General features: G+C 70.5%; 182 protein-coding genes, 7 tRNA genes, 1 other RNA gene and 5 pseudogenes (2 of these 195 cut by a window edge). 107 read left to right on the top strand and 88 right to left on the bottom strand.

Features of this window, described 5'->3' with window-relative positions; genetic code table 11:
• From FDF13_RS02000 to FDF13_RS01970, 7 genes are all read right to left on the bottom strand, one after another.
• Window positions 1–610 carry the 5' portion of a hypothetical protein gene (locus FDF13_RS02000; RefSeq protein WP_137318228.1) on the bottom strand. 344 nt of this gene lie to the left of the window's left edge, so only the first 610 of its 954 coding nucleotides appear in the window; its start codon is at window positions 608–610; its stop codon lies off the left edge, out of view.
• Window positions 611–998: 388 nt separating this feature from the next.
• Window positions 999–2,606 carry a DASS family sodium-coupled anion symporter gene (locus FDF13_RS01995; RefSeq protein ID WP_137318227.1) on the bottom strand — a complete coding sequence of 536 codons (1,608 nt, stop codon included), beginning with the start codon at window positions 2,604–2,606 and terminating at the stop codon, window positions 999–1,001.
• 364 nt (window positions 2,607–2,970) lie between these two features.
• A complete protein-coding gene (locus tag FDF13_RS01990) occupies window positions 2,971–3,354 on the bottom strand; it encodes an LPXTG cell wall anchor domain-containing protein (protein ID WP_137318226.1) in 384 nt (127 codons plus the stop codon).
• Window positions 3,351–4,013, bottom strand: a complete 663-nt coding sequence (locus FDF13_RS01985; RefSeq protein WP_137318225.1) for a hypothetical protein — start codon at window positions 4,011–4,013, stop codon at window positions 3,351–3,353. The genes FDF13_RS01990 and FDF13_RS01985 overlap by 4 nt, the downstream gene beginning before the upstream one ends.
• Window positions 4,014–4,181: 168 nt before the next feature.
• On the bottom strand, window positions 4,182–4,997 hold the full coding sequence (locus FDF13_RS01980) for an LPXTG cell wall anchor domain-containing protein (RefSeq protein ID WP_137318224.1): 816 nt from the start codon (window positions 4,995–4,997) through the stop codon (window positions 4,182–4,184).
• On the bottom strand, window positions 4,994–5,902 hold the full coding sequence (locus FDF13_RS01975) for a hypothetical protein (RefSeq protein WP_137318223.1): 909 nt from the start codon (window positions 5,900–5,902) through the stop codon (window positions 4,994–4,996). The genes FDF13_RS01980 and FDF13_RS01975 overlap by 4 nt, the downstream gene beginning before the upstream one ends.
• A gap of 249 nt (window positions 5,903–6,151) precedes the next feature.
• Window positions 6,152–7,324 carry a diacylglycerol kinase family protein gene (locus FDF13_RS01970; RefSeq protein ID WP_254668862.1) on the bottom strand — a complete coding sequence of 391 codons (1,173 nt, stop codon included), beginning with the start codon at window positions 7,322–7,324 and terminating at the stop codon, window positions 6,152–6,154.
• 176 nt (window positions 7,325–7,500) lie between these two features.
• On the opposite strand from FDF13_RS01970, the gene serS reads away from it, so the two are divergent.
• Window positions 7,501–8,790, top strand: a complete 1,290-nt coding sequence (serS, locus tag FDF13_RS01965) for a serine--tRNA ligase (protein ID WP_137318222.1) — start codon at window positions 7,501–7,503, stop codon at window positions 8,788–8,790.
• A gap of 20 nt (window positions 8,791–8,810) precedes the next feature.
• On the top strand, window positions 8,811–9,614 hold the full coding sequence (locus FDF13_RS01960; RefSeq protein ID WP_137318221.1) for an HAD family hydrolase: 804 nt from the start codon (window positions 8,811–8,813) through the stop codon (window positions 9,612–9,614).
• Between the two features lie 7 nt (window positions 9,615–9,621).
• Here the strand turns inward: FDF13_RS01960 and FDF13_RS01955 are convergent, their stop codons facing one another.
• From FDF13_RS01955 to ilvA, 5 genes are all read right to left on the bottom strand, one after another.
• Window positions 9,622–10,485, bottom strand: coding sequence for an HAD family hydrolase (locus FDF13_RS01955; protein WP_137318220.1), 864 nt, complete (start codon window positions 10,483–10,485; stop codon window positions 9,622–9,624).
• Window positions 10,478–11,110 carry a hypothetical protein gene (locus FDF13_RS01950; RefSeq protein WP_137318219.1) on the bottom strand — a complete coding sequence of 211 codons (633 nt, stop codon included), beginning with the start codon at window positions 11,108–11,110 and terminating at the stop codon, window positions 10,478–10,480. The genes FDF13_RS01955 and FDF13_RS01950 overlap by 8 nt, the downstream gene beginning before the upstream one ends.
• Before the next feature lie 6 nt (window positions 11,111–11,116).
• Window positions 11,117–11,809 carry a proteasome activator gene (locus tag FDF13_RS15440; protein WP_137318218.1) on the bottom strand — a complete coding sequence of 231 codons (693 nt, stop codon included), beginning with the start codon at window positions 11,807–11,809 and terminating at the stop codon, window positions 11,117–11,119.
• A complete protein-coding gene (locus FDF13_RS01940) occupies window positions 11,806–12,819 on the bottom strand; it encodes an NAD(P)H-quinone oxidoreductase (RefSeq protein WP_137318217.1) in 1,014 nt (337 codons plus the stop codon). Before FDF13_RS01940 ends, FDF13_RS15440 begins: the two co-directional genes overlap by 4 nt.
• Before the next feature lie 192 nt (window positions 12,820–13,011).
• Complete coding sequence (gene ilvA / locus FDF13_RS01935) at window positions 13,012–14,298, bottom strand: threonine ammonia-lyase IlvA (protein WP_254668861.1); 1,287 nt, start codon at window positions 14,296–14,298, stop codon at window positions 13,012–13,014.
• Between the two features lie 250 nt (window positions 14,299–14,548).
• On the opposite strand from ilvA, the gene FDF13_RS01930 reads away from it, so the two are divergent.
• From FDF13_RS01930 to glgB, 4 genes and pseudogenes are all read left to right on the top strand, one after another.
• Complete coding sequence (locus tag FDF13_RS01930; RefSeq protein WP_137318216.1) at window positions 14,549–15,742, top strand: universal stress protein; 1,194 nt, start codon at window positions 14,549–14,551, stop codon at window positions 15,740–15,742.
• 188 nt (window positions 15,743–15,930) lie between these two features.
• The gene (locus FDF13_RS01925; protein ID WP_137318215.1) at window positions 15,931–18,045 is read left to right on the top strand and encodes an alpha-1,4-glucan--maltose-1-phosphate maltosyltransferase; all 2,115 of its coding nucleotides are present in this window, start codon (window positions 15,931–15,933) and stop codon (window positions 18,043–18,045) included.
• A gap of 249 nt (window positions 18,046–18,294) precedes the next feature.
• On the top strand, window positions 18,295–20,730 hold the full coding sequence (locus tag FDF13_RS14615; RefSeq protein ID WP_175406809.1) for a hypothetical protein: 2,436 nt from the start codon (window positions 18,295–18,297) through the stop codon (window positions 20,728–20,730).
• Window positions 20,731–20,799: 69 nt separating this feature from the next.
• Window positions 20,800–22,947 (top strand): annotated as a pseudogene (gene glgB / locus FDF13_RS01915) (1,4-alpha-glucan branching protein GlgB); the annotation flags it as partial.
• A 139-nt stretch (window positions 22,948–23,086) separates the two neighbouring features.
• Here glgB and FDF13_RS01910 read toward each other — a convergent pair.
• Both FDF13_RS01910 and FDF13_RS01905 read right to left on the bottom strand, forming a co-directional pair.
• Window positions 23,087–23,893: a VOC family protein gene (locus FDF13_RS01910; protein ID WP_175406808.1), complete on the bottom strand. Its 807-nt coding sequence runs from the start codon at window positions 23,891–23,893 to the stop codon at window positions 23,087–23,089.
• Window positions 23,894–24,174: 281 nt separating this feature from the next.
• A complete protein-coding gene (locus FDF13_RS01905; protein WP_137318212.1) occupies window positions 24,175–24,768 on the bottom strand; it encodes a hypothetical protein in 594 nt (197 codons plus the stop codon).
• A 270-nt stretch (window positions 24,769–25,038) separates the two neighbouring features.
• Between FDF13_RS01905 and FDF13_RS01900 the strand changes: the two genes are divergently transcribed.
• The gene (locus FDF13_RS01900) at window positions 25,039–25,605 is read left to right on the top strand and encodes a hypothetical protein (protein ID WP_137318211.1); all 567 of its coding nucleotides are present in this window, start codon (window positions 25,039–25,041) and stop codon (window positions 25,603–25,605) included.
• 214 nt (window positions 25,606–25,819) lie between these two features.
• Here the strand turns inward: FDF13_RS01900 and FDF13_RS01895 are convergent, their stop codons facing one another.
• Window positions 25,820–27,670 (bottom strand): gamma-glutamyltransferase, encoded by a 1,851-nt coding sequence (locus tag FDF13_RS01895; protein WP_175406807.1) that lies wholly within the window; start codon window positions 27,668–27,670, stop codon window positions 25,820–25,822.
• A gap of 217 nt (window positions 27,671–27,887) precedes the next feature.
• On the opposite strand from FDF13_RS01895, the gene FDF13_RS01890 reads away from it, so the two are divergent.
• From FDF13_RS01890 to FDF13_RS01880, 3 genes are all read left to right on the top strand, one after another.
• Window positions 27,888–28,634, top strand: a complete 747-nt coding sequence (locus FDF13_RS01890; protein ID WP_137318209.1) for a helix-turn-helix transcriptional regulator — start codon at window positions 27,888–27,890, stop codon at window positions 28,632–28,634.
• A gap of 124 nt (window positions 28,635–28,758) precedes the next feature.
• Entirely contained in the window at window positions 28,759–29,571 is an 813-nt protein-coding gene (locus FDF13_RS01885) for a VOC family protein (protein ID WP_137318208.1), read from the top strand.
• On the top strand, window positions 29,571–30,047 hold the full coding sequence (locus FDF13_RS01880) for a VOC family protein (protein WP_137318207.1): 477 nt from the start codon (window positions 29,571–29,573) through the stop codon (window positions 30,045–30,047). Before FDF13_RS01885 ends, FDF13_RS01880 begins: the two co-directional genes overlap by 1 nt.
• A gap of 880 nt (window positions 30,048–30,927) precedes the next feature.
• Here the strand turns inward: FDF13_RS01880 and treZ are convergent.
• The 3 genes and pseudogenes from treZ to glgX form a co-directional block, all read right to left on the bottom strand.
• Window positions 30,928–32,373 (bottom strand): annotated as a pseudogene (gene treZ / locus FDF13_RS01875) (malto-oligosyltrehalose trehalohydrolase); the annotation flags it as partial.
• Window positions 32,374–32,797: 424 nt separating this feature from the next.
• Window positions 32,798–35,722 (bottom strand): alpha-amylase family glycosyl hydrolase, encoded by a 2,925-nt coding sequence (locus tag FDF13_RS14935; RefSeq protein WP_217494879.1) that lies wholly within the window; start codon window positions 35,720–35,722, stop codon window positions 32,798–32,800.
• Window positions 35,723–35,759: 37 nt separating this feature from the next.
• Window positions 35,760–38,036, bottom strand: a complete 2,277-nt coding sequence (gene glgX / locus FDF13_RS01865; RefSeq protein ID WP_137318206.1) for a glycogen debranching protein GlgX — start codon at window positions 38,034–38,036, stop codon at window positions 35,760–35,762.
• Window positions 38,037–38,457: 421 nt separating this feature from the next.
• On the opposite strand from glgX, the gene FDF13_RS01860 reads away from it, so the two are divergent.
• Window positions 38,458–38,545, top strand: a tRNA-Ser gene (locus tag FDF13_RS01860).
• Between the two features lie 1,071 nt (window positions 38,546–39,616).
• Here FDF13_RS01860 and FDF13_RS01855 read toward each other — a convergent pair.
• The 3 genes from FDF13_RS01855 to FDF13_RS15085 all read right to left on the bottom strand — a co-directional run bounded on the left by FDF13_RS01855 (window position 39,617) and on the right by FDF13_RS15085 (window position 42,615).
• Window positions 39,617–40,126, bottom strand: a complete 510-nt coding sequence (locus tag FDF13_RS01855; protein WP_137318205.1) for a hypothetical protein — start codon at window positions 40,124–40,126, stop codon at window positions 39,617–39,619.
• 552 nt (window positions 40,127–40,678) lie between these two features.
• The gene (locus tag FDF13_RS14610) at window positions 40,679–41,023 is read right to left on the bottom strand and encodes an HNH endonuclease (RefSeq protein ID WP_175406806.1); all 345 of its coding nucleotides are present in this window, start codon (window positions 41,021–41,023) and stop codon (window positions 40,679–40,681) included.
• Between the two features lie 734 nt (window positions 41,024–41,757).
• Window positions 41,758–42,615 carry a hypothetical protein gene (locus FDF13_RS15085; protein ID WP_247425595.1) on the bottom strand — a complete coding sequence of 286 codons (858 nt, stop codon included), beginning with the start codon at window positions 42,613–42,615 and terminating at the stop codon, window positions 41,758–41,760.
• Between the two features lie 183 nt (window positions 42,616–42,798).
• Here FDF13_RS15085 and FDF13_RS01840 point away from each other — a divergent pair, with 183 nt between their 5' ends.
• Window positions 42,799–43,371 carry a recombinase family protein gene (locus FDF13_RS01840; protein WP_137318203.1) on the top strand — a complete coding sequence of 191 codons (573 nt, stop codon included), beginning with the start codon at window positions 42,799–42,801 and terminating at the stop codon, window positions 43,369–43,371.
• 224 nt (window positions 43,372–43,595) lie between these two features.
• Here FDF13_RS01840 and FDF13_RS01835 read toward each other — a convergent pair whose 3' ends face one another.
• The 6 genes from FDF13_RS01835 to FDF13_RS01810 all read right to left on the bottom strand — a co-directional run bounded on the left by FDF13_RS01835 (window position 43,596) and on the right by FDF13_RS01810 (window position 46,650).
• Window positions 43,596–44,225, bottom strand: coding sequence for a hypothetical protein (locus FDF13_RS01835; RefSeq protein ID WP_137318202.1), 630 nt, complete (start codon window positions 44,223–44,225; stop codon window positions 43,596–43,598).
• 9 nt (window positions 44,226–44,234) lie between these two features.
• Complete coding sequence (locus FDF13_RS01830) at window positions 44,235–44,540, bottom strand: hypothetical protein (RefSeq protein ID WP_137318201.1); 306 nt, start codon at window positions 44,538–44,540, stop codon at window positions 44,235–44,237.
• A 222-nt stretch (window positions 44,541–44,762) separates the two neighbouring features.
• The gene (locus FDF13_RS01825; protein WP_137318200.1) at window positions 44,763–45,056 is read right to left on the bottom strand and encodes a hypothetical protein; all 294 of its coding nucleotides are present in this window, start codon (window positions 45,054–45,056) and stop codon (window positions 44,763–44,765) included.
• The gene (locus tag FDF13_RS01820; protein ID WP_175406805.1) at window positions 45,053–45,454 is read right to left on the bottom strand and encodes an HNH endonuclease; all 402 of its coding nucleotides are present in this window, start codon (window positions 45,452–45,454) and stop codon (window positions 45,053–45,055) included. Before FDF13_RS01820 ends, FDF13_RS01825 begins: the two co-directional genes overlap by 4 nt.
• A gap of 336 nt (window positions 45,455–45,790) precedes the next feature.
• Window positions 45,791–46,411 carry a hypothetical protein gene (locus tag FDF13_RS01815; protein ID WP_137318198.1) on the bottom strand — a complete coding sequence of 207 codons (621 nt, stop codon included), beginning with the start codon at window positions 46,409–46,411 and terminating at the stop codon, window positions 45,791–45,793.
• A gap of 23 nt (window positions 46,412–46,434) precedes the next feature.
• Window positions 46,435–46,650, bottom strand: coding sequence for a helix-turn-helix domain-containing protein (locus tag FDF13_RS01810; RefSeq protein WP_217494878.1), 216 nt, complete (start codon window positions 46,648–46,650; stop codon window positions 46,435–46,437).
• 232 nt (window positions 46,651–46,882) lie between these two features.
• Between FDF13_RS01810 and FDF13_RS01805 the strand changes: the two genes are divergently transcribed.
• The 3 genes from FDF13_RS01805 (at window position 46,883) to FDF13_RS01800 (ending at window position 48,731) form a co-directional block, all read left to right on the top strand.
• Window positions 46,883–48,322, top strand: coding sequence for a tyrosine-type recombinase/integrase (locus FDF13_RS01805; RefSeq protein WP_137318197.1), 1,440 nt, complete (start codon window positions 46,883–46,885; stop codon window positions 48,320–48,322).
• A 48-nt stretch (window positions 48,323–48,370) separates the two neighbouring features.
• Window positions 48,371–48,465: transfer RNA gene (locus FDF13_RS14605), tRNA-OTHER, on the top strand.
• 44 nt (window positions 48,466–48,509) lie between these two features.
• Complete coding sequence (locus tag FDF13_RS01800; protein ID WP_101652577.1) at window positions 48,510–48,731, top strand: hypothetical protein; 222 nt, start codon at window positions 48,510–48,512, stop codon at window positions 48,729–48,731.
• A gap of 58 nt (window positions 48,732–48,789) precedes the next feature.
• Here the strand turns inward: FDF13_RS01800 and FDF13_RS01795 are convergent, their stop codons facing one another.
• The 3 genes from FDF13_RS01795 to FDF13_RS01785 all read right to left on the bottom strand — a co-directional run bounded on the left by FDF13_RS01795 (window position 48,790) and on the right by FDF13_RS01785 (window position 51,484).
• Entirely contained in the window at window positions 48,790–49,611 is an 822-nt protein-coding gene (locus FDF13_RS01795; protein WP_137318196.1) for an NAD(P)H-binding protein, read from the bottom strand.
• Between the two features lie 32 nt (window positions 49,612–49,643).
• Window positions 49,644–50,378, bottom strand: a complete 735-nt coding sequence (locus FDF13_RS01790) for an ABC transporter permease (RefSeq protein WP_254668950.1) — start codon at window positions 50,376–50,378, stop codon at window positions 49,644–49,646.
• Window positions 50,379–50,479: 101 nt separating this feature from the next.
• On the bottom strand, window positions 50,480–51,484 hold the full coding sequence (locus tag FDF13_RS01785; protein ID WP_137318194.1) for an ATP-binding cassette domain-containing protein: 1,005 nt from the start codon (window positions 51,482–51,484) through the stop codon (window positions 50,480–50,482).
• A gap of 102 nt (window positions 51,485–51,586) precedes the next feature.
• On the opposite strand from FDF13_RS01785, the gene FDF13_RS01780 reads away from it, so the two are divergent.
• Window positions 51,587–52,546 carry a YafY family protein gene (locus tag FDF13_RS01780; RefSeq protein ID WP_137318193.1) on the top strand — a complete coding sequence of 320 codons (960 nt, stop codon included), beginning with the start codon at window positions 51,587–51,589 and terminating at the stop codon, window positions 52,544–52,546.
• 80 nt (window positions 52,547–52,626) lie between these two features.
• Here the strand turns inward: FDF13_RS01780 and FDF13_RS01775 are convergent, their stop codons facing one another.
• The 10 genes from FDF13_RS01775 to FDF13_RS01735 form a co-directional block, all read right to left on the bottom strand.
• Window positions 52,627–54,285, bottom strand: a complete 1,659-nt coding sequence (locus FDF13_RS01775; RefSeq protein ID WP_137318192.1) for a sodium:solute symporter — start codon at window positions 54,283–54,285, stop codon at window positions 52,627–52,629.
• On the bottom strand, window positions 54,282–54,926 hold the full coding sequence (locus FDF13_RS01770; RefSeq protein ID WP_137318191.1) for an OsmC family protein: 645 nt from the start codon (window positions 54,924–54,926) through the stop codon (window positions 54,282–54,284). Before FDF13_RS01770 ends, FDF13_RS01775 begins: the two co-directional genes overlap by 4 nt.
• A 182-nt stretch (window positions 54,927–55,108) precedes the next feature.
• The gene (locus tag FDF13_RS01765) at window positions 55,109–55,840 is read right to left on the bottom strand and encodes an HAD family hydrolase (protein ID WP_137318190.1); all 732 of its coding nucleotides are present in this window, start codon (window positions 55,838–55,840) and stop codon (window positions 55,109–55,111) included.
• A gap of 36 nt (window positions 55,841–55,876) precedes the next feature.
• Window positions 55,877–56,038, bottom strand: coding sequence for a hypothetical protein (locus tag FDF13_RS14600; protein WP_175406804.1), 162 nt, complete (start codon window positions 56,036–56,038; stop codon window positions 55,877–55,879).
• A gap of 55 nt (window positions 56,039–56,093) precedes the next feature.
• On the bottom strand, window positions 56,094–57,266 hold the full coding sequence (locus FDF13_RS01760; RefSeq protein WP_137318189.1) for an acyl-CoA dehydrogenase family protein: 1,173 nt from the start codon (window positions 57,264–57,266) through the stop codon (window positions 56,094–56,096).
• The gene (locus tag FDF13_RS01755) at window positions 57,263–58,645 is read right to left on the bottom strand and encodes a beta-ketoacyl synthase (protein WP_254668860.1); all 1,383 of its coding nucleotides are present in this window, start codon (window positions 58,643–58,645) and stop codon (window positions 57,263–57,265) included. The genes FDF13_RS01760 and FDF13_RS01755 overlap by 4 nt, the downstream gene beginning before the upstream one ends.
• Window positions 58,642–60,156: a class I adenylate-forming enzyme family protein gene (locus FDF13_RS01750; RefSeq protein ID WP_137318188.1), complete on the bottom strand. Its 1,515-nt coding sequence runs from the start codon at window positions 60,154–60,156 to the stop codon at window positions 58,642–58,644. Before FDF13_RS01750 ends, FDF13_RS01755 begins: the two co-directional genes overlap by 4 nt.
• Before the next feature lie 51 nt (window positions 60,157–60,207).
• Window positions 60,208–61,278 (bottom strand): LCP family protein, encoded by a 1,071-nt coding sequence (locus FDF13_RS01745; RefSeq protein WP_137318187.1) that lies wholly within the window; start codon window positions 61,276–61,278, stop codon window positions 60,208–60,210.
• A gap of 157 nt (window positions 61,279–61,435) precedes the next feature.
• A complete protein-coding gene (locus FDF13_RS01740) occupies window positions 61,436–61,843 on the bottom strand; it encodes a four-helix bundle copper-binding protein (RefSeq protein WP_137318186.1) in 408 nt (135 codons plus the stop codon).
• A gap of 158 nt (window positions 61,844–62,001) precedes the next feature.
• A complete protein-coding gene (locus FDF13_RS01735) occupies window positions 62,002–62,616 on the bottom strand; it encodes a PepSY domain-containing protein (protein WP_137318185.1) in 615 nt (204 codons plus the stop codon).
• 257 nt (window positions 62,617–62,873) lie between these two features.
• Here FDF13_RS01735 and FDF13_RS01730 point away from each other — a divergent pair, with 257 nt between their 5' ends.
• Window positions 62,874–63,947 (top strand): MBL fold metallo-hydrolase, encoded by a 1,074-nt coding sequence (locus FDF13_RS01730; RefSeq protein ID WP_137318184.1) that lies wholly within the window; start codon window positions 62,874–62,876, stop codon window positions 63,945–63,947.
• A gap of 208 nt (window positions 63,948–64,155) precedes the next feature.
• On the opposite strand, the gene FDF13_RS01725 is transcribed toward FDF13_RS01730, so the two are convergent.
• Window positions 64,156–65,127, bottom strand: coding sequence for a nitronate monooxygenase family protein (locus tag FDF13_RS01725; protein WP_137318183.1), 972 nt, complete (start codon window positions 65,125–65,127; stop codon window positions 64,156–64,158).
• Between the two features lie 630 nt (window positions 65,128–65,757).
• On the opposite strand from FDF13_RS01725, the gene FDF13_RS01720 reads away from it, so the two are divergent.
• Window positions 65,758–66,897, top strand: coding sequence for a C45 family peptidase (locus FDF13_RS01720; protein ID WP_175406803.1), 1,140 nt, complete (start codon window positions 65,758–65,760; stop codon window positions 66,895–66,897).
• Window positions 66,898–67,090: 193 nt separating this feature from the next.
• On the opposite strand, the gene FDF13_RS01715 is transcribed toward FDF13_RS01720, so the two are convergent.
• The 3 genes from FDF13_RS01715 to FDF13_RS01705 form a co-directional block, all read right to left on the bottom strand.
• Window positions 67,091–68,212: an acyl-CoA desaturase gene (locus FDF13_RS01715; protein ID WP_137318181.1), complete on the bottom strand. Its 1,122-nt coding sequence runs from the start codon at window positions 68,210–68,212 to the stop codon at window positions 67,091–67,093.
• A 227-nt stretch (window positions 68,213–68,439) separates the two neighbouring features.
• Window positions 68,440–68,862, bottom strand: a complete 423-nt coding sequence (locus FDF13_RS01710; RefSeq protein ID WP_137318180.1) for a VanZ family protein — start codon at window positions 68,860–68,862, stop codon at window positions 68,440–68,442.
• A gap of 93 nt (window positions 68,863–68,955) precedes the next feature.
• Complete coding sequence (locus FDF13_RS01705) at window positions 68,956–69,129, bottom strand: CsbD family protein (protein ID WP_137318179.1); 174 nt, start codon at window positions 69,127–69,129, stop codon at window positions 68,956–68,958.
• Window positions 69,130–69,344: 215 nt separating this feature from the next.
• On the opposite strand from FDF13_RS01705, the gene FDF13_RS01700 reads away from it, so the two are divergent.
• The 5 genes from FDF13_RS01700 (at window position 69,345) to FDF13_RS01680 (ending at window position 74,572) form a co-directional block, all read left to right on the top strand.
• Window positions 69,345–70,217, top strand: coding sequence for a MaoC family dehydratase N-terminal domain-containing protein (locus FDF13_RS01700; RefSeq protein ID WP_137318178.1), 873 nt, complete (start codon window positions 69,345–69,347; stop codon window positions 70,215–70,217).
• Between the two features lie 90 nt (window positions 70,218–70,307).
• Window positions 70,308–71,051, top strand: a complete 744-nt coding sequence (locus tag FDF13_RS01695; protein WP_137318177.1) for a DUF5058 family protein — start codon at window positions 70,308–70,310, stop codon at window positions 71,049–71,051.
• Between the two features lie 22 nt (window positions 71,052–71,073).
• Complete coding sequence (locus tag FDF13_RS01690) at window positions 71,074–71,802, top strand: hypothetical protein (RefSeq protein WP_137318176.1); 729 nt, start codon at window positions 71,074–71,076, stop codon at window positions 71,800–71,802.
• 48 nt (window positions 71,803–71,850) lie between these two features.
• A complete protein-coding gene (locus FDF13_RS01685) occupies window positions 71,851–73,086 on the top strand; it encodes an amidohydrolase (RefSeq protein WP_137318175.1) in 1,236 nt (411 codons plus the stop codon).
• Between the two features lie 52 nt (window positions 73,087–73,138).
• Window positions 73,139–74,572 (top strand): amidase, encoded by a 1,434-nt coding sequence (locus FDF13_RS01680; protein WP_137318174.1) that lies wholly within the window; start codon window positions 73,139–73,141, stop codon window positions 74,570–74,572.
• A gap of 98 nt (window positions 74,573–74,670) precedes the next feature.
• On the opposite strand, the gene FDF13_RS01675 is transcribed toward FDF13_RS01680, so the two are convergent.
• Window positions 74,671–75,780, bottom strand: a complete 1,110-nt coding sequence (locus tag FDF13_RS01675) for a hypothetical protein (RefSeq protein ID WP_137318173.1) — start codon at window positions 75,778–75,780, stop codon at window positions 74,671–74,673.
• 103 nt (window positions 75,781–75,883) lie between these two features.
• A complete protein-coding gene (locus FDF13_RS01670) occupies window positions 75,884–76,624 on the bottom strand; it encodes a TetR/AcrR family transcriptional regulator (RefSeq protein ID WP_175406801.1) in 741 nt (246 codons plus the stop codon).
• 102 nt (window positions 76,625–76,726) lie between these two features.
• On the opposite strand from FDF13_RS01670, the gene FDF13_RS01665 reads away from it, so the two are divergent.
• Both FDF13_RS01665 and FDF13_RS01660 read left to right on the top strand, forming a co-directional pair.
• Window positions 76,727–79,582: an MMPL family transporter gene (locus tag FDF13_RS01665; protein WP_137318171.1), complete on the top strand. Its 2,856-nt coding sequence runs from the start codon at window positions 76,727–76,729 to the stop codon at window positions 79,580–79,582.
• Entirely contained in the window at window positions 79,582–82,161 is a 2,580-nt protein-coding gene (locus FDF13_RS01660; protein WP_137318170.1) for a YhgE/Pip domain-containing protein, read from the top strand. Before FDF13_RS01665 ends, FDF13_RS01660 begins: the two co-directional genes overlap by 1 nt.
• A 400-nt stretch (window positions 82,162–82,561) precedes the next feature.
• Here FDF13_RS01660 and FDF13_RS01655 read toward each other — a convergent pair whose 3' ends face one another.
• Both FDF13_RS01655 and FDF13_RS01650 read right to left on the bottom strand, forming a co-directional pair.
• Window positions 82,562–84,643, bottom strand: coding sequence for an FAD/NAD(P)-binding domain-containing protein (locus FDF13_RS01655; RefSeq protein ID WP_137318169.1), 2,082 nt, complete (start codon window positions 84,641–84,643; stop codon window positions 82,562–82,564).
• Entirely contained in the window at window positions 84,640–86,946 is a 2,307-nt protein-coding gene (locus FDF13_RS01650; RefSeq protein ID WP_254668859.1) for an LCP family protein, read from the bottom strand. The genes FDF13_RS01655 and FDF13_RS01650 overlap by 4 nt, the downstream gene beginning before the upstream one ends.
• 371 nt (window positions 86,947–87,317) lie before the next feature.
• Between FDF13_RS01650 and FDF13_RS01645 the strand changes: the two genes are divergently transcribed.
• The 5 genes and pseudogenes from FDF13_RS01645 (at window position 87,318) to FDF13_RS01630 (ending at window position 93,316) form a co-directional block, all read left to right on the top strand.
• A tRNA-Ser gene (locus FDF13_RS01645) sits at window positions 87,318–87,406 on the top strand.
• 509 nt (window positions 87,407–87,915) lie between these two features.
• Window positions 87,916–88,674, top strand: coding sequence for a LamB/YcsF family protein (locus FDF13_RS01640; RefSeq protein WP_137318168.1), 759 nt, complete (start codon window positions 87,916–87,918; stop codon window positions 88,672–88,674).
• Window positions 88,578–90,551, top strand: a pseudogene (locus tag FDF13_RS15080) (carboxyltransferase domain-containing protein); the annotation flags it as partial. The gene FDF13_RS01640 and the pseudogene FDF13_RS15080, both read left to right, overlap by 97 nt.
• Before the next feature lie 258 nt (window positions 90,552–90,809).
• Window positions 90,810–92,624: a biotin carboxylase N-terminal domain-containing protein gene (locus FDF13_RS15075; RefSeq protein WP_175407010.1), complete on the top strand. Its 1,815-nt coding sequence runs from the start codon at window positions 90,810–90,812 to the stop codon at window positions 92,622–92,624.
• Window positions 92,625–92,671: 47 nt separating this feature from the next.
• Window positions 92,672–93,316: a GntR family transcriptional regulator gene (locus FDF13_RS01630; RefSeq protein ID WP_137318166.1), complete on the top strand. Its 645-nt coding sequence runs from the start codon at window positions 92,672–92,674 to the stop codon at window positions 93,314–93,316.
• A 252-nt stretch (window positions 93,317–93,568) separates the two neighbouring features.
• On the opposite strand, the gene FDF13_RS01625 is transcribed toward FDF13_RS01630, so the two are convergent.
• Both FDF13_RS01625 and FDF13_RS01620 read right to left on the bottom strand, forming a co-directional pair.
• A complete protein-coding gene (locus FDF13_RS01625) occupies window positions 93,569–94,405 on the bottom strand; it encodes a putative hydro-lyase (protein WP_137318165.1) in 837 nt (278 codons plus the stop codon).
• 5 nt (window positions 94,406–94,410) lie between these two features.
• A pseudogene (locus FDF13_RS01620) lies at window positions 94,411–95,600 on the bottom strand (NRAMP family divalent metal transporter).
• Window positions 95,601–96,123: 523 nt separating this feature from the next.
• Here FDF13_RS01620 and FDF13_RS01615 point away from each other — a divergent pair.
• Window positions 96,124–96,441: an XRE family transcriptional regulator gene (locus tag FDF13_RS01615; RefSeq protein WP_137318164.1), complete on the top strand. Its 318-nt coding sequence runs from the start codon at window positions 96,124–96,126 to the stop codon at window positions 96,439–96,441.
• A 27-nt stretch (window positions 96,442–96,468) separates the two neighbouring features.
• On the opposite strand, the gene FDF13_RS01610 is transcribed toward FDF13_RS01615, so the two are convergent.
• Complete coding sequence (locus tag FDF13_RS01610; RefSeq protein ID WP_175406800.1) at window positions 96,469–97,839, bottom strand: DUF418 domain-containing protein; 1,371 nt, start codon at window positions 97,837–97,839, stop codon at window positions 96,469–96,471.
• A gap of 144 nt (window positions 97,840–97,983) precedes the next feature.
• Here FDF13_RS01610 and FDF13_RS01605 point away from each other — a divergent pair, with 144 nt between their 5' ends.
• Window positions 97,984–98,553 carry a TetR/AcrR family transcriptional regulator gene (locus tag FDF13_RS01605; RefSeq protein ID WP_137318162.1) on the top strand — a complete coding sequence of 190 codons (570 nt, stop codon included), beginning with the start codon at window positions 97,984–97,986 and terminating at the stop codon, window positions 98,551–98,553.
• Between the two features lie 195 nt (window positions 98,554–98,748).
• On the opposite strand, the gene FDF13_RS01600 is transcribed toward FDF13_RS01605, so the two are convergent.
• Complete coding sequence (locus FDF13_RS01600; protein ID WP_137318161.1) at window positions 98,749–100,581, bottom strand: phosphoenolpyruvate carboxykinase (GTP); 1,833 nt, start codon at window positions 100,579–100,581, stop codon at window positions 98,749–98,751.
• 829 nt (window positions 100,582–101,410) lie between these two features.
• Between FDF13_RS01600 and FDF13_RS01595 the strand changes: the two genes are divergently transcribed.
• Window positions 101,411–101,483 (top strand) — tRNA-Arg (locus FDF13_RS01595).
• Between the two features lie 295 nt (window positions 101,484–101,778).
• On the opposite strand, the gene FDF13_RS01590 is transcribed toward FDF13_RS01595, so the two are convergent.
• Entirely contained in the window at window positions 101,779–104,724 is a 2,946-nt protein-coding gene (locus FDF13_RS01590; RefSeq protein WP_137318160.1) for an ExeM/NucH family extracellular endonuclease, read from the bottom strand.
• 221 nt (window positions 104,725–104,945) lie between these two features.
• On the opposite strand from FDF13_RS01590, the gene FDF13_RS01585 reads away from it, so the two are divergent.
• Complete coding sequence (locus tag FDF13_RS01585) at window positions 104,946–106,436, top strand: hypothetical protein (protein WP_137318159.1); 1,491 nt, start codon at window positions 104,946–104,948, stop codon at window positions 106,434–106,436.
• Between the two features lie 15 nt (window positions 106,437–106,451).
• Here FDF13_RS01585 and FDF13_RS01580 read toward each other — a convergent pair whose 3' ends face one another.
• Together FDF13_RS01580 and FDF13_RS01575 are read right to left on the bottom strand one after the other, a co-directional pair.
• Window positions 106,452–106,751, bottom strand: coding sequence for a cupin domain-containing protein (locus FDF13_RS01580; RefSeq protein WP_101652542.1), 300 nt, complete (start codon window positions 106,749–106,751; stop codon window positions 106,452–106,454).
• Between the two features lie 173 nt (window positions 106,752–106,924).
• Entirely contained in the window at window positions 106,925–110,482 is a 3,558-nt protein-coding gene (locus FDF13_RS01575) for a bifunctional proline dehydrogenase/L-glutamate gamma-semialdehyde dehydrogenase (protein ID WP_137318158.1), read from the bottom strand.
• 305 nt (window positions 110,483–110,787) lie between these two features.
• Between FDF13_RS01575 and FDF13_RS01570 the strand changes: the two genes are divergently transcribed.
• The 3 genes from FDF13_RS01570 (at window position 110,788) to FDF13_RS01560 (ending at window position 115,067) form a co-directional block, all read left to right on the top strand.
• Window positions 110,788–112,320 carry an FCD domain-containing protein gene (locus FDF13_RS01570; protein WP_254668858.1) on the top strand — a complete coding sequence of 511 codons (1,533 nt, stop codon included), beginning with the start codon at window positions 110,788–110,790 and terminating at the stop codon, window positions 112,318–112,320.
• Window positions 112,321–112,550: 230 nt separating this feature from the next.
• Entirely contained in the window at window positions 112,551–114,563 is a 2,013-nt protein-coding gene (locus tag FDF13_RS01565) for an acetoacetate--CoA ligase (protein ID WP_137318156.1), read from the top strand.
• A gap of 39 nt (window positions 114,564–114,602) precedes the next feature.
• Entirely contained in the window at window positions 114,603–115,067 is a 465-nt protein-coding gene (locus FDF13_RS01560) for an SRPBCC family protein (RefSeq protein WP_137318155.1), read from the top strand.
• Window positions 115,068–115,225: 158 nt separating this feature from the next.
• Here FDF13_RS01560 and FDF13_RS01555 read toward each other — a convergent pair whose 3' ends face one another.
• The gene (locus FDF13_RS01555) at window positions 115,226–116,836 is read right to left on the bottom strand and encodes an Ig-like domain-containing protein (protein ID WP_137318154.1); all 1,611 of its coding nucleotides are present in this window, start codon (window positions 116,834–116,836) and stop codon (window positions 115,226–115,228) included.
• Window positions 116,837–117,119: 283 nt separating this feature from the next.
• Here FDF13_RS01555 and FDF13_RS01550 point away from each other — a divergent pair, with 283 nt between their 5' ends.
• The 3 genes from FDF13_RS01550 to FDF13_RS01540 all read left to right on the top strand — a co-directional run bounded on the left by FDF13_RS01550 (window position 117,120) and on the right by FDF13_RS01540 (window position 121,690).
• A complete protein-coding gene (locus tag FDF13_RS01550; RefSeq protein WP_137318153.1) occupies window positions 117,120–118,613 on the top strand; it encodes a malate:quinone oxidoreductase in 1,494 nt (497 codons plus the stop codon).
• Between the two features lie 276 nt (window positions 118,614–118,889).
• Complete coding sequence (locus FDF13_RS01545) at window positions 118,890–120,482, top strand: PrsW family glutamic-type intramembrane protease (protein WP_247425545.1); 1,593 nt, start codon at window positions 118,890–118,892, stop codon at window positions 120,480–120,482.
• On the top strand, window positions 120,482–121,690 hold the full coding sequence (locus tag FDF13_RS01540) for a MarP family serine protease (RefSeq protein WP_137318152.1): 1,209 nt from the start codon (window positions 120,482–120,484) through the stop codon (window positions 121,688–121,690). Before FDF13_RS01545 ends, FDF13_RS01540 begins: the two co-directional genes overlap by 1 nt.
• Before the next feature lie 69 nt (window positions 121,691–121,759).
• Here the strand turns inward: FDF13_RS01540 and FDF13_RS01535 are convergent, their stop codons facing one another.
• From FDF13_RS01535 to upp, 3 genes are all read right to left on the bottom strand, one after another.
• On the bottom strand, window positions 121,760–122,680 hold the full coding sequence (locus tag FDF13_RS01535) for an endonuclease/exonuclease/phosphatase family protein (protein WP_137318151.1): 921 nt from the start codon (window positions 122,678–122,680) through the stop codon (window positions 121,760–121,762).
• Between the two features lie 90 nt (window positions 122,681–122,770).
• Entirely contained in the window at window positions 122,771–123,550 is a 780-nt protein-coding gene (locus FDF13_RS01530; protein WP_137318150.1) for a winged helix-turn-helix domain-containing protein, read from the bottom strand.
• A 334-nt stretch (window positions 123,551–123,884) separates the two neighbouring features.
• Window positions 123,885–124,520, bottom strand: a complete 636-nt coding sequence (gene upp, locus FDF13_RS01525) for a uracil phosphoribosyltransferase (protein ID WP_137318149.1) — start codon at window positions 124,518–124,520, stop codon at window positions 123,885–123,887.
• Window positions 124,521–124,639: 119 nt separating this feature from the next.
• On the opposite strand from upp, the gene FDF13_RS01520 reads away from it, so the two are divergent.
• The 6 genes and pseudogenes from FDF13_RS01520 (at window position 124,640) to FDF13_RS01500 (ending at window position 128,912) form a co-directional block, all read left to right on the top strand.
• Window positions 124,640–125,197: a tRNA adenosine deaminase-associated protein gene (locus tag FDF13_RS01520; protein WP_137318148.1), complete on the top strand. Its 558-nt coding sequence runs from the start codon at window positions 124,640–124,642 to the stop codon at window positions 125,195–125,197.
• 26 nt (window positions 125,198–125,223) lie between these two features.
• Entirely contained in the window at window positions 125,224–125,655 is a 432-nt protein-coding gene (gene tadA / locus FDF13_RS01515; protein ID WP_137318147.1) for a tRNA adenosine(34) deaminase TadA, read from the top strand.
• A 113-nt stretch (window positions 125,656–125,768) separates the two neighbouring features.
• Window positions 125,769–125,856: transfer RNA gene (locus FDF13_RS01510), tRNA-Ser, on the top strand.
• A gap of 1,538 nt (window positions 125,857–127,394) precedes the next feature.
• Window positions 127,395–127,502, top strand: a pseudogene (locus FDF13_RS15520) (low molecular weight phosphatase family protein); the annotation flags it as partial.
• 64 nt (window positions 127,503–127,566) lie between these two features.
• On the top strand, window positions 127,567–128,028 hold the full coding sequence (locus FDF13_RS15515) for a hypothetical protein (protein ID WP_368074056.1): 462 nt from the start codon (window positions 127,567–127,569) through the stop codon (window positions 128,026–128,028).
• A gap of 164 nt (window positions 128,029–128,192) precedes the next feature.
• Complete coding sequence (locus FDF13_RS01500) at window positions 128,193–128,912, top strand: hypothetical protein (protein ID WP_137318145.1); 720 nt, start codon at window positions 128,193–128,195, stop codon at window positions 128,910–128,912.
• A 96-nt stretch (window positions 128,913–129,008) separates the two neighbouring features.
• Here FDF13_RS01500 and FDF13_RS01495 read toward each other — a convergent pair whose 3' ends face one another.
• Window positions 129,009–130,223, bottom strand: a complete 1,215-nt coding sequence (locus FDF13_RS01495) for a PLP-dependent aminotransferase family protein (protein ID WP_137318144.1) — start codon at window positions 130,221–130,223, stop codon at window positions 129,009–129,011.
• Between the two features lie 101 nt (window positions 130,224–130,324).
• Window positions 130,325–131,308, bottom strand: a complete 984-nt coding sequence (locus FDF13_RS01490) for an alpha/beta hydrolase (protein ID WP_137318143.1) — start codon at window positions 131,306–131,308, stop codon at window positions 130,325–130,327.
• Between the two features lie 72 nt (window positions 131,309–131,380).
• Here FDF13_RS01490 and hisC point away from each other — a divergent pair, with 72 nt between their 5' ends.
• From hisC to tgt, 3 genes are all read left to right on the top strand, one after another.
• Window positions 131,381–132,460, top strand: coding sequence for a histidinol-phosphate transaminase (gene hisC / locus FDF13_RS01485; RefSeq protein ID WP_137318142.1), 1,080 nt, complete (start codon window positions 131,381–131,383; stop codon window positions 132,458–132,460).
• Between the two features lie 61 nt (window positions 132,461–132,521).
• Window positions 132,522–133,952: an FAD-binding oxidoreductase gene (locus FDF13_RS01480; RefSeq protein WP_137318141.1), complete on the top strand. Its 1,431-nt coding sequence runs from the start codon at window positions 132,522–132,524 to the stop codon at window positions 133,950–133,952.
• 623 nt (window positions 133,953–134,575) lie between these two features.
• On the top strand, window positions 134,576–135,793 hold the full coding sequence (gene tgt / locus FDF13_RS01475) for a tRNA guanosine(34) transglycosylase Tgt (RefSeq protein ID WP_247618223.1): 1,218 nt from the start codon (window positions 134,576–134,578) through the stop codon (window positions 135,791–135,793).
• A gap of 159 nt (window positions 135,794–135,952) precedes the next feature.
• Here the strand turns inward: tgt and FDF13_RS01470 are convergent, their stop codons facing one another.
• The 3 genes from FDF13_RS01470 to FDF13_RS01460 form a co-directional block, all read right to left on the bottom strand.
• Window positions 135,953–136,576: a queuosine precursor transporter gene (locus tag FDF13_RS01470; protein ID WP_254668857.1), complete on the bottom strand. Its 624-nt coding sequence runs from the start codon at window positions 136,574–136,576 to the stop codon at window positions 135,953–135,955.
• 182 nt (window positions 136,577–136,758) lie between these two features.
• Entirely contained in the window at window positions 136,759–137,229 is a 471-nt protein-coding gene (locus tag FDF13_RS01465) for a YbaK/EbsC family protein (RefSeq protein ID WP_137318140.1), read from the bottom strand.
• A 1-nt stretch (window position 137,230) separates the two neighbouring features.
• Window positions 137,231–139,420: a M3 family metallopeptidase gene (locus FDF13_RS01460; RefSeq protein WP_175406799.1), complete on the bottom strand. Its 2,190-nt coding sequence runs from the start codon at window positions 139,418–139,420 to the stop codon at window positions 137,231–137,233.
• A 50-nt stretch (window positions 139,421–139,470) separates the two neighbouring features.
• Here FDF13_RS01460 and FDF13_RS01455 point away from each other — a divergent pair, with 50 nt between their 5' ends.
• The 4 genes from FDF13_RS01455 (at window position 139,471) to FDF13_RS01440 (ending at window position 143,409) form a co-directional block, all read left to right on the top strand.
• Window positions 139,471–140,715, top strand: a complete 1,245-nt coding sequence (locus FDF13_RS01455; RefSeq protein ID WP_137318138.1) for an MFS transporter — start codon at window positions 139,471–139,473, stop codon at window positions 140,713–140,715.
• Window positions 140,716–140,918: 203 nt separating this feature from the next.
• On the top strand, window positions 140,919–142,268 hold the full coding sequence (locus FDF13_RS01450) for an APC family permease (RefSeq protein ID WP_254668856.1): 1,350 nt from the start codon (window positions 140,919–140,921) through the stop codon (window positions 142,266–142,268).
• A gap of 102 nt (window positions 142,269–142,370) precedes the next feature.
• Window positions 142,371–142,952 (top strand): peroxidase-related enzyme, encoded by a 582-nt coding sequence (locus FDF13_RS01445; RefSeq protein WP_137318137.1) that lies wholly within the window; start codon window positions 142,371–142,373, stop codon window positions 142,950–142,952.
• A gap of 49 nt (window positions 142,953–143,001) precedes the next feature.
• Window positions 143,002–143,409 (top strand): DUF779 domain-containing protein, encoded by a 408-nt coding sequence (locus FDF13_RS01440; RefSeq protein ID WP_137318136.1) that lies wholly within the window; start codon window positions 143,002–143,004, stop codon window positions 143,407–143,409.
• A 138-nt stretch (window positions 143,410–143,547) separates the two neighbouring features.
• On the opposite strand, the gene FDF13_RS01435 is transcribed toward FDF13_RS01440, so the two are convergent.
• From FDF13_RS01435 to FDF13_RS01420, 4 genes are all read right to left on the bottom strand, one after another.
• Window positions 143,548–144,924: an Ig-like domain-containing protein gene (locus tag FDF13_RS01435; protein WP_254668855.1), complete on the bottom strand. Its 1,377-nt coding sequence runs from the start codon at window positions 144,922–144,924 to the stop codon at window positions 143,548–143,550.
• A 333-nt stretch (window positions 144,925–145,257) separates the two neighbouring features.
• Complete coding sequence (locus FDF13_RS01430; RefSeq protein ID WP_137318134.1) at window positions 145,258–146,670, bottom strand: MFS transporter; 1,413 nt, start codon at window positions 146,668–146,670, stop codon at window positions 145,258–145,260.
• Window positions 146,671–146,803: 133 nt separating this feature from the next.
• Window positions 146,804–146,898: signal recognition particle sRNA small type (gene ffs / locus FDF13_RS01425), an RNA gene on the bottom strand.
• A 127-nt stretch (window positions 146,899–147,025) separates the two neighbouring features.
• Window positions 147,026–147,559: a type 1 glutamine amidotransferase domain-containing protein gene (locus tag FDF13_RS01420; RefSeq protein ID WP_137318133.1), complete on the bottom strand. Its 534-nt coding sequence runs from the start codon at window positions 147,557–147,559 to the stop codon at window positions 147,026–147,028.
• Window positions 147,560–147,737: 178 nt separating this feature from the next.
• Between FDF13_RS01420 and FDF13_RS01415 the strand changes: the two genes are divergently transcribed.
• The 5 genes from FDF13_RS01415 (at window position 147,738) to FDF13_RS01400 (ending at window position 153,319) form a co-directional block, all read left to right on the top strand.
• Window positions 147,738–147,822, top strand: a tRNA-Ser gene (locus FDF13_RS01415).
• Window positions 147,823–148,115: 293 nt separating this feature from the next.
• The gene (locus FDF13_RS01410; RefSeq protein ID WP_137318132.1) at window positions 148,116–149,552 is read left to right on the top strand and encodes an amidase; all 1,437 of its coding nucleotides are present in this window, start codon (window positions 148,116–148,118) and stop codon (window positions 149,550–149,552) included.
• 180 nt (window positions 149,553–149,732) lie between these two features.
• Window positions 149,733–151,325, top strand: a complete 1,593-nt coding sequence (locus tag FDF13_RS01405; protein ID WP_137318131.1) for an Ig-like domain-containing protein — start codon at window positions 149,733–149,735, stop codon at window positions 151,323–151,325.
• Between the two features lie 411 nt (window positions 151,326–151,736).
• Window positions 151,737–151,901, top strand: a complete 165-nt coding sequence (locus FDF13_RS14585) for a hypothetical protein (RefSeq protein ID WP_175406798.1) — start codon at window positions 151,737–151,739, stop codon at window positions 151,899–151,901.
• 173 nt (window positions 151,902–152,074) lie between these two features.
• The gene (locus FDF13_RS01400) at window positions 152,075–153,319 is read left to right on the top strand and encodes an FAD-dependent oxidoreductase (protein WP_137318130.1); all 1,245 of its coding nucleotides are present in this window, start codon (window positions 152,075–152,077) and stop codon (window positions 153,317–153,319) included.
• Between the two features lie 10 nt (window positions 153,320–153,329).
• On the opposite strand, the gene FDF13_RS01395 is transcribed toward FDF13_RS01400, so the two are convergent.
• The gene (locus tag FDF13_RS01395; RefSeq protein ID WP_137318129.1) at window positions 153,330–153,782 is read right to left on the bottom strand and encodes a flavodoxin family protein; all 453 of its coding nucleotides are present in this window, start codon (window positions 153,780–153,782) and stop codon (window positions 153,330–153,332) included.
• Between FDF13_RS01395 and FDF13_RS01390 the strand changes: the two genes are divergently transcribed.
• Window positions 153,759–153,950: a hypothetical protein gene (locus FDF13_RS01390; RefSeq protein ID WP_137318128.1), complete on the top strand. Its 192-nt coding sequence runs from the start codon at window positions 153,759–153,761 to the stop codon at window positions 153,948–153,950. The two genes, FDF13_RS01395 and FDF13_RS01390, sit on opposite strands and share 24 nt — an antisense overlap.
• Window positions 153,951–153,988: 38 nt before the next feature.
• Here FDF13_RS01390 and FDF13_RS01385 read toward each other — a convergent pair whose 3' ends face one another.
• From FDF13_RS01385 to FDF13_RS01365, 5 genes are all read right to left on the bottom strand, one after another.
• Window positions 153,989–155,569 (bottom strand): polyamine aminopropyltransferase, encoded by a 1,581-nt coding sequence (locus FDF13_RS01385; RefSeq protein WP_254668854.1) that lies wholly within the window; start codon window positions 155,567–155,569, stop codon window positions 153,989–153,991.
• A gap of 20 nt (window positions 155,570–155,589) precedes the next feature.
• The gene (locus FDF13_RS01380; RefSeq protein ID WP_217494877.1) at window positions 155,590–156,015 is read right to left on the bottom strand and encodes a DUF350 domain-containing protein; all 426 of its coding nucleotides are present in this window, start codon (window positions 156,013–156,015) and stop codon (window positions 155,590–155,592) included.
• A 113-nt stretch (window positions 156,016–156,128) separates the two neighbouring features.
• Window positions 156,129–156,710, bottom strand: coding sequence for a hypothetical protein (locus FDF13_RS14925; RefSeq protein ID WP_217494876.1), 582 nt, complete (start codon window positions 156,708–156,710; stop codon window positions 156,129–156,131).
• Entirely contained in the window at window positions 156,707–157,357 is a 651-nt protein-coding gene (locus FDF13_RS01370; RefSeq protein WP_137318127.1) for a DUF2617 family protein, read from the bottom strand. Before FDF13_RS01370 ends, FDF13_RS14925 begins: the two co-directional genes overlap by 4 nt.
• Window position 157,358: 1 nt before the next feature.
• Complete coding sequence (locus FDF13_RS01365; RefSeq protein ID WP_137318126.1) at window positions 157,359–157,976, bottom strand: DUF4178 domain-containing protein; 618 nt, start codon at window positions 157,974–157,976, stop codon at window positions 157,359–157,361.
• Window positions 157,977–158,168: 192 nt separating this feature from the next.
• Between FDF13_RS01365 and FDF13_RS01360 the strand changes: the two genes are divergently transcribed.
• Window positions 158,169–159,047: a Sir2 family NAD-dependent protein deacetylase gene (locus tag FDF13_RS01360; RefSeq protein WP_254668853.1), complete on the top strand. Its 879-nt coding sequence runs from the start codon at window positions 158,169–158,171 to the stop codon at window positions 159,045–159,047.
• A gap of 73 nt (window positions 159,048–159,120) precedes the next feature.
• Entirely contained in the window at window positions 159,121–159,744 is a 624-nt protein-coding gene (locus tag FDF13_RS01355) for a TIGR03085 family metal-binding protein (RefSeq protein ID WP_137318124.1), read from the top strand.
• A 136-nt stretch (window positions 159,745–159,880) separates the two neighbouring features.
• Here the strand turns inward: FDF13_RS01355 and FDF13_RS01350 are convergent, their stop codons facing one another.
• Both FDF13_RS01350 and FDF13_RS01345 read right to left on the bottom strand, forming a co-directional pair.
• Window positions 159,881–160,135 (bottom strand): hypothetical protein, encoded by a 255-nt coding sequence (locus FDF13_RS01350; protein ID WP_137318123.1) that lies wholly within the window; start codon window positions 160,133–160,135, stop codon window positions 159,881–159,883.
• Window positions 160,128–160,820 (bottom strand): DUF1707 domain-containing protein, encoded by a 693-nt coding sequence (locus FDF13_RS01345; protein ID WP_137318122.1) that lies wholly within the window; start codon window positions 160,818–160,820, stop codon window positions 160,128–160,130. The genes FDF13_RS01350 and FDF13_RS01345 overlap by 8 nt, the downstream gene beginning before the upstream one ends.
• 110 nt (window positions 160,821–160,930) lie before the next feature.
• Between FDF13_RS01345 and FDF13_RS01340 the strand changes: the two genes are divergently transcribed.
• The 12 genes from FDF13_RS01340 (at window position 160,931) to FDF13_RS01285 (ending at window position 174,890) form a co-directional block, all read left to right on the top strand.
• On the top strand, window positions 160,931–164,272 hold the full coding sequence (locus FDF13_RS01340; RefSeq protein WP_137318121.1) for a DNA polymerase III subunit gamma and tau: 3,342 nt from the start codon (window positions 160,931–160,933) through the stop codon (window positions 164,270–164,272).
• Window positions 164,269–164,874, top strand: a complete 606-nt coding sequence (gene recR, locus FDF13_RS01335) for a recombination mediator RecR (RefSeq protein ID WP_137318120.1) — start codon at window positions 164,269–164,271, stop codon at window positions 164,872–164,874. Before FDF13_RS01340 ends, recR begins: the two co-directional genes overlap by 4 nt.
• Before the next feature lie 259 nt (window positions 164,875–165,133).
• On the top strand, window positions 165,134–165,781 hold the full coding sequence (locus tag FDF13_RS01330) for a hypothetical protein (RefSeq protein WP_137318119.1): 648 nt from the start codon (window positions 165,134–165,136) through the stop codon (window positions 165,779–165,781).
• Entirely contained in the window at window positions 165,781–166,002 is a 222-nt protein-coding gene (locus tag FDF13_RS01325; protein ID WP_137318118.1) for a helix-turn-helix transcriptional regulator, read from the top strand. The genes FDF13_RS01330 and FDF13_RS01325 overlap by 1 nt, the downstream gene beginning before the upstream one ends.
• Before the next feature lie 286 nt (window positions 166,003–166,288).
• On the top strand, window positions 166,289–167,596 hold the full coding sequence (locus tag FDF13_RS01315) for an aspartate kinase (protein WP_137318117.1): 1,308 nt from the start codon (window positions 166,289–166,291) through the stop codon (window positions 167,594–167,596).
• Window positions 167,593–168,645, top strand: coding sequence for an aspartate-semialdehyde dehydrogenase (locus FDF13_RS01310; RefSeq protein ID WP_137318116.1), 1,053 nt, complete (start codon window positions 167,593–167,595; stop codon window positions 168,643–168,645). Before FDF13_RS01315 ends, FDF13_RS01310 begins: the two co-directional genes overlap by 4 nt.
• 140 nt (window positions 168,646–168,785) lie before the next feature.
• Window positions 168,786–169,541, top strand: coding sequence for a metallophosphoesterase (locus FDF13_RS01305; protein ID WP_254668852.1), 756 nt, complete (start codon window positions 168,786–168,788; stop codon window positions 169,539–169,541).
• A 305-nt stretch (window positions 169,542–169,846) separates the two neighbouring features.
• A complete protein-coding gene (locus FDF13_RS01300) occupies window positions 169,847–172,225 on the top strand; it encodes a transglycosylase domain-containing protein (RefSeq protein WP_137318114.1) in 2,379 nt (792 codons plus the stop codon).
• A gap of 175 nt (window positions 172,226–172,400) precedes the next feature.
• Window positions 172,401–172,556: a hypothetical protein gene (locus tag FDF13_RS14580; protein ID WP_175406797.1), complete on the top strand. Its 156-nt coding sequence runs from the start codon at window positions 172,401–172,403 to the stop codon at window positions 172,554–172,556.
• Window positions 172,557–172,638: 82 nt separating this feature from the next.
• Complete coding sequence (locus FDF13_RS01295) at window positions 172,639–173,118, top strand: RidA family protein (RefSeq protein ID WP_137318113.1); 480 nt, start codon at window positions 172,639–172,641, stop codon at window positions 173,116–173,118.
• Window positions 173,105–174,073: a hypothetical protein gene (locus tag FDF13_RS01290; RefSeq protein ID WP_137318112.1), complete on the top strand. Its 969-nt coding sequence runs from the start codon at window positions 173,105–173,107 to the stop codon at window positions 174,071–174,073. Before FDF13_RS01295 ends, FDF13_RS01290 begins: the two co-directional genes overlap by 14 nt.
• A 67-nt stretch (window positions 174,074–174,140) precedes the next feature.
• A complete protein-coding gene (locus FDF13_RS01285; RefSeq protein WP_137318111.1) occupies window positions 174,141–174,890 on the top strand; it encodes an MBL fold metallo-hydrolase in 750 nt (249 codons plus the stop codon).
• A 219-nt stretch (window positions 174,891–175,109) separates the two neighbouring features.
• Here FDF13_RS01285 and FDF13_RS01280 read toward each other — a convergent pair whose 3' ends face one another.
• Window positions 175,110–175,787 carry a Crp/Fnr family transcriptional regulator gene (locus tag FDF13_RS01280; protein WP_137318110.1) on the bottom strand — a complete coding sequence of 226 codons (678 nt, stop codon included), beginning with the start codon at window positions 175,785–175,787 and terminating at the stop codon, window positions 175,110–175,112.
• 158 nt (window positions 175,788–175,945) lie between these two features.
• On the opposite strand from FDF13_RS01280, the gene nth reads away from it, so the two are divergent.
• Together nth and FDF13_RS01270 are read left to right on the top strand one after the other, a co-directional pair.
• Window positions 175,946–176,791, top strand: a complete 846-nt coding sequence (gene nth, locus FDF13_RS01275; RefSeq protein ID WP_254668949.1) for an endonuclease III — start codon at window positions 175,946–175,948, stop codon at window positions 176,789–176,791.
• Window positions 176,788–177,504, top strand: a complete 717-nt coding sequence (locus FDF13_RS01270; protein ID WP_175406796.1) for a CoA pyrophosphatase — start codon at window positions 176,788–176,790, stop codon at window positions 177,502–177,504. The genes nth and FDF13_RS01270 overlap by 4 nt, the downstream gene beginning before the upstream one ends.
• A gap of 149 nt (window positions 177,505–177,653) precedes the next feature.
• Here the strand turns inward: FDF13_RS01270 and FDF13_RS01265 are convergent, their stop codons facing one another.
• Window positions 177,654–178,061, bottom strand: coding sequence for a phage holin family protein (locus tag FDF13_RS01265; RefSeq protein ID WP_137318108.1), 408 nt, complete (start codon window positions 178,059–178,061; stop codon window positions 177,654–177,656).
• A gap of 107 nt (window positions 178,062–178,168) precedes the next feature.
• Entirely contained in the window at window positions 178,169–180,139 is a 1,971-nt protein-coding gene (acs, locus tag FDF13_RS01260) for an acetate--CoA ligase (protein WP_137318107.1), read from the bottom strand.
• Window positions 180,140–180,438: 299 nt separating this feature from the next.
• Between acs and FDF13_RS01255 the strand changes: the two genes are divergently transcribed.
• The 9 genes from FDF13_RS01255 (at window position 180,439) to FDF13_RS01215 (ending at window position 188,618) form a co-directional block, all read left to right on the top strand.
• Window positions 180,439–182,925 (top strand): hypothetical protein, encoded by a 2,487-nt coding sequence (locus FDF13_RS01255; RefSeq protein ID WP_137318106.1) that lies wholly within the window; start codon window positions 180,439–180,441, stop codon window positions 182,923–182,925.
• Window positions 182,926–182,927: 2 nt separating this feature from the next.
• On the top strand, window positions 182,928–183,770 hold the full coding sequence (locus tag FDF13_RS01250; protein ID WP_137318105.1) for a Fic family protein: 843 nt from the start codon (window positions 182,928–182,930) through the stop codon (window positions 183,768–183,770).
• A 138-nt stretch (window positions 183,771–183,908) separates the two neighbouring features.
• The gene (gene ssd / locus FDF13_RS01245; RefSeq protein ID WP_137318104.1) at window positions 183,909–184,946 is read left to right on the top strand and encodes a septum site-determining protein Ssd; all 1,038 of its coding nucleotides are present in this window, start codon (window positions 183,909–183,911) and stop codon (window positions 184,944–184,946) included.
• Window positions 184,943–186,100 carry a TadA family conjugal transfer-associated ATPase gene (locus tag FDF13_RS01240; protein WP_137318103.1) on the top strand — a complete coding sequence of 386 codons (1,158 nt, stop codon included), beginning with the start codon at window positions 184,943–184,945 and terminating at the stop codon, window positions 186,098–186,100. The genes ssd and FDF13_RS01240 overlap by 4 nt, the downstream gene beginning before the upstream one ends.
• 28 nt (window positions 186,101–186,128) lie before the next feature.
• A complete protein-coding gene (locus FDF13_RS01235) occupies window positions 186,129–186,821 on the top strand; it encodes a type II secretion system F family protein (RefSeq protein ID WP_137318102.1) in 693 nt (230 codons plus the stop codon).
• Between the two features lie 242 nt (window positions 186,822–187,063).
• Window positions 187,064–187,486 (top strand): type II secretion system F family protein, encoded by a 423-nt coding sequence (locus tag FDF13_RS14575; protein WP_175406795.1) that lies wholly within the window; start codon window positions 187,064–187,066, stop codon window positions 187,484–187,486.
• Window positions 187,487–187,643: 157 nt separating this feature from the next.
• Complete coding sequence (locus tag FDF13_RS01225; RefSeq protein ID WP_137318100.1) at window positions 187,644–187,892, top strand: DUF4244 domain-containing protein; 249 nt, start codon at window positions 187,644–187,646, stop codon at window positions 187,890–187,892.
• Window positions 187,893–187,896: 4 nt separating this feature from the next.
• Window positions 187,897–188,247 (top strand): TadE family type IV pilus minor pilin, encoded by a 351-nt coding sequence (locus FDF13_RS01220; protein WP_137318099.1) that lies wholly within the window; start codon window positions 187,897–187,899, stop codon window positions 188,245–188,247.
• Complete coding sequence (locus FDF13_RS01215) at window positions 188,244–188,618, top strand: Rv3654c family TadE-like protein (RefSeq protein ID WP_247425478.1); 375 nt, start codon at window positions 188,244–188,246, stop codon at window positions 188,616–188,618. Before FDF13_RS01220 ends, FDF13_RS01215 begins: the two co-directional genes overlap by 4 nt.
• 8 nt (window positions 188,619–188,626) lie before the next feature.
• Here FDF13_RS01215 and FDF13_RS01210 read toward each other — a convergent pair whose 3' ends face one another.
• Window positions 188,627–191,086, bottom strand: a complete 2,460-nt coding sequence (locus tag FDF13_RS01210; protein WP_137318098.1) for a DEAD/DEAH box helicase — start codon at window positions 191,084–191,086, stop codon at window positions 188,627–188,629.
• A gap of 89 nt (window positions 191,087–191,175) precedes the next feature.
• Here FDF13_RS01210 and FDF13_RS01205 point away from each other — a divergent pair, with 89 nt between their 5' ends.
• On the top strand, window positions 191,176–193,032 hold the full coding sequence (locus FDF13_RS01205; protein WP_254668851.1) for a class I SAM-dependent methyltransferase: 1,857 nt from the start codon (window positions 191,176–191,178) through the stop codon (window positions 193,030–193,032).
• Window positions 193,033–193,035: 3 nt separating this feature from the next.
• Here FDF13_RS01205 and FDF13_RS01200 read toward each other — a convergent pair whose 3' ends face one another.
• Window positions 193,036–195,030, bottom strand: coding sequence for a cation-translocating P-type ATPase (locus FDF13_RS01200; RefSeq protein WP_254668850.1), 1,995 nt, complete (start codon window positions 195,028–195,030; stop codon window positions 193,036–193,038).
• Window positions 195,027–195,482, bottom strand: a complete 456-nt coding sequence (locus tag FDF13_RS01195; RefSeq protein WP_137318096.1) for a helix-turn-helix transcriptional regulator — start codon at window positions 195,480–195,482, stop codon at window positions 195,027–195,029. Before FDF13_RS01195 ends, FDF13_RS01200 begins: the two co-directional genes overlap by 4 nt.
• 297 nt (window positions 195,483–195,779) lie before the next feature.
• Here FDF13_RS01195 and topA point away from each other — a divergent pair, with 297 nt between their 5' ends.
• A complete protein-coding gene (gene topA / locus FDF13_RS01190) occupies window positions 195,780–198,626 on the top strand; it encodes a type I DNA topoisomerase (RefSeq protein WP_137318095.1) in 2,847 nt (948 codons plus the stop codon).
• A gap of 100 nt (window positions 198,627–198,726) precedes the next feature.
• Here the strand turns inward: topA and FDF13_RS01185 are convergent, their stop codons facing one another.
• Window positions 198,727–199,473, bottom strand: a complete 747-nt coding sequence (locus FDF13_RS01185) for a lipoate--protein ligase family protein (RefSeq protein WP_254668849.1) — start codon at window positions 199,471–199,473, stop codon at window positions 198,727–198,729.
• A gap of 72 nt (window positions 199,474–199,545) precedes the next feature.
• Here FDF13_RS01185 and tmk point away from each other — a divergent pair, with 72 nt between their 5' ends.
• The 3 genes from tmk (at window position 199,546) to FDF13_RS01170 (ending at window position 203,589) form a co-directional block, all read left to right on the top strand.
• The gene (gene tmk, locus FDF13_RS15070; RefSeq protein WP_137318094.1) at window positions 199,546–201,972 is read left to right on the top strand and encodes a dTMP kinase; all 2,427 of its coding nucleotides are present in this window, start codon (window positions 199,546–199,548) and stop codon (window positions 201,970–201,972) included.
• A 148-nt stretch (window positions 201,973–202,120) separates the two neighbouring features.
• Entirely contained in the window at window positions 202,121–202,426 is a 306-nt protein-coding gene (locus tag FDF13_RS01175) for a hypothetical protein (RefSeq protein ID WP_137318093.1), read from the top strand.
• Window positions 202,423–203,589, top strand: a complete 1,167-nt coding sequence (locus FDF13_RS01170; protein ID WP_137318092.1) for a DNA polymerase III subunit delta' — start codon at window positions 202,423–202,425, stop codon at window positions 203,587–203,589. The genes FDF13_RS01175 and FDF13_RS01170 overlap by 4 nt, the downstream gene beginning before the upstream one ends.
• Window positions 203,590–203,637: 48 nt before the next feature.
• Here the strand turns inward: FDF13_RS01170 and FDF13_RS01165 are convergent, their stop codons facing one another.
• The gene (locus FDF13_RS01165; protein WP_137318091.1) at window positions 203,638–204,750 is read right to left on the bottom strand and encodes a M20/M25/M40 family metallo-hydrolase; all 1,113 of its coding nucleotides are present in this window, start codon (window positions 204,748–204,750) and stop codon (window positions 203,638–203,640) included.
• 106 nt (window positions 204,751–204,856) lie between these two features.
• Between FDF13_RS01165 and FDF13_RS01160 the strand changes: the two genes are divergently transcribed.
• From FDF13_RS01160 to FDF13_RS01140, 5 genes are all read left to right on the top strand, one after another.
• Window positions 204,857–204,929: transfer RNA gene (locus tag FDF13_RS01160), tRNA-Thr, on the top strand.
• A 180-nt stretch (window positions 204,930–205,109) separates the two neighbouring features.
• A complete protein-coding gene (locus FDF13_RS01155) occupies window positions 205,110–205,985 on the top strand; it encodes a universal stress protein (RefSeq protein WP_137318090.1) in 876 nt (291 codons plus the stop codon).
• Window positions 205,986–206,026: 41 nt separating this feature from the next.
• The gene (locus FDF13_RS01150; protein ID WP_137318089.1) at window positions 206,027–206,665 is read left to right on the top strand and encodes an NUDIX hydrolase; all 639 of its coding nucleotides are present in this window, start codon (window positions 206,027–206,029) and stop codon (window positions 206,663–206,665) included.
• Window positions 206,666–206,687: 22 nt separating this feature from the next.
• Window positions 206,688–208,163 (top strand): RNB domain-containing ribonuclease, encoded by a 1,476-nt coding sequence (locus FDF13_RS01145; RefSeq protein ID WP_137318088.1) that lies wholly within the window; start codon window positions 206,688–206,690, stop codon window positions 208,161–208,163.
• Between the two features lie 273 nt (window positions 208,164–208,436).
• On the top strand, window positions 208,437–208,985 hold the full coding sequence (locus tag FDF13_RS01140) for a histone deacetylase (RefSeq protein WP_247425458.1): 549 nt from the start codon (window positions 208,437–208,439) through the stop codon (window positions 208,983–208,985).
• A gap of 16 nt (window positions 208,986–209,001) precedes the next feature.
• On the opposite strand, the gene FDF13_RS01135 is transcribed toward FDF13_RS01140, so the two are convergent.
• Window positions 209,002–209,301, bottom strand: a complete 300-nt coding sequence (locus FDF13_RS01135; RefSeq protein WP_254668848.1) for a helix-turn-helix domain-containing protein — start codon at window positions 209,299–209,301, stop codon at window positions 209,002–209,004.
• Window positions 209,302–209,312: 11 nt separating this feature from the next.
• Window positions 209,313–209,663: a type II toxin-antitoxin system RelE/ParE family toxin gene (locus tag FDF13_RS01130; RefSeq protein WP_137318085.1), complete on the bottom strand. Its 351-nt coding sequence runs from the start codon at window positions 209,661–209,663 to the stop codon at window positions 209,313–209,315.
• A 75-nt stretch (window positions 209,664–209,738) separates the two neighbouring features.
• On the opposite strand from FDF13_RS01130, the gene FDF13_RS14570 reads away from it, so the two are divergent.
• Entirely contained in the window at window positions 209,739–209,915 is a 177-nt protein-coding gene (locus FDF13_RS14570) for a hypothetical protein (protein WP_175406794.1), read from the top strand.
• Window positions 209,916–209,947: 32 nt separating this feature from the next.
• On the opposite strand, the gene FDF13_RS01125 is transcribed toward FDF13_RS14570, so the two are convergent.
• Window positions 209,948–210,661, bottom strand: a complete 714-nt coding sequence (locus tag FDF13_RS01125) for a TetR/AcrR family transcriptional regulator (RefSeq protein WP_137318084.1) — start codon at window positions 210,659–210,661, stop codon at window positions 209,948–209,950.
• 54 nt (window positions 210,662–210,715) lie between these two features.
• On the opposite strand from FDF13_RS01125, the gene FDF13_RS01120 reads away from it, so the two are divergent.
• The 6 genes from FDF13_RS01120 (at window position 210,716) to FDF13_RS01095 (ending at window position 218,874) form a co-directional block, all read left to right on the top strand.
• Window positions 210,716–212,329 (top strand): carboxyl transferase domain-containing protein, encoded by a 1,614-nt coding sequence (locus tag FDF13_RS01120; protein WP_137318083.1) that lies wholly within the window; start codon window positions 210,716–210,718, stop codon window positions 212,327–212,329.
• Window position 212,330: 1 nt separating this feature from the next.
• Window positions 212,331–214,448, top strand: a complete 2,118-nt coding sequence (locus FDF13_RS01115; RefSeq protein ID WP_137318082.1) for an acetyl-CoA carboxylase biotin carboxylase subunit — start codon at window positions 212,331–212,333, stop codon at window positions 214,446–214,448.
• Window positions 214,445–215,623, top strand: a complete 1,179-nt coding sequence (locus FDF13_RS01110) for an acyl-CoA dehydrogenase family protein (protein WP_137318081.1) — start codon at window positions 214,445–214,447, stop codon at window positions 215,621–215,623. Before FDF13_RS01115 ends, FDF13_RS01110 begins: the two co-directional genes overlap by 4 nt.
• Before the next feature lie 258 nt (window positions 215,624–215,881).
• Window positions 215,882–216,991 (top strand): TRAP transporter substrate-binding protein DctP, encoded by a 1,110-nt coding sequence (gene dctP / locus FDF13_RS01105; RefSeq protein WP_137318080.1) that lies wholly within the window; start codon window positions 215,882–215,884, stop codon window positions 216,989–216,991.
• 1 nt (window position 216,992) lies between these two features.
• A complete protein-coding gene (locus FDF13_RS01100; protein WP_137318079.1) occupies window positions 216,993–218,303 on the top strand; it encodes a TRAP transporter large permease subunit in 1,311 nt (436 codons plus the stop codon).
• Between the two features lie 16 nt (window positions 218,304–218,319).
• Window positions 218,320–218,874: a TRAP transporter small permease gene (locus tag FDF13_RS01095; protein WP_137318078.1), complete on the top strand. Its 555-nt coding sequence runs from the start codon at window positions 218,320–218,322 to the stop codon at window positions 218,872–218,874.
• A 112-nt stretch (window positions 218,875–218,986) separates the two neighbouring features.
• Here the strand turns inward: FDF13_RS01095 and FDF13_RS14565 are convergent, their stop codons facing one another.
• The gene (locus tag FDF13_RS14565) at window positions 218,987–219,163 is read right to left on the bottom strand and encodes a hypothetical protein (protein WP_175406793.1); all 177 of its coding nucleotides are present in this window, start codon (window positions 219,161–219,163) and stop codon (window positions 218,987–218,989) included.
• 83 nt (window positions 219,164–219,246) lie between these two features.
• On the opposite strand from FDF13_RS14565, the gene FDF13_RS01090 reads away from it, so the two are divergent.
• The 6 genes from FDF13_RS01090 to FDF13_RS01065 all read left to right on the top strand — a co-directional run.
• Window positions 219,247–222,537, top strand: a complete 3,291-nt coding sequence (locus FDF13_RS01090; protein WP_137318077.1) for a helicase-related protein — start codon at window positions 219,247–219,249, stop codon at window positions 222,535–222,537.
• On the top strand, window positions 222,530–223,195 hold the full coding sequence (locus FDF13_RS01085) for a DUF4391 domain-containing protein (protein ID WP_137318076.1): 666 nt from the start codon (window positions 222,530–222,532) through the stop codon (window positions 223,193–223,195). The genes FDF13_RS01090 and FDF13_RS01085 overlap by 8 nt, the downstream gene beginning before the upstream one ends.
• An 18-nt stretch (window positions 223,196–223,213) precedes the next feature.
• Entirely contained in the window at window positions 223,214–225,046 is a 1,833-nt protein-coding gene (locus tag FDF13_RS01080) for a site-specific DNA-methyltransferase (RefSeq protein WP_217494875.1), read from the top strand.
• Window positions 225,047–225,107: 61 nt separating this feature from the next.
• Window positions 225,108–227,081 (top strand): site-specific DNA-methyltransferase, encoded by a 1,974-nt coding sequence (locus FDF13_RS01075; RefSeq protein ID WP_137318075.1) that lies wholly within the window; start codon window positions 225,108–225,110, stop codon window positions 227,079–227,081.
• Between the two features lie 8 nt (window positions 227,082–227,089).
• Entirely contained in the window at window positions 227,090–228,835 is a 1,746-nt protein-coding gene (locus FDF13_RS01070) for an RNA-binding domain-containing protein (RefSeq protein ID WP_137318074.1), read from the top strand.
• Window positions 228,836–228,911: 76 nt separating this feature from the next.
• On the top strand, window positions 228,912–230,686 hold the 5' portion of the coding sequence (locus FDF13_RS01065; RefSeq protein WP_137318073.1) for a type III restriction-modification system endonuclease. Its footprint extends 1,303 nt past the window's final position; 1,775 of the gene's 3,078 nt are visible here — the first part of the coding sequence; the start codon lies at window positions 228,912–228,914; its stop codon lies off the right edge, out of view.

Here is a 230,686-nt window from a genome sequence, read left to right as displayed (position 1 = left end):
GGGTCACGCGACCGGCGATGAGGCCCACGCCGGCGGCGATCGCGAGGAAGGTGAAGGGACGGGTGGAGGCGAAGCGGCGCACGTCCTGCACGAGATCCTGCGGGTTCGAGTTCTCCAGCCGGTCGGCGATCGCGGAGACGCGCTCGTCGGCCATGCTCAGCAGGTCGCGCGTGACGGCGTCCTTGGGCTCCTCGCCGCGGCGCAGCCCGGCGAGGTCGTCGGACACCGCGCGGACGGACTTGGCGGCACGACCCTGCTGGTGCGAGGCCTGGTCGCCGGCGTCGCGCTGGAGCTGGTGCCAGAGGTTCGAGGCCTGCTGCTTGGCCTCCTCGGCGACCTGTCCGGCCTCGTACTGCGCGGTCGAGGCCACGTTCTGCGCGGCGGCGCCGGCCTCGCCCTGGAGGCGGCGGCCTTCGTCCTTGGCGACATCGGCGGTGCCGGTGCTGTCGGTGCTGACGCCGTGGCGTCCGTAGGATGCGGGCTGGTCGCTGCTGAGCGCGGCACCCTGCGATGCGGAGTGCACCGGCTGCTGCGGCACATCGGTTCCCGGGTACGGGGTGTCGGAGCCGAGTGCGCTGCCCGAATCCGCGGAGTTGTAGTTGTCGGTCATCGATCAGACCTTCCTTGAGGAATCGGTGGAAATGGGCCCCGCTTTCAAGGGCCCTTGCGTTTTCACCCAATCACTTCTGGGGGATTTCGGCAAGGCTCCCGGTGTGTGAAGTTCCTGGCAGAAGGCGGTGCGGCCCGATGGCGAGGGGTGCGAACCGGCCCGGGACGCGGTGCGTCCCGGGCCGGGAGGTCGCGGTGTGCCCCGGCTTCGCGGGGCACACGAAGGCCGGTGCGTGCCGGTGGACTCGGCCTCCCGGCCGCGGGTGCGGTTCCCCGCCGGGCGGGTGCCTGGCGGGTGCCGGTGGTGCCGGAGGGGTGCTGCGGGTGCCGAGCGGACTCCGCCGGCGCCGGCGGCATGCGGCGGGTGCCGGACTGCGCCGGAGCCTCCCTCAGACCAGGCCGATCCAGCTCCAGTAGGTCGCCGACAGCAGCAGCACGAGCAGGTAGCCGACGATGGTGAGCGGGATGCCGGTCTTGAGGAACTGCTTGGCGGTGAATGCTCCGGTGCCGTAGGCGAGCATATTCTGCGGCGCGGAGATCGGCAGGAGGAAGCCGAAGCTGATGACGAACTGCTGGATGATGACGAATCCGAATCCGCCGTCGGAGGCACCGGGCAGAGTCGCGGCCAGCGCGATGTAGACCGGGATCAGGGCCGAGGCGAGCGAGGTCGCCGAGGCGAAGCCGAGGTGGATGAGGATCGTGAAGATCGAGACGAGCGCGATCGTCGCGAGCAGCGGCATCTGGCTGATGCCGAGGGCTCCGAAGGTGTTCTGCGACAGCCACGCGGCGGCGCCGGTGTCGAGCAGCAGGGTGCCGAGCGAGATGCCGGTGGCGAACACGATGAGGGTGCCCCAGTTGACGAGCTTCTCGAGCGACTTCCAGGAGAACACCCCGATCTTCGGGACGAGCAGCAGGCCGATCGCGATGATCGTGATGGTCGAGGAGTCGAGCGGGTGGAGGACGTCCTCGGTGGCCCACATGAGCAGGAGGAGGCAGGCGATGATGATGAGCCGGGTCTCCTTGCCCGTCATCGGCCCGAGCTCGGCGAGGTTCTGCTTGACGACCTCGCGCCCGCCGGCGATCGAATCCATCTCGGGCTTGATCGCCCAGCGCATGATGAAGTAGAGCGCGATCGACATGAGGATCGACCACGGGGCGGCGTAGAGGAACCACTGGCCCCAGGAGATGGTGATGCCGAGCTGATCCTCGATGAAGCCGGCGGCGACGAGGTTCTGGGCGGCCGCGGTCTTGATGCCGACGTTCCAGATGGAGACGGCCTGGGCCGCGGCGATGACGAGGAGCGCGCCGAGGCGGGAGTTGTTCGCGAGTCCGAAGGCGGCGACCATGCCGAGGAGGATCGGCACCACGGCGCCGGCGCGGGCGGTGGCCGAGGGGACGAAGAAGGCGAGGATGATCGCGATGACGATGCCGCCGATGAGGACGTTGCGGGTCTTCTCCCCGGAGAACCGGAGCACCTGGAGGGCGAGCCGCTTGTGGAGGCCGGTGGCCTGCATGGCGGCGGCGAGAGCGAGGGCCGCGGCGACGAGGGCGACGGCGGTGGAGGAGAACCCGGCGAGTCCCATCCGCAGGGCGTCGGAGGTGCCGATCGTGGTCGAGGGGTCCTCGAGGCCGGGGGAGAACCCGAGGAGGATCGCGATGAGCCCGATGATGAGGACCGAGCTCACCGAGTAGGACACCGCCTCGGTCACCCACATGATGACGGCGAACACGAGGATCGCGAGCGCGCGCTGCGCGGCGACGGAGAGCCCCTCGCCGGTGGGGACGAAGAGGATGACGGCGAACATCACGAGGAAGGCGACGCCGAAGCAGATCGGCTTGAGGTTGAGGTGGGCGAAGAAGCCGTCGGGCTGGCGGGAGCCCGCGGTCGCTGTCTCCTGGCGGGCGACGGCCTGCTGCTCGGCGCGGGCCTCGTCCTGCAGCCGGGAGCGCTTGACGGCCTTCGAGCGGAGCCGGGAGCTGTTCTGCGGGAGGATCATCGGGTTCACCTGATTCCGTATCCGGGTCGTGAGGCCCCGGTGGGGGCCTCGGGGACCAGGCTAGGAGCCGTTCGGCCGCCCGGGGTAGGGGTCTTGACCTGCGATTCCCCTTATCTCACGGGCGCGATTCCGGCAGGGCGCGCTGTGGTGCGGGACACGATCCGCACCGGGTTTGGCGCGCGGGATCTGCGCGAGTGGCGTGGTCTGTGCGGCTTTCGGAGAAGAGTGCGACCGATGACGCCACCACTCTCCACCGAAAGCCCCACAGTCCCGTCGGTGCATGCGGAAGGCCCGCGAACCGTGGGGTTCGCGGGCCTTCCGGGTGCGCGCGGTGCCGGTGCGGCGGCGCTCAGCTCAGGCCGGCTCAGATGTCGGCCGGGCCGGTCTTGGCGCCGCGGCGGCGGGTGAGCAGCATGGTGGCGGCACCGATGACGAGGAGGCCGGCGCCGGCGGCGAGGCCGGTGAGCTCGGTACCGGTGCGCGGCAGCTCGGTGCCACCGGCGTTGTCGTCCTCGGTGGAGTCGTCGCCGCCCGGGTTGGCGTCGTCGTCGCCGTAGCCCACGGTGAACGCGTCGGTCCAGGAGTTCTCACCGCAGGTGGCGGTCACGGTGTACTCACCGATGTAGGCCTCGGCCTGGTCGGCGTCGAGTCCCTTGACGCCGTGGACGGCGATGCCGTTCTCGTCGGCGGCGACGGTCTCGGTGTAGGGGCGGACGTCGTCACGGCCGGCGCGGACCTCGAAGGTCACGTCCTGGCCGGGCTCGCAGCCGCGGACGGCGAAGGCGACGCCCTCGTCGACGAACTTCTCCGGGGTGACCCGATCGGACTCGAGGTTGAGTCCTTCCTTGAGCTCGGCACCGTTCCAGGTCCAGTCGTCCTCGCTCGCGTCGTCATCCTCGGTCGGGGTGGGGGGTGGGCGAGGCGGTCTCGGTCTCGGTGGGGGGTCGGCGACGGGGACTCGGTCTCGTCGTCCTCGGGCTCGCCGGCGATGGTGAAGGAGCCGTTGAGGGTCTGGGTCTCGCCGTCGGCATCGGTGACGTAGACCTCGAAGGGCACGACTTCACCGGGCTCGAAGTCCGTGGCGGGGCCGCTGTAATAGACGGCGAAGACGGCATTGCCCTCGTCATCGGCCTGAACGACCTCGTCGGTCAGGCTGTTGGAGACGTCGCTGCCCGGCTCGAGGCCGGAGACGGCCACGGTGACACCCTGGTTCTCGTCGACAACTGCCTCGGCCTCGACGACCTCGGGATCTACGGTGATGACCGGGGCGGCTGCCGGCTCCGGGGTCACGGTCTCCGTCTCGGTGGGGGTCGGAGACGGGGACGGCGTGGTGGCGGACACGGCGGTGACGGCGAAGCCGCTGATCGCGATGGCGACGGCGGGGGCGAGGACGATCGACTTCTTCACGGTGGTGCCTTTCGTGGATGAAAAGAATGATTGGTCTCAACGTAGCCGCGCGCATCCGGCGTGAAAACTTGTGTTCATTGTGGTCGCGAACTGAACGAATCAAACGTCTGCGAAGACGACTGCGGCCCCCGTCCGAAAGAGGACGGGGGCCGCAGCTGCGGACCGGGGTCAGATGTCGCCGGGAGTGCTGCCGGTGCCGCGACGGCGGGTGATGAGCAGCGACGCGCCGCCGATGACGAGCAGTGCGGCACCTGCGGCGAGGCCGCTGAGCTCGGTGCCCGTGCGCGGCAGGGTGCGTCCGTCGTCGTGGCCGGTTTCGTCGGATCCGCCGTGGCCGGGATCGCCGACGACGAACTCGCCGGTGAGGTCCTCGCCGCCTTCGCAGGCCACACGCACCTCGTAGGTGCCGGCGTAGACGTGCGGCGCGTCGGCATTGATGCCGCGGACGCCGAAGGTGACCGTGCCGTCCTCGCCGACGGTCTGCGTGTCCGTGTGGCCGGTGACCCCCGAAGAGCCGGACGGGGTCACGGTGAGCGTCGCCGCAGTGCCCGGGGTGCAGCCGGTCGCAGTGATCGACACGGCCTGCTCCTTGACGAAGTCCGCCGCGGAGATCCGCTCCGGGTCGATCGCGAGCGACCGCGCGACCGCCTCGTCCTGGTCGTCGTCGCCCGGGCGCGCGTCGTCGTCATCGTCACCGGGGCGGGCGCCGTCGTCGTCATCGTCGTCGCCCGGGGTCGGGGTCGGATCGCCGACGCGGAAGCTGCCGGTCAGCGCGTCCTCGCCCTCGCAGTCGACGATGACGTTGTACGTGCCCTCGTAGGCCGCGGAGTTGCCGGCGGAGTCGCCCCAGACGCGGAACGACACGGTGCCGTCCTCGGCGACAGCCTCGACATCGTCGAGCCCGTCGATGTCGCCGGACCCGTCGAGACTCACGCGGATCGTGGCCTCGGTGCCCGGCTCGCAGCCGGTCGCGACGATCGTCACGCCCTTGCCCTCGTCGACGAAGTCCGCCGCGCTGATCTGCTCGGGCGAGATCGAGAGGCTGAGGGCCGCTGCGTCGTCCGCATCGTCGTCCTCGCTCGGAGGCGTCTCGGGGCTCGGGGTGTCGTCGTCCTCGTCCCCGTCGCCCGGGGGAGGGGTTTCGCCGTCCTCGTCGTCACCCGGAGGGGAGTCTCGTCGTCACCGTCGCCGGGGGGAGGGGTCTCGTTGCCTTCGTCGCCGTCACCCGGGGGAGGAGTTTCGTTGCCGTCGTCGGCATTGACCGTGATGTTGAGTGGTTCGACTTGACCGTCCCCGTCATCGGGGATAGTCCCCGTGACGGTGATCGTGCCACCATCTGTCCGCAGAGCGGCGATGTCGGCTGAGAGCTCGGTGACGTTGATTCGTGCTTCTGCCCCGGGTGCGACGGTGAGCTCTTTCGATCCGCCTGGCTCCGCGGTGGCGGTGACTGACATGCCCGCCGTCGTCGAATCATTCTTCACGGTGATGACGAAACCGGCTTCGACCTCATCGGCGTTGACTGTGGTCTTCTCGGTAGTGATCGAACCCGTCGAGGCTTCGGCATCGTTCGCATCCTGGTCCTCGGAATCGTCCGACTCCGAAGAACCGTCCGGTGCTGATTCCGAGTCCTTCTCGGCCTTCTCGGGGACCGGCTCCTCGGCGGGCTTCGGCTCGGCTTCCTTCTTCGGAGCCGGCTCCTCGGCCTCGTCCGTGGTCTCCTCGGCCTTCGGCTCCTCGGCGGGGGCGGGCTCCTCGGCCTCGGCAGCCGCCTCCGGAGTCGCCTCGCTGGGGGTTTCGGTGGGCTCGGCATCTTGCGCGAAAGCGACGGGAGTGCCCAGGCCGGTGAGCGCGATGGCGACGGCGGGAGCGAGGACGATCGACTTCTTCATGACAATCTCATTCACAGGGAAGGCGCGCCCGCGGTTCGGGAGCAGCAGTGATCCTTGGCCTCATTCAATCCGATCGCGCGGAATGAGCGTGAATATGTCCTGAATAGAACATGAAGAACAGGTGAGTCGCGCTTGGTGCTCAGCCAGCAGAGTACGGATCATCGTCCTGCTCGTCCCGCCTGCCCGCTCAGGCCGAGTCCTGCTCGGACCGCCCACGCGCTCGCCCGACCGGCACCCGCCGGGGCCGGATCATCCGACGGGGATCGGCCAGCCCTCGGCGCGGATCGCCCGCTTCTGCTGACGGGTCGCGGTGCGCATGGTGAGCGCATGCTCCTCGACCTGCATCGCGAGGTAGGTCGACGAGCCGACGGCGTCCCCGTCGAGCTGCACCTCGATCTCCTCCTCGGACTCGATGATGATCTCCCTGCACCGGTGGATCTCCGTGTGGAGGCCCTTGCGCTTGTTCCGGCCGAGCACCGACGCCGCGACGCCGATCCATTGGACGGCGTTCTTCGGGGCGATGACGATGACGTCGAGGATGCCGTCGTCGAGCTCGGCCTCGGGCAGCAGGGTGATGCCGCCCTGGAGCTTGCCGCAGTTGCCGGCGACGACCGAGCGGATCTTCTCGGTGAAGGGCTCCCCGCCGTCCACGGTCACACGCACCTTGGTGCGCGTGCCGACGAGCTTGCGGCTGCCGGCCTCGAGATAGGCGAGCCAGCCGACCTTGGACTTGAGGTCGGAATCGGTGTCGGCCATGACTGCGGCGTCGAAGCCCAGGCCGGCCATGACCATGAACGCGTGGTCCTTGCCGCCGGGCTCGATCTGCGCGTGCGCGACGTCGACGGCGGTGTCCTCGCCCCACAGCGCGATCCGCAGCGCCCACTCGGGTCGGCCGAGCACGATGTCGAGGTTCCGGGCCAGCAGGTTGCCGGTGCCCATCGGCACGACGCCCATGGGGACGCCGGTCCCGGCGAGCACTTCGGCCACGGCGCGCACGGTGCCGTCGCCGCGGGCGGCGACGACGAGGTCGACTTGCTGCTCGAGCGCCTGTCGGGCCATCGTGCAGCCGGGGTCCTCGACCTCGGTCTCGAGCATGATCGGGGCGTCCCAGCCCTCCTGCCGGCACACGGCCCCGGCGGTTGCCTCGAGGCCGGCGGCATCGGGCTTCGAGGGATTGACGATGATCGCGACGCGCGGCTTGGGCGGGACGACGGTCTCCTGACCGGAATCCTCGTCCGCGCTCGTCATCGGCGTGAGGTCCTGGGCACCGCCGGCGAGGTCGACCCTGCGGTCGCGCCCCTTGCTGTCCCCGCCGCGGGAGGCCGAGGAGCGGCGGCCGACCGCGAGGCCGACCCCCAGACCGACGAGCAGCATGACGACGGCGATGATGATGCCGATGAGCAGATCGGTTCCGGTGTCCATATGGCCAATCTAGCCGCTGGGCCTGCGTGCCGGATGCAGGTCGGTCCGGATGCAGGGGGCCGTGATGTCACGGTCAGGCGGGCGGCCCGCTCCGCCGCCCGCTGACTTCATGGCCCGACCACCGGCGCGTTTCGAGCGGGTCACCCCGTGTCCGCGCCGGAATGTAGGCTGGAATCGTGATCGACATCCAGCAGCTCAGAGACCATCCCGAGGCATTCAAGGCCTCCCAGCGCGCTCGCGGCGCGGAGGAGTCGCTCGTCGACGAGGTCCTCGCCGCCGATTCCGCCCGGCGCCGGGCGCTCACCGCGTTCGAGGAGTCCCGCGCCGAGCAGAAGGCGTTCGGCAAGACCGTCGCCCAGGAGAAGGACAAGGAGGCCAAGGCGAAGCTCGTCGCGCAGGCCAAGACCCTGTCCGATTCCGTCAAGGCGCTCCAGGCGGAATCCGACGAGGCGGAATTCGCCTTCGACTCCCTGGTCGCCAAGCTGCCCAACCTCATCATCGACGGGGTGCCGCCCGGTGGCGAGGAGGACTCCGTGGAGCTGCGCCGCGAGGGCACTCCGCGGGACTTCGCCGCGGAGGGCTTCGAACCGCAGGACCACCTGGCGCTCGGGGAGAGCCTCAAGGCGATCGACACGCAGCGCGGGGCCAAGGTCTCCGGCGCGCGGTTCCACTACCTCACCGGATTCGGGGCGCGGCTCGAGCTCGCGCTGCTGACCATGGCGATCGACGCCGCCCAGCAGGCCGGGTTCATCCCCGTCATCACCCCCACCCTCGTCAAGCCGGAGATCATGGCGGGCACTGGGTTCCTCGGCGAGCACGCAGACGAGATCTACCGCCTCGAAGCGGACGACCTTTTCCTCGTGGGCACATCCGAGGTGGCGCTCGCCGGGTACTACAAGGACGAGATCATCGACCTGTCCGACGGCCCGATCCGGTTCGGCGGCTGGTCCTCGTGCTACCGCCGCGAGGCCGGCTCCTACGGCAAGGACACCCGTGGCATCATCCGCGTCCACCAGTTCCAGAAGGTGGAGATGTTCTCCTACGTCCCCGTCGAGCAGGCCGAGGACGAGCACCAGCGGATGCTCGCGCTCCAGGAGGACATGCTCGCCAAGTGCGAACTGCCCTACCGGGTCATCGACATCGCCGCCGGCGACCTCGGCGATTCCGCCGCTCGCAAGTACGACTGCGAGGCCTGGGTGCCCACCCAGGGCACCTACCGGGAGCTCACCTCGACGTCGAACTGCACGACCTTCCAGTCGCGCCGCCTCAAGATCCGCGAGCGCGGGCCGGAGGGCACCACCCGCCCGGTGGCGACCCTCAACGGCACCATGGCGAACACCCGTTGGCTCGTGCCGCTGCTCGAGAACCACCAGCAGGCCGACGGCACCGTGCGCGTCCCGGCGGCGCTCCAGCCCTACCTCGGCGGGATGACCGCCTACGGCCCCGACGGGCCCGTGCACGCCTGATCCCCTGAACCGGAGGAAGAATGAAACCGCACATCGTGGCCCTCGACGTCGACGGCACCATCGTCGACTACGACGACATGATGACCGAGCGCGTCCGCGACACCATCACCCGGGTCGCCGAGGCCGGACATCACGTCGTCATCTCCACCGGTCGCGCGGTGAGCGGCTCCCATGAGGTCGCCAACCGGCTGGGGCTCGTCGAGGGATTCGTCGTGAGCTCCAACGGCTCGGTGATCACCCGCCTGAGCCAGGACCTCGAGGACGGCTGGGAGATCTTCCACGTCGAGAGCTTCGACCCCGAGCCCGCGCTGCGTCGGATGTCGGAGGTGCTGCCGACCGCGCTCTACATGGTCGAGGACACCGAGCTCACCCGCTGGGCATCGGGCAACTTCCCTGAGGGCGAGCTCGCCTCGATCACCAACCTCCGCACGGTGCCGTTCGAGGAGCTCACCACCAAGACCGCGACACGCATCGTCATGCGCGAGCTCGAGGGCACTGACGAGGAGTTCGCCGCCGCCGTCGAACGGATCGGCCTGCACGGCGTGACCTACGCGGTGGGCTGGAGCAACTGGCTCGACATCGCCCCGGACGGGGTCTCGAAGGCGAGCGGACTGCAGATCGTGGCTCGCGAGCTCGGCATCGCACAGGAGCATACGGTGGGAGCCGGCGACGGCTCCAACGACATGGAGATGCTCGAATGGGTGGGCCACGCCATCGCGATGGGCCAGGCCGGCGACAAGCTCAAGGGCGTCGCCGATGTCGTCACCGGTTCCGTCGTCGACGACGGCCTGGCGACCGCGCTCGAGGAGTACTTCGAGCTCTGACGACTGCTCAGCGGCGGGCGGCGATGGTGCGGAGCACCTCGGCGATCCCGCCGTCGAGCACTGCGGGTGCGATGCCGTCCGCCGCCGCGAGCGCGTCCGGGTGGCCGTTCGCCATCGCGTAGCTGTGCCCCGCCCACTCGAGCATCTCGATGTCGTTGGGCATGTCCCCGAACGCCGCCACTTGATCGGCGGTGATCCCCGCCTCCGTGCACCATGCCGCGAGCGTCCGGGCCTTGGTGACGCCGTTCGCCGACAGCTCGACGAGTCCGTTGCGCGGATTGGAATGCGTGGCGTGGAGCACCGGGCCGATGACCTCGCGCACCTGCGCGAGGATCGCGTCGGAGTCCCGGGACCCGGTGCGGAGGATGACCTTGACGACGTCGCGGACTTCCGGGCTGTGCGCCGGGTCGATCCAGGTGGCGTCCGCGGGGAAGCGGGTCCGGAACCCCGGTTCGAGGAGCAGCCCGGTCAGCGTCTCGAAGCCGAGCACGGCCGCCGGCATCCGCTCGCGGACCAGCCCGACGAAATCCCGGAGCACTGCGCCGTCGACCGTGTGCGCGGTGAGCACCCGGGCCTGCGCCAGGTCGTAGACGATCGAGCCGTTCGCGCAGATCACCGGGCCGAGCTCCGGCACGGTCGCGTGGATCGGGGCGAGCCAGCGCAGCGGCCGGCCCGTGACGGGGACGAACGGGATGCCGGCACTCAGGCAGTCCCTGATCGCGGCCACGGTGGGCGCGGGGATCGGCTGCCAGTCGTGGAGGAGCGTGCCGTCGACATCGCTCGCGATGAGCCGGACGCCGGCAGGCACCCGCACTGGCGGGTCCGGCAGTGCGGTGGCGTGCGCCTGCTTCGGGGCCGAGGGATCAGTCATGGTGGAGTGCCCTTTCGCAGGCGTCGACGAGCGTGATGGCATCCGCGGCGTAGGAGCGCGCGGAGCGGGCGGCGGGCAGCGGGTCGGTGCCGGAGCGCAACGCGGCGCGCGCCATCGCTGCGGCCTGGCCCGCCTCGGCGGTCTTCGCGGCGGCCTTCGACAGGAGCGCGGGCAGCTGCCCGACCCGGGCCCGCACCTCGGCGGGGACGACCAGGCCGTTTAGCGGGAAGCGCGCGTGGACGGTCTCCGTCAGGGCGCCGACCCGGTCCGCGAGCCCGTTGAGCACGAGCGTCTGCTGGGCGACGATCTCAGCGGCCTCCGTCGCCGAGGTGCCCGGTGCGTCCGCCTCCCCGCTCACGGATCCGGCCGTGGAATGGAGATCCACGGCGATCGCGTAGAACCGGTCGACGGCGCGCAGGAAGCGGTCGTGGTGCTGCCGCCACAGGCCGGTCCCGAGCCGGTGATCGAGGCCCTGGGCGTCAGCGGCGCGGGCACCGCCCGAACGCTCGGCGCCTCGGGTCCGGGCGGGTCCGCCCGCCGTGCTGCGCAGGGCTCCGGTCGGGTCCGCCGGATGGTTGCCGGCCGCCCCGCGCAGTGCACGGGTCAGCCGATCCCAGATCCCCATCGCGGCTCAGAGGTAGTTGCCGGTCCCGGAGTGGCCGTCGTCCTTGGGGTTCCCGGAGGACCGACCCTCGCCGTCCTGGGGAACGACGACCATGCCCGGGGGCAGCGCGCCCTGGGCGTTGCCCCCGCGCTGCTGGGCGAGCGCCTGCTGCGCCATGATCGCAGTCTGAATGCCGTGGAACAGGCCCTCGAGCCAGCCCACGAGCTGCGCCTGCGCGATCCGGAGCTCGCCCGCCGTCGGCGCGGATTCGCCGTCGAAGGGCAGGTTGAGGCGCTTGAGCTCGTCGGCGAGCTCGGAGGACATGCCCTCGGACAACTCGTCGATCGTGCGCCGGTAGATCTCGGCCAGGCGCGCCCGCCCGGCCTCGTCGAGCTCCATGTTCCGCACCTCTTCGAGGAGCTGCTTGGCCATGGTGCCGATGCGCATGACCTTGCCCGGCTCGGAGACCGCGACCTCGCCGCTGTCGTCGTCCTCGCCGTCGGAATCGGCGTTCCCGGAACCGGCGTCCCCGGATTCGGAGGAGCCGGTGTCACCGGCGTCGCTGGGGGTGTGCGCGCCGGACGGCTGGTCGGTCTCGGTCGGGTCGGCGGCCGGAGCCGGCAGCCGGTCCTCGGCCGCGGGCCGGGGCGCCTCTGCGGGGGTGGTGAAGGGCGCCTCGGGCGCGTTCTGCCGGGGCTGCCCGGTCGTCTCGTCCGTCATCGCACACCTTCCACATCGAGGAGGACCTTGCCGATGCTGTCGCCGTTCTCCAGCAGCTGCTGGGCCTCGCCCGCGTCGGCGAGCGGGAGCACCGAATGGATGATCGGCTTGATCGTGCCGTCGGCCACGAGCGGCCACACGTCGCGGCGCACCTGCTCGACGATCGCGGCCTTCTGGCGGCCGGGACGGGCGCGCAGCGTGGTGCCCATGACGGACTTGCGGGCGCGCATGAGTGCGTTGAGGTTGATCTCGGCCTTGACCCCGCCCTGCAGGCCGATGATCATCAGCCGGCCGTCGTCGGACAGCGCCTTGATGTTGCGCTCGAGGTACTTCGCGCCGATGAGATCGAGGATGACGTCCGCGCCCGGCTTCGCGCCGGCCGCCTCCTGATCCGCTGCGGTGATCTCGCGGATGCGCTCGACGAAGTCCTCCTCGCGGTAGTTGATGACCGCGTCCGCACCGAGCTCGGTGCAGAAGTCCGCCTTGCGCTGGGAGCCGACGGTGACCGCGACCTTGGCCCCGAGCGCCTTGGCGAGCTGGATCGCCGCGGTGCCGATCCCGGAGCCGCCGCCGTGGGCGAGCAGCCACTCGCCGGGCAGGAGCCGGGCGGCGGCGAAGACATTGGAATGGACGGTGCAGAGGACCTCGGGCAGGGCTGCGGCCTCCTGCAGGGTGAGGTTCTCCGGCACGGGGAGCAGCTGCCCGGCCGGCACATCGACGATCTCCGCATAACCGCCGCCGGTGAGGAGGGCCGCCACGTGCTGGCCGACCTCCCAACCGGTGACCTCGGCGCCGAGCTCGATGATCGTGCCGGACACCTCGAGCCCGGGGATCCGGGTCGCGCCCTCCGGCGGGTCGTAATGGCCCTGCCGCTGGAGGATGTCGGCGCGGTTGACGCCGGCGGTGTGGACCTTGACGAGGACGGAGCCGGGTGCGAGGTCCGGGACCGGGGCCTCGTCGAGGACCAGGGCCTCGGGCCCGCCGGGATTCGGGATCGTGATTGCGAACATGTCCTCAGCCTAGCGACAGGTGGGGACGCGGCGCAGGGTCGGCTGTCCGGGAACTGCCCCGGAACCGTCCGGGGGCGGCCGCGAATCGTCCGGGAACGGGTGGCCGGGCCGGATCCGGGAACGGGCATGCTGGGCGTGAGTGTGCGAAGAATCGCGGAATCGCTCTCAGAAACCTTCGGGAATCGAGCGGTGTCAGACGAACATGCGGAAGAGCGGGGAGTCCTGGGGGACCTTCTCGATCTGCAACGGCGAGGCGTCCATCCGCTCGAGCAGGCCGGCCAGATCGTCCGGACGCCCCAGGGTGATGCCGACGAACGCCGGGCCGGTCTCCCGGTCGGAGCGCTTGACGTAGTCGAACAGCGCGATGTCGTCGTCGGGTCCGAGCACCTCGTCGAGGAAGCGGCGCAGCGCGCCGGGCTCCTGCGGGAAGTTCACGATGAAGTAGTGCTTGAGGCCCTCGTGGACGAGGGACCGCTCGAGGACCTCCGAATACCGTGAGATGTCGTTGTTCCCGCCGCTCACCAGGCACACGACGGTCGACCCCGGGTGCACGGTGATCGGAGCGGCCGAACCGGGTGCACCGAGCGCAGCCGAGGCGAGCGCCCCGGCGGGCTCGGCGATGATGCCGTCGACCTGGTAGAGGTCGAGCATCTCCGAGGCGGTCCGGCCCTCGGGCACCGGCTCGATCGGCAGGCCGAGCTCCTGGATCATCCGGAAGGTGATCTCGCCGGCGCGGCGCACCGCGGCACCGTCGGCGAACGAGTCGATGTCCTCGAGGGTGACCGGCCGGCCCGCGGCGAGCGCGGCGATCATCGAGGCCGCACCCTCCGGCTCGGCGCCGATGACCGTCGTGTCGGGCATGTGCTCCGCGGCGTAGGCAGCGATCCCTGCGAGCACCCCGCCGCCGCCCACCGGCACGATGATCGCGTCGGGCTCAGCGGGCAGCTGGGCATGGATCTCGGCTGCGATCGTGCCCTGCCCGGCGATCGTGCGCGGATCGTCGAACGCGGACACGAGCAGCGCCCCGGTGCGGGCGGCGCACACTTTGGCGAGGTCGGAGGCGTCGTCGTAGGTCGAGCCGTCGATGACGACCTCGACGTCCTCCCCGCCGAAGTGCCGGATCCGGTCGATCTTCTGACGCGGGGTGGTCTTGGGCACGAAGATCACACCGGCGATGTCGAGCTCGTTGCAGGCCCGCGCGAAGCCCTGCGCGTGATTGCCGGCCGAGGCGCACACGACGCCGCGGGCGCGTTCGGCGGCGGTGAGCTGGAGCATGAAGTTGAAGGCCCCGCGGATCTTGTACGAGCGGACCGCCTGGAGGTCCTCACGCTTGAGGTAGACCGTGGCCCCGGTCACTTCCGACAGGCGCTCCGAGACATGGAGGGGGGAGGTGATCACGGAGTCCGCGATGCGCGCGGCGGCGGCCTCCACCTCGGTCGCGGTGACGAGCTCGCTGGTCGTCGCTTCGTTGATGAGCACCCCACCATTGTGGCCCTCGCACCCGGTCAGTACCAACCTTCGGACAATGTGCGCTCGCACTGTGGGATTAGCGGGGGGTGCCGGCAGGGTGCGGGCGAGGCGCGCTCGGGAGCGGACGATCAGCCGCCGAGGGGCGCCGTCCACGGTGTGAGAACGCGGTGACGGTGACGTGGACCACTCGACGGGGCTGCGGATCCGGCACGTACCCTTGTCGGGAGGCACCGATGGCGATGCCGCGAGGAGGAGCATCATGGCACCGGACACCTCCGGCCGGGAACCAGCGGCCGGCACCCCTGACCCTGTTGCGCGGGCTGCGGCCCTCGTCGGCGTGGACGGCTCCCTCAACGCCTCGCGCGCCTTCGACATCGCACTCGGGATCGCGTCGAGCCGCGACCTCGACATCGAGCTCGTCGGCGCCTTCACCTACCCGTTCTCCTACGTCGATCCCACCGACCCCGCCGTCGCCGACGAGCGCGCGGAGTTCCGGCGGGCCGTCGAGGCCCGGATCCGTGAGGCGACGGACCCGCTCGTCGCCCGCGCGGCGGACGCCGGCGTCGGGACCCGGCTCGAGATCCGCGAGGGGGATGCGGCCGGCGTCCTCATGCGGGCGAGCGAGGACGCGGTGTTCGGCGTCGTCGGCAAGCGCGGCCGGACCCCGTTCGGCGGGCGGTTCATGGGCAGCGTGTCCTCCTCCTTCGTGTCCCATGCGCGCTGTCCGGTCCTCGTCGTGCCCGAGGCCTGGACCGGCGAGCCGGCTCAGGCGGCCGATGCCCCCGAGGTCGAGGGAGTCGCCGGCGAGCCGGTGCCCGCGATCACCGCCGAGCTCCGCGCCCGCTCACCCGAGGCCGAGGTGCCCGCGCCTGCCCCTGCCGAAGATCCCGGTGCCTCTGGCACACCGGACACTGCCGAACCCTCCGCCGCCGGCGGGCGTTCCGGCGCTCCGGAAGCCTCCGTTGCCCCGGCCGCGGGGACCTCGCCGGTCCCGCCCGACCTCGACTTCGCCGGTGCGATCGTGCTCGCCGTCGACCCCGGCGACACGCGCAGCGACCTCGTACAGCGGGCCGCGGACTGGGCGGAGGAGGCCGGCCGCAGGCTCGCCCTCGTCTCCGCCCTCGCACTCGGCGTCGAATCGAGCACCTGGGTGCCCACCCGCAGCCAGCGGCCCCTGCTCGAAGCACCCCGGGTGCGCGGTGCCGCGGTCGGCCGCCTCAAGGAGATCGCCACCGCGGTCGCGGACTCCCACCCCGGCCTGCCGGTCGAATGGCGGTTCTACGACGGGCTGCCCGCCGAGGTCATCGGCGAGGCGACCCGGACCGCCTCGCTCGTCGTCATCGGCAGCCGGGGTCGCGGCGGGTTCGCCGGGCTGCTGCTCGGCTCCGTCAGCCGCGCCGTCCTCGCCCGCGCGGTGTGCCCCGTCCTCGTCGTGCCGGCACCGCGGGGCTGACGGCACCGGGTCGGCAGGCGCCGAGGCGGGACGGCGCCGGATCGAGCCGCGCCGGGTCGGGACGGTGCCGGGACGGGACGGCGCCGAGTCGAGCCGCGCCGGGCTCGCCGTCACCGGCCCACGGACCGACCCCACCACCGGCCCGGAGGCATTCACACCGCATTCATCGCGCCGCTAGGGTGATGACCATGAGCCGTCCTAACGTGTCGCACGTGAGCACCCATTTCTCCCGCATCCCGATCCTCGACCCGCAGCCGCTCGTCGAGGGCGGCGTGTTCCCCGCGAAGGCGATCGTCGGCGAGACCGTGCCCGTCGCCGCCACGGTGTTCCGCGAGGGTCACGACATCATCGGCGTCAACGCCGTGCTCAGCGACGACACCGGGCGCGAGGTGCACCGCTCACTGCTCTTCAACACGATCGAGGACGTCGACCGCTACTCCGGCTTCGTCGTGCCGCGGGCCACCGGCCTCCATCACATCGTCATCGAGGGCTGGGGCGACGACTTCGCCACCTGGAAGCACCGCGCCGAGATCAAGATCTCCGCCGGCACCGACGTCGAGCTCATGCTCGCCGAAGGGGTCGAGCTCCTCGACGCTTACCGGAAGGCGCCGGGCCGGGTGGCCCGCGACCGCGACATCCTCAAGGAGGCGCTCGGGCACCTCGAGTCCTCCCACGGCGAACCGCTCGAACGCCTGCAGCGCGCGCTCAGCCCCGCGCTCCTCGAGCTCATGACGCGCCGGCCGATCCGTTCGCTCATCTCCCGCTCCGCGCCGCTGCCGCTCCTGGTCTCCCGCCCGCTGGCCGGCAATGCCGCCTGGTACGAGTTCTTCCCCCGGTCCGAGGGGGCGCACTACGATCCGGAGTCGAAGACCTGGACCTCGGGCACTCTCCGCACCGCCGCGGAGAGCCTGCAGCGCGTCGCGGACATGGGATTCGACGTCATCTACCTGCCGCCCATCCACCCGATCGGCGAGGTCAACCGCAAGGGCCCGAACAACACGCTGACGGCTGGTCCGGAGGACCCGGGCTCGCCCTGGGCGGTCGGGTCGAAGGCCGGCGGCCACGACGCGATCCACCCCGAGCTCGGCACCGTCGCGGACTTCGAGCACTTCGTGACCCGCGCCCACGAGCTCGGCCTCGAGGTGGCGCTCGACCTCGCGCTCCAGGCCGCCCCGGACCACCCCTGGGCCACGGAGCACCCCGAGTACTTCACTACCCAGCTCGACGGCAGCATCGCCTATGCGGAGAACCCGCCCAAGAAGTACCAGGACATCTACCCCCTCAATTTCGACAACGACTACAAGGGCCTGCGCAAGGAGATCCTGCGGATCGTGCGGCTGTGGATCTCCCGCGGCGTCACCATCTTCCGCGTCGACAACCCCCACACCAAGCCGCTGCGCTTCTGGGAGTGGCTCATCCGCAAGGTCAACGCCGACCACCCCCACGTCGTGTTCCTCGCCGAGGCGTTCACCCGTCCGGCGATGATGCAGTCGCTCGCCAAGGCCGGCTTCCAGCAGTCGTACTCGTACTTCACCTGGCGCAATACCAAGGAGGAGATCGAGGACTACCTCACCGAGCTGCGCGACGACACCGGTGCGTTCCTGCGCCCGAACTTCTTCGTCAACACTCCGGACATCCTCACCGAGTACCTGCAGTACGGCGGGCCGGCGGCCTTCCGGATCCGTGCGGCGCTCGCGGCCACCTCGTCCCCGCTGTGGGGCATGTACGCCGGCTTCGAGCTCTACGAGCACGTCGCCCGGCCCGGGGCGGAGGAGTACATCGACAACGAGAAGTACGAGTTCAAGGACCGCGACTTCGCCGGGGCGCTCGCCGAGGGCCGGTCGCTCGCGCCCTACGTTACCCGGCTCAATGCGATCCGGCGCGCCCACCCGGCGCTCGGGGAGCTGCGCAACATCACCTTCCACACCTCGGACGACGATGCGGTGCTCGTGTTCTCCAAGCGCACCGGCGAGGACGTCCTCATCGTCGTCCTCAACGTCGACCCGCATGCCACCCGGGAGACCATGGTCCACCTCGATCTCGACGCGCTGCGGCCGTTCTCCCTCTTCACCGAGGCACCCCCCGGCCACACGACGATCGCCCCCGACGACGTCGAGCACCCCGAGGGCAAGGTCGAGTACCACCCGCCGGTGCCGCTGCCGGCCTCCCGCACGGCCACGGAGTTCGAGGCCCACGACCTCATCACCGAGCAGACATGGACGTGGGGCGCGGACAACTACGTCCGCCTCGACCCGCGCGACGAGCCCGCCCACATCCTCGAGGTGCGCTGGCCTCAGGACTGAGCGCCGGCCGCCGGTCGGTGCCCGCCCCCAGGGAAGGGAGCCGGCCGAGGGGCCCGGATCCGGCTGCAGGGATGGGTGCCGGCCGCGGGGCGCCGAACCGGCTGCACGACCGAGCGTGGGCCGCAGGGGGGCTCGCTCCCGTGATCGGACCGGGCGGGCGAATCCGTAGGTCGCGGGGCGCGTTCGTCCGCGTGCGCCGTCGCCTTCGCTAGAGTGGGGGCAGGCATTTCAACGGCAAGGGGGACATCGGTGGCCATCAGCAGTGATCTGGAGCAGCTGCTCTCCTCGTGGTTGCCGCGCCAGGGGTGGTTCCCCAAGCTCGAGACCGAGCTCGGGGCCGACCCGGACATCACCCCGATGTCCGTCACCCAGCTCTTCGAGTTCGACACCGACGCGGTCGCGGGTGCGAACCACGACGCCCCCGGGACCGTATCGCCGGACGCGGATCCGGCAGGCGGCTCCGCGGCCGAGGCGCCCCTCGCCGAACGATCGAGCGCCGACCGCACCGACCCCGGACGCGCCGACTCCCCGCGCACCGGTGCCGGGCGTGCGGGCACCGAGACCGAGCACTACCGCATCATCGACAACCGCACGCCGCAGCCGGAACCGGCGGCGCAGCTCCCGGCCGCCGGCGCTTCGCCCACCCCCGGTCCGCTGCGGGCGTTCGGCACCGTGCAGGGCCACCAGGCGATCATCTCCGTGGGTGACGGCCGCACCCTGCGCCGCCTCAACATCCCCCTGTCGTTCCGCACGCAGGAGGACTACGCGCTCCGTCCGCATCTCATCGGCACCGTCGACGACATCACGCTCGGCCGCTGCTACGTCTACGACGGCACCGCCGACCCCGTGTTCGTCCTCGCCTACGCTCAGGCCATGGCGACCGGTCACCGGTTCCAGGGCGGTCAGGTGCAGGCCGATCGCGTCGGCGAGCACGAGCACCCCTTCACCCGGCTCGGCGATCTCGAGTCGCTCCTGGCCCACTCCGAGGTCATCCGGCTCGGGCTCATCGACAGCCGCACGAACGAGTCGAGCGTCGTCATCGACGACCCGGCCGAACCCTGCGTGCTCACCTTCTTCCGCGTCATCCGCCCTGGTCTGAGCTCCGCGGTGCGGATCCCGGTCGCACTCACCGAAGCCGAATCCGGGGCCGTGCCCGAGGTCATCGGCTGGTCGGCCGGCCGCTGGTTCGACGCCGCCGACCTCGACACCCAGAGCGCCCCCCTGGCGATCCTCAGCCGCACCGAGCGCGAATCGCAGCCCGCCTGGCGCGAGGCCGTCGAGATCGCCTGCACCGTGGACTCCGGCTCGCTCGGCTCCTACAACAAGCGGGCGATGGCGCTCGGCGCCCGGGTGGGCGAACTCCACCTCGACCTCGCCGCGGAGTTCGGCGTTGTGCGCAGCACCGGCGAACCCACCGCGGACTGGGTGAAGAAGTGGCAGGAGCGGGTGGACTGGGCGCTCGCCCGGGCTCCGCTCGCCCTCGGATCTCTCGGCACCCGCCTGCGCGCCCACCGGGATGCGCTCGGTGAGCTCACGACGCTGGGCGGACTGCAGCGGATCCACGGGGAGATCACCCTCAACCAGGTGGTGACGAGCCCCGCTGCCGGCTTCCGGGTGGTGAACTTCTCCGAGGACACGCAGGAGTTCCCCAAGCCCCCGGCGATCGACCTCGTCGCCCTGCTCCGCAGCATCGACTACGCCGCCGGCTACGCCCGGCTCCGCCGCACCGGCGCCCTCGAGCTCGACGCGCAGCCCGTGGTGCTCGGATTCTCCGGCCTCGAGGAATCGGGCGAGTCCATGCAGGAGGTCGTCGACTCCCCGGAGTACCTGTGGTCCTCGCAGGCGCAGAACTCGCTCCTCACCGGCTACTCGCACGCGGTCAACGCCTCCGTCGGCCTCCACGACCCGGTGCTGCGCGCGGTGCTCGTCGACCGCCTCCTCGTCGAGGTCGTCACCGAGCTCCGCAACCGCCCCACCTGGCTCATCGTCCCGCTCGCGACGCTCACCCTGCTGCTCGGCGGCCGGCTCGAGCACGACGTGCCCACCGCGGACGAGGAGGGCGCCGCCCGCGCCTGGGCCGCCCCGGCCGCCGCCGCGGAGGTCAGCGCCGAGCAGTTCTCGCAGGCCTCGGTGGACCAGGTTCCCGTCATCCCGCCCGAAGAGGACCGCACCCGGGGGGAGACTCCCACGCAGGCGGAGGCCTCGCAGGGGATCTCCGCGAATGCGGCCCCTGTAAAGGCGGCCGTCGCAGGCGAGGTGGCTCCCACGAAGGAACCCGGTGGGGAGCCGGCGTCAGCTGAGCCGGGTCCCGGACCGGTCGAGAACGTCGACCCGGAGCCTGCCTCGGACGCGGATCCCGTGCCTGCCGGGGGTCCGGAGCCGGCCCCGGCCTCGGACACGGCCCCTGCCTCGGACGCGGCCCCTGCCTCGGACACGGCCCCTGCCTCGGACACGGCGACTCCGGAGCCGGCTCCCGCCTCGGCTCCGGCACCCGCACCCGCGGACCCTGTGCCGGGAGCCTTCGTCGGCATGACGGCGGACCCCGACGACCCGGACGACGAGTTCGACCTGGAGGTCGCGGAGCCGCCCGCACCTTCGCGCCCCGACACCGACCCGACGGCGGACGCCGCACCCCCGATGCCGGCGCGGCCGCCGGCCCCGCCGCGCTTCGGATTCGACCGCTGACGCGGACCACCCCAGACGCGGATCCGCGCACAGGAGGATGACGGAACCTTGAGCGAACTCACCCCCGAGCTGCTCGACACGATCGCGGCGGGAGCGCACTACGACCCGCACGGCGAGCTCGGCGCCCACCGCCTCGACGCGGAGCACGTCGTCGTGCGCACCGTCGCCCACATGGCCGACTCCGTCGCCGTGGTCGTCGACGGCGAGCACATCCCTGCCGAACACGTGCGCAGCGGCGTCTGGGAGGCCCGCCTGGCCCGTGCGGACGTCCCCGACTACCGCCTCGCGATCGACTGGGGCTCCGGCCCCGTCGTGACCGACGACCCCTACCGCTTCCTCCCGACCGTCGGAGAGCTCGACCTCCACCTCGTCGCCGAGGGCCGCCACGAGAAGCTGTGGACGGTGCTCGGCGCGCACCGCCGGACCTTCGACGGCCTCGGCGGCCCTGCGATCTCCGGCACGAGCTTCGCCGTGTGGGCACCGAACGCCCGCGCGGTCCAGGTGATCGGGAGCTTCAACGGCTGGGACGGCCGTGCTCATGCGATGCGCTCGCTCGGTGCCACCGGCGTGTGGGAGATCTTCGTCCCCGGCCTCGGCACCGGCGAGATCTACAAGTTCCGGATCCTCACCCGCGGCGGCCGCTGGGTGGAGAAGGCCGACCCGCTCGCCCGGGCCGCCGAGGTGCCGCCGGGCACCGCCTCGGTGATCGCCGACTCGGAGTACACCTTCCGCGACGCCGGCTGGATCGCCGCGCGCGACGCCTCGGTCCCGGCCGACCGCCCGATGGCCACCTATGAGGTCCACCTCGGCTCCTGGCGCCTGGGCCTGGGCTACCGGGAGCTCGCCCGCGAGCTCGTCGACTACGTGTCTGAGCTCGGCTTCACCCACGTCGAATTCATGCCCGTCGCCGAACACCCCTTCGGCGGCTCCTGGGGGTACCAGGTCACCTCGTACTACGCCCCGACCTCCCGGTTCGGCTCCCCGGACGAGTTCCGTCACCTCGTCGATGCGCTCCACGAGGCCGGGATCGGCGTCGTCCTCGACTGGGTGCCCGCCCACTTCCCCAAGGACGAGTTCGCGCTCGCCCGGTTCGACGGCGAGCCGCTCTACGAGCACCCGGACCCGCGGCGCGGCGAACACCCCGACTGGGGCACGCTGATCTTCGACTACGGCCGGCCCGAGGTGCGGAACTTCCTCGTCGCGAACGCGCTGTACTGGATCGAGGAGTTCCACATCGACGGGCTGCGCGTCGACGCGGTCGCCTCGATGCTCTACCTCGACTACTCGCGTGAGGACGGCCAGTGGCTGCCCAACGAGCACGGCGGGCGGGAGAACCTCGACGCGATCGCGCTGCTCCAGGAGGTCACCGCGACGGTCGGCAAGAAGCACCCCGGGGTCGCGATCATCGCCGAGGAGTCGACCGCGTTCCCCGGTGTCACCGCACCGACGTCCGGCGGCGGACTGGGCTTCGACCTCAAGTGGAACATGGGGTGGATGCACGATTCGCTCGGCTACATCGGACGCGACCCGATGTACCGCAGCTGGCACCACAACGACATCACCTTCTCGCTCGTCTACGCCTTCAGCGAGCAGTACGTGCTCCCCATCTCCCACGACGAGGTGGTCCACGGCAAGGGCTCGCTGCTCGCCCGGTTCCCCGGGGACCGCTGGCAGCAGCTCGCCGGGGTGCGCTCCTTCTTCGCGTACCAGTGGGCGCACCCGGGCAAGAAGCTCGTGTTCATGGGCTCGGAGTTCGGCCAGGAGGCCGAGTGGTCCGAGCAGCACGGCCTCGACTGGTGGCTGGCCGACATCCCCGGCCACCGCGGGGTGCAGCGGCTCGTGGCCGACCTCAATCAGCTGTACCAGGACACCCCGGCGCTGTGGGAGCAGGACGGGGTGCAGGCCGGGTTCCAGTGGCTCAACGGGGCCGACTCCGGGAACTCCGTGCTGTCCTTCGTCCGCTGGTCGACCTCCGGGGAGTCGCTCGTGTGCGTGGTGAACTTCTCCGGGCGGACGCTGAGCGACTACCGCATCCCGCTGCCGTTCGGCGGGGTGTGGACCGAGCGCCTCAATACCGACGCCGAGGCCTACGGCGGCTCCGACGTGGGCAACATGGGGTGGATCGACGGCGAGCCCGGGGGATTCAACGGCTTCGACGCCTCCGCCGAGGTCACCGTGCCCGCCCTCGGCGCCCTGTACTTCACCCCCGGGCGCTGAGCCCGGGGCGGCCGCACGGGGCGGGTCTGGTGCACGGGGCGCTCACGGACGCCGCTCCACACCGCGAACTGCGCGGTATCCGGAACCAGGCGCGCAATTGCGCGGCCGCATTCGGATACCGCGCAGTTCGCGTTCGATGTCACTGCCCGCCGATGGCGAAGATCGTCGCGCCGCGCGGGTCCGCAAAGGCGGAGATGAAGCCGTAGGGCGAGGGGTCGGCGTCCATCATCGCGAACGCGCCGAGGTCGACCGCGCGGCGCAGCGTGTCACCGGCGGAGTCGACGAGGTAGCACGTGTTCCAGGTGCTCGGCTGCTCGGGTGGGTACACCTGGGACACGTCCATCATCCCGAACAGGTAGTCGCCCTCGGGTCCCTTCGCGCTCGCATAGGTGTCGGGGAATCCCTCGGGCTGCTCGAACTCGACGCCGAGCCAGCGGCTGTAGAAGGCCCGGGCCGCGTCGAAGTCCTTGGTGTGCAGGTCGAACCAGGCAGGGCAGCCGGGCTGGGCGGCCGCCCCGAACCCGCGATGCGTGCCGGGCTGCCACAGCCCGATGACCGCGCCGGCGGGGTCGTGGAGCAGCGCCATCGTGCCCTGCTCACCGACGTCGGTCGGCTCAATGATCGCGGTGGCGCCCAGGTGGAGTGCCTCGTCGAAACTCTGCTCGACGTCGTCGAAGTGGAGATAGAGGTGCCAGACGGAGCGCTGGGACCCGGCGTCGTGGTGCGCCGGAGCGTCGGAGGGCGAGGTGTCGTCCATCGCAGCGCCGAGGCCGGCGACGGCGACCGGTCCGGAGTCGGTGCGCGCGGATGCGATGCGGTAGTCGCCGTGTTCCGGTCCCTGGGATTCGATGTCCCAGCCGAAGACCTCGCGGTAGAACGTCACCGAGGCGTCGACCTCGGGTGTGCTGAGCCCGGCCCAGCAGGGCTGTCCGTTGATGAAATCCATGGCGATCCTCATGCTCGGGAACGGTGCGTGCTTCCAGTGTGCCCCCGAAAGCGCCGGCCAGGGTGGTGCCGAAGCGAAAGTTCACCTTGCGCCGCAGGTGGGCGGGGTGAGCCGGGTCGTTCAGCCGACCCGGGCGGAGCCGTCGGCGCGGGCGGTGGCGCGGGCGTGGTCCTGTCATCGAACTGCGCGGTATCCGAAGGGCGCCGCGCAATTGCGCGCTCGGTTTCGGATACCGCGCAGTCGGGTGTCGCCGAGCCGCCGGCGCCCCGAACCTACAGCACTCACAGGAGGCCCATGCGCATGAGCGCGCGGCGGAACCGGTGGACGTCGATGACGTCGGCCCACGTGAGTCGCACGACCGTGTACCCGCATTCGCGGATGCGCTGTTCGCGCTCCTTCTCGTCGAGCAGGACGTCGCGCCGCGTGAGGTTGGGATCCGCGGCGGACGCGTACTTGCCCAGCCCGTCGACCTCGATGACCAGTCGTCTGCTCTGAAGCAGGAAGTCCACCTGCGCGACGCGGAACCCGTGCCGATCCTCGATCCACACCTGCTGCTGGACTCCCTCGACGCCGAGGTGGTGGAACCCCACAGTGGCCAAGCTCTCCGCCGGTGATTCGGCGAGCCCGGTCGCCCACTCGAATGCAGTGAGGAGTCGACGACGCCCGGGACCGTGGCCGGTCGATTCGATGATCTCAGCGAGCGTCTCCCTGCGGGCTGCGATCGCCTCGGGCTCCGGCGGGAACTCGCCCCTGCGCCGGTCCGCAGCACCGACGCGTTCGCCGCGGGCGAGGAAGGCGTCGAGCGCGACGACACCGGTCTGGATGCCGCTGTCGCGAGCCAGGTCGACCACGGTGCGCGCTCGTGTGGTGATCATCCGATCGGCACCGGCCGTCGCTGCGGATCCTGATTCGGTCGAAGGCGCCTGCGGCGAGAGCGATCGTATCGATGCACCCGTGGACCGGATGGCCGCCGTCGCCGGGCCGGGCCCGTGAATGGCCGCCGCAGAGCCGGTCGCCACGACCCTCACTGTTGAGCGATCCGGGGCAGGCGTCCCGGTGGTTCCCGGGTTATCGGGGGCTGGTACTGGCGGCGCCGGCAGGGCGGGCGCCTCGGCGGCTGTCTGATCGTCGAGAACGGGTGATCGGTGAGCGAGGACCTCGATGATGGACATCGTGTGCGCAGCGTCCACGATGCGCCGGCGTCGGTGGATCGATCTCGCGCTGCGGCTGCGCCGGGGGTTCACCAGCTCGATGCGGTTCGGCTCCGGGCCGATGTACGGAATCCCGAGAAGCAGACCAGCGGAGCGGTGGCTCACCGCGTCATCCTGACACAGCGATTCGTGGGCGAGTACCCAGCCGAGGTGGCGCTGTCGGAGGTAACGCCGCCAGCGCGGGTCGCTGCTGCGGGGTGTGCCCACCGCGGATCCGCGCGGGCGCAGGCCTTCCGGGTCGTCGACGAAGTACCCGAACGGGCGATGCCCAGGGACACCGCACTGCGCGATGACTTCGAAGACTCCGTGCGACAGGCGGTCGATGCAGCAGGACAGCGCGGTTCGGATGCGATGTTCAGCCGAGGGGTGATGGGCGATGTCGCGATACGTGAAGACGTTGTACATGCGCCGATGGTGCGTGCGGTCGAATGCGACGGGAAGTGCGGCGACGGCGATGTGGATACGGGTGCTCGTTCCACAGGCGAGGAGTCGCAGCCGTGAGCAGGGATTCCACACGTGCACCGCACATCGGTGGGGTCGAGCACGAGCCGACTGCGCGGTATCCGGTGATCACCGCGCAATTGCGTGTTCGGTTTCGGATACCGCGCAGTTGGGCGGAGCGACCCGCCCACCGGCGCGGGAAAGGTCAGGCGCGGGAAAGGTCAGGCGCGGGAAAGGTCAGGCACGGGCAAGTACGGGTTCGCCGGCCGGCCGCTCAGCCCACCCAGGCGGAGCCGTCGGCGCGGAGGTCCGAGGCGGCCTCGGGCGTCTCCCCGCGCAGGTCGATGACATTCGCGTGGCCCATCCAGTCGGTGCGCGGGGCGGTCCACCGCACCGGCTCCGGGCTCGAGCGCTCGAGCTCCGCGACGGCCTCGGCGGGGACGTCCTCCTCCGCATGGACGGACTGCGGGGTGTCGTCCTGATGGCGCACACCGGTCACCCAGCGGGGCAGCGCGACGGCCTCGGCCGCGGTGCCGCCGCGCACGAGGTGCGTGAACAGGCGGGCATGGATCTGCGCCTGGGCCTTGCCGCCCATCGTCGCCTGCACGAGGGCCGGGCGGCCGGTCGGGTCGGTGACGATGACCGGCATGAGCGTGTGCGCGGGCCGCGTCCGGCCCCGGACCAGCTGCGGTGAGTCCGGGTCGAGGGAGAACATCGAGCCCCGGTTCTGGAACACGATCCCGGTGTGCGGGTCGAGGCAGCGCGAGCCGAACGCGGAGTACAGGCTCTGGATGAGGGAGATGCTCACCTCCCCGTCGCTCGCCGCGATCCCCACGGTGTCCCCGTCGGCCGGCGGGGTGGCGACGGGTCGTACGGTGTCGGCCGGGGAGGCGCCGCCGATGGGAAAGGCGGAGCCGGCGGCAGAGGCGTTGCCGGTGGGGGAGGCGCCGGGGTCACCGCTGCCGAGGCGCCCCGAGCGGTCGAGGAGGAGCGCCGGATCGGTGTCCTCGGCGAGGACGGAGTCGCGCAGCGCATCCGAGGCGGCGAAGGACTCGGTCCAGATGCGGGCGAGCGCGGCGTCGGTCAGAGCGCCGTCGTCGATACCGTCGGCACCGCTGGACCCGCCGTCACCACCGGACTCGCCGACACCACCGGACTCGCCGGTACCACCGGACTCGCCGACACCACTGGCCCCGACACTGTCGGACCCAGCGGCACCGCCGACACCGTCGGCCCCCGCAGCGCCACGGGGCTCGGCGGCCTCGCCGAGCTCATCGAGGTACCGCAGGAGTGCGAACCCCTGGCACGGCGCGCCACCGGTGTTCACCGTGAGCCCGGCGAACTCTGTGCTCAGCGGTTCACCGATGTGCACCGTGTAGTCGGCGAGGTCCTCCGCCGCGAAGTCCGGCCGTACCTGCTGGAGGTAGGCAAGCACGTCCGCGGCGACCGCGCCGGCGTAGAAGTCGTCCGGGCCGGCCTCGGCGAGACGGGTGAGAGTGCGGGCGAGCGCCGGGTTGGACGCCTGCTCGGCCTCCGCCCAGTCGGGTCCGAACATCGCCTCGACGAAGGCGAGTCCCTCCGGACCCGAGGCGGCCGTCCGGTCGATCGCCCCGCGCAGCGACTCGCTGATCGGGTAGCCGTCGCGGGCGCAGGCGATGGCCGGTTCGAGCAGGCGCGCCCAGGGGAGCCTGCCGTAGGTGTCGTGCAGGTGCTTCCACCCGCGCAGCGTGCCGGGGACGGTGATGGATTCCGGGCCGAAGGCGGGCACCCGCCCACTCGTGCCCCATGCCGCGGGGTCGACGGCGCGCGGGGCGTACCCGAACCCGTCGACGAGCTCGAGCGTGGTCTGCGATCCGGCGCCCGGGGCGGGTGCCGCTGACGTGGGCGGGTCCCCGTCCGCACCCGCATCCGCGGCGGCGGTGCGCGCGACGAGTGCGATGAGGTCCCCGCCGATCGCCGTGTTGTGCGGGTAGACGACGGTGAGCACCGCATCGGCGGCGATCGCCGCGTCCACGGCGGAGCCGCCGTCGGCGAACGCCTGCCGACCGGCCTCGGTGGCGAGTGTGTGCGGGGTGGCGATGGCGCGTACGGCCCCGACGGTGGGGGCGGCAGTCTGAGCAGTCATGATGCTGTCCACCCTAGCCGCGGCCGAGGCCTCCGTCACCGGTTCCGCGCCCGGCCGGAGCCTCGCGCGGCGCGCACTGCCGGCGCTCCACATCTCCACGACCCCTCCACGCATCCCTGCGCCCGGTTCGTGCGGAGCACCGCACACCGTGCCCCCGACCCCACCGGTGGCGCAGAGCGCCCTGCCACACCTGCGGCGGAGGTCGTACAGTGGTGGCATGAGTCACACCACGGCTCTCTCCGCCATCGCGTTCATGCGCCGTCTCCACGCGGACCGGATCACCGTCGACGACGTCGCCGACCACGTCGGCTACAGCCCGGCCCACTTCTCCCGTGCGTTCGCACAGGTCACCTCCCTGAGCCCCGGGCAGTACCTCGCCGCGGTCCGCTTCGATGCCGCCAAGCGCCTGCTGCTGGCCGAGGACTTCGCCGTGTCCGAGGTGTGCGCCGCCGTCGGCTTCGACTCGCTGCCGACCTTCACCCGCCGCTTCTCCCGCGCCGTCGGCACCACCCCGGCCGCGCTGCGCCGACTCGCCGAGAGCGTCGGCGAGCAGCCGCCTCGGCCGTTCGAGCAGACCCGCGGGCGCCACGCCCCGGTGCGGGTGCGGATCCGCTACCCGGACGACGGATGGGGCGGCGCAGACACCTGGTTGGGCTGGTATCCGCAGCCGGCCCCCATCGGCCTGCCCGCCGCCGGTGTGCTCCTGCGCGACCGCGAACTCGTCGACCTGCCCCTGTGCCCCGGGAACCCGTGGCTGCTCGCCTTCGTCGTGCCGCCCGCTGCACAGGTGAGCGACCACTTCGCGCTCGGTCGTCCCGTCGTCGCGGTCCACCGCACCCCGCTCACCCGACCGCTGCCGGCCGGAGCCGAGGTGACGCTCGACCTCGGCCCGGCGCCGGGCACCTCGGCGCCCCTGCTGTCGGCCCTGCCCGTGCTGTGGGCGCAGGAGCGCAGGAACGGATAATCATGCCCGCCCGCGCGGGCCTACCGTGGGGATCACCGACAGGCCCGGAGTCACCCGATTCCGGACACGGACACAACGGACCGCCGATCGCAGCGACCGGCGCGATGGAGAGAAGGGCACGACCATGGCACGTCCGACCGGAGAGCCCACCTGGCTCGAGTACAGCGCGAACGGGATCGCAGGTCCCATGGACTTCTACCGGCAGATCTTCGGCTGGGAGTTCGAGGACCTGGGCCCGGAGATGAATCACTACCGCATGGCCGTCGCAGAGGGCAGCCGCCAGGCCGGGTTCATGGACACCACCGGGATGACCTGCCCGGACGGCGAGGAGCTCACCCCCACATGGGACGTCTACCTCTCCGTGGACAGCGTGGACGAGCGCCTCGAGAAGGCCCGCGCGAACGGTGCCCGGGTGGTCGTCGAGCCCGCCCGGATGGAGGGCGTGGGGACCTTCGCCGGGATCTGCGATCCCACCGGGGCGTTCGTGGGCCTGTGGGAAGACGGCGGGTTCGAGGGATACGTGTTCTCCGGCAAGCCGGGCACCCCGGTGTGGTTCGAACTCATGAGCATGGACTTCGACGCCTCGGCGGCGTTCTACTCCGCGGTCTTCGACTTCGACATCACGCTCATGGACAGCGATGAGGACGACCCGCAGCCCGACCTCCGGTACGCGACGAACGCACCCGGGGAGAAGGCGAGCGCCGGGATGTGCGAGGCGAAGGAATGGTTCCCCGCCGGCACGAAATCGTTCTGGCGGCCGTACTTCGGGGTCGCCGACGCCGATGCGACCGTCGCCGCGATCGAGAAGGCCGGCGGGAAGCTGCTCGACGGGCCGATCGACTCCCCGTTCGGCCGGGTCGCGACCGTCGCGGACCCGAAAGGCGCGAGCTTCCAGATCAACCAGCCGCTCCCCGGCGGCCCGGGAGCGGGATCCTGATGGCCGTCGTCGACACGATCACCCCGTTCCTCTGGTTCGCGGACTGCGCCGAGGAGGCGATGGAGTACTACGTCTCCGTGTTCCCCGACTCCTCGATCGACGAGATCATGCGCTACTCCGCCGACCTCGAAGTCATGGGGGAGCAGTTCCAGGGTATGGCCGGGAAGGTCAACGCTGCGTGGTTCACGCTGGCCGGCCGGAGGTTCGGCTGCCTGGACGGCGGGCCGTACTTCACCATCACCGAGGCGGTGTCGTTCGCGATCGCGTGTGCCGACCAGGCGGAGATCGACCACTACTGGGAGAAGCTCTCCCACGTCCCGGAATCGGAGCAGTGCGGCTGGTGCAAGGACCGGTTCGGAGTGTCATGGCAGGTGGTGCCGGCGCGGATGAGCGAGCTCGTCCGGACGCCGGCGCAGATGCAGGCGATGCTCGGGATGAAGAAGATCGTCATCGCCGACCTCGAGGCTGCGGGCTGAGTCGTCTGGCCGGCTGACCCGTTCGAGTGAACCGTCCGTCCGGATGACTCGCATCATCCAACTGCGCGGTATCGTGCCCCGAGCGCGCAATTGCGCGCCGGGTTCCGGATACTGCGCAGTTGGATGAAGCGGCGGATCGCCGCTTGCGCAGCGCCTCGCCGGTTCAGCGCGCCGCCGGTTCAGTGCGCCGCAGGGTCGGCGCGTCGTGCTGGACATGTGCCGCCGGGGCAGCGCCGCGGGGTCAGCTCGGCGTGGTGAGCACGGCCGCGGACATCGGGGGTACGCGCACGGTGCCGGCTTCGATCGAGGCGAAGAGCTCGCCATCGGCGCCGGTCTCGCCACCGGCGTCGCGTGATGCATGTGAGTCCGCACCCCGTCCGACGCCGCGTTCGCCGAGGAACCGGGCAGTGTCGAGGACGATCGTCCCAGCTATCCCAGCTATCCCAGCTATCCCAGCTATCCCAGCTATCCCAGCTATCCCAGCTATCCCAGCGGTCCCAGCTGTCCCAGCGGCCCCAGGCAGCTGCACGGAGGCCGCTGCGGACCCGAGGTTCGCGACCACGTGGAGACCGCCGATCGTTATCGCTACCCACCGGTCCCCGTCGTCACCGCCATCTGCGCCGTCCGCGGCCGCGTCCACCGTGATGTCGGCGAAGGCGAGCTCGCGGAACTCGGGCCGCTCGGCGCGCAGCGCACCGAGAGCGCAGTAGAGCTCGAAGATCGCCCGCCGGGCTGCGGGCCCGGTCCCGTGAGCCGATCCCGTGCCGAGCCCGGAAGTGGCGAACCCGGCATCCGCGGCCCCGGCTCCGGCCGCCTCGGATCCGGGAACCCCGGCTCCGGCCGCCTCCGCCGAGTCGTCTCCGCTCCCGTCCTCACCGAACTCCGTCCAGTCGAGGACGGAGCGGGTGAAGGTCTCCGGGTCCTGCGGGTCCGGCACCGCGGAATCGTCCCAGCCCATGCCCGCGAACTCGGACTTCCGGCCGTTCGACACCGCCTCGCCCAGCCAGTCCTCGCGGTGGTCGGTGAAGAACTGCCAGGGGGTCGAGGCCGCCCACTCCTCACCCATGAAGAGCATCGGGGTGTTCGGCGCGAGCATGAGGAGAACCGCCCCGACGGCCAGCGCATCGGTGCCGACGAGGTGCGACAGCCGCTCCCCGGCCGCCCGGTTGCCCACCTGGTCGTGGTTCTGGATGCAGACGACCAGCTGGTCCGGTGACACCCGGTCCCCGTCGATCGGCCGGCCGTGGGCGCGGCCGCGGAAGGTCGAGAGCGTCCCATCGTGGAAGAAGCCGCTGCGCAGCACCTTCGGGAGCGCCTCGGGGTCCGCGAAGTCGGCGTAGTAGCCCTTGGTCTCCCCGGTCAGTGCGACGTGCACGGCGTGGTGGAAGTCGTCGCTCCACTGACCGGTGAGGCCGTCCCCGCCGTCGTCGCGAGCGGTGATGAGCCGGGGGGCGTTGAGATCGGATTCGGCGATGAGGTGGATCGGGTGGGCGCGTCCGAGCGTGCGGGCCAGCTCCTCCATGTGGACGGTCATGTCCTCGAGGATCGGCAGGGCCCGCGAGTCGAGAAGGGCGTGGACGGCGTCGAGCCGGAACGCGTCGACGCCGTAGTCGGCGGCGAACATCGCGAGGTCGTCGAGGATGAGGGCACGCACCTCGTCCGAGCCCGGGCCGTCGAGGTTGATCGAGTCGCCCCAGGGGTTCGCGGCCGCGGCGTGGAGGTAGGGACCGAACATCCCCAGGTAGCTGCCCGAGGGCCCGAGGTGGTTGTACACGACGTCCTGGATCACGCCGATCCCGCGGGCGTGGGCGGCCTCGACGAAGCGCCGATAGCCCTCCGGGCCGCCACAGCTCTCCTGCACCGCGAACCAGCCCACCCCGTCGTACCCCCAGTTGTGGAGGCCGGCGACGGTGTTGACCGGGAGCAGCTCGACCCAGCCGATGCCCAGGCGCACGAGGTGGTCGAGCTTCTCGATCGCCGCGTCGAAGGTGCCGGCGCTCGTGAAGGTGCCGATGTGGAGCTCGTAGACCGGGGAGGAGTCCCAGGCCCGGCCCGCCCAGCCGCCGTCCAAGGCGCAGTTCGCTGCAGGGTCGTCCGACGCCGATGCGGGGGTCGGCTCGCCGTCGGCACGCTCAGCCGAGGCGCCGCTCGGGCTGCAGCCCGCAGCCGAGGCGCCGTTCGGGTTGCTGCCCGATGTCGAGGCGCTCCCCGGCTGTCCGAGATCCGGCACCGTGGCCGACGGGCCGTGCGGCCCGTAGGGCTGCTGGCGGGAGCGCGGGTCCGGGCGCAGGTTCGGATCCTCGTCGAGGAGGTAGCCGTACTCGATGACGGGGGCCTCGGTGCCGCCGGCGGCACCCGCAGCGTGATCGGCGAGATCGCGGAGCACGGCGGCGAGCGCATCGGAGGGTGCGGTGACGGCCCACCAGCCGACGGGCGTGGTCTCCATCGCCTCGATGCGGAAGCCGAGAGCATCGAGCTCCTCGCCCTGAACGGGGGCCTCGCGGTACTGGCTGCGGGCGAAGTCGGTGCCGTAGGGCGCGTCCGCGAGGCGCCAGGCGAGGCGCACGGTTCCGAGAGCCGGGGCCCAGACGCGGAACACCGGGTCCCTGCCGCTGACCTGGTCGTTGCCGGTGACCGGGTTGATGCCGGCGCCGGAACCGGCCTCGAAGCCAGTCACGAACCCGCGCGGGATGCTCGGGTAGTCGGGGAAATGGAAGGTGGCGTCGATGCCGGGGTATCGCGTCATGGGTCTACTCCACGCGTTCGAGGACGGCGACGGGCAGGCGGTCGAGGAGCTCGGCGACCTGCAGGCGGGTGCCGGTGTACTCGGCTCCGGTGAGCACGTCCTGCCAGCGGCAGGGCGCCTCGGGCGCGGGGGCCTCGCTGGGCTCCGCAGAACCGGTGGTGCCGGCGGCGCTGGTCCCGGGGTCGTCCGCGGGGAGGCCGCCAGCGGAGCGGTCGGGATCCGTCTCCGCGAGCACTTGGGCGAGGTAGGCGTCCTCGTCGAGCGGTCGGAGGTCCTCGGCGGCGATGGTGATCGCGGTGTCGGCCCACCCGCCGGCCGCTGCCAGGCCGATCGGCAGGCGGGTTCCGACGAGCAGCACACGCCCGCCGAACAGCACGGCCAGCGCATGCTCCCATTGCGCGCCGGTCCGCCCCACCGGCCCCGGCGGGCCGGTGAGCAGCGGGCTGTCGGGGACGAACACCTCGCGCAGGCGCGTGCGCAGGTGGAGCAGGCGGGAGGTGAGGAGGAGCTTGACCGCGCCGGAGTCCCAGGCCGCCTCATCGCTGAGATCGAGCCGGTCGATGCCGCCGAGGTGGCGGCCGCGCTCGCTGTAGTCCACCGGGCGCCGGTTGTCCGGGTCGACGAGCGAGCGGTCCCACAGCTCGGTGCCCTGGTAGACGTCGGGGACGCCGGGGGCGAGCAGCTGGAGCGCCTTGGCGACCAGTCCGTTCGAGTGCCCGGCTGCACGGATCCGGCCGTCCATGTCCTCGATGAGGGCGCGGAGCTCGGGATCCTGCTCGGTGGCCTCCATGGCGGCGCGCAGCTCGTCCTCGAACTCTTCGTGGTTGTCCGTCCACCAGGTGTAGAGGCTCTGCTCGCGGGCGGCCTTGAGCGCGTACTCGGTGAGCCGCTCCGGGGTGGCCGGCCAGGCACCGAGCACCGCCTGCCACAGGAGGATGTCGAACGAGGTGTCCGCCGCGAGCGGCGCCTTGGTGCGCTCGATGCTCGCGTTGACGCCGTACCGTGCGCCGGCGGTGACCATGAGGTCGGACTCGTCGGGCCGGTAGCGCACGGAGGTGCGCTGCCGGGCGGCGGCGAGGAACGCGAGGAACTCGCCGGGGAGCTCGGCGAGAGCGAGGATGCGGGCGCGGGTGTCCTCGCTGCGCTTGGTGTCGTGCGTGCTCAGCGAGTTGAGGCCGTGGGGGGTGGTGCGCATGCGGCGCTCGAACTCCTGCCACAGCGCGGCCGGCTCGAACGGTTCCTCCGGCCGGCCGCCCACCTCGTTGAGCGCGGTGAGCGCGGCGTAGCGGTAGAAGGTCGTGTCCTCCACACCCTTGGCCATGATCGCGCCGGTGGACTGGGCGAACCGGATGAAGGTGGGGTGGTTCGCGGTGGTGAGGACGACGCCGAGGTACGCGAGCAGCCGGTCCGAGGCGGTCGCGGAGCGGGCCGTCGAGCGGATCGCTGACAGCGCACGCATGATGATCTGGCCGTCCTCGCTCAGCGGCGGCAGGTCCACGGTATCGACGGTGTCGGACAGCTGGGCGAGGAAGTGCTCGCGGTCGGTGGGCGCCGGGCGGTAGACGCGGTAGACGGGCAGGGAGGCGGCGAGGATCCCGAACACGTCGGCGAGCTGCTCGGTGCCGATGTCGAGCGGGTCGGCGCCGATCACGGCGCGGGAGCGGGCATCGCAGTGGAACCAGCCGATCGCCTTGAGCTCGCGGGCCAGACGGAGCATCTCCCCGGACAGCGGGCCGAACGCGAAGTGCGTCTTGGCGGCCTGCTCGATCTGGGTGAAGAGGCCGTGCACGGAGGTGGGGTGGCGCTGCAGGTGGCGGCCGGCGGCCGCGAGGCCCGCCGGCTCCTCGGCGGCGTCCGCCCCCTCGACCGCTTCACCGGGCAGCGGACCGCCCGCGAACAGCTGCTGGCGGGCGGCCTCGAGGTGGAAGAACCCGGCGCGGTCGGTGAGCGCACCGTCGATGTAGGCGATGAGCTCGTAGCCGGTGGTGCCGCGGGCGCCGGCCTCGGCCCAGCCGGCCGGCAGCAGCTCGCGGGCACCGCGGGACTCGAGGGCGAGGATCTTCTCCGTCACGATGTAGGCCCCGGTGAGGTGGGTGAGCCGGGCGAGGTACTCCTCGGGCCGGGCGAGCCCGTCGATGTGGTCGATGCGCAGCCCGTCGACCAGGCCCGCGGTGAACCAGGAGGCGATCTCACGGTGGGTGGCTGCGAACACGGCGGGGTCCTCGACGCGGATCCCGGCGAGGGTCTTGATCGAGAAGAAGCGGCGGTAGTTGAGCCCCCAGTCCTCGTGCTTCCAGTGGACGAGCCGGTAGTTCTGCACCGCGTGGAGCTCCTGCGGCGTCATCCCGTCCTGCAGGCTGCCCGGGGCCACCGGGTAGAGGTTGTCGTAGTAGGCCAGCACGGGGCTGCCCTCGTGCTCGCGGATCTCGAGCTTCCCGAGGTCCTCGGGAGCACCGAGCTCGGCGAGGACGAGCTTGCCGGTGGCCGGGCGGGTCCAGCCGTCGGCGGGGCGGAACGGTGCGGTGTCGTCCGCGCCGGCCGCCCAGTCGACGTCGAACCAGTGGGCGTACCGGGACGCCTCGCCGAAGGTCAGCAGATCCCACCAATACCGGTTGTGCACGGGTGTGGCGACGCCCATGTGGTTGGGGACGATGTCGACGAGCACCCCCATGCCGGCGGCGTGAGCGGCGCGGGAGAGCGCCTCGAGCCCGGCCCGCCCGCCGCGTGCCTCGTCGACCCGGGTGGGGTCGACCATGTCGTAGCCGTGGGTCGACCCGGGTTCGGCGGCGAGGACGGGGGAGAGGTACACCCAGTCGATGCCGAGGCCGGCGAGGTAGGGGATCTGCTCGGCGGCATCGAACAGGGTGAAGTCGGAGGTGAGCTGGAACCGGTAGGTGGACGCGGGGACGGGGGCGGGGCGCTGACTCAATCTCACTCCTGCTCGGTCGGGTGGGCTCGGGCGGCGCTCAGATCTCTTCGTAGCCGGGACGGACCTTCTCCCCGGCCTGGCCAGGCACGCCGAGGTCCTCGACCCGGCGGGTGCCGGTGCGGCCGTTCGCCTCGTCGGCGGCGGCCTGACCGGCGGCGCTGCGCGAGGCGAGGGAGGCCTCGACGGTCATCGCAGTCTCCTCCTGCGTGCTCGCCTCCTTGAGGATGAGCATGGACTTGCCGCACAGGGTGATCTTCTCCCCGGCGGTGAACACGTCCTCTTCGGTGAATTCGCCGGCGGTGTCGAGCTGGACCTCCCAGCCGGGGGCGAAGTCCTCGCCGGGGAACACGAAGTCGACGTCCTCGAGGGAGGCGTTGTAGAAGACGAGGAAGTCCTCGTCGCGGATCGGGCGACCGCGCTTGTCCATGCCCTGGATGCCGCTGCCGTTGAGGTAGACGCCGACGGCGTGGGCGAAGGAGGTGTGCCAGTCGGTGACGATCATCTCCTCGCCGTCGGTGTTGAGCCACACGAGGTCCGGCAGGGGCTGGTCGACGTCGGAGCGCACGACCTGGCCGTCGAAGAACCGGGAGCGGCGGAACGTCGGGTGGTGCTCGCGGATCTCGAACACGCGGGCGGTGAACTCGATGAGCGGCTGGTCGGCGTTCTCCCAGTCGATCCAGGCGAGCTCGGAGTCCTGGCAGTAGGCGTTGTTGTTGCCGTGCTGGGTGCGGCCGAGCTCGTCGCCGTGGCTGAGCATCGGCACGCCCTGGCTCAGCGCCAGGGTGGCGATGAAGTTCCGCTGCTGGCGGGCACGCAGGGCGAGGACCTGCGGGTCGTCGGTCTCGCCCTCGGCGCCGTGGTTCCACGAGCGGTTGTGGGATTCGCCGTCGCGGTTGCCCTCGCCGTTGGCCTCGTTGTGCTTCTCGTTATACGACACGAGGTCGGCCAGGGTGAAGCCATCATGGGCGGTGACGAAGTTGACCGAGGCGAAGGGGCGCCGGCCGGAGTTCGCATAGAGGTCCGCGGAGCCGGAGATGCGCGAGGCGAACTCGCCCACCGTGGAGTGCTCGCCGCGCCAGAAGTCGCGGATGACATCGCGGTACTTGCCGTTCCACTCCGACCACAGCGGCGGGAAGTTGCCCACCTGGTAGCCGCCGGGGCCGATGTCCCAGGGCTCGGCGATGAGCTTGACCTGGCTCACCACGGGATCCTGCTGGATGATCTCGAAGAATGTCGAGAGCCGGTCGACGTCGTAGAACTCGCGGGCCAGGGCGGCGGCGAGGTCGAAGCGGAAGCCGTCGACGTGCATCTCCGTGACCCAGTAGCGCAGGGAGTCCATGAGGAGCTGGAGGGAGTGCGGCATCCGGACGTTGAGGGTGTTGCCGGTGCCCGTGTAGTCCATGTAGTGCTTGCGGTCGTCCTCGACGAGACGGTAGTAATGTGTGTTGTCGATGCCGCGCAGGGAGATCGTCGGGCCCATGTGGTTGCCCTCGGCGGTGTGGTTGTAGACCACGTCGAGGATGACCTCGATGTCCGCGTGGTGGAGGGCGCGGACCATCTCCTTGAACTCCTGCACCTGCTGGCCGGACTGGCCGGAGGCGGAGTACTCGTTGTGCGGGGCGAGGAAGCCGATGGTGTTGTAACCCCAGTAGTTGCGCAGGCCCTCCTCCTCGAGGCGCTGGTCCTGCACGAACTGGTGGACGGGCATGAGCTCGAGGGCGGTGACGCCGAGCTTCTTGAGGTGCTTGATGACGCTCGGGTGGGCGACGCCGGCGTAGGTGCCGCGCAGCTCCGAGGGGATGTCGGGATGCATCTGGGTGAGGCCCTTGAGGTGCGCCTCGTAGATCACCGACTGGTAGTACGGGTGGTTGGGATGCTGGTCGCCGCGCCAGTCGAAGTAGGGGTTGATGACGACGCCGAGCATCATCGAGTCCGCGGAGTCGTCCTCGTTGTAACCGGTGCCGTCGCCGCCCATCGGGTAGGAGAACATCGCCTGGCCCCACTCGATCTGCCCGGAGACCGCCTTGGCGTAGGGGTCGAGGAGGAGCTTGTTGGGGTTGCAGCGCAGGCCCCGGTCCGGATCGTAGGGGCCGTGGACGCGGTAGCCGTAGAGCTGGCCGGGCTCGACCTGCGGGAGGTAGCAGTGCCAGACGTAGGCGTCCTTCTCCGTGAGCTCGATGCGGTCCTCGTTGCCCCACTGGTCGAAGAGGCAGAGCTCGACCTTCTCCGCGGGCTCGGAGAAGATCGCGAAGTTCGTTCCGGTACCGTCGTAGGTCGCACCGAGAGGGTAGGGCGTTCCTGGCCACACTTGCATTGAGGATGTCTCCTGACAGGCTCGGTTTCACGGGACCGGTGGGTCCTGCTCTAGCCTACCGAGTGGTCCGGACGCGGATTCACCGGCCTCCGCGGCGACGGATGAACTGTTGCCGAACTGTGGCGCGGGTCGCGGGCAGGCGACGACGGGACGATCCGGTCCCGGTGGACGGCCCCGGGACGGCCGGGCGTCACAGCGGGGACGTCGCGGATGGAGAGCCGCCGGAGCCCGGGCGGCGCAATCGGAGCTCCGGCGTCACAGCGGGGACGTCACCGGCTGTCGGCCCACAGTCCGCCCCGGTGTCCCAGCGGGGAAGTCACAGCGGGGACGTCACTACACCTCGCCCGGGTGTGTGGTTGTGACAGAATGTGGGGTGCACCGCCAGGCAGGACGGGGTCTCCCGGCCGGTCGCCCGGTGCGAGGTGAGTTGACAGAGCGGCCGAATGTGACGGTCTTGAAAACCGTTGCCCCCACAGGGGCCGTGGGTTCGAATCCCACACTCACCGCCACAAACCACCACCCCTGACCAGGGCAAACGCTCGACCATCTCGAATCGTGGCCGATGGGTTTGACTCGAAGATCAAGTTATGCAGGTGCCTGCGTTCAGCCTGCTTCACGATCTCACTGTCACGCTACTGTCACGGAAACGCGGATTTCGTTTGACGTGATGACCGTTCCAGGTGTAGAAGCACTGCGGTTCCGCAACAAACGATCGGGCCATGACCTCGGCGGCGGGCGAGCTAGTTGGCGTAGGAGAAGAAGTCCTCCGGCCGCAACTCCGACGACGGGGCGCACAGGCCGTCGGCGTCGCCTCGGATCGTAGAGTCCGAGGCTCAAGGGCACCCGGCCCGCCGGTGCCCGCGGCAGCGTTGTTCCACGCATTGAGGTAAGCGCGGATCGTGTTGTCCGACCGGCCCATGATCTTGCTCGCCTCGACGACTCCGAATTTATCGTCCGGACGATAAATTCCTAGGACCTCGCTTCGCCGGCTCCACGCTTGCGGCGATCAGCCGGGCGGTTCACCCACCCCGAAACCCCGGCTAAAACACCCCGAACGCACGCTCACACGCTTTCAAACCTGAGCAGAATCTCAGCCGCTGTCAACGACCGGTCCTGCCCGACCGTCGCAGGGGGTCATGGGGCACCCCTATGCCACTGAGACGCACGCTACGGGGCCTGGGCCGGCCGTGGGGCCGCCCCTCAGCCCTGCACACCGTCGCGGCCCTCCAGGCCCGTACAGGCCCTCCTGCGGCCTCCTGGCCTCTGCCTGCCCTGCCTACCCTCTGCGTCCTCGGTGTGTGTCTGCCGCGCTGGCCGGTGGTGTGGTGGCGTTGTCTGGCTGGTGTGCCGGGCGCGGTGGTGGCTGCTAGGGCGTACAGCACGCTTGTACGGTCGAATTCCTACACGCTACGTAGGACTTCTGAAAGCAACGGGGGTGTGTTGGACAGTCGGGCCGGGGCAGCCCCCTTGTTCTCAGAACACACACGCTTCGTGTAGTAAATCGAGGTATACCCGCCCAGGAATACAGTGCAGCTCTACAGGCCCGACCGAGGTCATTTACTAAGTGAATGATTGAAGCGTCAGCGGCTGCGCTTCTCAATTGCGGCGGCACGAGTAGGCTCGGCTGCTAAGCGGACGATCAGTGCGCCTGCCACATGGACCATCAGCCATGCGTCATCGAGAGTGGCATGCGAATGGTTGTGGGAGTCGCCTAGTTCACTGCGGTCAGCGGATGCCCAATCAAGAAATTTGGTGACCCCGGCTGCCAGGTTTTGGTCGTGGCCGGCAAGAAGCCCTCGCTTCTTCGCGTCCTTGATCAACGGTCCCAACGCGCCTCCTTCGCACCCCAGCGCTTGGAGAGTTTCCTGCAACGCGGTTCCAGCATCCGTGATGGCGTTTCCGGGCTCGCCGTTGACTATCTCTTCAAGGGCGGCGAGGTATGCGGCCTGCGCTCCCGAGAACTCGCGACTCACCAACAGTCGCACCGCAGGTTCAACGACCTCCTGCAACAGCTCATCCGACTTGAACGGCACAAGATCACCATCAACGAACTTGTAAGCAACTCTGTGCTCCCGGAGGATGTCATTCACCAAGCCCTCGAACAACGCCCTGGATGTGTAGTCGTGAGGGGCTATGGACTTGTGCGCTGCCGCTAGTGCGTCGAAAACGAGCTTTCGGTCGGTAGTTGCTTTGAGGTCAGCCCAGCCGAAGTATGAGCCTAGGTCGTAGCCACCGTGAACCCGTAGGAGAAAGCTCACCTCACTTGGCTCGATTCTATGGGTCCCATAACTCATCTCGTGGCTACTCACCCACTGCCATGCAGCGGCGAGCCGGACACGCGCTCGATGGTCAACGGAATCGCTCCACAGATTTTCTCCTGCGGCTTCTTTGTCTGCAGTTATTTGATTTCGGAGGCGGTTGGACGGGAGGACCATAGGCCCAAGCATAAGGATCTGTGAACCAATTCACCCTCTTGCAACTCGCGACCGCGGCGCATTCCGTATCACGGCCGCTTTTGGAAAAGACTGCTTCACCGCTCCACTTGCGGAGACGTTTAAGCGCTGGACTCCGGATGACTAGACGTGTTCTGCCGAGCGTCAATGACGCAGCCTCTCAAGCCCGTCCAACGAGGTATACCTCTGTCACTGGAACCCCGGTAGCAGCGGATGGTTCGGATTGAGCTCGCGCAGCGCGTCCTCAAGCTCCTTGATCCGAGCGAGGAAGTTTGATCGAGCCATCATCTCTCCGAGGTTCTGTGCTTGCGTCACCGGTTCCAGGTGGTCCGGATTCGTGCACCGTGGGTTCGCGCAGACATGGTGAGCAACAAGCTCTCCAAGCGGTTTGCCGAGTTTGGCTTCCAGGGCCAGGCGGTGAGGCAAGAACTGGCCAGCTCTGTTGAAGCCGATCCGACCATAGCCCCGAGAATCGACCACGCCTTGCCACTCCCAGCACCCAGACGCGATCTTGTCGGAGCGCTCTTCGAGCACACGAAGAATTGTCCGGTAGTCCTTGGACTCCACTGCCTTCCGCAACTCTCCCCAGGCCCTCTTCTCTCGACCAGGGCAATGCGGAGAGCAGTACTTCACAGCACGACTCGTCGTTGTGAACTCTGTCCCGCACCCGGCACATTCGCGCACGTACTCTTTCAGCGGACGGCGAGCCTTCGATTCGCTGTTAAGTTCCCGGTGGCGGCGTCGCCGGCACTCTGTCTTGTCGCACGTCCAGGAGTTGGAGCGCTTCGGCTGGAACGGCTCTCCGCACTGGCTGCACTCTCGCTCGCCCAACACACGGCCAAGAGTGCCGCGCTTGTACTGGCCGTAGTGCTGGGAGCAGAGAGACCGAGTCTCAGCCAGCTTCTCGCACCCCTCAACCGAACACTGCTTGGGAGCCGGTTTCGGGCGCTGGTAGAGGGGATCGCCGTGCTTATGCCACTTGTCGTAGTGAGGCTGACACAGCCCCCGAGCAACCGGACGTTCTCCGCAGCCAGCAACGCTGCAGGACTTGCGATTACCCATATGAGAACCGTATCAGTTCGTCTCTCCTCGACCGCTTCGCTTTTCGCCGCCGCGTGAATGTATAATGGGTGGTAGCGGGCGCCGTTCGGCGGCTAGAGGAGCAAAACCTCAGTTCGCACAAAAACAGTGGAGACCCAGGTTCGACTCCTGGCTCCGGCTTTGCCGGAAGTAGCTCAATGGGTACAGAGCCCCCGTGTTCTTTCTTCTCACCAAGACGATGCCGTCCAGGCGCCAGCTGCTCGTGCAGCGTCCTGTAGTTCGGATTCAGTGAGGCGGAGTCCGGAGTAGTGGAAGCGCGCGAATCCGATGAGCCCCTGTTTCCATTTGCGGCTGTTTCGTGGGTGCTTTGCCGTTTCTGCGTAGTCCTCGACTGCGTAGGAAGCCCAACTCTCCCTGCTCAGCTTCTGCTCAAGAAGATCATTAACCCGACGCGCGCCTTCTTTGGTCACGGCGAATGCGGCGATCAAGTGCCCCAGGGTGAAGTGCAATTGCCCATCAACGAACATGGCCTCGGCCGCGCCCATTGTGAGTTTCTCCCACTTTGCGCGTTGTCCCGAGCTGAGTGATGCTATGGAGTCGCGCACCTCTTTGGTGATGCTCCCTGCGTGATGAATCTGTGCGTTCCTGGCGCAACGGAGCACGTGGAAAAGCGAAACGTTGTCGGCTGGTTCAGGAGTTCCTGCCGCTTGATACAACGTCTGGTGCATGCGTCCAGCATTGAGGGCAGCACGATCCCGTGCGACTTTGTACCCCTCGCGCTGCAACATCGAAACTGCTTCCTTGACGAATGCCTCGTATAGGGCAAGCGCATACGGAATCGCAACGGCTGCAAGGTGTGCATCGGCGTCGAGCAGCAGTTCCGAGGCGTGGTCAGGAAGAAGATTGAACCGGTCGATATCCTCGACAGAAGGAAACAGCCCGGGCAGATGGTGGGGCGATCCTTTGTGGAGTTGAAGGCTGTGAGCGGACAGCCGTGATCCCGCAAGCAGGGCGATCATCGCATTGTTTGCATCAACGCGGGCCGCGACGTACTCCCGGTATCGCGCGAATTGGATTTCACTCATAGCGCACTATTCTATTGGTCTGCCGAAGGCCGACCAAGCTTTCCGCGCTCTGGACACGTCCGGGCCTGTGACTGCATGTAAAAGCACGCATACCGTGATTGTCGGTTGACGCACTCCCGAGGACATGCGTAGTATCAAGTCATCAGAAACGTCGTTTACCACTATCGGAAACAGGTTTAAGACATGAGTTCACGCATCTACGGGTACGCCAGAGTCTCCACGACGGACCAGAACCTCGGACGCCAGCACGAAGCGCTGCGCGGCGTTGACCAGATCATCGACGAGAAAGCATCCGGGAAGAACCGCGAAGACCGCGCCGAACTCAACGCGCTAGTGAAGTTCGCCAGGCGGGGCGACACGATCCGCGTCAAGAGCATCGACCGGCTTGCCCGCAACACACGCGACCTCCTCGAACTCGTCGAAGAACTCAACAACAAAGGCGTCGCCGTCGAGTTCGTGGACACACCGAACCTCAACGTCAACGACAAAGTCGGCAAAGCGATGCTGACGATCTTCGCGGCGTTCGCAGAACTCGAACGCGAATCCATCAGAGAACGCCAACGCGACGGAATCGCGCTAGCGAAAGCCGCCGGGAAGTACGCGAAGGCCCCGGCACTCAACCCCGAACAGATCGAACAGGCCCGCGAGCGCGTCACGCTCGGCGTCGCCAAAGCCAAGATCGCCAGGGAACTCGGCGTGACTCGACAGACGCTGCACGCCGCCCTCACCGGGCGAGGCCGATACGCGAAACCCTAACCCCGCAGGACGACGAAGGCCCCGGCCCCGCACGAGCGGGAACCGGGGCCTCATCATGCCCAGAACAGCGAAGGGGCATTTTAGGGTCTTGACATATGTGCTACACCATCGCGTGCCCGCAACCGTTACCGAACCGTGACAGGGCGGCCGACAGCACTACCCCCGCCCCCGCCCAGCATCCGGCGCACCCCTCGCCGAGCCAATAGCGACGACCTCGGCAGAAGTCAGCGGCGCGGGAGCTTCACCGCGCTCGACACCGCCCGGCGCACCGTGAACTCGGCCGTCGAAGCCGTCACCGGCGCCAGGCGGGCACCCGACACCCCGTCCTCCACCGTGCCAGGGTCGGTGCCGAACCGCGGACGCTCCGACCGCCCGACCCCGTAAGCAGAAAGGCGGTGCTGCGGCACCGACCTGGCCAGGCGGAGAACCGCAGCACGGTAGCGCTCATGCGCCTCGAAGAGAGGCGCGGCCTCGGCCAGCCGCTCCGAGATAAGCGCCTCCACCTCAGCGGCAATCTCACCGGCCAGCACATCAGAATCCGGCACCTCCGGGACACCGGCAATAGCCGCCCGGACCGCCTCAGCCACGGCGCGAACGTCGGCCTCGTCGGCCGCCGCCGCCTTCTCCCGCAGGCCCTCAGCGCGAAGCTCAAGAACCTCACGCTCGTCGCGGAGATCCGCGAGCTCACGCTTCCCCACATCCTCGCCGTCGGCCAGGCGTCGGCGAACATCAGCCTCCGCACGATCCGCCAGAGCAATCCGCTGCTCCACCTCGGCGAGCGCGGCACGCGCCGGCGCACCCGTCGTGACGTCCTCAATGGTCGGAACGGTGTTCTCAATGATGTTCTCGGTCATCTTCATCTCCTACTCAACGCCCGGCAACGATGCCGGGCTAGTGTTATCACTCTCGTACATAACGGACGCCGCACTGCTGGCGTCCTCAGGCGGGGTTTCAACGAACCCTGCCGCGTCGGACGCGCGCTCTGCGGCGTCCACGATCAGGTCAGCCAACCGGTAGGCGTCAGCGACCGGAAGCAAGACCAGAAACCGCGTCCCAGGATTCCTGAGCCCAACCCCCGGCGACCCGCCGAACATCACCGCCGGGTCAACCTCGACGCCGGAGGCGAACTGACGATTCCGCCGAACATGCCTCGCCGCTTCAACGAACATCTGCGGCCACCGCCTCCCCGACAGCCTCGGCTATCGCCTCGGCCAACTCCGCCGCAACCGCGGGATCCACGACGAGGAGGACGTGCGATCCCGCAAGGATCGCCACCGCCGCATCGCCCCGCTTCCGAACAGCCGCGCACACGCGGCCCCTACGAACGAACTGCTGATTATTTGCCGCCTGACGCGGCGGCTCATCAACAACAACAGACCGATCAAACCGAATCACGCGCTCACCCACTCCCGCTCGATCTCGACCGGGTCGAGCATCCGAGAGCGGAGATCGCGAAGAGCCGCGACCACCTCGGCCTCGGACAGCCGTCGGCACGGCTTGTGCGACCACACGGTCACACGGTGGACGCGGAGGTCCGTGCTATGGCCGAACGAATTCGACGGCGTCAGTCGGTGCCGCCTCCGCCCGACCTCCACCGGCCGAGCAAGACACAAATACACGCGGCCAATCCGGTCGTCCTCCAAAGCGAACCAGTCGCCGGGAATCATGTCTTCTACGGTGGTCACACGGCCTCCATAACCACGTGGAGGACAGGGCCAGTAGCGCGCCAGGCGCGCACCCGCTCCAGGTCTGAACGATTCTTCTCCCGGTGGCAGCCGAGGCACAGCAACGCAACAGCACCGAGCGAGTGCTCTCCACCCATCACCACCGGCGTCCGGTGATCGAGCTGCAAGTTCGTTTCGTCATCGCCGCAGGCCGAACAGCCTGCGCCATCACGCTCGATCAGGTCACGAAGACGAACCCGCTCGACGACCGGCAGGTGTCCGGCGTCGCGGGAGCGGCGACGGTAGTTGAACGACCACGACCGCTCCGGGCCAGCCGCCCGGAATCGGGCGGCGTTGCACGGCTTGCACCGGTAGCCGCGGCCTCGCGGATTGCTCCGGTCGCGGTGGAAGTCGATCAACGACCTCCGATCCCCACACGATCCGCAACGGCGGATCAACAGAAGCTGTCCAAGATCGGCGGCAGTAGCCGCCCTCTTCTTCGTCATAATGCACCCCAATCTGCCCGCGCCATCGCGGGCCTGGTATATGTCGGACGCCTGCGCGGCGTCCGTGTCAGCGGCGGCGTTGACTCGCCGCCCGGTGGTGGTGGTTGTTGTTCCACAGCGGCCCCCGCCGGGGCCGCCCCGTTCGCGTCGGACCTGACGGTCCTGCTCAATTCTTCGCCGTTGGATAGCGGCCCAGACAGGGCCGCGTTTGAGGGTGTAAGTACTGAGGGGGACAAATCGTGCACGCCCTCATCGGCGGTGCACGACCCGCAGATGATCGACGAACCTGGCCGCATCCCCAGCGGTCCGAACCTCCGCAGGAAGGTGCTCCGGCACGATCACATCGGACCCGTAGACGCTCATCATCGCGGCGACGAAGTCGCGGCGGCGGTGCGCTGTCGCAGTCGAACCACGCGACTCGACCCACCGCTCAGCGAGCGTGTACAGGTCGCCGCCGTCGCGTTCCTCCGGCGTCGTGAACGCCCACACCCCAACCTCGGCGGCATCGCCGCGCCATCCTCCGTATCGCACCGGGTCGAGCAGCCGCTGCTCCCGGAGGTCTCGCAGGTGTCTGCGCACCGTGCGGATGCTCGCTCCGCACTCGTCGGCCAGCCACTCGTTCCCCCGGTCGAACACGAACTGCTCGGACCCGTGGTCGATCCTCGCGCCGAATAGCATCTGCACGAACACCCGGAACTGACCGTCGGTCACAGTCGCCGCTGACGCCGAGAGCATCGCCATGCGCTCGGCCCGGAGGTCATGCACTGTGAGGCCGTCACCGGCACCCATCTTCTGCACCCGCTCCAGCGCCTCCAGCGCGGCGGACGGAACATCGTCCAGGTCGGGTTCGAAGTCGAGCGCGTCGAGCACCGCGCTCTCATAGTCGGTGGCAGTCACTGGACCCGCTGTGCGTCGAGCCACCGGTCAAGGTCGTCTACGTGGTATCGGATAGTTTTCGCGCCATAGCGAAGATAAGGGGGCGTGATCGGTGAGCGTCGGTTGTTCCGCAGCCAGGACACCTTGACGCCGATATACTCGGCGGCGATGTGCTCATCAACCGCCTTGGCGATCCCGTTGGCAACCATCATCCGGTCGAACTCGGCGGACACCTCCGCCGTACTCATGTGGTCTGTAGGTGCAGTCATCTAACCTCTGTCTCTCTATACGATTTTCAAGGAACGACACGCCAGGGCTTGACAATCCCGAACGTGTATGAAACACACTACCCCTAGATCGTGTGTTACACCAGTGTCATTCGCTCCGCTTGTGCACGATCAGTCTCCGTTTTCAGCCTGGTTCCGCGTGACAGCGTGACAGCGCGGACCGTTGTACCCTGGTCGCATGGCGACCCAGTACCCGCGGCGGCTAGACGAACTCATCGACCACGGGCCGACAGCCCGAGCTGGCAAGCGATGGCAGGTAGACGTGTTCCTCCACCCCGGCCCAGGCGGACGGAAGCGGCCTCGATTCCGCACCAAGGCCGAGGCCGAAGCCGAGCGGGACCGGCTGCGGAAGATGAAGACGACCAGCGGCAGGAAGCCGCGCAACACAGCCGGCTCCGGCTCCCGGACGAACACCGCCGAACTCTGGGAGCAGTTCAGGGCGTCGGCGCGAGTCCGGCGCACCGGACTCCGCAACCAGGCCGACCTCGCCGAGCAGTGGGAGAACCTCGTCCGACCGAAATGGGAGCACCATCTACTCGACCGGATCACCTACAAGCAGATCGAAGAGTGGGCGCAGGAACTCGCCACCGAACCGGCCCCCGGCCGGGATCGGCCGAGGTCGGTGAAGCGTCAACGCGACGCGCTCGCACTGCTCACTCGGATGCTCGCCTACGCCGTCAGCGAGCAGATGATCCCCGACAACCAGGCTTACCGGCCCGGCGGTGGCCGGGACTACATGCCGAGCATCCCCGGCGGGTCTGGGGAGACCGCGAAGCACGCGCTCACGGCGCGACAACTCAACCGGCTAGCCGACGCCGAAGCGCTCGCCAGGTGGCGCGACCTCATCCTCTTCGCGGGAACAACCGGCCTCCGGTGGCAGGAATGGGCGCGACTCGAGGTCGCGGATATCAACACCCACCGCCGGACTGTCACCGTGACGAAGGCTCTCAGTACCGTGCGAGGTCAGGGTCATTCGTTCCGAGGTCGGGCCGGTCTGATCGACGGCCCGACGAAGACGCACGAGACTAGGACGGTCCCGGTCACCGCTGAAGTCCTCGCTCTCATCCGGCCGAGGTTGACGCCCCCGGCCGACCAGCTCGTGTTCAACATCAAGGGCAAGCCGATTGCCCACACGACCCTCGCCAAGGCGATGAGGGACGCATCGGCCGAAGTCGGAACGGCTGTCACGCGGCTACAGGAGACGCTGGGGCGGCCCATCACCGGTTACGCCGACGAGGCCACGATCAGCGGCGTCCCGGCCGCGATCCAGGCCGCAGGGGAACGGCTGGGGGAGGCGAAGGCGAAGCTCTCCGACCAGTACACCGGCAAGGAGCTGCGGGATCGGCTCGCCACCGTTCAGAAGGCTCACGATGATGATGTGGCCGCGTGGCGCGGCCTCCGGGCAGGCGATGAGGACTTCAGGCCGTTGGCTCCGCACGGCCTCCGACACACCGCGATCTCAGCTCTCATCAACTCCGGCGTCCCGGTGACGACGGTAGCGCGGTGGGCGGGCCACCGGTCGCCGACGGTCACGCTCAACACGTACTCTCATCTGTACGCGGGAAGCCTCGATGAGGCTGGCGAGGTCATGGCTGACTGGCTCGCCCGCGAGCAGTGAGCTCCGACTTCTTACTGTCACTCCGCTGTCACAGAATCGCCGTAGCGAGGCTGTGACCAGGGGCGATGGTTGATCATATGCGGTCTTGAAAACCGTTGTAGGGCAACCCCCTACCCAGGGTTCGAATCCCTGACTCACCGCCGTGCACCACCCGGCTCGGTGGCCGGATCCGCCCTATACTCTGAGCATGACCCGACCGACCGGATTCGAGTACCGCGAACGTGGTGACGCGGTCGTCATCACGCATCACGGTCGTCCCGCGACCACCCTGCGGGGTCGCCGTGCAGCGGACTTCCTCGATGACGTGGAGTCCGGGGATCCGCAGGAGCTCATGGCGCGGCTCACCGGCAACTACCGCCGGGGCAACGAACGGCAGGCCCGGAACCACCCGCGCAACCGATCGCGCTGAAGGTCCGCGGCCCCGCAGCGCTGCTGCCCCGCGGCACCGCTGAGCTGCGGGGCGGCGATCATCCCCTCCGGAAGGCCTCGGCGTTCTCCTCCGCCCATTGGGCGAAGGTGCGGGCCGGGCGCCCGGTGACCCGTGCGACGGTGTCGTGCACCTCGGCGGCCTCCGCCGGCGGATTCGTCGCGAGCTCGATGCCGAATGCGACGTAGTCCTCGGGATAGCCGTACGACCGCAGCCGCTCGCGCTCCTGCTCGACGGTGAGCTGTTCGAAGACGATGTCCTCCCCGATGGCCTCTCCGATGAGGTGCGCCCGCTCGGCCGGCGTGAGCACCTCCGGACCGGTGACGACATAGGTGCGCCCGGCGTGCCCCGCCTCGGTGAGTGCGGCGACGGCGACGGCGGCGATGTCGGAATCGTGGACGACGGCGCTCGGCCAGTCGGCGAGCATCCGCAGCCTCCCGTCCGCACGGATCCCTTCGGCCCACTCCAGGGCGCCGGACATGAACTCCGCCGGCCCCACCACCGTCCAGTCCAGCGCGGACTCCCGCAGCGCCGGTTCGATCGAGGTCTCCTCCCAGCCGCCGAGCACGGAGATCCGGCGCACTCCCGCCCGCGCGGCGAGGTCGACGATCCGGGGACCGGTCGTCAGGGCCTCTCCCTCGTCTCCGCCGAACGTGATGAGGTGGGCGGCGGAGACGCCGTCGAAGGCGGCGGTGAGCGAGTCGGGATCGGTGAGGTCGCCGGCGACGACCTCGGCGGCTGCGGGCAGGTGCGCCGCGGCGGGATTTCGGGTGAGTGCGCGCACCTGTTCTCCGGCGGCGAGGAGCTGGTCGACGATGAGGCTGCCGATGGTTCCGGTGGCTCCGGTGACGAGGATGGTCATGATGGTCTCCGTTTCGTTGTGTTGTGTGAGGTTCAGTCCGCGCTGCGGTTCATCAGGCGGACGCCGAGTGCGAGGCCGAGGGCGGCCGTCGCGAGCGCGGCGACCCATCCCCAGAGGATGGCGGGGGAGGAGAAGTCGCCGGCGAACAGCGCCCGCTCGGCCTCGACGACGTATGCCAGCGGGTTGGCGGTGGCGGCGATCTGCATCCACCGGGGTCCGGAATCCAGCGGCAGGAGCATCCCGGAGAGGATCATGAGCGGGAAGATCAGGGTCTGGTGGACGACCCAGAACATCCAGTCCTGCTTGCGGACCGCGGTCGCCAGGCCGTAGCTCAGGGATCCCAGGCCGACGCCGAGGACGGCGAGGAGCGCCAGGCCGAGTGCCGCACCGAGGACGTCGGCCCGGAACCCGAAGGGGATCATCACGACGATGACGATGAGCGCCTGACCGATGAGGGGCAGCACTTCCTTGAGCGAGCGGCCGACGAGCAGCGAGGAGCGGGACAGCGGGGTGACGAGCATGCGCTCGTGCGCTCCGGTCTGGAACTCGTAGAGGAGGTTCGAGCCGGTGGTGGCGGTGCCGAAGAGCGTCGTCATGACGAGGATCGCCGGGACGAACCACTGCCAGACATTCCCGCCGAGGACCTGCTCCCCGCCGAGCGAGCCGGCGAGCAGCGGGCCGAACAGGCCGAGGAACACGAGGGGCTGGACGAGGCTGAAGACGAGGGAGAACGGATCGCGCAGCACGGGCCGCAGTTCACGGGTCATGACGATCCACGTGTCGCGCAGCGGTGCGCTCGCGCCGCGGCGGGTGGTCCGGTCTGCAGGTGCCGGCCGGGGTGCGGCCTGGGCGGGCGTCGGGGTGGTCATCATGCGTCCTTTCCGGGGAGAGGGGCGAGTTCGGCGGCGGGCTTCGGTGCGGTCTCCTCGCGGAGGCTGCGGCCGGTGAGGGCGAGGAAGACGTCGTCGAGAGTGGGGCGGTCGACGTGTGCCGCCGCGATGTCGATGCCCGACTCCCGGGCCGCGGCGAGCAGCCCGGGCAGGGCGCGCGGGCCGTCGGTCACCCGGGCCGTCACGACGGTGCCGTGCACGGCGACCTCGCGGGCGCCGGGGCCGTGCGAGACCAGCTCGGCCGTGCGCGCGGCCGCTGCTGCGTCCGGGGCGGTGAGGCCGATGCGATCACCGGCGAGGTGGGACTTGAGCGCATCAGGGGTGTCGTCGGCGATGACGCGGCCGTGGTCGACGACGATGACGCGCTCGGCCATGTCGTCGGCCTCGTCGAGGTAGTGCGTGGTGAGGACGATCGTCATGTCGTGGGAGCTGCGCATCGTTGCGATGTGCTGCCACAGATTGGCGCGGTTATGGGGGTCGAGACCGGTGGAGGGCTCGTCGAGGAACAGCAGCCGGGGAGCGTGGACGAGACCGATGGCCACATCGAGTCGCCGGCGCTGCCCGCCGGACAGCTCGGAGACCTTGCGCGCGGCGAGCTCGCGCAGCCCGAGGACCTCGAGGAGCTCGTCGGTGCGGCGCCGGGCCTCGCGGCGGGACAGACCGTACACGAGAGCCTGGGTGTACAGCTCGTCGCGTGCGCGCTGGGTGTGGCCGCCGCCGTTGCCCTGGCCGACGTAGCCGATCCGCCGGCGCACCTCGGCCGAATCGCCGACGACGTCGTAACCGGCCACGGTGGCGGTGCCGGAGGTCGGGGGAATGAGGGTGGTGAGCATCCGCATGGTCGTCGTCTTACCGGCTCCGTTGGGGCCGAGCACCGCGACGAGCTCTCCGGGCGCGATGTCGAGGTCGATGCCGCGGACGGCCTGGACCGGCTGCGCACGGCCTGTCGCGAAGGTCTTGGTGAGGGATCGGGCGTGGATCACGGTTCCTCCTGAGGGGATGAGCGGGCCGTCTTCGGCGGCGTGGAACCATGCTCTCGAGTCTTTAGGTCAGTTTCTGTCCACAATCGTGCCTATTCTGGATCCATGTCGACGAGCACACGGATGCTTCAGCTCCTCTCCCTCCTCCAGACCCGCCGGTTCTGGTCCGGCGCCGAGCTCGCCGAGCGGATGGAGGTCACCCCGCGGACCCTCCGCCGCGACATCGAGCGGCTGCGGGAACTCGGGTACCCCGTCGACGCCGATCGCGGCATCGGCGGGGGATACCGGCTCGCCGCCGGTGCCGCACTTCCGCCGCTCGTGCTCGACGACGCCGAGGCCATCGCGATCGCCGTCGGACTGCAGTCGGCGGCCCAGGGCTCGGTGGCCGGGATCGAGCAGTCCGCTCTCCAGGCCCTGACCAAGGTTGTCCAGGTCATGCCGCCGCGGCTGCGGCAGCGGGTCGATGCGGTGCGGGCCATGACCGTGCCCGCGACCTGGGGACCGCGCACTGCGGGTCCGGCGGTCGAAGCCGACACCCTCACCGCCATCGCCCAGGCCTGCCGCGACGACGAGCGCCTGCGCTTCGACTACCGGACCGCTGACGACCGGACGGCGGAGCGCCATGTCGAGCCGCACCGGTTGGTCTCCCTGGGCGGTCGCTGGTACCTCGTGGCCTACGACCTCGGCCGCCACGACTGGCGGAGCTTCCGGCTCGATCGACTCCGCGGGCCCAGCGGCACCGGGGCCCGGTTCCGACCGCGCCAACTGCCTGCGGAGGACGCCGCCGCGTTCGTCCGGGAGGGCATCGAGAGCGCGAGCTCCCGCTACGCGGTCGACGTCATCATCCACGCACCCGTCGCCCGCGTGCGTGCCGCGCTCGACGGGTGGGGCGTCATCGAGGACATCGACGGGCAGCGGTCCCGGCTGCGGATGACGACCGACACCCTCGACTGGCCGGCCATGGCGCTCGGTGCGGTCGAGGCGGACTTCGAGATCGTGTCGCCGCCGGAGCTCGGCGCACGGATCGCGGAATGGGGCGAGCGCTTCACCCGCGCCGCCGGGTGAGTGAGGCGGGATGCTCCCGGCTCAGCGGTCGGTGCGGTCAGTCCGCGGCGGGCGGGTGCGAGGAGCGCAGCGCCCTCGGGTCAGTGGCCGTCTTCGTTCGCTTCGCCCGCCGTCGACGGCGCGAGCTCCGCGGAGCTCGACGGGGACTCGGCTCCCCGCTCCGCCGGAACGGTGAGGCTGACCGTCGCGGCGAACAGCGCGACGACGATGAGGAACAGCGCCATGCCGACGAGCCCGTGCCCGGCGAGCCAGGACCAGGCGAACACGGAGAGGACGGCCACTGCGGCTGCGAGGAGGAGGAACAGCTGCCCGCGCTGCCTGCGCCGCCCGGCCGGCACCGTGACCCAGCGACGCTGGATGAGAGTGACGACGGTGAGGCCGGTGAGGTTCGCGATCATGCCGACCCACACCGGGTGGACGCCCAGGAAGAAGGCCGCCGGATCGAAGTCGGAGAGCGTGTACCAGGTGAGCCCGGAGCCGAATCCGGCCAGCAGCGCGGTGAGCACGGCCGACCGCGTGGCGAGCGGCCAGAAGAACGCGGCGAGCACCGGGGCGAAGGTCGCGCCGTTGCGCAGGGTCCATGCCATGACGTTCCACCACGCCGACTGCTCGGACCGCAGCAGGGCGAACACCACCATGACGACGGTGAGCCCCACGAGAGCCCAGCGGGTGTAGCGGACGAGCTGGGCCTCCGTGGCGCACGGGTTGAGCGCCGAGCCCAGGTCCCGGCCCAGCGAGGTGGCGCCGGAGAACTGGCACGGTCCGGCCCAGCCCAGGGCGCAGGCCCAGAGACCGACGAAGAACAGTCCGGCCGCCCACGCCGGGAGCACCCCGACGATGTACTCGGGGATGGCCACGAGCGGCAGTGCGGCATCCGGCACGATCGCCGCCGCGGCGACACCGAGGAACACACCGAGCAGGATGAGCGGGACGCCGATGATCGCGGCCCGATAGAGGCCCTTCTGGCCGTTCTCCGGGCTGCTGGCCGACATCGACATCTGGAAAGCGGCCTGGGCGAGCGGAACGTTGATGATGAAGGTGCCGAACCATGCGGCGATGAGCGAGACGCCGGCGCTCGAGAGATCGAACATCTCGGGATGGCCGGTCCGGAAGTCAGCGATTCCACCGAACCCGGGGGAGACCGCGATCGCCCACACGCCGACGGCGAACATCAGGGAGATCATGATGACGTTCATCGTCTGGCTGAAGGCCACCGAGTGCATGCCCCCGGAGGAGAGGAACGCGAGGAGGACGGCGGCGGTCACCGCGATCGACAGCGGCAGCGTCAGGCCCGTCACCATGTGCAGCGCGGAGGCGAAGGCGATCGTGGTGGCGACGGAGTACATCGGGAAGGTCAGGCCGGTGATGATCGAGCTGATGGCCTTCGCCGCCCGTCCGAACCGGTCACCGATGATGCCGGTCACCGTCACCACGAGCTTCTCGCGCAGCGGCTTGACCAGGAGCAGGGCGATGAGGAGCACCTGCACGGTCTCCGCGACGCCGTACCAGACGGCGGACACACCGGTCCGGTAGCTGAGCTCGACGATCGCGATGAAGGACGAGCCGGAGAACAGGCCGGTGATGCAGAAGGCCACGGTCCACGGGCTGAAGGTGCGTCCCCCGACGAAGAATCCGGCTCGACCCGTCTGCCGGCGGCGCAGCACGACCCGGCCGCCCACCACGAGCCAGAGGGTGTAGGCCGAGGCGAGTCCGATCGTCCACAGTCCGACGGCGGTCATGCGCGTGCGCCCGTCTCCTCGGCGCCGACGGCGGGTGCGGGTGCATCCGCGTTCTCGAACGTGATGACGGGTTCGGTGAAGTCCTCGGACGGCGAGGTGTAGCCGAGTGCGGTGTTGCACGCGGCTTCAGCGGCGCCGTCCTCGACCCCGGCGGCGAACGACCACGCGACGGTGAGGTCGATGCGGGCATCGCGGAGGAGGTTCACCGCGGGGCAGGAGTGCTCGACCGCGGCGGCGAAGTCCCGGAGCACCTGCTCGTCGGTCTCCGGGGTCCCCACGCACACCTGCAGGCGGTAGGTGTGGAAGTACGGCTGGACGTCGGCGGTGCCGGCGAGCCCGCGCTGGTCCTGGCGGGCGAGCGAGTACGTGGAGATGCCCGTGAGCGCGAGGCCGCGGCGGCCGGCCACCTGGTCGATGACGACGGTGATGCAGGCTCCGACTGATCCGGCGAGGTACTCCATGGGAGTGGGGCCTTCGTCACGGCCGCCGATCCTCTCCGGCTCGTCCACCGTGAAGGTGAAGTCCCGCACCTCGACGCGCGTCTGCTGCTGACCCGTCCAGGTCCCGGCGGCGCGCAGGGTCTTGGACTGGGCGTCATCGGGGGACTCGGTGAAGCGGGGATGCTCGGGGGCACGGCTCATGGCGGATCACGCTCCGGTCGTCGGATGATGGAGTCCGCATCACGGCCGGAAGGTTCGACAGCGGATGCGAACCGGCCATCCGATACCGTGGCGGACCACCTCAGTAGGCCGCAGAACCTCCGGCTCGGTCAATCCGCGGGTGTCGAATAACGTCATGATCTGTCATATGACAGATCGTGGTGTCAGTTCTCCCTCCCCAACGCTCTCTCCACGTCCCGGGCGAAGTCCATGAGTGACGGGTACTCGGCGGCGATGTCCACGGATGCCTGCGGATCCGGTGTCGCGCCCCAGCCGGGCCGGTCGTGACGACGGTTGATCCACACGCCGGGCAGCCCGAACTGCTGCGCCGGCACGTGGTCGTGGAACAGCGACTGGGCCACGTGCAGGAGGCGTCCGGACCACCCCCGTTCCGCGGCCCTCCGCTCCAGCGCCTCGAAGTTCGCCGGATTCGGCTTGTAGGAGCCGATGTCCTGAGCGGTGAGGATCTCGTCGAACTCCACACCCAGCCGTTCGTTCGATGCCGCGAAACCGGCGCGGTGCACATTGGGGAGGATGACGAGCGCGTAGTGATCCTTGAGGATCGCCAACGCCTCGGCGGAGTCGTCGAAAGCGGGCCAATCGGGCACCGAGTCGCCCAGAGTATCGGCCTCGATGTCGGTCACCGGCAGGCCGAGGGCCTCGCCGGTGCGCCGGAACGCCTCCCGCAGCGCATCCGGGTACAGGATCCCCGGGGTCTCGCGGAGCACCGCGGCCTCGTTCTCCGAGTACGCCACGAGCACGCCTTCGTCCGACATCTCCGGTCGGTGCCGCCGGGCCCACGGGCCGATCACGGCAGCGATGCCGGCCTCCCAGTCGATGAGCGTGCCGTAGCAGTCGAAGCTCAGGGCGTCGTATCCGGTCGGATCGAGTGACATGGGGTCCTCCTCGACGAGGTGCGAGTGGGGCTCATCCTACGCCGCCCCGGACCCGGTTCGGCCGGATCGCATCCCGTTCATCGCCTGGAGGAGCAGGATGACTCCGAGCCCGATCATCGGAAAGGTCCACGACCGCGACACCTCGAGGCCGAAACCGAACGCGAGCGGCCCGAGAGCGGCCAGTGCGATGCCGACCATCGAGGTCTCGTTCGAATCGAGCGGAGTCCGGTGAGCGCAGCCGCGATCGGGAGCCTCAATCGTCCAACAGCGCGGCGGCGAACATCGGGCGGGCGGCATCCGGGCTCGCCGGGTGGAACAGCCCGGCCAGCGCGTCGCGGTAGAGCCGGCCCAGCTCGTGGCTGTTGTCGAAGCCGGCCCCGCCGGAGCAGTGGAGCGCGGACTCGGTCGCGCGCCTGGCCGCCTCGCCGGCCTTGATCCGGGCCGACACGAGCCGACGCGGCCAGCCGGCCCCGTGGTCGACGAGCTCGTCGAGGTCCCGCGTGTACGCCTCGAGCTGCGCGGCCACCGGCATGAGGTCGAGCGCGGCATCGGCCAGCCGGTCGCGGAACTGCGGGATCTCGGCGAAGGTCGTGCCGTGCTTGGCCGAGGACTTCTTCCGCAGCGACTCCGCCGCCACCTCGAGCGCCCGGGCGGCGAGCCCGGCGTACACCGAGGCGATGAGGAGCTGGAAGTTCGCGGTGATCCCGAAGGTCAGCAGGTCCGGGTGCGGCCCGGCCGGGATCCGCCTGGCCACCTTCTCCGGCCGCATCCGCACGTTGTCCAGGGTCGTCGAGCGGCTCTGCGTGGCCCGCATCCCCATGACGTCCCAGTTCTCCGACACGGAGATCCCGTCCGCGCTGCGCTCGAGGAACCCGTACACGAGCGTCGGCTCCTCCGGGTCCGAGGAGTCGAGCCCGTGGACGAACAGCCGCGTCCACACCGGGGACAGCGAGGTGAAGATCTTCTTCCCGGTCATCCGGTACCCGCCGTCGCCTTCGGGCACCGCGGACGAGTTCGAGCCCTGGAGCACCCAGTCGTTGCCGGCCTCGCTGATCCCGAACGCGAACACCTCACCGGCCATGACCTCGTCGAACACGAAGTCGAGGGACCGGTCGCCGCGCTCGTGCATCGCCCGGATCGTGCCGGTGCACACGAGGTGCATGTTGATGCCCAGCGCGGTCGCCGGGGCCGCGGTCGCGAGCCGCTGCTGGAGGCGGGAGACCTCGTTGACGCTGAGCCCCGGCCCGCCGAACTCCTCCGGTGCGAACAGGGTGAGGTACCCGGCCGCGCGCAGCTCCTCGAGGTCCTCGGAGAAGAACGCGTTCTCCCGGTCGTAGCGCGCCGCCCGCCCCCGGATCCGCTCGAGCAGCTCGGCGGGCAGGTAGCGGTCGGCGAGCTCGGCGTGGCGGGTCTCACGGTCGGTCATGGGGTCTCCTTCTCGGGCAGGTGGTCTGGTCGGGATCGTCGGGTGCGGGCCCCTGGGGTGCTGCCGGGCCACTCCGGCCGGCGCAGCAGCACGGCGGCGTTGTGCCCGCCGAACCCGAACGAGTTCGACAGCACGGCGGACACCTCGGCCTCCCGGGCGGCGCCGGTGACGATGTCGTGGTCGGGGAATGCGGGCTCGTCGAGGTTGAGCGTGGGTGGGATGAGGCCGGTGCCGAGTGTGCGCACGGCGAGGATCGCCTCGGTCACCCCGCCGCAGCCCAGCAGGTGGCCGGTGCTCGACTTCGTCGCGGTGATCGGCACCCGCCGGGCCCGCGCGCCGAGCACCGCGTCGATCGCCCGGATCTCCGCGGCATCGCCCTGCGGGGTGCCGGTGCCGTGGGCATTGATGTGGTCGACCGCCTCGGGGCCGAGGCCGGCGTCGGCCAGGCAGTCGCGCATCGCCTGCGCGGCACCCCGCCCCTCCGGGTGCGGGGCTGTCGGATGGTGGGCGTCGCTCGCCGCACCGGCCCCGGCGAGCTCGGCGAGCACCTCCGCGCCGCGGGCCCGGGCGGCGTCCGCGGATTCGAGGAGGATCGCCGAGGCGCCCGCCGCCATGACGAACCCTGTCCGACCCGCGTCGAAGGGCCGGCTCGCCGCGCTCGGCTCGTCCTCGTACCCGGCGGCGAGCGCGCGCATGTTGATGTTCGAGGCGAGGTTGACCGGGTTGAGGCAGTCCTCCATCCCGACGACGAGCACTGCATCGGCGTAGCCGTGGCGGATCCTCCGCAGCGCCTCGCCGAGCCCCACTGCACCGCTCGCGCAGGTCGCGTTGACGCCCTGCGCCGGGCCGGTCGCGGCATAGCGCTGGCTCAGCAGAGCCGCGGCGGCGTCCGGGGCGCCGTAGATCGACAGGGTCAGCGGCACGCCGCGCGGGCCTCCGGCGAGGAGTGCGCGGGTGGCGTCCTGCATCGCCGCGACCGGCCCGGAGCCGGAGGCGGCGATGATGCCGAACCGGTGGGCGTCCCAGGGCAGTGCGACGGCCGGCGCCTGCGGACTCGCGGTGGTGCCGGTCGCCGACGTTCCGCCCTCGAGCAGGCCCGCCTGCCGCAGCGCCTCGTCGGCGGCGGCGATCGCCCAGGCCTGGACGGCGCTGAGCCGCCGGGCCAGGGACTTCGGGACCACGGCCGTGGGATCGAATCCGCGCACCTGCGCCCCGATCCGCACCGGGAGGTCCGCGAATTCCTCCCCGTCGAGCACGTCGATGGCGCTGCGACCGGCGACCACAGCATCCCAGGTCTCCCGGACGCTGAGTCCGCTCGGGGTGATCGCCCCCACCCCGGTGACGACGACGCCCCGGCGCTCCACTCCGCCCCGGCTCACAGGCGCGTCACCCCGGTCCCGGCAGCCTGCACGAGCTCCGTCGTCTCGCCGCGGCGGATCTTGCCACCCACGGTGCGCGGCAGCTGCGGCACCGAGTACCAGCGGCCCGGGACGAACTGCGGGGCCAGATGAGCCCGCGCGTGGGCGAGGAGCTCCGCCTTGGGCGGTGCCCCGCCCTCGATGACGAGTGCGACCACGGTGCCGAGCTGCGCGCTCGGGACACCGACAGCGCACACCTCGCCGAGGCCCTCCACGGTCTCGAAGGCGCGCTCCACCTCGGGCAGGGAGACCTTGTGCCCACCGGTGACGACGATGTCCGCGGCCCGCCCGCTCAGGCTCAGCCGGCCGTCGACCATCCGGCCCTGGTCGGCCACCGTGGCGAACCCATCGGGACCGACCAGGCGTGCGGTGCTCGTCGCGCCGACGTAACCGTCGGAGCAGGCGGCCGCGTGCACCCACACGGTGCCGACCTCGCCGGCGGGCACCTCGGCCCCGGCGTCGTCGCGGATGCTCACGGTGATGCCCTCGTAGATGCTGATGAGCGTGCCGTCGCCGGCGCGGCTGTCGCCGATGAAGCCGATCTCCGCGGCCCCGTAGTAGCTGATGAGGCGAGCGGCCGGCAGCGCGGCGGCGAAGCCCTCGCGGATCCGCGCAGACAGGTTCGCCCCTCCGGTGACGACGAGCTCGAGGCCGGTGAACCGCTCCGGGTCGCGGCGCGCGGCATCGGTGAGACCCTGGACGACCGCGGGCACCGCGACGACCCGGGTGATCGACTCCGCGGCGACGCGCCGCCCGGCGTCGATCGCATCGAAGCGGTCCGCGACGTGGCAGCTCCCGCCCGAGGCCAGGCATTCGATGAGGGCGTAGAGGGTGAGGCTGTAGGACATCGGGCCGGGCGCCAGAGTGGCGACGCCGGGGCAGGGCTCGAGGTGCGCGCTCGAGACCGCGTAGTTGTCGCGGTACTGGCGCCGGGTCTTGAGGAAGGCCTTGGGGTTGTCGGTGGTGCCGGAGGAGAAGAGGAGGAGGAACGCCTCGGCGCCGTCGCGCACCCCGGGCCGCTCGGTGGGGTGGGACCGGGCCTCGCGCTCGCGGAGTCGGTCGAGGGGGATCACGGTGCCGGTCCAGCCGGCGGCGGCGAGCGCCTCGGCGAGCTCTGCGGAGTCGCTGACGACGACGCCGATCCCGGTGGTCGTGATGACGCGCACCTGGTGGGCGAGCGGCCAGCGCGGGTCGATCGTGGCCGACACGGCGCGGTGCAGTCCGAGGCCGGCGATGATCCGGGCGGTGTGCAAGGCCGAGGTCAGGCTCACCGCGGTGATCGGGATGCCGTGGGTCTCCGGGACGGGCTCAGGCGGACTGACCTGCTCAGCGTGGAGCCCGGACACCGCGGCGAACAGGCGCGCGGAGTCGGTGACGAGCTCGGCGTACGTCAGGCGTTCATCCGACCCGACGACGGCGGGCCGGGCGGGATGGTCTGCGGCGACGTCGAGGACCGTCCGGGTGAAGGGCACGCACCACCTCCGGCTGGGGACTGGGACGAGTCCGAGTATAGGACCGCGCTCCTACAGGTGCTGAGTCTCCGCCTGTGCCGCGTAATCGCCGACGGTGTCCTCGGCGAACGCCGTGCGGACCTTCTCGAGCTCATCCTCGTCGACGCTGAGGTAGGACTGCCCGTCCGAGGAGGTCCCCAGGCCGCCGATGGGTGCGGAGAAGAACTCGATGTCGTCCTGGCGGACGTCGCGCAGCTGGTAGGCGAGCGAACCGATGGTCCCCGAGCTCCGACCGGAGTCGACCGTCATGTACGGCGAGAAGTCACGCACGATCCCGGAGATCCGGGTCGGGTCGCTCAGCGCGTCGCGGCTGATGAGCTCATTCATCACACCGGACAGGAACGCCTGCTGGTTCCGGTTGCGCTGGAGGTCGCCGTCGCCGAAGTTCTTGCGGGCCCGTACGAAGGCGAGCGCCTGCTCGCCGTCGAGGGTGTTCGTGCCTTCCTGGAAGGAGTGGCCGCCGGACTCGAAGGACTGCTCGGATTCGACCTCGACTCCGCCGAGGGAATCGGTGAGCGCCTGGAACCCTTCGAAATCGATGATCGCGACGTGGTGGATCGGGGCGCCGATGAAGTCGCTCACCGTGGAGGTGGCCAGGGGCAGTCCGCCGAAGGACATCGCGGCGTTGATCTTCGCCTGACCGTGGCCCTCGATGTCGACCCAGATGTCGCGGGGGATCGACATGATCTGGACACCGGAGCGATCCTCGGGCACGTGCATGACCATGATCGTGTCGCTGCGGAATCCGCGCGAGTTCTCGTAGTCGACATCCTCGTCGCGCGCGTCGGAGCCGAGCAGCAGGACATTCATGCCCTCGCCCGAGGTCTCCGGCCGCGCCCCGCCGAAAGCCTCCTCGTCGGTGACCTCCTGCTTCCCGGAGTCGTAGAGGTTCGCGACGTAGAAGCCGTACGCCCCCAGGCCGAGCACAGCGAGGAGGACGAGGATCAGTGCACCGACGAGGACGCGCCGTCCGGTCTTCTTCTTCCGCGGACGCCGACGCCCGGGGGCGGATTCGGACGGAGCGCCCGGGTCATCCTCGTAGAAGAGGCGGTCGAAGTCCGAGGTGCTGCGCGGGTCGGTCACGGGTCTCCCTGGGGGCGGTGGCGAGCGCTTGTCCACATTCCAGACATCCGGGCCGGAAGGATCCTCGGGGGGACACACAGAACCCCCTCGGCCCGAGCACAGGAATCGGGACGAGAGGGTCGGTGCGGAGCGGCTCGGGTACCGGCTGGTCAGCGCCTCAGCTCAGCACGTCGAGGAGTGCGGCGCAGGCCTTCTCGCAGCGGCGGCATGCCTCGGCGCACACCCGGCAGTGCGCGTGCATCTCCGCGTGCTGCTCGCAGTCCTCCGCGCAGGCCCTGCACGCCGCTCGGCAGGCCTCGAGCAGAGCGCGCGTCACAGCGGCATCGACCGCGGTCCGGCGGGTGAGGACGGCGCCGGTGGCGGCGCATATGTCCGCACAGTTCTGGTCGGTGGTGATGCAGCGGCGCATCTCGGCGACCATGTCCTCGGCCAGGCAGGCATCAGCGCACGCGGTGCACGACTGCGCGCAGGCGAAGCATGCGGCGATGCACTCGGCGAGGACTGTGCGGTCGACTCCGGTGGAGTCGTTCGGGTGGGTCTCCAGCATGGTGGTCACATCGGACATCGTGGATCTCCTTCCGGTCCCGGCGGGCCGGCGGTCGCCGGTCCACGTAACCGACAGTACTCCTCCGCCGGGACACGGAGAACCCCCTCGAGCCGACAAGTGTCCTTGCGGTTCGAGGGGGTCGGTGCAGAACTGCGGCCGGGAATGCTCCGAGCGGGTCAGCGGCTGTCCTCGGTGACCTCGCCGGTGGAGGGATCGACGAGGTAGTCCATCCGCTCTCCCTGCAGGGAGATCTCGTAGCGGACCTCGCCGTTCTCCGTATCGAGCTCGGCGTCGTCGAGGTCGCCCTGGTGCGCTTCGCCCACGGCGTTGATGGCCTCGAGCAGAGAGATGTCGGCCGCGCCGAGCTCCTCCGTGTCCTCGGTGTCCGCTGAATCCTCCTCGGTCGCTTCGATCGAGGAGCCGTCGGCGGAGACCGAGTACTCGAACTTCGTCTCCCCGTCGAGCGTCGTGACCTCCCACGTGCCGTTGTCGTCGTGATCGATCGACATGGCAGTGCCGCCCTCTCCCTCGGCGGTGGCGATCGCGGTCTCGACGACATCGATGTTTCCGATGCCCTGTCCGGAGCCCTCGGTCTCGCCGCCGGAATCCTCGGTCGAGGTGGTCGGCCGCTGGTCCGGAGCATCACTCGTCGGCGCATCGACATTCGGGTCGCCGGTCTGGCCCTCGACGTCGTCCGGGGTGTCGGTCCCGCCGCATCCCGAGAGGACGAGGCCGAACCCCAGGGCGGAGGCGGCGATGGTGAGTGCGGGTCGCTTGAGCGTGCGCTTCATGACAAGGCTCCTTTTCGATCTGCGGATGTCCTGGGAACGCCTGCGGGACGTCCGGTATTCCCCGGTGGGGACCGATGAGGTGCCGATGGCGGCCCGGGTGCGGCCGGGCGCCGAGTCCGTCGCGGGGCCGGTGCCGCAGTGCAGGAGACGCGGCCAGCTAACCCTGCACCGGGGCCGAAGTGCTAACGTGACGAACGATTGTTCAATGGCTTCAAAGAGCCGGTTGCCACGACCGGCGGAGACGAAAGGCGCGATCGATGAAGATCGAATCCCTCAGCACCGAGCAGCGGCAGGCCTGGCAGGATCGGGTGCTGCCCCCGGTCCAGGAGGTGTCCGAGGGTGTCTGGGCGATCCCCGTGCCGATCCCGAACAACCCGCTCGTCTACACCTACTGCTACGCGATCGCCGAGGACCGCGGAGTCGCGCTCATCGATCCGGGCTGGGACGGCAAGGAGCAGCTCGCGGCGCTCAGCGAGGGCCTCGCACAGGCGGGCTTCACGCTCACCGACATCACCGGGGTCGCGATCTCCCACTACCACCGCGATCACCTCGGCCTCGTGCCCGCGCTGTTCGCGCAGAACCCGGACATGTGGCTCGCCCTCCACTCCCACGACATCGCCACCCTCGACACCTTCCGGCGACGGGAGAAGGGGGCGGTCACCGGAGCCCACGGCAAGGCCTCGATCGCGGAGATCTACGGGGTTCCCGAGGAACGGCACGGAGAGATCTCCCACCTCGAGGGGCGCCGTCGCGCGGACGCTTTCAAGGTCCCGGACTGGCCGCAGCAGATCATCGTGCTCGGCGACCATGACGAGCTGCCGATCTCCGGGCGCACGGTGCATTCGATGTGGACCCCGGGCCACACCTATGGCCACTCCGCGTTCCACGACGCCGGCGCCGGGATCTTCTTCTCCGGCGACCACGTGCTGCCGACGATCACCCCGAACATCGGCCTCGACGCGCCCTCGATCACCCACAGCCTCGCCGACTACCTCGAGTCCCTGCGCCGCATGTCCGGGCTCGACGAGGCCGTCACCGTGCTGCCCGCCCACGGGTTCCGGTTCCGTGGCCTGCAGGTCCGGGCCGAGGAGATCGCCCTCCACCACGACGAGCGCCTCGCGGAGATCCGCGTGCGATGGGAGGAGAACGAGGACCACTCCGTGTACTCGATCGCGCAGGGCCTCCACTGGGCGCGCGGCTTCGAGGGGCTGAAGAACTTCAACCTGTTCGCCGCGCTCGCCGAGACCGCCGCGCACATGTACTACCTGGGCCTGCCCGTCGGCCCCGACGCAGCCCCCGAGCCCGACCCCGAGGTGGGCCTGCACGGCTGAGTCGCAGGCGCCCCGGGAGGGGCCGAACGCTCCGCCGAAGTGCGCTGACCAGGCAGGGTGCGGGTGCCTCGGGAGAGGTGCGGCACGCCTCGGGAGAGGTGCGGCACGCGTCGAGGGGCGGCTCTCCGATCGTGGAGAGCCGCCCCTCGGCGTGCGTCCGGGTGGCGGTGCAGGACGCCCACCCTGGTGGCGTGCACCCGGGTGGGTGTCAGCGGACCATGTCGGCGAGGCGGCCGGTGATGATCTGCTCGGCGTCCCTGATGATGCGGGTGATGAGCTCGTCGCAGCTGGGGACGTCGGTGATGAGGCCCTGGACCATGCCCACGGTCCACTGGCCGGCCTCGATGTCGCCGTCCTCGAACACCTTGCGCCCGCGCGCGCCGGCGACGAGGTGCTGGACGTCCTTGAACTCGCCGCCCTTGGCGAGGATGTCGACGGCCTCGGTGGACACGGCGTTCTTCCGCACGCGCACGGTGTTGCGCAGGGGTCGGAAGTTGAGGATCGTGTCGAGCTCGGAGCCCTCGACGATGGCCTGCTTGACGTTGTCGTGGACCGGGGCCTCCTGGGTGGCGAGGAAGCGCGAACCCATGTTGATGCCGTCGGCGCCGAGTGCCAGGGCTGCGGCCATGCCGCGGCCGTCGCCGAACCCGCCGGAGGCGATGAAGGGGATGGAGAGCTTGTCGGCGGCAGCGGGGAGCAGGATGAGGCCGGGGATGTCGTCCTCGCCGGGGTGGCCGGCGCACTCGAAGCCGTCGATGCTCACCGCGTCGACGCCGACGCGCTCGGCCTTGAGGGCGTGGCGCACGGCGGTGCACTTGTGGACGACCTTGACGCCGTGCTCCTTGAACAGCGGCATGAAGGGCTCGGGGTTGGCCCCGGCGGTCTCGATGACGGTGATGCCCTCCTCGACGGCGACCTTGACGTACTCGTCGTAGGGGACCGGGTTGATCGTGGGGAGGATGGTGAGGTTGACGCCGAAGGGCTTGGCGGTGAGCTCGCGGGTGCGGCGGATCTCCGCGCGGAGATCCTCCGGGGTGGGCTGGGTCAGCGCGGTGAGGATGCCGAGGCCGCCGGCCTCGGACACGGCTGCGGCGAGCGGGGCCTTGCCGACCCACTGCATGCCGCCCTGGACGATCGGGTGCTCGATGCCGAGCAGTTCGGTGAAGCGGGTTGTGATCACGGGATTCTCCTTCGACGTGCCGTGTGGACGGAGGCGCGGTGCAGATGCGCGGTGCGAGCTGCGTGATGCGCCTCTCCGGGAATTTCACCGAACCGAACGAACGAACGGACAGTGTTGAATACCGACGGTACGGTCCGCGTGCCGACTTTTCAAGGCTGGGCGTGTGCTGGTGAGATCGGCGGCGGGGCTTGCGTGGCTGGTGGGCCCGTGGGAGTGCCGGGTGGCCGGCTGGTGCGCCACGGGAGTGGCCGGGCGGCCGGGCGGTCGTGCGCCGGAGGCGTTGCCGGGTGCTCGTGCGTCGCGGGAGTGGCCTGCGAGTGGCTAGGTGGGTGGGGTTCGCGGTGCGGACCGGAGCCGGCGCGCCGCTCGGCGGTCACTTCAGTGCGATTACTCCTGAATATCCGCACTGAATTGCACCTGGAAGCGTCCGGACCGCACTGAACTGCCCTCGGAACACCCGGGCCGCACTGGACTGACCTCGGAACGCCCGGACCGCACTGAGCTGCACCTGGAGACGCCGGGCCCGCACTGAGCTGCACCTGGAACCTCGCAACCGCACTGAACTGCTCGGCGAATCCGCCTTCCGGGCGGTCCTGTCGGCCATCCGGCTGCGCCGATAGCATGAGAACCATGTCACCTACGGAATCGCACGACCCGCAGCCGTCCCGCTTCGACACCGACCGGGTGGTCGACCCGGCGCTCGTGGAGCCGGAGCTCCTCACCGTGTCCGGCGCCGACCACGCCGCCCGCGGCCGCGGCCGAGGTGAGCAGGCCGCCCGCGGAATCGCGCTCACCGTCGACGCCTACTCCTCACTCTTCTCCCGCCTCGGGATCACTGTGGACACCCAGCGCAGCGCCGCCGAGCAGTCGCTCGCCGCACTCGCCGACTGGGACCCCGCGCAGGTCGACGAGCTCACCGGCGTCGCGGCCGGTGCCGGCCTGGGGCTGTGGCAGGTCGGGCTCGTCAATGCGCGCACCGAGATCCTCACCCTCGCCCAGGTGGACCCGCGTGAATGCTCCACCCTCGTCCACGCGGCCCCGGGTGGGACGAAGGCCGTCCAGACCTGGGACTGGCACGCGGAGTTCGCCGATGTCTGGCACTACCAGAGCGTGACCGGGGTCGACGGCGAACTCGACCACCACGGATTCGCCGAGTACGGCATGCTCGGCAAGATCGGCATGAACTCCGCGCGGGTGGGCGTCATGCTCAACATCCTCAAGAACGCCGCGGACTCGGCCGGCGGCGTGCCCGTCCATTCGGTCCTCGCCGCCGCGTTGCAGCGCGGTCGCACGGTGGCCGAAGCGGTCGACATCATCCGCTCCGCGCGCACCACCTCGTCCTCGGTGATCACGGTGACCGGACCGGACGCCGCGGTCATGGTCGAGATCGGCCCGGCCGGCACACAGGCGTTGAGCGCCGACGGCTGGTTCGCCCACACGAACCACTTCGTGGGTTCAGAGCTGCTCGACGGGGCGCTCCCGCTCAACGCGGCGAGCATGTCCGAGGAGCGCCTCGCGCTCATCGAATCACGGGTCGCGGACGCCCCGGCGCCGGCGGACACCGCGGAGATGCTCGGCCACCTCTGCACGGGACCGGGGGAGGCGCCGGTGTGCCGCGTGCCCGAGCCCGGCAAGGGATTCGGGGAGCGGACCGCGACCCTCGTCACCGTCCAGTTCGACCCCGTGGCAGGCCGGGTGGTCATGAGCCCCGGCAGCCCGAACGACGTGGGCCGGGCGCAGGCGGTGGAGTTCAGCACGACGGCGCGGTGACATCAGGCGCAGGCACGCTCACACGTCGGTGCCCTGCCGTGTGCAGACGTCCCGCAGTGCGCCGGTGCCCGGCCAGGTGCACTGACGATCTGCGCCGCACCGACGCTCCACGCTGTGCTGTCACCCGACAGCCGAGGCGCGGGCCCGGGGGCCTGTGCCCGCGCCTCGGCGGTAGTGGGTGCGGGGAGTCGTGTCAGATCGCGCGACCGGCACCGGCCATCGGGCACTCGAACGGGTCGCGGGCCTTGATGCCCACGCGGTTGAGGTAGTCCACCACGGCGCCGTAGGACTGGAGGAGGGTGACCTCGGTGTAGCGGATGTCCCGCTCGGCGCAGAACTCGCGGACGATCCGTTGCGCCTTCTTCAGGTGGGGGCGCGGCATGCTCGGGAACAGGTGGTGCTCGATCTGGTAGTTGAGTCCGCCCATGAGGTACGTGTTGAAGGTGGTCCCCACGATGTTGCGCGAGGTCGTCACCTGGCGGAGCAGGAAGTTCAGGGTCGAGCGGTTCTCCAGCTGCGGCATGCCCTTGTGGTTCGGGGCGAACGAGGCGCCCATGTAGAAGCCCCAGACGGCGACCTGCACGCCGAGGAACGCGAACGCCATGCCGAGCGGCAGGTACCAGAACACGAGTGCCGGCAGCGCGATGAGGCGGATGCTCAGGAGCACGATCTCCGCGGTGCGGTTCTTGAGCTTCTTGCGGGTGAGGACGGTGAGGATCGCGTCGCGGTACAGGTTGAGGCCCTCGAGGAGGAGAAGCGGGAAGAACAGGTAGCCCTGACGCTTGGTGAACTCGTGCGCGAGCCCGGTGCGGGCCTGCGCCTGCTCCGGGGTGAAGGCGACGACCGGGTCGAAGATGTCCGGGTCCTTGCCCTTGGTGTTCGGGTTGGCGTGGTGGCGGTTGTGCTTCTGCGTCCACCAGCCGATCGACAGGCCGACGATGAGGTTGCCCGTGATGAGGCCGTACCAGTCGCTGACCTTGTGCGAGGTGAAGATCTGCTTGTGCACCGCCTCGTGGCCGAGGAACGACATCTGCGTGAAGACGATGCCGAGCGCGGCGGCGATGAGGAGCTGGAACCACGAGTCGCCGAGCAGGACGAAGCCGGCGATGCAGCCGCCGAGGGCCGCCATGAGCACGGTCGTCATGACCCAGTAGAAGACCGGGGTCTTCTCCATGAGGCCGGCGTCGAGCACGAGCCGCTTGAGGGCGGCGAAGTCGCTCGTCGCGGCGCGGGACCGGGCGCCCGCCGGGCGGGGCCGCGGCGCTGGCGCTGTGGGGGAGTCGGCGACGGTGGCCGCTGCGGTGGTGGGTGTCATGGTGAATCCTCGAGACGTCGGCGCGTGGGGCTGCCCGGGTTCACATGAGAAGCGTGGTGCGAAGCGATCCAAGTACGTTCAGGCGACGATATGACCCACGCTACAGTGCCGCGCCGGGGCGAGGACACCGTGATCTCACGAAACGACGGATATGCACGGATTTCACATCTGGCGGCTACCAGGATCCTTGTCGGAATCGGGGCCGGTCGCAGGGGCACCGGGCGGGGTCAGCGCCGAGGTGCGGCGGGCGCCTCGGGCCCGGGCTCCTCCACCGGCACCGCCCGCCAGATCGCCCAGGCGAGTGCGATGCCGAGGAGGTCGGCCGCCCAGTCGCCGAACTCACCGGCGCGACGCGGCACGGCGAACGCCTGGATCAGCTCACTCGCCCCGCCGTAGAGTGCGGCGAGGACCAGCGTCCACGCGACCGGGGCGCTGAGGAGCAGGAGCGGGGTGATGAGCGCGGCGAAGATTCCGAAGTGCCCGAGTTTGTCGAGTCCGGGGAGCGCGCCGGGCTCACCGCTGCCCGGGCTGTAGAGCGCGAGGAGGTGGATGAGGAAGGCGAGCGCGAACCAGATGCGCAGCACCCAGGTGCCCGCCGACGCCCGATAGTCCACCTGCTCCCCCTCCGTGGCCGGCCCGTGTCCGCTCATGCCGGCGGATGATCCAGACTACCGGCCTGCTCGGGCACGGCAGAGCCCCGCCGTCCCTGCGGACGACGGGGCTCCGGTGCGCTCGTGCGGGCCTTACTTCTTGAAGGCGTCCTTGACCTTCTCGCCGGCCTGCTTGAGGTTCGCGCCCGATTCCTGCGCGTGCCCCTCGTTCTTGAGCGACTGGTCGTCAGAGGCGTCGCCGACTCCGGCCTTGGTCTTGCCGGCCATCTCGTCGGCCTTGTTGGAGATCTTGTCACCGAGTCCCATATGCAGCTCCTTCGGTCGTCGGACCGACCCTCCTGGTCGACCCTGCACCTCGACCCTATGCACGAAACCTCAAGATCAGTTGTGAGAAAGCAGTGCCCCTGGCACGCGCGCTCCGTGCACGGGTCTGCACAGCGTCAGCGGCACTGAGTAGGCTGGGCTCGACTGCTGGAACCGCCCTGCTCACCCCACGAGCCCGCACACCCGAAGGAGCCCCGATGAGCGAGACCGTCGACATCGCCCAGCTGCAGGAGTGGATCGGCCGATCCCAGAGCCTCGAGGACCTCGCCACTCCGGCCAAGTCCGCCGGGCTGCGCGCCATCCTCGACTACGACTCCGACCCCTGGGGCGGTCAGCTGTTCCCGGTCGGCTACTGGCTCCACTTCACCCCGGATGCCCCGCAGCACGAGCTCGCCGCGGACGGCCACCCGCACAAGGGCGGGTTCCTCCCGCCGATCCCGTTCCCGAGGCGCATGTGGGCCGGCTCCGACGTCACCTTCCACCGGCCGATCGCGGTGGGGGACCCGCTGCGCGAGGTCCAGACCATCAAGAACGTCGTCCACAAGTCGGGGCGCTCCGGCGACCTCGTGTTCCTCACCGTCGACCACGAGATCTTCGCCGCCGGCGAGCTCGCGGTCACCGACGTGCAGACGATCGTCTACCGGGAGGCCGCCCCCACCCAGCGGGCTCCCGAGCAGTCGGCGGCCGAGCGCGCCGCGCTCGCGCCGGCCGACACCTCGGACTGGGACTACTCCTATGTGGTGCGCCCCACCGAGACCCAGCTGTTCCGCTATTCGGCGCTGACCTTCAACGCCCACCGCATCCACTACGACCGGGACTATTGCCTGAACGAGGAGGGCTACCCGGGCCTGGTGGTCCACGGCCCGCTGTCGGCGACCCTCATGGTCGACGCTTTCATGCGCAACCACCCGGGCGTAGAGCTCAAGACCTTCGCGTTCCAGGCGCGCAAGCCGATCTTCGACAACACCCCCGTCGCCTACGTCGGTCGCGAGACCGGCGAGGGCACCTACGAGGTCGGCGCGGTCGATCCCGAGGGAACGGTCTGCCTCAAGGGCACGATCACGGTCTGAAACACGGCGTTCACGTGATCGGCGTCACAGATTGCTATGGTCGAGGCGTCAATCCGTTCCCCACTGTGATCTGAATTCGAGGAGCTGCCGATGGTAGTCGCCCAGGCCAATTCGACTGACATCGGCATCATCGCCAATGCGCCGCTCCTGTGGGTGCTGGCCGCGGCCGTGTTCGCCGTCATCCTGATCCAGTCCGCGATCTACATGCTCGCGGTCAAACGCAACGCTCAGGCGGCGGACATGAGCCAGGCGGAGGTCAACGCCTCCTTCCGGGCCGGCGGCGTCGCCGCAATCGGACCGTCACTGGCCGTCGTGCTGGTCTCCGTGGCACTGCTCCCGCTGTTCGGGACCCCGCCCGTGCTCGTCCGGATCGGACTCATCGGTTCCGCTGCCACCGAGACCGCCTCGGCCTCCCTGGCAGCAGGAACGATGGGGGCCGAACTCGGCGGGGAGGGCTACACCCAGGCCGTGTTCGTCGTCGCACTCATGGCGATGAGCCTGTCGGGGGCGATGTGGCAGATCAGCACGCTCGTGCTCACCCCGCTGCTCGGCAAGGGGAGCGACGCGCTCTCCCGGGTCAATCCTGCGCTCATGTCGATCGTGCCCGCAGCGGCTCTGCTCGCAGCCTTCGCGGCTCTGACGATCACGGAGATCCCCAAATCCCTTGCGCACATCGCGGCAGTGGTCGCCTCCGCCATCGTCATGGCGATCTGCCTGGTGCTCGCGCGCGTCCTGTCCCAGGCCTGGTTGCGGGAATGGGCGCTGGGAATCGCAATCGTCGGTGGTCTGATCGCCGCCTACGCCGTCCACCACGCCGGTTTCGGCGCTGCGTGAGCATCGAGTAAGGAGAACCATCATGACGACTGCCGCCCCGGATCTCGAAGCGCTGCATCGCAACTACTCCAAGACGACCTATCTGTGGGGCAATGTCACGATGGTGGCCTGCCTTCTGCTGGCCACCGCAGTGCCGTTCTATCTCTATTTCTCGACCGACCTCGGTATCGAGGTGTCGCATATCGTCACCGCCTTCATCGCGGTGGCCGCCGTCTACGGCGTGTTCTGGGTGGTCGAACCCGTGACGTACTTCCCCATCCTCGGTCCTGCCGGGATGTACCAGGCGTTCATGATCGGCAACATCTCCAACAAGCTCGTGCCGTCGGCGATCGTCGCCCAGTCGACCATCGGAGCCGAACCGGGAACTCGAAAGGCCTCGTACTCAGCGACCGCCGCGATCTGCGGTGCCGCCGTGGTGCATGTGCTCTCCATGCTCGTGCTCGTCGGCCTGCTCGGCACCTGGCTGGTCTCGATCACCCCGGAGCCGATCACCGAGGTCGCGCGGCTGTACATCCTGCCCGCGATCCTCGGCGGCGTGACCGTTCAGCTCATCGCGACGCTCAACCAGGTGCGTGCGACGATCATCGCTCTCGTCGTCTCGGCCGTGGTGGTCCTGCTCATCGTGCCGTTCAGCCCACCGCTCGTGAAGTCCTTCGCCACGGCCATCGCAGTCATCGCCACGATCGTCATCACCTGGTACGCGCGGGACCGCAAGGTCCGCAGCAGCTCTGACACCGCTCATATCAACTGACACGACTCACCCGATACGCTGGCCACACGCCGACTCCAAGGAGACCCCATGGCACTCGATCCCACCTTCCGCTCCGCGCTCGACGCCGAGATCCCGGCGCTCGTGGAGATGTATCAGCACTTCCACCGGCACCCGGAGCTCTCGATGCAGGAGCACCGCACGGCCGACGCCATCGAGGAGCACCTGCGCTCGTACGGCCTCGAGCCGTTCCGCTGCGGCGGGACCGGGGTCGTCGCCGTGATCGAGAACGGCGAAGGGCCCGTCGTCGCCTTCCGCGCCGATACCGACGGCCTCCCGATCGCCGAGCAGACCGGGCTGCCCTACTCATCGGAGGCGACGGGGACCCTGCCGGACGGCACCGAGACCCCGGTCATGCACGGCTGCGGCCACGACACCCACATCACCTCCGGCCTGGGTGCTGCGAAGCTCCTGACCGAGCACCGGGACCGCTGGTCCGGCACCGCGATCATGATCTTCCAGCCGGGCGAGGAGACGAGCGCGGGTGCTGCGGCGATGCTCGAGGACGGGATCTGGGACCGGGTGCCCCGCCCGGACGCGATCTACGGCCAGCACGTGTGGCCCGGCGTGGCCGGCACCGTCAACATCACCTCGGGCACGGCGATGGCGATGGCCGACTCCCTCGAGGTCATCGTCCACGGGCAGCAGGCGCACGGCTCGCAGCCGGAGAACGCGGTCGATCCGATCGTGCTCGGAGCCTTCATGATCACCCGCCTGCAGACGATCGTGTCCCGGGAGATCTCCGGGCGGGACTCCGCGGTGCTCACGATCGGCGTGTTCAACGGCGGGCTCAAGGAGAACATCATCCCGAGCAGCGCCCGCTTCACCATCAACATCCGCACCTACGATGAGGCCGTCCGGGAGACGGTGCTGACCGCCGTCGAGCGCATCATCACCGCCGAGGCGCAGGCTTCCGGGGCGCCCGCCCCGGAGATCCGCCCGATGTACGGCTTCCCGCCCGTGGACAACGACCCGGACCTCACCGCCTCGCTCATCCGTGCACTCGGCGACGAGCTCGGCGAGGACGCGGTCAACGTCACCCCGCCGGTCACCGGGTCGGAGGATTTCGGGCGGTTCGGCGACGCGATCGACGTGCCGTACGTATTCTGGTTCTTCGGCGGCTATTCGCAGGCGAAGGTCGACGACCCCGAGGAGGTGCTGAGCAATCACTCCCCGTTCTTCGGTCCCGACGAGGTCGAGACCACGCTCGGCACGGGGGTGCGCGCGGCTCTCACCGCACTCCTCGGGCACCTCGGCTCCCGCTGAGGCGCCCCGGCTCCACTCGCGAACGATAACCCGCTCCGAAGGAAGGCGCACAATGACCAGTGAGCTCACCTGGCTGTCCACCCGAGAACTCGCCCACCTCATCGGCACCGGTGAGCTCAGCGCCGTCGACGCCGCCGACGACCATCTCGAGCGGATCGCCGAGGTGAACCCCACCATCAATGCCGTCGTCACCCTCGACGCCGAGGCCGCGCTCGCCCGGGCGGTGGAGGCCGACCGCGCCTACGCCGCCGGTGAGCGGCTGCCGCTGCTCCACGGGGTGCCGATGACGCACAAGGACACGCACAGCACGGAGGGGATGCGCACGACCTTCGGTTCGCCGGTGTTCGCCGACAACGTGCCGGATGCCGACTCGCTCGTCATCGCCCGGCTCCGAGCCGCGGGGGTGAACACCACGGGCAAGACCAACGTCCCGGAGTTCGCCGCGGGCTCCCACACCTTCAACCCGCTGTTCGGCACGACGGTCAACCCCTACGACCCGTCCCGGTCGGCGGCCGGCTCCTCCGGTGGCGTGGGCGCGGTGATCGCCGCCGGTATCCAGGCCTCGGGAGACGGCTCCGACATGGGCGGATCGCTGCGGATCCCCGGGTCCTTCAACAACGTCGTCGGTCTGCGCCCGACGAACGGCCGGCTCCCGCACGTGCCACCGCAGGACCCATGGTCCTGGCTCTCGCAATCGGGCTTCATGGCGCGCACCGTGGGCGACGTCGCGCTCCTCATGCAGGCCGCGTGCGGGCCCGACCCGCGCGGACCCGGATCGATCGACGAGCCCGGAACGGTGTTCGACCTGCCCGAGTTCCGGCTCGGTGCCCGGTACGAGCCCGACCTCGACGGACTCCGGGTGGGCTTCGCCCCCGATTTCGCGGGGCGCGTCAGGGTCGAGTCGGCAGTGCTCGACATCGTGCGAGCCGCGGGCCCGGTGTTCGAGGAGCTCGGGGCGCAGATGAGCGAGGCGTGCATCCGGCTCGACGACGCCGACGAGGTGTTCGACACCCAGCGGGCCTACGACTTCGCGCTGAACTGGGGCGAACTCGTGCGGTCCCGGCGTGCGGACATCAAGGAGGCCGTGGTGTGGAACACCGAGCGCGGGCTCGCGCTCACCGCGGACGAGATCATCTCCAAGGACCGGGCGCGCGCGCGGCTGCGGGAGGACGTGGCGGAGTACTTCACCGAGCACGACATCCTCGTCACCACGATGGCGCAGGTGCTGCCCTTCGACGCGGGGATCGAGTACCCCACCGAGATCGAGGGGGTGCCCTTCGAGACCTACCTCGACTGGATGCGCTCGGCGACCCTGATCTCCGCCACCGGGTGCCCGGCGATCTCCGTGCCGGCAGGTTTCACCGCCTCCGGGCTGCCGGTCGGCATCCAGATCGTCGCCGCCCCCGGCCGGGACGTCGACCTGCTGCGCGTCGCACACGCCTTCGAGGCCGCGACCGGCCACCACCTGCGCCACCCGGAGATCTGAGGGTGCGCTGAGCCGGCGGGGGATGCCGCCGGCGCTCTCGGACTGCCCGGCATCGGTCATGCCGTCCCACGAAGTGACGCGGGGGCGACCGCTCCGGGCTAGACCGTCGCCGCAGCCCGGTCGTACGCGGCCACGAGGGCGTCATCGTCGGTGAGGGCGTCCCGGATGAGCTGCCACGGCACGACATCGAAGCCCTCCGCGCCGCCGTCGGCATCGCCGCCGGCGAACCGGACGAACGGCTGGCCCGAACGGGGGTCGTCGGCAGGGACCTCGGCCGCGAATCGCCACGTGCCGAACCCTGCCCGCCGGATCACCTCGCCGACGTAGCGCACCGCACCGGCCAGGTAGGCCTGCTCGTCCTGGCCGGTCATCGCCTCCGCATCGGAGTAGCGCTCCCGCAGGTCCGCTGTGAGGCGCTCGAGCGCTGCACGGCCGTACGCCCAGGCCTCCATCCCGCCGCCCTGCTCGTGGATCCACGCGGCGATGACCGGCTCGACCCCGCCGAGGAAGGCGTCGAGGTGGTCCTGCTCCGCTTGCGAGGGGCGCTCCCCGCCGGCCGAGAGGTCGATGCCCGTGCTCGAGCGGTTCGGCGTGCCCTGCTCGCCGAACTCCGCGAGCGCGTTCGCCAGCGCGGTGACGAAGGTGTCGCCGCGGCGCTCCTGCACCGCGGTCATGAGGAGTCCGACGAGCGAGATCGGGGTTCCGGCGGCCTCCCCGGCCGGCGAATCCGGCCGGATGAAGGGCATCCCATGGCCGGTCCCACCGTCCGGGTCGATGTCCCAGGTGCCGCCCACCGTGCGGAGCAGGGTCTCGCCGACGTAGCGGACGAGCCCTTCGGAGAACGGCTGGTTCTCCGCGGCCGCGACGGCCGCCGGGGAGGGCAGGCGAGTGAGCGCGAACGTTTCGACCCACGGCAGGGAGGCCGGGGAGAAGTCCTTGCGGAACTCCCTCTCCTCGCCGTCCTCACCGACGGTGATCGCACGCGGCAGGACGGCCTCGACGAACGAGCCCAGCTTGACGGGCATGTTGGACAGGAAGGCGCGGAACTCGGCGCGCTTCGCCTCGGCGTCGGCCGTGCTGGGCGCGGCGCCTCCGGCCGCCTCGCTCGTGTCGGGCGTGCTCACAGTCGCAGGGTCCTGGACCGCAGGCTCAGGGCCAGCTGAGCCCTGGGCGGTGGGGTTCGGGTCGGTGGGGTTCGCGTCGGTCATGCCCACCACCCTAGTGGCCAAAAGCCCGTCCGGGGCCTGGCGGGGGAGCGCACTCAGCGGAGCACACTCAGGGGAGCGTGGGCAGGGACGAGTGCACGAGTGCTCAGTCGAAGACGACGAACGCCCGGAGGATCCGGAAGGTCGGCTGCGGGTCGATGATCAGCGGGCCGGTGCCGGGCCACTCCGGGATCGCTTTCACCGAGGCCTCCTTGACGACCACCGCGAGGAGCTCGACGAGAGCGGCCGCCGGGATCGTCGTGCGACCGCCCAGCCGGTCGAGCACTGTATCGATGACCGCGGCGAACTGTTGGAAATAGGCGGCGAGCAGCTCCTCGTACTTGTCGAGCAGCTCGGGGACGCGCAGGGCGTGGAGGTGGATCTCGCGTTCGGCGAGCACCCAGTCGACCGATTCCGGGTATTCGATGAAGAAGCGTTCCAGAGCGAGCTCCATGAGGCGCTGCGGGTCCGCGGTGCCGATCGAATCGGCGACCTCGTCAAGACCGGACTCGGCGGCCTCGTTCACGCGGTCCATGGCACGCTTGATCCCGGAGTCGCACACGGCGAGGACGAGCGCGTCACGGGAGGCGAAATTCGAGTAGAAGGCGCCGCGCGTCATCCCGGCGGCCTCGGCGAACTCCTTGATCGAGGTGCCCGCGACGCCCTTGGCGACGAGCAACGGGATCGCGGCCTCGATGAGCTTGGTCCGCGTGCGCAGCCGACGCGGTGAGATCGACTCGGCGGCGGGTGCCGGGGCAGCTGCCGCCGCAACGACGGACGAGCCGTCGCCGGGGGGCTGCGCGGACTGTGCTGCGGGGGCGGCCTCGCAGCGGTCCACGGTGTTCATCGATTCCTCACGTCCTTGTTGCTCGGTCCATTTGCCATCCGGCCTCCGGCCCAGAATAATACACAACTGTATCCAATACATTTCCGTATCGAGAGTGGTGTCGTGTCCTCTTTTCTCTACGAACTCGGGCTGGCCGCGTTCCGGCGCCGGAAGACCGTCGCCGCGATCTGGGTGGCCCTGCTCGTCGTGCTCGGCGGCCTCGCCGGCCTGCTCGCCGGTGACTTCGACGACGACTTCACCCTGCCCGGCTCAGAGTCGCAGCAGGCACTCGACTCGCTCGCCCTCACCTTCCCCGAGGTCAGCGGCACCGCCGCGCAGGTGGTCGTCGTCGCCGCCGAAGGGGACGACATCACCGCCGAGCCCTACCGCAGCGCCCTCGAGGACTTCGCCGACGACCTCGGCGAACTCGACTCCGTCAACTCAGCGACCTCGCCGTTCATGGACGGACTCGAGGGCGTGATCTCCGACGACGACCGGGCCGCGCTCGTCAACATCCAGTACGACGGCGCGGTCGCCGAGCTCGGCGACCCGGTCAAGGACGCCCTCGCCGAGGCCACCGACGCCCTCGTCGCGGACCTGCCCGAGGGCACCCAGGCCTCCCCGGGCGGTGAGCTGTTCGGCGTCACCGGGGTGCACCTGTCATGGGTCGAGGCCATCGGCGTCGTCGTCGCCTTCGTCGTCCTCCTCTTCACCCTCGGCTCGCTGCGGGCCGCCGGCATGCCTCTCGTCACCGCGATCCTCGGCGTCGCGATCGGCATGGTCCTCATCGTGCTCGCCACCGGCTTCTTCGTGGTGAACTCGACGACCCCGATGCTCGCCCTCATGCTCGGCCTCGCCGTCGGCATCGACTACGCGCTCTTCATCATCTACCGGGCCCGCGACCTCATGGCAGACGGGCACTCCGCGGAGGAGGCCGCCGCCCGGGCGACGGCCACCTCGGGCTCGGCCGTCGTGTTCGCCGGCACCACGGTGATCATCGCGCTCGTCGGCCTCAGCGTCGCCGGCATCCCCTTCCTCACCGTGCTGGGCGTGGCCGCAGCGATCACCGTCGCGATCGCCGTCTTCATCGCCGTCACCCTGGTCCCGGCCCTGCTCGGCTTCGGCGGGGAGAAGCTGCGGCCCAAGCCCGGGAAGGCGCGCCGCGACGGCACCGAGAAGCCGCGCCTCGACCGGCGGCTGTTCGGCGCCTGGGAGACCGTCGCGACGAAGGTCCCGGCGCTCACCGTCGTCATCATCATCGTCGGCCTGGGCCTCTTCGCGATTCCCGCCCAGCGCCTCGAGCTCGCCCTGCCGAACAACGGCGGGGCGGAGGCCGGGACGCCCGCGAAGGAGAGCTACGACCTCATCGAGGAGAACTTCGGGCCCGGCTTCAACGGCCCGCTCGTCATGACGGCCGGCATCATCTCCTCCACCGACCCGCTCGGCGACATGGAGTCCCTGGCCGAGGACATCGAGGCCGTCGACGGCGTCCACTCCGTCGTCATGGCCACCCCCAACCGGACCGCCGACACCGGGATCGTGCAGATCATCCCCGAGTTCGCGCCCGACGACCACCGCACCAACCAGGTCGTCGAGGACCTTCGGGGTCTCGCCCCGCAGATCGAGGACGACTACGGCTTCGACACCGCGGTCACCGGCTACACCGCCGTCGCGATCGACGTGTCCGACCAGCTCGGCAAGGCTCTGCTGCCCTTCGGCATCTTCGTCGTCGGCCTCTCCGTCATCCTGCTGACCATGGTGTTCCGCTCGATCTGGGTGCCGATCAAGGCGACCGTGGGCTACCTGCTCAGCGTCGTCACCGCGTTCGGCGCCGTCGTCCTCGTGTTCCACGACGGGTGGCTGTCGTCGGCCATGGGCATCGCGCAGACCGGACCGGTCATCAGCTTCCTTCCGATCATCCTCATGGGCATCCTGTTCGGCCTCGCGATGGACTACGAGCTGTTCCTCGTCTCCGGCATGCGCGAGGCCTACGTCCACGGCGCGGGCGCACGTGAGGCAGTCCGCAAGGGCTTCCTCGGCTCGGCGAGCGTCGTCACCGCGGCCGCGGTCATCATGATCTCGGTGTTCGGCGCCTTCGTGCCCGTGGGCGAGGCGGGCATCAAGTCGATCGCGCTCGCGCTCGCCGTGGGCGTGTTCGTCGACGCGTTCATCGTCCGCATGACCCTCGTCCCTGCCGTCATGGCGCTCCTCGGAAAGCATGCGTGGTGGCTGCCGAAGTGGCTCGAGCGGATCATGCCCCACTTCGACGTCGAGGGCGAAGGGCTCTTCCACCAGGTGGCGCTGCGCGACTGGCCGCAGCCGGACTCCCCGTACCGGGTGTACGGCGAAGGGCTGGGACTCGACGCCGCCGGGGCCGGTTCCGGCCCGCTGTTCGACGGCATCGACGTCGCGCTCCTACCCGGCGAGGTGCTCGTCGCCACCGGCCGCGGGTCCGGCCACCTGCTCCTCGCACTGTCCGGCCGGCTGCCGCTCGACCGCGGCGAGCTCAAGATCGGCCGCGAGGTCATGCCCGAGCAGGCCGGCCGAGTCCGCTCCCGCACCCCGCTCATCGTCGTGAGCGCCGCCGACCCCGCACTCACCGCCGGCCCGGCCCGCCTGCGCGCACTCGCCCAGGACCCGCCCGCGCTGCTCGTCGTCGATCGCGCCGACCAGCCCGCGGATCCGGAGTCCGCGAGCCTCGTCACCGCGCTCGTCGCCGCAGCAGTGGACGCCGGTTCCGCCGTCGTGCTCGCGGTCAGCCACCCACAGGCGGACTGGATGGTCCCGGCACGCACCTCGTACACCTTCCTCGACCTCGACGACCACCGCCGCGCTCCGGTCTCCGCTCCCAGTGCGTCCCCCGGCCGCGGAGGATCCGGACCGGCCGGCGGCCGTCCCGCCGACCCCGGGGACGCGGGACCGGCAGACGGCCCCCGGGGCGACACCGACCACACGCAACTCATCGGAGGAACCCGCTGATGGCACTGTTCGAACGCGCCGACACCGGCCGTCCCGTCACCTGGATCTCGATCCTGGGACTCATCCTCGTCCCGGTGATCATCGCCGCCGGGTTCGTGTTCGCCGCCTGGCAGGCGAACGACCGGCTCGACTCCGTGCGCGCCGCGGTCGTCAACAACGACGAGGGCGCCGAGGTCGACGGTAAGACCGTGCCGCTCGGCCGGCAGCTGTCCGCCGGGCTCGTCGACTCCGAGGAGGACAACCTCGAATGGGTGCTGTCCGACGACGCGGATGCCGCCGACGGCCTGGCCAGCGGCGAGTACGCCGCCGTCATCACGATCCCCGAGGGGTTCTCCCGCGCCGTGATGTCGAGCGGCGAGGACGACCCGCTGCTCGCCCGCCAGGCGACCATCGACGTCACCTCCTCCCAGGTGTCCCCGCTCGCCGACGCGACGATCGGGCAGGCGATCGCCGAGGTCGCCCGGACCCAGTTCAACACCGGCTTCACCTCCCAGTACCTCGACAAGATCTACCTGGGCTTCAACGACATAGGCGAGCAGTTCCGCGAGGTCGCCGACGCCGCCGGCGAGATCGCCGACGGCACCGAGCAGCTCTCCGAGGGCACCGGGGACGCCGCCGAGGGCGCGACCGCGTTCGCCGACGGCGCCGAGCAGCTCGACGCCGGCTCTGGCCCGCTGGTCGAAGGGGCGAACGGGATCGCCGACGGCGCGGGCGGCCTCGCCACCGGAGCACGTGAGCTGTCCGGCGGTGCGAACGAGCTCGCCGACGGCACCGAAGAGCTCGCCGGGGGCGCCGGTGAGCTCGCCGATGGCGCTGATGAGCTGTCCGACGGGCTCGGCCAGATGCGGGATCAGACCGCGGACCTGCCGGATCAGACCCGGCAGCTCGCCGACGGCGCCTCCCAGCTGTCCGAGGGCGTCGACGAGTACACCGGCGGCATCGATGAGCTCGTCCGCCAGCTCGGCGAGTTCGACACCGGTGGTGAGGACGGGTCGATCGAGGACCTCACGGACGGCCTCGACGAGCTCTCCGACGGCTCCTCGCAGCTCGCCGACGGAATCGCCGGGATCAACGACGGGCTCGGGGAGTACCAGCAGGGCCTCGACGACCAGGCGGCGGCCGCCGGGAACCTCGCCGGCTCCGCGGAGAAGCTCGACGACCTCGTCGCCGCCGGTCTCATGACCAAGTCCGAGGCGCAGGCCACCCGCGCCCAGCTGTGCCCCAAGGGCACACCGGCCGAGGTGTGCGCCGGGACGGAGCGCGCCTTCGTCACCGGTCTGCTCTCCGGCACCGCCGGCGCGCTCGAGGGCGCTTCGGCGGGACTCGATCAGCAGGACCCGCGGACCGGGCAGTCGATCAACTCCGGGCTCGACGAGCTCGAGGACGGGGCCTCCCAGCTCGACGACGGGGTGCAGGAGCTCGCCTCCGGACTCGGCACCGCGCTCACCGGGCTCGTCGAGGGCCTCGCCGAGTTCACCGACCGCTCCGATGAGCTCCTCGACGGCTCCCGGCAGCTCCGCGAGGGCGCCTCGGGCCTGGCCGACGGCACCGACCAGCTCGCCGACGGCATGGGGGACCTGAGCGACGGGATCGGCGCCTCGGCCGACGGCGCCTCTCGGCTCGCCGACGGCACCGACCAGCTGGCCGACGGCACGGGTGAGCTCGCCTCGGGCGCCCGGCAGCTGGCCGACGGCACCGGTCAGCTCGCCGACGGCGCCGACGAGCTGTCCGCCGGGGCCGGGGAGTTCACCACCGGGCTCAGCGCCTACACCGACGGGGTGGGCCAGCTGTCCACCGGAGCCGGCGACCTGGCGACCGGTCTGACGGAGCTCGACGAGGGCACCGGCGAGCTCGCCGAGGGCACCCGCCAGCTCGCCGACGGCCTCGACGAGGGCAAGGACCAGATCCCGTCCTACACCGCGCCCGAGCGCGATGCGCTCGCCGAAGCGGTGTCCGAGCCGGTCGCCGCCGACGACGGGCTGCTGGGCTCGATCTCGCCGGCCTCGACGATCGCGCTGCTGCTCGTCATGGCGCTGTGGCTGGGTGCGCTCATCACCTACACCGTCGTGCGCGCCGTGTCGGCGACCGCCGTGACCTCCCCGAAGCCGTCGTGGGCGATCATGGCCCGGGGCCTGCTGCCGGGGCTGCTCGTGGCGGTCATCCAGGCGGTGATCCTCACGTTCGTCGGGCAGATCGTGCTCGAGCTCCACTTCTTCGATCTCACCGCGCTGCTCGTGCTCGCGATGTTCGCCGGGATCGTATTCATGGTGGTGAACTACGCGCTCGTCGCCTGGTTCGGCGGGGTCGGTCGCTTCGTGTCGGTGGCGCTCGTCGTGCTCGCCGTCGCCGGCCGGGCGCTCGGTGCGACGCCGGACTTCTTCCAGGCCGTGGCACCGTTCCTGCCGCTCACCCCGGCCTTCGACGGGGTCACCGCGATCGCCACCGGAGCGCCGGGCCTGGGGGCGGCGTGGGCCGGACTGTTCGGCTGGTTCGTCATCGGCACCGGCGCGGCGATCATCGCGGTGGCCCGGAAGCGGACGCTCACGGCCGGCCAGGCCTCCCGCCTCGTCCCCGCCTGACACCTCGATATCCGAAGGTTCCTGAGAGCGGAACCTTCGGATATCGAGGTCTCACGCGGTCGTGACCGGGAGTGACAGTGCTCAGAGCGATCGTCTCCGGGACATCAGTGCTCGGGGCGGCAGTGCCCGCGTCATCGACCTGCCATCTGTGCTCGACGCGTTCGTCGACCTACCATCTGTGCTCCGATACGACCCGGATTATCGAGCACAAGTGGCAGGTCGATGGTCAGACCGAGCAGAAGTGGCAGTTCGAGCGGTAACGGCAGGTCGACGACTGCGAAGAGCCTCAGATGCTGCAGTTCTGCAGTTCTGCAGTTCTGCAATGATGCTCAGATGCGGCCGGGCTGCTCAGGCGCAGCCCCGCTCCCGCAGGCCCCCGACCGGTCTGGCGCCGTGCGCCTCAGCTGCGGGCGGACGCGAGGACATCCTCGGCGATCCGGTGGGCGTCGACGAGCGACTGCGCCCGCCGTCCCGGGTTCGCCGCGATCGCCAGCCCCAGCTGCACGGCCGAGAGCTGGATCGACAGGCAGTACCGGTGCGGGTGCACCCGACCGTGCTCATCGACGGTGCGGTGGGAGGGCCCTGCGACGGCGATGCCGCTGAGCGGCTGCACCCGTCCGCTGGAATCCTCGTGCGTCGCCACCGCCAGCTGACCGCGCTCGAGCATCCCGGAGATCAGCGGGTCGGCGGCGTAGCGCATCTGGTTGGCCGGCGAGGCGGCATCGACCAGAGCGGAGGCCGTCACCGGGGCGTCGACGGCCGGCGAGACGGCGCGGAAGACCGCCTGCTCGTCCGCGCGCGAGGTGGTGATCCGCACCTCGGGCCCGACGAATTCGACGAGCCCGGCTTCGGTGAGCGCGATGAGCTCCGCGTAGCGCTGCGGCGGCGGACCGTCGCAGATGCCGGACACGAAGTCCTCGAACCAGCCGCGCACCTCCGCGACGAAGCTCTCCCGTGCGATCCGGCCGGCGGCGACGAGCTCCTTGAGATAGGCGCGCGCGGCCCACAGTACGGCGAACAGCGCCTTCTCCGGGGAGCGCTCGGGGCCGAGGTGCGCCGCGGCGAGGTCCGCCCGCAGGAAGTCGAGCATCCACTCGGTGAGGGAGCCGTGCCCGCCCGAGCGGGAGGCGAACCGCGCGCCCTCGAGGGGACGGAGCAGCTCGTGGAGGTCGAGGGCGCGGGACGGATCGGCGAGGACCTCGCGCTCGATCGCCGACCAGGCCGGTGACGCACTCGTCAGGCGGCCGGGGCGGTGATCGGATTCGCGGACCTCGGCGGCGGCGCGGCGGCTCAGATGCCGGTCGACGCCCTCGGCGAGCGCCTCGGTGACGCGGCCGGGGTCGGTGGCGAACGCCTGCGGCTCGGAGCGCGCGAGCGCGGAGTACCAGGCGTGGCGGAGGTCGGCGAGGATGAGCGGCCACAGCTGGTCGTTGAAGAGCAGCGCCTCCTCAGGGCCGGCCAGGCGTGCGACGTTCTCCGGGGTGAAGGCGCGCAGCCGGTGGTCGGCGAGCGGATGGGCCGGGGTGATCGGCTTGCTCCGGTAGGGCACCCCGCGGCGCGAGGACGGGACGAGGATCGGTTCGCGGCCGCTGGGGATGTAGACGAGTGCGCCGGGTGCCGCGCCGGAGCCCGAGGCGTCGTTCCCGTCATTCCCGTTATCCTCGGTATCCCCGGCATCGCCGGCGCCCGTGCTCCCGGCGCGGGCCGGCTCCCGCGGTTCGAACCGGCCGCCGCGGCCGACGGTGAGCATCGTCTGCAGGTCGAAGTAGTTGAGTCCGAAGCCGCGGAAGATCACACGCTCACCGGGAGCCAGGCGGTCGACGGGCGCCTCGGCGGGCAGACCCGGGGGAAGGTAGGTCAGGCGGCCCGAGCGCGCGAACCGGGCGAAGGCGGCACGCTCGTCGGCGAGCTCGGAGGGGATGTGGCCGACGGCCAGGACCACGGCGTCGGCGGCGATCGTGGTGGTGTCGGTCAGGCGCACGAGCTGGGTCCGATCGCGCACCTCGGCGCCGGCCGGATCGATCCCCGCGGGCTCGACGATCGCGGTGGCCCGCTGCGGGTGGTGGATCGTGGTGACATGGGCCGGGGCGGAGGTGCGGATGTGCTCGTAGGACCACTCGAGGTACTCGCCGTAGAGCGCCCGGGAGCCGAAGGTGCTCGCCGGGTCGGCCGTCCCGCCGCGCTCGCGGTACCACGTGCCCATGTCCGGACCGGTGGAGTCCGGCGACACCCGGCAGCTCGGGTCGGGGAACACGGTCTGCTCGCCGATCGTCGTGTTCATCAGCAGGTTCGGTTCCTGGTCGGTGCGCCACACGATGCCGGGTCCCGGAGGGAACGGGTCGACGAGGTGGATCTCGAGGGGGCGCTGCGCGAGCGCCTCGGGGCCCTTCGCCGAGGCGAGAGCGACGAGCCGCTCGTACACGCTCAGGCCGCGCGGCCCGGCGCCGATGATCGCGATCCGGTAGGGCGCCTCGTCCGTCACTGACCGGCTCCGGTGCCGGCGCCCGCACCCGTTCCCTGCTCGGTGCCCGCGGGGGCGTCGGGGTTCCCCGGATACCCCGGCCACGGGTCGCCGGGCTCGTAACCCTTCGGGAAGCACTTGCCGGCGGAGTCCTCGACACCGGGGGGCGGCTCCTCGGTGGGTTCAGGGGTCTCCTCCGGCGTCTCCGTCTCCTTCGGCGTCTCCGTCTCCTCCGGAGCCGGTTCAGCGGCGTCCTCCTCGGCCTGGCTCGGCTCCTGAGGATCGACCTGATCCTGCACCCATTGGTGGAGGGTGTCGAAATCCGGCTGTGTGGTGTTGACGACGTCGTTGTTGATCTGGGCGGACTTGATCTCCGACTGCTGCATCGCGACCGCCAGCTCGATGAAGGCGTTGACCTGCTCCTGCGGGATGCTCGTGGCGATGTTCTTTCCCGCGCTGCCGGCGAGCCGCGGGTAGGCGACGGCGATCTCCTGCGGGTCGATCTGGGCGATCGTCGTCTTGAGCATGCGCTGCTGGCGGCACATCCGGTCGTAGTTGTCGCTGCCCTCGCGCGAGCGGACGTACCAGAGCGCCCGGAACCCGTCGAGCGTCTGCGGGCCGGGAGCGATCCAGTCGAAGACCTCGTTCTTCACACCTGTAGCGAGGCTGGTGCCGCCGCCCATCGGGATCGGGCGTTCGACATCGATCTCGACCCCGCCGATGGCATCGATGACGTCCTCGAATCCCTTCATGTCCACCGAGGCCCAGTAGTCGAGCTCGAGCCCGAGCGATCCCTCGACCGCCTGCATGGTCGCGTACATCCCGGGTTCGAGACCTCCGGTGTCGCCCACCTGCTCGGGGTACTCCTCGGCCCAGGTCCACACGGCGTTGATCATGCTCTCCGAGTACCCGAAGGCGTTGAATCCGTCGGGGAACACCGAGGCGAGCTGCGAGCCCTCGGGGAAGATCGGCAGGCCGAGGTTGCGGGGCACGGAGATGAGCGTGGTGGCCCCGGAGTGCGTATCGATGGAGGCGATGAGCATGGTGTCGGGGCGGGTGCCCTCGCGGCCTTCACCGGTGTCCCTGCCGATGAGGAAGACATTGATGCGAGGCGTGTCCGCCCACAGCTCGTCCTTGTCGACGACGGCCGCGCCGGTGTTGCCGAACACCTTCGCCACGGTGTCGCTCTGTACGCGGGCGTAGCTCGCTCCGACCACAAGGGGGATCCCCACGCAGAGGACGAGGGAGGTGACGAGGATCGCGCCGAGCGTCTTCTGGCCGGCGCGCAGGGCTCTGCCGCGGCGCTGCTCCCGGTAGGTGCGGAGGATGACGACAAGCCACACGACTGCGGCGACGGCGAGCAGCACCGCGGTGATGTTGAGGAGGTTGGGGCTCGACACGATCCGGCTCGCCGCCCGCAGCGGGCCGCGGTAGATGACGTAGGCGATGAGGGCGAGGATGACGCCGAAGAAGCCGATGAAGAGCCCCCAGCCGAGACGCGAGCTGCGGGCCTGCACGATGCCGAGGCCGGGGATCAGAGTGCCGAGCGCGGTCCAGCCGACGATGTGGGGGAAGCCGTCGCCTCGCCGGTTCGAGCGCCGCGGGCTCGGATTCTCCTCGCGGGCGGCCGCGGCGAGGGACGCGGACAGCGGAGCCGTGCGCGAGGTGCCGCGGGCTCGGGCGGACGCGTCGCCGCGATCCGGTGCTGACCGCGAGGTGTCGCGTGAGTGGGGGGCTGGGGTGCCGGCTGCTCTCGAGGTGCCGGCCGCTCGCGAGGTACCGGCTGCGTCCGCCGCCCGGGCAGCGCGGCGGGGGGAGGCCGCAGCAGCGCCTGCGGCTGCTGCCGCAGGACCTGCCGCACTGCCGGCAACGGCAGCGCCGGAGGCCTGCGCAGTGGCACCTGCAGCGGTTCCAGCGGCAGCTCCGGCGCCGGCTGCAGTGCCGGCAGCTGCGGCCGCGCCGGGACCGGCGGCTCGCTTCGCCTCCGGGCTGCGGGGCCACCTCTTCTTCACCTGGGTAGAGTGGCGCGGGGAGTCGGAACGCCGCTGGGCGTTGGCATGCCGGGTTGCCGGCAGGGGCGGCGGAGTGCTCGGTGCGGTGTCCCGTGACGCCGCAGACGGAGCATCGGACCCGCCGGCAGGGGCGGGGGAGCCCTGCGTCGAGCGGCGGCGCGCCTCGGGCGTGGACGAGCCGGAGAGGGTCGGGCGCCCGGAGGCCTGGGAGTCGCCGCGCAGGCGGGGGCGCTTGGATGCGCGGAACGAGGCGGGAGTCGACGGGTCGCCGTCGGGGCGCTGGTCGGGGCTCCCGGTGTCGTTCTGCGCCAAGTGCGGACTCCTCGTGGGGCTGGATCGCCGCCGGAGAGGCACCCGCGGCGGGCGGGGCTCAGCGGAGCCCGACCCGGCTGGGAACGTGCGACGGTCGACAACAGTGCAATGGTCGAAGCCCGAGTGTACGGCCCGACTCTGTGGGAACAGTGTAATCCCGGTGGGTGCGGGGTGGACGTGCGGGCGCGGTAAGGCGCGGCACCGTCGTGCCCTGCCGCGGTGCGGGAGGTGCGGTCCTGCGTGAGGCAGTGGCTGAGGTGCGGATCGAGGAGCGGTCGGAGCCCGGGAGAAGGCGGGCCGTACCGCGATCGCTTTGGCGCCTCGGGACCGGGTCGAGTAGTCTTGTGTCGGTCGCGCGCGTCGCGGCGGATGGAGTCGTGGCTGAGCGGCCGAAAGCACCACCCTGCTAAGGTGGAGTCCCTTGAATTGGGGACCGTGGGTTCAAATCCCACCGGCTCCGCGTTTTTCGCAAGACCCCCGAGACTCTCTGGAATCAGAGGATCGCCGGGGGTTTTGAGTATTCATGAGGTGCAACGGCCGCACGGTCTGAGCTCCCCGGCCTCGGCCCAGCGGCTGCGGGGGATGAGCAGCGCGACGACCACGCTGACGATGACGTGCAGGGCCGGCGGTGAGCCACATGCCGGGCCCGTCGGCGGTGGGGCCGAGCGCGAGGTTGATGGCCGAGGCCACATGGAAGCCGCTGTGGATGCCGACCGCGGCCCACGCCGAGCGGCAGGCGATCGCGAGGAGCCCGGCGCTGATCAAGAACCCGAACGGGACCGCGAGGTAGAGCATGCGCTCGAGGACTGTCCGGGTATTCATGTGGGGATGCGGTCAAGCTTCCAGGCTATGGAGCACCTCGGCACCTCGGCGCCGGTGACCCGATCCCGTGACGCACGCCTCATTCCGCGCTAGGATTGTTCAACAATCGCGGGCAGCCTTCACCGCCCGACGAGAGGGATGATGATCATGACCGCCATCGATGTGAACTCCGACCTGGGCGAATCCGTCGGCGGCAATCCCGTGAGCGACGACGCCGCGATCATCGAGGTGGTGTCGAGCGCCAACGTCGCCTGCGGCTTCCACTCCGGCGATCCGCACGACATCGCCCGCACCGTCGAGGCGGCCGCCGCACGCGGGGTCGCCGTGGGCGCGCACGTGGGCTACCGCGACATCCCGGGCTTCGGCCGCCGCTTCATCGACATGGATCCCGCCGAGCTCGCCGACGAGGTGCTCTACCAGATCGGCGCCCTCGACGCGCTGGCCCGCTCCAAGGGCACCGCGGTCACCTACGTCAAGCCCCACGGCGCGCTCTACAACACGATCGTCCACCACGAGGAGCAGGCGCAGGCTGTCATCGACGGGATCAGGGCCTTCAGCCAGGAGCTCCCCGTGCTGCTGCTGCCCGGTGCCGTCGCGATCGAGAAGGCGGAGCAGGCCGGGCTGCGCGCCGTGCGCGAGGCGTTCGCGGACAGGAACTACAACCCCGACGGCACGCTCGTCTCCCGCCGCGAATCCGACGCCGTGGTCAGCGACCCGGACGCGGTGGCCGCCCGCGTCGTGCAGCTCGCCCGGGAGCGCACGCTCCTCGCCCGCGACGGCAGCACGATCGACATCGACGCGGAGTCCCTATGCGTGCACGGCGACTCCCCGGGCTCCGTCGAGCTCGCCCGCCGCATCGTCGGCGCCCTGCAGGACGCCGGCATCGAAATCCGCAGCTTCCTATGAGCCCCGCCGGACCGACCCCGCCAGGAGACTCCGACCCGGGCCTGAGCCCCTCCGACCGGGGCCTGAGCCCCTCCGACCGGGGCCTGAGCCCCTCCGACCGGGGCCTGAGCCCCTCCGGTCCGGGGCCGAGTCCCGGCACCCACCCGAGCTCGACCGGACCCGGTGGCGCGCTGGCCCTCCACCGGGTCGGAACCCGTGCGGTGCTCGTCGACCTCCCGGACCTCGACACGGTCATGGCCTGGCACGCCGCCCTCACCGCAGACCCGCTGCTCGCACAGCGCGGCATCGTCGCCGCCGCCGCCACTCTGCTCTTCACCGCGCACACCCCGGACGCCGCCACCCGGGCCTTCGAGCTCCTGCGCGACTTCGCGCCGGAGACCTCCGCGCAGACAGGCGGCCGGGAGATCACCCTCGACGTCGTCTACGACGGCGAGGACCTCGCCCCGCTCGCCGAGCACCTCGGTCTCAGCCCGGAGGCGCTCGTCGAGAAGCACACCGCGGAGACCTGGACGGGTGCCTTCGGCGGCTTCGCGCCGGGCTTCACCTACTGCGTCCCTGCCGCGGGCGGCTGGGACGTGCCCCGCCGAGAGTCCCCGCGCACCGCCGTCCCGCCCGGCTCCGTGGCGCTCGCCGGGGAGTTCTCCGCCGTGTACCCGCGGCGCACCCCGGGCGGTTGGCAGCTCATCGGCCGCACCGACACCCCGATGTGGGACGAGTCCGCCGACCCTCCCGCTCTCATCGCCCCCGGCGACACCGTGCGCTACCGGGCCGTGCGCCCCACCGCCGAGGCGGGGGTCGGGGCACCGGGCGGCACGGAGCCCGCATCATCCGACAACGGCGGGCCCCCCGCCGAGGCGCGTCCCGGCGGGGACGCCTCCGCGACGCCCCCGCAGCCCGTCGCCCCGTCCGCGCCCGCGGCACCCGGCCGACCCGTGCTCCGGGTCGAGGACGCCGGACTGCTCACCCTCATCGAGGACCTCGGGCGGGCCGGTTACGGTGACCTCGGTGTGGCCTCCTCCGGTGTGCTCGACCGCGCCTCGGCGTGGACGGCGAACCGGCTCGTCGGCAACGGCGGAGCCTCCGCCGTCCTCGAATCGATCGGCGGGCTGCGGGTCACCGCACTCGTCGACACCGTCGTCGCCGTCACCGGGGCCGAGGCGCCGCTGACCGTCGCGCCCGGCCGCGCCTCGGGAGCCGGGGACCCGCGCCGGCACCCGCTCGCCCACCCGCTCCTGCTGCGGGCCGGCGACGAGCTCACGGTCGGCGGCCCGCGCCTCGGCATGCGGTCCTATCTCGCGGTGCGCGGCGGATTCGCCGCCCACCGCGTACTCGGCTCGGCCGCCACCGACCTGCTCTCCGGCCTCGGCCCCGAGCCGGTCCGGACCGGCGACACCCTGCGCGTGCGCAACCGGCCACGACCGGCCGGCGCCGGAAATGGCGGCGAGCCCGCACCGACGACCGGCTCGGCGCCCGGTGCCCCGGTGAACGCCACCCCGCTGGGCACCTCGCCTGCGGACGCACCCGAACCGGAGACCGGAGCGATCGCCGCGGTCGCCGCACCCGCACCCAACCCGCTGCGCGTCACCGGTGAGCGGGCAGTGCTGCGCTGCATCATGGGACCGCGCGCCGACTGGTTCGACGCCGCCGAGCAGGCCCGCTTCACGCAGGTCCCGTGGCAGGTCAGCGGCCGGTCCAACCGGATCGGCCTGCGCCTCGAGCCGGGGGACGGCGCCGCGCCGCTCACCCGCTCCCGCGACGGTGAGCTCGCGAGCGAGGGGATGATCACCGGTGCGGTGCAGGTGCCGCCCGACGGGAACCCCGTGCTGTTCCTCGCCGACCACCCGGTGACCGGCGGCTACCCCGTCATCGCCACCGTCGTCGCCGAGGACCTCGACATCGCCGGCCAGCTCCCGCCCGGCAGCGCCGTGACGTTCACCCCCGTGGACCCCGTCACGCTCACCCCGCTCGCCGCCGCCGGGCCAGAGGCCGCCACCGGTTCCGAAGGCACTGCCGGTTCCGAAGACCCTGCCGGTGCCGAGGCCGCGACCGGTTCCGCTGCGGCCGCCGGGCTGGCAGCCGCTGACCCGGTCCGACCCGACACCGCCACCCCGAACGACGACCCCGAGGGACCCCTCATGACCCGCGCCCCCGCCCCGCTGACCGCCGTGCTCATCGCCAACCGCGGTGAGATCGCCGTGCGGATCGCTCGCGCCGCCCGCGACCTCGGCATCCGCTCGATCGCCGTCTACAGCGAGCTCGACGCGGATGCCCTCCACGCGGAGATCGCCGACGAGGCCTACGCGCTGCCGGGCACGAGCGCGGCCGACACCTACATGAACGTCCCCGCCCTCCTCGACATCGCCGCCCGCGCCGGGGCCGACTGCATCCACCCCGGCTACGGCTTCCTGTCCGAGAACGCCGACTTCGCCCGCGCCGTCATCGACGCCGGGCTGACCTGGGTGGGCCCGTCCCCGGACACCATCGACCTGCTCGGCAACAAGGTCACCGCGCGTCGGCTCGCCGCCGAGGCGGGCGCACCCCTGGCGCCGGGCACCGACGACCCGATCGAGGACTGGCAGACCGCCCGCGACTTCGCCGCCGAGCACGGCCTGCCGATCGCCATCAAGGCCGCTTTCGGCGGCGGCGGACGCGGCCTCAAGGTCGTGAACGAGGTCGAGGACATCGAGGAGGCGTTCGCCTCGGCCGGGCGCGAGGCACAGGCGGCGTTCGGCCGCGCGGAGTGCTTCGTCGAGAAGTTCCTCGAGCGCCCCCGTCACGTCGAGGCGCAGGTCCTCGCCGACACCCACGGCACCACGGTGGTGCTCGGCACCCGCGACTGCTCCCTGCAGCGACGCAACCAGAAGCTCGTCGAGGAGGCGCCCGCCCCGTTCCTCACCGCCGAGCAGCACTCCCGGATCGTCGACGGCGCCCGTGACGTGTGTGCGCGCGCCGGGTACGTCGGCGCCGGCACCGTCGAGTTCCTCCTCGCCGAGGACGGCACGATCGCATTCCTCGAGGTCAACACCCGCGTCCAGGTCGAGCATCCCGTGACCGAGGCGGTGACCGGGGTCGACATCGTCGCCGAGCAGTTCCGGATCGCCGCCGGCAAGCCGCTGTCGCTGAGCGCGGACCCCGAACCGTCCGGCCACGCCCTCGAGTTCCGCATCAACGCCGAGGACGTCGCGCACGGCTTCGTCCCCGCGCCCGGCACCGTCATCGCCTTCGCCGCACCCACCGGTCCCGGCATCCGCGTGGACTCCGGCGTGCGCTCGGGCTCCGCGGTGCCCGGCTCCTACGACTCGCTCATCGCCAAGCTCGTGGTCCACGGCCCCACCCGCGACATCGCGCTCGCCCGCGCCCGCGATGCGCTCGCCGAGCTCGAGATCACCGGGGTGCGCACCGTCGTCCCGTTCCACCGCGACGTCGTCGACCACCCCGACTTCACCGGCGACTCCCTCGACGTCCACACCGGCTGGATCGAGACGGTGTACCAGCCGGGACTCGCGGCAGTCGGCGACGACGTCGCGGAATCCTACGCCGAGCGCACCCGCCTCACCATCGAGCTCGACGGGAAGCGCCACGAACTCGTCCTCCCCGCCGAGGTGCTCCGCGCCGCCGCGGGAGCCGGCGGGCCGGGGGACGGAACGGGCGGTGCCGGGCAGGCGGGCGCCTCGGGCACGGGATCCGATACGGACGGCTTCGCGGGAGCGGACGCTTCAGGGGCGGGATCCGGGGGTGCCGAGGTGACGTGCGGGTACACCGGGTCGCTCGTGCGGTTCAGCGTCGAGGACGGCGCCGAGGTGGCCGCCGGCGACGAGATCGCCGTCATCGAGGCGATGAAGATGGAATCCCCGGTCGTCGCCCCGGCCGCCGGCACCGTGGCGCTCGCCGAGCTCTCCGCCGGCGACGAGGTGAGCGAGGGCCAGGTCCTCGCCACGATCAGCAGCTAAATGATGCGCCCGGACGGGCCCGCGCTGCGGGTCGTACACTGAGCGGCATGTCCGCACAGCCGGGGCCCTCCCCGAACGCCCGCCAGTACGCGCTCACCGCGCTGCGTGAGCGGATCTCCGCCGGGTTGTGGGAGCCGGGGGAGAAGGTCAACGAGCAGGAGCTCGCCGCGACCCTCGGGGTGTCCCGCAACACCCTCCGCGAGGCCTTCGCCGCGCTGTCCGGCGACGGGATCATCACCCGGGTTCCGAACCGCGGAGTGTTCATCAGCAGCCCCGGGATCGCGGACGTGCGCGACATCTACGGCGCCCGCGCCGCGCTCGAACCGGCGGCGCTCCAGTGGGGCCGCGACCTCGACGTGGGGCTGCTCTCCCAGATCGTCACCGCGACCGAGGAGGCGCGCGGCCGGGGCGATCGGCATGCGGTGGCGGACGCGAACCAGCGGTTCCACCGCGAGATCGTCGCCGGGCTCGGCTCGCCGGCGCTCGATGAGACCATGGCCCGGCTGCTCGCCCGGATGCGGCTCGTGTTCGTCCGGGTGCTCGCCGCGGAACCGGACTTCCACGCGCCCTACGTCGACGAGAACCGGCAGGTCGTCGGACTGCTGCAGGCGCGCGAGCGGGCCGAGGCCGCCGGGCTGCTGCGGGTGATGATCATGCGCACCGGCGACCGCCTCGCCGACCTGCTGCGGTGAGCGGGTCCGCCGCGGGAGCTGGTGCTGCTCGCGGGGAACGGACGGGGCGCCGGTCCTGATGATGGGGAATGCGGCGGCTGAGGGCCGTGCGGTCGGTGAGCCGAGCCGACGGTGATGCTGGGCCGACGGTGATGCTGGGCCGACGGTGGTGCTGGGGCGACGGTGATGGTGGGGCCGAGCGGGCGCCTCGGCGGGTGGTGACATTGCGAAGAATCGCGGAAACGCTCTCAGGAACCTTCTCAAATTGAGTGGTCAGGGGACCTGGTAGGCGATGTCGCGGGCATCGGCGACGAGCATGTGACCTGGCGCGTGGGCGATCGCCAGGGGCGGCCGCGACTCCATGACCGCGGCCTGCGGAGTCACCCCGCACGCCCAGAACACCGGCACCGCACCGTCCGCGATCTCCACCGGATCCTCGAAGTCGGGCCGGGCGAGGTCCGTGATCCCCAACTCCGCCGGATCACCCACGTGCACCGGCGCCCCGTGCACCGCCGGATACCGGGAGGTGATCCGCACCGCGTCGGCGACCTGCGCGGCCGGAACCGGGCGCATCGACACGACGAGCGGACCGGAGAACCGGCCCGCCGGTGCCGCCGGCACCCGGGTGCGGTACATCGGCACGTTGACGCCCTGTTCGATGTGCGCCACCGGCACCCCGTTGTCGAGCAGCGCGGACTCGAAGGTGAATGAGCAGCCGATGAGGAACGCGACGAGGTCGTCGCGCCAGTGCTCGCGGATATCCGGGACCTCCGCTGCGAGTTCCCCGTCCCGGTACACCCGGTAGAGCGGCACATCGGTGCGGATGTCGCCCCCGGCGAGCAGCTCCGAGGAGAGCTGACCGGCCTCGAGCACACCGAGCACGGGGCACGGCTTCGGGTTGCGCTGGGCGAACAGGAGGAACACGAAGGCGTATTCCTGCGGCACCGCGAGGAGGTTCGCCTGCGCGAATCCCGCGCTGTACCCCGACGTCGGTGTGACGAGCCCGGCGCGGAACCGGGCGCGCGCCTCGGCCGGGGAGAGGGCGGAGGTGTCCGCGTTCGCCTCGGCGGCAGGGCGGTCGGGGTGCGAGTGCTGGTCCGGCTGCGGCATCGGACTCACGCCCACAGGGCGGCGATGCCCTCGAGCGAGCGCCAGCCCAGGTAGATCGTCAGCAGCCAGGTCAGCGTGCCGATCACCGCGAGCCACACCGGGTACCGGTAGCCCTGCAGCAGGTCGCGGCGGCGCCACGCCACCCACAGTACGAGCGCGAAGCCGATCGGCAGGATGGGGCCGTTGACCGCGCCGGCGAAGATCAGCAGTGTCTGCGGCGTCTGATCGAGCACGAGGTAGGGGATCGCGCAGACGGCGATGAAGGCGACGGTGATCCAGTTGCGGATCCGCGGGCTCACCGTCTGCTCGGTGATGAAGGTGACCGAGGTGTACGAGGCGCCGATCACCGAGGTCAGGCCGGCCGCTCAGAGCACCACGCCGAACACGCGCAGGCCGATCTCGCCGGCCGCGGCCCGGAAGGCGTCGGCGGCGATGTTGTCCCCCGCGAGGGCCGTGCCGCCGGCGACCACGCCGAGGATCGCGAGGAACAGCAGCGTGCGCATGACACCGGTGGTGATGATGCCGAGCACCGAGGCCTGGGTGATGGTGCCGGAGTGCTCGGGGCCCTTGATGCCGGAGTCGATGAGCCGGTGCGCACCGGCGAAGGTGATGTAGCCGTCCACCGTGCCGCCGATGAGGGTGGTGATGACGAGGAAGTCGACCTGCTCGGGCATCACCGTGTTCTTCAGCGCCTCACCCACCGGCGGGGCGGATACGATCGCGACGTAGATCATGAGGAGGATCATGATCGCGCCGAGGAGGACGACGATCCTGTCGAGCGCGAGCCCGGCGCGCTTGGACAGGAAGATGAGGATCGCGAGGACCGCGGAGATCGCCCCGCCGATCTTGGGGTCGAGGCCGAGCATCGCGTTGAGGCCCAGCCCGGTGCCGCCGATGTTGCCGATGTTGAAGATCATCCCACCGATGAAGATGAACGCGGCGAGCACCCAGCCCAGGCCGGCAGCACGGTGTTGCCGAGCTCGTTCGCGCGCAGGCCGGAGATCCCGAGGACGCGCCAGACGTTGAGCTGGATCGCGATGTCGACGAGGATCGAGATGAGGATCGCGAATGCGAACGCGGCTCCGAGCTGGACGGTGAAGACGCTCGTCTGGGTGATGAAGCCGGGGCCGATCGAGCTCGTCGCCATGATGAACATCGCGCCGAGCACCGCCGTGCGCCGGCTGCCGTCGCGCACCCGGGAGGCGGCGCTGCGTGAACCGGAACCGGGTGAACCGGCGTCGCGGGCGCCCTGACCGTGCGTGTCCCGCTCCTCGCCGGTCGGCGTTCCGGCGGCCTGCTGGCCCCGGGGTTCCTCGGACGGGTGGCTGTCGGTCATGGCGCGCTTCCTCGTCCCTGTGCTCGTGTCTCGTGTGTCATGTACGGCCTGCGGATCTGTTCGTAACCGATCTGCGGATCCGGTGATCCGGCACGGAGCGCGGTCATGCCTCGGATGTGATCCACCGCACTGCGTCGCCTGCCACTGTATGGATCGTTGAACAATATGTACAGGGTTGGGTCGAGATGCGGCCGTTTCGTTATCGGCGCAGGGACGCGCGAAAGCAGAGGTGTCCAGGCGTCGCCCGGGGGCGGCGCGGTCACCGGCATGACTGCGGATCCCCGCGCGGGCCGGGGCGGGTCCAGGCGCGGGAGTGCGCGGTGTCGCGCATTGTCACAGGATTGCCGGGTGCAGATCGGGGCGCCTCTGTCATGCTGGAGTCATGGATACGCACAATTCGCAGATCACGCCGGACCAGGCTCGAGCTGCGCGAGCGCTGGTCGAGGTGTCCCTGGAGAACATCGCGCAGACAGCCGGGCTCGAACCGGGGCAGATCCACGGCTTCGAGTACGGTCACCACAGCATCGATGCTGCGTCCACCGAGCGCCTGCAGCGCGCGCTCGAGCACTACGGCGCCGTCTTCATCCCCGAGGACGAGAAGCGAGGAGTGGGCGTGCGCCTCAAGCACAACGCATCGAAGGCCCGGTCGCTCAAGCGCTGGGAGAACGAGGGCGGCCCCGTCGCCGCCGACGACATCTGAATCCTTCGCACTCGCCTCGGCCGTGAGTCAGCGCAGCCGCTCGAGCGCCGCGTGGCTGAGCCACTCGAGCGGCCCGCGCCGGGCCGGACCGGTGACCCACCGCTGCCAGGTGAGGATGAACGTTACGACCACGGCGAGGACGAGCAGGAACCCGCCCACGCTGAGGAGCAGCCGGTGGTCCGGAAAGCGGCCGGCGATGTCGAGCCCCCAGCCGTAGAACAGTGCGCCGGCGACGAGGTTCTGGCCCACATAGCACGTCAGGGACATGCGTCCGACGGCGCCGAACACACGTGCACCGGGGAGTCGGCCCCGCACGGTGTCTGCGTCCGCGGTGCGCGGCGCGGTGAGGTGGCCGATGAGGGCGAGCAGGCCGACGGCGACGAGCGTCGCGGTGAGATAGCGCTGAGTGAGCACCGCTGCCGGGGTGCCCACGATGCCGAGCGCGAGGTCGGCCGGCACCGCGCAGGCGCCGAGGACCATGCACCGGCGGCGCGTGCGGGAGCCGTGCTCGGTGAACACCCCCGCTGCGTGGAGCCGGGCGCCCACGAGGAACAGGCAGATGCCCAGGCTGAAGGTGAAGACCGGCTCGGCGCGGAAGACGAGAGTGTTGTCGAGGCGGAAGAGTGCCAGTTCGAGGAACCCGGCCTCGCGGTAGGGGTTGATGTCGTTCCACAGCGGCCAGTCCGCCGGCGAGGCGTCGGCGTCTGCGCTCCCGGCGGCGTCGGGGAAGAGGAGGAGCGAGGCGCTCATTGCGAGGATGACGCAGGTGTGGACGGCGCCGGTGATCCACGCCCAGAGGCGTGCGGTGCGCGGGCTCGAGGCGATGATCGCGGCGACGACGAACCCGGTGAAGGCGTACCCCATGAGGATGTCGAACTCCGCGATGAGCACGAAGTTCACCAGCCCGTCGACGAAGAGGAGAGCAGCTCGCGGTGCATAGGTGCGCAACCAGCGCGGCTGCTTGCCGGTGTTCTCCGGTGAGCCGTTGTCGCTGTGCGCGGTGCCGCTCGGGTGGCTGCTCGCAGTGGTGTGCCGGGTGCGGCGCTGCCAGGCCGCGTACTGGAGGGAGACGCCGATGCCGAACATCATCATCAGCAGGGCGAGGAACTTGCCGTTGGTGAGTGTGGTGAGCAGCTGGTAGGCCAGCGTCTCGAATCCGGGGCTCAGGCCGACGAAGGGGTCGGTGAGGCTGCCGAGCATCCCTGCCGGGTGGGTGAAGAGCCAGATATTGGTGCCGAGGGTGCCGAGCACCGCGATCCCGCGGGCGATGTCGAGGCCGCCGATCCGTGAGGCGGGAATCGCGCCGATGGGTGCGGCTCCCGTGGTGCCGGCCCGACCGGAGTCGGGAGTCGCGGCGGGAGGGTCGGTCGAGGGGTGTGGTGTGCGAGGGGCAGGCATCCGAGCACTCGGATCGAGCCCGCGGTGCTGGCGAGCTGTACGCTCGGGGGAGGTGTCCATGAGCCGCACAGTACACACGTATTGACGGGCGTGCAATACACATGTATTCATGGAATCTGGGCCGCAGAGCGGAAGGGGGGCGCGATGGTCGAGAGCAGGGAGCGGATCATCGAGGCGATCATCGCCCTCGTCGCCGAATCCGGCATCGAGAAGGCCAGCGTGCGCACGGTGGCGCAGCGGGCAGGGGTTTCCGTCGGTGCCGTCCAGCACCAGTTCCCTGCGAAGACCGAGATGCTGCAGGCGGCACTCGCGGCCATCGCCGCGGCGGTCTCCGACGGCGTGGCCGAGCAGGTGGACGGCGGTGCCTCCGCGGCCGAGGTACTCCGCGCACTCGCGGAGATCCTCGCCGCCGTGCGCGAGGAGGACACCGTGATGGCGGGCGTATGGCTCGATTTCGTCGCACTGTCGCGGGTGACGCCGGCGCTCGCGGAGATCCATCGCAGCACGTGGATCCGCCTGCGGACCTCCCTCGCAGAGCTCATCGAGCAGACGCACCCGGGGCATCCGGACCCCGCCGCGGCGGCTGAGACGGCGCTCGCCGCCTTCGACGGGATCGCCGTCGCGCGGGTCGCCGAACCCGATTTCATGACCGGAGCGCGCGCCTCGGCGATCCTCGACCGGGTGCTGGGAGGGATCGCCGCCGAGGCCGGGTGACCCTCGCCCCGGGGCGGCCGCCGACGGTGGGCGGATCGGTGGGCGGAGACCGCGGAGGAATGCCCGGCCTGCGCCTCGGACGGGGGCGGGCGTCGTGAATGCAGAAGGAGCGGGTGCCGTCCTGGCTCAAGGACGGCACCCGCTCCGGTCTGCGGGGTGGTGCGGGGCGCGGCTCAGCGACCGTGCCCCGGTGGATCAGGCGAGGTCCAGGCGCGCGCGGAGCTTGTCGACCTGGGTCTTGAGCTCGGCCGGGACGGCATCGCCGAGCTCCGCGTACCAGGCTTCGATCGACTCGAGCTCGGTGTCCCACTCCTCGGGCTTGATCGCGAGGGCCTTCTGCACCTGCTCGGGCGTGATGTCGAGCCCGTCGATGTCGAGGGCACCCTCGGCCGGCGCGTAGCCGAGCGGGGTCTCGACGGCCTCGGCGGTGCCGGAGACGCGCTCGAAGATCCACTTGAGGACGCGTGAGTTCTCGGAGAAACCGGGCCACAGGAACGAGTTGTCCTCGTCCCGGCGGAACCAGTTGACGTAGAAGATCTCCGGCAGCTGCGCGCCCTCGGTGGCGCCGATGTTGAGCCAGTGCTGGAAGTAGTCGCCGACGTTGTAGCCGATGAACGGGCGCATCGCCATCGGGTCGCGGCGGACGACGCCGACCTTGCCGGTCGCCGCAGCGGTGGTCTCCGAGGAGAGCACGGTGCCCATGAACACGCCGTGGTTCCAGTCGGTGGTCTGGGTGATGAGCGGCATCGTCGTCTTGCGGCGGCCGCCGAACAGGATCGCGGAGATCGGCACGCCGTCCGGATTCTCCCACTCGGGCGCGAGCGTCGGAACGTTCTCGATCGGGGTGCAGAAGCGCGAGTTCGGGTGGGCGGCCGGGGTGTCGGACTCGGGGGTCCAGTCGTTGCCGCGCCAGTCGGTGAGGTGGGCGGGTGCCTCGTCGGTCATGCCCTCCCACCACACGTCGCCGTCATCGGTCAGGGCGACGTTGGTGAACACGTTGCCGCCGGCCTCGATGGCGCGCATCGCGGTCGGGTTCGTCGAGTAGCCGGTGCCCGGTGCGACGCCGAACAGGCCGAACTCCGGGTTGACGGCGTAGAGTCGGCCGTCCTCGCCGAAGCGCATCCAGGCGATGTCGTCACCGAGGGTCTCGGCCTTCCAGCCGGGGATCGTCGGCTCGATCATCGCGAGGTTGGTCTTGCCGCAGGCGCTCGGGAACGCGGCGGCGATGAACTTCGACTCGCCCTCCGGGTTGGTGAGCTTGATGATGAGCATGTGCTCGGCGAGCCAGCCCTCGTCGTGGGCGATCGCGGAGGCGATGCGCAGCGCGTAGCACTTCTTGCCGAGCAGGGCGTTGCCGCCGTAGCCGGAGCCGAACGACCAGATGGCGCGGTCCTCCGGGAAGTGGGTGATGTACTTCGTGGTGTTGCACGGCCACGGCACATCATCCTCGCCCTCGGCGAGCGGGGCGCCGACGGAGTGGACGCACTCGACGAAGTCGGCATCGAGCTTCTCGATCGCCTTGAGTGCGGTGGTCCCGCAGCGGGCCATGACGAGCATGGAGAGCACAACGTAGGGGGAGTCGGTGACCTCGATGCCGAACATCGGCTGCTTGGCGTCGACGTGGCCCATGACGAAGGGGATGACGTACATCGTCCGACCCTTCATCGAGCCGGTGAAGAGATCGTTCAGGATCCCCTTCATCTCCTGCGGGTCCATCCAGTTGTTGAGGGGACCGGCGCCGGATTCCCCGTGGGTGCAGATGTACGTCCGGTCCTCGACGCGGGCGACATCGTCCGGGTCGGAGGCGGCGTAGTAAGAGTCCTTCTGCTTGTCGAGCTTGATCAGCGTGCCCGCGGCGACGAGCGCGTTGGCGATCTCCTGGCGCTGTGCGCGGTCGCCGGTCACCCACTCGATGCGGTCGGGCGTCGCGAGTTCGGCGACGGAGCGGACGAAGGACAGGACCTTCTCATTGGACGTCGGTGCAGCCTTGAGCTGGTCTTCGACTGAGCCACGGTCGAGGACGGTCATGGATGTCTCCTGATCTGTCGGGGTCTCCTGCCGCCAGGGGTGTGCGGCGACCGGATCCGGGTGCTGTGCATCCGCAAGTGGATGATCTCCACATTAGGAACGGGCGCAGAATATGACTGACGGGTAGAGGGCTTCCAGCCTGTGGATTGGGTCACAAAGAGATCACGAATGGTGTTTCTCGGTCATGCCGGTGACGGATTTTGCCAATACAGTGGCGGTTTATGTCAGGACGATGCTCGCTGGCCCCGCGCGGGGTGCTCTCCGGTGCCTCGCGGGTGCACTGGCCCGGGGCGTGCTGGGGGCCTGAGGTGGCGGGCAGCTTGAGGTGACCGGGGAGCGGGGTTGCCGGAAACACTCGCGCGGCAGCTCCGGGTGCACCCCAGTGCGGATTCGGCCCTGGAACCGCACTAGATTGGCTGGGGAGCCGGCATGACCGCACTGGAGTGGCGGGGGAACGGGGCGACCGCACTGGAATGGCAGGGGAAAGCGGCGACCGTGCTGGACTGGCAGGGGAACCGGGGGCTTGAGGTGACCGGGGAGCGGGGTTGCCGGAACCTTTACGCGGCAGCTCCAGGTGCACTCCAGTGCGGATTCGGCCCTGGAACCGCACTGGAGTGACCGGGGAGCCGGCGTGACCGCACTGGAGTGGCGGGGGAACGAGTCGAGCAGAGTGCTGATGCCCTGATGCTCTGATGGCCTCGGGCGGCCCGTGGTGCTCCGGGGTGGCCCGCGCCGAGCCGCTCGCAGTGAGAGGTGCCCAGCGATTTTCGGTTCCGCGGGAAGATGTGTATAGTTGTTTCGGTCGTCACGGCACTGCGCCGAGCGACGGGCGCCACTAGCTCAACGGATAGAGCATCTGACTACGGATCAGAAGGTTGGGGGTTCGAATCCCTCGTGGCGCACAGCACGGAACAGGCCCTCACCAGTCGGTGAGGGCCTGTTCTGCTTTCCGCTTCCCGGCCGCGCCGGCCGGTGGACGCTGCCGGCCTGCGCTGCAGGATCGATGCTCATGCTTCAGCGCAGCACACCTGCGTGCACGACCTCCGGCATGCACGCGGTGGCCCCCGGCCTGCGCGCAGCGGCCCGGCGGGATCCGGTGCACCGGATCCCGCCGGGCCGCTCTCATGGACGACCGCCCTCGACCTGCAGCCCGTACGTCGAGGCGCGAGCCGCAGCCTCAGGCCGGCCGCCCGGGGATCAGCCCCTGCGGCGGCGGGAGATCAGCAGGGTGAGGCCGCCGATCGCGAGGAGCGCAGCGCCGATCGCGAGCCCGCCGAGCTCGGAGCCGGTGCGCGGCAGGCTGCCGCCGTCGCGGTCGGAGCCGCGCTCGCCGGAGCCGGCGGTGTCGTCGTCCCGGTCGTCGCCGCCCTGGCCGCTATCGTTTTGACCGCGGTCGCCGCGGTCGCCGCGGCCGTCATCGCCGCCGTCGGTTCCGTCATCACCCCGGCCGTCGTCGGTCGGCCGGTCGCCGGGCTCATCGCTCGGAGCCGGGTCGCCGCCGGGAGTGTCCGAGGGGGTCGGCTCCGCAGACGGGTCATCGCCGCCGGGCCCCTCGGTCGGGTCGTCGCTCGGACCGTCGGTCGGGTCGTCGCTCGGACCGTCGGTCGGGTCCTCGCTCGGCTCCTCACCGGGTGCTTCGTCGTCCTCCACCAGGTCCACGCCCACGATCAGCGGGTCGTGGTCGGATGAGCGGAACGGACCGGTCTCGTACAGGTCGGTGACGTTCGCGTTGTAGCGGCTGTACTCGAGCCCGATCGACTCGACGGAGTTGATGTTCCAGATGTCCGCACCGGTCGCGGCCGCGAACAGCGGCTCGGTGGCCAGCACGTGGTCGAGGCTGCCGGTGAGGCCGCCGAACAAGTACGTCGACTCCTCGGTCATCTCCTTGCCGATGTTCCGGTACCCGGCCTCGTAGAACACCTGCATGGGGTCCTCTTCGGTGTAGGCGTTGAAGTCCCCGAGCAGGAACGTGCGCTCGGTGCCGTGCGCGGCCTCCTGCTCGTCGGCGAAGGTCACGAGCGCTCGCGCCTGTGCGACCCGGTCCGCGTTCGAGGCGCCCTGCCCGTCACCGGAATCCGCGTTGCCGGGCCCCGAGCCGGAGCCCTTCGACTTGAAGTGGTTGGCGATCGTCACGAAGGTCGCGTCGTCGTCCGCCGCGGCCTGCTGCGCGCGGGCACCGGCAGCATCGTCCGTGTCCGGGCCGTCGGTGACCGGTGCGAAGGCCTGCGCGAGCGGGGCGCGCGCATTGTCGAACGCCGTGTCGTCGAGGAGCACGGAATCGCCCACGGGCGCGACCTCGGCGGGCTGGTAGATGAACGCGGTGCGGATCGCGTCCTCGCCGTTCTCCGGCAGCTGCGCCGGCGATTCGGCGTATGCCCACTTCTCCGTGCCCGCGGCATCGTTGAGCCGGGTCACGAGGTCCTGGAGCGCGGCGTCGCGGTCCTTGCCGAAGCGCGCGGAGTTCTCGATCTCCTCGAGCGAGACCACCGAAGCATCGAGCGTGTTGATCGCCGACACGATCTTGGGCCACTGCCGGTCGAAGCTCGCCCGGTCGTAGGCGCCGCGCACATCGCAGTTGTTCGCCGTCGTCGGGTTGCCCTCGCGATCGGCGTAGTACCGGCAGCCCGACTCGTCCTCGCCGAGCGAGACGAAGTAGTTGAGGACGTTGAAGCTCGCGACGGTGACGTCCCCGCCGACCTCCCGGGGGGCGTCCTCGCGGGTGTTCTCCACCGTCACCGGCAGGGTGCTCTCCGCATTCTCACCGGTGAGGTGGGTGAGCGGCTGCATCCGCCAGGCATCGAAGCCGTAGCCGAGCACCACCGGCGAGGTGAACGCCGCCGGTGCGCCGACACGGACCGGGACGTCGCCGCCCAGGTAGGGGACCGGGGTCTCCGTCGCGCCGCGGGTGTAGTCGACCGTCGCGCCGTCGTCGAGCACATAGCCGCGCTCGGCGTTCGCGGCAGCGAGCTCCTGGGCCTCGGGCGTGCCGGGACGGTGGACGTCGGTGGGCTGGCGGAGGGTGTCGGTGCCGTTGACCAGACCGACCTCGCCGTAGCGGTTCGTGCCGTAGTTGTCGGTCACCGTGACGGGACCGGACGGCTGCAGGAGCATGCCCTCGAGAGACTCGCGCGCCTCGTCCCCGTCGGGGAACTCCCCGGCGTAGGGCTTGGGTGCCGCGGCCGCCTCGGCGACCGACCGGAAGCCGCCGGCGGCGACGGTGAGCTGGGTCTGCTCGTAGTACTCGGAGACCCGGCCGGTGAGCTCGACGAAGTCGCCGGTCTGCACCTGGCCGGCAGTGTCTCGGGAGTAGACGAAGATCCCGTGCGAGGCGCCGTCGAGTGCATGCTCGTCCCCGCCGGTGCCCTCGGTCTGGATGTAGTACCCGTTCAGGCCGCCGGTCGGGTAGACGGCGGTGACGACGCCGCGGGTGGTCACCGTCTGCCCGTCGAGCGGGCTCGCCGCACCGGTGCCCTGGATGTCGGCGATCGCGGTGATGTCGGCGGGGTCGGTGGGATCCGGGGTCGGATCCGTGGGGTCCGGTGTCGGCGTGGCGTCGGGGAGCGCGCCCGGGGTGGGGTCGCCGGCGGTCCAGGTGGTGCCGTCCCAGAAGATCGACCTGCCGCGCGGGGCGGTCGCCCCGGTGGGAGTGGCGGTCTCGCCGCGCAGGCCCTCCGGCACCGCGGCACCGGTCCCGGCGGTGACACCGCGGCCGCCGACCACGCCGCCGACCTGATCGAAGTCGACGAGAGTGCCGGCCGGGTCGATGAGGAAGACCGAGGAGCCGTAGCTGCCGTCCGCCGCGGCGCCGGAGTTCACCGAGTTGGTGATCGGCAGCCGCACGACTGCGGTGCCGGAGTCGTCCACCGCGGTGCCTGCGGGCAGGGTGGTCCAGTGACCGGCGGTCTGCGGGGAGCCGCCGCGGCTCACCGAGCCGACGACGAAGCCGCCCAGGTCGGTGCCCGGCGCACCCTTGATCTCGATGAAGTCGGTGTCGTCGCCGCCGGCGTAGGCGATCTCCGAGATCTCTGTCGGAGCGGCGGCGAGGACCGGGGTGAGGCCGGGGAGTGCGGCGAGGGAGAGGGCGGCGGTCGCGGCGAGGACGCTCACCGCTCCCGTCCTGCTCGAGAGTCTGGGAATGCGCATGGAGAACCTTTGTTCGGAAGCGGGAATGCCAGCACTGTACTCAGGCGACACTCAGGAACGGGTGGCTGGCGTCGCAACGGAAGTTGAACATCACACCAATCCGGCCCTGGTGCCGTCGCTGCTCCCGGCGTCGTTGGGATCCCGGCCCTGCCCGGCGGTCGTAGACTGGCGCCAAGGAATCTTGTTTCGAAGAAGGGTGCGGTGGCGCAGTGGTGGTGCAGATGAGTGGTCGGTCCGGTCGGATCAGCAGGTCCGTCGCGGCGGGCGCGGCAGCAGTCCTCGTCGTCACCCTGGGCGCGTGCTCGACCGACTCGGAGAAGTCCGTGCAGTTCGTCGACACCCCGCCCGCCACCGCAGTGCTGCCGGGCGACGACGCCGCGCAGACTGCCGTCGAGCTCAGCTCCCTCCTCTTCGAATCCGCCGACGTCGCCGTCGTCGCGCCCGCAGATGCCGCCGAAGCCGCCGCCCCGGTGGCATCGGAGGCCCGGCTGCCGCTCCTGCTGGGTACCGAGCAGGCCGTCGCCGACGAGCTCGAGCGCCTCGGCGCCGATACCCTCGTCACCCCGGCAGGCACCGACCTCTCCGCGCTGGGTGATGGGTTCGAGGTCGTCGAGGTGCAGGCCGACGACACCGGCGCCGTTCCCGAGGTGGCCGTCGACGAGCAGCCGGCCGGCGCCTCGCTCTTCGTCGACCCGGAGGCGGAGTCCCCGGCCGAGGTCGCCGCGCGCGCGAACGTCGAGGCCGCCGGCGGAGCCGTGGCCGAGGTGCCCGGCGGCGACCCGCGCCTCGACGGCGACACCGTGGCCGCGACGAAGGATGCCGCGGGCGATGACCCGGCCGGCGGTCTGCTCGCCCTCGGCGAGACCTTCGGCGAGGCGGACGACTTCACCGCGAAGGCCGCCACCGCGGCGACCGCCCCCGAGCTCCCCGGCGGCGGCCAGCTCGCCTTCCCGGGCCGGCGCATGATCGCCGCCTACGGCTCCCCCGGGGTGGCCTCGCTCGGGATCCTCGGCGAGCAGGACCTCGAGGCGACGATCGAGCGGGTCAAGGGGCTGGCCGAGGACTACGAGCCGCACTCCGACGTCCAGGTGGTGCCGGCGTTCGAGATCATCACGACCGTCGCCTCGGCGGTCCCCGGGCCCGACGGCAACTACTCCACCGAGCTCGACCCGGAGCTCATCCGCGAATGGGTCGACGCCGCCGGCGAGGCGGGCGTCTACGTCGTCCTCGACCTGCAGCCGGGCCACACCGACTTCCTCACCCAGGCCAAGGAATACGAGGACCTGCTCAAGGAGCCCCACGTCGGGCTCGCGCTCGACCCCGAATGGCGGCTCGAGCCCGGGCAGCGCCACATGGAGCAGATCGGCTCGGTGACCGCGGCGGAGGTCAACGAGACCGCGGACTGGCTCGCCGAGCTCACCGCGGAGAACTCGCTGCCGCAGAAGGTGTTCATCCTTCACCAGTTCTCGCTCGGGATGATCTCCGACCGGCAGGACATCGACACCTCGCACCCCGAGCTCGCGATCGTCCTCCACGCCGACGGCAACGGCACCCCGGACCTCAAGATGGGCACGTGGAACGCGCTCCAGGAGGGGCTGCCGGAGGGCATCTTCATGGCGTGGAAGAACTTCTACGACGAGGACACCCCGACCTTCACCCCCGAAGAGACCTACGAGGTCGAACCGCGCCCCTGGTTCGTGTCGTACCAGTGATGCGCGAGCGGTCGATCAGCCGCGGCGCTGCTTGAACTCGACCTCGACGAAGGCGCACTCGGCATCCGTCTCGTTGATGACGTTGTGCTCGCTGCCCACCGACCGGGTGTACGAGGCGCCGGGGACGATCTCATTGGCGAAGGTCTCCTCCGGCGTGACCACCGTCAGCGTGCCGGCGACGGTCGGCACGACCACGTAGTCCATCTCGTGGACGTGCATGCCGGTCTCCGTGCCCGGGGGGAACCGCCACTCGGTGACGCGGGTGAACTCGTTGTCGATCTGGACCGTGGCGATCGCCGGTGCGTACTCACTCATGCGTCCACGCTACTGCGAACGCCCACCCCCGCGGAAGACCGCCGGCGCACCCCGGGGCACGAGCCCGAGTGCACGGCATCCGTGGACACGACTGCGGGGCTTTCGATGAAGGGTGGTGGCGCTGATGCCACCACACTCCACCGGAAGCCCCACACTCCCGAACGGACGCGCGATCAGCGGGCGCGGCGGTCGGGGCAGAGCGACTCCGCGAGCGCGTGGAAGCTGCGGCTCGGGTTGCCGAACCGGTGGAGCGTCATCGACACGGCCTGCTCCTGCACGAAGTAGCGGAGCTCGACGCGGCCGGAGCCGGTCACGGCATCGTCGACGACCGCGACCTCCGGGCGCTGCGCGATCGCGCCGGTGAGTTCGGGCTCGACCGCGCCGATCATCCGCACCCGTGCGCCCACCCCGTCGTCGTAAGCGCCGGATTCCACGCGCGCGGCGAAGTCGGCCGCCGACTCGATCGCGACGCCACCCTCGCCGGTGGAAACCGCACCGGTGGACCCGGCCGTGCCCGAGGCGCCCGCCGGCCCGTCAGACCCTGCCGGCTGCCCGGCACCCCGGGCGGCGTCCTCGACCGCGGCGCGCACCTCAGCGGCGGCGTCGGGGGACACCGACCAGGTGACGGGGGTCTGGGCGAGCTGCGCGGCGTGCGCGGTGCGGGTGACCTCGATGGCCAGTGCGGCGGCGGTGACGCGCACGGTGACGGCGCGCGGCAGGTAGCGGAAGATGTTCGCCTCGGCGGTGAGGCCGGTGGGGTCGGAGGCGCAGCCGAACTCCTGCTCCCACGCCCGCCGATCGCTCGCGCGGGCGGCGTCGAGCCAGGCCTCGTCGCGCACCGAGCCGTCCGACCAGTCCCCGAACAGCATGAGGTAGTTCGGGCCGCCGGCCTTGGATCCCAGGCCCACCGAGGACTTCTTCCAGCCGCCGAACGGCTGACGCTGGACGATCGCGCCGGTGATGCCGCGGTTGACGTAGACGTTTCCGGCCTGCACGGTGTCGAGCCAGGTCGCGACCTCGGCGGCGTCGAGCGAGTGGATGCCGGCGGTGAGGCCGAAGTCGACCTGGTTCTGCAGCTCCATCGCCTCGGCCAGCGTGTCCGCACGCATGAGGCCGAGCACCGGTCCGAAGCACTCGGTGAGGTGGAAGAACGAGCCCGGCTTCACGCCGTCCTTGATGCCCGGCGACCACAGGCGGCCGGAGTCGTCGAGCCGGCGCGGCTCGAGCACCCAGCTCTCCCCGGGCTCCAGGGTGGTGAGCGCGCGGAGCAGCTTGTCCGAGGGCTCCTCGGTGAGCGGGCCCATGGTCGCCCGGAGGTTCGCGGGCACGTCGACGATGAGCGAGGACGCCGCATCGACGAGCTGGCGGCGGTAGCGCTCGGAGTCGTAGGTCGAGCCGACCATGATCGCCAGCGAGGCCGCCGAGCACTTCTGCCCGGCGTGGCCGAACGCGGAGTGGACGAGGTCGGCCATCGCGAGGTCGCGGTCCGCCGCCGGGGTGACGATGAGCGCGTTCTTGCCCGAGGTCTCCGCATTGATGTCGAGCTCCGGGTTGAAGCCCCGGAACAGGGCCGCGGTCTCCGAGGCGCCGGTGAGGATGACCCGGTCGACGCCGGGGTGCGCGACGAGCGCCTTGCCGACCTCGCCCTCGGTCGGGGCGACGAGCTGGAGCACCTCGCGCGGGACGCCGGCCTCCCACAGACACTCGACGAGCAGCGCCGAGCAGTGCGGGGTGGGGCTCGAGGGCTTGTGGATGACCGCGGCGCCGACGGCGAGCGCGGCGACCGTCGACCCGGTGGGGATCGCGACGGGGAAGTTCCACGGCGGGGTGATGAGGACGAGCGCGTCCGGAGTGAACTCGGCGCCCTCCACCGCCTCGAGCTCGAGGGCGCGATCCGCGTAGTAGCGGATGAAGTCGATCGCCTCGGAGATCTCCGGATCGGACTGGTCGAGCGTCTTCCCGGCCTCGGCGGCCATCGTCGCGAGGAACTCCCCGCGACGGGCGGCGAACACGTCCGCGGCGCGGAGCAGGATCTCCCCGCGGGCGCGGGCACCGAGCTCGCGCCAGGCGAGTGCGGCCTCGCGGCCGGAGGCGACGCGGTCGTCGACCTCCTCGACGGAGTCCAGGGATTCCGGGGCGGGGCGGGTGTCGAGCCAGCCCGGTGCGGACGACTGCTCGAGGAGCGCCCGTGCCCAGCGCTGGTTCGCCGGCAGCGAGGGGTCGGTGTCGGGCTCGTTGGCGAACCCGCCGAGCTCCGCGCCCGAGGTGTACGCCGCACCCTGCTCCGCCTCGGCACCGCGGTCCTGGCGGCGGGTGGGCAGGGGAGCGGTCTCGCCCTCGGCCGCGAGGACGGCGGCGAGGTCGTCGACCGAGGCGCGGAAGCGGTCCTCCTCGCGCCGGAACACGGCGTTGCCGTTGCGGAGCTCGAAGATCCCGGACATGAAGTTCTCGTTCGCCGAGTTCTCCTCGAGCCGGCGGACGAGGTAGGAGATCGCGACGTCGAACTCCTGCGGGTGCACCGCCGGGACGTAGAGGAGGAGATCGCCGACGTCGGCGCTCACCGCGGCGGCCTGCTCCGCGGCCATGCCCTGGAGCATCTCGAACTCGACCCGGTCGGTGACCCCGCGGGCGAGCGAGAGCTCGTGGGCGAAGGCGATGTCGAAGAGGTTGTGGCCGGCGACGCCGATCCGCACCCCGGCCATCCGCTCGGGCGTGAACAGCCAGTGGAGGACGCGCTTGTAGTTCGCGTCGGTGGCCTGCTTGGACGGACAGGTGGTGAGCTCCCAGCCGGCGACCTCGGCGTGCACGCGCTCCATCGCGAGGTTGGCGCCCTTGACCAGGCGCACCTTGATCCCGGCCCCGCCGGCGGCCACCCGGGCGCTCGCGTACTCGCTCAGCCGCTGCATCGCGCCGAGCGCGTCGGGCAGGTAGGCCTGGAGCACGATCCCGGCCTCGAGGTGCGCGAGCTCCGGGTCGTCGAGGATGCGCATGAACACGGCGAGCGTGAGCTCGAGGTCCTTGTACTCCTCCATGTCGAGATTGACGAATCTGCTGCCGGCCGGGGAGGCGGCGGCCTCGCGGTAGAGCGGCAGGAGCCGCTCGACGACGTAGTCGACGGTCTCGTCGAACGCCCACATCGACACCTGCGAGGCGACCGAGGAGACCTTGACGGACACGTAGTCGACATCGGACCGCTGGAGCAGGCGGCGGGTCTCGGCGAGGTGCTTGTCCGCCTCCTCCTCGCCGAGCACGGCCTCCCCGAGCAGGTTGATGTTGAGCCGGTGCCCGTCGGCGGTGAGCTCCGCGACGGCCTTCCCGAACTGCTTGTCGCGGGAGTCGATGACCATGTGGCCGACCATCGAGCGCAGCCGCGCACGGGCGGCGGGTACGACGACCTGCGGCAGCACCGGGGCGAGCGCGGCACCGGCCTTGACCTGTGCGCGGTCGAGCGCGGACATGGTGTCCGGGGTCAGGCGGGCGACGTCGACGAGCGCGTCCGCGGCGGCGTGGACGTCATCGGTGCCGACGACCCGGTCGACGAAGCCGACGGTGAAGTCGAGGCCATTGGGATCGGAGAGGACTGCGGCGAGCCGGTCCGCGGCGGCGTCCTTGGCCGCGGGGGTGCCGGCGGAGATCCGCAGCCAGCGGCGCACCCGCGCCACTGCGGAGTCGGTGAGGGGCGCCAGTCCGGCGTCGGTGAGTGCTGGCATGGTCCCTGGGGTGCTGAGCATGATGTCCTCCGTCTCGAATCGTGCTGCTGGTCCGGCCCGGCGGCTGTGCTGGGCTCCGCCCGGACCGGCAGGCGGGCCGTGCGCCGACCGCCCGGCCCGGGTGTCCGCTCGTCGTCGAGCGCGGGCCTTCGTCCGTCCTCCCAGTGTGCGCGGCGGCTGTCCGGACGACCAGGGTCCGGTGTGAGCATCCGCACGTACAATGAGTCAGAAGATATCGTTGGAGCAGGCGGGACAGCACCGGACGGGGGGCGGGGATGGGCGGCAGACGGGTCCCGGTCGAGGTGCGGGCGGAGGCGTGCCGGGAGGTGGCTGCCGGACGCCCGGCCGGGGAGGTCGCGGCGTCGCTCGGCGTGTCCGCCTCGACGGTGCGCCGGTGGACGGCGCGGGCGGCCGCCGGCGAAGGGCTCGGCGACCGGCCGCGCACCGGCTTACCGCGCATCCAGGACACCGCGACCGCGGTGGTGTCCGCGGTCCTCGCGACCGCCGGTGCCCGCGTCGACACCGCCGACTACTCGACCCGTGCGGTCGCCGCCGCCACCGGGCTGAGCCAGAGCGTCGTCGCCCGCGCGATGGCCCAGCTCGCCTCCCCGCCGCTGGCGCCGCGGCTGCGCCTGGTCGCCGTCGCCGCCGCCTACCCGGTGCTCGTGCTCGGGTTCGCCGCACTCCCGGACCCCGGCGAGTCCGGACGCGCTGCCCGGACCCGCTCCGAGCGTGACTTCCGCCGCCGCGGCGCGGGCCTCGTGGCCGCGCTGCGGAGCTCCGGCCTGGGTCGATGGGCGCAGCAGTTCGGGACCGCCGCGCCGCCGGTCGTGCCGCCGGCGGTGCAGTCGGTGTTCGACGCCGAGGCGGTCGACCGGATCATCGCGTACGACCCCCGCGGAATCGTGCCGGCCCGGGCGGGGAGCGTGGTGAGCACCGACCTCGACGGGTTCGTCGCAGAGGTCGGTGCAGTGCTGCGGCAGGTCGACGCGGTGCCGGGGTCCCTCCTCAACGCGCTGGCGGCGACGGTCAACCGCGGGCTCGAGGGCCTCGAGTGGAACGACTTGAGTTCTTCCGGTCTCCTGCACAGTGAATCCACGAGTTCTGATTCAACTGGACCTGATCCGGGTCGCGGGCGGGATCCCGGGTCGTGGGTGCCGGACTCGCACTGGCTGCCGCGAGCGAACCTCTCGCTCACCGAACAGCTCGCGATCGCGCTGCGGCAGGAGATCATCGATTCCGGCTACCGGTCCGGCGACCGGATCCGCCCGCGCACCCTCGCCTCCCGCCTCGGTCTGCCGCAGGCGGCGGTCGAGGCCGCGGTGCGTCGGATGATCGACGAGGAGCTCCTCGACGGCTCGCGCGGCGGCGTGCGGATTCCGGCCGTCACCGCCGATGACGTCATCGATCTCTACGCCGCCCGACTCGTGCTCGGCTCCGTGCTGCTGCGCGGGCTCGCAGCCCGCCCGCGCCGGCACCTCGTGCCCGTCCGGCAGGCGCTGCGGCGGGTCGAGGCCGTTGCGGCGCTGCGGCGCGGCACCGACGTCGACGACGCGGACCTGCGCTTCCAGCAGGAGCTCGCGCGTGCCTCGGGCCTGACGCAGACGGCGCGGACCTTCGAATCCCTCACCCGGCGCCTGCGGATGTACATCTCCGTGCTCCTCCTCGACTACACCCCGGCCACCGACCGCATCCTGTTCGACGACCGCCGGATCCTCCGCGCCCTCGAGGTCGGCGATGCGGCTGCCGCGGTCGACGCCTGGCGCGGCAAGCTCGACAACGCGGTGCGCCACATGGCCGGGATCGCCGCGCACCGCGGCTTCGACGTCACCGTGTGGGCCCGGCTCACCGGCGGCTGAGGCGCGCTCGCGGCGGGGGATGGGACGCCGAAGCGCGGCAGGGGGTGGCCTTGGGCGGCGGTGCTCGGTTCGTGGGCGCAGACGGGTGGGATCTGCGGTGGTGGCCGGGCAGCGGGCGGTGGTGCCCGGGCCGCGGGTGCCGCAGGGCGAGCGGATCGGCGCAGGCGGCGCCGGTTCTGGTAGAACTGGTGGAGTCGACAGCTGACTTCCCACCGATGTGAAGGACCCGCATGACCGAACGCACCCCCGAACGCACCGTTCTCTGGACCCCTCCGCGCGACCGCGTCGAATCGAGCGCGCTCGCCGACTACCAGCGCTGGCTCGACCGCGAGCACGGGGTGACCACCTCCGGGTACCAGGAGCTCCTCGACTGGTCGGTGGAGAACATCGAGGACTTCTGGGAGACCATGTGGACGTACTTCGACGTCGTCGGCGACCGCGGTGACGGACCCGTCCTCACCGGCGACACCATGCCGCGGGTGCGCTGGTTCGAGGGTGCGACCTGCAACTACGCGGAGAACATCCTGCGCCACGCCGACACCCGCCCGGACGCCGAGGCGATCGTCGGCCTGCACGAGGACGAGCGCCGCGATTCGATCACCTGGCGAGAGCTCCGCGGACGCGTGGGAGCGCTCGCGGCCTGGCTCCGGGAGCACGGGGTGGAGCCGGGCGACACCGTGTGCGCGGTGCTCCCGAACATCCCGGAGGCGGTCGAGGCGCTGCTGGCCTGTGCCGCTGTCGGTGCGGTGTGGTCGGTGGTGAGCCCGGACTTCGGGGTCAAGGGCATCGCCGACCGCTTCGCCCAGATCGAGCCGTCCGTGCTGCTCACCGTGGACGGCTACCTGTTCAACGGGCGCGAACAGGACCCCACCGGCACCGTCGGAGACCTGCTCGCAGCCCTCCCCACGGTGCGCGAGCACGTGCTCGTCGACCAGTTCCCGGGGGCCGGGGAGCGCGCCGAGCAGACCGCTGCGGCGCGGGAGTCGACGACCCTCTACTCGCAGATCGTCGCCGTCTCCCAGGAGCCGGTGTTCGAACCCGTCGAGTTCTCCCACCCACTGTGGGTCCTCTACTCCTCGGGCACCACCGGGAAGCCCAAGGGGATCGTCCACGGACACGGCGGCGTCACCCTCGAGGCGCTCAAGGCCAACACCCTCCAGCAGGAGGCGCTCGAGGGCGGCCGGCACTATTCGGCCGTCGCCACGACGTGGGTGGTGTGGAACCTCCTTGTCAACAGCATGCTCGTCGGCGCGACGATCGTCACCTACGACGGCTCGCCCGTCGCCGGGGTCGCCGACAAGCAGTTCGAGATCATCGAGCAGGAGAAGGTGACGAACTTCGGCACCGGGGCGGCGATCCTCACGATGATCGAGAAGTCGGGGGTGTCCCCGGCGGCCCGCTACAACCTGTCCGCTCTCCGCTCGATCCTCTCGACCGGGTCCCCGCTGCCGGATTCCACCTGGGAATGGGTGTACGCGCACGTGAGTCCCGACATCCACTGCGGCTCCGATTCCGGCGGCACCGACATCGCCACGGGCTTCATCGGGTCCAACCCCTACGACCCGATCGTGCGCGGCGAGCTCCAGGGCGCCTACCTCGCGGTCGCCGCGGACTCCTTCGACGAGCAGGGCCGCCCGGTGGTCGACGAGGTCGGGGAGTTCGTGGTGACGAAGCCGATGCCGTCGATGCCGGTGAAGTTCTGGAACGATCCGGACGGCAGCCGCTACGAGTCCGCGTACTTCGACGCCTACCCCGGGGTGTGGCGCCACGGGGACTGGGTGACGAAGCGCCCCGGTGGGCAGTACGTCATCCACGGGCGCTCGGACTCGACGATCAACCGCGGCGGCATCCGCATGGGCTCCGCCGACATCTGCCAGGCCGTCGACGGCGTCGAGGGCGTGCAGTCCTCGATGGTGATCGGCGCGGAGCTGTCCGGCGGCGACTACTACATGCCGCTGTTCGTCGTGCCGAAACCCGGCGTCGAGGTCGACGACGCGCTGCGGGAGAGGATCGTGCAGCGGATCCGGACCGACGTGTCCCCGCGCTACGTGCCCGACGAGATCATCGCCGCGCCGGCCGTGCCGACCACCCGGACGGGCAAGCTCATGGAAGTGCCGATCAAGAAGATCTTCCAGGGCGCCTCCCCGGACACGATCAACCGCGGCACGGCCGCCGACCCAGAAATCTTGGACTGGTATGTGAATTACGCCCAGAGCTTTGCCGCCGGCAGGCAGGACCGATAGCGTCGAAGGACAGCGAACGACGAGGAAAGAGAGGTCATGATGACGGATCAGACCAGCATCACCGTGTCGCGCACCATCGACGCACCCGCCAAGGACATCTTCGAGGTGCTGTCCAACCCCGAACGCCACCACGAGCTCGACGGCTCCGGTTTCATCGTGTCGGACTCGAAGACGGACCGGATCACCGGAACCGGACAGGTCTTCACGATGAACATGGACGGTGAGCACATGGGCGGGGAGTACCAGACCGACAACCATGTCACCGGCTACGACGACGGCAAGCTCCTCGCCTGGCAGACCGCGCCCGCGGGCACGGAGCCGCCCGGCTGGGAATGGGTGTGGGAGCTCGAGCCGGAGGGCGCAGACGCCACCCGGGTCGTGCACACCTACTCCTGGGACAAGGTCGACGCGCAGACCGCGCAGAAGATCGGCCTGCCGCTCGTGTCCGAGCAGCAGCTCGAAGACACCCTCAACCGCCTCGCGGCGGCCGTCTCCGGCGGCTGACGAAGAGGCCCGAGCTGCAGCAGGAGCCGACGGCGCACCCTGTGCTGCTCCTGCGATGAGCTCCGAACCGCGGCGCCCCGGCGAACAGCCGGGGCGCCGCTGGTGTGTCCGGGAGGCGGCTGCGCCATTGCACGGACTGCTGTCCGAGCGGTCCGGCGTCACTTCCGCCGGGCCCGGCCGCCGAGGACGAGCGCTCCGGCTCCGGTGCCGATGAGAACGAGGGAGAGCCCCAGGAGGGCCCGGGAGCCCGAGGTCGGTCCGGTCCGCGGCAGTTCGTCGGCCTGAGCGGGCTCCGGCTCCGCAGGAGCTTCGGGTGCCGGTCCGCCGGCCGGTTCCGCGGGAGCAGACGAACGGGTCTCGGGAGCACCGGGTGCCGGCGCACCCGGTGCCGGCGTGCTCGGGGTCGCGCCCGGCTCCGCCGGCGGTGTCGGCTCGTGGTCGGGTTCCGCAGAGGGTGCAGGTTCGTGCTCCGGTGCGGTGGCTGTCGGCGCAGGTGTCTCCGAGGGTGCGGGCTCCGGCTCAGGAGCCGCGGGAGTCGACTCCGAGGGTGCGGGCTCAGGCTCCGACGGCTCGGGCGTCGGCACCGGCGTAGGGGTCGGGGACGACGGGGCTGAAGGCGCCGGGGCCGGAGGTGACGGGGCCGGGTAGGTCGGCGGTGCCGGTGACGGCGCGGGCTCGGAACGGGCGGTGCGGGATCGCTCGGTGATGATCTCATCCGGGGCATCGGCGGCGATGACGTTCTGCACCCGGGTGGCCCCCTGGCCCTGCGCCTCGTGGAACCGGACCGAGGTCGGCGGCACGTCGTGCGCCCGAGCGGTCACGTCCACCTCCATGAGCGTTCCGTCCCCGGGAGCGCTCGCCTGCTCGCCGGTTGAATCGTCATCGGCCGGTCGCTCGCCGGGCCTGGCAGCTCCCTGCGTCGGCGCGTGCTCGTAGGCCTCGAGCCGGGGGATCGCCCGGAGGGCCACCGCGACGGGCTCGGCGGCCGTGGTCACGGATGTCTCCCTGAGCAGTCCTCCGCTCGCCTCGAGATCGACGGGGATGCCGGGGACGGGCTCCCCGGCCGCGGACACGAGCCGGATGCGCACCGTCGTCGAGTGCGCTCCCGGAGCGAACTCCGCGATGTCCAGGTGGAGCGTGTACGGGCCGGCGAATCGCTCGGCATCCTCGGAGATCGCGGTGAATTCGGCGGCCGCCCCGCGGAACCCGGGACCCAGATCGGCAGGCAGCTCGGGAGCGATGACGTGCCGGTGCGGCACCTGCTCATCGAGCTTGGCGAGTGCGGAGAGCGCCGACTGCACATCGCGCCGCTCCGAGCCGGAGTGGGTGTGCAGCGCCCAGGCCGTGCGCGGGCTCGTGATGGCCCGGCCGGTGGACTCGGAGAAGAAGCGCGGGAGCGGGGTGGCCCGCCCGGCGTCGACGCAGTAGGCGAAGCCGTCCTCGAGGGAGCGGTACGCCCCGTACCAGGTGCGCCCCTCCTTGGTGCGATGCCAGCGCCCCGGTCCCAGGACCTCGGGAGCGGTGGACCCGAGTGCGCGTGCGGAGTCCGCCTCGGTCGTGGGTCCGAGCCCGGCGGCGCTGGCAGCCGGGGGATGATCCGGGGAGAGAGCGGGCCCGGTGGTGAGGAGCAGGGCGAGGAGGGCGGCGGACACGAGTGCATGGACCCGCCGCATCGCCCGAGCGGGACGTCGCGGAGGGGAGGGGGCGAGCGCGCGCACGGGGCGCCGAGCAGCGGGAGTGGGCAGGTCGGGAGCGGGGTATCGGGTCATGGCGCCATCGCACCTCGACCGGGTGCCCCGGCGACAGGGCCCCGCTCGGCCTGTGGACGGGGAGCCGCTGTCCCCAGCTCGGCGACCGCATCGGTGCCGGCGATGTTCCACAGCCGAACGCGCATCGGAGGGGACGCCCGGACGCCCCCGGAAGGCGGGCCCCGGGGCCTGTGCGCAGGGCGGACCCGAGTTCGGTCAGGCCGCGCGAGCGGAGTAGAGTCTGGTAATGGAATCGGGCGTGCCGGCAAGGGGTGCGCCGAGTGCGAACTGAGCCGAGGTAACTATGACGTACACCAAGGAAAGCGTCGATGTCGTCCTCATCGGCGGCGGGATCATGAGCGCCACCCTGGGCGCCATGCTCACCGAGCTCCAGCCGGAATGGGACATCCGCGTCTACGAGCGACTCGACTACGTCGCGCGCGAGAGCTCGGATCCGTGGAACAACGCGGGCACCGGGCACGCCGCCCTGTGCGAGCTCAACTACTCCCCGGCGGATGCCAACGGTGACGTCGACATCACCAAGGCCATCAACATCAACGAGCAGTTCCACGTCTCGCGCCAGTTCTGGTCCTACCTCATCGACGAGGGCGTCATCACCGACCCGTCGACCTTCATCAACCAGGTGCCCCACATGAGCTACGGCCGGGGGGAGAAGGGCCGCGACTACATCCGCAAGCGGTACGAGACCATGGTCCGCAACCCGCTGTTCGCGGACATGGAGTACACCGACGACCCGGCGACGCAGGCGGACTGGCTGCCGCTGATGTTCGAGAACCGCGGCCCCGGCCAGGTCAACGGCGTGTCCCGGTTCCGGACCGGCACCGACGTCGACTTCGGTTCGCTCACCCGGCAGCTCCTCACCCACATGGGCACCAAGGGCACGCAGATCCGCACCGGGCACGCCGTCACCGACCTCAACCGCACCGCCGACGGCTGGCGCGTGTCGGTGAAGGATTCCACAGCCGCCGACGCGTTCGACGTCAACGCCCGCTTCGTGTTCATCGGCGGCGGCGGAGGTGCCCTCCACCTGCTGCAGAAGTCCGGCATCGCGGAAGGCCGCGGCTACGGCGGCTTCCCGGTCTCCGGGCTGTTCCTCCGCACCTCCCGCCCCGAGCTCGTCGAGCGCCACCACGCCAAGGTCTACGGCCAGGCCGCCTTCGGCGCACCCCCGATGTCGGTGCCGCACCTCGACACCCGCGTGGTCAACGGCAAGCGCTACCTCATGTTCGGGCCCTACGCCGGGTTCTCCCCGAAGTTCCTCAAGTCGGGCCGCATCACCGACCTGCCGTTCTCCGTGCGCGGGAACAACCTGCCGGTCATGCTCAACGTCGCGAAGGACAACTTCGACCTGGTGAAGTACCTCGTCGGCGAGCTCGCCTCCTCGAAGAAGGATCGCTACGAGATGCTCGCCGAGTTCACCCCCGAGGTCGACCCGGGCGACTGGGAGTTCATCACCGCCGGCCAGCGCGTGCAGGTGATGAAGCGCGACGGCAAGAAGGGCGGCGTGCTGGGCTTCGGCACCGAGCTCATCTCCGCCGCCGACGGCTCGATCGCAGCGCTGCTGGGCGCCTCGCCCGGAGCCTCGACGGCCGCGCCGATCATGCTCAACCTGCTCGCCACCTGCTTCCCCCAGCAGTACACGGGCTGGGAGCCGAAGCTCAAGGCCATGGTCCCCTCACTGGGGCGCAAGCTCCACGAGGACGAGACGCTGCTCACCGAGCTCTCCGAGTACACCGCGCGGACGCTCCAGCTCATCAAGGACGAGCCCGCGGTCTGACACCGTGCGCACTCGCGGCAGACGACGCCGCCGAGGGGCCGGACACCGGACGACCGGTGTCCGGCCCCTCGTCCGTCCGGTCGCTCGCCCGTCGCTCGGATGCTGGACCGAGGACGGTGCCGAGCACCCACTCGGGTCTCCCGTGCGACGAGCTCGCACCGCGGTGTTGCACAACCGACACCGCGTTCGGTGCACGCGCGTCCGCGCCAGTGCCTATGCTGGATCCGAGCACAGACACCGGGCGCGTCCCGGCCGCCGCAGACGATCGAGGCAGGTATGAGCCACCATCCCCATGACGAGCACGCCCGCCCCGCCCCCGGCGGGCACTCGAGCGGGCCGCAGGGAGCGCCGGCGCACCCCGGCATGCCGCCGCAGGGTGCTGCGCCCCAGCACCGCGGACCACAGGGTCCCCTGCCGCAGGGGATGCCTCCGCACGGCTGCCCGGGCGGCCCCCGGCAGCCCGGGCAGTACGGCTCCGGCCCCGTGCCCCACGGCGCGCCGCACCCGCAGGCCCAGCAGCCCGGCGGCCCGTACCGGCCGGCCCCTCAGCACGGTGCGCAGCAGCCGGCCCAGCGCGTCTACGCCCAGCCGCGGTTCTCACCCACGGTCACCCAGGAGATGCGGATCCGGCACCAGGTGCAGCAGCGCTCCGGGGCCCCGGTCGACGCCCCGTGGGCTGCTCAGGCCGCCCGTCGGCTCCCGCAGGAGGACCCGACCGCCGGGGCGAACATCGCCCGCATCGTGGCGGCCTCGATCGTCGGTGCGATCCTCCTGCTCGGCATGCTCGCCATTCTCATCTTCGGCGCCTTCTCCTTCGACGGCGCCGGCCTGCTCGTCATCGGGCTGTCCGCGATCCCGCTCGTCCTCATCATCCTCATGGTGCTGTGGTTCGACCGCTGGAAGCCCCAGCCCAAGCTCCTCCTGCTCGTGTGCCTGCTGTGGGGCGCCGTGGCCTCGGTCATCATGACCCTCATCGCCAGCTGGTTCGGCCTCGTCGCGCTCTCCATCGTCGGTCTCGACGCCTCGGGCGACGTATTCGGCGCGGTCGTCATGGCACCGGTGATCGAGGAGATCACCAAGGGCGTCCTGCTCGTCGTCATCGTGCTGGCCGCCCGCAAGCACTTCGAGGGGCCGCTCGACGGCTGGGTCTACGGCAGCCTCATCGGCGCCGGGTTCGCCTTCACGGAGAACATCCTCTACCTCGGCAGCGCCTACGTCGAGAACGCGGATGCGGGGCTGTGGCAGACCTTCATCGTCCGCTGCCTCATGAGCCCGCTGCTCCACTCCACGTTCGTCGCCTGCGCCGGCGTGTCGATCGGCTTCGCAGCCCGCCGCGGCGCCTGGTGGCTCACCGCGATCATGTGGCTGCCCGGTCTCATCGCCGGCATGGTGCTCCACGCCGTGTGGAACGGGACCGCGACCCTGACCTCGGCGCTGGTCGCGACGGGCGCGATCCATGTGTTCGTGTCCCTCGGCATCCTGTTCGTGCTGTCCGCCCTCATCGCGATCAGCTGGTTCGTGCTCGGCCTCGTGTTCCGCCACAACGAGTCCACCCACACCCGCCAGTCGCTGGGCGACTACGCGAACGCCGGTTGGCTCACCCACTCCGAGGTCGACATGCTCGGCACCTGGAAGGGCCGCCGGGCGGGCAAGCGCTGGGCCGGTCAGTACCCGAACGCGCGCGACCACATGCGCACGATGATCCGGCTCGCCGCCAACCTCGCGGCCACCCGCACCCGGGTGCTCGCCGGCGTCGGCGGGGAGACCGAGCGCAAGGTCGAGCTCTACCTGCTCGAGCAGTTCACCATGGAGCGCAGTGCTCTCATGGGCGCGGTCAACCACCGCTCCCACCGGCCCGGCAGGGCCTGATGACCCCGGTCGACCTCGCCCTGCTCGCCCTCGCCCTGCTCGCCGCGCTCCTCGGCTGGCAGCAGGGCTTCCTCGCCGGCGGCGGAGCGGTGGCGGGGTTCGTCGTCGGACTCGTCGCCGGTCGCTTCCTCGGGCCCTGGGCGGCCGACATCCTCACCGGGGCCGGCGTGCTCGACGCGTCCGCGGAGCCCGGCCTGACGGTGGCGCTCCCGCTCGTGCTCGGCGTCGTGCTCTCCGGTGTCGGCGGATTCGTCGGCGCCTCCCTGCGCGACCGGATCCCCAGCCGCTGGGGGCGCGGGGTCGATGCGCTCGGCGGCGGCGCCTCCGGGCTCGTCGCCTTCACCCTCATCGTGTGGCTCGCGGCAGGCTGGATCGCCACCACCCCGCTCCTCACCCCCAACCGGTGGGCTGCGGAGTCCGCGATCATCGCCGCGCTCGACCGCTATGCGCCCATCACCTCGACCGAGGCGCTCGGCGAGATCGGCACCGCTCTCGCCGACACCGGCTTCCCGCAGGTGTTCCAGGGCCAGCCGGAGCAGATCCGGGGGGTCGGGGAGCCGAACGAGGCGATGGTCGCCGTCGGCCGAGACGTCGACGACTCCGTGGTCAAGATCGTCACCACCGTCACCGAGTGCGGCACGCTCCAGGAGGGCACCGGCTGGGTGTACTCCTCCGGGCTCGTCGCGACCAACGCCCACGTGGTCGCCGGTGCGCAGGCGCTGAGCGTGCAGGTGGGCGGCACCGGACACCCGTACTCCGGGGACGTCGTGGCGTTCGATCCGGCGCTCGACGTCGCGGTCCTGCGGGTGCCGGAGCTCGCCGCGCCGGAGCTCGAGTTCGGCAGCACGCTCACCGTCGGCGCCGACTCCGTGGTCGTCGGCTTCCCCGAGAACGGGCCGTACACGATCTCACCCACCCGCGTGCGCGACCGGCTCGATGCGCGCGGCCTCGACATCTACAACGACGACACGGTGGTCCGCGAGGTCTACTCGATGCGCGGGATCATCCGGCCGGGAAACTCCGGCGGACCGATGCTCGACTCCCAGGGTCGGGTCGTGGGGATGGTGTTCGCGAAGTCCGCCACGGACCCGGAGACCGGCTATGCGCTCACGCTCGACGAGATCGACGGCGTGCTGCGCGATGCGCAGGAGCGGACCCGTCCGGTCGACACCCGCAGCTGCGCGGTGCAGTCCCCGCCGGCCGGCTGAGAGCCCGGGCCGGTGCTCGGGCCGCGGTCGCGCCGGTCCGTCCGTCGCACCCCGGGGTCGGGTGGCCGATCAGGGGTAGTCGAGGTAGCCGATGACCGCGCGGTGGTCGCTCGTGCCGCGGTCGAGCACGGAGTCGCCGACCGGCTCGAGGCCGCGCACCATGACGTGGTCGAGGCGCACGACGGGGAAGATCGAGGGCCAGGTGAAGCCGAAGCCCCCGCCCACGGCCTCGCGGGTGTCGGTGAGCTCGTCGTCGAGGCGCTCGAAGTAGCGGTCCGCGCTGCCGGAGTTGAAGTCGCCGGCGACGATGATGTGCTCGGCTCCGTCGGCCTCGATCGCGTCGGAGAGCTTGGACAGCGCGTTGTTGCGCAGCGATTCCTGGCCAGGGCGCACGGAGGGCAGGTGGACGCTGTAGAAGCGCACATCGCCGTGGTCGGTGCTGATCGTCGTGGCGATCGCCCGGGTCCACTGGATGCCGAGGTCGATCTCCTCGGGCTCGCTCATCGGCCATTTCGACCAGATGCCGATCGTGCCCTGGTCCGTCGAGTGCGCGTAGTGCTCGGTGAGCTGCTCGGTGATGATCTCCCCGGACAGCGATTCGATCTCCTGGACCGACACGATGTCGGGGTCGTGGTCGATGATGTTCTGCGCCGTCGCGGTGGGCTGCGGCATCCGCGCGCCGACGTTCTGGGTCGCGACGACGAGGTCGGCGTCGTCCGGGGTGTCGGCCGGACGCAGGTAGCTGCCGAACATGAGGAACCAGACGAGCGCCGGGAGCAGCACGCCGATGATGCTCAGCACCGAGAAGCGGAAGAGCGCCACGATGAAGAGCAGCACGATGAGCAGCCCGGTCCAGGGCAGCGCGGACTCGACGACGAGGGCGAGCCCACGGGTGGTGGGCACGAGCTCGTGCATCGCGAGCAGGGCTGCGAGGAGGGCGCCGACGACGAAGGTCAGGATCCCTTTGGAGGGGTTTCGAGTTGCGGACATCGCCCCCGAGTGTATGCCCGGAAACTGACGAAAGGCTGGAGGAAGCCGGGCCGCGCGATGGGTGCGGCCGCGGCCCCGGGCGGTGCCGGTTCAGCGTGAGGCGGTGGCGCGCCAGACGGTGACGTCGGGGTGGTCGTCGAACCGGTATCCGCCGCCGCGGATCGTCCGCACGATCGCAGAGAACGGGCCGAGCCGGCGTCGCAGGCGGCGCACGTGGACGTCGACCGTCCGCTCGTCGGGGGCATCGTCCTCGGTGCCCCAGAGGCTGTCGATGAGGTCGAGGCGGGAGAGGGTCTCGCCGGGGCGGGACACGAGCGTTGCGAGGAGGTCGAACTCCTTGGTGGTGAGCCCGGCGAGCTCACCGTCGACGTGCACCTCGCGGCGCGGGATGTCGATCTGCAGGCGGCGGGCCGGGGCGCCGACCGGGGTGAGGTCCTCGCTCGATGCGGGCGGGTGCATGCGGGCGGGGATGCGGGAGCGGACCGGTCCGTGGCGACCGGCGGGATCGCCGGTGGCGGCGGGCGATCCGATCGCGACCGCCCGCACCGCGTCGAGGTCCTTGCCGGGGCCGTCCGGGGCGAGCGCGATGACGGCCTGGGTGTCCGCCTGGGAGGCGAGCTCGCGTGCGTACTCCTGCAGGGCCTGCGCGATCGCGGCGAGGTTGGTCCCGTCCTCGGCGGCCTTCGTCTCGTCGAGGCCGATGTAGAGGACGATGCCGCGTGCGGCCTTCTGTGAGGGGCGCACGCCTGCGGGGCCGAAGGTGCGCGGAGCGGAACGGGGGTCGACCGGAGTCAAGCGGGCTCCCTGGCGTCGGGTGGCGGCGGCGCTGCGTGGGTGGACCGGGCGCTGCTGAGGCTGGGGGACGGACATGGTGTGCGGTTCCTTCTGTCGGCGCGATGATCGCGTGCGAGGCGGGAGTGCCGGACCTCGCGGGTGCCGCTCATCGGTGACCGTTCGCGACCGTGCGGCAGTGTAGGGGTCAGTCGCGAACGCACAGCATGAGCTGTGCACACCGGGGTCGCGGACATCGGCGCCGGGCGTCTGCGGTGCGGCGGAGCGGCACCGGGAAGGAACTGAGCATGCTCGTCATTATTCTTCATGCTCGACGCGAGCGGCAAGCATGAGGGTGCCGAAGCGCTCGAATAAGACGCAATATGACAGCGGGGAACGCCGCTGGTGGAGCTGGGTCGGTCCGCGCCGCGGGTCAGACGACGCCGTACATGCGGTCGCCCGCGTCGCCGAGTCCCGGGACGATGTAGCCGGTCTCGTTGAGCTTCTCGTCGAGCGCGGCGGTGTGGATCGTGACGTCGGCGCGACCGGCGTAGGTGTGCTCGATGTGTGCGACGCCCTCAGGGGCGCTGACCAGGCAGATCGCGGTGACCTCGGAGACCCCGCGGGCGAGCAGGTAGTCGATGGCCATCGCGAGCGTGCCGCCGGTGGCGAGCATCGGGTCGATGATGAAGATCTGCCGGCCCGACAGGTCGGACGGCAGGCGCTCGGCGTAGGCGGTGGCCTCGAAGGTCTCGTCGTCGCGCACCATGCCGAGGAAGCCGACCTCCGCGGTGGGGAGCATTCGCAGCAGGCCCTCGAGCATGCCGAGCCCGGCGCGCAGGATCGGCACCACGACCGGCCGCGGATTCGACAGCGCTGTCCCGGTCATCGGGCCCACCGGGGTGCTCACGGCCTTGTCCTCGACGCGGATGCCGCGCGTGGCCTCGTATGCGAGCAGCATGACGAGCTCATCGGTGAGCAGGCGGAAGCGTGCGGAATCGGTGCGCTCGTCGCGCAGGACGGTGAGCTTATGGGCGATCAGCGGATGGTCAGCCACGTGAAGATGCATGCTCCAGAATCTACCGGAATCGCCGCCGAGGTGTGCGGCGGTCGTCGAGGCGGCGTCATAGGGTCCGCTCCTCCGCGTCGCAGTGGTGCAACCGGGGCGGCAGGGGACAGAATAGGGCCATGTCTTACTTCACCGCAGTACTGGCGCAGTCCGACGACGAATACCGTGCGCTCGACTACGACATCCGCGACGCCGCGGACCTCGACGACCTGCTCGAGACGATGCGCAACGGCGGCGAGGGCGATGGCGAGGCCGTCGCCGTGATCGAGCACGAGGACGAGTGGTTCGCGCTCGTCCGGCTCACCGCCGCCGACGAGGTCAAGGTCTTCCTGTCCGATGTCCACGCGGTGGCCGACAGCCCCTTCGCGGAGCTGTTCGTCGACTACCTCGACTCCCAGGACGACGAGTACGAGGCCGACGAGGACGCCTACCCCGCGGACGGCGAGGAGGCCGATGGCGACGACGACGCCGCAGAGGACGAGGTGGAGGAGGTGCCGATGCTCGATCTCGAGGACGACGCCGAATGGAGCGGTGACGCCGACATCTTCGCCGACCTCGGGGTGCCTGCCGAGGAGCTCGTCGAGCAGTCCCGGACGCACGCCTCGGACCCCGCCCGCGTCGTCGCGCACGTCGGCGAGGAGGCCGGGTTCGCCGATCGACTCGAGGCGGCGCGCTGAAGCACCTGCCCGAGCACGAGGCCTGGATGCGCATCGCGCTCACCCAGGCCTCTGCGGCATCCGCGGGCGACGATGTGCCCGTCGGAGCGGTCGTCGCAGGAGCGGACGGCGAGATCCTCGGCGTCGGGTTCAACCGCCGCGAGCTCGACCACGACCCGACCGCGCATGCCGAGGTCGTCGCGCTGCGCGCCGCCGGGCGGGCGCACGGCGCATGGCGGCTCGCCGGTGCGACGCTCGTCGTCACGCTCGAGCCGTGCGCGATGTGCGCCGGAGCGGCGATCGCCGCGCGCGTCTCCCGGATCGTGTTCGGGGCCTTCGACGACAAGGCAGGAGCCTGCGGCTCGGTGTGGGACCTGCCCCGCGACCGCGGGTCGCTGCACCGGCCCGAGGTCTACTCCGGGGTGCTCGCCGCAGAGTGCACGGATCGACTCAGCGACTTCTTCGCCGCCCGCCGGTGACGCGCCGCGGGCCGACCGCTCCGCGGTGACCCGCGCCCATGCGGCCGCGGGCACCGGGGTCGGTCGGAGGCGCGATTTTGGACCGAGCGGGCCGTCCGGGTAGAGTATCCGGCGGTAGCGTGTCCGAGCGGCCGAAGGTGCAACACTCGAAATGTTGTGTACGGTAACCCCGTACCGTGGGTTCAAATCCCACCGCTACCGCGTTGCCCATATAGCGGGATGAATTCTCGAATGATGGAATGTGAGGCCCCGGGTCCTGTGGATCCGGGGCCTCACGGCTGTCCGGGGCCGCTGACCCCTCGGACCAATGATCGGACCAAGTGGGGACCCGCCGGGACGGCGGGCAAGCCGCCCCGGCGACCGCCGATCTCCGCGGGCCGCGGTGTGCGGCTCCCCGCAGGAGGACCTCACCCGGCGCCGTATCCCGGCCCGGGGAATCGAACAGCGTGCCCCGTTCCATCGGCCGGTGGGGGTCCAGGGCAGGATCGCATGGACGCCGGCGCACGGGCGCTCCTGGCGCCGGAGGCCGGTCAGGATGACGGGCAGCACCGGATCACCGACCCTCATGCTCCATGATCCGCACTGTTGAGGCCCTCCTGGTCGCGACGTACACCTGAGGTGCAGGATCCTCCTGCACGAAGGATCGGTGATCACCGTGCTCAGCCGCCGCACCGACATCGACCAGCTCGTCCCCTCCTGGGTGCCCGCGAGAACATCGTCGTGCAGGGAGAATCGGGGGCCGGGAAATCGACGGTGCTGCGCACCGCCGCGGAGGAGAGCGGGATGCGTGTCGTCACCGTGCCGGTCAACGCCGCGGAGCAGCCGCTGCCGGGCTCGGGGATCGCGATCCTCGCCGCCGCCCTGCGGGTGGTCGGCGACGGGACGCTCGCCGCCCGGATCGAGGACCTCGACCTCGACGAGGCCGAGGTGCCGGTCGCCGCGGAGACCTTCATCACCGCCGTGCGCACCGACGGCGGAACCGGGGACCTCCTCCTCGACCTCGACGACGCCGATGTCCTCGACCCGCTGACGCAGTCCTTCCTGGGTTTCGTCCTGCGCCGGCTCACCGGTGGGCGCGTGCGCTTCGCGGTGAGCGTGGCCGCACTGGACCCGGACGGGCCGTTCGGCGGCACGACGACCATCGATCTCCAACGGCTCGATCCGGCCGAGAGCATGCGTGCGGCGTTCGAGATCAGCCCGGGTCTCGACCCGGCGGCGGCCCGGCTCGTCGCAGCCGGTGCCGTCGGCCACCTGCTCACGCTCGAGCAGGTGATCGGCACGCTCGGCGAGCGCCAGCGCATCGGGCGGGCTTCGCTGCCGCACCCGCTGCGCTCCACCGAGGCGATGGATGCGTTCGCGTCGGCAAAGCTGCACGGGCTGTCCGAGGAGGCGCTGACGATTCTCCGCACCCTCGCCGTCGCTCCGCGCTCGTCGTTCCTGCCCCTGCTCGCCGGCTATGCGACCATGGGGGAGGAACTCGCCGAGCTCGAGGCCCGCGACCTCGTCAGTCGGGTCGGATCCCACCTGCGGATCCGTGACCCGCGCATCCGCTCGAGCATCCACGGGGCGATGTCCGCCGGAGAACGCGCGGCCCTCCACGTGCAGATGATGCGCGCTTGCGAAGATGCCGACCCCGCACTCTCCCTCTGGCACAGCACCTTCGCCGGGCACCGCGAGGACGCGGCCCACAGGCTCATCGCGCACGCCTGCGCCCTCGTTGACGAGGGCACGCGTCGTGGATGGTCGAGGAGGAGGCGTTCGAGATCCTCGCGGTGTGCACCGGGAACATCTGCCGCTCGCCGCTGGCCGCGGCGATCCTGCAGTCGGGGTTCGACGACATCGCGCTGTGCCGGTTCGCCGTCCGCAGCGCCGGCACCCACGCCCGGGCCGGGGACCGGGCGACCCCCCCAGGTGATCGAGATCGCGCGCCGGCTCGGGGTGTCGCTCACCGAGTTCCGCGCGCGCCGGCTCAGTGCCGAGCAGATCCGCAGCGCGGACCTCATCCTCGCGATGGACCGGAGCCACCGGGCGGCAGTGGTGGAGATCGTGCCGCAGGCGCTGCACCGGTCCTTCACCCTGCGGGAGTTCGCGCGCATCCTGCCCCAGGTGCCGGCGGAACGGGGCGCGTCCGCCGATGCCCGGTGGCGGTCCTCCGTCGTGCTGGCCGGGCGACGTCGCAGCCGCGCCGCCGGCGATCCCGCCGCCGACGACATCGTCGACCCGTTCCTCCGCTCGGACGCCGTGCACCGGGAGATGACCGGGCAGCTCGTGCCCGCCACCGGTGCGCTGCTCCAGTGGGAGGTCAGCGCTGCGGCGGCCGAGCGCGACCCGCCGCCGGGAGGTGCGGATCCGGGGAACCGTCCGGGGAGGTGAGGCGCCGGGGGACGGGACCCGAGGAGCTCGGGTCGGCGGAGGAGACTCGGCCGTCGCGTCGACCGGGGCCCGCATGCGGAGCGGTGCGTGGCCGGGGACGCCCGCCGGGCCCGTGTCCGTGGCTCGCGCGACGATGGACTCCACACGCTCGTGAGGAGGACATCATGACCCGGCTGGCAGATACACGCACGGATCCCTGCACCGCACCCGCAGCACCTGACGCCCTGCGCAGGCTCGTCGACGCCACCATCGCCCGGCTCGCGGCCTGCACCTGGAACCAGTACGTGCTCATCGAATACGGCGAAGCCGAGGTGCTCGGCCTGCAGCGGCCGGAGCGTGCACCGGACGGCACGTTCGGCACCGTCCCGCGGCGCCGGCTCGCCCGGGACCTGCGGCGCTCGGCCGACGTCGAGCAGCCGTGGGCGGCACCGAGCTTCGGGGACCGGACCGTGCTGGCGGACAATCCGGAGGTGCACCGGCTGTGGGCGCTGCCGGAGGACGCGGCCTGGCCGTACGCGCAGATCGCGGCGAACCCGCGCGGCTACTGGATGGAGATCGTGAGCGAGGAGTACCTGCCGAGCGAGGTCTGGGAGGAGCGGCCGGAGGTGCTCGCGGTGCGCGAGTGGACCCCGCCGATGGAGACCTCGGCGATCGCGACGAGCTCCCCGAACTGGCACCGGGCCGCCGTCGCGGATCCGCGCGAGGCGGTCACCGAGTCCGTGCTCGGGCTGCTCCGCTCCCGGGGCCTGAGCGATCCCGGGCTCCTGCGGGTGGGCACCTTCGTGCTCGACGCGGATCCGCGCGGCGGGGAGCCCGTCGACGGGACCGGGGCGGAGGTGGTGTCGCTGTGCACCCGCGGGCACGGGGTGCGCTCCGCCGCGTGAGGCCGGGTGCGGCCGACTGCCGGCCGATCGCAGCGAGCGGGACCCCTGCGGCGTCCAGCGCGCGGCTGCGCGCCGGCGGCCGGCCCGGGGCTGTGGTCAGGCGCGCACGGCCTCGATCGAGCGGACGAGCCGCTCCACGCCCTCGGCCATCTGGTCCGTCGGGGTGCGTGAGAACGACATCCGCAGGTTCGAGCTCGTGGTCCGGTCGGCGAAGAACGGTGCGCCCGGGACGAACGCGAGCCCGTTCTCCACCGCGACCTCCGCGAGCCGGCGGGTGTCCACACCGGGGATGTCGAGCCAGGTGAAGAAGCCGCCCTCGGGCACCGTCCACGTCGCCGTGTCCCTCAGGCCCGCGTCGAAGGCGCTCATCAGGGCGCCGGCGCGCGTCGCGTAGGCCTCGCGCAGGCGGGGAAGCGCCTGGGTGTAGTGGCCCTCGCGCAGGAGTGATTCGAGGATGCACTGGCCGAGCGCCCCGGCGCACTGGTCGGTGTTCGTCTTCGCCTGGGCCATCGCGTCGATGACGGTCGCCGGGCCGCACGCCCAGCCCATCCGGGTGCCCGGGGTGAAGGTCTTGGAGAAGGTGCCGATCTGCACGGTGACGTCGGGGCCGATCTCGTAGATCGAGCGGAGGTACGAGCCGTCGTAAGCGAGATCGCGGTAGGCGACGTCCTCGAGGATGAGGAGCCCGTGCTGGCGGCAGATCTCGACGAGCCGCTCACGGCGGTCCTCGGACAGGCGCAGGCCGGAGGGGTTCTGGAAGTCGGGGATGACGTAGACGAACTTCGGCCGCGAGGCGCCCATCCGCGCGTCCTCGAGCACGTCGAGCACCGAATCGGGGACGAGCCCGTGCTCGTCGTTGCGCATCGACAGGCAGCGGCCCTCGTGCGTGCGGAACACGCTGAACGCGCCGAGGTACGACGGGGCCTCGACGAGCACCGCGTCGCCGACGTTGAGCATCGCCTTCGAGATCAGCGTCATCGCGTCGACGCCGCCGGAGGTGACGATGAGCTCGTCCTCGGCCGGTGTCACCGCCTGCGTGCGTGCGACGTCCTGGCGCAGTGCCTCCCGCAGGCCCGGCAGGCCGGTGTTCGAGGCGTACTGGAGCGCCACCTCGGGGCGGGTCTCGATGACCTTCGACGCGGTCTCCGCGAGCAGCCGGGTGTCGAACAGCGCCGGGTCGGGGAAGCCTCCGGAGAAGTCGACGAGGTCGCCGCCGGACGCGGCGAGGGCGAGCACGGCGGAGAGTTCGCTGGGCCCGGCCTGGGCGCGTTCGGCGAGCCGGGGGAACCACACATCGGAAGCAGCAGACATGGTGACATCGTAGCCCGGACACCCGGCCGCGGTGCGGCTCGTCCGCACGTGCTCTGCGCGGTGCCGCACACTCCGCTGGGCGCCGCTCGATGCGATGCGGCTCAGCGCTGCATGTATCCCCGGAGGAACCGCGTGATCCGGTCGAACGCGGACCTCTGCGCCGGGCGATCGGACAGGAAGACGTCGTGGAGCGCCCCGGGGACGCGCTCGATCATCACGGTCCGGCCGAGCGAGGGCGCACGGCGGGCGATCACGTCGACGTCGAGCACGATGTCCGCGGCGTTCATCGCCGAGCTGTAGGACCGCTCGCGCAGCGACTGCGTCGACATGAGGACGAGGATCGGCACGGAGATCGTCAAGCCCTTCTCCACCGCCTCGTGCCCGGCGAACACCGCACGCAGCCAGGCGGGGTACACCGGGAAGCTCTCCGGCGGCTTGAGCGCGAGGTCATAGGGCAGCCGCCCGCGGGAGAACAGGACCGAGCGCGCGTAGTTGTGCGGGAAGCGGACCTTGAACGGCGCCTGCTCCGCACGGCGCGAGCGCCAGGTGAGCCACGGGGTGATGAGCTTCCGGGTGGAGGAGTCGAGCTGGAACTCGAGCCAGGGCGAGTTGAGGACGAGCGCTGCGACGCGCCCGGGGTTCCGGCCCGCCCACAGCGCGGCGACGAGGCCGCCGGTCGAATGGCCGCACAGGATCAGGCGCTCCTTCGGATGCTCGCTCGCGATGATCGCCAGCGCCGCCTCGAGCTCGGCGTCGTAGTCGGCGAGATCGGCGATGTAGCCGGGCCGCACCTCGGGGTCCTCGAGGTCGAGGCTGCGGCCGTAGGCCCGCAGGTCGACGGCGTAGAACGCCGCGCCCTGCTCCGCCCAGTACCTCGCGACGTGGTCGTGGAAGAAGTAGTCCGACCAGCCGTGGAGGTAGAGCACCGTGCGTCCGGCGGCCGGACCGTCCGCGGCCCGCTCCCCGCGGAAGGCGATGAGCGTGGCGCGCTCGCCGCCGGGCAGGGGCAGCGTCGCACACTCGAAGTCCTCACCGAGGCGGTCGGGCTCCCACGCGGGGTCGGCGCTCGGCCCGGTGGATTCCATGACGCCAGTATCGCAGAGCACCGCCGGCCTCCTTACCGGCCCGCTGCCGCGCGGAGTCACTATGATCGAGCCATGACTGAGAAGTTCGCCGTCCGCTCCGCGCTGTCCACCACTCCCGCCTACATCCCGGGCAAGCCGCCCCAGGCCGTCGAGGGCATCGAGTCGTACAAGCTCTCCTCCAACGAGAACCACCTCCCGCCGCTGCCCGGCCTCACCGACGTCATCGCCGCCGCCGCCACCACTCCGGCGCTCTACGCCGACCCCGCGGTCAGCGCGCTCACCGCCGAGCTCTCCGCCCACCTCGACCGCCCGGCCGAGATGATCCTGTTCTCCGCCGGCGCCTCGGAGATGATCAGTGCGCTCGCCAGCATCACCCTCGAGGCCGGCACCGAGGTCGTCTACCCCTGGCCGTCCTTCGAGATGTACCCGCAGATCGCCTCGCTGCGCGGGGCGACGCACCGGCGGATCGGACTCACCGAGGACTTCCGCCACGACCTCGATGCGATGGCCGATGCGATCACCGACAGCACCCGCCTCGTTTTCCTGTGCTCGCCGAACAACCCCACAGGCTCCGCGATCCGCACCGACGAGTTCGAACAGTTCATGGCGCGCGTCCCGCAGCACGTCATCGTCGTCCTCGACGAGGCGTACCGCGAGTTCTGCACCGACCCCGAGGCCGTCGACGGGCTCACCGCACTGGATGCCCATCCCAACCTCGTGCTCGTGCGCACTTTCTCGAAGGCCCACGGGCTGGCCGGCCTGCGGATCGGGTACGCGGTCGCGGACCCGGAGATCATCCTCGAGCTCCGCAAGGCCGTGCTCCCGTTCGCCGTCACCGCCGTCGCCCAGGCCGCCGCCCGCGAATCGCTGTCCCGTGTCTCCGAGGTCGAGGTGCGGGCCAAGGAGATCGCCGCCACTCGCGACGAGCTCATCGCCGGCCTGCGCGAGCAGGGCTGGGACGTGCCGGACTCCCACGGCAACTACGTGTGGCTGCCGCTCGACGCGAAGTCCGCGGACTTCGAACAGGCCTGCCTGGCCGCCGGGATCGCGGTGCGCAACCTGCAGGACGGGGTGCGGATCAGCATCGGACCCGACGCCTCGATGCGCCGGGTGCTCGACATCGCCGCGGAGTTCCGCGCCCGCTACCACTGAGGGCCCCGGCGCGCGACCGGCCCAGCGGGGCGCGCCCGGGCAGGTCTACACTGTCCGGGTGATGACTGCTGAGCTCCTCGATCCCACCGCACACGTCGACCTCGACCCGCTCGCCGCGGCGCTCTCGCCCGGCGCGCTCGTCACCGAACCGGACGTCGTCGCCGCCCATTCGAAGGACTGGGCGCTGTTCTGCGAGGTCGGCGCCGCCCGCGCCCTCGTCCGCGCGACCACCGTCGAGGACGTGCAGGCCACCCTCCGCTTCGCCAGCGAGCACCGCATCCCGGTGGTGCCGCAGGGCACCCGCACCGGTCTGTCCGGCGCCGCCAACGCCACCGACGGCGCGCTCCTGCTGAGCGTGTCGAAGATGGACCGCGTGCTCGAGGTGAACACCGTCGAGATGACGTGCACGGTGGAGCCCGGGATCGTCAACCAGGACCTCAAGCGCCACCTCGCCGACTTCGACCTCGCCTATCCGCCGGACCCCGGCTCGGTGGCGATCTCGAGCATCGGCGGCAACGTCGCGACGAACGCCGGCGGGCTGTGCTGCGTGAAGTACGGGGTCACCCGCGATTACGTCCGCAGCCTCACCGTGGTCCTCGCCGATGGCCGCGTCACCACCGTCGGCCGGCCCACCGCCAAGGGTGTGGCCGGGTTCGAGCTCGCCGGCCTGTTCATCGGCTCGGAGGGCAGCCTCGGCGTCATCGTCGGGATCACCCTCGACCTCATCCCGCGCATCCCCGACCCTCTCACCGCGGTGGGCCTGTTCCCCGACGTGGTGAGCGCCTCGGGTGCGGTGTGCGACTTCATGGCCACCGGTGCGCGGCCCTCGCTGCTCGAGTTCCTCGACGGCCGGACGCTCGAGATCCTCAACGCCTACGGCGACTTCGGGCTGCCGGAGGGTGCCGGTGCGATGCTCCTCGTGCAGTCGAACGGCGACGGCAGCCAGGAGGCCGCGGTGCGCGAGCTCGAGCGCTTCACCGAGGTCGCGAACGCCTGCGGTGCGAGCGAGGTCATGTTCTCCGACGACCCCGCGGACTCCGAGCTGCTCGTCGCCGCTCGCCGCGCGGTCGCCCCGGCGATGGAGAAGTACGCGAGCACCCACGGCGGCGGCGAGCTCGTCGACGACGTGTGCGTGCCGCGCGGCCGGCTGCGCGAGTTCTTCGCCCGGCTCGTCGAGATCGAGGCCGAGCACCCGGAGATCACCATCTGCACCTGCGGCCACGCCGGCGACGGCAACATGCACCCCAGCATCTTCTTCGACGCCGGTGACCCCGAGTCGACCCGGATCGCGCAGGAGGCGTTCGGCGAGATCATGGCCGCCGGCCTCGAGCTCGGCGGCACGATCACCGGCGAGCACGGAGTGGGCTACCTCAAGCGCGACTGGCTCGCCCGCGAGCTCGACCCGGTGTCCAAGGAGATCCACCTGGGCATCAAGCGCGCGCTCGACCCGCTCGGCATCCTCAACCCCGGCAAGATGCTCGCCTCCCTCTGAGCAGGCGGCAGGGCGGAGCCGGTCCCGGACTGGTTCCGGTTCCGGGGTGCGACCCAGTGCGGCCTGCCGGTTCCGGGTGCAGCACAGTGCGGTCTGCCGGTTCAGGGTGCGATCCAGTGCGGTCTGCCGGTTCAGGGTGCGATCCAGTGCGGTTTGCCGGTTCAGGGTGCGATCCAGTGCGGTTTGCTGCATTCCGGGTGCAGCACAGTGCGTTTTCGAACGCGAAACCGCACTCAGGTGACCCCGGAGCCCGCGAACCGGGATAGAACGGCCGGGGAGCGGCGCTCGGGGTTCCGGGTGCTCGGGGGTTCCGGGTGTTCCGGGGCGCGGATGCGGTCGGCCACTAGACTGGTCCGGTGACTTCCAGCCAGCCCGCTCCCGAGCACAGCTCGGCCGTGACCGTCCCCGCGCACACCTCTGCTCCCGCATCGCCCGTCGGCACCTCGACACCTGCCGGCCCTGCGCCTGCCTCACAACCGGCGGATGCCACCTCGGCACCTGCCGGCTCTGCGCCTGCCTCACATCCGGCGGACGGCACCTCGGCACCCACCGGCCCCGCAGCCGCCTCGCAACGGGCCGGCGCCGCCTCGGCACCCGGCGCCGCCCCGACGGGCGACACCGGCGTGAATGACCGTTCCCGGTTCGGGTTCGCGGTCGAGGCGCGGATGGAGTCGGGCGGGCGCGCCGGGGTGATCCGGACCCCGCACGGTGACATCCCCACTCCGGCGTTCGTCCCGGTGGGCACCAAGGCCACTGTCAAGGCCGTCAAGCCTGACGACGTCGCCGCGCTCGGCGCTCGCGCGGTGCTCGCCAACGCCTACCACCTCTACCTGCAGCCGGGCCCGGACCTCATCGACGAGGCGGGCGGGCTCGGCGCGTTCATGGGCTGGCCCGGTCCCACCTTCACCGACTCCGGCGGCTTCCAGGTGATGAGCCTGGGCTCGGGGTTCAAGAAGGTCCTGTCCGAGGAGTTCTCCGGCGCCCGCAGCGACCAGGCCGTGGCGGCGGGCAAGGAGCGGATGGCGAACGTCGACGACGACGGGGTGACCTTCAAGTCCCACCTCGACGGCAGCCGTCACCGGTTCACCGCCGAGGTGTCCATGCAGGTCCAGCACCAGCTGGGAGCGGACATCATCTTCGCCTTCGACGAGCTCACCACGCTCGTCAACACCCGCGGCTACCAGGAGGAGGCGCTCGAGCGCACCCGGCTGTGGGCGCAGCGCTGCATCGTCGAGCACGAGCGCCTCACCGCCGCCCGCTCCCACCGCCCCTACCAGGCGCTGTTCGGCGTGATCCAGGGCGCGCAGTACGAGGACCTGCGCCGCAAGGCCGCCCGGGACCTCGGCGCGATGGACTTCGACGGCTTCGGGATCGGCGGGGCGCTCGAGAAGGACCGGCTCGGCACGATCGTCGGCTGGGTCTCCGAGGAGCTGCCGGAGGCCAAGCCCCGACACCTGCTGGGGATCTCCGAGCCCGACGACCTGTTCACCGCGATCGCCGCCGGCGCGGACACCTTCGACTGCGTCTCGCCCTCCCGCGTGGCGCGCAATGCCGCGGTGTACTCGCGCGACGGTCGCTACAACCTCACCGGGGCGAAGTACCGCCGCGACTTCTCACCCCTCGACCCGGAGTGCACGTGCAGCACGTGCGCGACCTTCTCCCGCGCCTACCTGCGCCACCTCTACAAGGCCAAGGAGATGCTGTTCTCCACGCTCGTGACGATCCACAACGAGCACTTCATCGTCGATCTCGTCGCGCGGATCCGGCAGGCGATCATCGACGGCCGCTTCCACGAGCTCGAGGCTGAGGTGCTCGGCCGCTACTACGCGAACCGCCGCTGATCCCACGGTCCCCGAGGGCCGATCCGGTGGGCTCCCGAGGCGTCCCTCGACGACACCGGACCGCCGACCCCGCGGTGAGCGGTGATCGACGGTCCGGATGTGCCGGGTGCGACCCGTGCGTGCTGCGCGCGAGGCGCCGCGGGTCGTGCCGCGGGTCGATCAGACTCGGGCGGCGGTCTCCTGGCGGAGCCGGTCGGTCTCGATCGAGTAGGTCTCCTCGCGCTTCTTGATCATGCCGATGACCTGGTACGTCACCGGCATGAGGAGCACCTCGACGGCGACCTTGTAGACGAAGCCGAACAGCACGTAGTTGAGGAACTCGGTGCCCGGGATGACGCCGAGGAACGCGACCGTGCAGAAGATCACGGTGTCTGCGGCCTCGCCCACGCCGGTCGAGGTCAGCAGCCGCACCCACAGGTGCTTCTCGCCCATCCGGCGCTTGATCCGGACGAGGACGAAGGAGTTGAGGAGCTGGCCGACGACGTAGCCGGCGAGCGAGGCGAGCACGATCCGCGGGTAGAATCCGATGACGGCCTGGAAGGCCTCCTGGTGCTCGTAGCCGGGCCCGGCCGGGGAGATCTGGACGAGGTAGAACACCGCAGAGGCGAGGATCTGCATCGCGAAGCCGGTGATCACGGCCTTGCGCGCGGCGCGGAAGCCGTACACCTCGCTGAGCACGTCGCCGAGGATGTAGGCGACCGGGAAGAGGAAGGCGCCGCCGTCGGCGACGATCGGGCCGAACCCGATGATCTTGGTGGCGGCGATGTTGGAGATGAGGAGCACGCAGCAGAACACTGCGAGGATGACGGCGTAGTAGGCGCCGCGGGTCGAGGCGAAGGCCGCGAGGTGGGCGCGGTGCGCCGGGGATGTGCCTCGGGGGATCGGGAGGTGTCGGTCCGGGGGTTGTCGCCGGGTCGCTGGGGCGGCCCGGCTGCCCAGATGCGGGGCGGTCGGCTGCGGACGGGTCAGTCGGGTGCAACGGAGATCTCTCTTCCTTCGGTGACGGTGAGCAGTTCGTCGAACGTCAGCGGGACCATGGTGTCCGGGGTCCCGCCGGCGGCCCAGATTACCGGATGGCCGCGCAGCGCCGTGTCGACGTAGGTGGTGAGCGGAGCCGGGTGTCCGCACGGAGCGACCCCGCCGATGATCTGGCCGGTCGCCGCCCGGACCATCTCCGGCTTCGCCCGTCCGATGCGCGTGTACCCGAGCGCCCGGGCGGTGTGGTCGGTGTCGACGCGGTGCGCGCCGGAGGTCATGATGAGGATCGGTTCGTCGTCGGCCGAGAACACGAGGCTGTTCGCGATCGCGCCGAGCTCGACGCCGAGGTGGTCGGCGGCCTCCTGCGCGGTGTGGGCGCCGGTGTCGAGGTCGCGGACCTCGGAATCGATGCCGCGGGCGCGCAGGTCGCGGATCACGGCTTCGGTGCGGGCGTGCATGTCAGTCTCCTCGGGGGGCGGGGGCGGCGTGGTGGGCATCCTCGTCATCCGGCGACCCGGCGCCGCTCGTGTCGACCTCGGGGACGGCGCCGGCCTCCGCGGCCGAGGTGGTGCTCTCCGCGGCGGGGTCCCCGCCGGTGCCGCTCCCGCCGGGTTCTGCGGCGTCGAGCCCGCGCCGGCGCAGGAGCGCGTCGATGGGCGGGACACCGCCGAAGAAGTCGATGATCGCAGTCATCGGGTGCACGGCGTTGCCCGGCGCCAGGATCTCCCTGCGGAATGCGGAGCCGGCCTCGAAGTCGAGGCCGCCGTGGGCCTCGAACCACTCCGCGGCGTGCGCGGCGATCACCTCCGACCACAGGTAGGAGTAGTAGCCGGCGGCGTAGCCGTTGCCGAAGATATGGGCGAAGTACGTGGTGCGGTACCGCGGCGGGACGAGCGAGTCGAGGCCGGTGGCGGCGAGCGCCTCGGCCTCGAAGGCGAGCACGTCGGTGACCTGGTCGCCCGGGTCGAGCGAGTGCCAGCCGAGGTCGAGCAGCGCGGCGGCGAGGTATTCGACGGTCCGGAACCCCTGGCCGAGCGTGCGGGCGCGGCGCAGCCGCTCGGCCTCCGCGGCCGGCAGGGGTTCGCCGGTGTGCACGTGGACGGCGTAGTTGGGCAGCACCTGCTGGTGGAATGCCCACATCTCGTTGAGCTGGGAGGGGAACTCGACGTAGTCGCGCGGCACCGCGGTGCCCGACAGCGACGGGTAGGTCGAGTTGGAGAACAGACCGTGGAGCACGTGGCCGAACTCGTGGAACAGCGTGATCGTCTCGTCCGGGCTCAGCAGCTGCGGGGCTCCGGGAGCGGCGGGAGTGAGGTTGAGGCTGAGCGTGACGATCGGCTTCTCACCGGTCAGCCGGCCCTGGCTGACGAGCTGGTCCATCCAGGCCCCGCCGCCCTTGCCGGGGCGGGCGCAGGCGTCGAGGCACACGAGGCCGATCACCCGGCCGTCCTCGAAGGCCTCGAACACGCGCACGTCGGGGTGCCAGGCGGGCATGTCGCGCCGCTCGGAGAACTCCACCCCGTAGAGGTTGTGCGCGGCGTAGAACACCCCGTCGAACAGCACCCGGTCGAGCTCGAAGTACTCGGCGATGCGGGCGGGGTCGAGGCCGGACTCCTCGGCGACGAGCCGCTGCACCCAGTGGGAGATGTCGGCGGCCTCGAGCCGGTCGGGGGACCAGCGCTCGCGGACGGTGGCGAGCTCCTCGGCGAGCCGGGCGAGGGCGGGATCGACGAGCGCGGCGAGCAGACCTCCGGCGGCGTCGGGGCTGTTCGCCGTCTGCGCGTCGATCGCGTACCCGGCGTACGAGCGGTAGCCGAGCAGCCCGGCAAGCGCCGCGCGCAGGGTGGTGATGTCGGAGACGATCTCCCGCAGGTCCCCGGGGCCGCGCTGCGAGCCGCGCGAGAGCGAGGCGGCGAACAGCTCCGACCGGGTGCGCGGGTCGGTGAGCTGGGCGAGCGCGGGCTGCTGGCTCGTGTTCGCCAGCGGCAGCACCCAGCCCTCGACCCCGCGCTCGGCGGCCTCCCGGGCGGCGGCACCGCGGGCGGTCTCCCCGAGCCCGGCGAGCGCCTCGGGGTCGGTGAGGTGGAGCGCGCGGTCGTGGGACTCCTGGCGCAGGATGCGGGTGAACTCGCTGCTCAGCGCCTCGATCTCCGCGATGATCTCCCCGGCGTGCGAGCGCGACTCGAGGTCGAGCCGGGCGCCGGCGCGGACCGCATCGAGGAGCTGCAGCTCGTGGCGGCGGCGGTCGACCGGGTTGAGCTCGGAGGTTGGCACGTGCTCGAGGCGGGAGAAGAGCTCCCCGTCGAGCAGCGCGTGGAGGCGGGCCTGGAGGAGCACCTGGGTCACCTCGGCCACCGGTTCCGCCCACTCCTCGGTGAGGAGGTTCGCCTCGATGACCCGGACGAGCGCCTGGAGCCGGAACAGCGGGTGGCCGGCCTCGCCCAGCTGCAGGGTGGTGTTCGCGAAGGTCGGGTCCGTCGACGCGGAGCGGATGCGGGCGATGCGCGTCTCCTGGTGCTCGATCGCCCGGCGCGCGGCGTCGTGGAGGTGCTCGGGGGTGAATGCGGAGAAGTCGGGGAGTGCGAGGTCGGGTGGTGCGGAGACGAAGTCCCAGACGGGGTTGGACGCCGGTCGCTGTTCGGTCTGCACTGCGGACTCCTCGGGTCGACGGTTCCTACGGGCGCGTAGTGTGGTGCTCCATGAGCGGATTCGAGGGGTACCGGCACGGTGACCCGATGACGCGGCGGATCGAGGTCGGCCTCCTCATGGCCGGTCTCGCCACGTTCACCCTGCTCTACAGCACTCAGGCCATCCTGCCGTATTTCACGCGCGAGTACAGCATCAGCCCGGCCGTCGCGGCGCTCTCCGTGTCCTTCGCCACCGCGGGCCTGGGCATCGGTCTCATCCTCGCGGTGCCGATCTCCGAGCGGATCGGGCGGGTGCGGCTCATCCGCTGGTCGCTCGCGCTCGCCTCCGTGCTCGGGGTGGTCGTCGCCCTCGTCGACGACTGGAACCTCTTCCTCCTCGCCCGGTTCGTCATGGGGTTCGCACTCGCCGGGCTGCCGGCCACCGCCGCGGTGTACCTCAAGGAGGAGATCCACCGCTCGTACGCGACGAGCGCGACGGGCATCTACATCTTCGGCACCACGCTCGGCGGGCTCGCCGGGCGGATCGTGTCGACGGGGATCATCGACGTCCTCGATCGGTTCGGCATCGCGGAGCGGATGCCGCTGTCGCCCTCGCACATGGCGCTGCTCGGCACCGCGCTGCTGTCGATCGGCTGTGCGGTGGCGTGCTGGTTCCTGCTCCCGGAGTCGCGCGGCTTCTCCCCGCACCGCGATGCGCCGGCCGCGCTCGTGCGGAAGTTCGGCCGGGCGTTCCGCGATCCGGTGCTGCTCGGCCTCTACCTGACCGGCGGGCTGGGGATGGGGACCTTCGTCGGGGCGTTCAACGTGCTCGGCTTCCGGCTCGAGGCCGCGCCCTATCTGCTCGGCATCGGGGCGATCGGCCTCCTCTACCTCATCTACCCGGTCGCCGGCTATGCGAGCGTGCTCGCCGGGCGGGCGGCCGACCGGTACTCCCTGCGCTCCGTGCTGCCGCTCGGGTCGCTCATGGCGCTGGCCGGGATCGGGATCATGGCCGCCCGTCCGCTCGTCCTCGTGGTGCTCGGGATGGCGATCCTCGCGATGGGCTTCTTCGTCATGCACTCGCTCGCCTCCGCATGGGTGGCCTCCCGCTCGACCGCGACGGTCGGGGTGCCCGCGCAGGCGGCGTCGATGTACATGCTCTTCTACTACACGGGGTCCTCGATCAACGGGAACCTCGCCCCGGTCGCCTGGGAGGCGCAGGGCTGGTGGGGCGTCACCGTGCTCACCGGCGCGATGATGACCACCGCGTTCGTCATCGCCCTGCTCCTGCGCCGCTCCCGCCCCGCGCTCACCTGAGGCCCCATCCACCATGCAATTTTCGGCGGTTCCTGTGAACGGTTCCGCCGATCTCTGCAAGGTCAGCGCCTTCCGGGGCGCCTCGTACCGGGGATCCGTCGAATCGCGCCGGCGGCTTCGCGCCCCCCTTGCGATCGCACCGAATGGGCGTCTGCGGCGTGGAGTTCACCGGGGCGTCGGACGGTTCTGGTACAACGGCTCGTGTGACGACTCAGCCCCCTCCGCCTCCGGACTCCACCCCGGACCGCCCGCCGGCCCGCACCAGCGCGGCCTCCCAGCCCGGTGCCGCGCTGTCGCGCACCCTCGGCCTCAGCGATGCGGTGATCATCGGGCTCGGGTCGATGATCGGCGCCGGCATCTTCGCCGCGCTCGCCCCCGCCACCGCCGAGGCGGGCAGCTGGGTGTTCCTCGCCCTCGCCCTCGCCGCGCTCGTCGCCTACTGCAACGCCACCTCCTCGGCCCAGCTCGCCGCCCAGTACCCGACCTCCGGGGGCACCTACGCCTACGCCCGGGCGCAGCTGAACCCCTCCCTGGGACTCGTCGCCGGGTGGGGATTCGTCATCGGCAAGACGGCCTCGGCCGCGGCGATGGCGCTGACTTTCGCGGCCTATGCCGCGGGGGAGGCGTGGCAGAAGCCGCTCGCGGTCCTCGCCCTCCTCGCGATCACCACGGTCAACACCCTGGGGATCTCGAAGACGGCGCGGATGACCCGCTGGATCGTTCTCAGCGTGCTCGCGATCCTGGGCGTGCTGCTCGCCGTGATCGCCGCCGGGGACGAGTTCTCCTTCGGCGTCATCTCCTCGGCGGCCTCCCGCATCGATGCGTCCGGGAACCTCGTCGTGCCGGCCGGCTTCGACCTGTTCGGCGTGCTCCAGGCCGCCGGCATCCTGTTCTTCGCGTTCGCCGGCTACGCCCGCATCGCCACTCTGGGCGAGGAGGTGCGCGAACCGCGGCGCACCATCCCGCGCGCCATCGTCACCGCGCTCGCCATCACCGCGGCCCTCTACGCCGTCATCGCCGTCGCGGTCATGGGCGTGCTCGGCCCCGCCCAGCTCGCCCAGAGCGCCGTGCCCCTCGCCGAGGCGGTCGGCCGCTCCACCTGGGCGCAGGCACTGGTGCGGGTGGGGGCCGCGCTCGCCTGCCTGGGCGCGCTGCTCGGGCTCGCCGCAGGACTCGGACGCACGATCTTCGCGATGGCGCGCGACTCCCGGCACTTCGGGTTCCTCGCGCACGTCGGCGAACGGTTCCGGACCCCGGCGCGGGCGGAGTTCCTCGTGTGCGCGGCAGCGGTCGTGCTCGTGCTCCTCGGCGACATCCGGCAGGCGATCGGGTTCTCGTCCTTCGGGGTGCTCGTCTACTACGCGATCACGAACATCACCGCGTTCACCCAGACCGGTGCGCAGCGCCTCTATCCGCGCGTCCTCCAGGTGCTCGGGCTCGTCCTGTGCCTGCTGCTCGCCTTCACGGTGTCCGGGCAGGCGGTGCTCGTCGGGGCGGTGCTGTTCGTCGTCATCGCCGCGGTCGTGCTCGTCCTGCGCCGGCGATCCCCCTGACCGGGAGTGCAGTTTCCGGAGGTTCCTGAGAGCGGATCCGCCGGACTCCGCGATCTCAGCCGCCCCCTGGACCGGTCCGGGGCGCGGGCCTACAGTGGGGTCATGAGCGACGACGACGTCCGGTACCCTCCCGCCGAGCTGGCCGAACTGCCCGACGACATCCGCGCGATGATCGAGGAGCAGGCCGAGCGCGCCGGGTTCATCCCCAACGTGTTCCTCGCGATGGCCCGCCGGCCGGCGGAGTTCCGCGCCTTCTTCGCCTACCACGAGGCGCTCATGGACAAGGACACCGGCGGGCTCTCCAGGGCCGACCGGGAGATGATCGTCACCGCCACCTCGGCGGCGAACGACTGCCTCTACTGCGTGGTCGCCCACGGGGCGCTGCTGCGGATCTACGCCAAGGACTTCCACATCGCGGACAAGGTCGCCGTCAACCACCGCGCGGCCGGTCTCCCGGAGCGCCAGCGGGTCATGCTCGATTTCGCCCTCAAGGTCTGCACGGCCCCCGGCACGGTCGAGGACAGCGATTTCGACGTGCTCCACGCCCAGGGCTTCGACGACGAGGACATCTGGGACATCACCGCGATCACCGGCTTCTACGGCCTCTCGAACCGCCTGGCGACGGTCACCGGGATGCGCCCGAACCCCGAGTTCTACCTCCTCGGCCGCATGCCCCGCAGCTGAGGACGACACCGGGCGGACCGCCCGCCCGGTGGAGGAGGAGCGTGACGACATGAGCACCGCAGCCGCAGTCCTGGAATCCACCCCGGCGATCGCCGGGGAGGCCGCCTCCCGCGTGGGCCTGACGCAGGCGACGATCGACCTGCTCCAGGACCTCATCGCCCAGCACGGCGAGCTCATGTTCCACCAGTCCGGCGGCTGCTGCGACGGATCGGCGCCGATGTGCTTCCCCGCCGGGGAATTCCTCACCTCGGACGCCGACGTGCTGCTCGGCACCTTCGAGGTCCCGCTGGCAGGCGGCGGGACGAGCCCGCTCGAGTTCTGGATGTCCGTGGAGCAGTTCGAGTACTGGAAGCACACGAAGCTCACCATCGACGTGGTGCCCGGCCGCGGCGCCGGCTTCAGCGTCGAGTCGCCCACCGGCAAGCGCTTCCTCATCCGCTCCGCGCTCATGGAGTGACGGCACCCATGGCGTGACGTCACCCAGCGGACGTCACCCAGCGGACGTGGCCGCCGAGGCGCCCGCCCCGTCCGTCGCCGGGCCCGAGGGGCGGGCCCGGACGCCGTCGAGGCGCCCCGCCTCAGCCGGCCAGCGCGCTCAGTCGGCCAGAGCGCTGAGCTCCTGCCATTCCTCCCAGGTGTAGACCCAGTCGGCGACCTCGCCGGAATCCACCGTGAGATCGACGGAGGAGCCGGTGACCTCCACCGGGTCGCCGTACATCGCGGAGTCGTAGTACTCGCTCGCGCGCTCGGTGGAGAGGTTGATGCAGCCGTGGGAGACGTTCGCCGAGCCCTGCGAGCCCACCGACCACGGGGCGGCGTGGATGAACTCGCCGTTGTTGTGGATGCGCACCGCGTGGGTGACCGGGGTCGAGTAGCCCCACTGCTCCGAGGTCATCGTGTAGGACTCGGCCTTCGACATGACGATGTGCATGCCGTTGTACGACGGCGAGCGCGGGGCGCCCAGGGAGGCCGGGAAGTCCATGACCTCCTCGCCGTTGCGGGTGACGGTCATCCGGTGGGTCTTCGCGTCGGCGACGGTGATCTGCTCGCGGCCGATCTCGAAGTCGAGCGTCATGTCCTTCCCGCCGTGCGCGGACTCGGAGAACGGCACGTCCTCGAGCGGCAGGTCGACGGCGACCTGCGAGTGCGCGGGCCAGAACTCGGCGGGCCGGTAGTGGATGCGGGAGTGGCCGTCGATGTTCGGCAGCCAGGCCCAGCCACCGTCGACCTCGCGCGGCTCGCCGTCCTCGTCGGTGACCGCGACGCTCAGCCTCTGCTCGACGTCGTCGCGGAACTCCTCATCGACCGAGCCGCCGAAGTTGATGATGATCGGGGCGCCCACGCCCACGGTGTCGTCGTCGGCGATGACCGAGCGCGCCCGCACCGTGCTGCCGGCCGGTGCGCTCGTCTCGAAGGTGCCGGTGGTGGTGTGCTCGCTGCCGTCGGCCGCGGTGGTGACGGCCCGCCATTCGTACGAGGCGCCGCCGGCCAGTCCGGCGCGCGCCTGCCAGCCGGTGCCGTCCTCGCTCACCGTGCCCGGGTCGGCCGGCACTGCGGAGTGGTCGGCGTCGAGGAGCTCGACCGAGGCGAACTCACCGCCGGTGACGGCGAGGGCGAAGGTGTCGCCGGGGGCGAACTCGATATCGGCGGCATCCGTGCCTGCCGCGCCCGATGGAGCGGGCGGACCCGGTTCGGTCTGCTCGGGCGCGCTCGCCTCGGCTCCGCCGCCCCCCGATCCGGGCTCCGATCCCTCCTCCGAGGAGGGATCGTCCGCGGGTGTCTTCTGGTCCCCTGCATCCACCTCATCCGGGTCGACGACCTCGACGACGGGGGCGGCCGCGGTGGCCTCGGTCGCGCTGTCGGTCGGCCGGGTGCCGTCCGTGGACTGCGGGCCGGGCTGCTGGGCGGTGCATGCACTGAGCAGGACCACGGCGGTGGCGGCGACGAGTGCGGCGGATGGGCGACGGAGCACGGGAGCTCTCCTGGTGACGAGGCGGGTGGGGCGGAGCCGGATCCGACGGGGCGGCGGTGCCGGTCCGCGCGGGAGCGCAGGGGCGGCATCGCGCATGCGCGATGGTCGGGGGGCTCCGGATCAGAGTAGACGTCGGCGTGTTGCGGTCCTCCGGCGAGTGCGCCCGGATCCGAGCGAGATGTGTCGGCCCACCTGTCTGACCTGCGGGTTCGATCGGTGCAGGCGTTGCGGAATTGTGACAGTGGGAGCCGGGGTGCGAGCGCGACCCGCATCCCGGGCGCCCGCCCGCGCCTCGCCGGCGTCCCCGGGCCGAGGCCTGCGCGCGCCCGCCGCTCAGTCCCCGGCGGCGGGCCGGACGAGCCGGGTGGCGATGAGGCCGAACAGGAGCGAGAGGCCGACGGAGACGACGAGCACCCAGCCGAAGGCGTCCATCGGCGGGAGCAGCGCGAAGAGGACGGTGAACAGGCTCGACAGGGTCGCGACGCCGATCCCCATCCCGGCCTGCTGGGTGGTGGCGATGAGTCCGCCGGTGAGGCCGGCGACGCGGTTGGGCACGTGGTTCATCACCACGGAGATCAGCGGCCCGAACATCAGGCCCTGCCCGCCGCCGATGAGGATGCCGACGAGCTGGTACCAGAGGAGGAACGGCTGCGCGTCGGCGAACGCGAGGATCGCGAGGACCGCGAACCCGGTGGCCTGGAAGGCCGAGCCGACGAGCAGGATGCGCGGACCGAACGAGTCGAGGAGCCGGGTGGCGAAGGTCGAGGAGATGACGAAGGACGTCGCGAGCACGAGGAGTGACAGCCCCGACTTGAGCGGCGGCCAGCCGAGCCCCTGCTGCGTGAACACCGCGAAGTTGTACATGAATGCCGAGAGCATGAGGAAGAACAGTGCGGCGAGCACCATCCCGATCTTCACCGCCGGCTCGGTGATGACGTGGAGGGGGAGGACGGAGGGCCGCTGGGACAGCTCCCGGTTGAGCAGGTGCCGGCGCAGCACGAAGAACCCGACGGCCGAGGCGGCGAGCAGTCCCAGCGTGAGCGCGAGCATCCCCGGGGTGGAGAACGGGTCGAGCGGATCGACAGCGGCGGCGTTCGTCAGACCGGTGATGAGGCAGAGGAGGGCGAAGGCGACGAGGGCGGAGCCGGGGAAGTCGAAGCCCTCGGGGTCGGGGGAGCGCGATTCGCGGAGGTACCCGGTGCCGGCCCAGGTGACGGCGGCGATGACGGCGATGGACAGGAAGGCCGCGCGCCAGCCGAACTCGACGGGGAACAGGCTGTTGATCGACCCGCCGATGATGTTGCCGCCCACGGTCCCGATCCCGGCGAAGATGCTGTAGCCGCTGATGGCGCGGGAGCGGGCGGCGCCGGTGAGCGTGGCCTGCACGGTGGACAGGATCTGCGGGGTGGTGAGCGCGGCGGCGCAGCCCTGGAGGAGGCGGCCGAGCACGAGGAGCTCGACGGACGGGGCGAACGCGGTGAGGACGGAGCAGACGAGGATCGCCGCGATCCCGATCCGGAACAGGCGCCGTCGGCCGAAGGTGTCGCCCAGGCGCCCGCAGATGATGAGACCGGCGGCGAAGGACACCGAATAGGCCCCGATGACCAGGGTCGTCCGTGATCCGGGGAGGTCGAGTGCGGCCTGCATCCCGGGAACGGAGATGTTCGCGACGGCGAACACGTACGTGGAGAGGAAAGTCGCCAGGTACAGCGGCCAGACCCGGGGTGAAAGCGCCGGTGCTTCCATGAATCGAACCCTAGCGTACGTTCGGGTCGGATTGAAACAGTCGGGGGTGACCGGTCGGTCTCGAACGTTCGGGCGGGTGCGCGCAGGCCGACGGGGCGCAGGCCGACGGGGGCAGTGGCGGGCGCGGGTGAATGTGAAGGACTCTCCGTGCACCCGCCAGAGCCTTCTTACCCTTGCTACCTTTCGGTCCTGGGGGGTTCGCAGGATGACGCCACACGGAGAGCCGCCACCCAGTGTAGTGCAGAGCCCGGGGGACGAGAAATCACCCGGGCTCTGCCGCCACCGTGCTGTCACCGCGCCCGAGGTGCGCCCGCCGGGATGCCCGCGGATCGCCTCGGGCGCGGTCGGCTGCCGATCAGCTCAGCGCTGCGGCGATCGCCCGGTTGAACGCATCGAGGTCACCGGGGTTGCGCGAGGTGATGAGGTTGCCGTCGACGACGACCTCGGAGTCCTCCCATTCGGCGCCGGCGTTGACGAGGTCGGTGCGGATGGAGATGTATGAGGTGAGCTTCCGTCCGCGCGCCAGGTCCGCCTGGGCGAGGATCCACGGGGCGTGGCAGATCGCGGCGACCGGCTTGCCCGCGGCGAAGAATGCCTTGACGAGGGCGACCGCATCCTCGTCGAGGCGCAGGGAGTCGGCGTTGAGCGTCCCGCCGGGGAGCACGAGCATGTCGTAGTCCTCCGCCCTGGCCTGGGCGACGGGGACGTCGACGTCGAAGGTATCGGCGTGCTCCCAGTCGCCCTCCATCGCCTGCAGGGTGCCCTCTGCGGGCGAGACGATGACGGTGGTGGCGCCGGCGCCGTCGAGCGCGGCGCGCGGGCTGGTGAGCTCGCCCTGCTCGACGCCGCGGGTGAGGAGGAATGCGACCTTCTTCTCGGACACTGCCATGGTGATGCTCCTTCGTGGTCGGGTGCGCGTTCGGTGGGAACGCGGGTGCGCCCGGAGCGCGGGGCGTCCGGGACTGCGTGTACACAAAGGGAACGGGACGACGGGGGAGGTGTATTCCGTGGCGCCCGATGCTCGGCTGATTCGCCTATTCACGCCGCGTTCGGGTAACGTTCTCTGCGGAGGATTCGCCTAGCGGCCTATGGCGCACGCCTGGAACGCGTGTTGGGTTAACGCCCTCAGGGGTTCAAATCCCCTATCCTCCGCCGCCGAGAGGCTCTCTGATCTGCGATCAGAGGGCCTCTCGCCCATTCGCCGCAGCGGGGCTGTTCGCTATTGCCGGGCACTCCACATGCTTGCAGAGCACGTGCAGGCCGTCCTTGCCCTCCGGGCGACTGGTCAGGGAGCTGAGCCCGTACACACATTTCGAGCATTAATCCTCGCGCGCGGAGATGTCCGGAACTGTGGGCTGGTGGGCCGTGGCGACATGGCCGCCGTGCCGAGCGCCTGCGAGCGTGGTGTGCGAGGCAGACATGGTGCGGAGAGGAGCCCGGTGACGATGCGGATCGATCTGGTGGAGGAGGCCGCGGCCCGGGGGATCCCCTCGGCCGGACGCGTCGAGCTGTGGGAGGAGCATCGCCCGCGTGTGGAGCGCGCGATCGAGGCGCTGCGCGGTGCGCGGCTGCCGGACGCGGCCGAGGTGCTGCCGGCGGTGATCGACGGGCTCCCGCTCCATGACGTCGACCGACCGCTGCCGGCCGGGCGGCGCCGCCCCGACGATCCCGATGAGCTGCATGCGTTCACCGCGGTCGTCGACGACGTTCCCGAGGGCGTGCCGACGGTCGGTCTCAAGGACATGATCGCGGTCGCCGGCCACGCCTCGAGCGCGGGGCTGCGCCGGCCACCGGTGCCGGTGGCGGAACGGGACGCGTGGGTGGTGGAGCGCCTGCGCGACGCCGGTGTCGGGATCAGGGGGATGCTGGATCTCGATGCCCTGGCCTATGGGCCCACCGGGATGTCGAGTGCGCTCGGCCCGGCGATCAATCCGCTCGATCCTGCTGTGATCCCCGGGGGCTCGAGCTCCGGATCGGGAGTCGCCGTCGCGGCCGGGCTCGTCGACTTCTCCCTCGGCACCGACGCCGGCGGGTCGAACCGGATCCCCGCCGCCCTCACCGGCGTGGTGGGTCTCAAGCCCACCCGCGGGCGCATCCCCGGTGCCGGCGTCATGCCCCTGGCACCCTCGCTCGATCATCTGGGACCCCTGGCTCGCACGGTGGCCGACGTCGCCGCAGTGCTCTCGGTGATCGATCCGCGCGGCGCGGCCGGCCGGGGCCCGGCGGTCGACGACGGCGCTGTGATCGTCATCGGGATGCCGAGCGCGTACTTCCTCGACGAGCTGGAGCCGGCGGTCCGCACGGCCTTCGATGCGGTCCTGCTCCGGCTCGAGGAGGACGAACGGATCCGGCTCGTCGAGGTCGCGCTGACGGCAGGCGGCGCTGCGGGGGTCGCGCAGAGCCTGGTGATGGGGGCCGAGGCCCTCGCGTCGAACCTCGCCACCCTGCGGACAGACGCGGATGTGCTGCCCGAAGCGGTCCGACTGCGGCTCGAGACCGGCCTGCTCGTCCCGGCCGAGGCCCATGCGCTCGCACTCGACGTCGGTGCGCGGTGGGGCTCTGCGGTCGAGGCGGCCTTCGCCGAGTGCCATGTCATGCTCACCCCGACACTCCCGGTCCTGTCCCCGCAGATCGGGCAGGTCGACGCCGCACTGACGACGACCCGGATGCCGATCCCGGCCGCGCTCACCCGCATGGTCGCGCCGTTCAATCTCTCCGGCCACCCCGCGCTCAGCCTGCCCGCTGCGCAGTCGCCGGGACCGGTGCCGCTCGGGGTGCAGCTCATCGGACCGCGGGACTGCGACTCCCGGCTGCTCGCCGTCGCCGAGGTCGTCGAGTCAATCGTGGGTCCGTGCTCCGGTGTGCGACCCCGACCCCGGTGATGTCGGTGGACCCGGTGGACCCGGTGATCCCAGTGATGCCGAGCGCGCTCCGCGGCGCGGTATGGACTTCTGTTCGATCTGATCAGCCCGGAGAGTGCATGACCAGACGATTGACGTAGGATCGTCCCAGCGGGTAGCGCGCGGTGCGCCGCCCCTGGAACGCGAGCACGAGGACACCCCATGGTCAGAACCTTCCACCCACGCGCAGTGATCCTCGTGATCACCCTCATCCTCGGGCTGCTCGGCAGCGGCCTGATCCTCATGACCGGCGCGCCGGCACGAGCCGCCGACTGCGTGCCGACCGGCGCCCAACTGGCGAACAGCGTCGACGACATCAACTTCGTCGACGAGAACGGCGTCGTCATCGACGCCCCGTCCTACCGTGAGAACGACGTCGCGAACCTGCGCCTCGACTACTCGCTCAAGCAGGCCGCGCAGGGCGGCGACTGGTTCACCTACCAGCTGCCCGCCGATGCGCTCGGGGCGCAGGCCGTGCCGACCTTCGACATCATCGACCCCGGCACCGGTGCGATCGTCGGATGCGCCGAGGTGTCCAGCGGCGGGCTCGTCACCGCCGTCTTCAACGATCAGGTCGAGGGCAAGCAGGACTTCTCCGGCACACTGCGGTTCCGGGCCCGGATCATCGTCGACCACCTGGAGGGGCAGACCGAGTACCCCATCGAGTTCGAAGACCTCAAGACGATCACCATCGAGCTCGGGCCGGGTCTCGCCCCGCCGCCGGCGGATCTGTTCCGCAAGGACGGCTGGCTGACCCTGCCCGTCGACCACCAGTACTTCAACCCGCAGCGCGCGCTGAGCTGGCGGATCATCACCCCGAAGTACGACACCGACCTCAACAATGTCGTCATCGTCGACGAATCGACCGATGAGAAGTGGAGCTTCAACTGCGCCTACATCGAGGCCAACCTCCTCACCGAGCGCAGCACCCGGATCGCACCGGAGGGGTCGATCGACCGCAGCACGATCTCAATGAGCTGCGATCCGGAGCGGCTCGAGATCCGCATCGATCGCCTCCCCGCGGGCACGACGGTGACCTTCGACCCGATCATCGGAACGATCCCGAATCTCGTCAACGGCGATTACACGAACACCGCGACCCTGTCGGCCGACGAGGTCGATGAGTGGTCGACGAACACCCAGGTCGTGACGGTGTCCGGCAGCGGCGACGGATCCGGCACCGCCTCGCCCAGCCCGACCCCGACCCCGACGCCTTCGGAGACCGCTTCGCCGACGCCCTCGGAGAGCGCATCACCGACCCCGTCCGAATCGGCATCGCCTACCCCGACCCCCTCGGAGACCGCATCGCCCACCCCGTCGCCGACGCCCCCGGAGACCGCGTCGCCCACCCCGTCGCCGACTCCCTCGGAGACGGCATCGCCCACCCCGACTCCCTCGGAATCCGCGACCCCGACCCCGTCCGAGTCCGCTTCGCCCACACCTTCGGAGACGGAGACCGCGACCCCGTCCCCGTCGGAGACCGCGACGCCGACGCCGACGGGCACGGGCTCCGCTTCCCCGGAGCCCTCGACGACCGCGCCGGAGGAGGCTCCGGCACCCGGTGGCGGTGACGAGCCGAACCGCCCCGCACCGGGTGAGGAGCCCGGGAACCCGGCTCCGGGAACGAACCCGGGTGGCGACGACCGGCTCCCGCGCACGGGCGCCGGAGAGACGACTGCGGCACTCGCCGCAGGTGCGGTCCTGCTCCTCGCCGGCGGTGCGCTGCTGCTCCTCGCCCGTCGCCGGGCCGAGTGATCCGTCCCCGCGGGGACGGGCGGACGGCCCCGGCGGCCGTCCGCTCACCCTCGCGGGGTGCGCTCCTGCACCGGTGGTGTAACGAGATCGGAACAGTGTCGTGACTCCTACCCGGCGCCCGGTGGCGTTACGATGAGCCTGGCATTCCCTGAAATACCGCCGCAGACCAGCGGTGGACCACCATCCAAGGAGGTCGTCTTGAGCGATCAGTACAATCCCCAGCAGGCGGACAACTCGTCCTACTCGGACAACTCGTCCTACTCCAACCAGTACTCGCAGCCGGCCGGAACGGCGGGCGCGGGCCAGTAGGATCCGGGACAGACCCTCGGCATCGTCGCCCTCATCGCCTCGCTGTCGACCTTCATCGGCTTCGCCATCATCGGCCCGATCGTCGGCATCATCTGCGGCAAGATGGCCCGCACCAAGTCGCGTGAGGCCGGCCTGGCCGACAACACGCTCGGCAAGTGGGGCTTCATCCTCGGCATCATCTTCCTGATCCTCGGTGTCATCGGCATCATCCTTGCCATCATCATCGCCGTCGTCGCGGCGGGAAGCGCCTCGGTCAACACGTACTGACCCGCGCTCTCCCGGCCGGGCCCCGAGTCCCGGCCGCACCGCGCCGGAACGCGGCACCGCTCAACGGGCCGGACGACCACCAGGTCGTCCGGCCCGTTCGCCATTCACCGCAGTCCGACTACGCTGGATCCCGTGGCGCGGCCGGCGCCGCGCACGCGTGAGGGAGGACAGTCGTGAGCGAGATCATCGTCGTCGGCGCCGGTGCCGCCGGCCTGCGCGCCGCAGCGCACCTCGCCCGGGCCGGGCACGAGGTGAGCGTGCTCGAGGCCGCCGAGCGCGTGGGCGGCCGGATCGGCGGGCGCACGGTCGGCCCCTTCCGGCCCGATCACGGCTTCCAGCTCGTCAATCCCGCCTATCCGGCGCTCCGCGAGGCGCTCGACGTCGACGCCCTCGACCTCACCGCCTTCCCCGCCGGGGTGTCGGTGCGCACCGCGAAGTCCCGCGTCGTCCTCGCCGACCCCTCCCGGGAACCGCAGCTCGCCTTCCGCACCCTGCGCTCCGGGCTGCTCTCCCCGCGCGAGATCCCGCGGCTCACCGCCCTGCTCGGCCGCGCACCGGCCATCGACATCCCGTTCGCGGACTGGCTCGACGAGCACCGCATCACCGGCCCGCTGCGCAGTGCCGTCATCGAGCCCTTCGCCTCCGGCCTCGTCGCCCAGGATGCGCGGACCTCGAGCGCCCAGTACCTGCTGTGGCAGCTCAAGCTCCTCGCCTCGGCCACACCCATGCTCCCGGCCGGCGGCATGCAGGCTCTCGCGCAGGCGCTCGCCGCCGTCGCGCACCGGGCCGGCGCCGTGATCGAGACCGGCGTCCGCGTCACCGGGGTGCGGCGCACGGGCAGCGGCGTGGGCCTCGAGACGAGCGCGGGCCCGCGCGAGGCGGCGGCGGTCGTCGTCGCCGCCGGGCTCACCACCGACCTCGGCCTGGCGCTGCCGCCGGTGCGGACCCGCGGGATGACCACGTGGTGGTTCGCCGCGGACGAGCCGCCGCAGAGGCAGCGGCTGCTCGGCATCGACGGCCGGCACCCGCGCGGACCGGTGACCACCCTGGCCGAGGTCACCGCCCCCGTGCCCGAGGCCGCACCGCGCGGCCGCCATCTGCTCGCCGCGAACGTGCCGCTGGGGGAGACCGGACCCGGCGGCGAGGCCGAGCACCGGGAGCCCACCGAGGGCGAGGTGCGCGCCGCCGCAGCCGACCTCTCCGGGGTGGACGCCGCCCGCTGGGAGGTCGTCGCGGTCGACCGCATCGCCCATGCCCTGCCCGCCTCCGGGGTCGGGGTGCTCGACCGGCGCGAACCCGCGCTCGACGGGCCGATCGTCGTCGCCGGGGACCGGTACCGGACGAGCTCGCACAACGGAGCGCTCGAATCGGGCGCCGCCGCGGCCCACTCGGTGATGTACCTGCTCGGCTCCCGCTGAGGTCGGCGGCTCAGGCCATCGTCGTCGCGGCGACCGTGGCCGCCATCTCGGTCACCGCTGCGGTGTGCTCCTCGGTGACCTCCCCGGTGAAGACGACCGGTGCGCACACCTTCTCCCAGCCGTAGCCGGTGGTGATCGACTCCATCGCGCGCTCCGCGCCGGTGGTGTCGTAGCCGCCGTGGATCCAGTAGGAGAACGGGCGGCCGGCGGTCTGCTCCCGGGTCGCGGAGTACGTCGTGTCGAAGAAGTGCTTGAGCGCCCCGGAGATGTAGCCGAAGTTCGCAGTGGTGCCGAGCACGAACGCATCGGCGGCGAGCACGTCCTCGACGGTCGCCTCGAGCGCGGCCTTCTCGACGAGCTCCACCCCCTCGAGCTCCGGCATGGTCAGCCCGGCGCGCGCGGCCTCGGCGAGCGCGGCGGTGGCATCGGACGGCGAGTGATGGACGAGGAGAACGGTGCTCATGCAGTCACTCTACGCATCGAGCGCGCCGCGGTCGATGGTCCCGGCGGCCTCCGTCCGGACGCCGCCGGCCTCCGGACGGACGCCGCCGGCCTCCGGACGGACGCCGCCGGTGACCTGAAGGGTGCCGGCGGGCGCCTCGGCTCCATGTCCGGGCCCGTGGTGGAGTGATGTCCGGTCACCTGGGGGAGTGCGCTTGCCGAACGCGCTCAGTACCCCACCCAGGCGCCGCGCTGCTGATCGATCACCCGCGGGTGGAGCAGGGAGGACGGCTCCACCGCGCCGACGGAGTCGCGGTCGCGGTCCGGCGGGAACACGAGGGAGGCGCGGGCCACCTCGGGGGTGAGGAAGCGCAGGTCGTCCGGCGCATCGACGGGCACCTCGACCTCCGGCGCCTCGCCGGTCGCGGCGAGGAAGTAACCCCAGTCGCCGAAGCTCGGGACATCGACGTGATAGGGGGTGGTGGCGAATCCGGCCTGCGCGATGCTCTCCCCGATGCCCCAGTACGCCTCGGGCGCGAAGAACGGGGACCCGGCCTGCACGACGAGCCGCGCCCCGGGGTTCATCGCGCGTTCGACGAGGCCGTAGAACTCGATGGTGTAGAGCTTCGAGGTCGACACGTCGTCCGGGTCGGGGAGGTCGGCGATGACGACGTCGTAGGCCCGGTCGTTCTCCTCCCGCAGCCACGTGAAGGCGTCGGCGGGCACGTAGTCGACCCGGCGGTCGGCGAACGACTCCCCGTTGAACTCGGTGAACGCCTCGTCCGTCCGGGCGAGCTCGACGACGGCGGGGTCGAGGTCGACGAGCGTGACCTCCTCGACGTCGGGGTACCTGAGCACCTCCCGGAGCGCCATGCCGTCGCCGCCGCCGAGCACGAGCACCCGGGTGCGCGGGCCGTCGAGCACCGGGTGCACGAGCGACTCGTGATAGCGGTGCTCGTCGTTCGAGGCGAACTGCAGGTCGCCGTTGAGGAACAGCCGGGTGTCGCCGGTGCGCGGATGGCGGGTGACGACGATGTCCTGGTAGGCGCTGCGCTCGGCGGTGACGATCGGATCCCGGTAGATCTTCTGCCGCGAGGTCACCTCGATCGCATCCGTGTAGACCCAGGCGGCGGTGAGCACCCCGACGATGAGGACGAGGAGCAGGGTCAGCCCGGTGCGCACGCGGCGGGAGAGCTCGTGCCGGAACAGCCACACGACGATGAGGATGCCGGTGACGGCGTTGACGATCCCGACGGCGAGCACGCCGCGGGGCAGCCCGAGCAGCGGCAGCAGGAGGAACGGGAAGGCGAGGCCGCCGATGAGCCCGCCCACGTAGTCCACCGCGAAGAGGTCGGCGACCGCGGCCGAGGCGCGCTGGGCGCGGATGCGCTGGATGAGCTCCATGAGGAGCGGGATCTCCGCCCCGATGAGGACGCCGATGACGAAGGCGATGACGATCATCGCCGCGGTGTAGAGGTCGAGGTAGGCGAACGCGAGGTAGAGGGAGAGGACGGACAGGCCGCCGATGATCCCGAGCGCGGCCTCGATGAGGGCGAACGACACCGCGGCGAGATGGGTCAGCCGCTTGGTGAGGATCGATCCGACGCCCATCGCGAAGACCATGACCGACAGCACGATCGAGGCCTGCACGATGGTGTCGCCGAGCAGGAACGAGCCGAGCGCCACGAGTGCGAGCTCGTAGACCATGCCGCACGAGGCGCACAGGAAGACGGCGAAGAGGACGAGGAATCGCGCCGGCCCGGGGCGCACCGGCAGGCGCATGGACTCCGGGTCGGCGGCGGTGCTCACGGAGGTCGCGGGTCAGCCGATCACAGGAGGGCGGAGGCCATGATGAGGGCGATGCCGAAGTGCGCCGAGGCGTTGACCCACACCGCGGGGTGGATGGTCTCGGAGTGGACGATCTCGCCCAGCCGGCCCGGGGTCAGGGCGTCGACGATGAGGAAGCTCGCCGCCATGATGATGATCCCGATGACGCCGTAGACGATCGTCGAGACGAGACCCCAGACGAGGTCGCCGGCGCTCGCACGGATCGCGACCGCGACGATGATCGCCACGCCGAGCAGGTTCGAGGCGACGAGGATCGAGGCGTTGCGGGACTTCTCCGTCCACAGCAGCTCGTGGAGCTTGCCCGGGGTGATGAGGTCGACGACGCCGTAGCCGACGAGCATGAGGAGGAGGCCGGCCACCGCGTACGCCAGGACGACTCCGGATTCGATGAGGAGGGGGACGATCATGAGGGGCCTTTCGGACGGTGGATGTCAGCTGAGGTGGTCGTCGGGTGCCGGGTGCGCGGCAGAGGTCGCTGCGGATATGTGCTCACCGATTCCGGCGGGTGCGGGAGCGCCGGTCATTTGCCGGTGCCCGAGCCGCCGCCGCGGTAGCCGGAGCCGCCGCCGTAGTTCGAGTCGGAGCCGGAGGAGCCGCCGCCGAAGATGAACGGGAAGAACCAGAATCCGCCGCCTCCGCCGGAGCGGGAGGAGGAGTCGCACCCGACGTAGGTGTAGTTCTCGCCCTGCTTGTCGTAGTCGCCGCGGTTCGGGGCGCTGACGTACTCACCGTCGACGAGGTCGTAGTCGCCGCACTGCGCCGAACCCGACGTCGCCGAGCTCGAGCACGAGCCGATGAGCGAGAGCAGGAGAAAGAGGACGACGAGCAGGCCGATGATGCAGCCGCAGCCCTTGCCGCCGCGCTTGGCCGACTCGTTCTCGCCCGGTGTCCATGCCTGGTGGCCGCCGCCGGAGCCGCCGCGGCGGTTCTCCGCATCGAAGTCGAAGCCCCGGCCGCTCATCGTCACCCGGGGGCGGCCGGGTCCGGACTGCCGTGGGCCCGACTGGCCACGGTCGGACTGTCCTGGGCCGGGCCGGCCGGAACCGGGGAGCGGGATGCGGTCGCCGGGCCCGGACTGCGGGTTCGGGGGCGGGAAGCTCATATCGAGACCTCGCTCGGTCGAGCCGGGCACGGGTGGGCGCCGGCGGTCGGTCGGAAGGCGTGCTCGAGGCCGGTGAGGGCGGTGCGGGTGTGCACGATCTCACCGTGCTGCGGGTAGCAGTGCCAGGTCTGCCAGGACAGCGCATCGCCCACCCGCTGCGTGCCGTCGGCTCCGGCCTCGGCCCCGGCTCCTGCCTCGGTCCCGGCGGCCGCGGAGGGACCCAGTGCGAGGGCGGTGACGGCGCCGGGGTGCCCGGGGAAGTCGACGACGGCGTGGTGCGCGGCCCGCTGTGCCCCCGCGACGATGTCGTCCACCGCCGCGAGGAACCGATCGGTCCCCACATGGTCGACACGGGAGCGGAAGTCATGGACCCCGGTCCCGGCGATCCCAGCGGTGAGGCGGCTCTCCGGCAGCGTCGGGTCCGCGGTGGGGAGGCAGGCGAGCGTCTCGATGAGCTCGGCACCGCCGCCGGTGACGATCACCTGGTGGGAGCAGCCGAGCACGGCGAGCTCGACCCGCAGGGCGTGGCCGGAGCGCGCGGTGAGGCGGGCGACGGTGCTGTGGACGGACGGGAGCCGTCCCTGGGCGAGGGAGAAGGTGAGGTCGGCCGCCGCGGTGTCGGCGAAGGGGACGTCGAGGCTGTGCATCTCAGCTGCCCGGGTAGATCGTGAAGGAGCCGGGGGTCACGGGTCGTCCGGTGCTGACCTCCCAGCGGCCGTGGTCGAACCGCTCGAAGGAGAGGTGGGTGCCGTCGCCGGCCTCGTAGTCGACGTAGTCGAGCGCGCCCTGCGGCCGCAGCCCGGTGGTGCCCTCGGAGCGGTAGGTCGCGGTGCCGTGCTCGACGAGCGTGTACGAGGTGCCCTCGAGGTCGATCTGCTCGGAGCGCGGCTCGATGTCGAGGTCCGGGCGGTCCTTCCAGATCGAGAGCTGGAGGTCGGGGTCCTCCTCCACGGTGAGCCACTGCCGCTGGGCGCTGCCGTCGGCCTGGAAGAAGTGCTCCGCCCAGGTGTAGCCGCCCTCCGCGATCCGCAGGGTGCCGCGCACGAAGTGCTTCTCCGAGCCGAACTCAAGGATGTCGCCGGCGTGGATCTTCAGCGGGTCCCCGCCGGTGTCCTGCCCGGGCGCGAACGGGTCGTGGGCGCGCGGGCCGGCATCGACGTGCACCGGGCGATCGGAGGCGCGCATCCGCTTGACGACGAGGATGATCACCAGCACGATCCCGATGGCGATGACGGCGGTGACAAGGGTGGAGAGGAAGTCTCCCATGACGGCTCCGGTCGGGTTCGGGGGCGGCTGACCGAACCAAGACTACCGTGCGGTGCGGACACACGAGCGGGGTCGGTGTTGCGGTCCTGGAACGCGTGCGGGCAACCGCAGAGGCCGTAGGCTGGTCCGGGGTCCCCGAGCGCGGGATCCGGCGGCGCCGAGCGCCGCACCACGATGTGCGAGGAGGGTGCAGTGGGAGTCGTCCGGGACCCGCTGCGCGGGCGTGTGCGCCCCGAACCGGAGCACACGGACGGGCAGATCGTCGCCGCCATGTCGCCGATCCCGCCCGCACGCTGGGCGGTTCTCACCGGTGCCGGGATCAGCACCGACTCCGGCATCCCCGACTACCGCGGGCCCGGTTCCCCGGCGCGCACCCCGATGACCGTGCAGACCTTCCTCTCCCACCCCGCGCAGCGCGCGCGGTACTGGGCGCGCGGGTGGATCGGCTGGAAGCGGATGACCGCGGTCCATCCGAACGCCGGGCACCGGGCACTGGCCCGGATCGCACCGCTGGGCATCATCACGCAGAACGTCGACGGCCTCCACCAGGCGGCCGGGTCGGAACCGGTCATCGATCTCCACGGGCGCCTCGACCGAGTGGTGTGCCTCGACTGCGGGCTCACCCTCGGCCGCGACCGCGTGCAGGAGGAGCTCGACGCGCTCAACCCCGACTTCCTCGCCGAGCTCGCGGTGTCCCCGGAGACGCTCGAGACCGCGCCAGACGGCGACGTCGAGCTCGAGCACACGGCGGGCTTCCGGGTCTACGACTGCCCGCGCTGCGGCGGCCTCCTCAAGCCCGATGTCGTGTACTTCGGCGAATCGGTGCCCCGGCCCCGGGTCGACGCGGCCTTCGCCCTCGTCGAGGAGGCCGCGGGCCTGGCGGTGCTCGGCACCTCGCTCGCGGTGCACTCCGGGCTGCGGTTCGTGCGCGCGGCCGTCAAGGCCGGGATGCCGGTCGTCGTCGTCACCGACGGCCCCACGCGCGCCGACGAGCTCCCGGTGCTGCGCTCGGTCAGCCGCGTCGCGGACTTCCTCGCGGCCTGGGAGGGCGCGCTGGAGGGCGCAGGCTGATCGCAAGCCCGCAGCCCGCAGCCCGCAAGCCCGCCGCGTCGACAGGCGCCCACGGGCAGGGCAGACTGGACGGATGACGAACTTCGCCCGCTCCGAGCGCCGCTCCCTCGCCGCCCTGCTCCGCACCATCGGCCCCGATGCCCCGACCCTGTGCGAGGGGTGGACGACCCGGGACCTCGCCGTGCACATCGTGATCCGCGACCGTCGGCCGGACGCCCTCGTCGGCAATGCGTTCCCCGCGCTCGCAGGGAAGTCGCAGCTCCTGGAGGAGCGGGCCGCCGGCGCCGAGGCGGAACTCACCGCACTGCCCTGGGAACAGCTCGTCGGCCGTGTGGCCGAGGGTGCTCCGGTCTGGAACCCGGCGAGCTGGGGTCCGGTGGACCGGCTCATGAATACTGCGGAGTTCCTCGTCCACCACGAGGACGTCCGCCGCGCCCAGCCCGGTTGGGAGCCGCGCGACCTGCCCTGGGAGCTCCACTCCCGCTGCTTCGCGCTCGTCAAGGCGATGATCCTGCCGGCGAGCCTCAAGTCCGGCACCCACCTCGTGGTGGAGGCGCCCGGGTTCGGGATGACCTCGGCCGGACGCACCGGCGCGGCCTCGACCACGCTGCGCGGCACGCCGGTGGAGCTCCTGCTGTGGCTGTTCGGCCGCGACGAGCATGCGCGGGTCGAGGTCAGCGAGTCCGCGGCGGACTGAGCCCGCGCCTCGGCTCCGCGACGGCACGGGACACGCCCGGACGCGGATCCTGCCGGATGCGGGCACGCCGGGCGGGGGTCCTCATCGGATGTGGGGGCCTGTCGGATTCGGGGACCGCCGGAACCGGTGGCGGCGCTCAGTAGCCCGGACCGCGGTCGGTGTCCTCGTGCGGCTCCTCGGGACCCTGCGGGGACCCGTCGGGGGTGTCGTCCGTGGTGTCGTCGTCGACGAAGTGGGGCGTCGTCTCCTCCGCCCGGTCACCGGGAAGGTGCGAGCCGATGTAGGAGTCCGGCCGGTTCATCACCCGGAAGATGAGGTAGCCCCCGCCGAACAGCGCCACTGCGAAGAACGCGATGACGATGAGGACGACCAGGATCTGGGGCTCATCCATTCCCGCTGCTCTCCAGCCGTTTGCGTTCGAAGTAGCCCGCGTGGCGGGCGGTGAAGGCGCCCATGCCCATCGAGCCGTGCACGCGGACGAGGGGCTTGCCCGGCTGCGGGTCGGCGGCGACCTTCGAGCGCACGGTGCCCCAGCTGGAGCTCAGGCGATCGATGTTGACGCCCCAGTCCTCGGGTACGACGACCACGGCGTTGCCCATGCCGCCGGAGACCTCGACGTCGATCTCGGGCAGGTCGGTGGTCGCCTCGAGGAAATTCACCTCTGCGGTCGCCCCGACGGCTTCGAGCCGGATGAAGGGCGGGGGAGTCCAGCGGCCCTTGCGCTTGGCGTTGTCCCAGGAGGCGCGCAGGACGAGCGGGTCGAAGGGGTGGTGACCGGGGGCGTCGGAAGGCCCGGGTGCGGCCCGCGGCGGACGCTGGGTCGGGCGGATCCGATCCGAGGGCGGAGGCACCGGCAGGTCGGCGACGATCGCGTCGAGGTCGACGTAGAACTTCGCGGCCGCGGTGAGCTCGATCCGCTCGGTGAGCTCCTCGGTGGTGAGGCGGCCTTCGCCCGCGGCCTCCCGCAGCACCTCGATGACCTCGTCGCGCTCGGCGTGGCCGATCCGCATGGTCCGGGCCGGGTCGGCCGGCGTGTTCTCGGGAGGTTCGGGGGAGCGGGCGGGGGGTGTCGTCATGGGACCATCCTGCCCGAGGCGGCGGGCCGCCTCAAGCATTCGCGGCGGGCGGCCGGGCGCGGATCAGCGTTCGGTGGGCCGTGTCCGCGGCACCCAGTAGGGTGGTCGATGTGTCCACCGCACTGTATCGCCGCTACCGCCCGGAGTCCTTCGACGAAGTCATCGGACAGGACCATGTCACCGGGCCGCTCCAGGCCGCCATCGACAACGGCCGCATCAACCATGCCTATCTGTTCTCCGGCCCGCGCGGCTGCGGCAAGACCACCTCGGCGCGGATCCTCGCCCGCTGCCTCAACTGCGAGCAGGGGCCCACTCCGCAGCCCTGTGGAGAGTGTCCCAGCTGCCGCGACCTCGCCAACGGCGGCCCGGGTTCGCTCGACGTCGTGGAGATCGACGCGGCCAGCCACAACGGCGTGGACGATGCCCGCGACCTGCGCGAGCGTGCGGTCTACGCCCCGGCGCGCGACCGGTACAAGGTGTTCATCCTCGACGAGGCGCACATGGTCACCACCCAGGGCTTCAACGCCCTGCTCAAGCTCGTCGAGGAGCCGCCGGAGCATGTGAAGTTCGTGTTCGCGACGACGGAGCCGGAGAAAGTCATCGGCACCATCCGCTCACGCACCCACCACTACCCGTTCCGGCTCGTCCCCCCGGAGATCCTCACCCGCTACCTGTCCGAGCTCTGCGAACGGGAGTCGGTGCCGGTGGGCAAGGGTGTGCTGCCGCTCGTCGTGCGCGCCGGCGGCGGCTCGGTGCGCGACTCCCTGTCCGTGCTCGACCAGCTCATGGCCGGCTCCACCGCGGACGGCATCGACTACCGGACGGCGGTCGCGCTGCTCGGCTACACCCCGGACTCGCTCCTCGGCGACATCGTCGACGCATTCGCCGCCGGCGACGGCGCCGGGGTGTTCCGGGTCGTCGACCGGGTCATCGAATCCGGTCAGGACCCGCGCCGCTTCGTCGAGGACCTGCTCGAGCGGTTCCGCGACCTCGTGGTCATCGGCGCGGCCCAGGAGCACGCGGCGGCATTCCTGCCCGAGGTGCCCGCGGACCGGCTCGAGCGGCTCGTCCAGCAGGCCCGTATCTACGGACAGGCTGAGCTGTCGCGCGCCGCGGACCTTCTCAACACCGGGCTGACGGAGATGTCGGGGGCGACCTCGCCGCGTCTGCAGCTCGAACTCATGTGCGCCCGCATCCTGCTCCCCGGTGCGGAGGACTCCCGCCGCTCAGCACTCTCCCGGGTGGAGCGGCTCGAACGACGGATCGGCATGACCCCCGCCGGCGTGGTCCCGGGCAGCGCGATCCCTGCAGCATCGGAAGCCGGCGGTTCGGGTGCCGGAGGCGCGGCCGGCGGTGGAACGGTGGCCGACGGGGCCGGAGCCGGTGGTCCGGTTCCCGGACGACAGGCCGGGTCCCCGGGCCCGGCGGCCACGGGCCCCGGTGCGCCGGAGGAGACCGCGCACGGCCGGGGCATGACGCAGCAGGCGGGCCGACCCACCACCCCCGCGGCCCGGCAGGTCGATGACGCGCTGGGCGACTTCGCGGCAGCGGCGGCCGCAGCCGAATCCTTCCTCGAAGAGGACCCCGCCGGGCCCACGCCGACGGCCCGGCCGGCCGCACGTGCCGGAGCGAGCGTGGATGCCGGGTCGGGCGTGGATGCCGGGCCGGCCTCGAGCGGCGGACGGACTGCGAACGATGGGGCACCGTCCGCTGGGGGTCCTGCCGGCGGTGAGCCCTCGTCCCGTGCGGAACAAGCACCTGCCCCTGCCCCTGCACCTGCACCTGAGCCTGCGCCTGCACCTGCGCCGGGGCCGGGTGCGGCACGCGCAGCAGATCCGGCTGCGAGCCGGGCGGATTCCGTCCGGCGGGGAGAGCCCGCAACCGGCGCGCAGGGACCAGCGGCGCCCCCGCGCCAGGAACAGGGCGAGGCGCCGGAGCGCTCGACGGAGCGTTCACCGCAGCCGGCGGCGCAGCAGCAAGGGGCCGCACCACAGCGGCCGACCTCGCAGCAGCAGCCGGGTCCGCGGGCCGCGGAGCCTGCGGCTCCCGGTGCCGCGGCGGGTGCGGAGATCGATGCGATCCGTCGCGCCTGGCCGGACATCCTGGAAGCCCTCGGTCGGCGGAGCAAGCTCGCGCGCGCCATCGTGAGCTCGAACGCGGTGCCGCAGGCCTTCGCCGCCGGCGTCCTCACCCTCGGCTTCAACAACCAGGGCTCGGTCTCCGGGTTCACCCGCGGAGCCAACGCTGTGAAGCTCGCCGAATCCGTCGCCGAGGTCCTCGGCATCGAGGCTCGCGTCGAGGTCGGCGAGGTCGGCGCCACCGTCGGCCGTACCGCGCCGGGACCCGGCGGCGAGCCGAACCGCGGTCCGGCCGCGCGCCGTCCCAGCCGTGAGGAGGTCGACTCGGTCGTCGGCTTGCGCGAGGCCGACCGTGAGCCCGTCGACCACGACCGGTTCTGGCAGACCCCACCCCCCGCGGGTGCCTGGAGCACCGAGGACTCCGGCGACGACGACGCGGAGGGCGACCCGCCGGCTGACCACTCGATCGACGCCGATCATGGGCCCGCCGCGGGCTCCGACCTCGTACCGGGGAGCTCCGACCTCGCCCCCGGGGACTCGGACCCTGCTCGCAGGGAGACCGCTGCGCTCGAGGGTGGGCGCGAATCGGACCCTGACACCGGACCCACTGGTGCGGAGCCTGCAGACGGCGGGTCCCCTGACAACAGGGTGCCTTCCACCGGAGACGAGCGCGCTCGGGACTCCGCGCCTGTCGAGGGCGCCGCAGAGGCCGGCGGCGACGGAGGCACCGAGGACGGCGGACCGGCCGGCGGCGGGCAGACCGACAATGGACTTCCCATGGAGAGCATGGCCAGGGACGTCGACACCAGCGCCGGCAGCGGTGCGGTCGACGCTCCCTTCGTCGCGGTCCCGCCTCCCTCCGACATCCCGGACTACCCCTACGGCGAGGACTACGGCGAGCCCTACGACGGGCCCGATCATGGCGACGGTCCGGGTGACCCGGGGCCGCCCGAAACCCACCGGGTCGGCCCCAACGACACCGACCCCGCAGGCGCGGGCGCCCCGGACACCGGCTCCGGCGACACCGATACCGCAGGCGGCCTCGACGACGACCTCGACTTCCTCGGGGCCTACGCGGACCCCGACATCGCGTTCACGAGCAACACCGGGACCGAACCGGCCCCTGGCGAAGCCGCCCGGGACGATTCCGAACCCCCTGCCGACCACCGGTTCGCGCACCTCGCCGCCCGCCGCGGCCAGGGTTCCGCACCCGCCGCCGCACCCGCACCCGCCGAACCGGAGCCCGACCCGGTGGAGAACTACGTCGACTACGACACCGAGGGCGACATCGACATCAGCGAGGCGCCGGAGTTCGGCGTGCCTGTGGTCGAGCGCCTCCTCGGCGGCGTCGTCATCGAGGAGGTCAACGAATGAGCATGCTCTACGAAGGCGCCCTGCAGGACCTCGTCGAGGAGTTCGGCAAGCTCCCCGGGATCGGTCCGAAGTCCGCTCAGCGTCTCGCCTTCCATGTCCTGCAGAGCCCGTCGGAGGACGTCGAGGCGCTGAGCTCGGCGCTCACCGAGGTCAAGAAGCGCGTGCGCTTCTGCGAGACCTGCGGCAATGTGTCCGAGGACACGCAGTGCGTGATCTGCAAGGACCCGCGCCGCGATCAGACGCTCATCTGCGTCGTCGAGGAGCCCAAGGACGTCGTTGCGATCGAGCGCACCCGCGAGTTCCGGGGCCTCTATCACGTGCTCGGCGGGTCGATCGACCCGATGGCCGGAGTAGGCCCCGACGATCTGCGGATCAAGGAGCTCCTGCCACGCCTCCAGTCCGGCGAGGTCACCGAGTGCGTCATCGCCACCGACCCCAACCTCGAGGGCGAGGCGACCGCGACCTACCTCGTGCGGCTCCTCTCGAGCGTCGGCATCACGGTGAGCCGCCTGGCCTCGGGCCTGCCCGTGGGCGGTGACCTCGAGTACGCCGACGAGGTCACCCTGGGTCGCGCCTTCGAGGGCCGCCGCTCCGTCACCTGAGCCCGCACCTCGGCTCCGGCCGCCCGCCTGTCGCGGCCGAGGACGACCGCGCGCAGGTGGGCCGGGATCGATCGCGTGGCCCCGCCTCACCTGCACCTTCACACGTATCGAAAATCGATACCTCGAACCGCTTGACTCCATATCGAATCTCGATAAGGATATTGACTATCGATACATCGAAAATCGATATGTCGATCGAGTCCATCGAAGACATCGAGTCCATCGAAGACATCGAGTCCATCGAAGACAAGGAGTCACCATGAGCACCCCCTCACCCACCCCCGCATCACCCACTCCGGAGACCTCCGCGCCGAGCGGATCGAAGCGCACCTGGACGGGACTGGAGATCTACCCCCTCGTCGTCGTCATCCTCATCATCGGCGGACGGGTCACCGAGCTGTTCCGGGCCTTCATCGACCGGACCTTCGAGGTCGATCTCGCCCTGCGCGGCGAGGAGCCGGTCACCACGCAGCTCGGCGACCATGAGGTGCTCGCCCGGGGCGTCATCGACTTCCGGCTGCCGGCCGACGACCTCGCCGGTGCGACCCAGGGCTTCCTCATCGCAGCCGACATCATCCTCGTCCTCGGGCTGCTGCTGGCCGGCTGGTGCGCCGTGCGCGCGATCGGCCTCGTGTCCAAGGGGCTGGCCTTCGACCCCCGCACGCGACGCTCGATGCGCGGACTGTTCTTCTCCGTCTTCGCCGCCGGCGCGGTGTCCGGCATCGTGCAGATGCTCGGCGACAACCTCGTGATCCGCGACCTCGGTCTGGCCGAGCTCCCGATCGACAACAGCATCCAGAGCGGACTGATCTGGGGCTGGCTCGCGGTCCTCGGCGGCATCGGCGTCATCGGCCTGCTCCTCGATCGCGGTGCCCGCGTCGAGGACGAGCTCGAAGGGGTCATCTGATGAGCGTCGACATCGGCACCCACAGCGTCCGCTGCCACCTCGACAGCCTGCTCGCGGAGCGCGGCAAGACCCTCACGGAGCTCTCCACCGAGGTCGGCGTCACCGTCGCCAACCTGTCGGTCCTCAAGAACAACCGGGCCAAGGCGATCCGCTACACCACCCTGGTGAGCCTGTGCAGCGCCCTCGACTGCCAGCCCGGAGACATCTTCACCGTCGAATGACCGACCCGATCGAGTGACCCGAGGCGGCGAGCCCCTCGACCCCGGCACCTTCCCCACCGGCACCCCTCGACCCGGAAGCACACCCACCCGCACACCCCTCGACCCCGGCACCACCCGACTGTGGGGCGTTCGGCGAAGAGTAGGACCATCAACGGTCGCACTCTCCGCCGAACGCCCCACAGTTCGCTCCGTTCCTGCCCGTGGATCCGCATGCCGGGCGGGTCCGCACCGTGCGCGGGGCCGACCGTACAATGGTCGCGAACGCACCCCGAGGAAAGTGACAGCCGTGAGCCTAGTCGTCCAGAAATACGGCGGTTCGTCCGTCGCCGACGCGGAATCAGTCAAGCGCGTCGCACGGCGCATCGTCGAATACCGCAAGTCCGGGCACGACGTCGTCGTCGTGGTGTCCGCGATGGGCGACAGCACGGACGACCTCATCGACCTCGCCAAGGAGGTCTCCCCGATCCCGCCGGCCCGCGAGCTCGACATGCTGCTCACCGCCGGCGAGCGGATCTCGATGGCGGTGCTCGCGATGGCGATCGCGAACCTCGGCTACGAGGCCCAGTCCTTCACCGGCTCCCAGGCCGGGGTCATCACCGACGAGTCCTTCGGCCGGGCCCGCATCATCGACGTCACCCCGGGCCGCATCCGGTCCGCGCTCGACGACGGCAACGTCGCGATCGTCGCCGGCTTCCAGGGCGTGAGCCAGACGACGAAGAACATCACCACGCTGGGCCGCGGCGGCTCCGACACCACCGCCGTGGCGCTCGCCGCCGCGCTCGGCGCGGACGTCTGCGAGATCTACTCGGACGTCGACGGCGTGTTCACCGCGGACCCGCGGATCGTGCCCTCGGCGAAGAAGATCGGCATCATCAGCTACGAGGAGATGCTCGAGATGGCGGCCTCGGGCGCCAAGATCCTCATGCTCCGGTGCGTCGAGTACGCCCGGCGCTACGGAGTGCCCGTCCACGTGCGCTCCTCGTTCTCCCAGCGGCAGGGCACCTGGGTGACCGATTCGCCCATCCCGGAAGACCTGCGCACCTCGACCACTGAACCAGAAACGGACGCATCCATGGAACAGGCAATCATCTCCGGAGTCGCGCACGATCGCTCGGAGGCCAAGCTCACCATCGTCGGCGTGCCCGACGTGCCGGGCAAGGCCGCCGAGATCTTCAGGACGATCGCCGGCCAGGAGATCGACATCGACATGATCGTGCAGAACATCTCCACCCGGGATCCCGGCCGCACGGACATCTCCTTCACCCTGCCCATGGCCGACGGCAGCAAGGCGATGGAGTCGCTCGAGGCGGCCAAGGGCTCGATCGGCTTCCACCACCTCCAGTACGACGACCAGATCGGCAAGCTCTCGGTGATCGGCGCCGGCATGCGCTCGCACCCCGGCGTCACCGCGACCCTGTTCGACGCGCTCTCGAAGGCGCACATCAACATCGACATGATCTCCACCTCGGAGATCCGGATCAGCGTCGTCACCAGCGCCGAGCTGCTCGACACCGCCGTCCGCGCCGCCCACTCCGCCTACGGGCTCGACACCGCGGACACCGAGGCGATCGTGTACGGAGGGACCGGACGATGAGCGCACTGAACATCGGCGTCGTCGGCGCCACCGGCCAGGTCGGCGGGGTCATGCGCGACCTCCTCGCCGCGGACCCCGGGTTCGAGATCGGCGACATCCGCTTCTTCGCCTCCGCCCGCTCCGCCGGCAGCACGCTGCCGTTCGCTGGCCGCGAGGTCACCGTCGAGGATGCCGCGACCGCCGATCCCAGCGGGCTCGACGTGGCGCTGTTCTCCGCCGGTGGGGCGACCTCGCGCGCGCAGGCCGAGCGCTTCGCCGCCGCCGGCGTCACCGTGGTGGACAATTCCTCGGCCTGGCGCATGGACCCCGAGGTCCCGCTCGTCGTGAGCGAGGTCAACCCCGGCGCCATCGCCGAGGCGCGCAAGGGGATCATCGCGAACCCCAACTGCACGACCATGGCCGCGATGCCGCCGCTCCAGGCGCTCCACGCCGAGGCCGGGCTCACCCGCCTCATCGTCAGCACCTACCAGGCGGTGTCCGGATCCGGGCTCGCCGGGGTCGAGGAGCTCTATACACAGGCCGAGTCCGCGCTGCCCGAGGCCCGCGCGCTCGTCCGCGACGGCGGGGCCGTGCAGCAGTCGCCGGAGATCTACATCGAGCCGATCGCCTTCAACGTCCTGCCGATGGCGGGCTCCGTGGTTGACGACGGGGAGAACGAGACCGACGAGGAGAAGAAGCTCCGCAACGAGAGCCGCAAGATCCTCGGCCTCCCCGACCTGCTCGTCGCCGGCACCTGTGTGCGCGTCCCCGTGTTCACCGGCCACAGCCTGAGCATCCACGCCGAGTTCGACCGCGAGATCACCCCGGAGCGCGCCCGCGAGGTGCTCGCCCAGGCCCCCGGTGTCGAACTCGACGAGGTGCCGACCCCGCTCAAGGCGGCCGGGCGGAACCCGTCCTACGTCGGCCGCATCCGCGCCGACCAGTCCGCCCCGGCCGGCCGCGGCCTCGTGCTCTTCGTGTCCAACGACAACCTCCGCAAGGGTGCCGCGCTCAACACCGTGCAGATCGCCGCGCTCATCGCCGCGCAGAAGGGTGGGACGGCATCCTGAACCGCCAGGGCCTCGGCCGGGCGACGGGCGCACTCGCCGCGGCCGGTGCGTTCGGCGCGGTCTGGGCCCTGGGCATCGAGCCGCACCTGTTCCGCATCCGCCGGCACCGGCTGCCCGTCCTGCCCGCCGGTTCTGCGCCCGTGCGCGTGCTCCACCTCTCCGATCTCCACCTCGCGCCGTGGCAGCGCCACAAGATGGCCTGGGTGCGAGGGCTCGCCGCGCTCGAGCCCGACCTCGTCGTCAATACCGGGGACAACTGGTCCGCGCCGATCCTGCCTGCCGTCCTCGACACCTACGGGGAGCTGCTCGACGTGCCCGGCGTGTTCGTGCTCGGCTCGAACGACTTCTTCGCACCCCGGGCCAAGAACCCGGCGCGCTATCTCAGGGGTCCCTCGGAGATCGAGGAGGAGCGTCCGCCGCATCCCCTGCCCACCCGGGATCTCGTCGAGGCCCTCACCGCCCGCAGCTGGCAGCTCCTCGACAACCGCGGCACGGAGCTCACCGTCAACGGGGTGCGGTTCTCCGTCTCCGGCCTCGGCGACGCCCACATGGACCGGGACCGGATCACCGCGGACCACCCGGCATTCGATCCCACCGCCGGGGTGCGCCTCGGCGTCACCCATGCTCCCTACCTCCGCACTCTCGACGCCTTCGCCCGGACCGGCGCGGACCTCGTCCTCGCCGGACACACGCACGGCGGGCAGATCCGGATCCCCTTCTGGGGTGCCCCGGTGACGAACTGCGACCTCGACCGGACACGTGCGCGCGGTGTGTTCGACCACCGCGGCACGACGGTGCACGTGTCGGCCGGGCTCGGGTTCTCCCCGTTCGCGCCCGCCCGCTTCTCCTGCCCGCCCGAGGTTTCGCTGCTCGAGCTCGTGCCCCGCGCGGACTGACGGCCACCACCGCAGGCGGGCCCGGGCTCGGGCGTTGTCCGGGCGTCGGCCGCGCGAACTGCGCAGTATCCGAAGATCGGCGCTCAATTGCGCGGCTGCTGTCGGATACCGCGCAGTTGGAGCATGGAGCACGGAGCATGGAGCACGGGGCCTCAGGGGGCTCAGGAGGTCGAGCAGGGCTTCGGGAGTTCGAGCAAGGGTCCGCAGGCGCCTCACCAGCGCCTCATCAGGAGGGCCGGAATCCCGCGATCGGGCTGGGCGCGCGCTGAAAGCTCCGGGCGCGCGGCTTCGCTATCATGGCGAGCATGGTGTCTCCTGCGTCAGATCCCCAGCAGAACAAGGTCCGGGCCTGGTTCCAATTCATCGCGGTCAGCGTGATCGCCGGTGTCGTCGGTGCCGGTCTGGCGATTCCCTCGGTCGGTGCGGTCTCCGCCGGCGCGGAGACCGCGGTCGACGTGTTCAACGCCCTGCCCGCCGAGCTCGAGGAGCGTCCGCTCGCCGAGCAGTCGCGCATGCTCGCCGCCGACGGCTCCGAGATCGCGACGTTCTACTGGCAGAACCGCCGCGAGGTCCCGCTCGAGGACATCTCGCAGGAGATGCGCGACGCCACCGTCGCCGTCGAGGACGCCCGCTTCTACGAGCACGGCGGCGTCGACGTGCAGGGCATCGCCCGCGCCGTCGTCCACAACCTCATCTCCGACGAGACCCAGGGCGGGTCGACGCTGACGCAGCAGTACGTGAAGAACGTGCTGGCGGAGAACGCCCACGCCGTGGACGACGCCGAGGGTGTCGACGCGGCCAAGGAGAGCGAGGGGACCGCCGGCTACGCCCGTAAGCTCCGCGAGGCCAAGCTCGCCGTCGCGGTGGAGAACAAGTACTCCAAGGACGAGATCCTCAACCGCTACCTCAACATCAACAACTACTCCGGCTCCCCGAACGTGTACGGCGTCGAAGCCGCCGCCTACCGCTACTGGGGCAAGTCCGCGAGCGAGCTCGACATCCAGCAGTCCGCGATGCTCGCCGGGATCGTGAAGAACCCCTCGGCGTTCAACCCGGAGCGGTTCGAGGAGCAGACGATCGAGCGCCGCAACGTCGTGCTCGGGCTCATGCTCGACCAGGAGAAGATCACCCAGGAGCAGTACGACGAAGCCGTCGACTCCGGTCTCGACCTCGACATCCACACGACTCCGAACGGTTGCGCGTCCGCCGGGAACATGGCGTACTTCTGCGACTTCGTGCAGCGCGTCATCGAGACCGATCCGGCCTTCGGCGAGACCGACGAGGAGCGCATCAACTTCCTCCAGCGCGGCGGGCTCGAGATCAAGACGAGCATCAACCCCGAGATCCAGAAGATCGCGGACAAAGAGGTCAAGAAGCGGATCCCCGTCGGCGACCCCTCGGGTGCGGGCCACTCGATCGTGTCCGTCGAACCCGGCACCGGTCAGGTCATCGCGATGGCCCAGAACCGCAACTACACGGTGACGGAGGGCGAGAAGGGCTCGGACACCCAGATCAACTACAACGTCGACCGCAAGCACAACGGGGCCAACGGCTTCCAGGTGGGATCGACGTGGAAGCCCTTCGTGCTCACCGAATGGCTCAAGGAGGGCAAGAGCCTCAACACCACCGTCAACGGCACCAAGCGCGAATATGCGGCCGGATCGTGGAAGTACGACGGCTGCGACAACAACGGCGCGAACTGGAACCCGAACAACGCCGGCGACGGCAAGCGCAATTCGAGCATGACCGCGCTGCAGGCGACGAAGAGCTCGGTCAACACCGGCTACGCGGCGATGGCGAATCAGCTCAACATGTGCGGGACCATGAAGACCGCGATGGACATGGGGCTCAAGTACGGCACCGGCGAGCAGCTCGACACCACGACGGAGAGCGGCCTCACCCTGGCCCTGCTGCCGTCCTCGGTTCTCGGCACCGTCGAGGTCGCCCCGATCGACCTCGCCAGCGCCTACGCGGTGTTCGCCTCCGGTGGCACCTACTGCCGCCCCACCCCGATCACCGAGATCACTGATCGCAAGGGTGAGAAGGTGGAGATCCCGAACGCCGACTGCCACGAGGTGCTCGACAAGAAGGTCGCCCAGGGCGTCGCCTATGCGCTGACCCAGACCTTCAATGGCGGCACCACGTCCTCGCTCAAGATCGGCAAGCCGGCCGGCGCCAAGACCGGTACGACGAACTTCGAGGTCGGCCACACCTGGCTCGCCGGGTTCACCAAGTCGATCTCCACCGCCGTGTGGACCGGTCACCCGGACAAGAGCATGGACTGGCGCAAGAACCGCAAGGGCAAGGTCCGCGGCTTCGTCTATGGCGCGACCTTCTCCGGCAAGACCTGGCAGTCCTACATGAGCAAGGCTGTCGACCACACCGACGGCAACACGTCCTTCGCCCGGCCCGATCCCTCGATCATGCGCGGCGGCGGCTCCGGCGGGGGCGGGGGCGAATCCGGCCCGCGCAACCGTCGTGGAGGCGGGGGCGGCGGCACCGGCGGCGGTGGCGGCGGAGGCGGCAACAACCGCCCGGCACCGGCACCTGCCCCGGACAACGGCGGCGGCAACGGTGGAGGAAACGGCGGCGGTGGCAACGGCGGCGGTGGCGACACCGGTGGCGGTGGCGGCGGCCAGGAGGACGAGGGCGGCAACGACCTCGCTCCGGCCATCGGCGGCTGACCTCGACCGGACCGGCACGGAACCGGCGCGCCGCACACCTCGGCGGCAGCACGCCACCCGGCCCGCACCGCGGCGGTCCGGTGGGGGAGACCCGGAGCCCCGACACGGCGACACCGGGTACCGTGGCAGCAGACACCTGACACCGCACCACGACAGCGACAGAAAGGCACCAGACATGCAGAAGTGGGAGTACGTCACCGTTCCGCTCATCGTCCACGCGACCAAGCAGATCCTCGACCAGTGGGGCGAGGACGGCTACGAGCTCGTCCAGGTGATCCCGGGACCGGACAACAACGGCCTGGTCGCCTACCTCAAGCGCCCCAAGCAGTGACGACGGGCCCGGCTGCAACAGCCGCGCCGGCCGCAGCAGCTGCGACGACATCAGCACCGACACCCTGAGCGAGGAGGCTCATATGACCCGCATCGAGACCCGGATCTCCGAGATCGGCCTCACCCTGCCCGAGGTCGCCGCACCCGCCGGCGCCTACGTCCCCGCCCTCGAGGTCGGCGACCTCGTCTACACCTCCGGGCAGCTCCCGATCGTCGACGGCGAGCTCGCCGTGACCGGCACCCTCGGTGCCGAGGTCGACGTCGCGAAGGGTTACGACGCCGCCCGGATCGCCGCCCTCAACGCGCTCGCCGCGATCAAGTCGGTGATCGGCGACCTCGACAACATCGAGCAGGTCGTCAAGATGACCGGGTTCGTGAATTCGGCCCCGGACTTCACCGACCACCCGAAGGTCATCAACGGCGCCTCGGAGTTCCTCCACGAGGTGTTCGGCCAGCGCGGCGCGCACGCCCGCAGCGCCGTCGGCGTGGCCGCCCTGCCGATGAACACCCCGGTGGAGATCGAGCTCATCGTCAAGGTGCGCCGCCTGGATGCCGTCGTCTGACAGGGAGTTCCCGGTCTCGCGCGAGCTCGAGCGTCTGCTCAGCCTGTTCGCCGCCGGTGACCGGCCCCCGCACCCGGACACCCCCACCCCGGCCGCCGCGATCGCGCTCATCCGCGACACGGCGGCCGGGGTGCAGGTTTTCGTCACCCGCCAGTCCGATGCCCGCGGCAACGCCGACCGGAACCGGTGGTCGTTCCCCAGCGTCGAGCTCAGCCCGAGCGACCTGCGGAGGCTCCCCCTGGCGGGCTGGTCGCCGGGGAAGTGCGCCGAGCAGCTGCAGATGAGCAGCTCCGGACGGGCGCTGTCGTACTTCGCCGGCGCCGCCCGGGCCGCGCTCCTCACCACCGGCATCCTGCTCGCCGAGGACATCGACGGGCGCGTGGTGACGACCGTGGACGCCCCCGACTGGGACGACGGGCGGTCCGAGCTCGCCGAACGCCGGCTGACCTTCCCTCAGCTGCTCGACGACCGCAGCCTGCGGTTCCGCCCGGACCTCCTCCATCCGTGGCTGCGCTGGGTCAACACACCCTGGCAGCTGCGGCGCTTCGACACCGTGTTCTTCGTCGCCGCGCTGCCGCACGTGCAGACGCTCGAGTTCCGCTCCCGGAACGACTCCTGGGGCGGCTGGATGACCCCGGCCGAGGTGCTCGAGGCGATCGGCCCCTCAGGGGGCGAACACATCTCCGTGGCGATGCGCCTCGTCTGCGAGAGCCTCGCCGCCGTGCCGACGGTGGGTGCGGCGATGGCGCGGGTGCGCGACGTGCGTCCCATGCACCCGGAGATCGTGCGCCACGACGACCGGTGGTGGGCGACCGTGCGTGCCCCCGGTGAGCCGGCGCGCCGCGCACAGCGCGACAGCGAGGCGACGGACCTCCAGGAGCCGCCGGAGGAGGAATCCGCCTCGCTCGTCGACGACGAGGAGGACGAGCCGGTCATCGACGAATCGTGTGCCTGAGCCCGGCAGCTCGTCGCACCTCGATAGACTGGGGCCATCCGCACCTTCCTCGACGACGAGAGGCCCCATGCGCATCCGAGCCGACAACCCCTCGCCCATGACCCTCGACGGGACGAACACCTACGTGCTCCTCAGCGCCGACGACTCCGGCGCGCTGCTCATCGACCCGGGCCCCGAGCTCGCCGCCCACCGCGAGGCGTTCCTCACCGAGATCGGCGAGCGAGAGCTCCGCGCGATCGTGCTCACCCACCAGCACGCCGACCATTCGGAGATGCTCGGCTCGATCGACGACTGGGCGCCCGAGGTGCCCGTCCACGCCGTGCTCGAGCGCTTCGCCCGGCACACGGAGCCGGTGGTCCACGGGCAGGAGATCACCTTCGGCGACGCCCCGGAGGACGTGGTCGAGGTCGTCGCCACCCCGGGCCACACCTCCGACAGCATCAGCCTCATCCACGGCGCCACCCTGTACTCCGGGGACACCGTGCTGGGCCGCGGCACCACCGTCGTCACCCACCCGGAGGGGTCGATCCGGGACTACCTCGGCAGCATCGAAGCGCTGCGCCGACTCGTCGACACCGGGCGGGTCGAGGTCATCGAGCCCGCGCACGGGCCGACGATCGAGAACCCCGCCGAGGTGCTCGCCCACTACGCCGCACACCGTGCGGAGCGCATCGAGCAGGTCCGCGATGCACTCGAAGCCGGCGCCCGCACGCCCGAGGAGGTGCGCGACGCCGTCTACCACGACGTGCCCGACGACGTCCGGGGCGCCGCCCTCCAGATCGTCAAGGCGCAGCTCGACTACCTCGGGCGTCTCTGAGCCGAGGTCTCGGTCGGCTCGGATGGCGCCCTCCGCGAAGACGCCGGACCGCGGTGAACCCAGAGCATCCGCCCGGTGATCCCAGCAGATCCACCGGGCGGGCACACGGAGCGCGACAGCGGCCCCGGACCGAGTGGTCCGGGGCCGCTGGACGTGGACGAGGCTGCGGCTTCAGCCGGCCGGGCGCACACTGGCCGCGCGGCCGGCGCCGGCAGGTGCTCAGTGCGCGCGGTTGCGCAGCCGGTCGAAGTCGAGGATGACGACGGCGCGCGCCTCGAGGCGCAGCCAGCCGCGGGCCGCGAAGTCGGCCAGCGCCTTGTTCACCGTCTCTCGGGAGGCGCCGACGAGCTGGGCGAGCTCCTCCTGCGTGAGATCGTGGGCGACGAGGGTGCCATCGGGCGCCTGCTTGCCGAATCGCTCGGCGAGGTCGAGCAGCGACTTGGCGACGCGACCGGGCACGTCGGAGAACACGAGGTCGCCGACGATGTCGTTGGTGCGGCGCAGGCGCTGGGCGAGCGACTTGAGCAGGTTCATCGCAGCCTGCGGGCGCTCCCGCAGCCAGGTCATGAGGTCCTCGTGCTTGAGGCTGAGCAGCTCGGTCTGGGACACGGCGGTGGCCGTGGTCGACCGGGCGCCCGGATCGAAGAGGGTGAGCTCGCCGATGATCTCGCCGGGGCCCACGACGCTGAGCAGGTTCTCGCGGCCGTCGGGGGATTCGCGTCCGATCTTGAGCTTGCCGGTCGACACGATGTAGAGCTCGTCGTCCGGGTCGCCCTCGTGGAACAGCGCGGTGCCGCGGCGCAGGCTGCGCGGCTTCATGATCTTCACCAGCGCACTGGTCGACTCGTCGTCGAGACCGTTGAACAGACTGGCGTTCCGCACTACTTCGATGTCCACTGATTTCCTCCTCTAGGTTCCCTGCTCTCAAATCTACAGGCTGGTAGCGGATTCGGACACGATCGGCGGAAGAGAGTTCCGGCGGGCATCACCGCAGGCGATGCTCCCGCCGGACCGTCGGCCGGCCCGCCGCACGGTGGCCTAAGCTGGGATCCGTGCTGACAGTTGCGGAGAAGAGCGCGCGCCGGTTCGCCGCCGAGACGCCGCTGGGACGGACCCGACGTGCTCGGAGGATCAACCGGGTCCTGGCCGAGGCGCACCCCGACGCCGCCTGCGAGCTCGATTTCGACACGCCGTTCCAGCTCCTCGTCGCCACCGTGCTCTCCGCCCAGACCACGGACGTGCGGGTGAATCGGGTGACCCCGGTGCTGTTCGCCGCCTACCCGGACGCCCCCGCGTTGGCCGCCGCCGAACTCCCCGACGTCGAGGAGATCATCCGCCCCACCGGCTTCTTCCGCGCCAAGGCCCGCAACATCGTCGCCCTGGCACGGGACCTCGTCGACGACCACGACGGCGAGGTGCCCGCCGACCTCGACGCGCTCGTCGCGCTGCCGGGGACGGGCCGGAAGACCGCGCTCGTCGTGCTCGGCAACGCCTTCGGCGTGCCCGGGCTCACCGTCGACACCCACGTCGGCCGGCTCGTGCGACGCCTCGGCCTCACCGCCGCGACCGACCCGGTGGCCGTCGAGCGGGACGTCGCCGCTCTCTACCCGCCGCGCGACCTCACCATGCTGTCGCACCGACTGATCTTCCACGGCCGTCGGATCTGCCACTCGCGCCGCCCGGCCTGCGGCGCCTGCCCGCTCATGCGGCTGTGCCCGAGCTTCGGGATCGGCGAGCCCGACCCGGAGAACGCCCAGGCACTCGTGCGCACCGCGACGGCGGTGCAGCTCGACCGCGCCGCGCGGACGGGACCGGACGCGGCGGGACGGGCGCCGGGGGAGCCGGCGGCACGGGGATCCGCACCGTCCGGTGCCGGGCCGAGAGGAGACGCGTCCGCATGACGACCGAACCCACAGATCCGCGTCCGCACCCGGACCCGGCCCGCCGCGCGCTCGAGGCGCTGCCCGGCTCGATGGGCAACGAGCAGTGGCTGCGCCGTCGGCATGCCCAGCCGGACGAGATCGTGCGCGAGGCCTCGGTCCTCATGCTGTTCGGCCGCGGGGTGCCGCCGCGCACCCCGGCCGGACAGGCGGAGGCGGAGCGCCTCGACGCGCTCGGGGTCGCCGACGTCGACGTGCTGCTCCTCGAGCGCGCCTCGACCCTGCGGCACCACCCCGGGCAGGTCGCGTTCCCCGGCGGCGGCCGGGACCCCGAGGACGTGGACGCCGTGGCCGTCGCCCTGCGCGAGGCGGAGGAGGAGACCGGGCTCGACCCGCACGGCATCGACGTCATCGGCACCATGGACCCGCTGTTCATCCCGGTGAGCCGCTTCGACGTGACCCCGGTCATCGCCTGGTGGCCGGACCCCACCGAGGTGCGGGTGATGGACCACGGGGAGTCCGCCCGGGTGTACCGCGTGCCGATCGCCGACCTCGTGGCCCCGGCGAACCGCGGCACCTTCTCACCGCCGGACCGGGCCTATTCGACCCCGGCGTTCGACGTCGGCGTGCTGCGCGTGTGGGGCTTCACCGCGGGACTGCTCGAGTTCGCCCTCGAGGAGCTCGGCTGGGCGAGCGACTGGGACCGCGAGGCCTACATCCACATCCAGCTCTGACACCCACCCGAGACAGCGATATCCCGCGGTTCCTGTGAAGGAATCCGCGGGATATCGCAATCTCGCACCGCCCGATCAGCGATTCGCTCGGGCGTGACCGAACCGGGGCAGTGCCGTCGGACGCGCCCGGCCGGGAGCCGGCCGTGGGCTCAGTAGCGGGGGCCGCTCGGGTTGGTGAGCGAGCGCTTGAGCGCCTCGACGGCGGACTTCCCACCGTTGATCGCCGAGGTGGGGGTCGGGTTGCCCTTCTTGAACAGCGGAATCGCGATCGCGACGAGGATGAGCGCGATGAGTGCGAGGATCCCGAACACGATGAGGAAGCTGCCCCACCACGGCCAGCCGAGGCCCTCGTGGAAGGCCGCGGCGCCGGCGAAGATCGCCATGATCGAGGCGAGGAACAGGAGGAAGACCCCGGCGCCGGCGAGCCCGGCTCCGATGCCGAGGTTCTTCGCGCCGGCCTGGATCTCCGACTTCGCGAGCGCGGACTCCTCCTGGGCCAGGGCCTGAGTATCCGCCTTGATGTCCTTGATGAGCTGCGAGATCGACCGCTCGGGCATGGAGGCTCCTTTGAATTCGGTGCGAAACGTACGGATCTGATCCTAGACTAATCCCTCGCCCGACCGCGCACCCACTTGCACGGTGCGGCCGGGCGAGGACCGGGGCCTTACCCCTCGTCGGAGGACTTCTCGCCGGCGACCGAGGCGGAGATGACGTCCATCACCGAGGAGTCGGCGAGCGTCGAGGCGTCGCCCACCTGCCGGTTGTCCGCGACGTCCTTGAGGAGCCGGCGCATGATCTTGCCCGAGCGCGTCTTCGGCAGCTCGTCGACGATGTGCACGCGCTTGGGCTTGGCGATCGGCCCGATCTCGCGGCCCACGTGAGCCCGGAGCTCCTCGACGGTGCCCTCGGTCTGCTCCTCGCCGCCGCGGAGGATGACGAAAGCGACGACCGCCTGGCCCGAGGTCTCGTCCTGCGCTCCGACGACGGCGGCCTCGGCGACGGCCTCGTGGGAGACGAGAGCGGACTCGATCTCCGCGGTCGACAGCCGGTGGCCGGACACATTCATCACGTCGTCGACCCGGCCGAGGAACCAGATGTCGCCGTCGTCGTCGTAGCGTGCCCCGTCGCCGGCGAAGTACATGTTCTCGAACCGCGACCAGTAGGTGTCCTTGAAGCGCTCCGGGTCCCCGTAGATGCCGCGCAGCATCGCCGGCCACGGCTCGGTGATGACGAGGTAGCCCGCGACGTTGCGCTCGACCGGTTCGCCGGTGTCGTCGACGACGGCCACGGAGATGCCGGGCAGGGCGCGCTGCGAGGAGCCGGGCTTGGTCGCGATGACGCCGGGCAGCGGGGCGATCATGTGCGCGCCGGTCTCCGTCTGCCACCAGGTGTCGACGATCGGGCAGCGGTCGCCGCCGATGACGCGGCGGTACCACATCCACGCCTCGGGGTTGATCGGCTCGCCCACGCTGCCGAGCAGGCGCAGCGAGGACAGGTCGTGCTCGGCGGGGATCTCGTCGCCCCACTTCATGGCGGTGCGGATGGCGGTGGGCGCGGCGTAGAGGATCGTCACGCCGTGCTTCGCGACGATCTCCCACCAGCGGCCGCGGTGCGGGGTGTCCGGGGTGCCTTCGTACATCACCTGCGTGGCGCCTGCCGCGAGCGGACCGTAGGCCACGTAGGAGTGGCCGGTGACCCAGCCGACGTCCGCGGTGCACCAGAACACGTCGGTCTCCGGCTTGATGTCGAACACCGTGCGCAGGGCGAACGCGTTCTGCGTGATGTACCCGCCGGAGGTGTGGAGGATGCCCTTGGGCTTGCCGGTGGTGCCGGAGGTGTAGAGGACGAAGAGCGGGTTCTCGGAGTCGAAGGACTCGTACTCGTGGGTGTCGGGCTGCGCGGCGAGCGCCTCGGCCCAGTGGAGGTCGCGCTCGGCGTCGAAGGCGACGTCCTCGCCGGTGCGCTCGACGACGAGCACCTTCTCCACCGGGGTGTCCCCGCCGGCGAGCGCCTCGTCCACGGCGGGCTTGAGAGCCGAGGGCTTGCCGCGCCGGTAGCCGCCGTCGGCGGTGATGACGACCTTGGCCTGGACATCGAGGATGCGGGAGCACAGGGCGTCGGAGGAGAACCCGCCGAACACCACGGAGTGGGCGGCGCCGAGGCGCGCGCAGGCGAGCATCGAGATCACGGCCTCCGGGATCATCGGGAGGTAGATCGCGACCCGGTCGCCCTGCACCACACCGAGCGCTGCGAGCGCGTTCGCCGCGCGGCTGACCTCGCGCTGGAGGTCGGCGTAGGTGATCGTGCGGGTGTCGCCAGGCTCGCCCTCGAAGTGGATGGCGACGCGGTCGCCGTGGCCGGCCTCGACGTGGCGGTCGACGCAGTTGTAGGCGACGTTGAGCTTCCCGCCGACGAACCAGCGGGCGAACGGGGGGTCGGACCAGTCGAGGGTGTCGGTGAAGTCGGTGTCCCAGGAGATGAGCTCGCGGGCCTGCTCGGCCCAGAATCCCAGGCGGTCCGCGGCGGCCTCGTCGTAGAGGCCGGCGGTGGCGTTGGCCTGCGCTGCGAACTCCGCGCTCGGCTCGAACGTCTGTTCCTCGCCGTGCTGCCGGTCCTGTGATGTCGTGTTCGTCATGCTTCCCTCCGACGGTGAGAGTGAGAGGCCCGGGGTACCCGCGCTCACGCCCCGGCGGCGTTGCCGGGCACGTTCGCACTGTACAACGAGTCCCGGACACGGGTTAAGCCCGCACACGGTTCCCGAACGGCTGTCGGGTCGGATCGGGTCCCGCTCCCGAGGTGCCCTCCCGCGAGTGCGGAATCCGGGCCTGGGTGCCGCATCCGGTGTGCAAGACTCGGGGTAGTTTGTCAGGATGTGAGCGAGAACGTCCCGGGACCGGTCACGGCCGCCGGAAGCCTCCGAAGGAGTTTCGAACGATGAGCACCCCCTATCAGCCCTCCGGCTCCGAGCCGCAGTGGGGCCAGCAGCCCGGTCCCTACGGAGCACCCGGTCCCCAGTCCTCCGGCGCCCAGCAGCCGGGCCCGTGCGGTGCGCAGCCCGGAACTCCGGGCCCGCAGTCCGACGTCCACGGTGACCAGACCGGCGGCCCCGGCCCAGCGTACGGTTCCCAGGCGGGACAGGCGTACGGTTCGCAGCCCGCCGGGCAGTACGGCTCCCAGCCTGCCCAGGCCTATGGCTCCCAGCCGGGACAGGCGTATGGTTCCCAGCCTGCCGGACAGTATGGTTCCCAGCCCGGTCAGGCCTATGGTTCGGGTCCAGTGCAGGCCTACGGCTCCCAGCCGGGTCCCTACGATGCTCAGCAGGCCGGTGGTCCCGCCGGCTACGGCCAGCCCGGTTACGGGCAGGCGGGTTACGGGCAGGCGCCGGTCAAGGAGAAGAAACCCGGCGCCGGGATCATCGGTCCGCTCACGCTGCGCGACATCCTCCTTCTCGTCGGCTCCCTGTTCGCGCTCATCGCACTCGTCACCCCGGTGCTCGGATTCGCATTCGGCGAGGGCTTCCGGGAGAGGACATGGATCTGGTCCTGGATGCCGAACTTCTCCTGGAATGGATTCGCCCTGATGTGGCTCATCCTCGGCATGCTGACGATCCTCGCCGCCGGAATCCTCACCCTGCTCAACAAGGTGGTCCGCGGCTTCCCGCAGCGGATCGGCTCGCTCAGCCCCGATCAGCTCATCGCGGTGCTCACCGCCGTGGGCTTCGCGACGAACTTCCTCGTCCTCGTCACCTCGGTGCAGCATTTCCACGTCGGCGGATGGTTCGCCTTCCTCGGTTCGCTCATCGCGTTCTTCGCCGGGGTGCTCACCGTGATCCCGTTCCTCGGCTCCGAGTTCACCGCCCGCGCCGAAGCGCCCGCCCACCCCAAGGCCCGCCCGGTCACCCGCAGCACCGCTGCGAACGCCGGCGCCCAGCCCTACGGTTCCGCCCCGCAGGCCTATGGCCAGCAGGGCCAGCAGGCGCACGGCCAGCAGGGCGAGTCGGCGCAGGGCTTCGGGGCACTCGGCCACAGCGGCGCAGTCGCCGGCGACCAGTACGGCTCCGGTCCGGCGGGCAACCAGTACGGCCCGGGCACTGTCGGCCAGCAGTACGGTTCCGGTCCGCAGGGCTACGGTTCCGGTCAGTTCGGCGTCGACGCCCAGCACCAGGCTCAGCCCTACGGCTCCGGCCCCGTCGGCCAGCAGTACGGCTCCGGCCCGGAGGGATACGGGCAGCAGGCGCAGGGCCAGCAGTTCGGATCGGGCCCGCAGGGTGCCTCCGCTCCTGCACTCTCCGACGCCGCGCCGAGCTTCGGTGCGGTCGCCGGAGGAGGCGCGGTGGGCGCAGGTGCCGCCGCAGGATCGGGCGCGCCGGACTCCGACGGCCCGGTGCAGCAGGTGTCGGGCGATGACCAGGCCTATCTCGGCCGTCGCTCGGCCGACGCCCCGGCGCACGCCCAGAACGAGCCCACCCAGTCCTTCATGTCCGGCGACTTCTCGCGCGACGCCGAGGCGGACACCGGCTCTCCGAGGTACGGCAGCGGTTCGACCGCGGCCGGTGCCGCCGACGTCCGCCCGGAGACCGACGGCCCCGTTCCCGCAGCCGACGGTGCACTCGCCGACGACTCCGCAGTGACCGATGGGGCGACCGCCGAGGCCCCTGCAGGAGATCGCGAGACCTCCGACAGCGGTGGATCCGCGGAAGACCCCACGACCGACTCGTCGACCACCGACGCCCCGACTGCCGATACCGGCACCGACGGCGAGTCCACGGTGATGATGTCGGCCGCAGACCTGCAGAACGCCACCGGCGAGGGCGACCCCGCGCCGGAGTCGGCTTCGCCCACCGGCGACTCCGCCCCGGCACCCGCCGTCGGTGAGAGCACCTCGGCCGCCACCTCGGCGGACGACACCGCGCGCCAGGGCTGGGAGAAGCCGGGTGCCCCGGAACAGGCGCAGCGCGAGGCCGCCGAGGAGCCCACCCAGTGGTTCAAGGCCTTCGACTACTCGGAGAAGGGCTTCACCCGGATCGAGGACACGGACGCCACCGCCGTCGATTCCGCCGCGCCCGCCGGTGGGGACCAGGCCCAGCAGTCGCAGTACGGATACCAGGCCGCCCAGCAGGACCAAGCCGCCCAACAGGACCAGCAACAGGACCAAGCCGCCCAACAGGACCAGCAACAGGACCAGGCCGCCCAGCAGGACCAGGCGCAGCAGGACCAGGCGCAGCCGGTCCAGCAGGCCTTCTGGTTCGCCGTGCCGGAGCCCCGCGACGCCGTCGACCCCGCGACCGGGTTCCCGGCGTTCACCGTCACCCCCGGTGAGTGGTTCCTCGCGCTGTCGGACAACGGCGGGGAGTTCACCGTCCGCAACACCGACGGCCGCGAAGGCATCCTCCGCAACACCGAGGGCATCCAGCGTGGCTGAGCATGAGTGAGCTCGGCTCCGCGCTGCGTGCCCTGGCCGCTCTCGACCCGGTGGACGAGGCCGTGACCAGGGCACGCAATGCGTGCACGGAGCTGCGCTGGCACAACGCGCTGCGCAAGCGGATGCCCGAGTGCCGCGTCGAATCCACGGTGCGCGCCGCCCGCGCCTCGTCCGCGCTCGAGGGTGCCCGCTATCCCATCGCCTACGTGCGCGAGGTGATCGGCGCCGGGCGCGAGGTGCCCGATGACATGTCCGGCACCCAGCTGTCCGCCGCCGTGCGCGTCGCCGCGGTCGCCCAGGAGTACTCGGAGCGGCCCGACGCGCTGCGCGGCGGGCTCGCTCACATCCTCTCCAAGCTCTCGCTCGCGGCCGGCGCCGGTCTCGTGCCCGACGAGCAGCTCGGCCGCCCCCGGCTCGCCGGCGAGGTGCCCGGCGACCTCGGCGGGCTGCCGCCGGCCCCGGGGCCCGAGGAGCTCGCCGACCGCCTCGGGCAGCTCGACGCGCTGCTGGCCGACCCGACCCTGCCCGGACTCGTCGTCGCCGCGATCCTCCAGGGCGAGATCATCGCCCTGCGCCCGTTCGTGATCGGCAACGGGCTCATCGCCCGCGCCCTGTTCCGGATCCAGCTCGTGTCCTCCGGCGTCGACCCCACCGGGGTGGGCGTGCCCGAGGCCGCGTTCCTCTCCGATGTGCAGGGCTACGGCCAGGGCGGGGCGGCCTACACCTCCGGTTCCGACGTGCCCGGGTGGATCGTCTCCTGCGCCACGGCTGTGGAGAAGGGCGCCGGGGAGGGCCGCACCGTGTGCCAGGCCGTCCAGTCCGGGAAGATCCCGCAGAACATCTGACCAGTGACGACACCGCGCGGTTCGTCCTCAGGTCACAGGCCGTCGACGTGAGGTCACAGGTCGCTCGCTGGCGCCGGTCCGTCCACAGGTCGGTGGTCCCGGCGTGCGCCTCGGCGGCCGTCGGCGCACCGTGGGAGCATGCCCCGCATCGCGCTCCTCACCCAGCTCCCCAGCCTCGTCGACCACTGCGCAGCGATCGCCGACAGCATCGGCATCACCCTCGACGTGCTCGCCCCGCAGTCCGGCGGGTGGCAGGGCGCCGTCCTCATCCTGCTCGGTGAGGACGTCGTCGACCCGCCCCAGGCCGCCGGCGTGCCCACCGTGCTCATCGCCCCGGCCGAGGCGCACGACGCCTGGTCGAACGCCGCCCGGCTCGGCGCGGACCACGTCGCCCTCCTGCCGGCGGCCGGGGAATGGCTGACCCAGCGGATGATCACCGCGGTCGAACCCCCGGCCGCCCCGGCCACGACGATCGGCGTCGTCGCCGGGTCCGGCGGGGCGGGCGCCTCGGTGCTCGCCTGCGCGCTCGCCCGGCAGGCCGCCGGCCAGTCGATCGCGACCGTCCTCCTCGACGCGGACCCGTTGGGCGGGGGCCTCGACCTCGTGCTCGGCTGCGAGGACATCCCGGGGCTGCGCTGGCCGGCGCTCACCGCCTCGAAGGGCCGACTGCGACCCTCGACGCTGACGCAGGCGCTGCCGCGCTTCGACGACCTCGCGATCCTGTCCTGGGACCGGGAGGGCCGTGAGGAGCTCACCGGGGAGGTGTTCGACGCCGTCCTCACCGCCTCCCAGCAGGCCTTCGACCTCGTCATCGTCGACCTGCCCCGCCACGCCCCGGCCGCGTGGGCGCGCGCCTGCCACCACCTCGTGCTCGTCACCCCGGCCCGGGTGCGCGCCGCGGTCGCCGCCGCCCGCGTCGCCCGCCGGCTCGCCGAGGTCCACCCCGGGGTGCGCCTCGTCGTGCGGGAGTCCGACCGGTTCGGCCTCGACCCGCACCTCGTCGCCGACACCATCGGGCTCGACCTCGCCGGGACGCTCACCGACGACGGCGGGCTCGCCGCCCGGATCGACCGCGGGGAGGGGATCCCCGCCGGTCGCACCCGCCTGGGCCGGTTCGCCGAGGACCTCCTCGCAGACCTCCTCGCCCTCGATGCGGCGGCCGGGATCGCCTCATGAGCGAGTGGATCGAGCCCGCCCTCATCGCCGAGGTGCGCGACCACCTGCTCGAGAACCCGGGGCCGGTGACCGCCTCGGCCGTGGCCACCGCCGTGCAGCGCACCGGCCGGGTGCTCGGCGCCGGCGCCCTGCTCGAGCTCGTGTCCCGGATCTCCGCGCAGCTCGCCGGGGCCGGGCCGATCCAGCCGATCCTCGACGCGCCGGGTACCACCGACGTGTTCGTCAACGGCCCGCGCGACATCTGGGCCGATCGCGGGGCGGGTCTCGAACCGGTGCCGATCTCGCTCGGCACCGAATCCGACGTCCGGGCGCTCGCGGTGCGGCTCGCGGGGCTGGGCGGCCGCCGTCTCGACGACTCGAGCCCGCTCGTCGACGTCCGGCTGCCGGACGGGGTGCGCCTCAACGCCGTGATCCCACCGCTGTCCGGGGACACCACCGTGCTGTCCTTCCGCGTTCCGCGCGCCTCCGGCTTCCGCCTCGACGAACTCCTCACCGGCGGGTTCGTGCCGGCGCCGGCCCACGAGCTGCTCCTCGAGGTGCTCGCCCGGAGGGCGAACTTCCTCATCTCCGGGGGCACCGGCTCGGGCAAGACCGTGCTCCTCGGTGCGCTGCTCTCCGAGGTCGCCGCGGATCAGCGGCTGCTCGTCGTCGAGGACTCCCGCGAACTCCTCATCAGTCACCCCCACGTCGTGCAGCTCGCCGCCCGGCAGAGCAATGTCGAGGGCGTCGGCGAGGTCGCGATGACCGACCTCGTGCGCAATGCGCTGCGGATGCGCCCCGACCGGCTCGTCGTCGGCGAGTGCCGCGGTGCGGAGGTCCGCGACATGCTCACCGCGCTCAACACCGGGCACGAGGGCGGGTGCGCGACGATCCACGCGAACACCGCGCAGGCCGTCACCGCCCGGCTCGAGGCGCTCGGTGCGCTCGCCGGGATGAGTCCGGCGGCTGTGCGGTCCCAGATGGCGACAGCGATCGACCTCGTCATCCACGTCCGCCGTGAGGGAAACACCCGCGGCATCGCGCAGATCGCGGTGCCCGCCGCGCACCGCGACACCCGGATCGAGATGCTGCCGGTGTGGGATGCCGGCGACGGGTTCTCCGAGGCGGGAGTGACGGCGGTGCGCCGGCTCCTCGAGCAGCGGGCCGCGACGTGAGCCCGGTCGTGGACTGGAGGGAGGCGCGATGAGCTGGCAGCTGGGCCTGGTCACCGGGCTGCTCGTCGGCTGCGGGTACTGGCTGCTCGCCGATCCCGCCGGTGCCCGGCGCCTGCGCGCGCTGACCTCGCCGCGCCCCCGCGCGAGCGCACCTCGTCGCCGGCGCACCCCGGAGGACCGGCACGCCGCCGCGGTCGCCGTCGTCGACCGGGCCGTCGAGCTGCTCCGCGTCGGCATGCCCCCGTCCGTCGTCATGGCCCAGCTCGCCGGGCTCGCCGAGGATTCCGACCTCGAGCAGGCACTGCTGCGGATGAGCCGCTCGCTCGAGCTCGGCGACCCGCCGCACGAGGCGATCCGCCGTCACACCGGCTCTCTCATCCCGGCAGCGGCCGAGGTGTTCGACGGGATGGCGGCCGTGTGGTTCGTCGCGGAGACCGCCGGGGCGCCGGCTGCCGACATGCTCGCCCGCTACGGCGACACCTGCCGGGAGAAGGCCGACTCCGCCCGTGACAGAGCCGTGGCGCTCGCCGGGCCCGCCTCGACGGTCAAGGTCCTCACCTGGCTGCCGCTCCTGTCACTGGGACTCGGACTGCTCATCGGGACCGACCTCGCCGCACTCCTGTCCTCCGTGCCCGGGCTCATCAGCCTGGGCGGGGGAGCGGTGCTCCTCCTCGTCGGCCGGCTGTGGATGCGGTCCCTGCTGCGGAGGGCGACGGCATGATCCTCCTCATCGCAGCGGTGGCCGGGCTGCTCGTCGGATGCGGCTGGTGGCTGTTCGATCCCGGCGCGGACACCCGGCTGAAGTCGCTTCTCGGGGCACCGCGGGGCGGTCGTGGGAAGAGCGTCGGGGATTCGGACCGGGGCCGAGGTGCGCGCAGCGGTGCAATGGGAAGTCGGGTTGCGGAAGGCTCGGGCGAGAGGGTGGCGGGTGCCGGAGAGCCGGGCCCGTCGCCGACCTCGGCGATGAGTGCTGTGGACGCGCTCGCCTTCGACCTCGACCTCGTCTCGATCTGTCTGCAGACCGGGTTGCCGACGGAGCGGGCGCTGTCGCTCGCCGCAGCCGCCGGGGGCGACCGGACCGGGCTCGACCGGCTCGGCCGGTCCCTTGCGCTCGGGGAGATCGACGACTCGAACGAGGAGCTCGCCGCGGTCAGCCGGCTCGTCCTCTTCTCCCGCTCCACCGGCGTCGCACTCGCCCCGCTGCTGCGCGGCCTCGCCGGGGACCTGCGGCGCGCGGAGCACCGGCGGCGGCAGATCGCGGCCGCCCGCCTGGGTGTCGAGCTCGTCGTGCCGCTCGGTGTGTGCGTGCTCCCGGCGTTCCTCCTGCTCGGCGTCGTCCCGGTGGTCCTCAGCCTCGTCGACGACCTCGGAGTGCTCTTCGGCTGAGCCGGGCCCGCGGCGGCTGGTCACAGGGGCTCCCGCGGCTGCGACCTCCGGCCTGTGGACAGCCCGCCGCCATCCACAGGCGCAGATGGGCTCTGGTCCGCGGTGCGGCGGCGGCAGAGGATCGGAGGACCATCGGATCTCACGGAAAGGACCCACGATGGACACCACCGCACACACCCCGACGACCACCCCACCCGCAGACGACCCCGCCGCGGCACTCGTACCGACCCGCAGCGCAGCACTCGCCGTGCTCGAGGACGACCGCGGAGCGACGACAGCGGAGTACGCGATCACCACGCTCGCAGCCTGCGGCTTCGCCGCGCTCCTCGTCGTCGTCCTCAAGTCCGACCCGATCAAGGAGGCGATCACCGGCGTGATCTCCACCGCCCTCGGACTGGGGGCCTGAACCGATGTCGGCCGCCCGTGATGACCGCGGTGCCGCGACCGCGGAGTTCGCCATGCTCATGCCCGCGCTCGTGCTCCTCATCGCGCTCATCACGGGTGCCGGCACGATCGGCCTGTCCCAGCTGCGCGCCCACGACGCCGCACGCGCCGCCGCCCGGGAGGCCGCGCGCGGCGAACCCGAACGCACGGTGCGCCACGAGGCGACGGAGAAGGCCGGTGACGGATCCACGGTCGCCGTCCGCCACGAGGGCGGGTACACCACGGTCGAGGTCACGCTGCCGCTGCCGGAAACCCTGCGCTTCGTCCAGGAATCGGTGAGCGCCACCGCCACCGCGCGGACGGAGGGCATCCGGTGATCCGGCCCGGGCACCTCCGCGACGACCGGGGCTCCTCGACGGTGCTCGCAGTGTCGCTCGGCGCAGCGGCACTCACCCTCGTCGCCGGCCTGGGGCTCGGCGCCCAGGCCTTCCTCGCCCACGCCCGCGCCGACGGTGCGGCTGACCTCGCCGCGATCGCCGCCGCCGATGCCGCCCGCGGCATCACCCCCGGTGACCCGTGCGAGATCGCTGCGGAGACCGCGGAGCGCAGCGGAGTGGAGGTCACCGAGTGCATCGCCCGGCCGGACCTCGGCACCGCGAAGGTCGTCACCGAGGTCGACCTCCCAGCTCCGCTCGGGAAGGTCAGCGCGACAGCGGTCGCCGGATCCCCGACCGGGGAGAGCAGGTGAGTAGGGTCTCAGCCGAGGAGTGCGCGCAGGATGCGCACCGCGCCGGCCTTGTCGAGCGGCTCGTTGCCGTTGCCGCACTTGGGCGACTGGATGCACGAGGGACAGCCGGAGATGCACTCGCAGGACTCGATCGCCTCCAGCGTCGCCCGGTGCCAGTCGGTGAAGCAGTCGAAGCCCCGCTCGGCGAACCCGGCACCGCCGGGCTGTCCGTCGTAGACGAACACCGTCGTCATGCCCGTGTCGGCGTGCATCACGGTCGACACCCCGCCCACGTCCCAGCGGTCGCAGCCGGCGAACAGCGGCAGCAGGCCGATCGCGGCGTGTTCGGCGGCGTGCACCGTGCCCGGCACGTCGGCGCGCTCCACCTCGGCATCGGCAAGGAGCTCCGGCGGGGCCGTGAACCACACCGCCTGGGTGCGCAGCGTGCGCTCGGGCAGCTCGAGGGGGTGCTCGGCGAGCACCACCCCCGTGCGCTGCTGCCGCATCTGGTAGGCGACCACCTGGTCGACGACCTCGACCATCCCGGTGAACACCCGCGCGCCGGACGGCAGCGTGATCGAGCGGTCGGTCGACTCGATGCTGATCTCCGTCACCGACTTCGCCTGCGTCGAGTAGTCGACGTTCGCCGCCTCGACGAACGCCACGCGGGCATCGAGGTCGAGCTCGCGCACGGTGAAGGTGCGCCCCTGGTGCATGTACACCGCCCCGGTGTGGCTCTGCGTGTGCGCCCCGGCGTCCTCGATGGTGCCGAGCAGCGTGCCGGTGGACTCCTCGACGATCCGCACCTGTCCGCCGCCGGAGCCGCGGATGTCGGTGAGCGCTGCGGCATCCTCGGCCTTCGCCCAGAACCAGCCTGCCGGGCGCCGCCGGAGCATGCGGGCCTCGGCGAGCGAGGCGAGGACCTGCTCCGCGGTGTCGCCGAACTGCGGCAGATCGGCCTCGGTGAGCGGGATCTCGGCCGCGGCCGCGCACAGGTGCCCGGCGAGCACGAACGGATTGCCGGGATCGATCACCCCGCCGTCCACGGGTGCGCCGAACACCGCCTCCGGGTGGTTGACCACATAGGTGTCGAGCGGGTTGTCGCGCGCGATGAGCACCGCCGCCCACTGCTGTCCGGCCCGGCCGGCGCGCCCGGCCTGCTGCCACAGCGAGGCGAGCGTGCCCGGCCATCCGGCCATGACCACCGCGTCGAGACCGGCGATGTCGATCCCGAGCTCGAGCGCGTTCGTCGAGGCGACCGTGCGGAGCCGGCCGTTGCGCAGGCCGGTCTCGAGCAGCCGGCGCTCCTCGGGCAGGTAGCCGCCGCGGTAGGCGGCGACGGTGCGCGGCAGAGTGGAGTCGACGCGCGCCACCTGGTCGCGGACCGCCTCGGCGAGCGCCTCGGTGCCGCGGCGGGAGGCGATGAACGCGATCGAGCGGAAGCCCGCGCAGGTGAGGTCGGTGAGGAGGTTGGCGGACTCCGCGATCGTGCTCCGCCGGGACGCATCCGTGCCGGTGGGCTCCTGGGCCCGTTCCGGGTCAGACCCCAGAGCATTGCCGGAGGCAGGTGTGAAGGCCGACTCCCGGGCGGATGGGCCGCGCGAGTCCGCGAACGGGTCGTGCCCCGGGCCACCGACGACGGCGGGATCAGGATCCTCCCATTCCAGGCCCCACGGCTCCGGCAGGAGGGGCGGCTCCCAGAGGACGAAGTCCCCGGCCGCCCGGGGCGAGGCGTCCTCGGTGATCGCGATCGCCTCGCGCCCGGTGATCCGGGCGAACGCCGCGGCGGGGTCGGCCATCGTCGCCGAGGCCCCGACGATCACCGGGTCGGCGCCGTAGTGCCGGGCGACCCGCACCAGCCGGCGGAGGATCAGCGCGACGTGGGAGCCGAACACCCCGCGGTACCGGTGCGCCTCGTCGACGACGATGAAGCGCAGCGTCTTGAACCAGCGGGTGAAGTACCCGTGCCGCGGCAGCACCGATCGGTGGAGCATGTCCGGGTTCGTGAACAGGACGTTCGCATGCTTGCGCGCCCAGGCCTTGTTCGCCTGCGAGGTGTCGCCGTCGAAGGTGCCCGGCCGCAGGCCCCGCAGCACCACCGAGCGGAGCTTCTCGTACTGGTCGGCGGCGAGTGCCTTCGTGGGGGAGAGGTAGAGCGTCGTCGCCGCGCGGGTGGGGATCTCATCCCGGGTGCGGACCACCGAGTCGAGCACCGGCAGCCAGAACCCCAGGGACTTGCCCGAGGCGGTGCCGCTGGCGATGACCACGTCCTCACCCCGGTGTGCCGCGTCCGCGGCCGCCACCTGATGCGTCCACGGCCGGTCGATGCCCGTCGACCGCAGGGCTGCGACCACCTCGTCGTCCGCCCACTCCGGCCAGTCCGCAGTGGTGCCGACGCGGGCCGGGAAGTGCTCGATGTGCCGGATCCGGTCCTCGCGCGCCCCGAAGTCGCCGATGAGATCGAGGAGCGCGGAACGGGAGTCGGACATGGCGCACATTCTCCCACGGGCACCTGCACCGAAGCAGCGGAGTCGACGGCTGGCGGCCGGGCGGATGTGCGACCACGTAGCCTGGTGCGGTGACTCCCTCGCCTGCCTCCGCGCCGCTGCCCCAGCCCGACGTCGCCTGCCTCCGTGCCCTCGCCGAGCGGCTCCGCGCCGCCCAATTCACCCCGGCCGGTCTGCGGGCACTGTGGGGCGTCGACGCCGACGCCGCGCTGCAGCGCAACAACGCGACCCCGGCCCGGCTCCGCCTCCGCGGGAGGAGCGAGCCGCAGGCCGTGCTCGCCGGGCTCTTCGTGCTCCGCGTGCCGCAGCCGGTCACCGCGGTGAGGTCCGCGCTCGGCGAGGAGCTCTGCGATGCCCTCACCGAATCCGGACTGCTCGTACAGATCGCCGGCATGGCCCCTGCGCTCGGTGCCGGGCTTCCCCTGGTCCGTGCTGCAGCGCCGGGTGCTGCGGGGGCGGGCGCCGCTGCTCGGAGTGATTCGAGCTCGGTCCCTGCGGCGCAGGACGACCCGGCCCCGTCCGCCGCCCGCCCGGCGGCCTCGCCGCCGCGGCTCATGTCGCGCCTGGCACTCACCCCCTACGCGGTGCCCACCGGGGTGCCGCGGGGGCAGTGCCCCGGTGATGAGACGGTGTGGCTGTTCTCCGACCACGGCACGCTCACGCAGTCCGAACCGGTGTCCAACGACTTCGTGCTCGGACTCGGCGGAGCCGGCCGGACGCTCGCGGAGATCACCCCGCGCCACCGCGTGCACTCCGCGCTCGACCTCGGCACCGGCTGCGGGATCCAGGCGATCCTCCTGGCCCGCCACGCCGACCGCGTCGTCGCCACCGACTTCTCGATCCGCGCCCTCCACCTCGCGGCGCTCACCGCGCAGCTCAACGGGGTCGAGGAGAGCATCGAGTTCCGGCTCGGCTCCCTGTTCGACCCGGTGCCGGAGTCCTTCGACCTCATCGTGTCCAACCCGCCGTTCGTCATCACCCCGCAGGGCCGCGACGGCCAGCTCGAGTACCGCGACGGCGGGATGGAGGGCGACGGGATCATGCGCACCCTCCTCGCCCAGACGCCCGGCCACCTGCGTCCCGATGGGCACGCGGTGTTCCTCGGCAACTGGGAGTACGGGCCGGACACCGTCGACCCCACCGGCTGGGTGGGCGACGCGCAGACCTCGATCATGGTCATCGAACGCGAGCGGCTCGACCCGGTGGCGTACGCGGAGACGTGGATCCGCGACGGGGGAGTCGCGCGCGCCACCCAGCGCTGGGCCGCCGACACCGAGGCGTGGCTCGCCGACTTCGCCTCCCGCTCCGTCGATCGGATCGGGTTCGGGTGGGTGCGCATGCACCGCCTCCCCGGCGAGGCCTCCGAGCTCGGCGCGACGGCACCCGGCGCCGGATCCGAGGTGGGTACCGGCACCGAGGCCGGTACCGCGAACAGTCATGCCGGCACCGCGAACGCCGATTCTGAAGCCGGCACTGCGGGCAATGACGACGGAAACCCGGGCAGCGACGCAGCGGTGCGGCATTTCGAGGAGCTCGATCAGCCGCTCGGCGCGAACGCCGCCGGTATCGCCGCGCACCTCGACACCCGCCTGGCGATGCTCGAATGGCTCGCCGCGGCCGACGACGCCGAACTCGCGGAGACCGCGTTCGTCCGCTCCGGGGACGTCACCGAGCACCGGCATTTCATGCCGGGCCAGGAGGCGCCGACGATGATCACGATCGAGCAGGGCACCGGCTTCGCACGGACATTCTCCTCCGACGCGGCGCTGTCCGGATTCCTCGGCGTGGCCGACGGCTCGCTCACCCTCGGCGCGGTGGCCGCCGCGCTCTCCGGCCTGCTCGAGGTCGAGGAGTCCGCGCTGCGCGCCCAGCTCATCGCCCAGGTCCGCACACTCGTGCCCGCCGGAGTCGTCTACCCGCAGGTGTGAGGGTCAGGCCGACCGGCGTTCCACTGCCCCGAGCCCCCGTGCCCGGGCCGCGCGCAGGCCGTTGAGGATGACGACGACCTCGGCGATCTCGTGGACGAGGACGACCGCCGCGAGTCCGAGCACGCCGGTGATCGCGAGCGGCAGCAGGATCACGATGATGGCCAGCGACAGGACGATGTTCTCGTTGATGATGCGCCGCCCCCGGCGCGCATGGTCCACCGCGCGCGGGATGAGCCGCAGGTCGTCGCCGGTGAACGCCACGTCCGCAGATTCGATCGCCGCATCCGTACCCGTGACGCCCATCGCGATCCCGATGTCCGCCGAGGCGAGCGCCGGCGCGTCGTTGATCCCGTCACCGATCATCGCCACCGGGCCGCGCCCGCTCTCCTGCAGCTCGGCCACGGCGCGCGCCTTCTCCTCCGGCCGCAGCTCCGCGCGCACGTCGGTGATCCCGGCCTCTCCGGCCAGCGCCTCGGCCGTTCGAGCGTTGTCGCCGGTGAGCATCGTCGTCCCCAGTCCGCGCTCGCCGAGCGAGGCGATGACCTCGCGGGCCTCCGGTCGGAGCTCGTCGCGCACCCCGATGGCGCCGGCCATCCGGCCGTCCCGGTGGACGACGACGACGGTCATGCCTCGGCCCTCGAGCTCAGCGACCTCCGCCGCGCAGACGCCGGGATCGAGCCACCGCGGACTGCCGGCCGCGATCCGGGCGCCATCGATCACACCGGTGATCCCCTGTCCGGCGGTCTCGGTGATCTCCTGGGCCCGGCCGGTCTCCTTTCCGGCCGCAGCAGGCTCCTCGGCGCGCACCGAACCGGGTGCGGCGGCGGTGATCGCGGCGGCGAGCGGGTGGGAGCTGTGGGATTCGAGCGCGGCCGCCCAGCCGAGCACCTCGGCCTCGGTGAACCCGTCCACGGTGAGGATCCGGGCGACGGCGGGTCGGTTGCGGGTCAGGGTGCCGGTCTTGTCGAGCGCGAGGTGGCGGATTCCGCCCAGGCGCTCGAACGCCGCGCCGGACTTGACGACGACTCCGAACCGCGTGGCCGCGCCGATCGCCGAGACGACGGTGATCGGCACGGAGATCGCGAGCGCGCACGGCGAGGCCGCGACGAGCACGACGAGCGCCCGCTCGATCCACAGGCCGGGGTCGCCGAGCAGTGAGCCGACCACCGCGACGAGCAGTGCCAGGACGAGCACGCCGGGCACGAGCGGCCGGGCGAGACGATCGGCGATGCGGGCCCGTTCGCCCTTCCGCGCCTGCGCCTGCTCGACGAGCCCGACGACCGTGGTCAGCGAGTTGTCCGCCCCGGGGGCGGTCGCCTCGACCTCGAGCACGCCCGAGGTGTTGATCGAACCGGCGAGCACCTCGTCCCCGGGACCGACCTCCACCGGGATGGACTCGCCGGTGATCGCCGAGACGTCGAGGCTGCTGCGCCCGGCGCGCACGACGCCGTCGGTGGCGCTGCGCTCACCGGCGAAGAGCCGGAACCTGTCGCCCGCCGCGAGCTGGGAGACGGGGACCGTGCGCGTCGTGCCGTCGGGTGCGACGAACGTGGCATTCGCGGGGATGAGCGTGAGCAGCGACCGCAGGCCGGTGCGGGCGCGGTCCATCGCGATGTCCTCGAGCGCCTCGACGATGGAATAGAGGAAGGCGAGTGCGGCCGCCTCCTCGACGAAGCCGAGGACGACCGCGCCGATCGCACTGATCGTCATGAGCAGGCCGATGCCCAGCCTGCCACGGGTGACGAGGCCCCGCAGCGCGCCCGGTGCGAACTGCGAGGCGCCGAGGAGCAGCGAGGCCCAGAACAGCACCTGCGCCGCTGGCTCCGCCAGGGAGCCGGGGTCGGACCACTCGAGCGCGAGGCCTGCGACGAGCGCGACGCCGGAGAGGACCGGGATGATCACCGAGGTCCTGCGCCACCACGGAGTGTGCTCCTCGGACTCGGTGGGACCGGCGTCGGCGGGTGAGGGTGCCTCGCACCCGCACGCGGACCCGCTCACGATCGCGCCCCGGTGACGACGGCTGCATCGCTGCCGGCGCCTCCTCCGGCATCCGGCTCGCCTGCAGAGCCGCCGTCCGCAGCGGTGCCCGTACCTTCCCCTGCGCCGTCCTCGCAGCATCCGGCCACCGGGCACTGCGGGTCGAGGCACGGGGCGTCGGCGTCGACGGCGAGGGTGGTGTCGAGGAGCGCGTCGAGCGCGCGGGCGAGGTGGCCGTCGGCGATCTCGTAGCGGGTGCGGCGGCCCTCGACCTCGGCGACGACGATCCCGCAGTCGCGCAGGCAGGTGAGGTGGTTCGACACGTTCGTGCGGGTGAGGCCGAGCATGCGGGCGAGCTCCGCCGGGTACCCGGGTGACTCGAGGAGGGAGAGGAGGATCCGGGAGCGCGTGGGGTCGGCCATCGCGCGGCCGAGGCGGTTCATCACGTCGAGGCGAGAGGCAATGGTCAGCATGCACTGACCATACACCGAACGCTGACCTATCCCGCGGTGCAGGCGCAGCTGCAGGCGCAGCCGCACCGGCAGCGCGGCCCGGCTCCGGCGCCCGGCGCGACTCCCGCACCCGCACCACGGCATCCGCACCCGCAGCACCCGCACCGCACCACCCCGCTCCGCCTCCCGCCCGGACCCCGTACATCGACATGTGAGACGGTAGAAGAGGCAAGTGCTACATTTCTCAGAGTTTCTCACCAGCAACAGCGGGACTGCCCGACGGACGCGTCGGCGACAGTCGCCCACGAAAGGACCGCCGTGGCATCCTCCACCTCGCAGCCGCGCCGACTCGTCATCGTCGAGTCGCCGACCAAGGCCCGCACGATCGTGGGGTACCTGGGTGACGGCTACGACGTCGAAGCCTCCGTGGGCCACATCCGCGACCTCCCGCAGCCCTCCGAGCTGCCCGCCGACATGAAGAAGGGGCCCTACGGCAAGTTCGCCGTCGACGTCGACAACGGCTTCGCCCCCTACTACCGCGTGGACCCGGGCAAGAAGAAGAAGGTCTCCGAGCTCAAGGCGCTCCTCAAGGACGCCGACGAACTCTTCCTCGCCACCGATGAGGACCGGGAGGGCGAGGCGATCGCCTGGCACCTCCTCGAGGTCCTCAAGCCCAAGATCCCGGTCAAGCGCATGGTGTTCCACGAGATCACCCCCGAGGCGATCGCCCGGGCGCTCGAGAACACCCGCGAGCTCGACACCTCGCTCGTCGACGCCCAGGAGACCCGCCGCATCCTCGACCGCCTCTACGGCTACGAGGTCTCCCCGGTGCTGTGGCGCAAGGTCAACCGCGGCCTGTCCGCCGGCCGCGTGCAGTCCGTGGCGACCCGCCTCGTCGTCGAGCGCGAGCGCGAGCGCATGGCGTTCGTGTCCGCCGACTACTGGGACCTCGACATCGACCTCGCGGTGCCGGGCAAGGGCAATGCCTTCTCCGCCCGTCTCGCCACCTACCACGGCACCAAGGTCGCCAGCGGCCGCGACTTCGACGACGCCGGCAAACTCAAGGGCAAGAGCGACGTCGTCGTGCTCGACGAGGAGATGGCGACCGCGCTCGCGAACACCCTCAACACCACGGCCAAGGATCGGCTCACCGTCTCCGCGCTGGAGACCAAGCCCTACTCCCGCCGACCCGCCGCCCCCTTCACCACCTCGACCCTGCAGCAGGAGGCCGGCCGCAAGCTGCGCCTGTCCTCCCGCCAGGCGATGCGCGTGGCCCAGTCGCTCTACGAGAACGGCTACATCACCTACATGCGCACCGACTCCTCGGCGCTGTCGGGCCAGGCGGTCTCCGCCGCCCGCCGTCAGGTCTCGGAGCTGTACGGTCCCGAATACGTGCCGGACACGCCGCGCATGTACTCCGGCAAGCAGAAGTCAGCGCAGGAGGCGCACGAGGCGATCCGACCCGCCGGCGACTCCTTCCGCACGCCCGCCCAGGTGTCCGGGAAGCTCTCCGGCGACGAGTTCCGCCTCTACGACCTCATCTGGAAGCGCACCGTCGCCTCCCAGATGGCCGATGCCAAGGGCAAGACGGCCACGATGCGGATCACCGCCGACCTCGGTGAGGACAAGACGGCGGGCTTCACCGCCTCGGGCACGGTCATCACCTTCCGCGGGTTCCTCGCCGCCTACGAGGAGGGCAAGGACGTCGACCGCTACGACACCGGGGCCGGCGAATCGCGCCTGCCCGAGGTGTCCGAGGGTCAGCAGCTCACCGTCGATCGCGCCGAGGCCGCCGGCCATACCACCGCTCCGCCGCCGCGCTACACCGAGGCGAGCCTGGTCAAGACCATGGAGGAGCTCGGGATCGGGCGCCCCTCGACCTATGCCGCGATCATCTCCACGATCCAGGACCGCGGCTACGTCCGCACCCGCGGCAATGCGCTCGTCCCCACCTGGGTCGCGTTCTCCGTGGTGCGGCTCCTCGAGCTCCACTTCCGCGGGCTCATCGACTACCAGTTCACCGCCGGCATGGAGTCCGACCTCGACCGGATCGCCTCCGGCGAGGAGGACCGCAACGACTGGCTGACCGCGTTCTACTTCGGCGACCGGACCGAGGATCATCCCGGTCTCAAGCCGACCGTCGACGACCTCGGCGACATCGACGCCCGCGAGATCAACACGATCGAGATCGCCGAGGGCATCGACCTGCGGGTGGGCCGCTACGGCCCCTACCTCGAGGTGGCGCAGGACGGCGAGGATCCCAAGCGCGTGTCCGTGCCGGAGGACCTCGCCCCCGACGAGCTCACCGCGGAGAAGGCCCGCGAACTCATCGCCAGCCACGGCGACGGGGACCGCGAGCTCGGCACCGATCCGGAGACCGGGCACACGATCGTCGCGAAGTCCGGTCGGTTCGGCCCCTACGTCACCGAGGTGCTGCCCGAGGCCGAGGAGACGAAGGGCCGCAAGAAGGTCAAGCCGCGCACCGGCTCCCTGTTCAAGTCCATGGACCTCTCGACCGTCGACCTCGAGCAGGCGCTCAAGCTGCTGAGCCTGCCGCGCGAGGTCGGGACCGACGCCGAGGGGACGGTCATCACCGCGCAGAACGGCCGCTACGGGCCCTACCTCAAGAAGGGCACCGATTCGCGCTCGCTCACCGAGGAGGAGCAGATCTTCTCGATCACCCTCGACGAGGCGCTCGAGATCTACTCCCAGCCCAAGCAGCGCGGCCGCCGTGCCGCCGCACCCCCGCTCAAGGAGCTCGGCGAGGACCCGGAGTCGAAGAAGCCGGTCGTCGTCAAGGACGGGCGGTTCGGGCCCTACGTCACCGACGGGGACACGAACGCAACCCTGCGCAAGGACGACTCCGTCGAGGGCATCACCCCGGCGCGCGCCTTCGAACTCCTCGCGGAGAAGCGGGCCAAGGGGCCTGCGAAGAAGAAGACGACCGCGAAGAAGGCCCCGGCCAAGAAGACCGCAGCCAAGAAGCCTGCCGCGAAGAAGTCGACGACGGCCAAGAGCACGGTGTCGAAGACGGCAGGCTCGAAGACCACGGCTGCGAAGAAGCCGGCGGCCAAGTCGACGACGGCGCGGACCACCGCGGCGAAGAAGACGACTGCGAAGAAGGCCACGGCGACGAAGTCGACCGGCAAGCCGACCACCGCCTGATCCGAACTGCGCGGTATCCCGAACCGAGCGCGCAATTGCGCGTCCGGTTTCGGATACCGCGCAGTTCGCGTTCTCCTGCCGCGTGACCGGCCCGCGTGAGTCAGAGCCGGTGCTGCTCGACGTACCCCTCGGCGGCGCGCGCCTCGACCGCGGTGAGGGTGCCCGGCTCCACGGTGAATCGCTCGGAATACGCGGTGCGGAATGCGGCCTCGACGGCATCGGCGGTGACGTCCGGGTGCACCTCGCTGATCGCCCCGCCGGTGGTCGGGTCCCAGTCGACGCCGAGTGCCGACTGGATGTCGGTGAGCACCGCACGGATCGGATCCGGGTCGGCGACGACGATGGAGGACGAGAACAGCCAGCCGCTGTGGGTCACCCGCTGGGCGGTGCCGATCGCCTTGATCCGACCGGCGACGTTGACGCTGTGCTCGCCCGGGCAGTACTCGCCGGGGATCTCGCCGAGCCGCGCATCGACGCCCAGGCCCCGGAGGATCGCGGTGTACCAGTCGCCGAACCCGGTGAACCGCTCCTGTGTGCCGGACAGCAGACCGGCGGCGGGCTCGAGGTGGTCGATGACGAGACTGTCGCGGTGGTAGACGGCCACCCGCCCGCCCAGCGAACGCAGCACCGGGGTGAAACCGTGGTCGCGGGCGGCGGCCACCGCAGCGGGGAAGCCGGGGAGGAACCGGTCGCGGGCGCCGAACGCAGCCGTGGGCTCCGGACGGTAGAGGCGCAGCACACCTGCGCGGCGGCCGGCCTTGACCTCGTCGAGGAGCGCGCGCGCCTGTGCGAGCGCGATGGTCGGGTCGGGGGAGACGTCGTCGAGGGCGGTGAGCGTGATCGGCACCCGTCCAGGATAGGTGCGAATCCGACAGTCGGCTGTGACGCCGTGTCCGTGCCGGGTCGTAGAGTGGATGGCGTGAATACTACGGATCACCGCTCTGCCTCCCGGCCGGATTCCGCAGCGCCCCCGGCCTCGCTCGGCCCGGTCGCCGTGGAGGTCACCGGGTGGATGGTGATGTTCGCCCTCACCGCGCTCGGCTTCGGGATCGCCGGTCTCCACGGGGTCCGGCGGGTGCTCGACCCGGGTGCCGCGCACCGGATCGCGGAGTCCTTCGCGGACACCTCCTTCTCCCTGCCGCAGGCCGCCGGCGCCCTGCTCGTCGTGTTCGTGCTCGTCGCCGCCGGGGTGTTCGTCCCGCACTCGGTGTTCAGCAGGCTGAGCACACCGGCCGGCCGCGGGCTGCTCGCCGGCGGGGCGGCCGCGACCGCCGTGGCATCGGTGTGCGTGTTCTTCTTCCCGGTCGTCTGGCTCATCTGGATCACCGCGCTGTTCCTCGGGATCACCACCGCGCTCCTCGTCCTCCAGGCCCCGCACCTGCACCGCAAGCCCTGGCGCACCGCCGGGGTCGCCGCGGTCCTGCTCCTGCTCACCACCTACGCCTTCCAGATCGTCGGCGGCACCCAGGCCGGCATCAGTGGTGTGCGCTGGTACCTGCTCATCGGCGCGGTGCTGCTCTTCGTGTCCTCCGCCCTCGCCATGCGCGCACCTGCCGGTGCCGGAGACCCGGTCACCGGGGCGTTCCCCGCCGGGTCGGCCGGCCAGGCGCTGCGCGGTCCCACCCCGATCGCCCGGCCGTGGGCGTGCTACCTGCTCTTCGGCGTGCTCGGCGCCGTCCTCGCCCTCGCGCAGCCCGCCGTGGCGGACCACCGGTTCGGGCAGGCCGGATTCGCCGTCATCGTGTGCGCCGCGTTCCTCGGCTGGGCGGTCGGCTACGAGGCCGGTCCGACGTTCGCCCCCGGCATGTCGCGCCCCCGCCTGACCTCCCTGGCACTGCTCACCGCCGGAGTGCTCACCCTGGCGCTCGGGATCATCGAGGAGCTGTCCGGCAAGGCCGTCCTCACCGCGATCGTCACCTTCGCCGTCGGCGTGGGCGTCCGCGCCCAGCGGTACGACTTCTCCCGCAGCATCGGGGTCGGCGCCGGCGTGGTCGCAGCGCTCCTGCTCACCATGCTCGACCTCGACACCGTCGTCGCGCTCAGCGAGAACGCCTCCTGGAACATCAGCGCCACCACCGTGGCCTACTCCGTGGTCGGGCTGGTGGCGCTCGTCGGCGGCATCATCGCGCTCTTCACCTTCTCCCCGCACGGCATCCAGGGACTCGGCGTCGACCTCGTCCACGCCTTCCGCACCCCCGCGGTCGCCGCTGAACGGGCCGAGGTGCCCGCCGCCTCGGAACTCGCAGCTCACGCCACCGAGCACGTCACCGGGCCGGGATTCTTCATCGCCGTCGAGGGCGGGGACGGCTCGGGGAAGACCACCCAGATCCAGCTCCTCGACGAGCACCTGCGCGCCCGCGGCATCGGCCCGGTCGTCCTCACCCGGGAACCCGGCGGCACCGACGCGGGGCGCGCCATCCGCGAGGTCGTGCTCGGCGGCTCCGGGGTGGCGCCGCGCAGCGAGGCGCTGCTGTTCGCCGCCGACCGCGCCCACCACGTCGCCTCGCTCATCGGCCCGGCGCTCGAGCGCGGTGAGACCGTCATCACCGACCGCTACATCGACTCCTCGCTCGGCTACCAGTCGGCGGGCCGTGAGCTCTCCACCGAGGACATCGCCGGGCTGTCGCGCTGGGCCACCGAAGGCCTGGTGCCGCACCTCACGCTCGTCCTCGACATCGACCCGGAGACCGCCGCGCAGCGCACCGCCGCCCGCGGCGAGGAGAACCACCTCGACCGCGAGGACCTCGCCTTCCGCCGCCGGGTGCAGGAGGCTTTCCTGGTACTCGCCTCCCGCGAACCCTCCCGCTACGCCGTCATCGACGCGAACCGGGAACCTGCCGCCGTCGCCGCGGACATCGCCGCGGCTGTCGACGCGCACATGTCCTCCCGCGGCGACCACCGGTCGCAGAACCACCCGCACGCCGGAGGACTAGCCGCGCCTGGTGACACCGCACCCCGCGGCACTGGAGCTCCCGGCACAGCACCCCGCGGCACTGCACCTTCCGACACCTCACTTCCCGGCACCGCAGGGCAGCGGCACGGCAGTGCAACCCAGCATCCCGGCAGCACAGCCCAACAGCCCGGTAACGCAGCCGAGCAGGCCGGTAACGCAGCCCAGCCCGGCCCATCGGCATCGGCGTCGCGGGTGCCTGCGCCTGCCTCGGACGAGGCGGAGACCACCGTGCTCGGCGCCCCACCGGCGGGCAGCGCCACTGCCGGCAGCGACCCGTCCGAAGCGGAGACCACGGTGCTGCCCGCCTCGGCACCCGGCCGCGGGGCTCCCGGTGAGGACGACCCCACCACGGTCCTACCGCCGGCGGTCCCCGGCGGCACGGGGGTTCGGTGAGGACGATCCCACGACCGTGCTCCCGGCCCGCCACGCGAACCGTTCGGCACCCGGCTCCCAGCCGCCGCTGGGATCCCGGGCGCCGGAGCCGAACTCGCACGCAGTGCCCCGGCAGCCCGCGGGCCCCGCGGCGAGTCAGACCGCTCGGATGCCGGTCGTCGACCCTGCCGCGGGTACCGGCCCGGCTGCCGGGCCTGCCGCGGCCGGTCCTGCCGTGGGTGCCGGTCCGGCCGCGGGAACCGGCGGGGACGCTGCCGCCGATCCGGAGGCTGAGAACGCCCGGGAGATGCCGCTGCCGCACTTCCACCAGCGTGTGAGCCGCGACCGGCTCGTCGCACAGGCGGAGCTCGAGCGGCAGGCCCGCGAACGGCTCCGCCAGTCCCGCCTCCGCCGCTCCGGCCGGGAGCAGCCGCGCGACCGCGGCGGGCACGACCCGAACGGCGGCTCCCGGTGAGCGTCTGGGACGAGCTCGTCGGCCAGGACACCGCGATCGAGCAGCTCCGGCAGGCCGCCCGGGCCACCGACACCGGCGGCGCCTCGGCGGCGATGACGCACGCCTGGCTCATCACCGGCCCGCCCGGCTCCGGCCGCTCGAACGCCGCGCGCGCCTTCGCCGCCGCGCTGCTGAGCCCGGACCGCGGCGAATCCCGCAGCCCCGCTGCGCAGCGGGCACTCGCCGGGACGCACGAGTCGATGACGATCATGGCCACCCAGAAGTCCCTCATCACCATCGACGAAGTGCGCGAGCTCGTGTCCCAGGCGCAGAGCGCCCCGGTGAACGCCCCGTGGCGGGTGATGATCATCGAGGACGCGGACCGGATGGCCGAACGCACCTCGAACGTCCTCCTCAAAGCGATCGAGGAGCCCCCGCCGGCCACGGTGTGGATCCTCTGCGCGCCGAGCCCGCAGGACGTGCTGACCACCATCCGCTCGCGCTGCCGCAGCGTCACTCTGCGCATCCCGCCCACCGAGGCGATCGCCGAACTCCTACAGACCCGCGACGGCGTCGACTCCGAGACCGCACTGTGGGCGGCAGCCGCCGCGCAGAACCACATCGGGCGGGCCAAGCACCTCGCGACGAACGACGACGCCCGCACCCGGCGGGCCCGGATCCTCGACATCCCGCAGACACTCACCTCGCTCGGCTCCACCGTGCGCATGGCCGGACGGATCGTCGAAGAGGCGACCGAGAGCGCCAAGGAGCGCTCCGCCGAACGCGACGCACACGAGCGCGCCGCCCTCCTCGAGACCCTCGGGGTGGAACCGGGCAAGGCCGTGCCGCCCGCGGTGCGCGGACAGGTCAAACGGCTCGAGGAGGAGCAGAAGCGACGCTCCACCCGGGCGCGCAACGACGAGATCGACGCGATGCTCCTCGAGCTGCTCTCGCTCTACCGCGACGTGCTGCTGTGCCAGCTCGGACTCACCGAGGGCTGGATCAACCGCGGTGATGAGGAGCGGATCCGGGAGCAGGCAGCTGCCTCGGACGCGCTGAGCACCCTGCGCCGGATCGACGTCATCGGGCAGGCCCGGACCCGGCTGAGCACGAACATGACCCCGCTGCTCATCGTCGAGGCCGCCTTCATCGGGCTGTCGAACCCCTGGCTCACCGCGGACTGAACGCACGCGGGCGCCGGAACGGGCCGGCCGGCACTCGCCCCAAACCGATCAGTCGAGGATGAGCTCACCGACGAGGTCGCGGACGAGCTCGACCCGCCGCGGGATCCACGTCTTCACGGCATGCTCGCTGTCGGCGTGCGAACCGCCGCCCACAGTGCCGAGCCCGTCGAGCGTGGGCGTGCCGATGCCGGCGGTGAAGTTCCCGTCGGAGCCGCCGCCCACCGCGATCGACCGCAGCGGCGGGTGCCCCAGCCGGCCGGCGATCCGCTGCGCACGGCCGTAGAGGCCCATCGACTGGCGCGGTTCGAGCGGGGCGCGGTTGATCCCGCCGCGCAGCAGCAGGCGGGCGCTCGGGTGGACCGGTGTGAGCGAGCGGAGCGCGGCGTCGACGCGGAGCTGCTCGGTGACGTTCGTGGCCCGGGAATCGATCCCGACCTTCGCGAGCGCCGGCACGGTGTTCGACGTCGTCCCGGAGTGCAGCACCGTCGGCACCACGGAGGTACCGGCCTTCGCATCGCCCATCTGCGCGATCTTCAGCACCTGGTGGGCCACCTCGGTCGTGGCGTTGATGCCCTTCTCCGGCTCGACGCCGGCGTGGGCGGCGCGGCCGCGCACCTCGAGCTCGTAGATCGCGACTCCCTTGCGGGCGATCTTCACCGCCCCGTCGCCGCCGCCGCTCTCGAACACGAGGGCCGCACGGGCGCCCTCCGCCTCGGCCTCGATGAGGGGGCGGGAGGTGAGCGAGCCGAGTTCCTCGTCGCCGGTGACGAGCAGGCTCACGCCCTCGAGCGTGGCGCCGCGCTCCTGCAGGGCGGCCAGGGCGTAGAGGGCGACGAGCACGCCGCCCTTCATGTCGTCGGCGCCGGGACCGCGGATGATGCCCTCGACGTCGGAGAACGGCAGGCGGCGGATCGTGCCGAGCGGCCACACGGTGTCGTGGTGGCCGATGAGCACCACGCGGCGCGGGCCCTCGCCGAACCGCCACAGCACGTGCGGGCAGCCCTCGACGGTGACGATGCGCGGGGCGACGCCGAGCAGCTCGGTGCCGATGCGGGAGAGGAGGTTCGCCGAGCGGACGAGCGATGCCGGGTCCGAGGACGGCGATTCGCACTCGATGAGCTCCTCGAACTCACGGGTGAATCGCTGCAGATCTATGGCCACGACGGCTGGGTCCTTTCGGGGTGGGGCGCCACCCCACTCTACCGCTCGGGGTCGCGGCACCCGCGGTTTTGACCGGTTCAGGGCCGCCGGTTACCCTGTACTGGTTGCCTCCTTAGCTCAGTCGGCAGAGCGTCTTACTCGTAATAAGAAGGTCGCCGGTTCGATTCCGGCAGGAGGCTCGCAGCCGAGGCCCCGTCACCACCCGGTGACGGGGCCTCGCCCGTTCCTCGCACCCACTGCCGGCCCGACGCACACCGGCGCTTGCGACTACCACCGGACCGCTTTGTTCTCTAGGATCGGGGGAACAGACGTTCGGCGAGGTCATTCCCGGTCCGCGCACCGGGAAGCGAGGTGGAGCAATGCAGATCAACGGCGAGATCATCGTCGGCATCGACGGATCCCGCGCCTGCCGCGAGGCCGCCGCCTGGGCCCTCAAGGAGGCCCGCCACCACGGCGTCGGCGTGCGCCTCGTCTCCGTCGTCGCCCCGGCCGCACCCGGCGCTGCCCCCTCCGATGAGGCCCGTGCCGCCGCCCAGCAGGCGCTCGACTCGGTCGCCGCGCAGCTGAGCGAACTCCTGCCCGACGCCCGGTTCGACACCGTGCTCGAGACCGGCGATCCCGCCGAGGTGCTCGCCGCGCTGTCCGAGCACGCCGGCCTCGTCGTCATCGGCCAGCACGGCTCCGACCAGCGCACCGGTGGGCGGATCGGCACGATCTCCTCCGGCCTGCCCGGCCACGCCCTGTGCCCCGTCCTCATCTACCGCGACACCGAGGCCAGCGAGTTCGACTCCGCCGACGCCCACGTCACCGGCGGGGGAGGGGTCGTCGTCGGCCAGGACACCTCGGACTACGCCGGGGTCGCCGCACTCGACGCCGCCGCCTACGCCGCCCGCACCGGCGCGGAGCTCACCATCGTCGTCGTCACCACGCCGCTGCGCGACGACGCCCGCGTGCGCGCCCAGACCGAGCTCGACATGGCCTGGCTGCGCTCGCAGGTCCCCGGGCTGAGCGTGCGCACCGAGTTCGTCGAGGGCGACCCCGTCGACGTCCTCACCGAATGCTCTGCCGGCGCGGACCTGCTCGTCATGGGCAAGCGCGGCCTCGGCCGGTTCTCGAGCATGCGCGTGCAGCTCGGACGCACGAGCTCCCAGGTGCTCGACGCCGCGCAGTGCTCGCTGCTGCTCGTGCCCTTCCGCGACGACCCGGCGCTCGAGCACCGGCGCAGCGCCGACTGAGCCCCGGCTCGACCCTCGCGCCCCATGACACCTGCGTCCCCATGACATCGGATCTCACCGCGTTCCCGCGGCCGTCCCTCGCCGTCGACACCGCCACCTTCTCCGTGGCCGAGGGGGCCCTCCACGTCGTGCTCGTCACCGACCGGCACGGCCGGCTCGTGCTCCCCGGGACCTTCGTCCACGAGCGTGAGCGCCTCGCCGCCGCAGTGCTGCGCAGCCAGGCGCAGAAAGCGGGGATCTCCGGGCGCGAACCCCAGCAGCTCAAGGTGTTCGACGACCCGGACCGCGACCAGCGCGGCTGGGTCGTCACCGTCGCCCACCTCGACGTCGTCGAGGCCGAGGTGGTCCGCGCCGGGATCGCCGCCGGCCGCATCACCCTCGTCCCCGCCGTCGAGGCGGCCCCCGGCGGGTCGATCAGCCTGCCCTACGACCAGCCGCGCGTCGTCGCCGAGGCGCTCGCCCGGGTGCGCGCCGACTACGCCGACACCCCGGACCCGTGGCGGCTCCTGCCCGGCTCCTTCACCCTGCGCGACCTCCAGCTGCTCCACGAGGCGATCCTCGGCGAGGAGCTGCAGCGCGACGCCTTCCGCCGCCGCATGGAACCGCTGCTCCAGCCCACCGGGGAGATGACCGACGGCCGCCGCGGCCGCCCCTCCCGGCTGTTCGTGCACCGGACGTAGGGACCGGCAGTAGGGTGCTGTCATGATCTCCCACCGGATGCGCGCGCCCCGCCCGACGACCGCACTCGAGCAGGCGTATGACCGGATCGTCGCCGACCTCCCGCAGGAGTACCCTCCGGAAGCCCTCGCCGAGGCGCAGGCCGCCGTCGCCGAGCTCACCGACCCCACTGCGGCCGGTCGCGACGGCATCGACGGTGAGCGGGAGGACCTCACCGAGCTCGCTTTCGTCACCATCGACCCGGACGGGGCGACGGATCTCGACCAGGCGATGCACCTCGGCGACAGCCCCATCGAGGGCGCCCGCTGGCGGGTGCGCTACGCGATCGCCGACGTCGGCCGGTTCATCCGGCCCGGCGGCGCGCTCGACGCGGAGACCCGCGCCCGCGGCCTCACCGACTACCTGCCCGACCGCCGCATCCCCCTGCACCCGCCGGTGATCTCCGAAGATGCCGCCTCGCTCCTGCCGGGAGCTGCGAAGGCCGCCTACGTGTTCGTCGTCGACGTCGCCGAATCCGGGTCCGTCGTCGCCCAGGACCTCGTGCGGGCCGTCATCGCCTCGGTCGCGCAGCTCGACTACGACACCGTCCAGGCCGACCACGACGCCGGCCGCCCGCTGCACCCGAGCATGGCCGCCCTCCCCGCGCTCGGCGCCGCCCTGCTCGCCCAGCAGCACGAGCGCGGCGGCATCGACCTCGCGATCCCCGACCAGGAGGTCGCCCGCAGCGACGAGGACACCTACACGCTGGCGTTCCGGCCGCGCCGGGAGATCGAGGACGCCAACGCGCAGATCTCGCTGCTCGCCGGCCGGGTGGCCGCCGACCTCATGCTCTCCGATGGCGAGGGGATCCTCCGCACCCTGCCCCGCCCTAATCGGGAGACGATCGCGGAGTTCACCGCCGTGGTGCGATCGCTCGGCTTCGAGGCGGATGGCACCTACCAGGAGATCCTCGAACGGATCGACCACACCGGCGCCGACCCCGCCGCGCTCGCCGTCCACTACGCCTCGCCCATGCTGTTCCGCGGCGCCGGCTACACCGTCATCGAACCCGGCATGGACCCCGAGACCGCAGTGCAGGCCGCGGTCGGCGCACCCTACGCCCACACCACCGCGCCCCTGCGCCGGCTCGTCGACCGGTTCGTCCTGCCGATCGCCTGGGCCGCCGCCCAGGGGATCGCGGCACCCGAGTGGGCGCTCGCCGCGCTGCCCGAGCTGCCGGACCTCATGAGCACGGCCGGATCGCGCTCGCGGAAGATCGAGAACGCCGTCATCGAGGCCACCGAGGCCGTGCTGCTTGCCGACCGGTTGGGGGAGACCTTCGAGGGCGTCGTCGTGTCCCAGCGCGAGGCCAACCGGGACCGCCCGCCGCGCTACGAGGTGCACTTCCCCGAGCCCGCGGTCGTCGCCTTCGTCGAGGGCGCGGCCGAGGTGGGCAGCCGGATCGCACTCGAGCTCACCGCGGTGGACGTCGCGAGTGGGGAGCTCACCTTCGGGCGGTGAGCGGCCCGTCCTGGCGCTGCGTGCTGCGCATGAAGAACAGCGTGCCGCGCCGTGGGCTCGGAGCCGCGGGCAGGCGATTCACGGGGGTGCATCCACGCGCCACCGAAAGGCGTTGAGCAATCTTTGAGGAACGCCGTGCTCCATCCGAGGCCGGTGGGAATCGTCTGGTCATCGACGCCGAAACCCCGTGTGAGCTTGAACGACGCCGTCCGAGCCACCAGCGTAGAGAGAGTGTCTGAAACACTTGTCTGGTACGTCAGCTATGGATCCAACATGTCGCGCGAGCGCCTCGCCTGCTATCTGCAGGGCGGCCGGCCGCCGGGCGCGCAGGTGACCTACCGGGGAGCGCGCGACCCCTCGATGCCCCGCGCCGAGGCGGGCGTCGACCTGCCGGGCAGCCTCTACTTCGCCGGTGAGTCCCGCGTGTGGGGCGGTGGCGGAATGGCGTTCTACGACCACGACGTGCCCGGCCCCACCCCGGCCAAGGCCTACCTGGTGACCGCCGGGCAGTTCGCCGACATCGCCGCGCAGGAGATGCACCGCATCCCGGACCCCGATGACCCGATCGAGGAGATCGTCGTCGGCCTGGAGGAGAATGCCCGCCACCGGGCCGGCCCCGGCCACTACGAGACGCTCATCGATGTCGGTCGCCGCGAGGGCACCCCGATGCTCACCTTCACCGCACCCCACGGCAGTGCCGCCGTCGAGCACACCGTGCCCTCGACCCCGTACCTGTCGATGCTGAGCAACGGCCTGCGCGAGGCCCACGGGTGGACCGCCGACACCATCGAGACGCACCTCCGGTCCTGCATCGCCGCCTGAGTGGTGGGAACGGGTGTCAGGCGACCTGAACCCGTGAGTCTCCGGTGACGAATTCGATGGCGAGGTCGCCGCCCACCGCTTCCAGGTAGCGGCGAATCGTGCCGATCTTCGTACTCTCGAGGTCGCCGCGCTCGATCTTCGAGACCTGGCGCTGTGAGACGCCGATCCGTTGTGCCACCTCCACTTGAGTCAGACCAGCATCGGCCCGCAGTTCACGGAGTCGGTAGGCGCGCACTTCGCTGAGCATCCGTTCCTTGTGCGCATCGACGCGTTCGCGATCGATCGGGTGCTCGGCAAGGAACTCGTTGATCTTCATTGCCATAATGGTCACTTTCCTTCCATGGTGCGCAGATGTTCATCGAAGAGGTCGTCGGCACTCGGGATGTGTCTCCGATACCAGCTCTTCCAGCGTCCCGCCTTGTCTCCAGCGATCAAGAGGATCGCGTGGCGACGCGGGTCGAAGGCGAAGAGGATTCGCAGCTCCGACCGGCCGCTCGAGCCCGGTCGCAGTTCCTTCATGTTCCGGTGGCGAGATGCGACCACGGTGTCCACAAGTGGACGCCCCAGGTGCGGACCGTGTTCCTCGAGAAGTTCGACAGCTGCGACGACGTGTTCGCGGGAGTCGTCATCGAGTGACGCGAGCCATTCTGAGATCAGTTCGATGTCGACGACCCACATGGCCAAATTATAGAACTCCCGGGTTCTATCGTCAAAGGTTCTGGTGCTGGTTCCCGGGGACCGAGGTGAGGCTGGGTGTCACCTTCTCCTTGCTCGAGCGAGGTGCCGCTCCTCACCTTCACCGACGAGCTCACCTGGCAGGAAATCGTGAATACCGGCGATGTCCCGGCCGACGCCGGCCCCCGGCGGCTGTGTTCGCCAGCGAGCGCCGCCCCTGCTCCGGAGGCGGATGAGAAGGGCCATGTGTCCTGAGTCCTCGTCGACCGTGAGTCGCCGGCCCACAATCACTTCCGGTAAGCAACCACGTCGGCGACCCCCAGCGTCGCCAGGGCCGCGGTGCGGAGACGTTCGGCGACCACCGCCGTGTCGATCCGGCGCACGACGTAGGGCGTCGAGTTCACCATGCCGAACACCGCGTGGATCGTCACGGTCGCAGCCTCCTCCGACAACCCGGGCGCGTGCCGCCGGAGTGCGGCGACCCACAGCGACACGTACTGCCGCTGGAGGCGGCGCAGGCTGCTGCGCGCCTCGGCGGGAAGCGCGCTGAGGTCCCGGTCCTGGATCCGGATGAGCTCGGGCTCGCCGAGCGCGAACGCGAGGTGGAAGTCGACGAGCCGCCGCAGGACGCCCGCCGGATCGCCCTCCCTTGCCTCCGCGCCGACCCCGGCCGACTCACCGACCCCGACCGAGGCGCCCGCATCTTCCGACCCGCCCGCACCTTCCGACCCACCCCCAATACCTGCGATCTCCGCACCCCCGGCATGGAGGTACTCCGAGATCCCGACGAGCAGCTCGGCGAGGATGTCCTCCTTCGACCCGAAGTGCCGGTAGACCGCCGGCCCGGAGATCCCCGCGCCCGCCCCGATCTCCTCGATCGACACCGCCCGGAACCCGGAGGCCGCGAACAGCCGCTTGGCGTGGTCGAGGATCGCCTGCCGCCGCCGCGCCTTCGCGGTCTGCCGCATCGTCGCGCCCGTTCCCTTGTCCATCGTGCTCATGCTCGCTACGATACCAACTGAGTTAGCCTCAATTAACTGAAATGGGGATCATCCATGAAAGTGATCGGTTCACCGCTGAACACGACCACTGGCGCCGCCCACGCCTCGGCGCATTCCGAGCTCATCGCCGAGCTCCGCGAACGGATCGCCGCCACCGCGCGCGGCGGGTCCGAGAAGTCCCGGCAGCGGCACCTCGACCGCGGCAAGCTCCTGCCGCGCGACCGCGTCGAGCAGCTCCTCGACCCCGGCTCGCCGTTCCTCGAGCTCTCCCCGCTCGCGGCGAACGGGATGTACGACGACGCCTCGCCCGGGGCCGGCATCATCACCGGGATCGGCCGGGTCGCCGGTCGGGAGTGCGTCATCGTCGCCAACGACGCCACCGTCAAGGGCGGCACCTACTACCCGATCACCGTGAAGAAGCACCTCCGCGCGCAGGAGGTCGCCAAGGACAACCGGCTGCCCTGCATCTACCTCGTCGACTCCGGGGGCGCGAACCTGCCCAACCAGGACGAGGTGTTCCCCGACCGCGAGCACTTCGGCCGGATCTTCTACAACCAGGCCACCCTGTCCGCCGCGGGCATCCCGCAGCTCGCGGCGGTCATGGGCTCCTGCACCGCCGGCGGCGCCTACGTCCCGGCGATGGCGGACGAATCGATCATCGTCAACGAGCAGGGGACGATCTTCCTCGGCGGCCCGCCCCTGGTCAAGGCCGCCACCGGAGAGGTCGTCTCCGCCGAGGAGCTCGGCGGGGGAGTGCTCCACTCCCGCACCTCCGGCGTGACCGACCACCTCGCGGCGAACGACCCGCACGCGCTCGAGATCATGCGCGATATCGTCACCACCCTTGCACCCCGGCCGGCCCCGGCCTGGGAGCGGGCCACCCCCGAATCACCCGCCTGGGACCCTGAGGAGCTCACCGCGGTGGTCCCCGTCGACTCGAAGGTCCCCTACGACGTGCGCGAGGCCATCGCCCGCGTGGTCGACGGCTCGCAGTTCCACGAGTTCAAGGCCGAGTACGGCACCACGCTCGTCACCGGGTTCGCCCGCATCGACGGCCACCCCGTGGGGATCATCGCGAACAACGGCGTGCTGTTCGGGGAGTCGGCGATGAAGGGCGCGCACTTCATCGAGCTGTGCGACCAGCGCGACACCCCGCTCGTGTTCCTCCAGAACATCTCCGGGTTCATGGTCGGCCGCGACTACGAGGCCGGCGGCATCGCCAAGCACGGGGCGAAGATGGTCAACGCCGTCGCCACCGCCCGCGTGCCGAAGTTCACCGTGGTCATCGGCGGCTCCTACGGGGCCGGCAACTACTCGATGTGCGGGCGCGCCTACTCCCCGCGCTTCCTGTGGATGTGGCCCAACGCCCGGATCTCCGTCATGGGCGGGGAGCAGGCCGCCGGTGTGCTCGCCACCGTCACCCGCGACCAGAAGACCGCCCGCGGCGAGGACTGGCCGGCCGAGGAGGAGGCAGCGTTCAAGGCCCCGATCCTCGAGCAGTACGAGCAGCAGGGCAACCCCTACTACTCGACCGCCCGGCTGTGGGACGACGGGATCATCGAACCCGGTGACACCCGCCGCGTCCTCGCGCTCGCCCTCGAGGCGTGCCGCTACTCACCGCTGACCCGCCCACTCGATGCGCCCGGCTACGGCGTCTTCAGGATGTGACATGCTCTTCGATACCGTACTCATCGCCAACCGCGGCGAGATCGCGCTGCGCGTCATCCGCACCTGCCGCAGGCTCGGCATCCGCACCGTCGCCGTCTACTCCGACGCGGACGCAGGCGCCGCCCACGTGCGCGCCGCCGACACCGCCGTGCGGCTCGGCCCGGCAGCCGCGAGTGAGTCCTACCTCGACATCAGGAAGGTGATCGATGCCGCCCGGGCCACCGGCGCGCAGGCGATCCACCCCGGCTACGGCTTCCTGTCGGAGAACGCCGCGTTCGCCGCTGCCTGCGAGGACGCCGGGATCGTGTTCCTCGGCCCCACCGCGCAGGCCATCCGCACCATGGGTGACAAGATCACCGCCAAGCAAGCCGTCGCCGCCCATGGGGTGCCGCTGGTCCCCGGCGTCGCCGAGGCGGGACTCACCGACGAACAGCTCATCACCGCAGCCGAGGACGTCGGCTTCCCCGTCCTCATCAAGCCCTCTGCTGGGGGCGGCGGCAAGGGCATGCACGCGGTGTTCGACGCCGCTGACCTCCCGGCCGCGCTCACAGCCGCGAGGCGAGAGGCGGCGAACTCCTTCGGCGACGACACGCTGTTCCTCGAACGGCTCGTCGCCACGCCGCGCCACATCGAGGTGCAGGTGCTCGCCGACGAGCACGGCACCGTCGTCCACCTCGGCGAGCGCGAATGCTCCCTGCAGCGCCGCCACCAGAAGGTCATCGAGGAAGCGCCCTCCGCACTCCTCGACGCGGCGACGCGGGCGCGCATCGGCGAGGCCGCCTGCAACACGGCCCGCTCCGTCGGGTACCGGGGTGCGGGCACGGTGGAGTTCATCGTCGCCGCCGACAATCCGGAGGAGTTCTTCTTCATGGAGATGAACACCCGCCTCCAGGTCGAGCACCCCGTCACCGAGGAGGTCACCGGGTTCGACCTCGTCGAATGGCAGCTGCGGATCGGCGCCGGCGAGCGCATCGACTTCGCCCAGGACGAGGTCACGCTCACCGGGCACGCGATCGAGGCCCGGATCTACGCCGAGGACCCCGCCCGCGGCTTCCTGCCCACCGGCGGCACCGCCCTCGCGGTCGTGTTCCCGGACGGTGAGGGCATCCGCGTGGACGCGGGACTGACCGCCGGACAACGGATCGCCACCGACTACGACCCGATGATCGCCAAGCTCATCGTCCACGCCCCGGACCGCCCGGCGGCCGTCGCGAAGCTCCGCGCCGCCCTGCAGCGCTCCGCGGTGCCCGGCATCGTGACGAACATCGACTTCCTCCGCACCCTGCTGAGCCGCGAGGACGTGGCCGCGGGTGACCTCGACACCGGGCTCATCGACCGGATGAGCACGGGCAGCGAGCTCGAGCACACGCCGAGCGAGGTGGACTGGACCTTCGCCGCGCTCGCCGTGCTCGGGGATGCGACGAAGGCCCGGACTTCCGACAGCGTGTGGAACCGGCCGAGCAGTTGGCGCACCTCCCAGCCGGGGGTGCTGCGCGTGCCGCTGACCCACGAGGGCGAGGAGCGCCTGATCGAGGCCGACCTCGAGAATGTCGACCTCGCCCGGTTCGAACGCGACGGGGCCGGCAGTGGTGGTGCGGGCACGGCAGGTGCCGGTGTTGCGAGGCCCGCGGGCACCTCGGCCCAGGCGCCCCGCGGCCGGGAGATCACGGTCCGGGAGGACGGGGTGGACCGGCGGGCCACGGTGTGGACGACCCGGGTGATCGACTCCCGCGCCCAGCGGCCGACCCTGGAGATCTGGGTCCGCTCGGAGACCGGGATCTTCCGGTTCACCCGCGCGGTCGCCGACCCGACGCTCGACCCGGGGGAGGCCGGCGCAGAGGTCACCGCCCCCATGCCCGGCTCCGTCATCGACGTGCGCGCCGCGGACGGTGACGCGGTCGAGGCGGGCCAGCCGCTCATCGTCGTCGAGGCGATGAAGATGGAGCACGTCCTCACCGCCCCCATGGCCGGCACCCTGCACCTCAACACCGCCGCCGGCGCTCAGGTGGCGCTCGACGAGCTGCTTGCCACCGTGACCGATGACGCGGGCACCGACACTCCTGAGACCAGCGATTCCTCCACCGACGCATCTTCGACAGACAAGGACGGCCAGTCATGACCACGACCTTCACCCCCGGAATGCTCCCCGACGAGTACGAATCGCTGCGGAAGAGCGTCGCGAAGTTCACCGATGACGACGTCGCGCCGGTGAGCGCGGAGCTCGACGCCAAGCACGAATTCCCCTATGAGCTCGTGGCGAAGATGGGGCAGATGGGCCTGTTCGGCCTGCCGTTCGCGGAGGAGCACGGCGGGATGGGCGGGGACTACTTCGCGCTGTGCCTGGCGATCGAGGAGATCGCGCGGGTCAACCAGTCGCTCGCGATCACGCTCGAGGCCGGGGTGTCGCTGGGCGCGATGCCCATCCACCGGTTCGGCACCGAGGAGCAGAAGCGCGAATGGCTGCCCCAGCTCACCGACGGCTCCGGCCTGGCGGCCTTCGGCCTCACCGAACCCGAGGCCGGCTCCGATGCCGGCGGCACGAAGACCCGGGCCGTGCTCGAGGACGGCATGTGGACGGTCAACGGCGGCAAGTGCTTCATCACGAACTCCGGGACCGACATCACCCGGCTCGTCACCGCCACCGCGGTGACCGGCACCCGGACCGGCAAGGACGGGGTGGAGAAGCCGGAGATCTCGACGATCATGATCCCGTCCGGCACTCCCGGGTTCACCGTGGAGCCGGCGTACGACAAGGTCGGCTGGAACTCCTCGGACACGCACCCGCTGACGTTCGATGGTGTGCAGGTGCCGGAGGAGAACCTCCTGGGGGAGCGGGGCCGCGGGTACGCGAACTTCCTCCGCATCCTCGACGAGGGCCGCATCGCGGTGGCAGCACTCTCCGTGGGGGCCGCGCAGGGGTGCGTGGACGAATCGGTGCGGTACGCGAACGAACGGAGGTCCTTCGGGAGGCCTATCGGGGAGTACCAGGGGATCTCGTTCAAGCTGGCTCGCATGGAGGCCCGTGTGGTGGCGGCGCGTGCGGCGTACTACCTGGCGGCGTCGCGGATGCTCGCGGGCCTGCCGTTCAAGAAGGAGGCCTCGATCGCCAAGCTCGTCGCCGGCGACGCCGCGATGGACAATGCGCGGGATGCCACGCAGATCCACGGCGGCTACGGCTTCATGAACGAGTACCTCGTCGCCCGCCACTACCGCGACTCGAAGATCCTCGAAGTGGGGGAGGGGACGACCGAGGTGCAGCTCATGCTCATCGCCCGGGAGCTGGGGGTGGGGTGAGAGAGACCCCGCACCAATCACTGCGACGCAGACGATGCTGAGGGGAGATCGCCCCGGGCTTCGGTGAAATCGAAGTCACGGCGGTGATCTGTGCCCTGCCCTCGATGACAGTTGTGACCTATCCCGCCTGAGCTTTTCACGACGCGACACTTCGATCCCACTTTGTGGACACAATCCGGTGCGTCGCGCAGTCGACTTAGGGTGTAACCCGGATCACAACTGAACCATTCGTGAACTCAATGAGGAGGTCATGACCACATGAGACGTCGTCTCGTCGCCTCGGCTATCGCCGCGTTGTCATCGCTGGTGCTCGTCGCCGGCTGCTCTGCGGAAGCCGAATCCGACCCGCTGGTCCTCCGCGTCGCCTCCGGCCTCAGCAGCCAGAACCTCGCGTGGACCGAAGGAGTCGTCCCGTGGATGGAAGAGGTCGAGAAGGCGACCGGCGGCGCGGTGACCTTCCAGTCATTCACCGGTGGCGAGCTCGTCGAGCTCAAGGGTGAGACGCACGCGCTGCAGACCGACGTCATCGACATCGCACTGTTCCTGCCGACCTATCAGCCCGACCAGTACCCGCTCGTCGAGGTCTCGATGCTGCCGCTCAAGCAGTCCGACGCAGTCGTCGGCTCTGAAGCGTGGAAGAACTTCGTCGAGAGTGACGCCGAGGTCTACGACGGCATGACCTTCCACGAGTGGCAGTTCGGGTCCAAGGGACTCAAAGCGATCCCGCTGCACACGACAGGCGAGTACTCCATCGCGACGACCGGCAGCGACATGTCCAGTGTTGCGGAGCTGAAATCACTCAAACTCCGCGCGGCCTCACGAGTCCAGAACATTACCACGGACGCCTTCAGCGGCAGCACTGTGTCGATCCCGAACGCGGAGGCATTCGATGCGCTGAGCCGCGGGACCATCGACGGCGGTTTCGCCTCGGTCGCCGACTGGCCCAACTACGGGCTCCAGGACCTCTATCAGACCACCCTGACGGGGATGAACTTCGGCCACTTCAATCTCAATCTCATGATGACCGAGGAGAAGTGGAACTCGCTCGATCCGGAGGTCCGTACGATCATGGAGACCGCCATCGAGGACACCTACGTCGACGCCTCTACCGTTTGGAAGGACCAGGGGACTGCGACGAAAGAGTATAACGAGACCGAAGCCGGAGGTGAGTTCATCGACATCTCGACGCTCCCGCCCGAGGTGCGCGAACAGCTGGAAGGCTCTGTCGTGACCACCTGGGACGAATGGACGGCCATGCTCGAAGAACAGGGACTCCCCGGCCGCGAAGCCGCAGAGGAATGGCGCCAGGCGATCATCGACGCGGGCGGCGAGGTGCCCGACGGCATCCTCGAGAACGGGGAGGGCTGACATGGCAACCGGACTCGTCATTGCAATCGCTCTCGTCATCTTCGTTGCCGGGTTGGTCTTCGGCGTGCGGATCCACATCGTTCTGCTGGCCGTGGGCATCGTCGGCTTCGTGCTCCTCGATGGGCCCGGCTCCATCATGGGTCTCGTCGGGCCGCAGCCGTTCATCCGCGTGGCCTCGTATTCATTGAGCACGATCCCGCTGTTCGTCCTCATGGCGCAGTTCGTGCTGCAGGCAGGAATCGTCAAGGACATCTTCGGCATCGTCAGCCGACTCTCGCGCGGCCGTGCTGAGCCCCTGAGCTCGCTGACCCTGACTGCCGGCGGTCTCCTCGGTGCGGTGTCCGGCTCGGCCTCGGCCACCTCGGCGGCGCTGGGCCGGGTGGCGATCCCGGAACTCACCCGGTACGGCATGTCGGCACCGTTGGCCGGTGCCACGGCTGCTGCGGCGGGTTCGCTAGCCGGCATCATCCCGCCGAGCATCATCCTCATCATCTACGGCGTCGCCACCGAAACCGCCATCGGCGACCTCTTCATGGGGGCGATCATCCCCGGCATCGCCACGGTGGTCGTCTACATCGTCGTGGTCATCGGGTGCTATCTCATCGATGAGCGCAAACGCACGACTCCGCGCCAGCCGTACGTGGCCGAGCCGATCGGGGTCAGGCGCACGACGGTCTCGCTCGTCTCCGGCGGTGTGATCGTGCTCATCATCTTCGGCGGCATCTACCTTGGCTGGTTCACTCCGACCGAAGCCGGAGCAGTCGGAGCGCTCGCGGCATTCGTCGCGGCGCTGCTGCTGGGCAAGGTCAACTGGCAGTTCCTGCGGACGTCCCTGCTGGAGACCGTGAAGATCTCCACCATGGTGCTGCTGATCATCGTCGCGGCTCAGGTGTTCAGCAAGTTCGTATCGCTGTCGCTGCTCCCGCGCGTGCTCATCGACGCCTTGGGACCGCTGGTGGACAACCCGGTGCTCCTGCTCCTGGTGCTCGCACTCGTGTTCTTCGTGCTCTTCATGTTCCTCGAGGGAGCGGCCGTCATCCTCATGACGGTGCCGATCGTGCTGCCGCTGATCCAGGAGTCGCAGATCGACATGCTCTGGTTCGGCGTATTCATCTCGCTGCTGTGCACCGTGGGTACGATCTCGCCGCCGATCGGACTGAGCGTGTTCTCCGTCGCAGGCTCCAGCGGAATGTCCGCCGGCCCGATCTTCCGGTACGCGATCTGGATCGCCCTGATCACCACCGTGGTGCTGAGCGTCCTGCTCATCCTGTTCCCGTCACTGGTCACGTTCATCCCATCGACGGCCGGCTGAAGCGAGGAGACCGAATATGAACATGCTCAACAGCTACCGCAAGTTCCAGACGATCGAGCGCATCGGCGCGATCATCAGCGGAATCGGCGTCTTCGTCCTCATGCTCTTCATCGTCGGAGACGTCCTGCTGCGCAACGTCGTCGGAATCTCGATCCCCGGCAACTTCGAGATCGTCCAGAACTACCTCCTCCCGGTCATCGTGTTCCCAGCCCTTGCATGGGTGAGTGCGTCCGGAGTCATGCCGAACATGGACCTCTTGCTGCCGAGGCTGTCGGACGGCGCCCGAAATCGCACCGTCATGGTGATCGTGGGCGTCGAGATCGTGGTGATCGCCATCGTGCTCGTCGCGACGACCGGCTTCGCGATCTGGAACCTTGCCGCCGGGTCGTCGTTCCTCGCCGGCATCTCACTGCTGCCACAATGGCCGGCGCAGCTGCTGGTGCCGCTGGGATTCCTCCTGTTGCTCATCGAGCTGTGCTTCGTCTTCGCGGTCAACCTGCAACGGGATCGTGCGGAGTTCACCGTCGACGTTGCTGAAGGTGCGGTTGAAGGCGAGCCGAGCGGGCTTTAGGGGTCGCAGGTCGGTCAGGGTTGCTCAATGCCGCGACATGATCCTCCGAGTCGGCGAGGGGACGGACCATGAACAGGGCATGCTCATCGTGCGGGAACGAGCGCAACGGTCACTACTTCTCTACGAAGTACTCCCCGTTCTCGTTCATGGAGATCCGCTCCGCCTCTACAGCCCAGCCGACCACGTCCTCCAGCGGTTCCCGAATGTTCCGCCCCATTCGGGACCAGCCGAAGACTCCTATGGTTTCCCGCAGCACCGTGGTCTCCGGTGGCGGTCCGGAGTTGCGCATCAGTCCCAGTCGTACTACCGCCAGTATCATTGTGAGTATTCGTTCGCTTGAGCCATTAATCAGGGGAGGATGCTAGGTATCTCGTGTGGATTATTAACAACGTCAGCGACCTCCTGGGCGACGATCTCAAGGCCGAGATTGCGCCAGGTTCGAAGTTGCGCATTGCCGCATCGACATTCTCCATCTTCGCCTTCGAATCACTTCGCAAGGAACTGGAAAAAGTTTCCGAACTGGAGTTCATCTTCACGTCCCCGTCATTTGTGACCGAGAAAGTGACTGACAAACTCCGCAAGGAACGCCGCGAATTCTTCATCCCCAGCGGTCAGGCCGAGTCGAGCCTTGCAGGGTCAGAGTTCGAGATCAGGTTGCGCAACAAGCTCACCCAGCGTGCGATCGCGCGGGAGTGTGCAGACTGGGTGCGCCGCAAGGTCACGTTCCGCTCGAACGCGACAGGCAACCCAATGCAGCAGTTTGCGGTGATCGATGACACGACTGCGTATACCCAGCTCCAGGGGTTCACCACTGCTGATCTCGGTTACGAAAGTGGCAACGCCGTCTCGAGCTTCGTGAACAGGCTCGACGAAGCCCCGATGACCGAGCAATACATGCGGCTGTTCGACCAGATTTGGCATAACCCCGAGCAGGTCAGCGACGTCACGCAGGCCGTTTACGACTACATCGCCAGCGTTTACGCCGAGAATTCTCCGGCCCGCATCTACTTCTTGATCCTCTACAACCTGTTCGCAGAGTTCCTCGACGACATCAACGAGGACGTGTTGCCGAACGATCGCACCGGCTACCAAGAGACAAAGGTCTGGCAGAGCCTGTACAACTTCCAGCGCGATGCTGCCACAGGCATCATAAATAAGCTGGAGACTTACAACGGGTGCATTCTCGCGGACTCAGTCGGCCTCGGCAAGACGTTCACTGCGCTCGCTGTCATCAAATACTACGAGCTGCGCAACAAGTCAGTGCTCGTGCTGTGCCCGAAGAAGCTCGCCGAGAACTGGACGAACTACAATGCCAACCTTACGACCAACATCTTCGCTTCTGACCGCTTCAACTACGACGTGCTCGCTCATACTGATCTCTCCCGTACCAAGGGCGAGTCCCTCGGCCTGCGTTTGGATCGGATCAATTGGGGCAATTACGACCTCGTCGTGATCGACGAGTCCCACAACTTTCGCAACGCCGACTATGCCGTGGAAAAGGAATCGCGCTACCAGCGTCTCATGCGCCAAGTGATTCGCGAGGGTGTGAAGACCAAGGTGCTGATGCTTTCGGCAACGCCTGTGAACAACCGGTTCAATGACCTCAAGAACCAGCTCCAGCTTGCCTACGAGGGCGAGTCAGGCAATCTCGCTCAGCACCTGAGCCTGTCCACTACGATCGAGAAAGCTTTTGCCGATGCTCAGCGAGTATTCAATGAGTGGTCCAAGCTCGACGCTGATCATCGTACGACCGAGCGCATCCTTCAGATGCTCGACTTCGACTTCTTCGAACTGCTCGACTCGGTAACCATCGCCCGGTCACGGAAGCATATTCAAGCTTTTTACGACACGACTGAAGTCGGTGCCTTTCCCGAGCGGCGCCCTCCGCTCTCGATCCGTGAGCCGCTCACCGACCTGCCGGACGCGCCCGGATTCAAAGACATCTTTGAACAGCTACAGGAGCTGACCCTCGCTGTTTACACCCCGCTCGCGTACGTATTCCCGAGTCGGCGCTCCAAGTACGAAGACATCTACAACGTCACCGCAGGCAACGCTCGGTCCAATCTCGGTCAGGCAGGACGTGAGCAGGGCTTGAAGAAGCTCATGACAGTGAATTTGCTCAAGCGGCTGGAGAGTTCAATCGATGCATTCCGCCTCACCCTGGCGAAGATCGAAAACTCCGTCACTCACACGCTCGGGCGCATCAGCAATCATGCTGGCAACCTCGCCGAACTGAGTCCAGACCTCGACGGGCTCGACTTTGATGGCGATGACGAAGACGACGCGAACATCGAGGCATTGTTCTTTGGTGAGAAGATCAAGATCGACCTCGGTGACCTCGATATCGAATCCTGGCAACGCGACTTGTGGAACGATCGCGAAACTCTTCGAGAGCTTCTCGATGAGATGGGCAAGGTCACGCCTGACCGCGACCTCAAGCTACGCAAGCTCAAACAGCTCATCGAAGACAAGGCTCAGCGCCCAATCAATGACGGCAACCGCAAGGTGATCGTATTCTCAGCCTTTGCCGACACCGCTGATTACCTCTACAGGGAACTCGCTCCAGACCTCGCTGCCGCCGGACTGGGCTCGGCAGTGATCACCGGTGGAAGCCACGGAACGAAAACGACCCTGGGAACAGGCTTCGACTTCCAACAGGTCATGTCGGTATTCTCGCCACGCTCCAAGCAACGCCACCTTACGATGCCACGCGAGACGCGCGAACTGGACGTGCTTATCGGCACCGACGTAATCAGTGAGGGGCAGAACCTCCAAGACTGTGACTATCTGATCAACTACGATATCCACTGGAACCCCGTGCGCATCATCCAGCGCTTCGGGCGCATTGACCGCATCGGCTCCACCAATAGCCAGATTCAACTCGTGAACTTCTGGCCAGACATCTCTCTCGACGAGTACATCAACCTCAAGGAACGTGTCGAGAATCGTATGGTCATAGCGGACCTCGCCAGCACCGCCGACGACAACGTCCTCACCCTCGAAGACTCTGACGCAGCTTTCCGCAAGGAGCAGCTACGCAAACTTCAAGATGAGGTCATCGAGCTGGAAGACGTCCGTACGGGAGTCTCGATCACCGACCTCGGACTCAACGACTTCCGCATGGACCTACTCGGCTACATCAAGGAACACGGCGACCTCGACACCGCACCCCGCGGCCTCCACGCCGTGATCCCCGCAGACCCTAGCAAGGGGCTGCGACCCGGCGTCATCTTCGCCCTCCGGAACCTCACCCCCGACGAGACCCCGTTCTCAGAGGGTTCCGGCAACCGCGGCAACCGGCTCCACCCGCACTACCTCATCTACCTCGACGACCAGGGTGAAGTCATCGCGAACCACACCGAAGCGAAGCACCTCCTCGACCTCCTCCGCGTCGGATGCCGTCCATACGAGGAACCCGTCACCGACGTCGTCCACGCATTCAACACCGCAACCAATGAGGGCGTACAGATGGGCAAGTACTCAGCGCTCCTCACCGACGCGATCCACTCCATGATCGACGTCACCGAGGAACGCGACATCGACAGCCTCTTCACCGGGGGCGGCACCACCGCCCTCACCCACACCATCGCGGGACTCGATGACTTCGAGCTGACCGCGTTCATCGCCGTCGTAGACCCCACCGAGGGCGGCGCCGATGACTGACGTCCTCTACCGGTGGCCCGAGGCAGCGAAGTTCGGCAGACGAGTGCCCAAAGAGAAGTTCTACGAGCACGGCACCGTCAGTACCGCAATCCGTGAGAAGTTCATCGCCGAAGTCCAACGCATCACCTGGGCTTACAAACTCGCCGAGGCCACGATCAACCTGCCCGGAGTGCCGACGGTGCCGGAAATACAGGTCTTCACGATCGACGCCAAGACTGACGACGTCAGCGAAGCCGTCCTGGGCGCCATCGACAAGGCCATTCCGTTCCCGATTATCTTCGAGATCGCGCGCCACCGCGCCGATCAGCCCGAGGCTCGGATGGTCGCGGCGCACAAGCAGCTCGGGGCCGGAACGCCGAAGCTCAGCCCTTACTACCCGACCGGTTGGCAGCCAGAGGACACCCTGCGGCAAGCCCTGCCGACGGCGATCACCTTGCCGGCGCTCTACGCTGCGCTCCTGCAACCGCTGACCCCGATCACAGCGCGCCCGGGCGAGGAGATGTCAGACGTCGCCGACAGACTGGCCACGGTGCGCAAGCTCGAACGTGAGGTCGCGTCCTTGGAGCGCAAGCTCCGTACCGAACCACAGCTCAACCGCAAGGTCGAGCTCCGCCGCACACTCAAGACGAAGCAACACGAACTGGAACAGCAGAGGTAACCCGTGGAGAGACTACGCATGACATCGCCCGACCTCACGCGGGCCAACATTGACAAGATCGCTGATCTGTTCCCCAACGTCGTCACCGAGAGCTCCGACGCCGACGGCAACTCCGTGCGAGCGGTCGACTTCGACCTGCTGCGCCAGGAACTCAGCGACCACATCGTGGAGGGTCCGCAGGAACGGTACCGGCTCGACTGGCCCGGCAAGCGTGCCGCCGCTTTCGCTGCGAACGCTCCGATCGCGAAGACCCTTCGCCCCGTGCGGGAGGAGTCGGTCGACTTCGACACCACGAAGAACCTCTTCATCGAAGGCGACAACCTGGATGCACTCAAGCTGCTCCAGGAGTCGTACCTCGGCAAGGTGAAGCTGATCTATATCGACCCTCCGTACAACACTGGCAACGACTTCGTCTACGAGGACGACTTCGCCGAGTCGAACGTCGACTACCTGGAGCGTTCTGGGCAGACACTCGCATCAGGTGAACGGCTCGTGGCGAACCCGGAGTCGAACGGGCGCTTCCACTCGGATTGGCTATCGATGATGTACCCGAGGTTGAGGTTGGCGCGGAACTTGCTCTCTTCCGATGGATTCATATTCATCAGCATCGACGAAGGCGAACAAGCCGCCTTGCGTCACATCTGTGATGAGGTCTTCGGGACCCCGAGCTACGTCACAACGATCATGTGGCGTCGCAAGCGCGAAACGTCGAATGACTCCAAGAACGTCGCGATCCAGGGTGAGTTCATTCTTGTTTACGCGCGCTCAGTGGAGGGAGCCCTCGCACTTGAGCCCCTGGCCGAGGATTACGTTGCTGCGTCGTATCGCGACCCGACCTCCGAGTTTCCGGAAGGACGTTGGCGAGGGGTACCTATTACGGTTTCCAAGGGGCTGAAGGGCGGCGGATACGTCTACTCGGTCGTGACCCCGTCCGGTGACGAGATTTCCAGAACATGGGCCTATCCCCGCGAGAGCTTCGAGAGACTGGCTTTGTCGGGGCGACTCTACTGGGGTGCAAATGGAGCCGGTGTTCCTCAGCGAGTGATGTACGCGCACGAAGGCCAAGGGCAGCCGACGACGAACTACTGGGATACGACCGGCTCGAACAAAGAGGGTAAAAAGGCAATCCTGGACCTGTTCGGAGATGCGGTCTTCGACACCGTCAAGCCAGTCTCTCTCCTCCAACGGATCATCGGACTTGCGAGCGTCAAGGACTCGATCGTCATGGACTTCTTCGCAGGATCGGCAACCACCGCGCATGCCGTATTGGCCGCGAATGCCATTGATGGCGGCACGCGCCGCTTCATTGTGGTTCAGCTCGATGAAGTGGTGAGCCAGGGTTCCACGGCAGCACAGAATGGGTACGGCGTGGTCTCCGAGATCAGTCGAGAGCGCATCCGTCGCGCGGGCCTCAAGCTCAAGAGCGACGCCGGCGTTCTCCAAGACCGGGTTGATGTTGGGTTCAGAGCGCTCCGTGTGGATACAACGAACCTGGCCGACACATCCATTACCGCCGACGAGCTCGTGCAGACATCCCTGCTCGACGTTGTCGGCAGCGTGAAACCTGGCCGCACAAGCGAAGACCTCCTGTTCCAGGTCCTTCTCGACTGGGGCTTGGAACTCACGATGCCGATCCAGAAGGAGACTGCTGATGGCTTTGAGGTGTACGACGTTGAGGAGGGTGCGTTGATCCTGTGCACACGTCCGCGTGAGGCGCGCGATTCCTCTCTCTCCCTCTCTCTCTCGGGCTGCCGCAGCCATCGCGGAGCGTCAGCCGCTACGTGTCGTGTTCTTCGACGAAGACTTCGCGGACGACGCGGAGCGCATCAACGTCGGGCAGGTGTTCAGTGAATGCTCGCCACACACTGAGGTCAAGACCATATGACCGTCGCTCGCTGGTCGGTGGCGCGTGATGGAGAAGCGCACCCTGCACACACCCGACCTCACCGCTCGAAACATCGAGCGAATCGCCGACCTGTTCCCGCAGGTCATCACCGAATCGCGAGACGCGGAGGGCAACTTGACCCTCGCCGTTGACTTCGATCTGCTCCGACAAGAGCTCTCCGACCACGTAGTCGAGGGGCCACAGGAGCGCTACCAGCTCGACTGGCCTGGCAAGCGCGCCGCCGCCTTCGCCGCCAGCGCACCGATCGCCAAGACCTTGCGTCCCGTGCGCGAGGACTCAGTGGACTTCGACACAACGATGAACCTCTTCATCGAGGGCGACAATCTTGAAGCGCTCAAGCTGCTTCAGGAGTCCTATCTCGGCAAGGTCAAGGTGGTCTACATCGATCCGCCGTACAACACTGGAAACGATTTCGTCTACGAGGACGACTTTGCGGAGTCGAGCGCCGACTACCTCGCCCGTTCGGGACAGAAATCTGAGACGGGCGCTCGCCTCGTTGCCAATACCGAGGCCAACGGGCGGTTCCACTCCGATTGGCTGAGCATGATGTATCCGCGGCTTCGCCTGGCGAGGAACCTTCTGACCGATGACGGAGTCATGATCGTCGCGATCGATGACCACGAGCATGCGAACCTGCGGTCGCTGCTCGACATGGTCTTTGGGGCCGATAACTTCCTGGCCGATGTGGTGTGGCAAGGGTCGGGTAAAAACGATGCGCGGTTCACGGCAGGCGGCCTTGATTACATGCTCATCTACGCGCGGAGCAAGGCCGCGCTGATCGGGCTTGACGTGCGCTTCAAAGGGCCGAAGCGCGGTTACGACGAAGTCATGGAGGCGGGACGCAGGGCCTGGGAAGAGTCGGGGCACGATGCTTCACGAGCCACCGGACTGTTTCGCGACTGGTGGCGGACGAAGCCCGATGCTGAGGCTGGCCTGCGGGCCTACAACGAGATCGACGACTCGGGCAGAGCGTTTACGAAGAGTGATCTCGCGAGTCCGAACCCGCGGGCAAACCTCATGTATGACCTTCCGCACCCAACGACGGGAGTGCCGGTCCCGATGCACCCGAACGGGTGGCGGCTGTCCAAAGAGTCCATGGAAGCGAGTATCGCCGAGGGCCGGATCCAGTTCGGTCCCGATCACCAGACAACCCCACGTTACAAGCGGTTCCTCGACGAGATGGGACAGCAAGCGATCCGCCCAGTCGTCACCCAGGAGCGTGCCCCAGCGAGCGACGCGTTGACGAGGCTACTTGACGGCAAGATGTTCGATTACCCGAAGGATGTTGGGGTCCTTGGAACCTGGGTCGACGCCGTGACGAGCAGCGACAAGAACGCGATCATCCTCGACTTCTTCGCGGGTTCAGGATCGACCGGGCACGCCATCATGAACCTCAACGCTGCCGACCGCGGCAATCGACGTTTCATCCTGGTGCAACTCGACGAAAGTCTCGACCCAGGATCGACTGGGGGCAGGCGCGGATTTACGAGTCTTGCCGACGTCGCCCGCGAGCGCCTGCGTCGGGCCGGAGCGCAAGTGAAGGAAGAGGTGGGGCTCCTCGGTTCCGACCTTGATGTCGGCTTCCGCGCGCTGCGTATCGATGATAGCAACAAGGCCGATGTTCTGAGAACGGCGGTTGATACAGATCAACTCGGACTTGACTCGCTGGAAGCGAGTATCAAGGCTGGCCGGTCTGGAGAAGACCTGCTGTTCCAAGTGTTGCTCGACTGGGGACTCGAACCGTCAGTACAGATCACACGCGCCGAGGTCGATGCCCGCGAGGTGTTCGCAGTTGACGACGACGCGTTGATCGCCTGCTTCGCGGAGTCTGTGTCTCCGGATGTCGTGCGAGCTATCGCCGAACGTGGCCCGCTGCGCGCCGTCTTCCGCGACGATGCCTTCGAATCCGATGCCGCGCGCATCAATGCTGAGCAGGTGTTCCGTGAGATGTCGCCCGCGACCGAGGTAAGGACGATCTGAGGAACGACATGACCTTGACGAACGACGAACTCACCGAATTCCTCGACCGACTGTTGGCCGGTTGGGAGAACGAGGTTGTCGAGTTCAAGGAGGCTGCTCGTCAGTTCTCTGCGGACAAGACCGGTGAGTACGTCTCGGCGCTGAGCAACGAAGCGAACCTGCGCGGACTCGCCTCGGGGTGGCTCGTCTTCGGGGTCTCGAACGCTCGGCAGGTGGTCGGCACGACGCATCTCTTCGAAGTACAGCAGCATCAGACGTTGAAGCATCACATCCACCAGTCGATCGACCAGGGGCTGACAGTCCGCGAGGTCTACGAGGTCATTCACTCGGGCAAGCGCGTGGTGCTTCTGGAGGTGCCGGCGGCGCCCCGCGGCATCCCGATCTCGTGGAAGGGCGACTACCGCGCTCGCGCAGGCGAGAGCCTGGTGCCGCTGTCGCTGGACAAACTGGATGAGATCCGCCGACAGACCATCAGTGCGGACTGGTCGGCTGTCGTCGTTGCTGACGCCACGCTCGCTGACCTCGATCCGGCAGCGATCGCCCGCGCACGTCAAGGGTTCACCGAACGGTACGCGTCCCGTATCCCTGCCGGCGACATTGAGGCATGGGACGACGCGACGTTCCTGTCTAAAGCACGGTTGACCCGTGATGACCAGATCACGCGGGCTGCACTCCTCCTGCTCGGCGCCGACACCTCGACGCATCAGTTAAGTCCGCACCCTGCGCAGATGACTTGGAAGCTGGTTGGCGAGCAGCGGGCAAACGAGCACTTCCGGCTGCCGTTCTTGCTGAACACCACGGCGCTGGCGAAGCGTATCCGTAACGTGCAGCTTCGACTTCTGCCGCCTGACGAGCTGATCTATCGAGAGATCAGCAAGTACGACGAACGCAGCCTGCTCGAAGCGCTCTACAACTGCATCGCGCACCAGGACTACACGCGAAACTCTCGGATCATCGTCACCGAGCACGCCGACCGCATCGTCTTCGAGAGTGTGGGCGAGTTCTTCGACGGCACACCCGACGACTACGCGCTGGACGAGCGCACCCCGCGCCAGTATCGCAACCCGTTCCTCGTCGAGGCGATGACTGAGCTGAACCTCATCGACCAGATGGGCTACGGAATCCACCGGATGGTGCAGGACCAGGTGCGTCGTTTCCTACCGCTGCCCGACTACGACCTCAGCACCACCGGCGAGGTGAAGCTCACAATCCCGGGCGCGGTGATCGATGAGTCGTACTCTCAGCTGCTCATGGTCCGCACCGATCTCCCGCTCGAAGACGTACTTGCGCTGGACCGCGTTCAGAAGGGACTCGACATCAGTGAGAAGGCCGCCCGCCACCTGCGCAGAGTCGGGTTGATCGAAGGCCGGAAGCCCCACCGCCGGATCACTCCTCGCGTCGCAGCGGCGACCGGGGCGATGGCCGACTATATCCGCACCCGGCCCCAGGCCGACGCGCACTACGCCACGCTCCTCACCGACTTCCTCCGCGCGCAAGGACACGCAGACCGTGGTGACGTAGAGGTGCTGCTCCGGCCAGCGCTCAGCGAAGCGCTCACCGAGCAGCAGAAGACAACCAAGATCACGAACCTCCTGACCAAGCTGCGCCGCCACGGCGTCATCGTCAACCGCGGCACCCGCACGAAGCCACGATGGGAGCTTTCTTACGCAGGCGACGAAGGCGTACCGTCTGAGCCCGCTGGCAAGAAGGATGACGGCGACAGTGACGACGCAAGAGGGCCGGGATCAGCGTGAGCACAGGCATCCACAACGCCCGCATCCCTCTAGCAGCGACGACGAACAGCGCCGATTGCAGAAAGAAAGACACTCGATGAAGCTCCAGTTCAAGGTCCAGCAGTACCAGACCGATGCCGTCGATGCCGTCGTCGAGACCTTCGCCGGGCAACCGAAGCATGACGGCATCTCCTACCGGATCGACCCTGGCAAAGTCCGCCCCGTGACCGACCTGGAACTGTTCGAGGCCGAGGAGTGCTCGGACGCCGGTCTGCGCAACGCTGAGATCGTCCTGTCGGGAGCGCAACTGCTGGAGAACGTGCACGCAGTGCAGCGGTCACGGAACCTCCCGCTGTCGGCCAAGCTCGCCTCCAGCGCCGCCGCTCCCGGCGCACCGAACCTTGACGTGGAGATGGAGACGGGCACGGGTAAGACCTACGTCTACATCAAGACGATCATGGAGCTGCACAAGCGGTATGGCTGGTCGAAGTACATCATTGTGGTGCCGTCGGTCGCGATCCGGGAGGGCGTGAAAAAGTCGTTCGATGTGACTTCCGAGCACTTCCAGCAGCTCTACGGCACCAAGCCGCGCTCGTTCATCTACAACTCCTCCCAGCTGCACGAGTTGGAGCGGTTCAGCTCCGATGCTGGCGTGCAGGTGATGATCATCAACATCCAGGCGTTCAACGCCACCGGTAAGGACAACCGCCGCATCTACGACGAACTCGATGACTTCCAGTCGCGCCGTCCGATCGATGTCATCAGCGCCAACCGCCCTATCGTGATCATTGACGAGCCGCAGAAGATCGGAGCGCCCAAGTCGCTGGAAGCGCTGTCACGGTTCAACGCGCTGATGCTGCTGCGGTACTCCGCTACGCACAAGGTCGATCACACCAAGGTGCACCGGCTCGACGCGCTGGACGCCTACAACCAGAAGCTGGTGAAGAAGATCTCGGTGCGGGGCATCACCGTGAAGGGTCTCGCTGGATCGACTGCCTACCTGTACCTCGACTCCATCGAGATCGCGAAGGGCGCCAAGCCACGCGCGCGGGTCGAGATCGAGGTGCAGATGGTAACCGGCATCAGGCGACAGGTCAAGCGCCTCGACGTGGGAACGAACCTTCATGATGTCTCGAACGGAATCGAGGCATACAAGGGGCTGTTCATCACCGAGGTTGACGCGAACCGGGACGTGATCGAGCTGAGCAACGGCGATGTGGTCGTGGCTGGGCAGCTTGCCGACCGGGACGTCACCGAGGAGACCAAGCGACGCATCCAGATTCGCGAGGTCGTTCGCGCTCATCTGGACAAGGAACGCGAGCTGTTCAGCCAGGGCGTTAAGGTGCTCTCGTTGTTCTTCATCGACGAGGTCGCCAAGTACCGCGACTACAGCCGTGAGGACACTCTTGGCGACTATGCGCGGATGTTTGAGGAGGAGTACGCCGCGATCCGTGACGAGGTGCTCGGCGAACTCGCCATCGACGCGGCGACCGAGGAGTACCAGACCTACTTGCGCCGCGACGACGTGCGGCAGGTGCACGAGGGCTACTTCTCCATCGACAAGAAGACCAAGCACCAGATCGACGGCAGGGTCTCCGGCCGGGGCGACGACAAGGGCCAGTCTACGGACACCGACGCCTACGACCTGATCCTGAAAGACAAGGAACGCCTGCTGTCCTTCACCGAACCCGTCCGATTCATCTTCTCCCACTCGGCGCTGCGCGAGGGCTGGGATAACCCCAACGTGTTCGTCATGGGTATGCTCAAGAAGAGCGACAACACCGTCTCCCGTCGCCAGGAGATCGGGCGCGGGCTCCGGCTGGCCGTTGACCAGCACGGGGAGCGGATGGACAACCCCGTCACGGTGCACGA

The sequence above is a fragment of the Brevibacterium sp. CS2 genome, from assembly GCF_005280295.1.
GTDB classification, from domain to species: Bacteria; Actinomycetota; Actinomycetes; order Actinomycetales; family Brevibacteriaceae; genus Brevibacterium; species Brevibacterium pityocampae.
Note: the sequence above shows the minus strand (reverse complement) of the source record. Positions and strands in the feature narration are given on the sequence as shown.

Coding starts and splice junctions, on each gene's coding strand:
- FDF13_RS01895 (WP_175406807.1), bottom strand. CDS start 27,670: ATGACTGCTCAGACTGCCGCCCCCACCGTCGGGGCCGTACGCGCCATC.
- FDF13_RS01885 (WP_137318208.1), top strand. CDS start 28,759: ATGGCACGTCCGACCGGAGAGCCCACCTGGCTCGAGTACAGCGCGAAC.
- FDF13_RS01760 (WP_137318189.1), bottom strand. CDS start 57,266: ATGACCGACCGTGAGACCCGCCACGCCGAGCTCGCCGACCGCTACCTG.
- FDF13_RS01225 (WP_137318100.1), top strand. CDS start 187,644: ATGGACACCACCGCACACACCCCGACGACCACCCCACCCGCAGACGAC.
- FDF13_RS01960 (WP_137318221.1), top strand. CDS start 8,811: ATGAAACCGCACATCGTGGCCCTCGACGTCGACGGCACCATCGTCGAC.
- FDF13_RS01265 (WP_137318108.1), bottom strand. CDS start 178,061: ATGCCCGAGCGGTCGATCTCGCAGCTCATCAAGGACATCAAGGCGGAT.
- FDF13_RS01795 (WP_137318196.1), bottom strand. CDS start 49,611: ATGACCATCCTCGTCACCGGAGCCACCGGAACCATCGGCAGCCTCATC.
- FDF13_RS01590 (WP_137318160.1), bottom strand. CDS start 104,724: ATGCGCATTCCCAGACTCTCGAGCAGGACGGGAGCGGTGAGCGTCCTC.
- FDF13_RS01240 (WP_137318103.1), top strand. CDS start 184,943: ATGAGCGAGTGGATCGAGCCCGCCCTCATCGCCGAGGTGCGCGACCAC.
- FDF13_RS01085 (WP_137318076.1), top strand. CDS start 222,530: ATGACTGACGTCCTCTACCGGTGGCCCGAGGCAGCGAAGTTCGGCAGA.
- dctP (WP_137318080.1), top strand. CDS start 215,882: ATGAGACGTCGTCTCGTCGCCTCGGCTATCGCCGCGTTGTCATCGCTG.
- FDF13_RS01325 (WP_137318118.1), top strand. CDS start 165,781: ATGAGCGTCGACATCGGCACCCACAGCGTCCGCTGCCACCTCGACAGC.
- FDF13_RS01080 (WP_217494875.1), top strand. CDS start 223,214: ATGACATCGCCCGACCTCACGCGGGCCAACATTGACAAGATCGCTGAT.
- FDF13_RS01175 (WP_137318093.1), top strand. CDS start 202,121: ATGCCGGTCGTCGACCCTGCCGCGGGTACCGGCCCGGCTGCCGGGCCT.
- FDF13_RS01710 (WP_137318180.1), bottom strand. CDS start 68,862: ATGAGCGGACACGGGCCGGCCACGGAGGGGGAGCAGGTGGACTATCGG.
- FDF13_RS01365 (WP_137318126.1), bottom strand. CDS start 157,976: ATGGGAGACTTCCTCTCCACCCTTGTCACCGCCGTCATCGCCATCGGG.
- FDF13_RS01480 (WP_137318141.1), top strand. CDS start 132,522: ATGACTGCTGAGCTCCTCGATCCCACCGCACACGTCGACCTCGACCCG.
- FDF13_RS01285 (WP_137318111.1), top strand. CDS start 174,141: ATGCGCATCCGAGCCGACAACCCCTCGCCCATGACCCTCGACGGGACG.
- FDF13_RS01630 (WP_137318166.1), top strand. CDS start 92,672: ATGTCCGCACAGCCGGGGCCCTCCCCGAACGCCCGCCAGTACGCGCTC.
- FDF13_RS01125 (WP_137318084.1), bottom strand. CDS start 210,661: ATGAGCACGATGGACAAGGGAACGGGCGCGACGATGCGGCAGACCGCG.
- FDF13_RS01925 (WP_137318215.1), top strand. CDS start 15,931: ATGAGCCGTCCTAACGTGTCGCACGTGAGCACCCATTTCTCCCGCATC.
- FDF13_RS01600 (WP_137318161.1), bottom strand. CDS start 100,581: ATGACCGTCCTCGACCGTGGCTCAGTCGAAGACCAGCTCAAGGCTGCA.
- FDF13_RS01695 (WP_137318177.1), top strand. CDS start 70,308: ATGGTAGTCGCCCAGGCCAATTCGACTGACATCGGCATCATCGCCAAT.
- FDF13_RS01625 (WP_137318165.1), bottom strand. CDS start 94,405: ATGCCGCAGCCGGACCAGCACTCGCACCCCGACCGCCCTGCCGCCGAG.
- FDF13_RS14580 (WP_175406797.1), top strand. CDS start 172,401: ATGCAGAAGTGGGAGTACGTCACCGTTCCGCTCATCGTCCACGCGACC.
- FDF13_RS01330 (WP_137318119.1), top strand. CDS start 165,134: ATGAGCACCCCCTCACCCACCCCCGCATCACCCACTCCGGAGACCTCC.
- acs (WP_137318107.1), bottom strand. CDS start 180,139: ATGACGAACACGACATCACAGGACCGGCAGCACGGCGAGGAACAGACG.
- FDF13_RS01390 (WP_137318128.1), top strand. CDS start 153,759: ATGGACGAGGAGAACGGTGCTCATGCAGTCACTCTACGCATCGAGCGC.
- FDF13_RS01560 (WP_137318155.1), top strand. CDS start 114,603: ATGACGGATCAGACCAGCATCACCGTGTCGCGCACCATCGACGCACCC.
- FDF13_RS01740 (WP_137318186.1), bottom strand. CDS start 61,843: ATGTCCGATGTGACCACCATGCTGGAGACCCACCCGAACGACTCCACC.
- FDF13_RS01500 (WP_137318145.1), top strand. CDS start 128,193: ATGACCCGGCTGGCAGATACACGCACGGATCCCTGCACCGCACCCGCA.
- FDF13_RS01685 (WP_137318175.1), top strand. CDS start 71,851: ATGGCACTCGATCCCACCTTCCGCTCCGCGCTCGACGCCGAGATCCCG.
- FDF13_RS01530 (WP_137318150.1), bottom strand. CDS start 123,550: ATGTCCGTCCCCCAGCCTCAGCAGCGCCCGGTCCACCCACGCAGCGCC.
- FDF13_RS01520 (WP_137318148.1), top strand. CDS start 124,640: ATGTCTTACTTCACCGCAGTACTGGCGCAGTCCGACGACGAATACCGT.
- FDF13_RS01585 (WP_137318159.1), top strand. CDS start 104,946: ATGAGTGGTCGGTCCGGTCGGATCAGCAGGTCCGTCGCGGCGGGCGCG.
- FDF13_RS01800 (WP_101652577.1), top strand. CDS start 48,510: ATGACCCGACCGACCGGATTCGAGTACCGCGAACGTGGTGACGCGGTC.
- FDF13_RS01765 (WP_137318190.1), bottom strand. CDS start 55,840: ATGTCACTCGATCCGACCGGATACGACGCCCTGAGCTTCGACTGCTAC.
- FDF13_RS01405 (WP_137318131.1), top strand. CDS start 149,733: ATGGTCAGAACCTTCCACCCACGCGCAGTGATCCTCGTGATCACCCTC.
- FDF13_RS01380 (WP_217494877.1), bottom strand. CDS start 156,015: ATGATCGTCCCCCTCCTCATCGAATCCGGAGTCGTCCTGGCGTACGCG.
- glgX (WP_137318206.1), bottom strand. CDS start 38,036: ATGCAAGTGTGGCCAGGAACGCCCTACCCTCTCGGTGCGACCTACGAC.
- FDF13_RS01195 (WP_137318096.1), bottom strand. CDS start 195,482: ATGCTGACCATTGCCTCTCGCCTCGACGTGATGAACCGCCTCGGCCGC.
- FDF13_RS14600 (WP_175406804.1), bottom strand. CDS start 56,038: ATGGTCGGCATCGCACTGGCCGCTCTCGGGCCGCTCGCGTTCGGTTTC.
- FDF13_RS01150 (WP_137318089.1), top strand. CDS start 206,027: ATGACATCGGATCTCACCGCGTTCCCGCGGCCGTCCCTCGCCGTCGAC.
- FDF13_RS01830 (WP_137318201.1), bottom strand. CDS start 44,540: ATGTTCGTTGAAGCGGCGAGGCATGTTCGGCGGAATCGTCAGTTCGCC.
- FDF13_RS01100 (WP_137318079.1), top strand. CDS start 216,993: ATGGCAACCGGACTCGTCATTGCAATCGCTCTCGTCATCTTCGTTGCC.
- FDF13_RS15085 (WP_247425595.1), bottom strand. CDS start 42,615: ATGAGTGAAATCCAATTCGCGCGATACCGGGAGTACGTCGCGGCCCGC.
- FDF13_RS15075 (WP_175407010.1), top strand. CDS start 90,810: ATGACCCGCGCCCCCGCCCCGCTGACCGCCGTGCTCATCGCCAACCGC.
- FDF13_RS01770 (WP_137318191.1), bottom strand. CDS start 54,926: ATGAGCCGTGCCCCCGAGCATCCCCGCTTCACCGAGTCCCCCGATGAC.
- FDF13_RS01115 (WP_137318082.1), top strand. CDS start 212,331: ATGCTCTTCGATACCGTACTCATCGCCAACCGCGGCGAGATCGCGCTG.
- FDF13_RS01780 (WP_137318193.1), top strand. CDS start 51,587: ATGTCGACGAGCACACGGATGCTTCAGCTCCTCTCCCTCCTCCAGACC.
- FDF13_RS01075 (WP_137318075.1), top strand. CDS start 225,108: ATGGAGAAGCGCACCCTGCACACACCCGACCTCACCGCTCGAAACATC.
- FDF13_RS01155 (WP_137318090.1), top strand. CDS start 205,110: ATGCAGATCAACGGCGAGATCATCGTCGGCATCGACGGATCCCGCGCC.
- FDF13_RS01410 (WP_137318132.1), top strand. CDS start 148,116: ATGCGGATCGATCTGGTGGAGGAGGCCGCGGCCCGGGGGATCCCCTCG.
- FDF13_RS01355 (WP_137318124.1), top strand. CDS start 159,121: ATGACGAACTTCGCCCGCTCCGAGCGCCGCTCCCTCGCCGCCCTGCTC.
- FDF13_RS01140 (WP_247425458.1), top strand. CDS start 208,437: ATGTCGCGCGAGCGCCTCGCCTGCTATCTGCAGGGCGGCCGGCCGCCG.
- FDF13_RS01975 (WP_137318223.1), bottom strand. CDS start 5,902: ATGAAGAAGTCGATCGTCCTCGCTCCCGCCGTCGCCATCGCGCTCACC.
- FDF13_RS01300 (WP_137318114.1), top strand. CDS start 169,847: ATGGTGTCTCCTGCGTCAGATCCCCAGCAGAACAAGGTCCGGGCCTGG.
- FDF13_RS01790 (WP_254668950.1), bottom strand. CDS start 50,378: ATGACCCGTGAACTGCGGCCCGTGCTGCGCGATCCGTTCTCCCTCGTC.
- FDF13_RS01430 (WP_137318134.1), bottom strand. CDS start 146,670: ATGGAAGCACCGGCGCTTTCACCCCGGGTCTGGCCGCTGTACCTGGCG.
- FDF13_RS01880 (WP_137318207.1), top strand. CDS start 29,571: ATGGCCGTCGTCGACACGATCACCCCGTTCCTCTGGTTCGCGGACTGC.
- FDF13_RS01690 (WP_137318176.1), top strand. CDS start 71,074: ATGACGACTGCCGCCCCGGATCTCGAAGCGCTGCATCGCAACTACTCC.
- FDF13_RS01720 (WP_175406803.1), top strand. CDS start 65,758: ATGTCACCTACGGAATCGCACGACCCGCAGCCGTCCCGCTTCGACACC.
- tadA (WP_137318147.1), top strand. CDS start 125,224: ATGCGCATCGCGCTCACCCAGGCCTCTGCGGCATCCGCGGGCGACGAT.
- FDF13_RS01955 (WP_137318220.1), bottom strand. CDS start 10,485: ATGACTGATCCCTCGGCCCCGAAGCAGGCGCACGCCACCGCACTGCCG.
- FDF13_RS01420 (WP_137318133.1), bottom strand. CDS start 147,559: ATGGCAGTGTCCGAGAAGAAGGTCGCATTCCTCCTCACCCGCGGCGTC.
- upp (WP_137318149.1), bottom strand. CDS start 124,520: ATGCATCTTCACGTGGCTGACCATCCGCTGATCGCCCATAAGCTCACC.
- FDF13_RS01995 (WP_137318227.1), bottom strand. CDS start 2,606: ATGATCCTCCCGCAGAACAGCTCCCGGCTCCGCTCGAAGGCCGTCAAG.
- FDF13_RS01455 (WP_137318138.1), top strand. CDS start 139,471: ATGAGCGGATTCGAGGGGTACCGGCACGGTGACCCGATGACGCGGCGG.
- FDF13_RS01310 (WP_137318116.1), top strand. CDS start 167,593: ATGAGCGCACTGAACATCGGCGTCGTCGGCGCCACCGGCCAGGTCGGC.
- FDF13_RS01730 (WP_137318184.1), top strand. CDS start 62,874: ATGAAGATCGAATCCCTCAGCACCGAGCAGCGGCAGGCCTGGCAGGAT.
- FDF13_RS01135 (WP_254668848.1), bottom strand. CDS start 209,301: ATGAAGATCAACGAGTTCCTTGCCGAGCACCCGATCGATCGCGAACGC.
- FDF13_RS01700 (WP_137318178.1), top strand. CDS start 69,345: ATGAGCGAGACCGTCGACATCGCCCAGCTGCAGGAGTGGATCGGCCGA.
- FDF13_RS01540 (WP_137318152.1), top strand. CDS start 120,482: ATGACCCCGGTCGACCTCGCCCTGCTCGCCCTCGCCCTGCTCGCCGCG.
- FDF13_RS01605 (WP_137318162.1), top strand. CDS start 97,984: ATGGTCGAGAGCAGGGAGCGGATCATCGAGGCGATCATCGCCCTCGTC.
- FDF13_RS01465 (WP_137318140.1), bottom strand. CDS start 137,229: ATGCACGCCCGCACCGAAGCCGTGATCCGCGACCTGCGCGCCCGCGGC.
- FDF13_RS01670 (WP_175406801.1), bottom strand. CDS start 76,624: ATGAACACCGTGGACCGCTGCGAGGCCGCCCCCGCAGCACAGTCCGCG.
- hisC (WP_137318142.1), top strand. CDS start 131,381: ATGACTGAGAAGTTCGCCGTCCGCTCCGCGCTGTCCACCACTCCCGCC.
- FDF13_RS01290 (WP_137318112.1), top strand. CDS start 173,105: ATGCCGTCGTCTGACAGGGAGTTCCCGGTCTCGCGCGAGCTCGAGCGT.
- ssd (WP_137318104.1), top strand. CDS start 183,909: ATGCCCCGCATCGCGCTCCTCACCCAGCTCCCCAGCCTCGTCGACCAC.
- FDF13_RS01910 (WP_175406808.1), bottom strand. CDS start 23,893: ATGGATTTCATCAACGGACAGCCCTGCTGGGCCGGGCTCAGCACACCC.
- FDF13_RS01255 (WP_137318106.1), top strand. CDS start 180,439: ATGAGCACCCCCTATCAGCCCTCCGGCTCCGAGCCGCAGTGGGGCCAG.
- FDF13_RS01495 (WP_137318144.1), bottom strand. CDS start 130,223: ATGTCTGCTGCTTCCGATGTGTGGTTCCCCCGGCTCGCCGAACGCGCC.
- FDF13_RS01250 (WP_137318105.1), top strand. CDS start 182,928: ATGAGTGAGCTCGGCTCCGCGCTGCGTGCCCTGGCCGCTCTCGACCCG.
- FDF13_RS01445 (WP_137318137.1), top strand. CDS start 142,371: ATGAGCGACGACGACGTCCGGTACCCTCCCGCCGAGCTGGCCGAACTG.
- FDF13_RS01130 (WP_137318085.1), bottom strand. CDS start 209,663: ATGTGGGTCGTCGACATCGAACTGATCTCAGAATGGCTCGCGTCACTC.
- FDF13_RS01610 (WP_175406800.1), bottom strand. CDS start 97,839: ATGCCTGCCCCTCGCACACCACACCCCTCGACCGACCCTCCCGCCGCG.
- FDF13_RS01705 (WP_137318179.1), bottom strand. CDS start 69,129: ATGGGACTCGGTGACAAGATCTCCAACAAGGCCGACGAGATGGCCGGC.
- FDF13_RS01120 (WP_137318083.1), top strand. CDS start 210,716: ATGAAAGTGATCGGTTCACCGCTGAACACGACCACTGGCGCCGCCCAC.
- FDF13_RS01095 (WP_137318078.1), top strand. CDS start 218,320: ATGAACATGCTCAACAGCTACCGCAAGTTCCAGACGATCGAGCGCATC.
- FDF13_RS01210 (WP_137318098.1), bottom strand. CDS start 191,086: ATGTCCGACTCCCGTTCCGCGCTCCTCGATCTCATCGGCGACTTCGGG.
- FDF13_RS15440 (WP_137318218.1), bottom strand. CDS start 11,809: ATGACGGACGAGACGACCGGGCAGCCCCGGCAGAACGCGCCCGAGGCG.
- FDF13_RS01345 (WP_137318122.1), bottom strand. CDS start 160,820: ATGACGACACCCCCCGCCCGCTCCCCCGAACCTCCCGAGAACACGCCG.
- FDF13_RS01775 (WP_137318192.1), bottom strand. CDS start 54,285: ATGACCGCCGTCGGACTGTGGACGATCGGACTCGCCTCGGCCTACACC.
- FDF13_RS14585 (WP_175406798.1), top strand. CDS start 151,737: ATGGCCCGCACCAAGTCGCGTGAGGCCGGCCTGGCCGACAACACGCTC.
- FDF13_RS01395 (WP_137318129.1), bottom strand. CDS start 153,782: ATGAGCACCGTTCTCCTCGTCCATCACTCGCCGTCCGATGCCACCGCC.
- FDF13_RS01735 (WP_137318185.1), bottom strand. CDS start 62,616: ATGAAGCGCACGCTCAAGCGACCCGCACTCACCATCGCCGCCTCCGCC.
- FDF13_RS01565 (WP_137318156.1), top strand. CDS start 112,551: ATGACCGAACGCACCCCCGAACGCACCGTTCTCTGGACCCCTCCGCGC.
- FDF13_RS01715 (WP_137318181.1), bottom strand. CDS start 68,212: ATGACACCCACCACCGCAGCGGCCACCGTCGCCGACTCCCCCACAGCG.
- FDF13_RS01070 (WP_137318074.1), top strand. CDS start 227,090: ATGACCTTGACGAACGACGAACTCACCGAATTCCTCGACCGACTGTTG.
- FDF13_RS01350 (WP_137318123.1), bottom strand. CDS start 160,135: ATGGATGAGCCCCAGATCCTGGTCGTCCTCATCGTCATCGCGTTCTTC.
- FDF13_RS01295 (WP_137318113.1), top strand. CDS start 172,639: ATGACCCGCATCGAGACCCGGATCTCCGAGATCGGCCTCACCCTGCCC.
- FDF13_RS01675 (WP_137318173.1), bottom strand. CDS start 75,780: ATGACCGACGCGAACCCCACCGACCCGAACCCCACCGCCCAGGGCTCA.
- FDF13_RS01220 (WP_137318099.1), top strand. CDS start 187,897: ATGTCGGCCGCCCGTGATGACCGCGGTGCCGCGACCGCGGAGTTCGCC.
- FDF13_RS01890 (WP_137318209.1), top strand. CDS start 27,888: ATGAGTCACACCACGGCTCTCTCCGCCATCGCGTTCATGCGCCGTCTC.
- FDF13_RS01545 (WP_247425545.1), top strand. CDS start 118,890: ATGAGCCACCATCCCCATGACGAGCACGCCCGCCCCGCCCCCGGCGGG.
- FDF13_RS01490 (WP_137318143.1), bottom strand. CDS start 131,308: ATGGAATCCACCGGGCCGAGCGCCGACCCCGCGTGGGAGCCCGACCGC.
- FDF13_RS01535 (WP_137318151.1), bottom strand. CDS start 122,680: ATGTCCGCAACTCGAAACCCCTCCAAAGGGATCCTGACCTTCGTCGTC.
- FDF13_RS14565 (WP_175406793.1), bottom strand. CDS start 219,163: ATGCGCAACTCCGGACCGCCACCGGAGACCACGGTGCTGCGGGAAACC.
- FDF13_RS01550 (WP_137318153.1), top strand. CDS start 117,120: ATGACGTACACCAAGGAAAGCGTCGATGTCGTCCTCATCGGCGGCGGG.
- FDF13_RS01270 (WP_175406796.1), top strand. CDS start 176,788: ATGACGACCGAACCCACAGATCCGCGTCCGCACCCGGACCCGGCCCGC.
- FDF13_RS01235 (WP_137318102.1), top strand. CDS start 186,129: ATGAGCTGGCAGCTGGGCCTGGTCACCGGGCTGCTCGTCGGCTGCGGG.
- FDF13_RS01905 (WP_137318212.1), bottom strand. CDS start 24,768: ATGATCACCACACGAGCGCGCACCGTGGTCGACCTGGCTCGCGACAGC.
- FDF13_RS01370 (WP_137318127.1), bottom strand. CDS start 157,357: ATGCACAGCCTCGACGTCCCCTTCGCCGACACCGCGGCGGCCGACCTC.
- FDF13_RS14925 (WP_217494876.1), bottom strand. CDS start 156,710: ATGAGCTTCCCGCCCCCGAACCCGCAGTCCGGGCCCGGCGACCGCATC.
- FDF13_RS14575 (WP_175406795.1), top strand. CDS start 187,064: ATGAGTGCTGTGGACGCGCTCGCCTTCGACCTCGACCTCGTCTCGATC.
- FDF13_RS01805 (WP_137318197.1), top strand. CDS start 46,883: ATGGCGACCCAGTACCCGCGGCGGCTAGACGAACTCATCGACCACGGG.
- FDF13_RS01970 (WP_254668862.1), bottom strand. CDS start 7,324: ATGGACACCGGAACCGATCTGCTCATCGGCATCATCATCGCCGTCGTC.
- FDF13_RS01835 (WP_137318202.1), bottom strand. CDS start 44,225: ATGACCGAGAACATCATTGAGAACACCGTTCCGACCATTGAGGACGTC.
- FDF13_RS01615 (WP_137318164.1), top strand. CDS start 96,124: ATGGATACGCACAATTCGCAGATCACGCCGGACCAGGCTCGAGCTGCG.
- FDF13_RS01110 (WP_137318081.1), top strand. CDS start 214,445: ATGACCACGACCTTCACCCCCGGAATGCTCCCCGACGAGTACGAATCG.
- FDF13_RS01950 (WP_137318219.1), bottom strand. CDS start 11,110: ATGGGGATCTGGGATCGGCTGACCCGTGCACTGCGCGGGGCGGCCGGC.
- FDF13_RS01440 (WP_137318136.1), top strand. CDS start 143,002: ATGAGCACCGCAGCCGCAGTCCTGGAATCCACCCCGGCGATCGCCGGG.
- FDF13_RS01660 (WP_137318170.1), top strand. CDS start 79,582: ATGGCACTGTTCGAACGCGCCGACACCGGCCGTCCCGTCACCTGGATC.
- FDF13_RS01680 (WP_137318174.1), top strand. CDS start 73,139: ATGACCAGTGAGCTCACCTGGCTGTCCACCCGAGAACTCGCCCACCTC.
- FDF13_RS01840 (WP_137318203.1), top strand. CDS start 42,799: ATGAGTTCACGCATCTACGGGTACGCCAGAGTCTCCACGACGGACCAG.
- FDF13_RS01640 (WP_137318168.1), top strand. CDS start 87,916: ATGACCGCCATCGATGTGAACTCCGACCTGGGCGAATCCGTCGGCGGC.
- FDF13_RS01580 (WP_101652542.1), bottom strand. CDS start 106,751: ATGAGTGAGTACGCACCGGCGATCGCCACGGTCCAGATCGACAACGAG.
- FDF13_RS01930 (WP_137318216.1), top strand. CDS start 14,549: ATGGCACCGGACACCTCCGGCCGGGAACCAGCGGCCGGCACCCCTGAC.
- recR (WP_137318120.1), top strand. CDS start 164,269: ATGAGCATGCTCTACGAAGGCGCCCTGCAGGACCTCGTCGAGGAGTTC.
- FDF13_RS01940 (WP_137318217.1), bottom strand. CDS start 12,819: ATGTTCGCAATCACGATCCCGAATCCCGGCGGGCCCGAGGCCCTGGTC.
- FDF13_RS01555 (WP_137318154.1), bottom strand. CDS start 116,836: ATGACCCGATACCCCGCTCCCGACCTGCCCACTCCCGCTGCTCGGCGC.
- FDF13_RS01575 (WP_137318158.1), bottom strand. CDS start 110,482: ATGCTCAGCACCCCAGGGACCATGCCAGCACTCACCGACGCCGGACTG.
- FDF13_RS01145 (WP_137318088.1), top strand. CDS start 206,688: ATGATCTCCCACCGGATGCGCGCGCCCCGCCCGACGACCGCACTCGAG.